195 protein-coding genes, 2 tRNA genes, 1 other RNA gene and 14 pseudogenes (1 of these 212 cut by a window edge) are annotated in these 230,686 nt (G+C 48.6%); 110 read left to right on the top strand and 102 right to left on the bottom strand.

What is annotated here, in order from left to right; genetic code table 11:
* From RRV97_RS03210 to RRV97_RS03190, 5 genes are all read right to left on the bottom strand, one after another.
* Window positions 1–1,048 carry the 5' portion of a DUF2345 domain-containing protein gene (locus RRV97_RS03210; RefSeq protein ID WP_315612227.1) on the bottom strand. 254 nt of this gene lie to the left of the window's left edge, so only the first 1,048 of its 1,302 coding nucleotides appear in the window; the start codon lies at window positions 1,046–1,048; its stop codon lies beyond the left edge, outside the window.
* Window positions 1,049–1,110: 62 nt separating this feature from the next.
* Window positions 1,111–2,205, bottom strand: coding sequence for a DUF6396 domain-containing protein (locus tag RRV97_RS03205; RefSeq protein WP_315611966.1), 1,095 nt, complete (start codon window positions 2,203–2,205; stop codon window positions 1,111–1,113).
* Window positions 2,206–2,271: 66 nt separating this feature from the next.
* Window positions 2,272–3,288 (bottom strand): DUF6396 domain-containing protein, encoded by a 1,017-nt coding sequence (locus RRV97_RS03200; RefSeq protein WP_315611965.1) that lies wholly within the window; start codon window positions 3,286–3,288, stop codon window positions 2,272–2,274.
* Window positions 3,289–3,372: 84 nt separating this feature from the next.
* Entirely contained in the window at window positions 3,373–6,066 is a 2,694-nt protein-coding gene (locus RRV97_RS03195; protein ID WP_315611964.1) for a phospholipase D-like domain-containing protein, read from the bottom strand.
* 85 nt (window positions 6,067–6,151) lie between these two features.
* On the bottom strand, window positions 6,152–8,803 hold the full coding sequence (locus tag RRV97_RS03190; RefSeq protein ID WP_315611963.1) for a type VI secretion system Vgr family protein: 2,652 nt from the start codon (window positions 8,801–8,803) through the stop codon (window positions 6,152–6,154).
* A gap of 344 nt (window positions 8,804–9,147) precedes the next feature.
* Between RRV97_RS03190 and RRV97_RS03185 the strand changes: the two genes are divergently transcribed.
* Together RRV97_RS03185 and RRV97_RS03180 are read left to right on the top strand one after the other, a co-directional pair.
* Complete coding sequence (locus RRV97_RS03185) at window positions 9,148–11,091, top strand: PEP/pyruvate-binding domain-containing protein (protein ID WP_315611962.1); 1,944 nt, start codon at window positions 9,148–9,150, stop codon at window positions 11,089–11,091.
* A gap of 91 nt (window positions 11,092–11,182) precedes the next feature.
* Window positions 11,183–11,815, top strand: a complete 633-nt coding sequence (locus tag RRV97_RS03180) for a histidine phosphatase family protein (protein WP_315611961.1) — start codon at window positions 11,183–11,185, stop codon at window positions 11,813–11,815.
* A 688-nt stretch (window positions 11,816–12,503) separates the two neighbouring features.
* Here the strand turns inward: RRV97_RS03180 and RRV97_RS03175 are convergent.
* The 3 genes from RRV97_RS03175 to RRV97_RS03165 all read right to left on the bottom strand — a co-directional run bounded on the left by RRV97_RS03175 (window position 12,504) and on the right by RRV97_RS03165 (window position 14,903).
* Window positions 12,504–13,265 (bottom strand): DUF3304 domain-containing protein, encoded by a 762-nt coding sequence (locus RRV97_RS03175; protein ID WP_315611960.1) that lies wholly within the window; start codon window positions 13,263–13,265, stop codon window positions 12,504–12,506.
* Between the two features lie 59 nt (window positions 13,266–13,324).
* Complete coding sequence (locus RRV97_RS03170; protein WP_315611959.1) at window positions 13,325–14,488, bottom strand: DUF6396 domain-containing protein; 1,164 nt, start codon at window positions 14,486–14,488, stop codon at window positions 13,325–13,327.
* Window positions 14,489–14,627: 139 nt separating this feature from the next.
* Entirely contained in the window at window positions 14,628–14,903 is a 276-nt protein-coding gene (locus RRV97_RS03165; protein WP_315611958.1) for a T6SS immunity protein Tli4 family protein, read from the bottom strand.
* A 44-nt stretch (window positions 14,904–14,947) separates the two neighbouring features.
* On the opposite strand from RRV97_RS03165, the gene RRV97_RS03160 reads away from it, so the two are divergent.
* Complete coding sequence (locus tag RRV97_RS03160; protein WP_315611957.1) at window positions 14,948–15,250, top strand: hypothetical protein; 303 nt, start codon at window positions 14,948–14,950, stop codon at window positions 15,248–15,250.
* A gap of 500 nt (window positions 15,251–15,750) precedes the next feature.
* Here the strand turns inward: RRV97_RS03160 and RRV97_RS03155 are convergent, their stop codons facing one another.
* On the bottom strand, window positions 15,751–15,924 hold the full coding sequence (locus RRV97_RS03155; protein WP_315611956.1) for a hypothetical protein: 174 nt from the start codon (window positions 15,922–15,924) through the stop codon (window positions 15,751–15,753).
* Between the two features lie 163 nt (window positions 15,925–16,087).
* A complete protein-coding gene (hchA, locus tag RRV97_RS03150) occupies window positions 16,088–16,891 on the bottom strand; it encodes a glyoxalase III HchA (RefSeq protein ID WP_315611955.1) in 804 nt (267 codons plus the stop codon).
* A gap of 199 nt (window positions 16,892–17,090) precedes the next feature.
* Here hchA and RRV97_RS03145 point away from each other — a divergent pair, with 199 nt between their 5' ends.
* The gene (locus tag RRV97_RS03145) at window positions 17,091–17,993 is read left to right on the top strand and encodes a LysR family transcriptional regulator (protein WP_315611954.1); all 903 of its coding nucleotides are present in this window, start codon (window positions 17,091–17,093) and stop codon (window positions 17,991–17,993) included.
* Between the two features lie 610 nt (window positions 17,994–18,603).
* Here RRV97_RS03145 and RRV97_RS03140 read toward each other — a convergent pair.
* The 8 genes and pseudogenes from RRV97_RS03140 to RRV97_RS03110 all read right to left on the bottom strand — a co-directional run bounded on the left by RRV97_RS03140 (window position 18,604) and on the right by RRV97_RS03110 (window position 29,053).
* A complete protein-coding gene (locus RRV97_RS03140; protein WP_315611953.1) occupies window positions 18,604–18,870 on the bottom strand; it encodes an RHS domain-containing protein in 267 nt (88 codons plus the stop codon).
* 43 nt (window positions 18,871–18,913) lie between these two features.
* Entirely contained in the window at window positions 18,914–19,333 is a 420-nt protein-coding gene (locus RRV97_RS03135) for a hypothetical protein (RefSeq protein ID WP_315611952.1), read from the bottom strand.
* A 140-nt stretch (window positions 19,334–19,473) separates the two neighbouring features.
* Window positions 19,474–19,614: pseudogene (locus RRV97_RS03130) on the bottom strand (RHS repeat-associated core domain-containing protein); the annotation flags it as partial.
* 40 nt (window positions 19,615–19,654) lie between these two features.
* On the bottom strand, window positions 19,655–20,050 hold the full coding sequence (locus tag RRV97_RS11475) for a pentapeptide repeat-containing protein (protein WP_410505879.1): 396 nt from the start codon (window positions 20,048–20,050) through the stop codon (window positions 19,655–19,657).
* A 5-nt stretch (window positions 20,051–20,055) separates the two neighbouring features.
* Window positions 20,056–23,118, bottom strand: coding sequence for a type VI secretion system tip protein VgrG (gene vgrG, locus RRV97_RS03125; protein ID WP_315611951.1), 3,063 nt, complete (start codon window positions 23,116–23,118; stop codon window positions 20,056–20,058).
* A 570-nt stretch (window positions 23,119–23,688) separates the two neighbouring features.
* Entirely contained in the window at window positions 23,689–24,924 is a 1,236-nt protein-coding gene (locus RRV97_RS03120) for a type VI immunity family protein (RefSeq protein ID WP_315611950.1), read from the bottom strand.
* Window positions 24,925–24,941: 17 nt separating this feature from the next.
* Window positions 24,942–26,501 (bottom strand): hypothetical protein, encoded by a 1,560-nt coding sequence (locus RRV97_RS03115; RefSeq protein WP_315611949.1) that lies wholly within the window; start codon window positions 26,499–26,501, stop codon window positions 24,942–24,944.
* Complete coding sequence (locus RRV97_RS03110) at window positions 26,501–29,053, bottom strand: type VI secretion system Vgr family protein (protein WP_315611948.1); 2,553 nt, start codon at window positions 29,051–29,053, stop codon at window positions 26,501–26,503. The genes RRV97_RS03115 and RRV97_RS03110 overlap by 1 nt, the downstream gene beginning before the upstream one ends.
* A gap of 642 nt (window positions 29,054–29,695) precedes the next feature.
* Between RRV97_RS03110 and RRV97_RS03105 the strand changes: the two genes are divergently transcribed.
* From RRV97_RS03105 to RRV97_RS03095, 3 genes and pseudogenes are all read left to right on the top strand, one after another.
* Window positions 29,696–30,904 carry an IS4-like element ISVsa5 family transposase gene (locus tag RRV97_RS03105; RefSeq protein ID WP_001339197.1) on the top strand — a complete coding sequence of 403 codons (1,209 nt, stop codon included), beginning with the start codon at window positions 29,696–29,698 and terminating at the stop codon, window positions 30,902–30,904.
* A gap of 37 nt (window positions 30,905–30,941) precedes the next feature.
* Window positions 30,942–31,913 carry a transposase gene (locus RRV97_RS03100; RefSeq protein WP_315611947.1) on the top strand — a complete coding sequence of 324 codons (972 nt, stop codon included), beginning with the start codon at window positions 30,942–30,944 and terminating at the stop codon, window positions 31,911–31,913.
* Between the two features lie 54 nt (window positions 31,914–31,967).
* A pseudogene (locus tag RRV97_RS03095) lies at window positions 31,968–32,048 on the top strand (hypothetical protein); the annotation flags it as partial.
* Window positions 32,049–32,449: 401 nt separating this feature from the next.
* Here the strand turns inward: RRV97_RS03095 and RRV97_RS03090 are convergent.
* Window positions 32,450–32,611 (bottom strand): hypothetical protein, encoded by a 162-nt coding sequence (locus RRV97_RS03090; protein ID WP_159068594.1) that lies wholly within the window; start codon window positions 32,609–32,611, stop codon window positions 32,450–32,452.
* A gap of 378 nt (window positions 32,612–32,989) precedes the next feature.
* Here RRV97_RS03090 and RRV97_RS11470 point away from each other — a divergent pair.
* Both RRV97_RS11470 and RRV97_RS03085 read left to right on the top strand, forming a co-directional pair.
* Window positions 32,990–33,339, top strand: a pseudogene (locus RRV97_RS11470) (plasmid recombination protein).
* Window positions 33,318–33,545 (top strand): hypothetical protein, encoded by a 228-nt coding sequence (locus tag RRV97_RS03085; protein WP_315611946.1) that lies wholly within the window; start codon window positions 33,318–33,320, stop codon window positions 33,543–33,545. Before RRV97_RS11470 ends, RRV97_RS03085 begins: the two are co-directional and overlap by 22 nt.
* Window positions 33,546–34,416: 871 nt before the next feature.
* Here the strand turns inward: RRV97_RS03085 and RRV97_RS03080 are convergent.
* A pseudogene (locus tag RRV97_RS03080) lies at window positions 34,417–34,539 on the bottom strand (CRISPR-associated endonuclease Cas1); the annotation flags it as partial.
* Window positions 34,540–34,825: 286 nt separating this feature from the next.
* Window positions 34,826–35,176 carry a hypothetical protein gene (locus tag RRV97_RS03075; RefSeq protein WP_315611945.1) on the bottom strand — a complete coding sequence of 117 codons (351 nt, stop codon included), beginning with the start codon at window positions 35,174–35,176 and terminating at the stop codon, window positions 34,826–34,828.
* A 14-nt stretch (window positions 35,177–35,190) separates the two neighbouring features.
* On the opposite strand from RRV97_RS03075, the pseudogene RRV97_RS03070 reads away from it, so the two are divergent.
* Window positions 35,191–35,405 (top strand): annotated as a pseudogene (locus RRV97_RS03070) (IS5/IS1182 family transposase); the annotation flags it as partial.
* On the opposite strand, the gene RRV97_RS11465 reads toward RRV97_RS03070, so the two are convergent.
* Window positions 35,351–35,758 carry an SDR family NAD(P)-dependent oxidoreductase gene (locus RRV97_RS11465; protein ID WP_410505878.1) on the bottom strand — a complete coding sequence of 136 codons (408 nt, stop codon included), beginning with the start codon at window positions 35,756–35,758 and terminating at the stop codon, window positions 35,351–35,353. The pseudogene RRV97_RS03070 and the gene RRV97_RS11465 sit on opposite strands and share 55 nt — an antisense overlap.
* On the opposite strand from RRV97_RS11465, the gene RRV97_RS03065 reads away from it, so the two are divergent.
* Window positions 35,708–35,836 (top strand): hypothetical protein, encoded by a 129-nt coding sequence (locus tag RRV97_RS03065; protein ID WP_315611944.1) that lies wholly within the window; start codon window positions 35,708–35,710, stop codon window positions 35,834–35,836. The two genes, RRV97_RS11465 and RRV97_RS03065, sit on opposite strands and share 51 nt — an antisense overlap.
* Window positions 35,837–35,866: 30 nt before the next feature.
* Here the strand turns inward: RRV97_RS03065 and RRV97_RS03060 are convergent, their stop codons facing one another.
* From RRV97_RS03060 to dcm, 5 genes are all read right to left on the bottom strand, one after another.
* Complete coding sequence (locus RRV97_RS03060) at window positions 35,867–36,181, bottom strand: LysR substrate-binding domain-containing protein (protein ID WP_315611943.1); 315 nt, start codon at window positions 36,179–36,181, stop codon at window positions 35,867–35,869.
* Between the two features lie 367 nt (window positions 36,182–36,548).
* Window positions 36,549–37,361, bottom strand: coding sequence for an alpha/beta hydrolase (locus RRV97_RS03055; protein WP_315611942.1), 813 nt, complete (start codon window positions 37,359–37,361; stop codon window positions 36,549–36,551).
* A gap of 24 nt (window positions 37,362–37,385) precedes the next feature.
* Window positions 37,386–37,694, bottom strand: a complete 309-nt coding sequence (locus RRV97_RS03050) for an alpha/beta hydrolase (RefSeq protein WP_315611941.1) — start codon at window positions 37,692–37,694, stop codon at window positions 37,386–37,388.
* 323 nt (window positions 37,695–38,017) lie between these two features.
* Window positions 38,018–39,253 (bottom strand): type II restriction endonuclease, encoded by a 1,236-nt coding sequence (locus RRV97_RS03045; RefSeq protein WP_315611940.1) that lies wholly within the window; start codon window positions 39,251–39,253, stop codon window positions 38,018–38,020.
* Between the two features lie 13 nt (window positions 39,254–39,266).
* A complete protein-coding gene (gene dcm, locus RRV97_RS03040; RefSeq protein WP_107848950.1) occupies window positions 39,267–40,520 on the bottom strand; it encodes a DNA (cytosine-5-)-methyltransferase in 1,254 nt (417 codons plus the stop codon).
* Window positions 40,521–40,656: 136 nt separating this feature from the next.
* On the opposite strand from dcm, the gene RRV97_RS03035 reads away from it, so the two are divergent.
* The 3 genes and pseudogenes from RRV97_RS03035 to RRV97_RS03025 all read left to right on the top strand — a co-directional run.
* Window positions 40,657–41,562 (top strand): LysR family transcriptional regulator, encoded by a 906-nt coding sequence (locus tag RRV97_RS03035; protein WP_315611939.1) that lies wholly within the window; start codon window positions 40,657–40,659, stop codon window positions 41,560–41,562.
* Between the two features lie 85 nt (window positions 41,563–41,647).
* On the top strand, window positions 41,648–42,094 hold the full coding sequence (locus RRV97_RS03030) for a hypothetical protein (protein ID WP_003746726.1): 447 nt from the start codon (window positions 41,648–41,650) through the stop codon (window positions 42,092–42,094).
* 258 nt (window positions 42,095–42,352) lie between these two features.
* Window positions 42,353–42,697 (top strand): annotated as a pseudogene (locus RRV97_RS03025) (L-aspartate oxidase); the annotation flags it as partial.
* 643 nt (window positions 42,698–43,340) lie between these two features.
* Here RRV97_RS03025 and RRV97_RS03020 read toward each other — a convergent pair.
* The 7 genes and pseudogenes from RRV97_RS03020 to RRV97_RS02990 form a co-directional block, all read right to left on the bottom strand.
* Entirely contained in the window at window positions 43,341–44,582 is a 1,242-nt protein-coding gene (locus RRV97_RS03020; protein ID WP_315611938.1) for a type VI immunity family protein, read from the bottom strand.
* 86 nt (window positions 44,583–44,668) lie between these two features.
* Window positions 44,669–45,514, bottom strand: a complete 846-nt coding sequence (locus RRV97_RS03015) for an Imm52 family immunity protein (protein WP_315611937.1) — start codon at window positions 45,512–45,514, stop codon at window positions 44,669–44,671.
* Between the two features lie 17 nt (window positions 45,515–45,531).
* Window positions 45,532–46,338 (bottom strand): Tox-REase-5 domain-containing protein, encoded by an 807-nt coding sequence (locus tag RRV97_RS03010; RefSeq protein ID WP_315611936.1) that lies wholly within the window; start codon window positions 46,336–46,338, stop codon window positions 45,532–45,534.
* Window positions 46,326–46,730, bottom strand: coding sequence for a hypothetical protein (locus RRV97_RS03005; RefSeq protein WP_315611935.1), 405 nt, complete (start codon window positions 46,728–46,730; stop codon window positions 46,326–46,328). Before RRV97_RS03005 ends, RRV97_RS03010 begins: the two co-directional genes overlap by 13 nt.
* The gene (locus RRV97_RS03000) at window positions 46,720–47,262 is read right to left on the bottom strand and encodes a DUF4123 domain-containing protein (protein WP_315611934.1); all 543 of its coding nucleotides are present in this window, start codon (window positions 47,260–47,262) and stop codon (window positions 46,720–46,722) included. Before RRV97_RS03000 ends, RRV97_RS03005 begins: the two co-directional genes overlap by 11 nt.
* Window positions 47,249–49,597 (bottom strand): type VI secretion system Vgr family protein, encoded by a 2,349-nt coding sequence (locus RRV97_RS02995; protein ID WP_315611933.1) that lies wholly within the window; start codon window positions 49,595–49,597, stop codon window positions 47,249–47,251. The genes RRV97_RS03000 and RRV97_RS02995 overlap by 14 nt, the downstream gene beginning before the upstream one ends.
* A 616-nt stretch (window positions 49,598–50,213) precedes the next feature.
* Window positions 50,214–51,236: pseudogene (locus RRV97_RS02990) on the bottom strand (IS5 family transposase).
* Between the two features lie 64 nt (window positions 51,237–51,300).
* Here RRV97_RS02990 and RRV97_RS02985 point away from each other — a divergent pair.
* From RRV97_RS02985 to RRV97_RS02970, 4 genes and pseudogenes are all read left to right on the top strand, one after another.
* Window positions 51,301–53,541, top strand: a pseudogene (locus RRV97_RS02985) (TonB-dependent receptor domain-containing protein); the annotation flags it as partial.
* A 260-nt stretch (window positions 53,542–53,801) separates the two neighbouring features.
* On the top strand, window positions 53,802–54,656 hold the full coding sequence (locus RRV97_RS02980; RefSeq protein WP_315611931.1) for a Slam-dependent surface lipoprotein: 855 nt from the start codon (window positions 53,802–53,804) through the stop codon (window positions 54,654–54,656).
* 328 nt (window positions 54,657–54,984) lie between these two features.
* Window positions 54,985–56,451, top strand: a complete 1,467-nt coding sequence (locus RRV97_RS02975) for a surface lipoprotein assembly modifier (protein ID WP_315611930.1) — start codon at window positions 54,985–54,987, stop codon at window positions 56,449–56,451.
* A 339-nt stretch (window positions 56,452–56,790) separates the two neighbouring features.
* Window positions 56,791–57,799, top strand: a pseudogene (locus tag RRV97_RS02970) (IS5 family transposase).
* 166 nt (window positions 57,800–57,965) lie between these two features.
* Here RRV97_RS02970 and RRV97_RS02965 read toward each other — a convergent pair.
* The 5 genes and pseudogenes from RRV97_RS02965 to RRV97_RS02945 all read right to left on the bottom strand — a co-directional run.
* Window positions 57,966–58,298 (bottom strand): annotated as a pseudogene (locus RRV97_RS02965) (iron ABC transporter permease); the annotation flags it as partial.
* A gap of 151 nt (window positions 58,299–58,449) precedes the next feature.
* Window positions 58,450–59,196: a hypothetical protein gene (locus RRV97_RS02960; protein ID WP_315611929.1), complete on the bottom strand. Its 747-nt coding sequence runs from the start codon at window positions 59,194–59,196 to the stop codon at window positions 58,450–58,452.
* A gap of 25 nt (window positions 59,197–59,221) precedes the next feature.
* Window positions 59,222–61,042, bottom strand: coding sequence for a LysM peptidoglycan-binding domain-containing protein (locus tag RRV97_RS02955; protein ID WP_315611928.1), 1,821 nt, complete (start codon window positions 61,040–61,042; stop codon window positions 59,222–59,224).
* 6 nt (window positions 61,043–61,048) lie between these two features.
* Complete coding sequence (locus RRV97_RS02950) at window positions 61,049–61,675, bottom strand: hypothetical protein (RefSeq protein WP_295849351.1); 627 nt, start codon at window positions 61,673–61,675, stop codon at window positions 61,049–61,051.
* A complete protein-coding gene (locus tag RRV97_RS02945) occupies window positions 61,672–64,242 on the bottom strand; it encodes a type VI secretion system Vgr family protein (protein ID WP_315611927.1) in 2,571 nt (856 codons plus the stop codon). The genes RRV97_RS02950 and RRV97_RS02945 overlap by 4 nt, the downstream gene beginning before the upstream one ends.
* A gap of 501 nt (window positions 64,243–64,743) precedes the next feature.
* On the opposite strand from RRV97_RS02945, the pseudogene RRV97_RS02940 reads away from it, so the two are divergent.
* From RRV97_RS02940 to RRV97_RS02930, 3 genes and pseudogenes are all read left to right on the top strand, one after another.
* A pseudogene (locus RRV97_RS02940) lies at window positions 64,744–65,662 on the top strand (IS5 family transposase); the annotation flags it as partial.
* Window positions 65,663–65,724: 62 nt separating this feature from the next.
* Window positions 65,725–66,732: an IS5 family transposase gene (locus RRV97_RS02935; RefSeq protein WP_315611926.1), complete on the top strand. Its 1,008-nt coding sequence runs from the start codon at window positions 65,725–65,727 to the stop codon at window positions 66,730–66,732.
* A 168-nt stretch (window positions 66,733–66,900) separates the two neighbouring features.
* A pseudogene (locus tag RRV97_RS02930) lies at window positions 66,901–67,147 on the top strand (IS5/IS1182 family transposase); the annotation flags it as partial.
* Between the two features lie 246 nt (window positions 67,148–67,393).
* Here RRV97_RS02930 and RRV97_RS02925 read toward each other — a convergent pair.
* The 5 genes from RRV97_RS02925 to RRV97_RS02905 form a co-directional block, all read right to left on the bottom strand.
* Entirely contained in the window at window positions 67,394–68,542 is a 1,149-nt protein-coding gene (locus RRV97_RS02925; RefSeq protein ID WP_315611925.1) for a DUF6396 domain-containing protein, read from the bottom strand.
* Between the two features lie 5 nt (window positions 68,543–68,547).
* Complete coding sequence (locus RRV97_RS02920; RefSeq protein ID WP_315611924.1) at window positions 68,548–69,210, bottom strand: phospholipase D-like domain-containing protein; 663 nt, start codon at window positions 69,208–69,210, stop codon at window positions 68,548–68,550.
* Window positions 69,211–69,399: 189 nt separating this feature from the next.
* Window positions 69,400–70,548, bottom strand: coding sequence for a DUF6396 domain-containing protein (locus RRV97_RS02915; protein WP_315611923.1), 1,149 nt, complete (start codon window positions 70,546–70,548; stop codon window positions 69,400–69,402).
* A 5-nt stretch (window positions 70,549–70,553) separates the two neighbouring features.
* Window positions 70,554–72,458 (bottom strand): phosphatidylserine/phosphatidylglycerophosphate/cardiolipin synthase family protein, encoded by a 1,905-nt coding sequence (locus tag RRV97_RS02910; protein WP_315611922.1) that lies wholly within the window; start codon window positions 72,456–72,458, stop codon window positions 70,554–70,556.
* Window positions 72,451–75,114: a type VI secretion system Vgr family protein gene (locus RRV97_RS02905; RefSeq protein ID WP_315611921.1), complete on the bottom strand. Its 2,664-nt coding sequence runs from the start codon at window positions 75,112–75,114 to the stop codon at window positions 72,451–72,453. The genes RRV97_RS02910 and RRV97_RS02905 overlap by 8 nt, the downstream gene beginning before the upstream one ends.
* A 178-nt stretch (window positions 75,115–75,292) precedes the next feature.
* Here RRV97_RS02905 and RRV97_RS02900 point away from each other — a divergent pair, with 178 nt between their 5' ends.
* The gene (locus RRV97_RS02900; RefSeq protein ID WP_315611920.1) at window positions 75,293–76,300 is read left to right on the top strand and encodes an IS5 family transposase; all 1,008 of its coding nucleotides are present in this window, start codon (window positions 75,293–75,295) and stop codon (window positions 76,298–76,300) included.
* Window positions 76,301–76,865: 565 nt separating this feature from the next.
* Here the strand turns inward: RRV97_RS02900 and RRV97_RS02895 are convergent.
* The 6 genes from RRV97_RS02895 to RRV97_RS02870 all read right to left on the bottom strand — a co-directional run bounded on the left by RRV97_RS02895 (window position 76,866) and on the right by RRV97_RS02870 (window position 84,589).
* Window positions 76,866–77,483 (bottom strand): NAD(P)H-binding protein, encoded by a 618-nt coding sequence (locus RRV97_RS02895; protein WP_315611918.1) that lies wholly within the window; start codon window positions 77,481–77,483, stop codon window positions 76,866–76,868.
* Between the two features lie 92 nt (window positions 77,484–77,575).
* On the bottom strand, window positions 77,576–79,396 hold the full coding sequence (gene hutW / locus RRV97_RS02890) for a heme anaerobic degradation radical SAM methyltransferase ChuW/HutW (RefSeq protein WP_315611917.1): 1,821 nt from the start codon (window positions 79,394–79,396) through the stop codon (window positions 77,576–77,578).
* 274 nt (window positions 79,397–79,670) lie between these two features.
* Entirely contained in the window at window positions 79,671–80,396 is a 726-nt protein-coding gene (locus tag RRV97_RS02885) for an ABC transporter ATP-binding protein (RefSeq protein ID WP_315611916.1), read from the bottom strand.
* 46 nt (window positions 80,397–80,442) lie between these two features.
* Window positions 80,443–81,384 carry an iron ABC transporter permease gene (locus RRV97_RS02880; RefSeq protein ID WP_315611915.1) on the bottom strand — a complete coding sequence of 314 codons (942 nt, stop codon included), beginning with the start codon at window positions 81,382–81,384 and terminating at the stop codon, window positions 80,443–80,445.
* Window positions 81,385–81,526: 142 nt separating this feature from the next.
* Window positions 81,527–82,318: a hemin ABC transporter substrate-binding protein gene (locus tag RRV97_RS02875; protein WP_036490880.1), complete on the bottom strand. Its 792-nt coding sequence runs from the start codon at window positions 82,316–82,318 to the stop codon at window positions 81,527–81,529.
* Window positions 82,319–82,390: 72 nt separating this feature from the next.
* Window positions 82,391–84,589, bottom strand: a complete 2,199-nt coding sequence (locus RRV97_RS02870) for a TonB-dependent hemoglobin/transferrin/lactoferrin family receptor (RefSeq protein ID WP_315611914.1) — start codon at window positions 84,587–84,589, stop codon at window positions 82,391–82,393.
* A 548-nt stretch (window positions 84,590–85,137) separates the two neighbouring features.
* Between RRV97_RS02870 and RRV97_RS02865 the strand changes: the two genes are divergently transcribed.
* Window positions 85,138–88,389: a TonB-dependent receptor domain-containing protein gene (locus RRV97_RS02865; RefSeq protein WP_315611913.1), complete on the top strand. Its 3,252-nt coding sequence runs from the start codon at window positions 85,138–85,140 to the stop codon at window positions 88,387–88,389.
* Window positions 88,390–88,465: 76 nt separating this feature from the next.
* Entirely contained in the window at window positions 88,466–88,717 is a 252-nt protein-coding gene (locus RRV97_RS02860) for a LysR substrate-binding domain-containing protein (RefSeq protein ID WP_315611912.1), read from the top strand.
* Window positions 88,718–88,773: 56 nt separating this feature from the next.
* On the opposite strand, the gene RRV97_RS02855 is transcribed toward RRV97_RS02860, so the two are convergent.
* Both RRV97_RS02855 and mobA read right to left on the bottom strand, forming a co-directional pair.
* Window positions 88,774–89,352, bottom strand: coding sequence for an NAD(P)H-dependent oxidoreductase (locus RRV97_RS02855; protein WP_315611911.1), 579 nt, complete (start codon window positions 89,350–89,352; stop codon window positions 88,774–88,776).
* Between the two features lie 382 nt (window positions 89,353–89,734).
* Window positions 89,735–90,316 (bottom strand): molybdenum cofactor guanylyltransferase MobA, encoded by a 582-nt coding sequence (gene mobA, locus RRV97_RS02850; RefSeq protein WP_315611910.1) that lies wholly within the window; start codon window positions 90,314–90,316, stop codon window positions 89,735–89,737.
* 258 nt (window positions 90,317–90,574) lie between these two features.
* Between mobA and RRV97_RS02845 the strand changes: the two genes are divergently transcribed.
* From RRV97_RS02845 to trmB, 3 genes are all read left to right on the top strand, one after another.
* A complete protein-coding gene (locus RRV97_RS02845) occupies window positions 90,575–92,335 on the top strand; it encodes a histidine kinase (RefSeq protein ID WP_315611909.1) in 1,761 nt (586 codons plus the stop codon).
* Entirely contained in the window at window positions 92,332–92,988 is a 657-nt protein-coding gene (locus RRV97_RS02840) for a response regulator transcription factor (RefSeq protein ID WP_315611908.1), read from the top strand. Before RRV97_RS02845 ends, RRV97_RS02840 begins: the two co-directional genes overlap by 4 nt.
* Window positions 92,989–93,131: 143 nt before the next feature.
* Entirely contained in the window at window positions 93,132–93,848 is a 717-nt protein-coding gene (gene trmB, locus RRV97_RS02835; protein WP_070608339.1) for a tRNA (guanosine(46)-N7)-methyltransferase TrmB, read from the top strand.
* 59 nt (window positions 93,849–93,907) lie between these two features.
* Here the strand turns inward: trmB and ilvA are convergent, their stop codons facing one another.
* Window positions 93,908–95,431: a threonine ammonia-lyase, biosynthetic gene (ilvA, locus tag RRV97_RS02830; RefSeq protein ID WP_188211720.1), complete on the bottom strand. Its 1,524-nt coding sequence runs from the start codon at window positions 95,429–95,431 to the stop codon at window positions 93,908–93,910.
* A 203-nt stretch (window positions 95,432–95,634) separates the two neighbouring features.
* Here ilvA and RRV97_RS02825 point away from each other — a divergent pair, with 203 nt between their 5' ends.
* The gene (locus tag RRV97_RS02825; protein ID WP_315611907.1) at window positions 95,635–96,852 is read left to right on the top strand and encodes a D-alanyl-D-alanine carboxypeptidase family protein; all 1,218 of its coding nucleotides are present in this window, start codon (window positions 95,635–95,637) and stop codon (window positions 96,850–96,852) included.
* A gap of 104 nt (window positions 96,853–96,956) precedes the next feature.
* Here RRV97_RS02825 and RRV97_RS02820 read toward each other — a convergent pair whose 3' ends face one another.
* From RRV97_RS02820 to RRV97_RS02810, 3 genes are all read right to left on the bottom strand, one after another.
* On the bottom strand, window positions 96,957–99,392 hold the full coding sequence (locus tag RRV97_RS02820) for a calcium-binding protein (protein WP_315611906.1): 2,436 nt from the start codon (window positions 99,390–99,392) through the stop codon (window positions 96,957–96,959).
* A 306-nt stretch (window positions 99,393–99,698) separates the two neighbouring features.
* Window positions 99,699–99,959, bottom strand: a complete 261-nt coding sequence (locus RRV97_RS02815) for a hypothetical protein (RefSeq protein WP_254344446.1) — start codon at window positions 99,957–99,959, stop codon at window positions 99,699–99,701.
* Between the two features lie 8 nt (window positions 99,960–99,967).
* Entirely contained in the window at window positions 99,968–101,596 is a 1,629-nt protein-coding gene (locus RRV97_RS02810) for an ABC-F family ATPase (protein WP_003746799.1), read from the bottom strand.
* 186 nt (window positions 101,597–101,782) lie between these two features.
* Between RRV97_RS02810 and RRV97_RS02805 the strand changes: the two genes are divergently transcribed.
* From RRV97_RS02805 to RRV97_RS02785, 5 genes are all read left to right on the top strand, one after another.
* Window positions 101,783–101,977, top strand: coding sequence for a hypothetical protein (locus RRV97_RS02805; RefSeq protein WP_036493670.1), 195 nt, complete (start codon window positions 101,783–101,785; stop codon window positions 101,975–101,977).
* A gap of 13 nt (window positions 101,978–101,990) precedes the next feature.
* On the top strand, window positions 101,991–102,440 hold the full coding sequence (locus RRV97_RS02800; RefSeq protein WP_315611905.1) for a DUF4124 domain-containing protein: 450 nt from the start codon (window positions 101,991–101,993) through the stop codon (window positions 102,438–102,440).
* A gap of 164 nt (window positions 102,441–102,604) precedes the next feature.
* Entirely contained in the window at window positions 102,605–103,441 is an 837-nt protein-coding gene (gene cysT / locus RRV97_RS02795) for a sulfate ABC transporter permease subunit CysT (RefSeq protein ID WP_315611904.1), read from the top strand.
* An 84-nt stretch (window positions 103,442–103,525) separates the two neighbouring features.
* Entirely contained in the window at window positions 103,526–104,386 is an 861-nt protein-coding gene (cysW, locus tag RRV97_RS02790) for a sulfate ABC transporter permease subunit CysW (RefSeq protein WP_315611903.1), read from the top strand.
* Window positions 104,383–105,456 carry a sulfate/molybdate ABC transporter ATP-binding protein gene (locus RRV97_RS02785; RefSeq protein WP_315611902.1) on the top strand — a complete coding sequence of 358 codons (1,074 nt, stop codon included), beginning with the start codon at window positions 104,383–104,385 and terminating at the stop codon, window positions 105,454–105,456. Before cysW ends, RRV97_RS02785 begins: the two co-directional genes overlap by 4 nt.
* 53 nt (window positions 105,457–105,509) lie before the next feature.
* Here RRV97_RS02785 and ung read toward each other — a convergent pair whose 3' ends face one another.
* Window positions 105,510–106,169, bottom strand: coding sequence for a uracil-DNA glycosylase (gene ung, locus RRV97_RS02780; protein ID WP_315611901.1), 660 nt, complete (start codon window positions 106,167–106,169; stop codon window positions 105,510–105,512).
* A gap of 192 nt (window positions 106,170–106,361) precedes the next feature.
* Between ung and RRV97_RS02775 the strand changes: the two genes are divergently transcribed.
* The 5 genes from RRV97_RS02775 (at window position 106,362) to RRV97_RS02755 (ending at window position 111,118) form a co-directional block, all read left to right on the top strand.
* Entirely contained in the window at window positions 106,362–107,624 is a 1,263-nt protein-coding gene (locus tag RRV97_RS02775) for a multifunctional CCA addition/repair protein (RefSeq protein ID WP_315611900.1), read from the top strand.
* The gene (locus RRV97_RS02770; RefSeq protein ID WP_315611899.1) at window positions 107,624–108,262 is read left to right on the top strand and encodes a hypothetical protein; all 639 of its coding nucleotides are present in this window, start codon (window positions 107,624–107,626) and stop codon (window positions 108,260–108,262) included. Before RRV97_RS02775 ends, RRV97_RS02770 begins: the two co-directional genes overlap by 1 nt.
* A gap of 62 nt (window positions 108,263–108,324) precedes the next feature.
* Window positions 108,325–108,636, top strand: coding sequence for a hypothetical protein (locus RRV97_RS02765; protein ID WP_049323230.1), 312 nt, complete (start codon window positions 108,325–108,327; stop codon window positions 108,634–108,636).
* 167 nt (window positions 108,637–108,803) lie between these two features.
* Window positions 108,804–110,021 (top strand): uracil-xanthine permease family protein, encoded by a 1,218-nt coding sequence (locus tag RRV97_RS02760; RefSeq protein WP_315611898.1) that lies wholly within the window; start codon window positions 108,804–108,806, stop codon window positions 110,019–110,021.
* Between the two features lie 89 nt (window positions 110,022–110,110).
* Entirely contained in the window at window positions 110,111–111,118 is a 1,008-nt protein-coding gene (locus RRV97_RS02755) for an IS5 family transposase (RefSeq protein ID WP_315611897.1), read from the top strand.
* A gap of 250 nt (window positions 111,119–111,368) precedes the next feature.
* Here RRV97_RS02755 and ffs read toward each other — a convergent pair.
* Window positions 111,369–111,465: signal recognition particle sRNA small type (gene ffs / locus RRV97_RS02750), an RNA gene on the bottom strand.
* A 260-nt stretch (window positions 111,466–111,725) separates the two neighbouring features.
* Here ffs and RRV97_RS02745 point away from each other — a divergent pair.
* Window positions 111,726–115,559: an FAD/FMN-binding oxidoreductase gene (locus RRV97_RS02745; protein WP_315611896.1), complete on the top strand. Its 3,834-nt coding sequence runs from the start codon at window positions 111,726–111,728 to the stop codon at window positions 115,557–115,559.
* Between the two features lie 188 nt (window positions 115,560–115,747).
* Here the strand turns inward: RRV97_RS02745 and nadB are convergent, their stop codons facing one another.
* Complete coding sequence (gene nadB / locus RRV97_RS02740) at window positions 115,748–117,256, bottom strand: L-aspartate oxidase (RefSeq protein ID WP_315611895.1); 1,509 nt, start codon at window positions 117,254–117,256, stop codon at window positions 115,748–115,750.
* A gap of 51 nt (window positions 117,257–117,307) precedes the next feature.
* A complete protein-coding gene (gene nadA, locus RRV97_RS02735) occupies window positions 117,308–118,420 on the bottom strand; it encodes a quinolinate synthase NadA (protein WP_003764644.1) in 1,113 nt (370 codons plus the stop codon).
* Window positions 118,421–118,576: 156 nt separating this feature from the next.
* Here nadA and RRV97_RS02730 point away from each other — a divergent pair, with 156 nt between their 5' ends.
* Window positions 118,577–119,515, top strand: coding sequence for an NrtR DNA-binding winged helix domain-containing protein (locus tag RRV97_RS02730; protein ID WP_315611894.1), 939 nt, complete (start codon window positions 118,577–118,579; stop codon window positions 119,513–119,515).
* A gap of 145 nt (window positions 119,516–119,660) precedes the next feature.
* Window positions 119,661–120,542 carry a carboxylating nicotinate-nucleotide diphosphorylase gene (gene nadC, locus RRV97_RS02725; protein WP_315611893.1) on the top strand — a complete coding sequence of 294 codons (882 nt, stop codon included), beginning with the start codon at window positions 119,661–119,663 and terminating at the stop codon, window positions 120,540–120,542.
* 249 nt (window positions 120,543–120,791) lie between these two features.
* On the opposite strand, the gene tssC is transcribed toward nadC, so the two are convergent.
* Window positions 120,792–121,652 (bottom strand): type VI secretion system contractile sheath large subunit, encoded by an 861-nt coding sequence (tssC, locus tag RRV97_RS02720; protein ID WP_315611892.1) that lies wholly within the window; start codon window positions 121,650–121,652, stop codon window positions 120,792–120,794.
* On the opposite strand from tssC, the gene RRV97_RS02715 reads away from it, so the two are divergent.
* From RRV97_RS02715 to tssH, 3 genes are all read left to right on the top strand, one after another.
* The gene (locus RRV97_RS02715; RefSeq protein WP_315611891.1) at window positions 121,638–121,886 is read left to right on the top strand and encodes an OmpA family protein; all 249 of its coding nucleotides are present in this window, start codon (window positions 121,638–121,640) and stop codon (window positions 121,884–121,886) included. The genes tssC and RRV97_RS02715 overlap by 15 nt on opposite strands.
* Window positions 121,887–121,956: 70 nt before the next feature.
* Entirely contained in the window at window positions 121,957–122,445 is a 489-nt protein-coding gene (locus RRV97_RS02710; RefSeq protein WP_107858381.1) for an Hcp family type VI secretion system effector, read from the top strand.
* A 71-nt stretch (window positions 122,446–122,516) separates the two neighbouring features.
* A complete protein-coding gene (gene tssH / locus RRV97_RS02705; RefSeq protein WP_315611890.1) occupies window positions 122,517–125,336 on the top strand; it encodes a type VI secretion system ATPase TssH in 2,820 nt (939 codons plus the stop codon).
* Window positions 125,337–125,436: 100 nt separating this feature from the next.
* Here the strand turns inward: tssH and RRV97_RS11460 are convergent, their stop codons facing one another.
* On the bottom strand, window positions 125,437–125,577 hold the full coding sequence (locus RRV97_RS11460) for an IS3 family transposase (RefSeq protein WP_141756472.1): 141 nt from the start codon (window positions 125,575–125,577) through the stop codon (window positions 125,437–125,439).
* A gap of 198 nt (window positions 125,578–125,775) precedes the next feature.
* Here RRV97_RS11460 and dnaG point away from each other — a divergent pair, with 198 nt between their 5' ends.
* The gene (gene dnaG, locus RRV97_RS02700) at window positions 125,776–127,548 is read left to right on the top strand and encodes a DNA primase (RefSeq protein WP_315611889.1); all 1,773 of its coding nucleotides are present in this window, start codon (window positions 125,776–125,778) and stop codon (window positions 127,546–127,548) included.
* Window positions 127,549–127,742: 194 nt separating this feature from the next.
* The gene (gene rpoD, locus RRV97_RS02695) at window positions 127,743–129,695 is read left to right on the top strand and encodes an RNA polymerase sigma factor RpoD (RefSeq protein ID WP_315611888.1); all 1,953 of its coding nucleotides are present in this window, start codon (window positions 127,743–127,745) and stop codon (window positions 129,693–129,695) included.
* A 116-nt stretch (window positions 129,696–129,811) separates the two neighbouring features.
* Here rpoD and RRV97_RS02690 read toward each other — a convergent pair whose 3' ends face one another.
* Window positions 129,812–131,164 carry a polynucleotide adenylyltransferase PcnB gene (locus tag RRV97_RS02690; RefSeq protein WP_315611887.1) on the bottom strand — a complete coding sequence of 451 codons (1,353 nt, stop codon included), beginning with the start codon at window positions 131,162–131,164 and terminating at the stop codon, window positions 129,812–129,814.
* Window positions 131,165–131,380: 216 nt separating this feature from the next.
* Here RRV97_RS02690 and RRV97_RS02685 point away from each other — a divergent pair, with 216 nt between their 5' ends.
* From RRV97_RS02685 to RRV97_RS02665, 5 genes are all read left to right on the top strand, one after another.
* On the top strand, window positions 131,381–131,566 hold the full coding sequence (locus RRV97_RS02685; RefSeq protein WP_070461836.1) for a DUF3460 family protein: 186 nt from the start codon (window positions 131,381–131,383) through the stop codon (window positions 131,564–131,566).
* Window positions 131,567–131,577: 11 nt separating this feature from the next.
* Window positions 131,578–132,246, top strand: coding sequence for an O-methyltransferase (locus RRV97_RS02680; RefSeq protein WP_315611886.1), 669 nt, complete (start codon window positions 131,578–131,580; stop codon window positions 132,244–132,246).
* A 14-nt stretch (window positions 132,247–132,260) separates the two neighbouring features.
* Complete coding sequence (locus RRV97_RS02675; protein WP_315611885.1) at window positions 132,261–133,016, top strand: tetratricopeptide repeat protein; 756 nt, start codon at window positions 132,261–132,263, stop codon at window positions 133,014–133,016.
* 79 nt (window positions 133,017–133,095) lie between these two features.
* Window positions 133,096–133,581 carry a 5-(carboxyamino)imidazole ribonucleotide mutase gene (gene purE / locus RRV97_RS02670; protein WP_003746536.1) on the top strand — a complete coding sequence of 162 codons (486 nt, stop codon included), beginning with the start codon at window positions 133,096–133,098 and terminating at the stop codon, window positions 133,579–133,581.
* 94 nt (window positions 133,582–133,675) lie between these two features.
* Window positions 133,676–134,008, top strand: coding sequence for a hypothetical protein (locus tag RRV97_RS02665; RefSeq protein ID WP_315611884.1), 333 nt, complete (start codon window positions 133,676–133,678; stop codon window positions 134,006–134,008).
* An 83-nt stretch (window positions 134,009–134,091) separates the two neighbouring features.
* Here the strand turns inward: RRV97_RS02665 and RRV97_RS02660 are convergent, their stop codons facing one another.
* Entirely contained in the window at window positions 134,092–135,885 is a 1,794-nt protein-coding gene (locus tag RRV97_RS02660; RefSeq protein WP_315611883.1) for a 2-isopropylmalate synthase, read from the bottom strand.
* A gap of 226 nt (window positions 135,886–136,111) precedes the next feature.
* Here RRV97_RS02660 and RRV97_RS02655 point away from each other — a divergent pair, with 226 nt between their 5' ends.
* Window positions 136,112–137,227, top strand: coding sequence for a class I SAM-dependent methyltransferase (locus RRV97_RS02655; RefSeq protein ID WP_315611882.1), 1,116 nt, complete (start codon window positions 136,112–136,114; stop codon window positions 137,225–137,227).
* 121 nt (window positions 137,228–137,348) lie between these two features.
* Here the strand turns inward: RRV97_RS02655 and bfr (RRV97_RS02650) are convergent, their stop codons facing one another.
* Complete coding sequence (gene bfr / locus RRV97_RS02650; protein WP_003680736.1) at window positions 137,349–137,822, bottom strand: bacterioferritin; 474 nt, start codon at window positions 137,820–137,822, stop codon at window positions 137,349–137,351.
* Between the two features lie 29 nt (window positions 137,823–137,851).
* Entirely contained in the window at window positions 137,852–138,316 is a 465-nt protein-coding gene (bfr, locus tag RRV97_RS02645) for a bacterioferritin (protein WP_070838080.1), read from the bottom strand.
* Window positions 138,317–138,735: 419 nt separating this feature from the next.
* On the opposite strand from bfr (RRV97_RS02645), the gene typA reads away from it, so the two are divergent.
* Entirely contained in the window at window positions 138,736–140,547 is a 1,812-nt protein-coding gene (gene typA / locus RRV97_RS02640) for a translational GTPase TypA (RefSeq protein ID WP_003746523.1), read from the top strand.
* Window positions 140,548–140,648: 101 nt separating this feature from the next.
* Here typA and RRV97_RS02635 read toward each other — a convergent pair whose 3' ends face one another.
* Window positions 140,649–141,605: an AraC family transcriptional regulator gene (locus RRV97_RS02635; protein WP_315611881.1), complete on the bottom strand. Its 957-nt coding sequence runs from the start codon at window positions 141,603–141,605 to the stop codon at window positions 140,649–140,651.
* Between the two features lie 130 nt (window positions 141,606–141,735).
* Between RRV97_RS02635 and RRV97_RS02630 the strand changes: the two genes are divergently transcribed.
* Both RRV97_RS02630 and RRV97_RS02625 read left to right on the top strand, forming a co-directional pair.
* The gene (locus RRV97_RS02630; RefSeq protein WP_036491029.1) at window positions 141,736–142,071 is read left to right on the top strand and encodes a carboxymuconolactone decarboxylase family protein; all 336 of its coding nucleotides are present in this window, start codon (window positions 141,736–141,738) and stop codon (window positions 142,069–142,071) included.
* Between the two features lie 112 nt (window positions 142,072–142,183).
* The gene (locus RRV97_RS02625; protein ID WP_315611880.1) at window positions 142,184–142,552 is read left to right on the top strand and encodes a rhodanese-like domain-containing protein; all 369 of its coding nucleotides are present in this window, start codon (window positions 142,184–142,186) and stop codon (window positions 142,550–142,552) included.
* 54 nt (window positions 142,553–142,606) lie between these two features.
* On the opposite strand, the gene RRV97_RS02620 is transcribed toward RRV97_RS02625, so the two are convergent.
* The gene (locus RRV97_RS02620) at window positions 142,607–142,945 is read right to left on the bottom strand and encodes a hypothetical protein (RefSeq protein WP_049349531.1); all 339 of its coding nucleotides are present in this window, start codon (window positions 142,943–142,945) and stop codon (window positions 142,607–142,609) included.
* Window positions 142,946–143,043: 98 nt separating this feature from the next.
* Here RRV97_RS02620 and surE point away from each other — a divergent pair, with 98 nt between their 5' ends.
* From surE to htpX, 6 genes are all read left to right on the top strand, one after another.
* Window positions 143,044–143,799, top strand: coding sequence for a 5'/3'-nucleotidase SurE (gene surE, locus RRV97_RS02615; protein ID WP_315611879.1), 756 nt, complete (start codon window positions 143,044–143,046; stop codon window positions 143,797–143,799).
* Between the two features lie 93 nt (window positions 143,800–143,892).
* Complete coding sequence (locus tag RRV97_RS02610) at window positions 143,893–144,804, top strand: peptidoglycan DD-metalloendopeptidase family protein (RefSeq protein WP_315116243.1); 912 nt, start codon at window positions 143,893–143,895, stop codon at window positions 144,802–144,804.
* Window positions 144,805–144,882: 78 nt separating this feature from the next.
* Complete coding sequence (locus tag RRV97_RS02605; protein WP_315611878.1) at window positions 144,883–146,406, top strand: phospholipase D family protein; 1,524 nt, start codon at window positions 144,883–144,885, stop codon at window positions 146,404–146,406.
* A gap of 43 nt (window positions 146,407–146,449) precedes the next feature.
* Window positions 146,450–146,983, top strand: coding sequence for a C40 family peptidase (locus RRV97_RS02600; protein ID WP_315611877.1), 534 nt, complete (start codon window positions 146,450–146,452; stop codon window positions 146,981–146,983).
* Between the two features lie 129 nt (window positions 146,984–147,112).
* On the top strand, window positions 147,113–148,021 hold the full coding sequence (gene hemF, locus RRV97_RS02595) for an oxygen-dependent coproporphyrinogen oxidase (protein WP_315611876.1): 909 nt from the start codon (window positions 147,113–147,115) through the stop codon (window positions 148,019–148,021).
* Between the two features lie 189 nt (window positions 148,022–148,210).
* Window positions 148,211–149,050, top strand: a complete 840-nt coding sequence (gene htpX / locus RRV97_RS02590; protein ID WP_070849897.1) for a protease HtpX — start codon at window positions 148,211–148,213, stop codon at window positions 149,048–149,050.
* Window positions 149,051–149,098: 48 nt separating this feature from the next.
* Here the strand turns inward: htpX and hpnC are convergent, their stop codons facing one another.
* The 3 genes from hpnC to miaA are packed head-to-tail and all read right to left on the bottom strand — an operon-like array spanning window position 149,099 to window position 151,635.
* Window positions 149,099–149,914 (bottom strand): squalene synthase HpnC, encoded by an 816-nt coding sequence (gene hpnC / locus RRV97_RS02585; RefSeq protein ID WP_315611875.1) that lies wholly within the window; start codon window positions 149,912–149,914, stop codon window positions 149,099–149,101.
* A 53-nt stretch (window positions 149,915–149,967) separates the two neighbouring features.
* Window positions 149,968–150,690, bottom strand: coding sequence for a tRNA adenosine(34) deaminase TadA (gene tadA, locus RRV97_RS02580; protein WP_315611874.1), 723 nt, complete (start codon window positions 150,688–150,690; stop codon window positions 149,968–149,970).
* Window positions 150,691–150,693: 3 nt separating this feature from the next.
* A complete protein-coding gene (gene miaA, locus RRV97_RS02575; protein WP_315611873.1) occupies window positions 150,694–151,635 on the bottom strand; it encodes a tRNA (adenosine(37)-N6)-dimethylallyltransferase MiaA in 942 nt (313 codons plus the stop codon).
* A gap of 217 nt (window positions 151,636–151,852) precedes the next feature.
* Between miaA and bioB the strand changes: the two genes are divergently transcribed.
* Window positions 151,853–152,905: a biotin synthase BioB gene (bioB, locus tag RRV97_RS02570; protein ID WP_003746495.1), complete on the top strand. Its 1,053-nt coding sequence runs from the start codon at window positions 151,853–151,855 to the stop codon at window positions 152,903–152,905.
* A 46-nt stretch (window positions 152,906–152,951) separates the two neighbouring features.
* On the opposite strand, the gene RRV97_RS02565 is transcribed toward bioB, so the two are convergent.
* From RRV97_RS02565 to RRV97_RS02545, 5 genes are all read right to left on the bottom strand, one after another.
* On the bottom strand, window positions 152,952–153,962 hold the full coding sequence (locus RRV97_RS02565; RefSeq protein WP_315611872.1) for an adenosine deaminase: 1,011 nt from the start codon (window positions 153,960–153,962) through the stop codon (window positions 152,952–152,954).
* A gap of 77 nt (window positions 153,963–154,039) precedes the next feature.
* Window positions 154,040–154,819, bottom strand: a complete 780-nt coding sequence (locus RRV97_RS02560; RefSeq protein WP_070608885.1) for a ferredoxin--NADP reductase — start codon at window positions 154,817–154,819, stop codon at window positions 154,040–154,042.
* Window positions 154,820–154,917: 98 nt separating this feature from the next.
* The gene (locus tag RRV97_RS02555; protein ID WP_315611871.1) at window positions 154,918–155,373 is read right to left on the bottom strand and encodes an META domain-containing protein; all 456 of its coding nucleotides are present in this window, start codon (window positions 155,371–155,373) and stop codon (window positions 154,918–154,920) included.
* A gap of 33 nt (window positions 155,374–155,406) precedes the next feature.
* The gene (locus RRV97_RS02550; RefSeq protein WP_315611870.1) at window positions 155,407–156,276 is read right to left on the bottom strand and encodes a hypothetical protein; all 870 of its coding nucleotides are present in this window, start codon (window positions 156,274–156,276) and stop codon (window positions 155,407–155,409) included.
* A 66-nt stretch (window positions 156,277–156,342) separates the two neighbouring features.
* The gene (locus RRV97_RS02545) at window positions 156,343–157,500 is read right to left on the bottom strand and encodes a PLP-dependent aspartate aminotransferase family protein (protein ID WP_314597686.1); all 1,158 of its coding nucleotides are present in this window, start codon (window positions 157,498–157,500) and stop codon (window positions 156,343–156,345) included.
* A gap of 177 nt (window positions 157,501–157,677) precedes the next feature.
* Between RRV97_RS02545 and folE2 the strand changes: the two genes are divergently transcribed.
* Window positions 157,678–158,451 (top strand): GTP cyclohydrolase FolE2, encoded by a 774-nt coding sequence (gene folE2 / locus RRV97_RS02540; protein ID WP_188213220.1) that lies wholly within the window; start codon window positions 157,678–157,680, stop codon window positions 158,449–158,451.
* A 217-nt stretch (window positions 158,452–158,668) separates the two neighbouring features.
* On the top strand, window positions 158,669–160,474 hold the full coding sequence (gene dsbD, locus RRV97_RS02535; RefSeq protein WP_315611869.1) for a protein-disulfide reductase DsbD: 1,806 nt from the start codon (window positions 158,669–158,671) through the stop codon (window positions 160,472–160,474).
* Between the two features lie 61 nt (window positions 160,475–160,535).
* Here dsbD and RRV97_RS02530 read toward each other — a convergent pair whose 3' ends face one another.
* On the bottom strand, window positions 160,536–161,708 hold the full coding sequence (locus RRV97_RS02530) for an alpha-hydroxy acid oxidase (RefSeq protein WP_070838113.1): 1,173 nt from the start codon (window positions 161,706–161,708) through the stop codon (window positions 160,536–160,538).
* A gap of 358 nt (window positions 161,709–162,066) precedes the next feature.
* Here RRV97_RS02530 and iscR point away from each other — a divergent pair, with 358 nt between their 5' ends.
* The 8 genes from iscR (at window position 162,067) to iscA (ending at window position 166,704) form a co-directional block, all read left to right on the top strand.
* Window positions 162,067–162,513 carry a Fe-S cluster assembly transcriptional regulator IscR gene (gene iscR, locus RRV97_RS02525; RefSeq protein ID WP_003746476.1) on the top strand — a complete coding sequence of 149 codons (447 nt, stop codon included), beginning with the start codon at window positions 162,067–162,069 and terminating at the stop codon, window positions 162,511–162,513.
* Window positions 162,514–162,564: 51 nt separating this feature from the next.
* Window positions 162,565–163,779: an IscS subfamily cysteine desulfurase gene (locus RRV97_RS02520; protein WP_315611868.1), complete on the top strand. Its 1,215-nt coding sequence runs from the start codon at window positions 162,565–162,567 to the stop codon at window positions 163,777–163,779.
* A gap of 65 nt (window positions 163,780–163,844) precedes the next feature.
* The gene (locus RRV97_RS02515) at window positions 163,845–164,534 is read left to right on the top strand and encodes a hypothetical protein (RefSeq protein WP_315611867.1); all 690 of its coding nucleotides are present in this window, start codon (window positions 163,845–163,847) and stop codon (window positions 164,532–164,534) included.
* Window positions 164,535–164,655: 121 nt separating this feature from the next.
* A complete protein-coding gene (locus tag RRV97_RS02510; protein ID WP_315611866.1) occupies window positions 164,656–165,111 on the top strand; it encodes a hypothetical protein in 456 nt (151 codons plus the stop codon).
* Window positions 165,112–165,227: 116 nt separating this feature from the next.
* The gene (locus tag RRV97_RS02505) at window positions 165,228–165,356 is read left to right on the top strand and encodes a hypothetical protein (RefSeq protein ID WP_003685711.1); all 129 of its coding nucleotides are present in this window, start codon (window positions 165,228–165,230) and stop codon (window positions 165,354–165,356) included.
* Between the two features lie 66 nt (window positions 165,357–165,422).
* Complete coding sequence (iscU, locus tag RRV97_RS02500; RefSeq protein WP_003674559.1) at window positions 165,423–165,809, top strand: Fe-S cluster assembly scaffold IscU; 387 nt, start codon at window positions 165,423–165,425, stop codon at window positions 165,807–165,809.
* Window positions 165,810–166,071: 262 nt separating this feature from the next.
* Window positions 166,072–166,317 (top strand): recombinase RecA, encoded by a 246-nt coding sequence (locus RRV97_RS02495; protein ID WP_070849877.1) that lies wholly within the window; start codon window positions 166,072–166,074, stop codon window positions 166,315–166,317.
* Window positions 166,318–166,383: 66 nt separating this feature from the next.
* Window positions 166,384–166,704, top strand: coding sequence for an iron-sulfur cluster assembly protein IscA (iscA, locus tag RRV97_RS02490; RefSeq protein ID WP_003680782.1), 321 nt, complete (start codon window positions 166,384–166,386; stop codon window positions 166,702–166,704).
* Here the strand turns inward: iscA and RRV97_RS02485 are convergent.
* A pseudogene (locus RRV97_RS02485) lies at window positions 166,664–166,886 on the bottom strand (alternative ribosome-rescue factor A). The gene iscA and the pseudogene RRV97_RS02485 sit on opposite strands and share 41 nt — an antisense overlap.
* 82 nt (window positions 166,887–166,968) lie before the next feature.
* Here RRV97_RS02485 and hscB point away from each other — a divergent pair.
* Entirely contained in the window at window positions 166,969–167,469 is a 501-nt protein-coding gene (hscB, locus tag RRV97_RS02480; protein WP_315611865.1) for a Fe-S protein assembly co-chaperone HscB, read from the top strand.
* 151 nt (window positions 167,470–167,620) lie between these two features.
* On the opposite strand, the gene RRV97_RS02475 is transcribed toward hscB, so the two are convergent.
* From RRV97_RS02475 to RRV97_RS02445, 7 genes are all read right to left on the bottom strand, one after another.
* Window positions 167,621–168,193, bottom strand: coding sequence for a 50S ribosomal protein L25/general stress protein Ctc (locus RRV97_RS02475; protein ID WP_049349632.1), 573 nt, complete (start codon window positions 168,191–168,193; stop codon window positions 167,621–167,623).
* A gap of 65 nt (window positions 168,194–168,258) precedes the next feature.
* Complete coding sequence (locus tag RRV97_RS02470) at window positions 168,259–169,242, bottom strand: ribose-phosphate pyrophosphokinase (protein WP_107831933.1); 984 nt, start codon at window positions 169,240–169,242, stop codon at window positions 168,259–168,261.
* A 176-nt stretch (window positions 169,243–169,418) separates the two neighbouring features.
* Window positions 169,419–169,494: transfer RNA gene (locus RRV97_RS02465), tRNA-Gln, on the bottom strand.
* Window positions 169,495–169,505: 11 nt separating this feature from the next.
* Window positions 169,506–169,581 (bottom strand) — tRNA-Gln (locus RRV97_RS02460).
* A 5-nt stretch (window positions 169,582–169,586) separates the two neighbouring features.
* Window positions 169,587–170,435 (bottom strand): 4-(cytidine 5'-diphospho)-2-C-methyl-D-erythritol kinase, encoded by an 849-nt coding sequence (gene ispE / locus RRV97_RS02455; RefSeq protein WP_315612226.1) that lies wholly within the window; start codon window positions 170,433–170,435, stop codon window positions 169,587–169,589.
* A gap of 8 nt (window positions 170,436–170,443) precedes the next feature.
* Window positions 170,444–171,028 (bottom strand): lipoprotein insertase outer membrane protein LolB, encoded by a 585-nt coding sequence (gene lolB, locus RRV97_RS02450; RefSeq protein WP_315611864.1) that lies wholly within the window; start codon window positions 171,026–171,028, stop codon window positions 170,444–170,446.
* Between the two features lie 56 nt (window positions 171,029–171,084).
* Window positions 171,085–172,947: a tetratricopeptide repeat protein gene (locus tag RRV97_RS02445; RefSeq protein ID WP_315611863.1), complete on the bottom strand. Its 1,863-nt coding sequence runs from the start codon at window positions 172,945–172,947 to the stop codon at window positions 171,085–171,087.
* 175 nt (window positions 172,948–173,122) lie between these two features.
* On the opposite strand from RRV97_RS02445, the gene RRV97_RS02440 reads away from it, so the two are divergent.
* Window positions 173,123–173,728, top strand: a complete 606-nt coding sequence (locus RRV97_RS02440) for a CoA pyrophosphatase (RefSeq protein WP_315612225.1) — start codon at window positions 173,123–173,125, stop codon at window positions 173,726–173,728.
* 52 nt (window positions 173,729–173,780) lie between these two features.
* Here RRV97_RS02440 and cysG read toward each other — a convergent pair whose 3' ends face one another.
* Window positions 173,781–175,178: a siroheme synthase CysG gene (cysG, locus tag RRV97_RS02435; protein WP_315611862.1), complete on the bottom strand. Its 1,398-nt coding sequence runs from the start codon at window positions 175,176–175,178 to the stop codon at window positions 173,781–173,783.
* A gap of 299 nt (window positions 175,179–175,477) precedes the next feature.
* Here cysG and aroA point away from each other — a divergent pair, with 299 nt between their 5' ends.
* Both aroA and recA read left to right on the top strand, forming a co-directional pair.
* Window positions 175,478–176,770 carry a 3-phosphoshikimate 1-carboxyvinyltransferase gene (gene aroA / locus RRV97_RS02430; RefSeq protein WP_315611861.1) on the top strand — a complete coding sequence of 431 codons (1,293 nt, stop codon included), beginning with the start codon at window positions 175,478–175,480 and terminating at the stop codon, window positions 176,768–176,770.
* Between the two features lie 147 nt (window positions 176,771–176,917).
* Window positions 176,918–177,964 carry a recombinase RecA gene (gene recA, locus RRV97_RS02425; protein WP_003680794.1) on the top strand — a complete coding sequence of 349 codons (1,047 nt, stop codon included), beginning with the start codon at window positions 176,918–176,920 and terminating at the stop codon, window positions 177,962–177,964.
* A 95-nt stretch (window positions 177,965–178,059) separates the two neighbouring features.
* On the opposite strand, the gene fghA is transcribed toward recA, so the two are convergent.
* On the bottom strand, window positions 178,060–178,908 hold the full coding sequence (gene fghA, locus RRV97_RS02420; RefSeq protein ID WP_315611860.1) for an S-formylglutathione hydrolase: 849 nt from the start codon (window positions 178,906–178,908) through the stop codon (window positions 178,060–178,062).
* Between the two features lie 496 nt (window positions 178,909–179,404).
* Here fghA and RRV97_RS02415 point away from each other — a divergent pair, with 496 nt between their 5' ends.
* Entirely contained in the window at window positions 179,405–181,117 is a 1,713-nt protein-coding gene (locus RRV97_RS02415) for a proline--tRNA ligase (protein WP_315611859.1), read from the top strand.
* 66 nt (window positions 181,118–181,183) lie between these two features.
* Here the strand turns inward: RRV97_RS02415 and pflA are convergent, their stop codons facing one another.
* The 5 genes from pflA to RRV97_RS02390 form a co-directional block, all read right to left on the bottom strand.
* On the bottom strand, window positions 181,184–181,990 hold the full coding sequence (gene pflA, locus RRV97_RS02410; RefSeq protein ID WP_315611858.1) for a pyruvate formate lyase 1-activating protein: 807 nt from the start codon (window positions 181,988–181,990) through the stop codon (window positions 181,184–181,186).
* A gap of 138 nt (window positions 181,991–182,128) precedes the next feature.
* A complete protein-coding gene (gene pflB, locus RRV97_RS02405) occupies window positions 182,129–184,414 on the bottom strand; it encodes a formate C-acetyltransferase (RefSeq protein WP_315611857.1) in 2,286 nt (761 codons plus the stop codon).
* Between the two features lie 303 nt (window positions 184,415–184,717).
* Window positions 184,718–186,016: an adenylosuccinate synthase gene (locus RRV97_RS02400; RefSeq protein ID WP_314589926.1), complete on the bottom strand. Its 1,299-nt coding sequence runs from the start codon at window positions 186,014–186,016 to the stop codon at window positions 184,718–184,720.
* A gap of 43 nt (window positions 186,017–186,059) precedes the next feature.
* On the bottom strand, window positions 186,060–187,217 hold the full coding sequence (locus tag RRV97_RS02395; protein WP_315611856.1) for an ATP phosphoribosyltransferase regulatory subunit: 1,158 nt from the start codon (window positions 187,215–187,217) through the stop codon (window positions 186,060–186,062).
* Between the two features lie 321 nt (window positions 187,218–187,538).
* Window positions 187,539–188,342 (bottom strand): outer membrane protein assembly factor BamD, encoded by an 804-nt coding sequence (locus RRV97_RS02390; RefSeq protein WP_004519923.1) that lies wholly within the window; start codon window positions 188,340–188,342, stop codon window positions 187,539–187,541.
* On the opposite strand from RRV97_RS02390, the gene rluD reads away from it, so the two are divergent.
* From rluD to RRV97_RS02360, 6 genes are all read left to right on the top strand, one after another.
* A complete protein-coding gene (gene rluD / locus RRV97_RS02385) occupies window positions 188,341–189,465 on the top strand; it encodes a 23S rRNA pseudouridine(1911/1915/1917) synthase RluD (RefSeq protein WP_308111717.1) in 1,125 nt (374 codons plus the stop codon). The two genes, RRV97_RS02390 and rluD, sit on opposite strands and share 2 nt — an antisense overlap.
* 83 nt (window positions 189,466–189,548) lie before the next feature.
* Window positions 189,549–190,319 (top strand): peptidoglycan editing factor PgeF, encoded by a 771-nt coding sequence (pgeF, locus tag RRV97_RS02380; protein WP_315611855.1) that lies wholly within the window; start codon window positions 189,549–189,551, stop codon window positions 190,317–190,319.
* 120 nt (window positions 190,320–190,439) lie between these two features.
* Window positions 190,440–190,919: an LPS assembly lipoprotein LptE gene (lptE, locus tag RRV97_RS02375; protein ID WP_315611854.1), complete on the top strand. Its 480-nt coding sequence runs from the start codon at window positions 190,440–190,442 to the stop codon at window positions 190,917–190,919.
* Window positions 190,919–191,920, top strand: coding sequence for a DNA polymerase III subunit delta (gene holA / locus RRV97_RS02370; RefSeq protein WP_315611853.1), 1,002 nt, complete (start codon window positions 190,919–190,921; stop codon window positions 191,918–191,920). The genes lptE and holA overlap by 1 nt, the downstream gene beginning before the upstream one ends.
* A 147-nt stretch (window positions 191,921–192,067) precedes the next feature.
* Window positions 192,068–192,487, top strand: a complete 420-nt coding sequence (locus RRV97_RS02365) for a hypothetical protein (protein WP_003746427.1) — start codon at window positions 192,068–192,070, stop codon at window positions 192,485–192,487.
* Between the two features lie 91 nt (window positions 192,488–192,578).
* Window positions 192,579–193,103, top strand: a complete 525-nt coding sequence (locus RRV97_RS02360) for an RDD family protein (RefSeq protein ID WP_315611852.1) — start codon at window positions 192,579–192,581, stop codon at window positions 193,101–193,103.
* 94 nt (window positions 193,104–193,197) lie between these two features.
* Here RRV97_RS02360 and RRV97_RS02355 read toward each other — a convergent pair whose 3' ends face one another.
* From RRV97_RS02355 to RRV97_RS02345, 3 genes are all read right to left on the bottom strand, one after another.
* Window positions 193,198–194,433, bottom strand: a complete 1,236-nt coding sequence (locus RRV97_RS02355) for a beta-ketoacyl-ACP synthase (protein WP_315611851.1) — start codon at window positions 194,431–194,433, stop codon at window positions 193,198–193,200.
* Complete coding sequence (fabG, locus tag RRV97_RS02350) at window positions 194,427–195,155, bottom strand: 3-oxoacyl-ACP reductase FabG (protein ID WP_003680817.1); 729 nt, start codon at window positions 195,153–195,155, stop codon at window positions 194,427–194,429. The genes RRV97_RS02355 and fabG overlap by 7 nt, the downstream gene beginning before the upstream one ends.
* A gap of 65 nt (window positions 195,156–195,220) precedes the next feature.
* On the bottom strand, window positions 195,221–195,646 hold the full coding sequence (locus RRV97_RS02345; RefSeq protein ID WP_410505877.1) for a thioester dehydrase: 426 nt from the start codon (window positions 195,644–195,646) through the stop codon (window positions 195,221–195,223).
* Between the two features lie 173 nt (window positions 195,647–195,819).
* Here RRV97_RS02345 and RRV97_RS02340 point away from each other — a divergent pair, with 173 nt between their 5' ends.
* From RRV97_RS02340 to RRV97_RS02305, 8 genes are all read left to right on the top strand, one after another.
* Window positions 195,820–196,581: a beta-ketoacyl synthase chain length factor gene (locus tag RRV97_RS02340; RefSeq protein WP_315611849.1), complete on the top strand. Its 762-nt coding sequence runs from the start codon at window positions 195,820–195,822 to the stop codon at window positions 196,579–196,581.
* Window positions 196,578–197,336, top strand: a complete 759-nt coding sequence (locus RRV97_RS02335; protein ID WP_315611848.1) for a lysophospholipid acyltransferase family protein — start codon at window positions 196,578–196,580, stop codon at window positions 197,334–197,336. Before RRV97_RS02340 ends, RRV97_RS02335 begins: the two co-directional genes overlap by 4 nt.
* Window positions 197,333–197,593 carry a phosphopantetheine-binding protein gene (locus RRV97_RS02330; RefSeq protein ID WP_003680822.1) on the top strand — a complete coding sequence of 87 codons (261 nt, stop codon included), beginning with the start codon at window positions 197,333–197,335 and terminating at the stop codon, window positions 197,591–197,593. Before RRV97_RS02335 ends, RRV97_RS02330 begins: the two co-directional genes overlap by 4 nt.
* 12 nt (window positions 197,594–197,605) lie before the next feature.
* Entirely contained in the window at window positions 197,606–197,854 is a 249-nt protein-coding gene (locus tag RRV97_RS02325) for an acyl carrier protein (RefSeq protein WP_003680823.1), read from the top strand.
* A gap of 72 nt (window positions 197,855–197,926) precedes the next feature.
* Window positions 197,927–198,466 carry a hypothetical protein gene (locus tag RRV97_RS02320; protein WP_315611847.1) on the top strand — a complete coding sequence of 180 codons (540 nt, stop codon included), beginning with the start codon at window positions 197,927–197,929 and terminating at the stop codon, window positions 198,464–198,466.
* Window positions 198,467–198,590: 124 nt separating this feature from the next.
* On the top strand, window positions 198,591–199,397 hold the full coding sequence (locus RRV97_RS02315; RefSeq protein WP_315611846.1) for a hypothetical protein: 807 nt from the start codon (window positions 198,591–198,593) through the stop codon (window positions 199,395–199,397).
* Between the two features lie 34 nt (window positions 199,398–199,431).
* Window positions 199,432–201,135: an AMP-binding protein gene (locus RRV97_RS02310; RefSeq protein ID WP_315611845.1), complete on the top strand. Its 1,704-nt coding sequence runs from the start codon at window positions 199,432–199,434 to the stop codon at window positions 201,133–201,135.
* A 36-nt stretch (window positions 201,136–201,171) separates the two neighbouring features.
* Window positions 201,172–202,260: a methyltransferase gene (locus RRV97_RS02305; RefSeq protein WP_315611844.1), complete on the top strand. Its 1,089-nt coding sequence runs from the start codon at window positions 201,172–201,174 to the stop codon at window positions 202,258–202,260.
* Window positions 202,261–202,351: 91 nt separating this feature from the next.
* Here the strand turns inward: RRV97_RS02305 and RRV97_RS02300 are convergent, their stop codons facing one another.
* Window positions 202,352–203,008 carry a cytochrome b/b6 domain-containing protein gene (locus RRV97_RS02300; RefSeq protein WP_315611843.1) on the bottom strand — a complete coding sequence of 219 codons (657 nt, stop codon included), beginning with the start codon at window positions 203,006–203,008 and terminating at the stop codon, window positions 202,352–202,354.
* Window positions 203,009–203,061: 53 nt separating this feature from the next.
* Between RRV97_RS02300 and RRV97_RS02295 the strand changes: the two genes are divergently transcribed.
* Both RRV97_RS02295 and RRV97_RS02290 read left to right on the top strand, forming a co-directional pair.
* The gene (locus RRV97_RS02295) at window positions 203,062–203,943 is read left to right on the top strand and encodes an NAD(P)H-hydrate dehydratase (RefSeq protein ID WP_315611842.1); all 882 of its coding nucleotides are present in this window, start codon (window positions 203,062–203,064) and stop codon (window positions 203,941–203,943) included.
* A 150-nt stretch (window positions 203,944–204,093) separates the two neighbouring features.
* The gene (locus RRV97_RS02290) at window positions 204,094–205,041 is read left to right on the top strand and encodes a bile acid:sodium symporter family protein (RefSeq protein WP_070843204.1); all 948 of its coding nucleotides are present in this window, start codon (window positions 204,094–204,096) and stop codon (window positions 205,039–205,041) included.
* 97 nt (window positions 205,042–205,138) lie between these two features.
* Here RRV97_RS02290 and RRV97_RS02285 read toward each other — a convergent pair whose 3' ends face one another.
* Window positions 205,139–205,702, bottom strand: a complete 564-nt coding sequence (locus RRV97_RS02285) for a YceI family protein (RefSeq protein WP_315611841.1) — start codon at window positions 205,700–205,702, stop codon at window positions 205,139–205,141.
* A gap of 278 nt (window positions 205,703–205,980) precedes the next feature.
* Between RRV97_RS02285 and ilvD the strand changes: the two genes are divergently transcribed.
* The 7 genes from ilvD to ubiE all read left to right on the top strand — a co-directional run bounded on the left by ilvD (window position 205,981) and on the right by ubiE (window position 211,295).
* The gene (gene ilvD, locus RRV97_RS02280; protein WP_315611840.1) at window positions 205,981–207,840 is read left to right on the top strand and encodes a dihydroxy-acid dehydratase; all 1,860 of its coding nucleotides are present in this window, start codon (window positions 205,981–205,983) and stop codon (window positions 207,838–207,840) included.
* A gap of 69 nt (window positions 207,841–207,909) precedes the next feature.
* Window positions 207,910–208,041, top strand: a complete 132-nt coding sequence (locus tag RRV97_RS02275) for a hypothetical protein (RefSeq protein WP_315611839.1) — start codon at window positions 207,910–207,912, stop codon at window positions 208,039–208,041.
* A 68-nt stretch (window positions 208,042–208,109) separates the two neighbouring features.
* On the top strand, window positions 208,110–209,399 hold the full coding sequence (locus tag RRV97_RS02270; protein ID WP_315611838.1) for a CAP domain-containing protein: 1,290 nt from the start codon (window positions 208,110–208,112) through the stop codon (window positions 209,397–209,399).
* Window positions 209,400–209,475: 76 nt separating this feature from the next.
* On the top strand, window positions 209,476–209,709 hold the full coding sequence (locus RRV97_RS02265) for a hypothetical protein (RefSeq protein ID WP_003679719.1): 234 nt from the start codon (window positions 209,476–209,478) through the stop codon (window positions 209,707–209,709).
* A gap of 1 nt (window position 209,710) precedes the next feature.
* A complete protein-coding gene (locus RRV97_RS02260; protein WP_315611837.1) occupies window positions 209,711–210,142 on the top strand; it encodes a DUF971 domain-containing protein in 432 nt (143 codons plus the stop codon).
* 20 nt (window positions 210,143–210,162) lie between these two features.
* Window positions 210,163–210,528 (top strand): MBL fold metallo-hydrolase, encoded by a 366-nt coding sequence (locus tag RRV97_RS02255; RefSeq protein ID WP_315611836.1) that lies wholly within the window; start codon window positions 210,163–210,165, stop codon window positions 210,526–210,528.
* Between the two features lie 29 nt (window positions 210,529–210,557).
* On the top strand, window positions 210,558–211,295 hold the full coding sequence (gene ubiE / locus RRV97_RS02250; RefSeq protein ID WP_003746386.1) for a bifunctional demethylmenaquinone methyltransferase/2-methoxy-6-polyprenyl-1,4-benzoquinol methylase UbiE: 738 nt from the start codon (window positions 210,558–210,560) through the stop codon (window positions 211,293–211,295).
* A gap of 168 nt (window positions 211,296–211,463) precedes the next feature.
* Here ubiE and RRV97_RS02245 read toward each other — a convergent pair whose 3' ends face one another.
* Entirely contained in the window at window positions 211,464–212,594 is a 1,131-nt protein-coding gene (locus RRV97_RS02245; RefSeq protein ID WP_114926232.1) for a polyamine ABC transporter substrate-binding protein, read from the bottom strand.
* A 251-nt stretch (window positions 212,595–212,845) separates the two neighbouring features.
* Between RRV97_RS02245 and alaS the strand changes: the two genes are divergently transcribed.
* Window positions 212,846–215,740: an alanine--tRNA ligase gene (gene alaS, locus RRV97_RS02240; RefSeq protein WP_315611835.1), complete on the top strand. Its 2,895-nt coding sequence runs from the start codon at window positions 212,846–212,848 to the stop codon at window positions 215,738–215,740.
* An 86-nt stretch (window positions 215,741–215,826) separates the two neighbouring features.
* Window positions 215,827–217,257: a hypothetical protein gene (locus tag RRV97_RS02235; protein ID WP_315611834.1), complete on the top strand. Its 1,431-nt coding sequence runs from the start codon at window positions 215,827–215,829 to the stop codon at window positions 217,255–217,257.
* Window positions 217,258–217,317: 60 nt separating this feature from the next.
* Here RRV97_RS02235 and RRV97_RS02230 read toward each other — a convergent pair.
* Window positions 217,318–217,458, bottom strand: a pseudogene (locus tag RRV97_RS02230) (folate-binding protein); the annotation flags it as partial.
* A 294-nt stretch (window positions 217,459–217,752) separates the two neighbouring features.
* Here RRV97_RS02230 and RRV97_RS02225 point away from each other — a divergent pair.
* The gene (locus tag RRV97_RS02225) at window positions 217,753–218,760 is read left to right on the top strand and encodes an IS5 family transposase (protein ID WP_315611151.1); all 1,008 of its coding nucleotides are present in this window, start codon (window positions 217,753–217,755) and stop codon (window positions 218,758–218,760) included.
* Between the two features lie 206 nt (window positions 218,761–218,966).
* Here the strand turns inward: RRV97_RS02225 and RRV97_RS02220 are convergent, their stop codons facing one another.
* The 3 genes from RRV97_RS02220 to RRV97_RS02210 form a co-directional block, all read right to left on the bottom strand.
* On the bottom strand, window positions 218,967–219,824 hold the full coding sequence (locus RRV97_RS02220; RefSeq protein WP_315611833.1) for a folate-binding protein YgfZ: 858 nt from the start codon (window positions 219,822–219,824) through the stop codon (window positions 218,967–218,969).
* Window positions 219,825–219,946: 122 nt separating this feature from the next.
* The gene (locus RRV97_RS02215) at window positions 219,947–220,510 is read right to left on the bottom strand and encodes a peptidylprolyl isomerase (protein ID WP_315611832.1); all 564 of its coding nucleotides are present in this window, start codon (window positions 220,508–220,510) and stop codon (window positions 219,947–219,949) included.
* Between the two features lie 198 nt (window positions 220,511–220,708).
* Window positions 220,709–222,991, bottom strand: a complete 2,283-nt coding sequence (locus RRV97_RS02210; RefSeq protein WP_315611831.1) for a TonB-dependent receptor — start codon at window positions 222,989–222,991, stop codon at window positions 220,709–220,711.
* Between the two features lie 233 nt (window positions 222,992–223,224).
* Here RRV97_RS02210 and RRV97_RS02205 point away from each other — a divergent pair, with 233 nt between their 5' ends.
* The 7 genes from RRV97_RS02205 (at window position 223,225) to murB (ending at window position 230,668) form a co-directional block, all read left to right on the top strand.
* Window positions 223,225–224,991: an ABC transporter ATP-binding protein/permease gene (locus RRV97_RS02205; RefSeq protein ID WP_315611830.1), complete on the top strand. Its 1,767-nt coding sequence runs from the start codon at window positions 223,225–223,227 to the stop codon at window positions 224,989–224,991.
* A gap of 146 nt (window positions 224,992–225,137) precedes the next feature.
* Window positions 225,138–225,863, top strand: coding sequence for a glycosyltransferase family 2 protein (locus RRV97_RS02200; RefSeq protein ID WP_049322164.1), 726 nt, complete (start codon window positions 225,138–225,140; stop codon window positions 225,861–225,863).
* Between the two features lie 4 nt (window positions 225,864–225,867).
* Window positions 225,868–226,797 (top strand): glycosyl transferase family 2, encoded by a 930-nt coding sequence (locus RRV97_RS02195; RefSeq protein WP_315611829.1) that lies wholly within the window; start codon window positions 225,868–225,870, stop codon window positions 226,795–226,797.
* Between the two features lie 26 nt (window positions 226,798–226,823).
* Window positions 226,824–227,261, top strand: a complete 438-nt coding sequence (locus RRV97_RS02190) for an acyl-CoA thioesterase (RefSeq protein WP_004519960.1) — start codon at window positions 226,824–226,826, stop codon at window positions 227,259–227,261.
* A 103-nt stretch (window positions 227,262–227,364) separates the two neighbouring features.
* Complete coding sequence (locus RRV97_RS02185) at window positions 227,365–228,744, top strand: MATE family efflux transporter (RefSeq protein ID WP_315611828.1); 1,380 nt, start codon at window positions 227,365–227,367, stop codon at window positions 228,742–228,744.
* Window positions 228,745–228,807: 63 nt separating this feature from the next.
* Entirely contained in the window at window positions 228,808–229,581 is a 774-nt protein-coding gene (locus RRV97_RS02180) for an LEM-3-like GIY-YIG domain-containing protein (protein ID WP_315611827.1), read from the top strand.
* Between the two features lie 46 nt (window positions 229,582–229,627).
* Complete coding sequence (gene murB, locus RRV97_RS02175; protein WP_315611826.1) at window positions 229,628–230,668, top strand: UDP-N-acetylmuramate dehydrogenase; 1,041 nt, start codon at window positions 229,628–229,630, stop codon at window positions 230,666–230,668.
* Window positions 230,669–230,686 lie beyond the last annotated feature (18 nt).

The following is a 230,686-nucleotide window of genomic DNA, read 5'->3' as shown; positions in this document are numbered from 1 at the left end:
CAATGGTGACTTTACCTGCACTGCTGGTTAACGTTGCATCCTTTAAGGCATTCAGCTGCAATTCGTCATTCTGTGCCTGTACAGTGACTGCACCCTGATTGGCCTGCACTTTGATGCCGCTGCTTTGGGCAAACAGGTTAAGGCTCTCTACCGCATGGGCGGTCAGGCTTTGGCCGGCGGTAATGTCGGTGTTTGTCCCGCTGACAATGTGGATGTTTTCACCGGCGGTGTGCAGTTGGCTTTGCTCTGTTGCGGTGGCAATACCGGCCGGGGCGGTTTGGATCAAACCGGCCTCTTTCAGGTCTTTGAGGGCGTCTTTCAGACGGCCCCTTTGGGTTTCTTCATCGGTGTTGTGGTTGTTGGCCGTTTGGGCGGCTTTGTTCAGGCTTTTGGCCAGGGAGAGTGCTTGTTCGATCTGAGCGATGGCATCGTCCATATCCAGTACTTTGCCGTTGGCATCCTGGTTTTGTGCGCTGACGAGTATGCCCTTACCTGCCCGTACGGCACCCCAACCGTCGGTTCTGAGTTCGAAGCCTTCGCCGTTCTCTCCGCGTTTATCACGATTTGAGTCGACGATATGGCCGAGGTTGAGTTGAGATTTCTGATAGTCGGTGGCAAGTTTGATGTGTTCCTGGCCTTGCAGGTCTTCCATCCTGAGTTTGTTGTTCGCCCAAGTACGGATGACGTTGCGGGTGTTCCAGTCGGCTGGGATATGGTCGGGATGGGCGCTGTCGTGCATGACGCCGGAGATATACGGACGGTCGGGGTTGCCCTGTACGAAGGACAGCATCACTTCTGTGCCTTCGTGTAAGGGAAAGTGGATGCCGTATTCGGGACCGGCATAGGGTTTGGCCAGCCGGACGGGACGGCTTTCGCCGCCGGGACTCCATTCGTCCAAATCAAACGGCAGTTTGACCCGGTAGCGGCCCATATCGTCGATATAGGCATAGGTGCAGTTCTCCGCCGCGGTTACCCGTGCGGGCAGTGTGTCGACGATGTGGGGACGCGGGGTGGTGCGTTCGGGATAGAAGGTGTGTTGGGCGGGTATGGCGGTAAAGGTGTGGCTGTAGGCGCTGTCGCGGCTGCCGCCTATTCAGACGGCCTTCGGCTTTAATCCCACCAGTTCCACCAGCGGCGGGCGGTTTCTTTTTTCGGCAGCGGCAGGCCGGTGGCGGGGTCCAGGCCTTTGGCGGCGGCCAGTTTTTCTACCAGTTCTTCGGCGGGCTTGGGCGGCTCTTCGCCTTCTACGAAGCGCTGGATGTTGAGTTTGCCGTCCCATGCGGGCAGCGGCGCGGGCGGCAGCGGTACGATGTCGTCGATTTCCTCTACCGTGGCTTCGGGATAGACTTCGAATGTGGTGGACAGGTAGCGGTCTATTATTTTATAACGGCGCGCCCGCTCTTGGTCGGGCTTGACGGCAAGTTCCTTCTCTATACCTCCAAAGATCAACCTGAGGCTTACCGCGCCCTGATATGCGCCGCCTCGGAGGGACTGCTGGGCGTAAAACATGGCGTCTTCCGCATTGTGTTGGATCACAGTTGCTGTGATGCTGGCTTGTTCCCCGCCCTTCCCGCTGGGGAAGCGGTGGATTTTGTCGGCGGAATAGCGGTAGAACTTGTCGCTCAAATCCAGCAACTTGCGCCGCTCTTCACCTTCCGGCAGCCTGACCGCCTGATCCGACAGAAGCTCGGCAATCATGTACATCGCTTCGGGGTTGCCGCGGTCGGCGGCACGGCGCAGGTAGGCGGCGGCATCGCCTTTGTCGTGTTTGGGCCCGTAGCCGAACAGGATGTAGGTACTCCACCATAAATCGGCGGTGGCGGGCAGCTGTTGCGCCAGCAGTTCGTTCAGGGCGACGCCTTCGTCCCTGCGGCCGGGGATGTCGACATCTTCGTTGTACATCAGGATGTGCTGCAGGGTTTTGTTGGCCTGCCAGTGGCCGTTGGCGGCGGCGATGCGGTAATAGCGCAGGTAGGGCAGCAGTTTGTGGCGGGTGCTGGGTTTTCTGCGGGTGTTGATGTCGTGCCAGAGGGCGTAGCGGTAGAGGGTGTCGGCTTCTTCGGGCAGCGGCGGATAGGTTTCGGTGGTCAGGACGATGTCCATTTTTTCCCATTTGTCGGTACTCATGCGTTCTTCCTTTGCGGGCGGGTTCGGGGTACAGGCAGCCAAAAGGATGGCGAATAGCGCAATGAGGAATTTCTGCATGGTTTTCTCCTTTTTTCCCTTAATGTAGTGGAGGCCGTCTGAAAGTTTTTCAGACGGCCTTCGGCTTTAATCCCACCAGTTCCACCAGCGGCGGGCGGTTTCTTTTTTCGGCAGCGGCAGGCCGGTGGCGGGGTCCAGGCCTTTGGCGGCGGCCAGTTTTTCTACCAGTTCTTCGGCGGGCTTGGGCGGCTCTTTGCCTTCCACGAAACGCTGGATGTTGAGTTTGCCATCCCAGGCGGGCAGCGGCGCGGGCGGCAGCGGTACGATGTCGTCGATTTCCTCTACCGTGGCTTCGGGATAGACTTCGAATGTGGTAAAGAGATAATCACTGATGACTTCATAACGGTGCGCCCGCTCTTGGTCGGGCTTGACGGAAAGTTCTTTCTCCTCACCTTCAAAGATCGACTGAAGGATTACCGCCCCCTGATAGGTGCCGCCTCGGAGGGACTGCTGGGCGTAAAACATGGCGTCTTCCGCATTGTGTTGGATCACAGTTGCTGTGATACTGGCTTGTTCCCCTCCCTTCCCGCTGGGGAAGCGGTGGATTTTGTCGGCGGAATAGCGGTAGAACTTGTCGCTCAAATCCAGCAACTTGCGCCGCTCTTCGCCTTCCGGCAGCCTGACCGCCTGATCCGACAGAAGTTCGGCAATCATGTACATCGCTTCGGGGTTGCCGCGGTCGGCGGCACGGCGCAGGTAGGCGGCGGCATCGCCTTTGTCGTGTTTGGGCCCGTAGCCGAACAGGATGTAGGTACTCCACCATAAATCGGCGGTGGCGGGCAGCTGTTGCGCCAGCAGTTCGTTCAGGGCGACGCCTTCGTCCCTGCGGTCGGGGATATCGACATCTTCGTTGTACATCAGGATGTGCTGCAGGGTTTTGTTGGCCTGCCAGTGGCCGTTGGCGGCGGCAATGCGGTAATAGCGCAGGTAGGGCAGCAGTTTGTGGCGGGTGCTGGGTTTTCTGCGGGTGTTGATGTCGTGCCAGAGGGCGTAGCGGTAGAGGGTGTCGGCTTCTTCGGGCAGCGGCGGATAGGTTTCGGTGGTCAGGACGATGTCCATTTTTTCCCATTTGTCGGTACTCATGCGTTCTTCCTTTGCGGGCGGGTTCGGGGTACAGGCAGCCAAAAGGACAGCGGCCAGGATAAGGCTGATGGCTTTGGTCATGGTTCAATCCAAATCGTATTTGTACGGCGTTACCGAGGGGTCGAGCATTTCGAATTCGAGCAAGGACATGGTCAAGGGAGCGGATTTTCTAAATGACTCTTTGTTTTTTTTCATTGCTTTATCCCATTTTCTAAACAATTTTTTTACCTCCTTCGGATCGTTCAGGTGTCCCGCCGGATTCAAACCGGCATTGCCGCCGGTGTGGATGCCCCACAGCTCTTGACGCAGTTTGCGGGCGGTATCCCCGTGTTCGGTGGCGATATTCAATTCGCTGTCTATCTGCATGCTGCGGGTGTTGATGTTGCTCGATCCCAGTGTCAGGTAGGCATCATCGGCTATGGCGACTTTGGCGTGGATATAGATTTCCTGTGCGTTATTGCTGCCGTTTTTCGGATCGGCATCGCGTTCGCGCACTTCAGTGCTGACCAGACGGCAGACGTGTACGGCCAATCCCTCTGAGGCCAGGTCTTTTTTCAAAATCTGCCTGAGTTTGTCCAAGTCTGCGTCTTTTTCAAGACTCAGTCGGTCGAGTTCCTGCCGCAATTGTTCCGCTTCCTGTTTTTGGCGGCGCATCCGGGCTTCTTGGGGCGTGTCTTCCCTTAAGCCGAACCAATTATTGGGCAGTTGGTCGGACAGGTCTTCTGCCTGTTGTTTCAATTTCTGCGTCAGCCTGGCTTTGCCGACTCCGGGCATGACATCCCGGCGACCGAGCCGTGCGAGCATACGGTCGGTATTGATGCGACCGGCCCCCAGCCCTTCATTGCTGGTGTTGGTTACGGCAAAGATACAAAGTGGTTCTTTGCGCCCGCATTCTATCAAGGTCTTTCCCCATTCCCTAAGGGCATCCGCCAACGGCGGCCAACGGAAATACTGGTTCTCAAAATACAGGTAAGCGCAACTGCGCTTGACCAGCTGCCCGTATAGTGCCATGACTTCTTCACGGTCGAATTCCTTCTCGGGCTGGGTGCGGACAATCTGGGCCATCATCTTCGTACCCAGTTTTGCATTGGGTCGGTAGGCTTTGCGGGAAATTTTTTTGCGGGCGGCAACGAAATCCGCATCTTCGGGGGCAATTTTTTCCCATGATTTAATGAAATTGTCGTTTAAATCATGCAGCACCTCCCCACTCACTATACTGGAAACATCTTGACGCGGAATGGGAAAAAATGCACCGGTATTAGGCGATTTGCCCCGTCTACCGTGCTTAGAGGTATCCCAGTAGGCTTCGAGCATGTTGTGTCCCATTACAAAACCGACAGCGATTTTAGGGGCTTCATAATCAATTAAAACGGTTTTTTGGTGATGCGACGGGAAAATAGCATATACGTCTTTTGTCAGTCTGCTAATACCGCCATCTTTCAGACGGCCTTCCTTCGCGCGTATGTCTTCAGGCGGGATGAGGCGAGATTTGAAGGATAGTATGACCTTTGAAGGGGTGAGCGCAGGTGAACCGTTAACGGATACCTCCACTGATGTGGCGTTGTCGATTGGTGTGACGTCGGGTATTTCCGAGTCGGTATCGTCATGATTCAGGCATTGGGATTCGGCAGTATCCGTAGCCATATCCAGCTCCATACCTTTAGAAGGGTTGTATTCCAAACCCTCTCTCGCGCTTTCAGAAAGACCGGTGGAAAAAAGATGGTAAGTATAGGGAAATTCCGAGCGGTATTTTTTCAGGAAGGCGTAACTGATGCAAAATAGATAATTACGAATGAAACTCGAGGGAGCATCATAAGATATGCCGTTCCAAGGGGAAAATATTTTATCCAGATAATTACTTACCTGTTTGTGTATCCTCCGACGGAATTCCGTGCCACTATTAAAATTATCATCGGCCTTTATAGGTAAATCCGTATATATTTTTCCAAGCACGGGAGAATCGAAGTGGTTATATAGATTGGCCAAAATCTCAAAGCTTGCTTCTGCAAGGTTCGATCCGTTCTTTAATAAATCTTCAAAAGCCTGTTTCACTGAAGAAGGGATTAATTTGTGAAAAAAATCTTCCTTTGCACGATCGGCTTCCTGCTTTACTACCATTGTTTGCACTATAGGAGCTATCCTGCACTTGGTTTGCAGCAGTTTTTTGCAGGAGCTATGGTAGTAAGCATCATCCATTTCGGCAGAATTAAGCAGATGCCATGCCCAGTCATAGTGGGCTTGTTTCCCGGTATAGCCAAGTTGTGCGCTTGAGCCGATAAATGCGTCTTCATACCGTGTTACAAAGTTTTCGAAATCCTGTATGGAGACGGCATCCGATTTCAAGAATTCCAACAAATGCGGCAAAATATTAACCTCGTGCAGCTTGGCAGGCATGCTTCTCCCCGGGGTGTTGTCCTCCCCACCAAGTTTCTCAACCCCTGCCGCAGTCTGCCAGCACATGATTTTGACTTTCACATTCTCAACGGCTTTTTTAGCCAGTAGTTCGCCTATGGGAGGCTCACTGCCATTCCGTTTAAAATACATCGAAGGCTGGAAGCCCCAACAGGTGATTTCTATTGATTTCTTAGCGTTACTGATACGCTCGTACACTTCACCGAAAGCTTTTTCTCCATTGACCAGCGGTTTAAATGTTGATTCCGATATAGGATATTGTGCTGCTTTCCCATGCAGAAAAACCGAAGATGATAATTGGACACGCTTGTCCTTCTCGCATAATGGAGCGGTGAATTTCTGGGGTCTATCCGTTTCAAAAGACATAATTTTTCTATCCTTTTTCAAGAAAGTAGCTAGGTCTGTTATACAAATCTGACAAAACAGAAAATTTTGTTGAAGCTCTGCTTAACTATTTATCTTCATCATCAATATTTTTAGATTCTTCCCTGATAAGAAGGGCATATTTTTTTGCATTTTCAATTGCGGTACCCGAACTGGAGTCTTCGTACGGATGAAAACCCTGATTGCTATCTTTATTTTTACTTGTATTTTCCTCATACTCATTAACCATGGGAATCAAAAACTCTCTTTTATCAGCCAATACGACTTTATATTTTTGAATACCGATTTCCCGCTCCCAATCTATGCCATTTTTACCAATAATCCCTTTTTGAATTTCTACACCATCTGCATATAACGTATAAGGCATACCAATATAGGAATTTTGTGAATGTGGCGATTGTTGCAGTTTAATTTTCATCGGTCGCTTCGGCAAAGTTTTCGGCCATGACGGATGTGTCATATCCATTGATGAAGCCCCACTCACCACCAACGGCGCCCTCACCCGCACCACCTTCGGACTCCCGATCTCAACCTCCCCGTTACTCAACTTGATATACGCCCCTTTGCAGGTAATCAGAACCTCCTCCTTCGCCGCTATGGTGATTTTTCCTGCGCTGCTGGTTAACGTTGCGTCCTTCAAAGCATTCAGCTGCAACTCGTCATTCTGTGCCTGTACAGTGACTGCACCCTGATTAGCCTGCACCTTGATGCCGCTGCTTTGCGCAAACAGGTTAAGGCTCTCTGCCGCATGGGCGGTCAGGCTTTGGCCGGCGGTAATGTCGGTGTTTGCCCCGCTGACGAGGTGGATGTTTTCATTGGCGGTGTGCAGTTGGCTTTGCTCTGTTGCGGTGGCAATACCGGCCGGGGCGGTTTGGATCAAACCGGCCTCTTTCAGGTCTTTGAGGGCGTCTTTCAGACGGCCCCTTTGGGTTTCTTCATCGGTATTGTGGTTGTCGGCGGTTTGGGCGGCTTTGTTCAGGCTTTTGGCGAGGGAGAGTGCCTGTTCGATTTGTGCGATGGCATCATCCATATCCAGCACTTTGCCGCCGGCATCTTGGTTTTGTGCACTGACGAGTATGCCCTTACCCGCCCGTACGGCACCCCAACCGTCGGTTCTGAGTTCGAAGCCCTCTCCGTTCTCTCCGCGTTTGTTGCGGTTTGAGTCGACGATATGGCCGAGGTTGAGTTGGGATTTTTGGTAGTCGGTGGCGAGTTTGATGTGTTCCTGACCTTTTTGGTCTTCCATCCTCAGTTTGTTGTTCGCCCAGGTACGGATGACGTTCCTTGTATTCCAATCGGCAGGAATGTGGTCGGGGTGGGCGCTGTCGTGCATGACGCCGGAGATATACGGACGGTCGGGGTTGCCTTGGACGAAGGAAAGCATCACTTCGGTGCCTTCGTGTAATGGGAAGTGGATGCCGTATTCGGGACCGGCATAGGGTTTGGCCAGTCGGACGGGACGGCTTTCCCCGCCCGGACTCCATTCGTCCAGGTCAAACGGCAGTTTGACGCGGTAGCGGCCCATGTCGTCGATGTAGGCGTAGGTGCAGTTTTCCGCCGCGGTCACCCGTGCCGGTAAGGTACCATCGATATGCGGACGCGGGGTGGTGCGTTCGGGACGGTAGGCGAGTTGGGCGGGAATGGCGGTAAAGGTATGGCTGTAGGCGGTATCGCGGCTGCCGCTGTGTTCCATACTGAGCACCAGCCAGCCGTCGGGTGCTTCGGGGAAGGAGACATCGGTTTGGAACACCTTCATCGGCGTCATGGAGACGACGTTGCCGCTGCCGGCAGCGACGGTTTGGCGGCAGAGGACGGCTTCGTTCAACAGGGTCGTCTGAACTTGGGCTTCGTCGGGGGTTTTGGGATGAAGGCCCCAATGCTGCTGTTTGCCCAATAAGACGGTATTGTCGGCAGATTCTTCGGATTGTTTGTTGTCGGTTTCGGCAAAGAGGTCGGTATCGGCGCTGCGGTAGTTGTAGTCAGACGTGCGTATGCCTTCGACAATGGGGTTGTGGCAGATGCTTAAGTTGAACAGTGCTTCGGTACCGACACTCTCCAATCCGGCATGGGGGCGGTAGGAAACGGGTAAGCCTTGGCTGCGCAAATAGTGCTCGGGACTGTCGCCGAAGACGACTACGTCGCCATGTTGTTCATGCTGTTCGAAGGCATACCAGATGCCTTCTTCTTCACACAGACGGTTGATAAAGTCGAAGTCGCTTTCGAGATACTGGGTCACATACTCGCGGACGCTGTAGTTGCGGCTCTTTTGGAAACGGTAGTCGACACCGGAGAAGCCGTGGTGTTTGAAGACCGCTGCAACGATGTCGGGGACGGTTTGGTGTTGGAACAGCCGGGAGGTTTGGAAATGTTTCATTGCCGCGAAACGCGGCTCTAAAACAAAGCGGTAAACGGTTTCATCCTTGGAAACGGACAACTTCTCGCATGAGGTGATAATGCCCTGCCATTGCTTCGCCGGGGGATCGTCTGAAGCAGACCCGAATGCACTGACTACTTCCGACAGTAAGCCTTCCTGCGGACGAATCTCAAACGCTGCGCGCTGGTTGAGGTAGGAAGACAGCGGCAGGGAGGAATCGGTAGAGGTGGCGGTGATTTCGACACGGTAAGCGGTATTGACTGCTTCTGATGCGCTGAAGGAGCGGACTGAAAGTGAGGGGAAAAAACGGGCAAAGATGAGGTGGTAGGATTGGCGGGCGGTCATAAGGGTAATATCCGACTGACGATGAACACTGTATGGTAACGGGGATAATACCGATGGTAAAGCGAATGGGATGAATGGGAAAAAGGCCGTCTGAACGGTTGAAATAAGGGATAAAGAGACATTTCCCCCTGCCCTATTCCTCCACTATTCAGTAAAGCAGTAATACAGTTACTGCAAAACAGAATTGCCAAATTTATCTTAAAAACACCATTTAGATAGGCCGTCTGAAATCACGTTTCAAACGGCCTTTGATAAAACTGATTTATCCAGGCAACAAACAGTTTGATTTAGATTTTTACAATAGGTATATTTCTTTTTATCTGATTTGGATAACCAACAACATCATGAAACCTGCTTTTTACCTCCCAATATTGTTTTTACTTTCAGCGTGCCGTCCTGAGGCTGAGACAGTCGATACGGCTGCACCAACGGCGCGTAAGCCTTCTTATTACGAGTCTGAAAAGCGTCAAACTGAAGCCACTCCAGTTAAAACACAAATTCCTGCGTTATCTGCAATCAAAAGCCAAGCCGATTTTGACTTACTTTCGCGTATCTATGAGCAAGGGAACGAATATGAAATTCCTCATATCCTTTTCCTCATCGATCGTGAAGACGACGGCCGTACCGACTACATCAATACTCCCAAATTTCGGCTGCATGAACACTATCTGGCTACTATCTTGAAACCCATGCTGTCAAAAACTGAATTGAATCAACAATACCGTAGTCCTAATCGGCATTATCTGTTTGGTACTATCAGTTGGCAAAATAGTACTCAGGAATATGTTTATGAGTTTTGGGAAGGAGACAAAATCACGCCTGATTTGTTGAAATTGGCGGCAGGCCGTCTGAAAGACAGTTTCTACGCTCCGTTGCGGTATAAAACCAATTCTTTATGGCAGGAAACCGTTGCCGAGCAAAGCAAAGTTCCTTTTATTACCCAAGAAAGTTTGATTAAGAATTTCCCCTACCTGCCTCTAAACCAAGGTAAAGCGATAGGCACATTACGCGTTATTGCCAAAGAAGATGATCTTTATAATGTCGGCGCCGACGATATTATTATTTTGAAAGAGGTTCCCCTAGAGTTGCCCCCTGTGGCGGGGATTATCAGTGAAAAACCATCCACTGCACTATCGCATGTGAATGTACTGGCACGCGGTTGGGGGATTCCCAATATTTACCTTAAAGACGCAGAAAAAATCCTAGCCCCATATATTGGCCGTCGTATCGAATTTGAAGCGACTGCTAAGCAATACCGAATTGTCCAAACCAACCGGAACACTACCAGCAAAAGCTTTTCAGACGGCCTTACCCTGCCCCAACCTGATGTTTCCGATTACAGCCTTCGGGCTTTGGCAAACCTACGCCGTGATGACAGCCGTTACTGCGGCAGTAAGGCTGCCAACCTCGGTCATATCCGCGCCCATATTGCAAACAGCAACGTTCCTGACGGATTCTGCATTCCGTTTGCCTACTATCAAGCCATGATGGATAGGCTGGGTATTAACGCGACAACACTGGCACACATCGAAACACAAAGTGATGGAGACAACCGCAAGCGCCGCACTGCTTTACTCACACTGCAGAAAAAAATTACCGATGCCGAAATCCCGTCAGAATGGAAACATAGATGGGCTGAACAATGGCGCAATCAATTAAACAGCAAAGGCGTGTTTGTCCGCAGCTCCTCTAATTCCGAAGACCTGCCCAATTTCAGCGGCGCAGGGCTGTACACCACCGTACCAAATGTTACCGATGAAAACGCGTTGGCCAAAGCAGTGAAGCAATCTTGGGCCTCCGTTTTCAATTACAGCGCATACGAAGCCCGCCGTATTGCCGGACTGCCTCACGATAGCGTGAAAATGAGTGTCTTCGTACAACAAAGCATCAATGCAGATCTCTCCGGCGTATTGGTTACCATCAATCCTTATGATATTGCTCAGAAAAACAGCGCCTACATTGCCGCCAAACGTGGACTGGGTATTCGTGTCGTTGAAGGTAAACGGGTAGCCGAACAGGTAGTCTATAACCGTCGCAATGATTCTGTACAACGTCTCAGCTCCTCTAATGAAACCACAGCGCTGCAACTGGATAAAAACGGTGGAATACGGGAGGTGTTTGTAACCAGTGGCAATGTGATGAATCAAGAACAAATACGTCGCCTTGACCAAACCGGCCAACAAATCAAACAGCTATTTGCTAATGGTGAGCAGGACATCGAATGGGCGTTTGACAATGGTAAGCTTGTCATCCTCCAGGCACGACCGTATCTAAACGGCACACGTTAAAGTAAAAAGGCCGTCTGAAATTATCGTTTCAGACGGCCTTTGCATCATAAGTTAGTTATACCCTATACTTCCCCTTCTCCAAGGAACTATGATGTCAAAACAACTCACTTTTTATTTTATTCGCCATGGCCGTACCCAATGGAATGAACAAGGACTTTTACAGGGATCCGGCAATTCACCACTGACCGAACAAGGAATTGCAGGAGCTCAGAAAACCGGCGTAGCGCTACAACAAGTAGAATTTACCGCTGCTTATTCCAGCATTTTACAACGTGCCATTGATACGGCTGGCCATATTATCGGCCAGCGTCCCATCCCTCTTTTTCAACACTGTGGATTAAATGAGCAATCTTTTGGAAGTTGGGAAGGTATGCAAATCGCTGACCTGCGTACGCTAACCGAATTCAAACAATTAATCACTGACCCGGCAGCTTATAAAGCATTAAGTAATGGTGGCGAAACCTTTGAACAATTAGCAGTACGTGCAATGGCCGCCCTTTACGATATCATTAAGGTACATCAATCGGGAGCCAATATTTTAGTGGTATCGCATGGCCATACCTTGCGGCTTTTATTATCCTTACTAGGCGGAGCGACTTGGGAAAATCATCGTGATGAGGGTAAATCCGTGTCATTGTTGAATACTTCGATCAGTATCGTGAAATACAATAGTGAAAGCGGTTTTCATATTGAGCAGCTTAACAATGTGGCTCATTTACAATGATTACAACTATTCCACGATAATAAAAAAGGTGGGCATTTTTACCTACCTTTTTTGCTATTAGCCGAACACTTTTTCCAAGTGTGCTTGGTAGTCTGCTAAATATTGTTCTACTTATGGATTTTTAATCACATCGTTACATCAGCTTAATTACTGTTCACAGTTACTGGGCTAGTGCTAGCTACTGCCCTACTCTTCCGTTAGCATTTGTTTGTAATGGTATTTATAAACTGCTAAGGTACTTATCTCAAAGAAGTTGGAGGTACTTAGTATAGTAGAAGCTATTTTCCCTAGACACTATTCCATCACTCATTAATTCAGTGGTAGAGTTACAGTAAAATTAAGCAGCTTAAAACCTATTGATTTGATACTAAAAATTGGAGTACTATGAGCACACTCTCTTGAGTATCATTAATTCTCATTTGACATATAGGAACAAAACAGCGGAATTTGTAGAAGAATAGGGAAAAGGAAATTAATTTATATTATGTTAAATTCATAATACTAGTATTTTAGTCTGCTAACTCCTGTTTCTCTCAGTAGTTCAATCACTTACAAAACTCAAAAGTAAAAGGCCGTCAGAAAGGTTTTTCAGACGGCCTCGTTGTTTATATTCCCCAGCCCTTTCTCAACAAGTCTTTCTTTGTTAAAGTCTCTGGTTATTTCAATAAGCAATTTGTGCCATCTAGTTTTATTCTCCATATTCAGGCGAACGCCAGTTGATTCTACACATTTCCTTATCGGAAATTTCCTGATATTCAAGACCTGCCAAACATCTTTTTTCCCAATCTAAACATTCTTGCTTGTTGATAATCAAAAATTTTGGCTCTTTCCCTGCAAAAACACTTCGACAAGCAATACGGCGACGTTCCGCAAACTGATCATCCACATTCTCATAATGTGGTAAATACATATAGCAGAACTTCTTCTCGTTCTTTGCCATACATGCCGTCAGCGGATCTGCCTTCTCACGCCCCTTCCATCCTGCCTCGCCAGCCATTGCGCTACCTAATACGAATTCCACCTGATGGTTCGGATAAAACGCTACCGTAATGTCTTCGGGTTTCGTATATTCAGGCAACTGCGCCGTATAACGGTACGTCGTCTCGTCGTCAATCGCCCCCGACCCCTCCTGCCATAAAACGGTATATTTCAGATCCGGCCGCCACTTGGCGGGAAGGTTTACACAACAATTAATGCCGCCTCCCGCAAGGGTGGTCAGATTGTCACCGCCAACGGGATAATAACCGTCCATATCGATGGGGTTGTTCGGATTCTCCTTGATTTGCGGATCGGCTTCACCGCCCACATCGTAAAGACTGAAGGTAACGCCCCTATCGGCGTTGTAATTGACGCTGCGGACGGAAACAGGGATATCGCCAGACGGTTTGGGATCTATCTGCAAGCAGGAGGACAAGGAAAGGGGAAGCAGTATATAGGGATAAAGTTGCATTTATTCGTATCTGATTAATCAAGATTGATAAAATAAACGCCAGGAGGTGCAGTACCTAGCTATTCGGATAACGGTAACCCGGTTTTAACATCTACTCCTGCTTTATCCGCCAGCTTCTTGAGCAGTTCATCAGAGGGTTTTGGTGGCTCATTCCCCTCTACCCAGCGTTGAAAGGCAATTTTGCCGTCCCATTCGGGTAAAGGTGCCGGCGGTAGCGGGACGATGTCATCCAAATCAGGAACGGTCGGCGACATGAATCCGTAATCTGAAAGATAGGTATTAATGATGTCGTAACGACGGGCGCGTTCTAAGTCAAATTTTAAGTCTAAATAATATGAAGTACCTTCAGAAGTATTTGCGTTATCTCTTCCAAAACCTTGAGAAATCAAGCTAGCCGACATTGAGTTTCCATTCTTGACTCCTTGATGAAATGTCTTTACTGCTTCGTTGTACCTTTTCCTCCCTTGTAAATTAATCCCTAAATTAACAGAGGCATCTCCCTGCCCCTGTTCAGAGGCGCATTGATAGATTTTCCGCATCAATTCCAACCTAAACTCCCGCGTCGGTTCGTCATCAAGCCAAGCTATTTTTTCCGCCAGTACATATTGCGCTTCCCTGCTGCCCATATCCGCAGCCTTGCGTAAAAATGCCAGCTCGCTGTCGGGGGGCGTACTGACACCGTAGCCATCTTCGATATAGCCTTTGAGCAGATAGTAGGCGGTAGCTGGAAGTTGTTTGTGCAGCATTTTATACAATTTGTGGACTTCAGTTTCAGCCTCAATATAGGGAACCTTCGTCCAGCCGTCGCTGAGCAGGAACTGCAGCCGTACGTTTGCCTTATAGTCGCCGTTGGCGGCGGCAATGCGGTAATACGGCAACAGTTCATCCCAAAAACCGTCTCCCCTTTGGCCGGGCCACATATGGTTCAAATCACGGTGCAGCGCGTAGTTGTAGAGTTGCTGTGTTTCCTCGGATAGAGGTGGGCGTTTTTCATGCACACAGGTAAACTCGGGATTTTTTTTGATTTCTTCGACAGTTTTTATGGTTTCCTTCTTCCGTTGTTTTTCTTGCCATTTTTCCCCTATGCTGCAATACGCGGGTTTAACATGACCATTTGCACCGCCTATATGGATGGGATTGCATTGCAGCCAAAGGAGAAACCAAATAAACATTGCTGCCAGACAGCCTAAGACAATCAGGGTGTATTTGAGGGGTTTGTTCATGATGGTCAGTCCAATCGGGAAGTGTCGGTCTTCGGGCGTAAAAATTCACACAAGGAATGCAATTTCCGTAAATCTTTGCGCAATTTGTGCTTTTCAGTGAATATGTTCAATTCTGTATCTGCGTTTATCAGTCTAATCTCTACTCAACCGGCTTCAACGTCGGCAGCACGGTGTCCCAAATAGCGAGGATTTCGGTTTCACTGCGTTTCGTCCCTTCTGCCCTGTCTGCGCCGAATTTCATCATGATGCGAGGATTGCCGCCGTCCCGTTCCCATATCAGCATATATTTATTGCCCTGCCATTTGATCAGCTTTTCCGTACCGGACATGCCGTTGATATTGAGTTTGCCTTGACGGATGGTGCGGTAGCCTGTGATTTTAAAGATTTTTGCCAGTGCGCTTTTTTCGGAAACCAAGTCGCGTTCGAGCAGGGCTGCCCCCCCGGCTGCAGCACCGCGCCATGCAGTATTTCCAGCCGCATATCGGTCTGTCTGGCAAAGCGTACACCGGTGTTTGCTTGAAAGGGTTTACTGCCGTCGTCGGCGATGAAGCCCCGGATCAGGCAGATGCCATTTTGGTTCGGCACTTCGTATTCCTGCCGTTCGCGCAAGCCTTTGACGAAGTCGGCGCAGTATTTTTTCTCCATTCCGTCGAGCATTTCTTTTTCTTTCTCCTTCCAGTTGGCAGGCTCTTTGCCATTATTAGAAGGGATATAGAAATAGCCGCTGGAGTGTGGAGATCAGTGAAATACGGCGGAACATAATTTTCCTTGGCGATAAACTGGCCGGCAATTAAGGTATGACAATGAGTTTGATATAGTATCTTTCATGATGTCGATGGTAAAGGGGGAAGGATTAACGGGAAGAAAGCAGTCTGAAAGGCAGTTTCAGGTAATTTAAAATCCTAGCTCATCCTATTCCATTAAGCCCGCAATCAGTGATAGAGTAGCAGTCTATGAGTTAAGGTGGTTGGTATCATGATAAGCTCCTTACTCTCTACCCTACTCCACTATCCAATAATCAAGTTGTAGAGTGACAGCATGATTGGACCACCAAATTTCTCTTTAAACCTATTGATTTTATACTAAAAATTGGAGTATTATTGACCTACCCTCTAGAGTATCATTAACTCTCAGTTAACAATCAGGAACAAAAAGCGAATTTGATGTAGGAATAGGGAAAACATCCTTAATTTATATTATGTTAAATTAATAACTCTACTATTTTAGTCTGCTAACTCCTGTTTCTTCAGTAGTACAATTACTTATAATAAGCGCAAATCGACGCTGCCATCACAGTGGTTCAAACCTGGAATCGCAAAGAAACGGGAGAACTCTTCTGCGCCTTCGGCCTTATAAAGTAATACGTCATCGACCATTTGGAAAGCATGATATTGCGTGCGTTTGGCTCGGCGGTTTGTGAATCGCTCAGTTTTCAACCGCGCCAACCTTCTTGGTTGATACCGCTATCGTAGAACCAGCCATTATAAATAGCTTCGCCATGATTATTTTTCAGACCACCGATGAAAAACAAAAAAACAGTCCGCAACTTCATTTTGAAGTTGCGGACTGTTTTTGTTTGGACTAGCTAGATTGAATGAATCAACCCAAGCTAGCTACTTTTTTCAACAACTCATCTGCCGCTAAAATTCCAAGATTATTTGAAGCAAGCGGGCTGTCACCAGTTAGCACATTACGATCTTTGTTCACTTGACCGGTAATGCCTTCATTCAACACTTTTACGCCTAAAGCTTCTAAACGTTCTGCCAATAACCATTGTAATTTGCCCGGAATGTAGCCGATATCCACGTTTGCACCTTCGTCTAACGCATCTGGGAATACGCAGATTTCATAGCCGTTGAATGGGAAATCTTCAGGTTTTTCGCCTATGCTTGCTGCTAAGAATGCAGCAGGGCCGTGGCATAAACTAATGATATATTTATCATTTTTAAATACCCAGTTTAGCACTGCTTTCATGTCGGTGCTGAATGGTAAGCCGTGTAATGCTGCGTGACCGCCTGGAATTAATACGCCCAAGTATGGTGAATCTTCCGCGGTGACTTCCGCCAAAATATCGGCTAATTTGTGTGGATTTTTGAATTTTGGCAAGTAAGTTTCATATAAATCGGTTACCGCTTTATCTTCGGTCGGCATCGCCCACATTTCAAATTTGACTGAGTTACCTGATAAGGTCGCCACTTCGATTTCAAATCCCGCATGGTGAATGTGCAACAGGGGCAACAAGGTTTCTACGGGGTGATTACCTGTTGAGAATAATTTGCCATTTTTCATTTCTAAATAGCGTTCGTCAGAAGCCACCATCAATACTTTGTGTTTGCCACCTGTGTAAGGTTTATCAAACTTGAAACCGTTAAAATCGGTTTTTTTCGCTACATATTGGCTCAAAGAGTATTCTGAAGGAAAAAATGCATTGTGTTCTGCACGGTCTGCTACAGGTTTTTTTTAAATCTGTCATGTTGTTCTCCTATATTAAAAGGGAATTTAAAAAAGTGTTGTTTGTTGTAACGAGATGCAGTATAACCCTAGTTTTCTGACTCGAAAATTAATAAAACAAGAATAAACTATTCTGAAAAAAGGAATAATGGTGAATAAACTAGAAGCCCTTCGCTATTTTTGCTCCGCTGCCGAAACCTTTAATTTTCGTGAAACCGCTCAGCGGCTCGCCGTTTCGCCTCAAGTTGTCACAAGAATGATCGCCGATCTCGAAGCCTTATTAGGTGAAAGTTTGTTCAAACGTAACACGCGAAACATCAAGCTCACTGAATTTGGCAAACAATTTTTGCCGAAAGCGACGCAATATTTGGCGGAAGGCGAACGGCTATTTGCTAAAAACAATGTAAAAGAAAAAGCAATGCAAGGTGTGGTGCGGATTACCCTGCCGCCAATGCCTTATAACGATGAAATTCTGTTTGAATTATTGACCGCACTTGAGCCCTACTCCGACATTGTGATTGATTGGCGGGTGGGCATTGATAAGCTCAAAAGTGTGGATGACCAAATTGACATTGGTTTGCGAATTTGCCAAGAACCTGAGCTGGATTGGGTGGCACAGCATATCTGCACTTTTTCGGAAAAAATTGTCGCCTCCCCTGCTTTGCTCAAGCGGTTAGATTTCCCTAAAGATTTGCAAGATTTAGCCCAAAATTATCCGCTGAGTGGTTTGATTGATCCCAAACTGAAACGCATTTGGCAATGGCAAATCAACGCTGAACAACGCTTTATGCCAAACCACACGATTTTTTTCGCTTCAGATGTGCAAAGCGAACTGCAATCTGCGCTAGCTGGACGCTCTTGCTCTTATCTTATAAACAGCGTTTGTGATCCCTATTTGAAAAATGGTCAATTGGTGGAACTCTTCCCTGAAATTGAAAAGCAAAAATGGCAGCTTTATTTATATCGACCATATCAAACGATTGTTGCGGAGCGGATAATGTGGGTGTATGACAGGCTAAAAGAGATTTTATTAGCGAAAATAGTTCAAGCATAAAAAATGGTGAGTTCATCTTGCCATTTTGTCTCACGATTGCTTATTCGCAACCGCTTTCAACATCATGTAGAATTGACTTTTTTTCTCATCAAAATATAACTCCCCGCCATAATTTCATCAAAATGCACCTGTTTACGCAGTTGTTTGAGCAAGCCTAGCTTGGGTTGAGACCCAACAAACCGTTTCATTTTTCTAAAGCATTTGATTTATTAACCAAGCCTACCTACTGCTTTTTGGGGTTTCAGACGACCTCTTTAAACCATAAGGTTGTCTGAAAAGCAAAAAACAGCCCGCAACTTCATTAATTCAGTGGTAGAGTCACAGTAAAATTAAGCAGCTTAAAACCTATTGATTTTATACTAAAAATTGGAGTACTATGAGCACACTCTCTTGAGTATCATTAATTCTCATTTGACATATAGGAACAAAACAGCGGAATTTATAGAAGAATAGGGAAAAGGAAATTAATTTATATTATGTTAAATTCATAATGCTAGTATTTTAGTCTGCTAACTCCTGTTTCGCTCAGTAGTATAATCACTTACAAAATTCAAAAGTAAAAGGCCGCCTGAAAGGTTTTTCAGTCTGATAATTCCTGTACGGCCTTTTATCAAATGCTCCAGCTTTTTCTCAACAAATTCCTTGTTGTTAAATCCCTGGTTCTTTTAATTTTATCCAGCGTTCTTTTAGTTGTAATAAAACGGTTGTAGTGCAGCCTGTTCTTTTCACCATGATACTGAACAGAATGTGGACTTTGAGGCCTTCTGAAACGGTTTTCATTACAGATTCTACCCCATGCTTCGTATTCGGCTGTCCATACGGCTTCACCTTTTACATTGTGTGCTGCAATCGGCGTGCCCAGATGATCAATGATCAATTAATCATACGATTCTAAACCTACGAATTTCTTAAGAATTTAGCTAATTTAATGTAGTGATCAAAAGAGTTATTGCAGCTTGCTTTGCATCATAAGTGAAACTTAAATAATCCCATACGATATTCGAATTCTTAAATTCTAATTTCATTGGGTTGATAAGCTCATAACTTGAAGCCCAAATAGGATATTTCTTAATAAACCTACGAATAATCTTCGAATTAAGTATAGTATTATCTAAATAAACATAATCTTTAAATATAATATAAATTTCAATTTTATGAGAGATAACGATTATTATATTTGCTTTTTCACTTAGGTATGTGATTTCCCTATCAAATACATAGCTGTTTCCAGAAAGTGTAAAAAGCTCCTTTAATTTATTAGGAAATTTCTCCATAAAATCAATAACTATATTATCTATCGCAATTTTTTTATGATTCATAGATACTTGTAAGTTATTCATATCATTTACCATATTTAATCAATTTATTGGTTGATTTTATATTTATTTTATCCATGTTTTCAATAAAATACTGTGTAGCCCCCCTTTACCTAAATGTGGATTTGCCAAGGATCGCCATTACAGCAACGCTTCTTTTTATGCAAACCAATCGGATCCTGACTTACAAACCGCCCAATCTCCGAATCATAGTAGCGGAAGAAGTTGTAATGCAGCCCCGTCTCTTCATCATAATGCTGATTCTGTAGACGGAAGGGTTGATGTATATCCAGTTTCAGACGACCTTTTTCGAGGGTAACATATCTGCTAATCTAGTACGGCCCCTTATGTTTTATTTGTAGAAAATATATTATCTTCTATATAGCAGTTTTGAAAAGAGCAGTTAGATATTAAATTATCTTGTATATGCATTGATCTGAATACACAATTAATAAATGTACAATTAGTAAATTTTGTATTACAAACTATTGCCGTAATAAAAGAACAATTAATAAAATTACAATTAGTAAAGGAACTATGGCTTATGAAAGCACCACGAAATGAACAGAAAGAAAATTTGAGACTTCTAATTTCCCTATGGGATATTTCGTATCTGTGAAAATCAATATTATCTATATGGGTTAACTGTCTAGAAATTAAGACATCTAATTCTTTTGTTTCGATTTTAATTAGAGACTTTGTAATATTTTTAAGTAATTCTTGAATGTCATTAGATATCATTTTTATTACCACCAATCTATAGGGTCTGGTTGTATGTCTCTCAAAGGTATTCTTGGTTTAGATAATGGAGCAGTTCCTGGGGTACTAGCAGGTATTTGATTACACAATAATCCAGCTACCATTTTATGGTTACCATCTACAATAGTATTTCCATCCATTTTAACTGGAGGGGCAATACTACCTCTTTCAATCAATGCTGTGTATCTCGCAACAGCAGGGATGGAAACACTTTTTTGTAATGTTAGATAAGATGTTTTTGCTGTAACCATTTTAATGTTGTTTACTGTAGCATCTAAACATTTCTTACGTTTTTTTTCTTCCTGGCATTTTCCTGTGCATGTATCGCTTTCCGATAATGCAACGACACCCGTTGCAGCAGCTCCAAGCACCCCATATGCAATCCATTTAGGCAATGCCGCATCAGTGGGGTCTGGAGTCATTGTATCAATTGCAATCATAGATAATGCCCCTTTGGCTATGCCAACAGCATTTAATCCCCAAGGGTCCATCATATTTTGTATATTTGTCGAAAATGTATAAAGATTTTCTCCTCCCTCTAGCTTAATCGGATCCTGCTGCGTAAACCGCCCAATCTCCGGGTCATAGTAACGGAAGAAGTTGTAATGCAGCCCCGTCTCTTCATCATAATGCTGATTCTGCAGGCGGATAGGTTGGTATATGTCTGATTTCAGACGTTCCTCCCGGATCAGTTTGCCCCAACCGCTATAGTCACCGCTCCAAACAATATTGCCTTCCTCATCGGTCATCTCGCGCGGGATGCCGATTTGATCGTTGTGGTAGTACAGGATTTCTCGTGCCTTATCCGAGCCATTGTAGGTGGTAATTTGGGCAAGGGGTTCATAGTTTCGGTCTTCGGTATAAACATAGGTGTAGGTACGGTCTTTGCGGTACTCCTGTAGCAGGCGGCTGCCGTCCCACGTCGCAATGGTAATCTTCCCTGCGCTGCTGGTTAACGTTGCATCCTTTAAGGCATTCAGCTGCAACTCGTCATTCTGTGCCTGAACTTCCACTTTACCCTGATTCGCCTGCATCTTGATGCCGCTGCTTTGCGCAAACAGGTTAAGGCTCTCTGCCGCATGGGCGGTCAGGCTTTGGCCGGCGGTAATGTCGGTGTTTGCCCCGCTGACGAGGTGGATGTTTTCATTGGCGGTGTGCAGTTGGCTTTGCTCTGTTGCGGTGGCAATACCGGCCGGGGCGGTTTGGATCAAACCGGCCTCTTTCAGGTCTTTGAGGGCGTCTTTCAGACGGCCCCTTTGGGTCTCTTCATCGGTATTGTGGTTGTCGGCGGTTTGGGCGGCTTTGTTCAGGCTTTTGGCGAGGGAGAGTGCCTGTTCGATTTGTGCGATGGCATCATCCATATCCAGCACTTTGCCGCCGGCATCTTGGTTTTGTGCACTGACGAGTATGCCCTTACCCGCCCGTACGGCACCCCAACCGTCGGTTCTGAGTTCGAAGCCCTCTCCGTTCTCTCCGCGTTTGTTGCGGTTTGAGTCGACGATATGGCCGAGGTTGAGTTGGGATTTTTGGTAGTCGGTGGCGAGTTTGATGTGTTCCTGACCTTTTTGGTCTTCCATCCTCAGTTTGTTGTTCGCCCAGGTACGGATGACGTTCCTTGTATTCCAATCGGCAGGAATGTGGTCGGGGTGGGCGCTGTCGTGCATGACGCCGGAGATATACGGACGGTCGGGGTTGCCTTGGACGAAGGAAAGCATCACTTCGGTGCCTTCGTGTAATGGGAAGTGGATGCCGTATTCGGGACCGGCATAGGGTTTGGCCAGTCGGACGGGACGGCTTTCCCCGCCCGGACTCCATTCGTCCAGGTCAAACGGCAGTTTGACGCGGTAGCGGCCCATGTCGTCGATGTAGGCGTAGGTGCAGTTTTCCGCCGCGGTCACCCGTGCCGGTAAGGTACCATCGATATGCGGACGCGGGGTGGTGCGTTCGGGACGGTAGGCGAGTTGGGCGGGAATGGCGGTAAAGGTATGGCTGTAGGCGGTATCGCGGCTGCCGCTGTGTTCCATACTGAGCACCAGCCAGCCGTCGGGTGCTTCGGGGAAGGAGACATCGGTTTGGAACACCTTCATCGGCGTCATGGAGACGACGTTGCCGCTGCCGGCAGCGACGGTTTGGCGGCAGAGGACGGCTTCGTTCAACAGGGTCGTCTGAACTTGGGCTTCGTCGGGGGTTTTGGGATGAAGGCCCCAATGCTGCTGTTTGCCCAATAAGACGGTATTGTCGGCAGATTCTTCGGATTGTTTGTTGTCGGTTTCGGCAAAGAGGTCGGTATCGGCGCTGCGGTAGTTGTAGTCAGACGTGCGTATGCCTTCGACAATGGGGTTGTGGCAGATGCTTAAGTTGAACAGTGCTTCGGTACCGACACTCTCCAATCCGGCATGGGGGCGGTAGGAAACGGGTAAGCCTTGGCTGCGCAAATAGTGCTCGGGACTGTCGCCGAAGACGACTACGTCGCCATGTTGTTCATGCTGTTCGAAGGCATACCAGATGCCTTCTTCTTCACACAGACGGTTGATAAAGTCGAAGTCGCTTTCGAGATACTGGGTCACATACTCGCGGACGCTGTAGTTGCGGCTCTTTTGGAAACGGTAGTCGACACCGGAGAAGCCGTGGTGTTTGAAGACCGCTGCAACGATGTCGGGGACGGTTTGGTGTTGGAACAGCCGGGAGGTTTGGAAATGTTTCATTGCCGCGAAACGCGGCTCTAAAACAAAGCGGTAAACGGTTTCATCCTTGGAAACGGACAACTTCTCGCATGAGGTGATAATGCCCTGCCATTGCTTCGCCGGGGGATCGTCTGAAGCAGACCCGAATGCACTGACTACTTCCGACAGTAAGCCTTCCTGCGGACGAATCTCAAACGCTGCGCGCTGGTTGAGGTAGGAAGACAGCGGCAGGGAGGAATCGGTAGAGGTGGCGGTGATTTCGACACGGTAAGCGGTATTGACTGCTTCTGATGCGCTGAAGGAGCGGACTGAAAGTGAGGGGAAAAAACGGGCAAAGATGAGGTGGTAGGATTGGCGGGCGGTCATAAGGGTAATATCCGACTGACGATGAACACTGTATGGTAACGGGGATAATACCGATGGTAAAGCGAATGGGATGAATGGGGAAAAGGCCGTCTGAACGGTTGAAATAAGGGATAAAATACCATTTTACCCTGCCCTATTCCACCATTCAGGGAAAAAGTGGTAAATTAAGCAGCTTAAAACCTATTGATTTTATACTAAAAATTGGAGTACTATACGGAATCTTTTAAGATTAACCAATAGTTAACAAATAGGAATAAACAACGGCGATTGTTAGGTATAGGGAAAAACTACATAATTTATATTATGTTAAATTCATAACTCTACTATTTTAGTCTGCTAACTCCTGTTTCGCTCAGTAGTTCAATCACATACAGAATTCAAAAACAAAAAGGCCGTCTGAAAGGTTTTTCAGACGGCCTTTTATCAATTGCCCCAGCTTTTTCTCAATAAATCCCTTGTTGTTAAAGTCTCCGATTATTTCAATAAGTAATTTGTCCAAGACTTTATTCAGGGATTGCTTCGGTGTTATTTTTTAGACCCACCTGCCGACAGATTGTTTATGGCCTGGCTTTACCATATAGGTTTTCTACGCAACGGCTCGTCATGGTCTCCTTTGACAAGTTCCCAAATCGTCAGACCCATTTGGGGGCCGAGAAGTGCTTTTTGCGTTCTCTCACCCTCTCCTTCGGGGAAGATTTCGCCTTTATTGAAATGACGGGTTTCGCCGTTAAAGCTAGTAATTCTCCATATGCCCGAAATTGGAACAGGCTCTTCCTCGACACCGATGATTTCCTGTGGTGCTTGGGTGTAGATCTTCTTGCCGTCTTTTTCTTCCACTTCCCAACCGTCCCATCTTCTCGACCAATAATACATCTGTTCGCGGGTAATGCCGCCCATATTTTCACGGGGGTATTTTTCACGTATCGGTTCTAAAGCGCGGTTTAGCGCAATGTAGCCCAAGGGTAAATCTTCGTGGATATCTCCGGTTTCAGGCAAGTTGCCAATTTTGAAAACTTTGATACCTGCTATATCACGCATCTTAATATCGGGATGATTTGCCAAAACAGGCTCTATCCTGCCTGCCGGTAGCTGTCCGTAAAGTTCCCTGCCAACCAATGTATACCAACTGATACTGCGTATGTTGTATCTATAAAACGTTGACAGATAATCAGTCGTAACCGGAATCAGACCGAAATTCTCGCGACACACCCCGTATTCGTACGGTGCACCGTCGTAATAGTTATGCGGTGGAATTGCTGCCAGACCGATATAGCCGTGGAACACATCCAGCTTCTCTGCAATCTTGTCGACAAACTCATCCAATTTTGCCAAATCTTTGGGGGAAGACAAAATTTCCAGTGGCAGGTTAAAAAGTAGGGTGCCTAGCGGCATATGGGCTTCATTAACTAAACCTGCGGCAATAGAGGTAATGTCGAAATAATAGGATGCGCTGGTATCTGCATGCTCACTTTGCATTCCCCACATCACCTCTGGCGGATTTTCCTCCCGATTGTCCAACCACCGGTAGATTGTATCCCGTTCTTTCAGATATGATTTTTCGGTCAGTTTGACTTTTTTAATATCCCTATGGCCTCTTTCGTGCCTAGCTATTGTCAGCTTGTCTTTCGACCATTCGTAATAGAAATCCATCAGAGCGGTTAAGGCATCGGCGACATCATCACGGGTATTAAAATAGATTGCGCCACGTATGCCCAGTTTCAACAGGGTAAAGCCATGTTCGTTGTTGCGTTTGCTGCGGTCGGCGATATAGTGGATGGCGATGAGTTTCTTTTCGGTATCATTCATGGATTTTCCTTGCTTAATTAAAATGAAGATTTGTATCCGGCGGCGCAACTGTTGCGGGCTTCTTCTTTGCTGGTGATAATTTCCCCATTACAACCTACTATGGTTACATGAGGACTGGCATCATACTCTTCTTTGCTTGCATCTCTGATATATGCAACTTGATCAATGGTATAAGTATTTCCTTCTACAACAGGTATTCCTTCTTTGAAATGAAATAAGGTATAGCCCAAGTCAAATTGATGAAGGAGCTCTATTTTCTTCTCAACTGCCTCTTCTATTTCTTCATCAGTAAAATCAATAGTCTCAGCATTTGCACTGCTCCATAGGCCTAATCCAGCTGCCACAACGGAGCCGCTTCTCACAATATTTAATCCTAGTTGTGGTGCGCGGGCAGCCATCGCTAAAAGCGGCAGAACGGCAGGAAGCATTTCCACAATAATAGGTGCTAAAAAAACAGATACAAAGCCCGCAATGGTAATTTCTATAATCAACATCAAAACATCTTCACCACGAATAAGAACCTTTGTTTCGATTTTTTCGGCAGATACCAAAGTCAATGCATCAAGATCAGATTCTTGCTGAAGGTATTTTAATGCCTTCAGCATGCTCTGCTTATCAGCTAACGGCTTTGATGTGTCATTGTCTTCATTTTGCCAGAAAAGTATATCCTGTGTTGCGTGGAAACTACCTTTTTTGCCATTTAGCCAAGGGATATCTTGGAATAGCTTTAAGGTTTCAGGGCTATACTCCAATTGTGATTGTTTTTGAGGAGAAAGAAGAGGGGTCAAATTCTGATCTCCTGCTTTGGAAGTTGCAGGAGCATTTGCCCATTTCTCCCATCTAAATGCTCCATTGCGATTTGGTTCTTGAGTAAATACCGGAGCTAGTTCGGTTGCAGTTTCATGAGTCTTTCTCCCTTCAGACGAACTAATATGCAACAACGTCAGGCCTAAATCCTTCGCATTCATACGGATAAGATTTTTTGATTTACCTCTCAAGATTCTCAAATAATTTCTTTCTTGTGATTTCCCCCATTCATCACTTTTGCCATTTTCATACTGGAATTTGATTTCGACAATGCGTAATAAATTGTCTGGGAAATCTTGCATGTACCATTTGTTTTTTTTATGATTCGGAGTTCGAAAAATGGGATCGTCGGCTGTCAAACTGCTGCCATCCCATTTTTTACCTATCCACATCAGATTTTTATCTTTCAGGATAACAAGGTCGGTACGTACAAAAGATGAGTTTTTTAATACACCTTTCGATCTAATTCCATAATAAACCGATCGATGCTGTCCATCTGTTTTACTGGAAGATAGAACGGGAATGGGCATTGCTAGATCATCTTTGGGAATTTCCCATTTAGATTCTGCCTTATACTCCCATTTATGGGAATTAAGGTACTCATCCGCACGAATCAAAGCAGAAAAGCGACTTTGATATTCTTTGCCTCGTCGGGATTGTTTAACCGTCTTCATGGTTATGTCCGCTTTGATATAAATATACCCATAGTTCAAGCGGCTTGGTAGTTTTGCGTATTTTTCATTCTCGTTAACGGTGGTAATCAGTGTCATTATTGAGCCCCTTCATTTTCAGTCCATTCAAGATATAAATCCATTGACTCCACCCCAGCGAAATATAGAGTTCTCTTACGTTCGGAAGAGTGTTTCTGTATGTCGATTTTTACTTTTTCAGGTTTATCTGTAAACGCCATGATGGTTTTCCCCTCCATATTGGTTATACCTTTAAGTTTTTCGTTATTTTCTGTCGTCAATTCATATGGCAAATTTGTAATAGGAAGGCCTGTTTTTTCATCATAGATAATGTATCCGCCACTATAATTTTGTTTAAAATCAGATATCTTATGTTTTATTCCGTTGGCCCCATTCACCACCAACGGAGCCCTCACCCGCACCACCTTCGGACTACCTATCTCAACCTCCCCGTTGCTCAGCTTGATATACGCCCCCTTGCAGGTAATCAAAATCTCTTCCTTTGCCGCAATGGTGACTTTCCCTGCGCTGCTGGTTAACGTTGCATCCTTCAAAGCATTCAGCTGTAATTCGTCATTTTGTGCCTGAACTTCTACTTTACCTTGGTTGGCCTGCATCTTGATGCCGCTGCTTTGCGCAAACAGGTTAAGGCTCTCTGCCGCATGGGCGGTCAGGCTTTGGCCGGCGGTAATGTCGGTGTTTGCCCCGCTGACGAGGTGGATGTTTTCATTGGCGGTGTGCAGTTGGCTTTGCTCTGTTGCGGTGGCAATACCGGCCGGGGCGGTTTGGATCAAACCGGCCTCTTTCAGGTCTTTGAGGGCGTCTTTCAGACGGCCCCTTTGGGTTTCTTCATCGGTGTGGTGGTTGTTGGCGGTTTGGGCGGCTTTGTTCAGGCTTTTGGCGAGGGAGAGTGCCTGTTCGAGTTGGGAGATGGCATCGTCCATATCCAGCACTTTGCCGCCGGCATCTTGGTTTTGTGCACTGACGAGTATGCCCTTACCTGCCCGTACGGCACCCCAGCCGTCGGTTCTGAGTTCGAAGCCCTCTCCGTTCTCTCCGCGTTTGTTGCGGTTTGAGTCGACGATATGGCCGAGGTTGAGTTGGGATTTTTGGTAGTCGGTGGCGAGTTTGATGTGTTCCTGACCTTTTTGGTCTTCCATCCTCAGTTTGTTGTTCGCCCAGGTACGGATGACGTTCCTTGTATTCCAATCGGCAGGAATGTGGTCGGGGTGGGCGCTGTCGTGCATGACGCCGGAGATATACGGACGGTCGGGGTTGCCCTGTACGAAGGACAGCATCACTTCGGTGCCTTCGTGTAATGGGAAGTGGATGCCGTATTCGGGACCGGCATAGGGTTTGGCCAGTCGGACGGGACGGCTTTCCCCGCCCGGACTCCATTCGTCCAAATCAAACGGCAGTTTGACCCGGTAGCGGCCCATATCGTCGATATAGGCATAGGTGCAGTTCTCCGCCGCGGTTACCCGTGCCGGTAAGGTACCATCGATATGCGGACGCGGGGTGGTGCGTTTGGGACGGTAGGCGAGTTGGGCGGGAATGGCGGTAAAGGTATGGCTGTAGGCGGTATCGCGGCTGCCGCTGTGTTCCATACTGAGCACCAGCCAGCCGTCGGGTGCTTCGGGGAAGGAGACATCGGTTTGGAACACCTTCATCGGCGTCATGGAGACGACGTTGCCGCTGCCGGCAGCGACGGTTTGGCGGCAGAGGACGGCTTCGTTCAACAGGGTCGTCTGAACTTGGGCTTCGTCGGGGGTTTTGGGATGAAGGCCCCAATGCTGCTGTTTGCCCAATAAGACGGTATTGTCGGCAGATTCTTCGGATTGTTTGTTGTCGGTTTCGGCAAAGAGGTCGGTATCGGCGCTGCGGTAGTTGTAGTCAGACGTGCGTATGCCTTCGACAATGGGGTTGTGGCAGATGCTTAAGTTGAACAGTGCTTCGGTACCGACACTCTCCAATCCGGCATGGGGGCGGTAGGAAACGGGTAAGCCTTGGCTGCGCAAATAGTGCTCGGGACTGTCGCCGAAGACGACTACGTCGCCATGTTGTTCATGCTGTTCGAAGGCATACCAGATGCCTTCTTCTTCACACAGACGGTTGATAAAGTCGAAGTCGCTTTCGAGATACTGGGTCACATACTCGCGGACGCTGTAGTTGCGGCTCTTTTGGAAACGGTAGTCGACACCGGAGAAGCCGTGGTGTTTGAAGACCGCTGCAACGATGTCGGGGACGGTTTGGTGTTGGAACAGCCGGGAGGTTTGGAAATGTTTCATTGCCGCGAAACGCGGCTCTAAAACAAAGCGGTAAACGGTTTCATCCTTGGAGACGGACAGTTTCTCGCATGAGGTGATAATGCCCTGCCATTGCTTCGCAGGCGGGTCGTCTGAAGCAGCCCCGAATGCACTGACCACTTCCGACAGTAAGCCTTCCTGCGGACGAATCTCAAACGCTGCGCGCTGGTTGAGGTAGGAAGACAGCGGCAGGGAGGAATCGGTAGAGGTGGCGGTGATTTCGACACGGTAAGCGGTATTGACTGCTTCTGATGCGCTGAAGGAGCGGACTGAAAGTGAGGGGAAAAAACGGGCAAAGATGAGGTGGTAGGATTGGCGGGCGGTCATAAGGGTAATATCCGACTGACGATGAACACTGTATGGTAACGGGGATAATACCGATGGTAAAGCGAATGGGATGAATGGGAAAAAGGCCGTCTGAACGGTTGAAATAAGGGATAAAGAGTCATTTTACCCTGCCCTATTCCACCATTCAGGGAAAAAGTGGTAAATTAAGCAGCTTAAAACCTATTGATTTTATACTAAAAATTGGAGTACTATGAACACACTCTCTTGAGTATCATTAATTCTCATTTGAGATATAGGAACAAAACAGCGGAATTTGTAGAAGAATAGGGAAAAGGAAATTAATTTATATTATGTTAAATTTATATTTTGCTGAAGCCTGTAATACCCGAGCAAATCCGGTTGAACGGTACACTCCAGTAACGCCAAAACATTCTCTCAATTCCCCTCCACCCACCGCATCAACAGTGGGCTTTTTATCAGCTTGTGCCGTAAAACCTCGCCCTTCAGGGTGGGGATATAAGGCACAAACACAAATCAAAGGTATAATCATACCACTATGATGATACGCAAAGCCCTGATGAATCCCCTAATGATTTTGGTAAAAATCATTAAGTTAAGGTGGATACACATCTTGTCATATGATCAAATGGTTTCGCGAAAAATCAATAATCAGACAACAAGATGTGCGAACTCGATATTTTACACGACTCTCTTTACCAATTCTGCCCCGAATTACACTTAAAACGACTCAACAGCTTAACGTTGGCTTGCCACGCATTACTTGACTGTAAAACTCTCACTCTTACCGAACTTGGCCGTAACCTGCCAACCAAAGCGAGAACAAAACATAACATCAAACGAATCGACCGATTGTTAGGTAATCGTCACCTCCACAAAGAGCGACTCGCTGTATACCGTTGGCATGCTAGCTTTATCTGTTCGGGCAATACGATGCCCATTGTACTTGTTGACTGGTCTGATATTCGTGAGCAAAAACGACTTATGGTATTGCGAGCTTCAGTCGCACTACACGGTCGTTCTGTTACTCTTTATGAGAAAGCGTTCCCGCTTTCAGAGCAATGTTCAAAGAAAGCTCATGACCAATTTCTAGCCGACCTTGCGAGCATTCTACCGAGTAACACCACACCGCTCATTGTCAGTGATGCTGGCTTTAAAGTGCCATGGTATAAATCCGTTGAGAAGCTGGGTTGGTACTGGTTAAGTCGAGTAAGAGGAAAAGTACAATATGCAGACCTAGGAGCGGAAAACTGGAAACCTATCAGCAACTTACATGATATGTCATCTAGTCACTCAAAGACTTTAGGCTATAAGAGGCTGACTAAAAGCAATCCAATCTCATGCCAAATTCTATTGTATAAATCTCGCTCTAAAGGCCGAAAAAATCAGCGCTCGACACGGACTCATTGTCACCACCCGTCACCTAAAATCTACTCAGCGTCGGCAAAGGAGCCATGGGTTCTAGCAACTAACTTACCTGTTGAAATTCGAACACCCAAACAACTTGTTAATATCTATTCGAAGCGAATGCAGATTGAAGAAACCTTCCGAGACTTGAAAAGTCCTGCCTACGGACTAGGCCTACGCCATAGCCGAACGAGCAGCTCAGAGCGTTTTGATATCATGCTGCTAATCGCCCTGATGCTTCAACTAACATGTTGGCTTGCGGGCGTTCATGCTCAGAAACAAGGTTGGGACAAGCACTTCCAGGCTAACACAGTCAGAAATCGAAACGTACTCTCAACAGTTCGCTTAGGCATGGAAGTTTTGCGGCATTCTGGCTACACAATAACAAGGGAAGACTTACTCGTGGCTGCAACCCTACTAGCTCAAAATTTATTCACACATGGTTACGCTTTGGGGAAATTATGAGGGGATCTCTCAGCGCAAAGCCTTTAAGTTCGAAATCATGCCCAACGGCGCACAAATCCGCAGACTTAAGCAGTTTTGCGGTTGTTCCCGTTTTGTATTCAATCGCGCTTTGGCGTATCAAAATGAACAATACGAAGCAGACAAATCATTCAAATTTAGTTACAACAAAATTGCGAATTTGCTGCCTGAATGGAAATGTGAATTAACTTGGCTAAAAGATTGCCACAGTCAGGTTTTGCAGCACGCTTTGAAAGATCTAGAAAGCGCGTTCAAAAATTTCTTTGCCAAACGTTCGGACTTTCCAAAATTCAAACGCAAGGGCGAAAAAGACAGTTTCAGATTTCCGCAAGGTTGCAAATTGGAACAACAAAATAATCGTATCTATTTGCCCAAAATCGGTTGGATACGTTATCGCAACAGCCGTGCCATTGTCGGCGAAATGAAGAACGTAACCGTCAGCCGAAAATGCGGTAAGTGGTATATCTTCGTTCAAACAGAATTTGAACAAAAAACACCGCAACCCAAAGGCGGAGAAATCGGTATCGATATGGGCATCGTGCGCTTCGCTACGCTATCCAACGGCGAACATTTTGAACCGATTAACGCATTTAAGAACCTGAAAGGCAAACTGGCAAAACTACAACGCCGACTTAAAAACAAGGTTAAATTTAGCCAAAACTGGCAGAAATTAAAGGCGGAAATCGCCAAATTGCACCACAAAATCAGCAATATCCGTAAAAACTACTTGCACCAAATCAGCAGCCAAATCAGCCAAAGCCACGCGATTGTGTACGTTGAAGATTTGCAGGTAACAAACATGTCCAAATCCGCCAAAGGAGATGTTGAACAGTACGGTAAAAACGTGAAACAGAAATCAGGTTTGAACCGGATGATACTGGATCAGTCTTGGTTTGAGTTCAGACGGCAGTTGGCGTATAAGTTGGCTTGGAATGGCGGACATCTGATTGCTGTACCGCCGCAAAATACAAGTAGAACCTGTCCTTGTTGAGGTTATACCGCAAAGGGAAACCGCCAAACGCAGGCTGTATTTGAATGCGTAGAATGCGGCTATACGGAAAATGCGGATGTGGTTGGGGCGATAAATATATTACGACGCGGTCAGGAAATCTTGGCGGCGCAATAAGCAGTCAAATCAGGGCAGGACATGCCCGTAGCGCGTGTGAAGTGAACAATGCGGTAAGGTTGTCAGCAGCACGAACCCGCCGAAGCGGTTTGGCAGAACACTGCCGACCGCAGTAGGAATCCCCCGCCTTTAGGCGGGGGAGGATGTCAATAAACAAAATATTTGACTGAAGTCACATGGTGGTCATCATATGGCGACTCTGACATGCCTAAAATATCGATTGCATATCGGTTAACCAAAACTTCTTCGTCCTTAAACTTTTGGTACTGTTTCCGGCAATATTCTCGGAACTCTGTTAATTTTGATGGCAAGAACCCGCAACCGTCTGCACCGTAAATGTAATCACCTTCGAACAACTGTCTTTCCGGACAATCAGTCCGTTTTTAACCCAGAACTTCGGCTCAAAATAAAGTTTCATCTATCAAAGTAGCAGCTGCTTCTCTAACCGCAACATCGGACTCTTCAAGTTTTTTGCAAAACGTATTCAATGTATTTTCCAAAACCACAACAAAGTTTCCTTTTAGAGCGAAGTTAATCATCAAATCGAAAGCTTTTAGGTTCATGGTGGATTCCTTCACATATCAATACCCAACATTATAGTGTTTTTTTCTTTCCGAAAAATTTAGGGATAAAAATGGGACTTTGGTTTTTGGCTGAAGTGTGTGGAAGTCATCGACGGATTGATGTCAACGGTTTCTGTTTTGGCTGAAGTGTGTTGAGGTCATCGACAAACTGATTTCAACTGTTCCGGTTTTGGCTGAGTGTGTGTGAAAGAAACGCACTTTGTATATAAATATTAAATATTATTCTTTTATAATTGGTATATATATAATATATTTATATATATCCAGAATTCGAGATTTTTGTACACCTTTTTTTTCAAATAACTAAGCATTTATAATGCAGACGGCAGCAGGACAAATCAGAACCGGCATTATTTTTTGACGACCACAGATGAAGCCATCGAGTATTTTCGGGCAAACATCCCTGAAACGGTTAACGGGAAAAAACGCAGATCAGACGCGGTACGCTGTATCGAATTTGTCTTGACTGCATCCCCCGATTTTTTTAAAGCGGCCAGTAGAGGGACAAAGGAAGAATGGATTAACCGGTCGGTCGGTTTTTTAGAAAACAAGTTCGGGAAAAAAATATAGTCGTCTGCTCGTTGCATGAAGATGAGACGACGCCGCACTTGTCGGCATTTGTGATGCCGTACACACAGGACGGGAATATGGGAGCGAAGCCGTCAGGCAAAATACAAAACCGTTGTTGGATGAGCTTGCTGTTTTAAGGGCAAGGGATGCCGAAGTCCTCAGGCAACGGGAAAGATTAGAGGAACAGCAAAGAGTGCTGGACGAGCAGAAAGAAGCATTTGAAGCCCTAGTTAAGCAGCGTGAGCGTGATTTCAACCTGAAGCAGAAGCAGTACGAGAATGAAGTTCAAGCATACAGAGAGGAAAACGCAAGGTTGACGGCAATACGAAGCCAAGATTTTTAAGGAGGTGCAGAACGGCGGTCGTATGCCTTGCCATATCGATCAGGAAAGATGGCAGGAAATATTGCAGCGACAGCAGCCGGAAGAGGAAGAAGAATACAATCTATACGGCGATTTTGGCATGTAACATCAACAAATTCACCGACTAACATCAATGAATTCACCCATAAGGTTGAAAAAAGTGCAGTTTGTATGGTTTCAGTCGTTTTGTACCCAAATTCACCCCCCTATATGAGGGTAATATCGCCAAAGTATTGGGGGCTCCCCTACCCGAAAGGTTAGGAAATTTACTTCGTAAGGTTAGGAAATTTACTTCGTATTGTGCCCAAATACACCCCCATATTCTGCGCTAAAAGCCCCCATATTCTGCCCAAATACACCCCCCCTATTGTGCCCATATGAACCCCCCTATCGTACCCAAATTTACCACCTACGGATTGTTTTAAATTGCCCGTCAAATACTGGAAATAAGCCGTAAATCTCTTGTCTTTTGACCGTAAATCTCTTGTCGTATAAATATACAAATTATTGAAATTAATATATTTCTAGCGATGAAAACACTAAAACACTAAAACAGAAAAATAAGAGCCTACCGGCTCTATTTTTGGCTTTCAACTGTACGACTTTTTGAAATTGAATGTGGGGCACGAATGATTGTTGAGAACGAGCGTGACAGGCGAACAGCCGCATGGCTGATAGAGACCTACGGGGCAGAAGCCGTAGCGGAAGCGGAGACCCGCATTGCGGGCGCGAGAAAGCCGTATCCGGGCAATATCGCCAAAGTATTGGGGGCTACTCTGCCCGAAGCCCTAAAACGCACAGAAAACGCCGCAGCGCGCCAAAAACTGGCAGAGCTGCGGCGGATGTTGGAGAGCAAAGAATGCACCGGCAACTGCGCTACCTTCTTACGCTCCTGTTCCACCACCAGTGTCTCACGCTCCCTATGCAGATAGCTGCCTTGGGTGGTGATGTAAAGCGTGTTTTGCAGTTTGCGCATGGGGAAATTCCTTGGATCTTAACCGCACTTTTGTTTTAGAACGACTTGCCGTTTAGGCCGTCTGAAAAATAACGTATTGTTTTCAAACAGGTATTAGATAGGCAATGCCTGTTTGAAAACGATTTTAGTAGGTCAGGCATTTATGCTCGACTTTTACTTGACTACGGGCTTTTAAGGTCATCTGAAAAATTAGGTTTTCAGACGGCGTAAGACAAAAAGCAGATAACCTACCAACGCATGTGTGCCCAAAGGCACATACCCTGTACTTACCCAAAGCATTAACCTCTTATCTTTTTGATTCCAATTCATTAATTAATTCTTTTAAGTCTTGCTCAGTATGAGCACTAAGTGTTTTAGCGTACGGCTCAAATCTCTTGGCAATATCAATAATGGTTTCTCCTAACGCCCGAATAAATAAATTCTTATCTATTCTTTTAGTCTCCAAAGAAAATCTTACATGCTCTAAATAGTTAAGTACCAATACAACAGATTGCTTGAAGTCTTCATTGCTTTTAATTTCGTTTATCAAGTTATTATCTGATGTGTCAGATTTTTTTTCTTTTGCTTTTCTTATCCATTTTCTAGCCTGAGACCTTTGCAAAATCCCCCAAAACCCCCTAAATTCCCACCAAGACATTTAGGGGATTTCTCATGAGCACCTTCTTCCGGCAAACCGCCCAAGCCATGATCGCCAAACACACCGGCCGCTTCCCGCTATTGAAGTTGGATCAGGTGATTGATTGGCAACCGATCGAACAATACCTGAACCGTCAAAAACCCGTTACCTTCGATACCACCGTGGCCGTCCCGCCTATCCCCTGTTGTCCATGTTCAAAGCCGTCCTACTCGGACAATGGTACAGCCTGAGACCTTTGCAAAATTCCTTTCCTTCCGACAGCCGAGATCCAAACAAAGATTTTCGGCTGTTGGGGGGAAAGGAATTTTGCAAAGGTCTCTGGCTGAATGACGTTACATAGGCTTTGCTGGCGTAATACACTGCTTGTAAAGGACCGGGTAGAAAGGATGCGGTAGAAGATACGTTGAGAATTTTTCCCGAGCGGCGTTCTACCATGCCTTGTAGATAAAGATGGGTCAGCTCCGTCAGGCTGGTGATCTTGAGCTGAATCATCTGCGTGTCTTTTGCCAAATCACGCTCAAAAAAACGTCCATGACCGCCAATGCCTGCGTTGTTTATCAAAATATCAACTGTAATGCCCAAACGTTCGGTTTCGGCAAAAATTTCCGTTGCGGCATTTGGGAAAGTTATTTGGCAGCTTTATGGGGCTGGCTGAAATGAAAGGCTGCCTGAAATCATCCATCCCGTTGCCTATACTGCGCTTGCGATACAAGCCTTTTCAATCAACTCCCTTACCCAGCGATACGCAGGATCTTTATGGGTCCGTTCGTGCCAAATCAGTGTTTTGGTGAATTCTTGAATTTCAAGGGGCGGCTCAAAACGCTTGAGATTGGGCAAGTTGGCAATCAAACGCTCAGGCACGACTGCCAGTAAATCGCTTTGCTCCAACAATTCAGGCAAAACAATAAAGTTTTGCACCGACAGGCTGACATTTCTTTGTAATCCCATCGCTTGCAAGGCTTTGTCTGTAATACCGCTGAAACTGCCACCATGATAGGAAATCAAGGCTTGCTCTAACTGGCAAAATTTAGCGCAGCAAGCCAATGTCAATTTCCACTATATCCCTTCCGAAACCCAAAGGCTCACCGCCGAACATATCGGACAAACCGTCCGCGATAGCGTAAACCGCAGCCTGTGGCTCTGCGGCAGCCGCAGTTTCACACGCAGCATCTCAGACAGCCTGAAAACGCGGTCGCAACATTTGGAGTTTTTTGAATTCCGCTAAACGGTCGTAAATGCAAGGCAGCCTGAAAGCATAACTTCAATGAAGTTATTAAGTCCAAAGGCTACCTGAAACTTAAAAAAGCAGCCTGCACTCGTTACAAAAAAGTACAGGCTGCTTTTACGCTTTCAGGTAGCCTTTCAGACGACCTTAATGCAGATTCGCTTTAAAGAACTGCTCAAACTTATCAAACGGAATCTTGCCAGTGGTGTTGTCATACAAATCCGTGTGGTTCGCACCCGGCACGATGTACAGCTCTTTGTTTTGGCTGCCTAGAGATTTGAATGCGTCTTCGCTGAAATAGCGTGAGTGTGCTTTTTCGCCGTGAACAATTAAGGCGGGGGCTTTCAACTCGCCTGCGCGTTGCAGAATCGGCATGTTGATGAACGCCAGCGGGGTGGTTTGCGACCATGCGCCGTTGGAATTGACGGAGCGTGGGTGGTAGCCGCGTTGGGTTTTGTAGAAGCCCGAATATTCGCGTACAAACTGCGGGGTGTCGGCGGTCAATTTGTCTTGCGAAGGCAGGTGGTTGTCGGGGCTGCCGTGCGACGGCGTGCCGCTTTCCGCGTCTGCCCAGCGTTGGGTGTTTATGCCCTGTTTGGCTTGGTAGCGCGCTTCGGCAGTTTGCGCGGGGGTGCGGTCGTAGCCGCCTTGTGCGTTCTGCTTCATGTTGATTTCGTAGCCGTTGGCCATCACGCGGGTCATGTCGTACATGGTGCTGGTGGCGACGGCTTTGATGCGGGTATCGCCCACAGCGGCGTTCAACGCCATGCCGCCCCAGCCGCAAATGCCCAAGATGCCTATTTGTTCGCGGTTCACGAAGTTTTGCAGGCCGAGGAAATCAACGGCGGCGGAAAAGTCTTCGGTATTGATTTCGGGCGATGCGATATTGCGCGGCTCGCCGCCCGATTCGCCGGTGAACGAACCGTAAAATGCCAAGGTTACAAAACCGCGTTCTGCCATCGCTTGGGCATATAGACCGCTGGATTACTCCTTCACCGCACCGAACGCGCCGGCCACCGCAATTGCAGGCAGTTTCTGGCCTGAACGGATATTTTTCGGTACATACAAATCGCCAACCAATGTGATGCCGTAGCGGTTTCGGAATGTTACTTTGTGGTGTTCCACTTTATTGGACTGAGGGAAAATTTTGTCCCATTCTTGGGTAAGCTGCATGGTTTGAACTCCTTTCATCGGGGTAATGGACACGTCTGCCAGCGCATGACCGGACAAAATCAATGCAACGGCGGCTGCGGCAGCAGTTTTCAGAAATGATTTTTTAGCTTGGTTTTTCATGGGGTTGTTCTGCGATTTGCTTATCGAATGAGTGCATTATAGGGATGGATTGTTTGGCAAACAATGAATAAAATCTGAAATGTTAATTCTAGAATATGGAACAATTAAGGTGCAGGCTGCCTGAAAAGGTTTTCAGACGGCCTCAATAAAGCCGTAGGTCGGGCATTGGTGTCCGACGATTTTTCAAGCCGAACAGATTTTCCTTGGAAAAAATGTGTTGTGGTTACATTTTTCCGTTGGGAAAGTGTAAAAGCTAATTGAAAAGCAGCCTGCACTTTCAAATGAAGTTGCAGGCTGCTTTTTGCTTTATTTGATTTAAGGTGCTAATACTGAAGGGTCTTCACCCAATCAAGGAAACCGCCCACATCCATCAGCCATTGCTGCTGCTTCGGCGTATAGGTGTTATGCAGGCCTTGGGGTAGGACAAGCTGTATGTTTTCGTCTTGCATTTCCGCCGTTTGGTTTTCACTGATACTCGGTTCCAAGGTAAGCAGGTGTTTATGTGGGATACGGTCGGCTTCATTTAAAATCTGTCGCCAACGGTCTTTGCAGGTGGATTTCGCGCCCAGCATGGTCAGTCGCGAAGCTGGAAATTCGAGATTGTGGTAGTCGTTAATGGAAGGCAGGATAAAATCTGGTTTCTTTTTTCCTTCGGTAACGGGCGTGCGGGAATAGCACAGTTTATGGTCTTGAAAGATTTGTTCCATATGGTTTTCCAGCGCTGAGCCTGCCCGTGATTTACGCCGTTGCAAGGTGCTTTGCACCAGTTTGATAAAGGCTTCGGTGTCTTCCGCGTGGTTTTGGGTCAGTTCGCGCAGGCTGTTGCCCAGCAGGTGTTTCTCCAAAGTTCGGAACAGGATTTCTTCGCGCTCCATCCATCTTAAAAGCGCATTGTCGGGGTCTTCAAAACCAGACAAATCAGGCAGGGTGCTTCGTGCGTAAACCGAAAATTCAGTAGTTTTGGGGAACGTACCGTTAAATTTCAACAGCATCTCATCGAGATAATTGGGTGCTTCATCTTCTATCTCTACCCCGATTTGTTCCAAAACTACTCTGGCAGCAAAGCTGATTCTGTCCTGTTCGTTTTCTAATTCGGATTTGACGGAAAATCCGGGATGGGTCAGGTCTGAAAAACCGAACAACCATAAAATCTGATGTTCTATGGTTGTCCCTTTTTCGGCAACAACGGCCAGCAAAGTATCATCGGATTTCTTTGCGATAACCAGCAAGTCCCCTTCTGCGGCGCATTGTGAAACCAAATTAGTCGGGAAATAAAGCCGATATTCCCAACGCATGACACCACGTTCGATTCTCGCTCTTTGCCGGGCGTCATACCATGTCAAAAAGCCGTCTTCCGCTATCGGTTCGTCGTCTTGGTCTGTCAGATATAAGAATTTGGCGGTAAAACGCACCTTGCCGCTCGGCTCGCCAAGAATATTTTTCAAACCTTCCACGCCATTAAATTCATGTTGGTTTGAGCGGATAACATCGGCTTCCACCGCACTCAACCTTTTAACGGCAACGCCTTCGAAATAATCGGACAAATAACCGCGTTTCATGAGTTTCCCTTTCTTACGCGAATAAAGGCAAGGTAATCGGCGTACTTTCGGCTTCAATCATGGCGCAGATGCGCGGCAGCATAATCCGCGCCACCTCCCGAATAACGGGCATGACGACGCTGTTGCCGAACTGCCTGTACGCCTGCGTATCACTCACCGGTATGCGGAACGTATCGGGAAACCCCATCAGGCGGGCGCATTCGCGCGGGGTCAGACGACGCGGACGTTTGCCTTTCCCCTGCCAAATCAGGATTTCCGAACCGTCTTTGTAATAACGGGCGGAAAGGGTACGGGCGATACCATCGGGGTAAGCCATGCCGAAACCGAAACCGTTGCCTGCGGCGCGGTGTTTTTCCGCATAAGCCTGTAAATATGCCCATAGTTTTGGGGTAAGCGTGTATTTGTCCTGCACTTTGCCGCTTTCATGATTGAAAAAACGGTTTTCATCCCACGGCAGTACGGGTTCGTATCCGTCAGTATTATGCAGAATGGTAGCCAGCTTATGATCTTGCTTGGGCAGTTGTAAATCATCCCAAGAAAAATCGGTTTTTTCGCGGAAACCAACAATAATGATGCGTTCGCGGTGTTGCGGCGTGAAGTGTTGTCCGTCAATAACGCGGTAATGGACTTCGTAGCCCAATTCATCGCGTAGAGTATGCAGAATAACGTCAAACGTATTGCCCTTGTCGTGCGACAACAGGTTTTTCACGTTTTCCAATAGAAAGGCTTTCGGGTGTTTGGCAGCAATAATGCGGGCGACATCAAAAAACAGCGTGCCCTGCGTAGTGCATTCAAACCCGTGCGGCCTGCCGAGTGCGTTTTTCTTGCTGACCCCGGCAATGCTAAACGGCTGGCAGGGAAATCCGGCCAGTAGCACGTCGTGGTTTGGGATGCTTTCAGCAGGAAACGGCACGATGTCGCCGACAAACGGATGCCCGTTACCGTAGTTTTCCAAATAGGTTTTTTTGGAAAAATCGTTCCATTCACTGGTAAAAACGCATTCTCCGCCATGTGCTTCAAAACCCATGCGGATGCCGCCGATGCCCGCAAACAAATCGATAAATTTAAACCTGTATGATTTATTGCCGTGCTCCGTTTGGCCGAGCAAATCACGCAAAGCAGCTTCCAGCATCGGGGGGCAAGGCGTTTCCCCCTTCTCCCACCGCTGGATGGTTTTGGCAGTTTTGCCGATTTTCTGTGCCAATTCCCGCTGCGTATAACGGGTACGCGCCTCTTGGAGCAAGGCTAATGAAGATGTGTGTTCCATAGTTTCCTCTGGGAAATTTTGCGGACATTATGGCTTATTTTTCTCCCTTTATCCAGTATGGATTTCACTATCAGGCAAAATTTTCTAGAAAAGCATGTTATATTTTTCAGGTAGCCTTGCCGTAATTATTCTAAACATGGACAAACTCAACGCCCTAAAATACTTCTGTTCCGCCGCCGAAACCCTGCAATTCCACGAAACCGCACTGCACCTGTCCGTTTCGCCACAAGTGGTAACGCGCGTGATTGCCGAATTGGAACAACATCTCGGCGAACAGCTTTTTACCCGCAACACACGCAATATCCACCTGACCGAGTTTGGCGCAGCCTTCCTGCCGCGCGCCCAGCAGCTCCTTGCCGACAGCGAAAACCTGTTTTCTGCCGCCAAAGAAAAAGACGAGATACGCGGCATCGTCCGCATCACCGTACCACAGTGGAACGATAACGGCCGCATACTCGCCCGCCTGCTGGAAAAATGCGCCGACTATCCCGAACTTTATATCGATTGGCGCAGCAACGACGCCAAACTTAACGCGGTGGAAAACCAACTCGACATCGGCATCCGCATCGGCACACAGGCGGAAGATTTGATGATTGTCCGCAAAATCTGCGACACCACCGACAAAATCGTCGCCTCCCCCGCCTATCTCGCCCGCCACGGCACGCCGCAAAGCCTAGACGAATTAACCGGCCGTTTCCCCGCATCGTCGCTCATTGACGCCAACACTAACCGCCCGTGGGGCTGGCCGCTCAACGCAGAAATGCACGTTTTTCCAAAAAACATCCGTTTCATCACAGACGACCCTGCCAACGAACTCGCCGCTGCGCTGGCAGGCTGCGTTGCCGCCTATATCCCGGAACATCTGTGCCGAACCCACCTGCAAAACGGCAAACTGGTGGAACTCTTCCCCGAAATCCCACGCCGCCCGTGGCAACTCTATATCTACTGCCCGCAACGCACAGTAACTTCCGGGCGCGTGTTAAAGGTGTTCGACTGGCTGACGGAGGTGTTGCGGGAAATGTATGATAAAGAGGCTACCTAAAAATCAAGAAGGCTCAAGCGACATTCATCGTCTGTTTCCGCTTGCCTTCAGGTCGTCTGAAAACTACATTTGGAAATTCAAACCGATGAAGATAAACCCTGAAAACGGCAGCATCATCCTGCCGGACTGCAATATTATTAGTGCACGAACCACGCTTGATGACTGGATTGCATGTTTCCCAAAATCAAGCCCAAATCATCTGCAAACGGGAATAACATTTTTCGGTTTGTCATTTACCAAGCAATCCGAACAATACACCCTTACCGCCCGGTTCGAGCAGCAGCGGCTGGAGCGCTTATCCATATTCTTCTACCCGATAGGCGAGGACAATAGCTGGGCAGCATGGTCGGAGGAGCGCGAATTGCAACGCAGAAAACAATTTGATCGATGGCTGGATAAGCAGCTGGGCGATGCCCCTTGCTCCATTGAAACATCGGCAGCAGGCAAATGCCGCCGATTTACATGGGGCAATGCGGGCGCGTATTACTACAATAAAGACGGCAGTACGATGATCGTCATCAGTTATCGCTGAACGCCTTTCAAAGGATACCCCATGCACTACCGATCGCTCAACGCCGTTCTGGAACAATACAGCAGCAGCCTGCCCCACCATCCCTCCTCCCCAAACAGCCTCGCCCTGCATATCGACCGTCAAACGCAAGGCTACCTGAAACTCCATACACCCGACGGCATCAGCCTGACTTATCAGGACGAACCCGTGTTCTGGTCGTTCTTCAGCCACGATTTATACGACGCTTACCTCATCCGCAGCTACGCCGAAAGCTGGCAGGCATACCAGCCCGTCGCAGATGGACAAGCATTCCAAGCCGTACCGTCCCAAAGGCCGTCTAAACGCCCCTACTCCGAAGCGGGTATCTTTTCAGACGACCTTCAAAACACATTCAGCCGCCCCGCCCTGCAAGCGTTCAACCAACACCATCTAGGCATTCTCCGCAACGATACCAACCTGCGCCGCGCTATCGCCCAACTTAGGCTTTGGAAACAAAACCAAGCCGAGCCGCACACCGTGTCCGAATACGAAAACCGCAACCTGCTCGAATGCAGCCTCGCCGTCGCCCAAGCCGCATACAGGCGGAGACAGACTATCGGAGCACATTTTAATAGTGATTGTTAAGGCTGATAGTGAAAACTTTTCTCCAATAAATAAAACGTCATTGACTGAAAAAGAAAAGGTTCACACATGATTAAGGAAAGATTGAAAGAAAGTAGGAGAAACGGTGGAAACTAAAATGCAGGGATTGACAGTAGTTATAAGTGATAATAACTAATCAACAATGATCTTTGCATTTTGTGGAGAGAAAAAAGCTAGGATTAATGAAATAAGACCATCTGAACAGTTTTGAATAAGTTCAAACAAAGTTGGCACAATTCACTATCTTTACCCTACTCTATTTCGCCAGGCTACAATTAATGGTAAGGTTACAGTAAAATTAACCAGCCTAATTTCTATTAAAACCTATTGATTTTATACTAAAAATTGGAGTACTATGAGCACTCTTTCTAGAGTATCATTAATTCTCATTTGACATATATGAACAAAAAGCGAAATTTGTAGAAGAATAGGGAAAAGGAAATTAATTTATATTATGTTAAATTCATAATACTAGTATTTTAGTCTGCTAAATCTTGTTTCGCTCAGTAGTTCAATTACTTACAGAATTTAAATATAAAAGGCCATCTGAAATGTTTCAGACGGCCTTTTACTATTAGGCTTCATTAAAATACCATTAAGCTACTTACGATGGTCTTTCTGATATTTATCTAAATGAAGGGATAACAAGCAAGTCCCCACCGTCATCCCTGCTGATTAGTCTCCACAAAGTCTGCGCCAGCAAATCTTCAGGCTTGGGCACATCGGGAAAGGGCTTTCCCTTTTCCAAATGTATGGCTTCCCCATTGTGGTTGAACGGCTGCCATACTCCACTGTACGGCACACGGACGGTTTCGCCGTTTTCCACCAGTATCGGCGCAGTTTTAACAATTTTGCCCTCCGGGTCCAATATCCCATCCTTCATATTCGGGTTGTCCCAGCGGTGTGTCCAGTAATAGGTTTTGACAGCATCAAAATGGGGCGCATCGTAAAGGTGGTGCAGGCGGTTGGGAACGGCTTTGATGACCGGCCTTAAGGCTTCGTTCAATGCCTGGTAATTCAAAGGCAGCGGTTCTCCGGCATCGCCGACGTCGGGCAGTTCGTCGATTTTGATGACGGAAACGCCATTTGCCTGCGTTTTGACCGTGATTTCGGGGTACTGGGCCGCCAGCCGCGCCCATACCTGAGGTTCGATACGCATGAATAGGGATTTGCCTAGAATGGTGTACCAAGCGATACTTTTTATGGCATCTGGATAGTCTGAATCTCCCATGAATGCATTGCAGTTGGGCATCACATTATAGTAATGAGTGGCAACCTGGTATTCGTGCGGCTCCCATTCATGATACCCGTAAGGAAGAATACACTCCAAGCCCGCGTAGCCGTGCAGTACGTCGAATTGTGCGCACAGGTAATCCACCCATTCTTCAAATTCCGACCGTTTGGTTTCATCCTTCAACCAACCGATGGGAAAGACGAGCCGCAGGTAGCTGAGGAGGTTGTAGTCATTTTCACCTGTTGGAGACGTTGTCACTGATGTACACAAATAATCATTAGCATAATCTCCCCAGCGTTCGGTACCTATAAATAAAAATAATCCTTTATTTTTTTCAGCATAAACTGATAGTTTATCGATAGTAGTAGCAAATTGTTTTTCAGTAAATTTGACAAACCTCTTATTTTGAAGACTACTAAATAGGCCGTTCAAATATTTGTTATATTTTTCCTGATACTTTCTGAACACATCCAATACCTTCCGCTGCCCGCTTTCACTCCCGCCGCCGTAGAAATATATAGTAATGCCCAGCCCCATCTTGGCATACAGCCTGTGTTCGTCGTCGTACAGTTCGCAACGCTGTGCATGAAACATAATGTCGTTCAAACGGTTTTTTTGTTCTTGAAGGGTCATGCTTTGTCCTATGTAGAGGTCGAATATTTTAAGCCGTCTGAAAAACCGTTTTCAGACGGCCTTCCTATCAATGAAACGGAACATGATCAAAAAACAGGTAATAGCCCTTTTTCCCATAATGCGATTTCCAAAAAATTGGCTTTCTGTACATGTTCGGCATTGAAGGAAGTAAACCATTCGTCGCGGTTGCTAACAATCAGGGTGTTTTTGCCGTCTATGTCGATGGCCTCCGCCGTGTCGGGAATATCGCTTTGACCGATTTTATGCGGCAGCCCTATCATCCATGCACAAGTCCCGCGGTGTGGGAAGACAGCGTAGCTGCCTTCATAATAGTCGGGGGACATGGGGAAACGTATATTGAAAATGTCGTCGTCTATTTCGACCAAAGTAACGGGATAATGTCTGTAAATCAATCTGACTATATCGATGATGTCTTTTTTGTTTAGCAACGGTTTTCTGTCTTCATGACGCCATACGCCGTGAAATGAAAGTTCCAAACGGTTATGTTTTTTCAGCATACAATCTGTTTTAAGTTGGGTATGATAACTGGCAATAATCAAATCCTTATCATCTAAGCTGTCTCCGTATGCAAAAGTATAGAGGTCGATATTGGGGAAAACTATTTCATCGTTATCATCTTCTGCATTAAGCTTGATCATCTTTTGACAGAGTACTTCCATATCTTGGGGTAAATGGAGGGTAATAACCTTTTTTTGTCTTCTGGAATATTCATACCAAAATAAATTCCCATATTTTAGAACATGGATATTATGTCTAATATCGGCAAAAAACTTTTCCATATTTTCCAAGGAAAAACGGATTGTCTCATTTTTATCATATATATCTTCCTGCCTCATATAGGCTCGTATGCGGTAGGTGATTTTTTGTTCATCCTCAGACAAGTCATTAAATCCAGAAACAAACTTTAACATTTTATTTTCCTTTTAAGTTAAATAGACATATCAGATAGATCAGGATTATTTCGATAATATTCTTGTAATTCACGTCTTCTTTTATCCCGTTCTTCTTTATCTTCAAAGGGAGTATGATGGACACTGATAGAATTTTTTGACAATGCTTTAATATCAATAAGCTTTGTAAAAATTTTGTAAGTTTTTATCTCTTTTAAATGCCATTCAAGTTTAATTTCTTTACCTCCTGTCAGCTGACGCTTCTTAATGATGATTTGTTCTTGCTTTTTTAGTTGTTTGACAAATCCTTTAACTACGCTTTCCCAAATCTTTTCTCCATTCTTAATCCGGTCAATCCAATCATACCGGCCTTTGGCTTCAGCCAAGGTGCAGTAATCCTGCCAAAAACCATCCCATCTGTTGTAACCGCCAAAAGACCATTCTGTCAGTAACCCACCTTCATGAATAAAAGCAAATGAAGCCTTCATGTTGGCAATATAAAGCTGGTACTCCACCCAAGGTTTAAACTTACTTTGTTTAACAAAAAACGGTTTCCCCTCACACCGCACCGAAGGTAGGCAGCGGCAGTCCTTCTTCCGATTCCTCGCACTTTCCTCCGCCTCTCTTGCCGTTACTGCCGGACGGGCAATGGCCTGCCCGTTTTCCATTGCGGCAGGTCTGGTTACGGAACTTGGATAGCCAGGTGAAACTGGAAAAGGGGGGCGAATGCCGCTTCCAGGTATAGGGCGGACAGTGCCTCCTGATACGGGGCCAGTATTAGGAACAGGTCGAACACCAATATTTGGTATAGGACGGATGATCCAAGGTACGACTATTCCTCCCATTCGACCTCCATTCCAAACATTTCGTAATTGCGTGCCGCCCAGTCTGCCAAAGCAATCTGATCTTCAATGCCCAGTGCGACAGTTTCGCTTTTACGAATTTCCCTCGCTAACTCGGGATTGTCCATCGGCGTTACGCCGTTGTTGACCGCATAAATGCCGTAACGCACCAAGAGTCTGTCATCGTCCTCAAAACCGTATTTCCGAGCATCCCTCACAACGTCGTCCAAAATCGGATTGAGGTCTTTGCCTTTGATATTGGCCTTTAAAAGGGGAAACTGCTCTTCCCCAGCCTTTCTAATAACCCTTTCCAGCCATTCCTTGGTTTCCAAGTCTTCCAAATAGCGTTGCTGGAATTCGTCCAGTGCGAAAACCATTTCATCGTTATTTTTCATCTGCCTTCCTTTCGTAGAGCTGATATTGCCCGATGCGGGCATCCCAAAACATACATTGGTCGATTTTATTCCAAAAACGTTCTGCCTGGTGCTCTTGCAAGATATTGAGAAATGCGGGCATAACGCGCGGATCGTAAAAGCGGAACAGGACTTCCCTGCCGTTTTTCATGCTGCTATTTAAAAAAATCTGAAGGTGTTTCTGCAATTCGATTAAAGAATAACTGCTCCAAAGCCATATTACGGCGTTTCGTATCTTTTCGGATTTATGCAAGTAATTTAAAGCATCTTCATCCGCATCAAAAGACGGGCTTTCAATCAGGCACAAATGGGGAGCCAAATCAGGATAGATTTCTTCAGGTGTGTTTTCAAACAGACTGACCGAATAAGTAAAGCATCCTATTTTCTGTTTCCTGTCCAGCTCCATTCGAGTGAGTGGATTAAAAGCTGCCATATCGATAACGGCATATAAACTTCTTACCTGATGCCGCTTTCTTCCAAAATTTTCTACAACTTGTTTTTTAGCGTAAAACATATGCACTACCTTCTTCAGCCGCTTTTTTCAAACACGATCGAGATAACCGGGTTTCTTGAATAAGCGGTAATGCAAAATCTTTTTGTGCCGCCCCATTCACCACCAACGGCGCCCTCACCCGCACCACCTTCGGACTCCCGATCTCAACTTCTCCGTTACTCAACTTGATATACGCCCCTTTGCAGGTAATCAGAATCTCCTCCTTCGCCGCAATGGTAATCTTCCCTGCGCTGCTGGTTAACGTTGCATCCTTTAAGGCATTCAGCTGCAACTCGTCATTCTGTGCCTGAACTTCCACTTTACCCTGATTCGCCTGCATCTTGATGCCGCTGCTTTGCGCAAACAGGTTAAGGCTCTCTGCCGCATGGGCGGTCAGGCTTTGGCCGGCGGTAATGTCGGTGTTTGCCCCGCTGACGAGGTGGATGTTTTCATTGGCGGTGTGCAGTTGGCTTTGCTCTGTTGCGGTGGCAATACCGGCCGGGGCGGTTTGGATCAAACCGGCCTCTTTCAGGTCTTTGAGGGCGTCTTTCAGACGGCCCCTTTGGGTCTCTTCATCGGTATTGTGGTTGTCGGCGGTTTGGGCGGCTTTGTTCAGGCTTTTGGCGAGGGAGAGTGCCTGTTCGATTTGTGCGATGGCATCATCCATATCCAGCACTTTGCCGCCGGCATCTTGGTTTTGTGCACTGACGAGTATGCCCTTACCCGCCCGTACGGCACCCCAACCGTCGGTTCTGAGTTCGAAGCCCTCTCCGTTCTCTCCGCGTTTGTTGCGGTTTGAGTCGACGATATGGCCGAGGTTGAGTTGGGATTTTTGGTAGTCGGTGGCGAGTTTGATGTGTTCCTGACCTTTTTGGTCTTCCATCCTCAGTTTGTTGTTCGCCCAGGTACGGATGACGTTCCTTGTATTCCAATCGGCAGGAATGTGGTCGGGGTGGGCGCTGTCGTGCATGACGCCGGAGATATACGGACGGTCGGGGTTGCCTTGGACGAAGGAAAGCATCACTTCGGTGCCTTCGTGTAATGGGAAGTGGATGCCGTATTCGGGACCGGCATAGGGTTTGGCCAGTCGGACGGGACGGCTTTCCCCGCCCGGACTCCATTCGTCCAGGTCAAACGGCAGTTTGACGCGGTAGCGGCCCATGTCGTCGATGTAGGCGTAGGTGCAGTTTTCCGCCGCGGTCACCCGTGCCGGTAAGGTACCATCGATATGCGGACGCGGGGTGGTGCGTTCGGGACGGTAGGCGAGTTGGGCGGGAATGGCGGTAAAGGTATGGCTGTAGGCGGTATCGCGGCTGCCGCTGTGTTCCATACTGAGCACCAGCCAGCCGTCGGGTGCTTCGGGGAAGGAGACATCGGTTTGGAACACCTTCATCGGCGTCATGGAGACGACGTTGCCGCTGCCGGCAGCGACGGTTTGGCGGCAGAGGACGGCTTCGTTCAACAGGGTCGTCTGAACTTGGGCTTCGTCGGGGGTTTTGGGATGAAGGCCCCAATGCTGCTGTTTGCCCAATAAGACGGTATTGTCGGCAGATTCTTCGGATTGTTTGTTGTCGGTTTCGGCAAAGAGGTCGGTATCGGCGCTGCGGTAGTTGTAGTCAGACGTGCGTATGCCTTCGACAATGGGGTTGTGGCAGATGCTTAAGTTGAACAGTGCTTCGGTACCGACACTCTCCAATCCGGCATGGGGGCGGTAGGAAACGGGTAAGCCTTGGCTGCGCAAATAGTGCTCGGGACTGTCGCCGAAGACGACTACGTCGCCATGTTGTTCATGCTGTTCGAAGGCATACCAGATGCCTTCTTCTTCACACAGACGGTTGATAAAGTCGAAGTCGCTTTCGAGATACTGGGTCACATACTCGCGGACGCTGTAGTTGCGGCTCTTTTGGAAACGGTAGTCGACACCGGAGAAGCCGTGGTGTTTGAAGACCGCTGCAACGATGTCGGGGACGGTTTGGTGTTGGAACAGCCGGGAGGTTTGGAAATGTTTCATTGCCGCGAAACGCGGCTCTAAAACAAAGCGGTAAACGGTTTCATCCTTGGAGACGGACAGTTTCTCGCATGAGGTGATAATGCCCTGCCATTGCTTCGCAGGCGGGTCGTCTGAAGCAGCCCCGAATGCACTGACCACTTCCGACAGTAAGCCTTCCTGCGGACGAATCTCAAACGCTGCGCGCTGGTTGAGGTAGGAAGACAGCGGCAGGGAGGAATCGGTAGAGGTGGCGGTGATTTCGACACGGTAAGCGGTATTGACTGCTTCTGATGCGCTGAAGGAGCGGACTGAAAGTGAGGGGAAAAAACGGGCAAAGATGAGGTGGTAGGATTGGCGGGCGGTCATAAGGGTAATATCCGACTGACGATGAACACTGTATGGTAACGGGGATAATACCGATGGTAAAGCGAATGGGATGAATGGGAAAAAGGCCGTCTGAACGGTTGAAATAAGGGATAAAGAGTCATTTTACCCTGCCCTATTCCACCATTCAGGGAAAAAGTGGTAAATTAAGCAGCTTAAAACCTATTGATTTTATACTAAAAATTGGAGTACTATGAACACACTCTCTTGAGTATCATTAATTCTCATTTGACATATAGGAACAAAACAGCGGAATTTGTAGAAGAATAGGGAAAAGGAAATTAATTTATATTATGTTAAATTTATAATACTAGTATTTTAGTCTGCTAACTCCTGTTTCTCTCAGTAGTACAATCACATACAAAATTCAAAAGTAAAAGGCCGCCTGAAAGGTTTTTCAGACGGCCTTTTATCAATTGCCCCAGCTTTTTCTCAATAAATCCCTTGTTGAGACCTTTGCAAAATTCCTTTCCTTCCGACAGCCGAGATCCAAACAAAGATTTTCGGCTGTTTTTGTTTCAAATATCCACTGATTCTACCCAAATCCCCCCTTAATCCCCCCTTGGATACCTGATTAATCAGGCATCCGGGCCGCCTTTTAGGCAGCAACAGGCACACTTAGCCTGTTGGCGGCTTTCAAAAGGTTCAAACACATCGCTTTCAGATGGCTTTGTACACTCACTTTAATCAGCCCGAAATAGGCTGCCCTAGCATAGCGGAACTTACGGTGCAGCGTACCGAAGCTTTGTTCGACCACATAACGGGTCTTCGATAGATGTCGGTTACGTTTGGTTTGCGCTTCCGTCAGCGGACGGTTGCGGTGGGCTTTGCGCATAATACCGTCCTGCAGCCGATACTCTTTCAAATGTTGCCGGTTTTCCTCACTGTCATAGCCTTTATCAGCATAGACAGTCGTACCTGTGGGCAGTCCTTCCAACAAAGGCGACAGCTGTTCGCATTCATGGACATTGGCGGGGGTAATGTGCAGTTTCTCGATATAGCCTTCCGCATTGGTACGGGTATGTTGTTTGTAACCGAGTTTGTAGAGGCCGTTTTTCTTGATCCAACGGGCATCGCTGTCTTTACTCGGTGTGGTTTGGCCGCTGACTTGTCCTTCTTCATCGACTTCTATGGCCTGACGCTGTTTGCTGCCGGCGGTTTGAATAATGGTGGCGTCAATGACGGCGGCGTCAATGATGGCGGCGGATGCTTTCTCTACTTTTAGGTTTTTTTCGGTCAGTTGGCGGTTAATCAGTTTGAGCAATTCGGACAGGGTGTTGTCTTACGCCAGCCAGTTGCGGTAGCGGCATAAGGTGCTGTAATCGGGGATACTCAGTTCGTCAAAACGGCAAAACAGGTTGAAATCGATGCGGGTGATGAGGCTGTGTTCGAGTTCGGGATCAGAGAGGCTGTGCCATTGTCCGAGCAGGACGGCTTTGAACATGGACAACAGGGGATAGGCGGGGCGGCTGCGGTGGTCTCGAAGGTAACGGGTTTTTTGACGATTCAGGTATTGTTCGATCGGTTGCCAATCAATCACTTGATCCAATTTCAATAGTGGGAAGCGGTCGATGTGTTTGGCAATCATGGCTTGTGCGGTTTGCTGGAAGAAGGTACTCATGAAAAATCCCCTAAATGTCTTTGTGGGAATTTAGGGGATTTTGAGGAATTTTGCAAAGGTCTCTGCCCGTATCGGACTTTTTTATCATCCGGGCGGAGAGGTAACCAATACTTCGCTGGAAAATAAATCATGGCTGGGTAAAACCACCTTCCGCCTGCCGAACTGCCAAACGCTCAAATTCGGCCTGCGCCATACCGACTCCACTTTCGGCGAAATCATGCCTTCCCGCGTCATTGGTCCGATTTTCAGTACTCCCGACAATTTGAATAAAATTGGGGAGTGGCCAAGGGCATGGGTTAAACAGCGTTCCTACAATATCGATTATGCGTGGAAGCCTGAGGGCAGCCGCTGGATAGATTTGAACGCATCATTGTGGACAACCCGTACCAAATCCAAAACCAATACCGCAGGCGGTTCACCCGGCGATGCGCTGTATGAAGACAGGGTGGACAATTTAATGATGTGGAAAACTGTGAGGAGTCGCTGGAATACCTACAATGAGGAAACCAAGCGCATGTATGAGGCATTGGGTTACACGAAAAAACCGGATGTTGTCGAACAGCTTCCGAATACCAACGGGCGCTTCAATACCATAGAGGGCAATGCCTACTATGCCAACAATACCCGCAACGGTTTCAATTTTTCCAACCACATGAAGCCGCATGATAAGCTGACGTTGACTTTGATGGGTGACTTCCAAAATGAAAAATTGAGATCGCGCAATGAGTTTTCAGAAGAATTGAGCCATGACGGCTTGGACAAATACAGGGAGGAAATAGAAGCACAGCAATTGGTTACCAATACCCAGTTGACAGGATTCGGCGAACCGAGAAACGGCAGACGCAGGGAATGGAATCTCAGCTTCAATTTCCGCTACCGGCCGCTGAGCTGGCTGACTTTGACAGCAGGTGCACGCTATACCAATTTCAAGATACAGGACGACAACGAGCGGTTGAAAACCGGATTTGACAAATACAACAATCCCTTACAAGTCAATCGAGGTGAGGTATTTCAGTTTACCCGTGTAGCAACCGAGCAGGAATATCGTGATTATCTGAATGCGGTTAACAATGACGAATTCAATGCGGCAAGAGACAGTATCGTAATAGATGATAGAGGGGTGGCAATATTAAATCCCACTCCCCATAATGACGAAAACAGACCAAGGCTGGATAAGCTGAAATACTATTGGCGTAAAGACGATAGAGGTCGTCTGGATCCTGCTGACAACCCCTGGTTTACCGTTTCCGATTTACACAGCCAAACCGTCAATCCTGCCTACGATCCAAATGATCCGGACAGTCTGCGCACAGTCCAGAAATATACGTTTATGCCTCGTAGCGACAAAATATACAGATCCCCGATTACCCCTGCTGAACTACAACGTGCCCACAAACAGGGTGGCAGCGGATGGGCTCCTGCATTCTCAGCCGCCGTCAATTTTACCGATAATGCCCGAGCCTATCTGCGCTATACCGAATCCCTACGTTTCCCCAGCATATTTGAGGGGACTTATGGCTTCTCGACTGCTGCGGGTTCATTTGCACGAATGGGATACGGTTGGCAGCCCGAACACGCCAAACACTGGGAAGTCGGCTACATTCATGATTTAACCGGACTGTTTCCGAAAATGAAAAATGCGGATTTCCGCATCAACTACTTCCGCAACAAAACCAAAAATATCATCGACAGGGACGAGAATTTTGAATTCGAGCAATTCGACAAACAAATCCGTACCGGCGTGGAATTGCAGGCGCGCTTTGATACCGGCAAATTTTTCGGTGGCGTAGGCGTATTGCGTACACTGAAAAATAAAATCTGCGACAAATCTTTTGCCGTTTCCAGTGTACATGATTCCAGTTACTTGACTGGCGGCGGATTTATTCCTGCTCCCGAATGTAATTACGGCGGTTTGACCGATAAAGGTTATCTTGCCAGTATGGTTCAGCCGCGCTGGTCGGTTGATGCCGACTTGGGTGGACGCTTCTTCCACAACAAATTGGAAAGCGGTATCCGCTTTCATTACCACAGCCGTGTTTATCAAAACCGCCGTACGGTATGGCAGGCATATTACGATCAATTAAATCGTATCAATGACTATAATCTTCAAGCGGATACAGATACCATGCGCTGGCAGCCTGTTGCGGTATGGGATGCCTACTTGCGCTACAAAATCGGCAAGAACCTGACTGCCGAGCTTGTAGGCAGCAATCTGACCAACCGCTACTACCTCGACCCGATGAGCCGTTCCTATATGCCCGCACCTGGGCGGACGATTAAAATCGGAATTAGTGGGAAATTTTAAGATTATTGGAATTACTTCGCTCTACAATCTGATTTTTTGAAACAAAAAATCAGAACTATTCAAAAATTTACAAAATATTGCAATTATAAAAACGATAGTAATTTTTATTTACATAAATTATTATTGGGTATTATAGTTTCAATACTTTCAAACGATGCAGGGTTTGAACCAAGCTCTCCTCTCACGAACGGTCAGGAGCAGTCATTTTTCCGTATCTTTGGAAGGGTTTGTATTTTTAATCCTATTTTGGAGCAAATGTTATGAAACTTTCAAAAATCATCTTAGCGTTGGGTGCGGTTTCCGCCGCTTCCTTTGTATTTGCTGCTAATCCTGCCTCTTATGCGACAAATTCCATCAAAGCTGCCAATGTCAAGCATTTGGAGACAGGTGTTGACACTGATACCCCCACTTATATAGATAAGGCGGCGATTAAGATTGTCGATAGCACTGCAAAAGGCAATGTAGCCAACAATAAACCGGTTGCATTTGCGAAAATGGATAAAGTGGCAAAAAACCCTGCCGTTAGAGCTTTGGCAAGTGGCGTAATCGGTAAAGACAGAAACGGCGTTACCGTTGCCAATCTGTACCGGATGACCGGTGTATGGCATTTGATTCCGGGAATGCCCGACCATTCCAAATTGGGTCGTCTGTCTTACGCACAAGTCGGCAATTTAGATGTCTATTTCGGTGATTGGTCTAATGTTGCACCTAGTGCGGCTGTCGGTACAAAAGGTACGAATTACACCGCCTTCTATAGCGGCACGGGTCGAACCACCAATCTACCGACTACGGGTACTGCCACTTATACGGTTAAGGGTATCAACCAATATCATACGCAAAATACAGCCCTCTTAAACGGTACGCTGAAAGCCGATTTCGGTAAACGGACGCTGAACGGCGAAATGAAACGCGCAGGTTTGAATGTCGCCATCAACAATGCCACGATTAATACGGCGCAGGCTTCATTTGAAGGTAAAGCTACGGCAAACAAAGTGGCCGGTACGACCCACGGTCATTTCTTCGGCAACCAAGGTGCAGCGATTGCTGGCGTGGCTGATTTTGGCCTAAACCATGCCTATAACACTGCCTTTGGCGGTACGAAAACCGGCAAATAATGAATCATAATGCGATAAGGCGGACGGTTTTTGTTGTTCCCCATTCCGTCCGCCTATAAAACACAAATCATTCGACACACAATGCATATCGTACAGGGCCGTTCGGAAATATCGGGCTTCGCAATGCGTTTAAGCCGGTATTTTCCGAACGGCCCGTGAGTTTGAAGGTGTGCTGTTCCGATGGGCTTGAGAAGCTCATTTTCAGACGATCCGGCAGGGGATTTCATTCAAATAAACAATGCTCTTGCCCGGTAAAGATGAAATGTCAGTTTTTCTTTGAAAAGGTCGTCTGAAAAACAAAGCCGTCCGATACATAGGAAAGAATTTTATGAAACGCCTTTTGCTCCTTCCTTTTTTTATCAGTCTGCTGCCCTACGCGTTTGCCGACGACAGGGAAGACCGCTTCATGCAGCTCAAACAGGGGACGGAACTCCGCCGCGCGCAGCAGGAAAGGAACGAAGCGGACAATACGGCGGTTAAGTTCGGCGCGGGAGAAGTGCAGGACGGCGAAGATTTGGCGCTGTCGCTGATGAAGGCGGTCAACGTGCAAAACGAAGAGGAAACGGCTCGGCTGTTGGACATTTACCGCCGTCAGGATATTTACGATCCCGATATAGTGCTGTTTGCCGAGGCCAATCAGGCGGTGTTCCGTGACGATTTGAAGGCCGCGCTGGCGAAATACCGCGAGCTTTACCGCAAAAATTCCGAATTCCTGCGTGGCCGCTTGGATTTGGCGCGGCTGCTGTTTATAGACAAACAAAACAAAGAATCGGCGGCATTGTTCGACGGCATCGATATTCCCGAAGTGCCCGCCGTCAATGAGAAAATCAAAGTGTTTGCCGATGCTTTGAAGAAACGCGATGCGTGGAACGGCTCGGTTTCGTTCGGCGCGGGTTACGACACCAATTTAAACCAATCGTCGGGCGCGACGGTTGTCCGCAATCAGACAAGCTGCGGTTTCGATTCGAACGGGCAGCCGATCCTAGACGGCGACGGAATGCTGTCCTGCCGCAACGAACGGCTTGACGCCTACGCGCCCGATGCGTTGAAAAACCGGATGTGGGTATATGAAGCCAACTTAAGCAGACGCATTTCGCTCAACGGCCACCACGGCCTGCAACTGGGCGGCTATGCATGGGGGCGGCTCTATCCCGGCAACAAGGAATACGGCGAACACAATATCAACGTCAGCCCCGCTTACAGTTTTCAGAGCAAAGACCATTCCTTCAGTATCGGCCCGCAGGTGCAATATGAATGGTCGGGCGGCAAACTGCGCGACAGCAGCGCCGGCATCAGCACGGCATACAGCCGCACCTTTTCCGACCAAGCCTCGCTGGGCGTGCAGCTCGACCACAAATACGACCGCTACCGCGGCGAATTAAAACATTTCAGCGGCCCGCAGACGCTTCTGTTCACCACCGCCATCTACGCCCTGCCGAAAGACTGGCTGATATTCGGCGGCTACGACTATCTACGCAAAAACAGCCGCGAAAAAGTGGATTCCTACCGTCGACACGGCCTGCGCGCGGGTGTCAACAAACGTTTTGAATCCGGTATCGACGCTACCTTTCAGGCAATCTGGCGCAAAACAGCCTATCAGGACTACCATGCCTGGCTGGAAACCCGCCGTCATGATTTCGAACGCACCTATCAGTTGGACATCAAATTCGATCGCCCTTTCCTTCGCGGCATCACGCCCGTTTTCAGCATCAAACACACCGACAACAAAAGCTCGTCTTGGTTAAATCGTTATGAACGGAATGAATTTCTAATTAAAATAGAACATAGGTTTTGAAATTAAAGGTCAGCCAGATTATATCTTGTAAGATTATTATTTTATATTCATAATGTGATTAACTCGCAAATTTCTTACAGTTTAACTTATCAACTTGCCAAAAAATTTGCAAAATAGGCCGTCTGAACTTAATGTTTCAGACGGCCTTTGCAGTATAGATTAGCTATCTCCTACGCTTTCTTGTTTCACAAAAGTTTGATGGTACTTGGTATGCTTATACCTCCCCTATTCCACTACACAATAAATTAGGTAGTAGAGGTAAGGTAAAATCAAGTAGAGACCTTTGCAAAATTCCCCAAAATCCCCTAAATTCCTACCAAGACATTTAGGGGATTTTCCATGAGCACCTTCTTCCAGCAAACCGCACAAGCCATGATTGCCAAACACATCGACCGCTTCCCACTATTGAAGTTGGATCAGGTGATTGATTGGCAACCGATCGAACAGTACCTGAATCGTCAAAGAACCCGTTACCTTCGAGACCACCGCGGCCGTCCCGCCTATCCCCTGTTGTCCATGTTCAAAGCCGTCCTGCTCGGACAATGGCACAGCCTCTCCGATCCCGAACTCGAACACAGCCTCATCACCCGCATCGATTTCAACCTGTTTTGCCGTTTTGACGAACTGAGCATCCCCGATTACAGCACCTTATGCCGCTACCGCAACTGGCTGGCGCAAGACAACACCCTGTCCGAACTACTGGAACTGATCAACCGCCAACTGACCGAAAAAGGCCTAAAAATAGAGAAAGCATCCGCCGCCGTCGTTGATGCCACTATTATTCAGACCGCCGGCAGCAAACAGCGCCAGGCTATAGAAGTCGATGAGGAAGGACAAGTCAGCGCCCAAACCACACCGAGTAAAGACAGCGATGCCCGTTGGAATAAAGAAAAACGGCCTCTACAAACTTGGTTACAAACAACATACCCGTACCGATGCGGAAGGCTATATCGAGAAACTGCACATCACCCCCGCCAACGCCCATGAGTGCAAACACCTGTCGCCTTTGTTGGAAGGCATTGCCGAAGGTACGACCGTCTATGCCGACAAAGGCTATGACAGTGAGGAAAACCGGCAACATCTGGAAGAGCATCGGCTGCAGGACGGCATTATGCGCAAAGCCCACCGCAAACGTCCGCTGACGGAAGCGCAAACCAAACGTAACCGATATTTATCGAAGACCCGTTATGTGGTCGAACAAAGCTGCGGTACGCTGCACCGTAAATTCCGCTACGCCCGGGCAGCCTATTTCGGTCTGTGTAAAGTGAGTGCGCAAAGCCATCTGAAGGCGATGTGTTTAAACCTGTTGAAAGCGGCTAACAGGCTAAGTGTGCCCGCTGCTATCTAAAAGGCGGCCCGGATGCCTGATTATCGGGTATCAGGGGAGGATTAAGGGGGTATTTGGGTAAAATTAGGAGGTACTGGGGGAGGGAAATAGCCGAAAACCTGTGTTTGGGTTCTGGCTGTCAGCGAAAAGGTGAAGAGAGGTATTTTGCAAAGGTCTCAGACGACCTTGATAGCACGCCGACCCCAACCACCAAAGTCGGCATCACAAACGGCAGCATCAAAAGCCGCAAAATCATCTCACGCCCGCGAAACGACAACCTCGCCAACGACCACCCCACCGGAATCCCAAGCAGCAAAACCAGCACACAAGTGACCCCCGCCTGAACCACCGTCCAAACCAAGCGATGCTGCATATAATCATCAGCCAATACCAACGACCAAGCCGACCCGTCATAAGCCGCCATCGCCACCAATGGCGCAACCACCATCACCACCAAGAAGCCCAAAGGCAACAGCGCAAGCAAAACAGTGGCAGGAAACAAACGAAACAGAGTTTTCATGGAACGGATAGGCAGGGTTTAAAACAGATATTGTAACGGATACGTAGCAAAGGTCCTTGGATTAGGATTTCAATCTAACCTTACGGTTGACATTCAGGATAGTTGTCGGAGAGCTTGATAAGAATAAAAGTAAAAAAGTAGCAAATAATGGCTACAAAGCCTCAGACCAAATATATTTTCTATAATATTGGTTATTTTTAAACTCAAAAACTATTGTATAAATAGCTGCACCATCCGCAAATGAGGAAAACATATAAACATGTTTATCTTTAGGATTTATGTATGCATGAATATTACTGAAGACTTTCCTTGAAGAGACAAAATAGCTTGGAATAAAAGCCTGCTCAAGATCTGACTGAGGCACCAATAATTCTTTATTACCTATTTTCAAAGATATCTTTGAAAATAGGTAAGTAGAATATACAGGAGTGCCATCCGTACCAAAGAAAGTTTTTCCTTTAAGTTTGTATATATCATTTCCGAATTTGTCTTTAGTAATTGAGTAATCATTTTTATTAATTATTTTATTTTTTATCTTAATTAATAATTCAGCATGGTTATTTTTTAATATTGCTGAAGTATTAGATTCGTTGGTTATATTTAGTTTCTTAAACTCTTTACTTTTATTTAAAAAAAGTAATCTATTTCGATAAATAAAACCCTCTTTATTCTCTGAGAGAATAAAACAAAATTTTGGATTATATGAAAAATCGTTAATACAACTTACAGGTTCTCCATTAGGTAATCTTCCTTCAATACTATATCGGCTTAAGTTTTCTTCTCCACGAATATTAACACTTCCATCAGGATCTCTAATTATCGCATATCGATCGGAAGGAGCTGCCATCGAACAGGAGAACATACAAATTAGAATAGGTAATACGGTTATTCTCTTCATTGATATTTCCATTTGCCTAGTTTTGTCAGCGTGGATAACGCTTCCTATCTGCTTCATTGCTGTTACGAATCATAAGTATTTCAATATGAGGCCATTGATGTCGAAACTCTCTAATTTTTTGTGCCAATGTTTCTAAATCAATATTTTGAGCCCTTGTACACCCGTAAGTTACTCTCCAACTTTGTCGTTCAACATAAAAATCTTTCTTAGGTCCCCCACCATGAATCCATCTTCTTCTTCGGTCAGTAGATCTGATTTTTGTAGTCCCAAATTCTCTACCCAACCTACTAGTCCTATAGCCTCCTTCGATATAAGTGAATTTTTCTTTCATTGGACCATCGGCATTATCTTCTGAGTGACTATCTACCCTCCCTCCTGATGTAAAGCTAAACAACTTATTTCCTAAATGGTCATAAAAAGCTGTATATCCTTTCGATGGCGCCACTCCTCTGGGAGGGTAATTTGTATCTTGATATGTATAAATTACTGCCTTTCCTGGATACTGGGAATGTACAATTTTTGACGATCCTTCTTTAGTTGTATCATTAATTTCTTTTTTCTTAACTTCTTTGTTTTTTTTGTTAACAAAAGTAGCGGGGGTTGAAGTGCGTAGAGTTACCGTATTTTTCTTAGAATGCCTGGCAGATGCTGAAGTCGAACCATCGGGTTTGGTAATATGATTTTGTGAATAAATGATGGAGTCAAAGCCGTAGGCACTTAATCCCGCCTGCTCCAAAATATCTTTTATAGCAGAACCTGATGGCTTATGACGCAAATATTTCTTCTTGATGACCAACTTTTGCCCAATATTGATTTTATTAGGGTTAGAGATATGATTATCTTTTGCAATCTGATTTATTGTTGTTCCGTTTTGCTTAGCGATTTTGGATAAAGTATCCCCTTTTTTCACGGTATAATCTTTTTCGGGTATAGCATTTCCCAGTTTTTTTGGTCTATTAGCACATAGCAGGATGATAACTTCGCATCCGACAGAAGCAGCTAATTTTTTGGTTAGCCCATTAGCATCAGTTTTCCCATGCACAACATGATAGGATTTTTTTTGATTTCTATCCGTGGACAACATCGCAGGCTTTTTAGGCGTTAATCCAACTTTGGAATTGTGAGTAGCAATAATATATTCTTTATTAACTACCGGCTGCCCATTGCTGTCTTCCAATTGAATTTCCAGATCAACTTCAGTATTTGCCAGCAGCGATTCTAACTTATCCAATTTAGGTAATATTTTGGTGTTGTATGCTTGAACAGCATCCTGACTCCACTTGCCCCTTATGGCTCGTTCTTTACCTCTGTCATCCTTATAATAACCAGGGCCATCATGATGAAGCATATAAATAGTTTGCCAGAATTTATCAGGATCACTACTAGTAATCCATTGTTCTGATAAATCTTTATTGAATAAATAAGCAGCAAGCACTCCGTATACGCCAATATCGACATCAAATACGTTGGTTTCATCCATATTTAAAGTTTGAGATAAATATTTTTTAGCTCTCCGAGAAAAATCCTTCATTGTGCCTCTCGTATATTGAGCTAAACCGGATGCACTGGTTGTACCTGCAGCTGCATCTGGATTAAATCCTGATTCTGCATAACAAAGTAAAAGCGCATATGCAATATCTTTATAACTTAAATGCAGTCTTGAACCTAAAGAAATTATTTTATCGATAACAATTTTTTGGACTTCTGCAGAAGCATCTCCCCAAATTCGAGACTCTCCTTTAACTTGTTTATCAGGATCTATTCCGACATTATAGAGAGATCCAGATGTCCATGTTTTATATTTTCCACCACGTTTTTTTACAATTAAAAAATCATAAATATTCATTATTACTTATCTTTCTGGAATAAAAATTAAATTTGCATCTATAGACTTATAATTATCAATTTGTTTTTTCTTTTTCATCTGGTTTATTTTATAACTGATTTTTTTTGGAGTATAACTACCATCTAAATTCATAATTATTGGATTATCCATTAGGTAATCTAATTTATGATTGTAATCGCCATATTTTAAAATACCTGGAGAAATTAAATAACTTATCAGAATATATGGATTTTTACGATAGAAAATACAGGAAATACTCATAGGAGAATATGGATTTTTTATTGATAAATCGATTATCTCATTAACTCTATAACCACGTTTTTCAACTTCTTTCAATTGCCATAGTGAAATAAAAGGATATTTTTTTTCTATTAGAGTCTCTTTACCCTTAATTATTAACCGTGTATTTTTACACTGATTTCTCATATTTCCGGAACTTCCCCTATCAAGAATATTAACATCCTTATCAAAACATGAAGATAAAATTTGAATATCTTTTCCTCCACATTGTAGAATTTCTGATTCTACATTTGAGAATTTTGTACTTTCTAATTGTGTAGCATATACCATACTATTCATTGTAATAACCACCAAACCTCCCGAGACTAGAATTTTTTTATATCGACCACTCATTTTTTATCCTCACTTTCATTATTTTCATATGGAAGAATTAAATTCTCTTCATTATTGATTACTTCTAATTCAAATGTTTCTTCTTCTCGGTACCATATTTCATCATCTTCAAGCAACTCTAATTTGATTTGTTCTGGAGAACCTGAATAAGCAGTTATGGTTTTGCCTTGGGTATTGGTTACACCTAAGATAGTTTGCCCATCAGGCAAGGTTAGTAGGTATTTCTGATTTGGGATAACCTCTCCTGTTTTATCATCCTTAATTGTAAAGGCTCCAGAAAAAGAACCTGCAAAAAACGGAAGGGGATACTTAATTTGGTGACTTCCATTCACCACCAACGGCGCCCTCACCCTAACCACCTTCGGACTCCCGATCTCAACTTCCCCGTTACTCAGCTTGATATACGCCCCCTTGCAGGTGATCAGAACCTCCTCCTTCGCCGCAATGGTGATCTTCCCTGCGCTGCTGGTTAACGTTGCATCCTTAAGCGAATTCAGCTGCAACTCATCATTCTGCGCCTGCACTTCCACTTTGCCCTGGTTGGCCTGTACTTTGATTCCTTGGCTTTGCGCAAACAGGTTAAGGCTCTCTGCCGCATGGGCGGTCAGGCTTTGGCCGGCGGTAATGTCGGTGTTTGCCCCGCTGACGAGGTGGATGTTTTCATTGGCGGTGTGCAGTTGGCTTTGCTCTGTTGCGGTGGCAATACCGGCCGGGGCGGTTTGGATCAAACCGGCCTCTTTCAGGTCTTTGAGGGCGTCTTTCAGACGGCCCCTTTGGGTCTCTTCATCGGTATTGTGGTTGTCGGCGGTTTGGGCGGCTTTGTTCAGGCTTTTGGCGAGGGAGAGTGCCTGTTCGATTTGTGCGATGGCATCATCCATATCCAGCACTTTGCCGCCGGCATCTTGGTTTTGTGCACTGACGAGTATGCCCTTACCCGCCCGTACGGCACCCCAACCGTCGGTTCTGAGTTCGAAGCCCTCTCCGTTCTCTCCGCGTTTGTTGCGGTTTGAGTCGACGATATGGCCGAGGTTGAGTTGGGATTTTTGGTAGTCGGTGGCGAGTTTGATGTGTTCCTGACCTTTTTGGTCTTCCATCCTCAGTTTGTTGTTCGCCCAGGTACGGATGACGTTCCTTGTATTCCAATCGGCAGGAATGTGGTCGGGGTGGGCGCTGTCGTGCATGACGCCGGAGATATACGGACGGTCGGGGTTGCCCTGTACGAAGGACAGCATCACTTCGGTGCCTTCGTGTAATGGGAAGTGGATGCCGTATTCGGGACCGGCATAGGGTTTGGCCAGTCGGACGGGACGGCTTTCCCCGCCCGGACTCCATTCGTCCAAATCAAACGGCAGTTTGACCCGGTAGCGGCCCATATCGTCGATATAGGCATAGGTGCAGTTCTCCGCCGCGGTTACCCGTGCCGGTAAGGTACCATCGATATGCGGACGCGGGGTGGTGCGTTTGGGACGGTAGGCGAGTTGGGCGGGAATGGCGGTAAAGGTATGGCTGTAGGCGGTATCGCGGCTGCCGCTGTGTTCCATACTGAGCACCAGCCAGCCGTCGGGTGCTTCGGGGAAGGAGACATCGGTTTGGAACACCTTCATCGGCGTCATGGAGACGACGTTGCCGCTGCCGGCAGCGACGGTTTGGCGGCAGAGGACGGCTTCGTTCAACAGGGTCGTCTGAACTTGGGCTTCGTCGGGGGTTTTGGGATGAAGGCCCCAATGCTGCTGTTTGCCCAATAAGACGGTATTGTCGGCAGATTCTTCGGATTGTTTGTTGTCGGTTTCGGCAAAGAGGTCGGTATCGGCGCTGCGGTAGTTGTAGTCAGACGTGCGTATGCCTTCGACAATGGGGTTGTGGCAGATGCTTAAGTTGAACAGTGCTTCGGTACCGACACTCTCCAATCCGGCATGGGGGCGGTAGGAAACGGGTAAGCCTTGGCTGCGCAAATAGTGCTCGGGACTGTCGCCGAAGACGACTACGTCGCCATGTTGTTCATGCTGTTCGAAGGCATACCAGATGCCTTCTTCTTCACACAGACGGTTGATAAAGTCGAAGTCGCTTTCGAGATACTGGGTCACATACTCGCGGACGCTGTAGTTGCGGCTCTTTTGGAAACGGTAGTCGACACCGGAGAAGCCGTGGTGTTTGAAGACCGCTGCAACGATGTCGGGGACGGTTTGGTGTTGGAACAGCCGGGAGGTTTGGAAATGTTTCATTGCCGCGAAACGCGGCTCTAAAACAAAGCGGTAAACGGTTTCATCCTTGGAGACGGACAGTTTCTCGCATGAGGTGATAATGCCCTGCCATTGCTTCGCAGGCGGGTCGTCTGAAGCAGCCCCGAATGCACTGACCACTTCCGACAGTAAGCCTTCCTGCGGACGAATCTCAAACGCTGCGCGTTGGTTGAGGTAGGAAGACAGCGGCAGCGAGGAATCGGTGGAAGTGGCGGTAATTTCGACACGGTAAGCGGTATTGACCGCTTCGGAGGCGCTGAAGGAGCGGACTGAAAGTGAAGGTGAGAAACGGGCGAAGGTGAGGTGGTAGGATTGGCGGGCGGTCATGACAAGACAATTTTAGAATGACAATGAATTTGATATATTAACTTGGATAATACCGATGGTAAAGCGAATGGGATGAATGGGGAAAAGGCCGTCTGAACGGTTGAAATAAGGGATAAAATACCATTTTACCCTGCCCTATTCCACTATTCAGGGGAAAAGTGGTAAATTAAGCAGCCACATTTCTCTTAAAACCATTGATTTTATACTAAAAATTGGAGTACTATGAGCACTCTCTCTAGAGTATCATTAATTCTCATTTGACATATAGGAACAATAAGCGGAATTTGTAGAAGAATAGGGAAAAGGAAATTAATTTATATTATGTTAAATTCATAATGCCAGCATTTTAGCCTGCTAACTCCTGTTTCGCTCAGTAGTACAATTACTTACAGAATTTAAGAATAAAAAAGGCCGCCTGAAAGGTTTTTCAGACGGCCTGAGACCTTTGCAAAATTCCCCAAAATCCCCTAAATTCATATCAAGACATTTAGGGGATTTTCCATGAGCACCTTCTTCCAGCAAACCGCACAAGCCATGATTGCCAAACACATCGACCGCTTCCCACTATTGAAGTTGGATCAGGTGATTGATTGGCAACCGATCGAACAGTACCTGAATCGTCAAAGAACCCGTTACCTTCGAGACCACCGCGGCCGTCCCGCCTATCCCCTGTTGTCCATGTTCAAAGCCGTCCTGCTCGGACAATGGCACAGCCTCTCCGATCCCGAACTCGAACACAGCCTCATCACCCGCATCGATTTCAACCTGTTTTGCCGTTTTGACGAACTGAGCATCCCCGATTACAGCACCTTATGCCGCTACCGCAACTGGCTGGCGCAAGACAACACCCTGTCCGAACTACTGGAACTGATCAACCGCCAACTGACCGAAAAAGGCCTAAAAATAGAGAAAGCATCCGCCGCCGTCGTTGATGCCACTATTATTCAGACCGCCGGCAGCAAACAGCGCCAGGCTATAGAAGTCGATGAGGAAGGACAAGTCAGCGCCCAAACCACACCGAGTAAAGACAGCGATGCCCGTTGGAATAAAGAAAAACGGCCTCTACAAACTTGGTTACAAACAACATACCCGTACCGATGCGGAAGGCTATATCGAGAAACTGCACATCACCCCCGCCAACGCCCATGAGTGCAAACACCTGTCGCCTTTGTTGGAAGGCATTGCCGAAGGTACGACCGTCTATGCCGACAAAGGCTATGACAGTGAGGAAAACCGGCAACATCTGGAAGAGCATCGGCTGCAGGACGGCATTATGCGCAAAGCCCACCGCAAACGTCCGCTGACGGAAGCGCAAACCAAACGTAACCGATATTTATCGAAGACCCGTTATGTGGTCGAACAAAGCTGCGGTACGCTGCACCGTAAATTCCGCTACGCCCGGGCAGCCTATTTCGGTCTGAGACCTTTGCAAAATTCCTCAAAATCCCCTAAATTCCCACAAAGACATTTAGGGGATTTTTCATGAGTACCTTCTTCCAGCAAACCGCACAAGCCATGATTGCCAAACACATCGACCGCTTCCCGCTATTGAAGTTGGATCAGGTGATTGATTGGCAACCGATCGAACAATACCTGAATCGTCAAAAAATCCGTTACCTCCGAGACCACCGCGGCCGTCCCGCCTATCCCCTGTTGTCCATGTTCAAAGCCGTCCTGCTCGGACAATGGCACAGCCTCTCCGATCCCGAACTCGAACACAGCCTCATCACCCGCATCGATTTCAACCTGTTTTGCCGTTTTGACGAACTGAGCATCCCCGATTACAGCACCTTATGCCGCTACCGCAACTGGCTGGCGCAAGACAACACCCTGTCCGAACTACTGGAACTGATCAACCGCCAACTGACCGAAAAAGGCCTAAAAATAGAGAAAGCATCCGCCGCCGTCGTTGATGCCACTATTATTCAGACCGCCGGCAGCAAACAGCGCCAGGCCATAGAAGTCGACGAGGAAGGACAAGTCAGCGGCCAAGCCACACCGAGTAAAGACAGCGATGCCCGTTGGATAAAGAAAAACGGCCTCTACAAACTCGGTTACAAACAACATACCCGTACCGATGCGGAAGGCTATATCGAGAAACTGCACATCACCCCCGCCAATGCCCATGAGTGCAAACACCTGTCGCCTTTGTTGGAAGGTCTGCCCAAAGGTACGACCGTCTATGCCGATAAAGGCTATGACAGTGAGGAAAACCGGCAACATCTGGAAGAGCATCGGTTACAGGACGGCATTATGCGCAAAGCCCACCGCAAACGTCCGCTGACGGAAGCGCAAACCAAACGTAACCGATATTTATCGAAGACCCGTTATGTGGTCGAACAAAGCTGCGGTACGCTGCACCGTAAATTCCGCTACGCCCGGGCAGCCTATTTCGGTCTGTGTAAAGTGAGTGCGCAAAGCCATCTGAAGGCGATGTGTTTAAACCTGTTGAAAGCGGCTAACAGGCTAAGTGTGCCCGCTGCTGCCTAAAAGGCGGCCGGATGCCTGATTATCGGGTGTCCGGGGAGGATTAAGGGGGTATTTGGGTAGAATCAGTGGATATTTGAAACAAAAACAGCCGAAAATCTTTGTTTAGGTTTCGGCTGTTGGGGGGAAAGGAATTTTGCAAAGGTTTCATCAGGTGATTGATTGGCAACCGATTACAGCACCTTATGCCGCTACCGCAACTGGCTGGCGCAAGACAACACCCTGTCCGAATTGCTGGAACTGATTAACCGCCAACTGACCGAAAAAAACCTAAAAATAGAGAAAGCATCCGCCGCCGTCATTGACGCCACCATTATTCAGACCGCCGGCAGCAAACAGCGTCAGGCCATAGAAGTCGATGAAGAAGGACAAGTCAGCGGCCAAACCACACCAAACAAAGATAAAGATACCCCTTGGATAAAGAGACGGCCACTCGTCCAAATCAAACAGCAATTTGACACGGTAGCGTCTCATTTCGTCGATGTAGGCAGATCTGCTTGGAACAATTTCAAGCGATATTCATAAATAAATGTCGTCTGAAAAGATTTCAGACGACATTAGCCCATTCTTCAAATAAGCTTACAAACTTTTCTCTCTGGTAAAGTGGCTTAGATTGATAAAAATAGGTTAGATAATCCGTGACTCCTCCCACTTTGAATGGTCCTTACAATGGTAGCCCGGTTTTTACATTCAAGCCTGCTTTATCCGCCAGCTTCTTTATCAACTCATCAGAGGGTTTTGGTGGTTCATTCCCCTCTACCCAGCGTTGAAAGGCGATTTTGCCGTCCCATTCGGGTAAAGGTGCCGGCGGTAGCGGAACGATATCGTCCAAGTCGGGAACGGTCGGCGACATGAATTCGTAAGTTGACAGATAAGAGTCAATAATACTGTAACGGCGAGCACGCTCTTTATCAGCCTCCACATCTAGAAAGTTGTTATTTCCTTTTTCTTTTCCTACCTTAAACGCATTAGAAAGAATAAAAGCAGATAAATAATTACCGTTTTTTACCCCCTGATGATAGGCTCTAACGGCTTCATCATATTTATGATAGTCAGGAAGAAACATACCCAACCAATAAGAAGCATTACCTTGTCCTTGTTCAGAAGCACACCGATATAACTTCATCATTAGCTTTAATCGAAATTCACGTGTTTCTTCATCATCTAAACTACTGATCATCTGACCTAACGTATATTGCGCCTCCCTGTTACCCATATCCGCAGCCTTGCGTAAAAATGCCAGCTCGCTGTCGGGGGGCGCGCTGACACCGTAGCCGTCTTCGATATAGCCTTTGAGCAGATAATAGGCGGTAGCTGGAAGTTGTTTGTGCAGCATTTTATACAATTTCTGGGTTTCGGCTTCAGCCTCAATATCGGGAACCCTCGTCCAGCCATCGCTGAGCAGGAACTGCAGCCGTACGTTTGCCTTATAATCGCCATTAGCGGCGGCAATGCGGTAATACGGTAATAGTTCATCCCAAAAACCGTCCCCCCTCTGTCCAGGCCACATATGGTTCAAATCACGGTGCAGAGCATAATTGTAGAGTTGCTGCGTTTCCTCGGATAGCGGTGGGCGTTTTTCATGCACGCAGGTAAACTCTAGGTTCTTTTTGATTTCTTCAATGGTCTTCATGGTTTCTTTCTTCCGTTGCTTTTCTTGCCATTTTTCCCCTATGCTGCAATACGCGGGCTTAACCTGACCGTTTGCGCCTCCTATATGGATAGGATTGCATTGCAACCAAAGGAGAAAGCAAATAAACATTGCTGCCAGACAGCCTAAGACAATCAGGGTGTATTTGAGGGATTTGTGCATAATAGTCAATCCAATTGTGATATTTTAGGATCCAGGCGTAAAAATTCGCACAGAGGATGCAGTGGCGGTTTCCCGTTTATAATCTGTTTTTTATTTTCATCCATTATTATCTGCCACCGTTTAAAAGCCATAATTGCTACGCTCGGATCATTCATCGCCTCCGGATTTGCCGCATTGTCAAACTTTCCTGCCGCGTTATTGGCTTTGTGCAGATCGCGTGTATGTAGTTTCCACAGATCTTTGCGCAGTTTTCGCGCCACTGCGCCGTTTTCGGTAAATATGCCCAATTCCGTATCTACCTGCATACTGCGAGTATTCAGATTGGCTGAGCTGATAACGGTAAAGACATCATCTATAATGGTCACTTTCGAATGAATGTAAACTTCTTTCCAAGCATTAGATGCAGTCAAGGTGCAGACATGGACTTTGACACCCAACTCTTTTTTCAGTTTTTTGACAAATTCTTTCTCCCTCACTTCTTCCGCATTTTTAGTATAGGATCGTTCTTTTGTCCCAGAACGTTGCTTCTGACTTTCCTTTAATTCCGCCAATTCTCTTTTCCATTTAGCAATAGTACTTGCTGATCCTTGACCTTGTGCATGATTATTTCCAAGCGATGCTTCCAAAAATTCTATACGATCTGCATGAGTAAGGGCAACATTAGTCATCACATCCTGCCTTCCCAACTTTTCCAACATTTTCAAGTGATATTTATAAATAAATGTCGTCTGAAAAAATTTCAGACGACATTTAGCCTATTCTTCAAATAAGTTTGCAAACTTTTCTCTCTGGTAAAGTGGCTTAGACTGATAAAAATAGGTTAGATAATCCTTGACTCCTCCCACTTTGAATGGTCCTTACAATGGTAGCCCAGTTTTTACATCTAAGCCTGCTTTATCCGCCAGCTTCTTTATCAACTCATCAGAAGGTTTTGGTGGTTCATCCCCCTCTACCCAGCGTTGAAAGGCGATTTTGCCATCCCATTCGGGTAAAGGTGCCGGCGGTAGCGGAACGATATCGTCCAAATCAGGAACGGTCGGCGACATGAATTCGTAATCTGAAAGATAGGTATTGATGATGCCATAACGGCGTGCGCGCTCTTCATCAGTCTCCACATCTAAAAAGTCGTTACTGCCTCTTTCTTTTCCTGCCTTAAACGCATAAGAAAGAATATGTGCAGACAAATGGTTACCATTTTTTGTTCCTTGATGATAGGCCTTTACTGCTTCATCAAATCTATCACTAATCTGGAAATGGCTACCTAGTTCTAAAGAAGAAGCCCCCTGTCCTTGTTCAGAGGCACATTGGTGTATCTTGCGCATCAAATCCAGTCGGAACTCCCGTGTCGGTTCGTCATCAAGCCAAGCTATTTTTTCCGCCAGTGCATATTGTGCATCCCTGCTGCCCATATCCGCAGCCTTGCGCAAAAATGCCAGCTCACTGTCGGGGGGCGCACTGACACCGTAGCCGTCTTCAATATAGCCTTTGAGCAGATAGTAGGCGGTAGCGGGAAGTTGTTTGTGCAGCATTTTATACAACTTGTGGACTTCAGTTTCAGCCTCAATATCGGGAACCTTCGTCCAGCCATCGCTGAGCAGGAACTGCAGTCGTACGTTTGCCTTATAATCACCATTAGCGGCGGCAATGCGGTAATACGGCAATAGTTCATCCCAAAAACCGTCCCCCCTCTGTCCAGGCCACATATGGTTCAAATCACGGTGCAGCGCGTAGTTGTAGAGTTTCTGTGTTTCCTCGGACAGAGGCGGGCGTTTTTCATGCACGCAGGTAAACTCAAGGTTCTTTTTGATTTCTTCAATGGTCTTCATGGTTTCTTTCTTCCGTTGCTTTTCTTGCCATTTTTCCCCTATGCTGCAATACGCGGGTTTAACCTGACCGTTTGCACCGCCTATATGGATGGGATTGCATTTCAGCCAAAGGAGAAACCAAATAAACATTGCTGCCAGACAGCCTAAGACAATCAGGGTGTATTTGAGGGATTTGTGCATAATAGTCAATCCAATTGTGATATTTTAGGATCCAGGCGTAAAAATTCGCACAGAGGATGCAGTGGCGGTTTGCCGCCTTTGATATTTGCTTTATTTATTTGCATAATTTTTTCCCATCGTTCAAAAGCTATTTTAGCTATATTGGGATCATTCATCGCATCCGGATTTGCCACATTATCAAACTTTCCTGCCGCATTATTGGCTTTGTGCAGATCGCGTGTATGTAGTTTCCACAGATCTTTGCGCAGTTTTCGCGCCACTGCGCCGTTTTCGGTAAATATGCCCAATTCCGTATCAACCTGCATACTACGGGTATTCAGATTGGCTGAGCTGATAACGGTAAAGACATCATCTATAATGGTCACTTTCGAATGAATGTAAACTTCTTTCCAAGCATTAGATGCAGTCAAGGTGCAGACATGGACTTTGACACCCAACTCTTTTTTCAGTTTTTTGACAAATTCTTTCTCCCTCACTTCTTCCGCATTTTTAGTATAGGATCGTTCTTTTGTCCCAGAACGTTGCTTCTGACTTTCCTTTAATTCCGCCAATTCTCTTTTCCATTTAGCAATAGTACTTGCTGATCCTTGACCTTGTGCATGATTATTTCCAAGCGATGCTTCCAAAAATTCTATACGATCTGTATGAGTAAGGGCAACATTAGGCATCACATCCTGCCTTCCCAACTTTTCTAACATTTTATTTGTTGTATACGTTCCTTTTCCCAAACCATCATCAGATGAATTTGTTACAACAAACCAATGTATTGGCATATTTGCAGGGCGCCCCTTCGATCTTAAATTTTGCCAATGCTTGATAAACGCCTCAGCTAAGGGAGGCCATCTAAAATACTGATTTTCTGTATAGATATAACTGGTCACCCTTTTGATATTTTGCAGGTAGATTTTTTTGATGTCTTCAATATCCGGCTTGTCGTAAGTGCGCAATATCTGCGCCATCAAAGGCGTACCTCCGGCAGATTTGTTAAAAGGATATTTGTCGAAAGTCAGAGCCTTTCTTTTTTCTCCAAGTTTTTCACTACTTACCTTATCCCAAGATTGGCAGAAATTACGGTTGATATACCATAAAACTTCACCGCTAACGATACTGGACACATCCTGTAATGGTGTATCAACATTTTTTCCCTGGTTTGGCGCTGATACCTTACCAGAAATATGGCTGTTATCATCCCAATAATTGTCTAGCATATTATGTTCCATTACAAAGCCTACTGCCTTGTGAGGTACTTCGTAGTCTATCAAAACTGTTTTTTGGTGATGAGAAGGAAACAACCTCAATGTTGCTTTTGCATTTTCTGGTAACTCTTTATCTTCGTATTGATTACTCTGAGATTCAACACTCCGAGTTTTGAACTTCAGATTGTTTTGATATGAAGACTTTGATAGTTCCCATAAATGAGGGTACGATTTCTGAATATTTTGAGATGCATGTGGATCTAACGTATGTAATTTCCCTTCTCTTGCTAAATACCAATTTCGATCATACTGTTTCTGAGCTTTAGTTACCCCTGCTACGCCACCTGAAAAAACACCTGGTGCATTCCCCATGTTTGCTTCTGAAAAAGTCTGTATTTTAAAAGGTATACTCCAAACTAATATCCTCACCTGCACACCTGCTTTTGCTTTTTCAATCAATAAATCCCCAATGCACTTACTCTTACCGTCCCGCTTTAGATGCATCGAAGGCTGAAATCCCCATATAGCAATATCAATTGAATGTTCGGCTTTTTCAATTTTTTCATGGAGCGTTGTAAAAGCTTCTTTCCCATTAATCAATGGCCTGAAAGTAGCAGCAACAGGTGATGATTCCTTTGAGTCTAAAAACCAGTTCATTGATACTGTTGCACCCAATTTAGATTTAGTGGAAGTCGCAATCACAGGTTTACCCATTTTTAGAACCTTTCGAACTTTTGTCTTTTATATTATGTACTATTTCAAAATATTTCTTTGCTTGCTCTATCGGAGAAAGTTCAGAACTTGTATATTCCAAGCCATGAAAACCACGATTGGTTATTTTATCTCTTGATGTATTTTCATTAAATTCATCCTCAATCGGAATCAAATATTCCAAATCGTTGGCAAATACAATCTTATATTTACTTGTTGGTATTTCATGTTCGACAGCAATATATCCTGTTGCATCCGTTACCCCTCTTTGAATTTCTTCTCCATCTGCATAGATTGTATAAGGCATACCGATGAAAAAGTGATCTGAATGAGGAGATTGACGCAGATTAATTCGCATCGGACGTTTTGGTAAAGTTTTAGGCCAATCTGGGTGAGTGATTCCTAAACTATTCGGCCCATTCACCACCAACGGCGCCCTCACCCTAACCACCTTCGGACTCCCGATCTCAACTTCCCCGTTACTCAGCTTGATATACGCCCCCTTGCAGGTGATCAGAACCTCCTCCTTCGCCGCAATGGTGATCTTCCCTGCGCTGCTGGTTAACGTTGCATCCTTAAGCGAATTCAGCTGCAACTCATCATTCTGCGCCTGCACTTCCACTTTGCCCTGGTTGGCCTGTACTTTGATTCCTTGGCTTTGCGCAAACAGGTTAAGGCTCTCTGCCGCATGGGCGGTCAGGCTTTGGCCGGCGGTAATGTCGGTGTTTGCCCCGCTGACGAGGTGGATGTTTTCATTGGCGGTGTGCAGTTGGCTTTGCTCTGTTGCGGTGGCAATACCGGCCGGGGCGGTTTGGATCAAACCGGCCTCTTTCAGGTCTTTGAGGGCGTCTTTCAGACGGCCCCTTTGGGTCTCTTCATCGGTATTGTGGTTGTCGGCGGTTTGGGCGGCTTTGTTCAGGCTTTTGGCGAGGGAGAGTGCCTGTTCGATTTGTGCGATGGCATCATCCATATCCAGCACTTTGCCGCCGGCATCTTGGTTTTGTGCACTGACGAGTATGCCCTTACCCGCCCGTACGGCACCCCAACCGTCGGTTCTGAGTTCGAAGCCCTCTCCGTTCTCTCCGCGTTTGTTGCGGTTTGAGTCGACGATATGGCCGAGGTTGAGTTGGGATTTTTGGTAGTCGGTGGCGAGTTTGATGTGTTCCTGACCTTTTTGGTCTTCCATCCTCAGTTTGTTGTTCGCCCAGGTACGGATGACGTTCCTTGTATTCCAATCGGCAGGAATGTGGTCGGGGTGGGCGCTGTCGTGCATGACGCCGGAGATATACGGACGGTCGGGGTTGCCCTGTACGAAGGACAGCATCACTTCTGTGCCTTCGTGTAAGGGAAAGTGGATGCCGTATTCGGGACCGGCATAGGGTTTGGCCAGCCGGACGGGACGGCTTTCGCCGCCGGGACTCCATTCGTCCAAATCAAACGGCAGTTTGACCCGGTAGCGGCCCATATCGTCGATATAGGCATAGGTGCAGTTCTCCGCCGCGGTTACCCGTGCCGGTAAGGTACCATCGATATGCGGACGCGGGGTGGTGCGTTTGGGACGGTAGGCGAGTTGGGCGGGAATGGCGGTAAAGGTATGGCTGTAGGCGGTATCGCGGCTGCCGCTGTGTTCCATACTGAGCACCAGCCAGCCGTCGGGTGCTTCCGGGAAGGAGACATCGGTTTGGAACACCTTCATCGGTGTCATGGAGACGACGTTGCCGCCGCCGGCAGCGACGGTTTGGCGGCAGAGGACGGCTTCGTTCAACAGGGTCGTCTGAACTTGGGCTTCGTCGGGGGTTTTGGGATGAAGGCCCCAATGCTGCCGTTTGCCCAATAAGACGGTATTGTCGGCAGACTCTTCGGACTGTTTGTTGTCGGTTTCGGCAAAGAGGTCGGTATCGGCGCTGCGGTAGTTGTAGTCGGCCGTGCGTATGCCTTCGACAATGGGGTTGTGGCAGATGCTTAAGTTGAACAGTGCTTCGGTACCGACGCTTTCCAATCCGGCATGGGGGCGGTAGGAAACGGGCAGACTTTGGTCGCGGAAGTAGTGTTCGGGACTGTCGCCGAAGACGACTACGTCGCCATGTTGTTCATTCTGCTCGAAAGCATACCAGATGCCTTCTTCTTCACACAGACGGTTGATAAAGTCGAAGTCGCTTTCGAGATACTGGGTCACATACTCGCGGACGCTGTAGTTGCGGCTCTTTTGGAAACGGTAGTCGACACCGGAGAAGCCGTGGTGTTTGAAGACCGCTGCAACGATGTCGGGGACGGTTTGGTGTTGGAACAGCCGGGAGGTTTGGAAATGTTTCATTGCCGCGAAACGCGGCTCTAAAACAAAGCGGTAAACGGTTTCATCCTTGGAGACGGACAGTTTCTCGCATGAGGTGATAATGCCCTGCCATTGCTTCGCAGGCGGGTCGTCTGAAGCAGCCCCGAATGCACTGACCACTTCCGACAGTAAGCCTTCCTGCGGACGAATCTCAAACGCTGCGCGTTGGTTGAGGTAGGAAGACAGCGGCAGCGAGGAATCGGTGGAAGTGGCGGTAATTTCGACACGGTAAGCGGTATTGACCGCTTCGGAGGCGCTGAAGGAGCGGACTGAAAGTGAAGGTGAGAAACGGGCGAAGGTGAGGTGGTAGGATTGGCGGGCGGTCATGACAAGACAATTTTAGAATGACAATGAATTTGATATATTAACTTGGATAATACCGATGGTAAAGCGAATGGGATGAATGGGGAAAAGGCCGTCTGAACGGTTGAAATAAGGGATAGAGACCTTTGCAAAATTCCTCAAAATCCCCTAAATTCCTACTAAGACATTTAGGGGATTTTCCATGAGTACCTTCTTCCAGCAAACCGCCCAAGCCATGATCGCCAAACACATCGACCGTTTCCCGCTATTGAAATTGGATCAGGTGATTGATTGGCAACCGATCGAACAGTACCTGAATCGTCAAAGAACCCGTTACCTCCGAGACCACCGCGGCCGTCCCGCCTATCCCCTGTTGTCCATGTTCAAAGCCGTCCTGCTCGGACAATGGCACAGCCTCTCCGATCCCGAACTCGAACACAGCCTCATCACCCGCATCGATTTCAACCTGTTTTGCCGTTTTGACGAACTGAGCATCCCCGATTACAGCACCTTATGCCGCTACCGCAACTGGCTGGCGCAAGACGACACCCTGTCCGAACTACTGGAACTGATCAACCGCCAACTGACCGAAAAAGGCCTAAAAATAGAGAAAGCATCCGCCGCCGTCGTTGATGCCACTATTATTCAGACCGCCGGCAGCAAACAGCGCCAGGCCATAGAAGTCGACGAGGAAGGACAAGTCAGCGGCCAAGCCACACCGAGTAAAGACAGCGATGCCCGTTGGATAAAGAAAAACGGCCTCTACAAACTCGGTTACAAACAACATACCCGTACCGATGCGGAAGGCTATATCGAGAAACTGCACATTACCCCAGCCAATGCCCATGAGTGCAAACACCTGTCGCCTTTGTTGGAAGGTCTGCCCAAAGGTACGACCGTCTATGCCGATAAAGGCTATGACAGTGAGGAAAACCGGCAACATCTGGAAGAGCATCGGTTACAGGACGGCATTATGCGCAAAGCCTACCGCAACCGTCCGCTGACGGAAGCGCAAACCAAACGTAACCGATATTTGTCGAAGACCCGTTATGTGGTCGAACAAAGCTTCGGTACGCTGCACCGTAAATTCCGCTACGCCCGGGCAGCCTATTTCGGTCTGTGTAAAGTGAGTGCGCAAAGCCATCTGAAGGCGATGTGTTTAAACCTGTTGAAAGCGGCTAACAGGCTAAGTGTGCCCGCTGCTGCCTAAAAGGCGGCCCGGATGCCTGATTAATCAGGTATCCAAGGAGGATTAAGGGGGGGATTTGGGTAGAATCAGTGGATATTTGAAACAAAAACAGCCGAAAATCTTTGTTTGGATCTCGGCTGTCGGAAGGAAAGGAATTTTGCAAAGGTCTCGGATAAAGAGACATTTTATCCCACCCTATTTTACTTCTCGGGAATGTGGTAAATTAAGCAGTCACATTTCTCTTAAAAACCATTGATTTTATACTAAAAATTGGAGTATTATACGGAATCTTTTAAAATTAACCAATAGTTAACAAACAGGAATAAACAACGGCGATTGTTAGGTATAGGGAAAAACTACATAATTTATATTATGTTAAATTCATAATACTAGTATTTTAGCCTGTTAAATCCTGTTTCTTCTAGTTGTACAATCACTTACAGAATTCAAATATAAAAAGGCCATCTGAAATATTTCAGATGGCCTTTTATTTATATCTCCCAGTCTTTTCTCAGCAAATCCTTTATTGTTTGATCGGCTGCTAATCAATTACCTACTCCAACTTTAACAATGGAAAGTGGGCAATCTACGCCGCACCAACGCTATACGTTTCGCCCTTGCTGTCCGCTTGACTGACAACGGCAGCAACAGCGGCGGCCAAGCCGTTGCGTGTCATGTATTTTTGTGGAATTTCTTGGGCATTTTGTGTCAAGGTATAGGCATTATCTTCGCCATCGGCAAGGCCGCAGGGGCGCAGAATGGTCCAATTCAAACCGCTTTGTTTGAGATAGATTTCAGCTTCTGTTTTGGCTCGGACGGCTTCGCCGAGTGCCTGTTTGAACGGCTCGCTCATCATATCCCATTGTTCGCCGCAGCCCATGCTGGTAATCAGTACAAAGCGAGCTTGCGGATTGGCGGCTTTCGTAGCGGCAATGATGTTGATATTTCCCAACGCATCGCTGCGGATGCCCTCTTCGTTTTTGCCGCCGACAAAACTGATCACGGTATCGGGACGGTATTGTGCCAACGCTTTATCGAGCGCATCGGCATCAAGCGCATCGGCGACGACAGTTTGAATATTGTGTTCGGCAAAAAAGCTGTCTTCAGACGGCCTTCTCAATACGGCGACGGCATCGGCTGAATTGGTCAATGTACGGATATAGGCGCGGCCGGACGGGCCGTTGGCTCCGAAGATGAGTTGCATGTTTGGGGCTCCTTTGTATGGTAGCTGTTTGTTATTAGAAAATCCGCTCCTCTATGCGGCGAGGAACGGATTATCAGGCCGTCTGAAACTGTTTAAGCAGCATCAAACAGTTTGCGCATGGCTTCGATTTGATGTTGTTTCAACTCGCCTGCCTCATCGCGGCCGACGAAGATTTTAAACATGGCGCCGCCGTTGCGGTTGATAAAGTTGAGCGAGCAAGTGGCTTTACCCATGAACGGACGTTCCAAAAGGTAGATGGAGGCGCAGTTTTCGTAATAGATATGACCGTGTACGCCGCCGTCGGTTTCGGGATGGTCAAAATTGTAGAAACCGCGGCCGACTTTGCCGTTAGGCAGTTTGCCGCTGACTTCGACAATGGCATCGGGGGTGTGGGCGATAAAGGTAACGGATTCATCCCATGCGGCGATGGCTTGGAGGATTTCGACAATGCGGCTGCCTTCGGTTTGACGCACGTTCTCTTCAGGCAGGCAGCGGATAACGTCTTCAAAACTGCATTGGTTTTGCGCGGCTAGCATTTCCAGCACTTGGCCGGGATTTTTTTCCAATGATTGGCGTAACATGGTTTGTTGTTCGGCTGAAAGTTTTTGCATGGTTTGATCCTTTTCTTGAGTCGGAAGAGTGAGCATGAGTTTGCGGATAAGGGTAGGCGACCAATAACGGCCGCTGGTATTCAAACGGATCAGGCCGTCTGAATCGGGTTCTTTAAAAAGCTGCATTTCCTGCCATTGGGCAATCAGCTTTTGCGCTGCTTTGTTGCCGTCAAACAATGATGGATTCAGACGGCCTGTTTCAATATCGTGCTGGACTTTGCTGAGTAGTGCTTTATTTGGGCTATGGCCGCTCATAAATGCGATGTTTTTCTCGCCTTTCGGCGTGGTGAGATAGCTCTCCAAATCGCCCTGCACCTGATAGCTGAAACCGCCGAAGTTACCACCGGCGCCGGAGCCGAACGCCAAACAGGAAATATCGGATTTGATCAGGGCATTGTAGCGGTTGCGTTCGCCTCGGCCGGGATAGGCGAAGTGACTGTTGCTGACCTGTTCCCAGCCTTTTTCTAGCAGCGTTTCAACCGTGTAGGCATATTGGTCTGCCTGAATATCGAAACCCGGCGGTGTCGGAAATGCGCCTTTTTCAATCATGCGGTTGATGGGCAGCATGGGATAAAGGTTGAACGCGTATGTATCCAAACCGGACAGAGGCAGCTCGGCGGCGCGGGCAATATCGTTTTGCCAAACGTCATCGGTTTGATTGGGCAGGCCGAACATCAAATCTGCCACAATCACGGCATCGAGTTCGCACAATTTTGCCAAATATTCAAATGCCTCGTCGCCGCTGTGTTTACGGCCGAGACGACGGCGGATGGCGGTATTGAAGGTTTGCACGCCGATGGAAATGCGGTTGGCTCCTGCTTCGAGACAAGCCTGTGCTTTTTCCAAACCGAAATGGCTCATGCGCCCTTCGATGGTGAACTCGCAGTCTTCGGCAAGCGGCAGATATTGGTAGCAGGCACGAATCAGGCGGACGAGGTCTTCCGTAAGCAACGCGGTCGGCGTACCGCCCCCGAAATAAACGGCTCGGATTTTTCCTTTGCCTGTACGGACTTCGGCTTCAGCGGCCATTTCTTCGATAATTTTGTCGGTGTACACGCTGCTTTGGCTGTCCTTCCACGCATTACGGTAGAAGCCGCAAAAAACGCAATGGTTGGCGCAAAATGGAATATGCAGATAAGCAAGCGCGTCCACATCGGCGGCATGGGGAAGCTTTTTCTTCCAAATGTTCTGCCACTGGGGACGCGGCATTGGAACGCCGCCCCAAACGGGCATTAATGCCTGACGTTCGGGAAATGCCTTGGGCGCGGATTGTTTCGGAGTCCAAACAAGCTGCTGTACCATGATAATGATTAATAAAAGTTATCAATAAGATTGTTATATTAAATAACCATCATCGTTTTCTTGTCAATGTTTTTATGTAATTAAAAATCAGTATTATTTTAAAATATTGTATTCTATAAATAATTAAATGTATTTCTATTTGATTAAAATCGGCATATTACTTGTGAAATGCGCAAAATCTGGTTCTTCAAGCCGGGAATATCCTCCCATCTCATTTCATTTTTGAACGATAAAATAAATTTTCTTTATCGTTTTTCAGACGGCCTGTTGGCGCTCAGCTTCGGAAATAAAACCCTGCTTCATCTTCACAACGGCGTATCTGCCAACCGTAAACCGATTCAAGCAAGTCGGGGCGCATCACTTCCCCCACCTTGCCTGATGCAACGACTTTTCCCTTATTCATCAAAATAATATGTTCCGCATAACGCGCGGCGAGGTTTAAATCGTGCAATACCATCATTGATGAGGCACGGTTTGAATGCCCGACCAAATACTGCATCAGGCGGTGTTGGTGGCGGATATCAAGATGGTTGCACGGTTCGTCCAAAAGCAAGACCAGCGCGTTTTGCAACAGGGCGCGGATGATGTTGGCGCGTTGCTGTTCGCCGCCTGAGAGCTTGCCGATACGCTTATCCGCCAATGCCGTCAAATCAAAATAATTGAGTAACTCGTCCGCCCATTCATGGTTCAGACGGCCTTTTTGTACGAATGACGCCAACGCAATGTATTCGCGTACGGTCATCGGCATGTTGTAACGGCCATGCTGCCCGACCCACGCCACCCTGCCCGCGCGGATTTGCGACGCAACGGCCTCACCGAAAAGCGTGATTTTCCCCTGCCCTGTTTGCCCGATTAATGCCCGCAGCAAAGTAGACTTACCCGCACCATTCGGGCCGATAATGACGGTTATGCCGTGAGGTATATCCAGTTGATCGATTTCAAGCAGGGTTTTGTCTTGGACGCAGACGGAAAGATTACGGATTTGAAATAAGGTGTGCATGGCAAAAGATATGGGGCAATGAAGTTTCAGACGGCCTATTCAGGCATTAACGGCTTTTCAAAGGCTTGATAAACAAATACATAAAAAACGGTCCGCCCAATAAGGCAATCACGATACCGACCGGCAGATCGACAGGGTATGTCAGCCAGCGCGCCGCGCCGTCCACCACCATTAAAAACACTGCGCCCAACCAAGCCGACAGCGTAATCAATTTGCGGCGGCTGCCGCCGACGGTTTGCGCCAGCACATTGGGGATCATCATGCCGAGAAAACCGATGATGCCCGAAAGCGACACCGCCGCCCCCGTCATCAATGCCGCGCCGATTACGGTTTGCACACGCAATGTCCCAACTGATACACCCATACTGGCAGCCGTGTCTTCCCCCGTCATCAAAACGTCCAGCCGCCTGCCTGCCGACAGCAAAATCAGAAAACCAGGCAACATGACCGCGATTGCCGTGACAGGCGATGAGAAACCGGCTTCAGCAAGGCTGCCCGACAGCCATGTGGTCGCACTGCGCAATACCAAATCGTCAGATAAAAACAAAATCATGCTGACCACCGCGCCCGAAAACGCGCTCAACACAAAACCCAACACCAGCAATCCCAAAGTACCGCCGCCGAGCAGCTTGTGCACTGCCAAAATCAGCAGGCATACACCCAATGCACCGAGAAAAGCCGCCGCCGGCACACCCATTGCGCCGCCGCCCAAAGCCAATAACACAATCACGCCCAAGGCTGCCCCGCCCGACGTTCCAATCAAACTTGGATCGGCCAGCGGGTTCTCAAATAAAGCCTGCAATGCTGCGCCCGAAGCGGACAAACCGGCTCCGACCAAAAGCGCAGTATAGATGCGCGGTAAACGAATTTGGCGGACGGTTTCATCCATCGCCAGCGGCGACTCCCACGCGCCAAAACCGATGCCGCAGCACAAATAAACGGCGGCGGCAGTCAGCAGCAGGCAAAGGGTAAGGATATGCGGTTTCATGACATCATGCGGTTTAATCGAATTGGGGGACGGTTTCAGACGGCATTTTTAAGACAACCGTTTTGCTTCCTACTCAACAAGAAGGAACAAATCAAGGCCGTCTGAAAACAAAAATCAGGCAGGGTTTTCAAAACAGGCGTGTTTATTTCGCCAAACCGTGCAAACGTTGAATCACTTGCGGCGTATCCAGCCCGTAACGGAACATATCGTTGGCCTTCCACAAATAAATCTTGCCGTTTTTCGCGGCAGGCGAGCCGGCGATTTCGGGGCGTGCGGCAAAGGTTTTGACGTTGCCTATCATGGCGGTGTTGTGGTCGGCAATAATAATGATGTCGGGTTTGGCCGCAATCCATGCTTCTCGCGTCATCGGTTTGAGGCCGTCAATGGCGGCTGCGGCATTGATACCGCCGGCACGGCGGATGATTTCGTCGGCGGCGGTATTCTTGCCCGACACGATGCGCCCGTCGTAGCTGAAGAGGTAGCGTTTGCCGCTGGAAGGCTGCTGTTTCATATCCGCCTGCCACTTGCTTGCCAACTTGTCCGCCTGTGCGCTTTTGCCGATAAGCTGACCGATGTTGCGGATACTTTGCGGATAGGCGGCGATGCTGTCGTCGGGTGCAACATTGACGGCTTTAATGCCTGCTTTTTGCAGGTGGGCAAAAATATCGGCAGGCTGCGCCATCCATGAACCGATGGCAATGTCGGGTTTGGCGGCCACAATCGGCTCAACCGTCAGGCGGCGATGAATGCCGATACTGGGCTTGTTTTTCAACGCCGGATTTTGAACGGTCTGATCGCGGCCGACGATCTCGTCCAATGCGCCGAGCGCGGCAACAATGTCTGCCGTATCGGGGGTTAACACGACGATGCGTTGCGCGTGTGCAGTGCCGGCCAACGAAATAAGCGCGGAAAGCAGGAGGAGTTTGAGTTTCATTGATTTTCCTTGTCGAATGCTTTCAGACGGCCTGCTCGCTTTCTCAGGCCGTCTGAAAACGGTTGAATCACATTAGAACTTCAGTTGTACGGTTGCGGCGAAATTGCGGCCGCTTTCGGTGTACAAGTCCATCACACTGGTACGGCTCATGCCGGAAACGTCTGCGTGCTGCCAGTATTTTTTGTTGCCGACGTTGTAGATGTTTGCGCCGATTTCAAGGTTTTTAAACGGTTTATACCACGCGCCGATATCCCATACGCCATAACCCGGCGCTTGGAAAACAGTATCGCTGCTGACGCGGCTGTGTTTTTTCGACCAGCGCAGCTTGGTGCCGATACCCCATTTTTCCTGCGTGTAATCCAAGCCCAAAACGCCGTTGAGCGGATAAGCGGAATCCAACGGTTTGCCGTCCTGCTGCTCACCGCGCATCCAAGCAATACTGCCGGAGACTTGCCAGCCCGGCAGGAATTTGTAGGCGGCAGAAGCTTCGGCACCGTAGGTTTTGACGTGATCGAGGTTTTGATATTGGTACTGGATAATCGGGCGTCTGCCAACGGTGGAGGTACCGATTTCAGTGCGGTTGATGAAGTTGCGGTAACGGTTGTAGAACGCGGTCACTTGCGCACGGGCGCGTTCGTTTTTGAACTTCATCCCCAATTCAAAGCTGTTGGAGCGTTCGGATTTGAGGTTGGCATTGGGAATGACGGCATAGCCGTAGGTCGTATTGGCAAACGCCATGGTCGCGCTGTCAAACGGCGGCGTACGGAAGCCTTGGGAATAAGTAGCGAAACCGGTGAACTGCTCACCCATCGGCACGCTCAGGCGCAGGCTGGGCGTAAACGCAGAATCGCTGAAGTGCGTCGCTGTTCCGCTGGGATTGGCGTTGAGATAGGCTTGGTCGGTCGACGTGTTCAGCTTGTCTTTTTCATAACGCAAGGCCGGGGTCAGGACGATGCCGTTGCCGAAGGTCAGGCTGTCTTGCGCGTAAACGCTAAACGTTTTGCGCTTGCTGTCGGGGAAAGTTTTATTCGGATAGGTGCTGCCTGCATAAACTTTGCTGACAGCGCCGGTCAGATTGTCCACTGTCAGGCTGTCGCGCGGACGGGCAGTCTCGGTGTGTTTGTATTCTGCGCCAGCAACGATGGTTTGTTTAACCGCGCCGTCAAACTCCCACACGCCGCGCCCGTTTAGCCCGCGTATGGTCTGATTGAAACCGTAGTCGGAATAACGGGTCGAGTTACCTAATTGGCGCGCGCCCATACGCGTAATGCTCGCATCGACGGCATCGTCTTCCGTACGCAGTTTTTGCTGATAGGCAGTCAGGTTAGCTTCTTTCAGACGACCTTCGCCAGTGTAGCGGTAGCCTGCTTCGATACGTTGACGGCGGATACGGTCGTGGGCATTGCTCTCAGATGTTGCGATGGTTACCGGCCCGCGCGATTGCGAACCCAAGCCGTTTGCCAATACAGTATCGTTGGCGTGGTAATACTGTTCGTACAAAGTTTCCAAGCGGTGGCGCTCATTGCCGATATTGCCTTTCGCCAAGATATTGTAGGCATTGTTTTTCTGCGGGTTGGTAGCAGTACGCGCAGTCGAGTAGCTGGTATCGCTGCCCATGTTTTCGGTTTCATGACCTTGACGGCGCGTCAGCATCAGCAGACCTTCGGCGTTTTCATGGAAACCTGCCACAGTCGCAGTAACCCCATGGCTGCGGTCGCGGCTGCGGTAGCCGTGTTTCAAACCGAAATGACCGCGTTTGCCTTCATCGACGAAATCACTCGGAGAGAGCGTCACCATGTTCACCACGCCGCCGAGCGCATCGCTGCCATACAGCGCGGAATAAGGGCCTTTGACAATATCGACCTGCTTGAGTGTGTCGCTTTCGACCATATCGCGTCCCGAAATCGCGCCGTTGGAGCCGCCGCCTGCATAAGATTCGGGAATGCGCACGCCGTCAACCATCATCAGAATGCGGTTGCCGTCTATGCCTCGGATATTGATACCGGCATGACCGCGACGGTTGTTGTCAGACGGCACGCTGACGCCGGATTCATACATCACAATATCGTCCAAATTCTGCGCCGAGGCTTGATTCAAGGTTTTGCGTCCGATAACCGACACATTCGGCGCGGCTTTATCCAAGGTTTGCGCATTGCGGTCGGCCGTGACCACCACAGGCTCTATTTCTGCCTGAGCCACCGGCATCTGAGCCGCATATAACTGTCCGGAAAAAACCGCCCCTATTACACAGGCAATCACTTTCTGTTTCATTACATTACCTTATCATTTGAATAATAATGGTTTGCATTTATAAAACAAACAGACAGTTTTTGCAAGTTTAGGGACTGCAAGACAGCACTAACAAAGGTGCGGAGCATATGTATTCGTCTGACTACGCCTGCCTGTACAAACACTACCAGATCACATTCCATCACTGCACCGTTTACCGCCACCTTCGTTAAGATAATCGACAAAGATCGAAAGGCTCATCGCCGAAAAAACATTTAGCTTACGAAACGCCAAGTGTTTTATTTTTAAATCTGTTCCAACCACTGGTGCCCGAGTGTTGCATTTGAAATCCGATTCCGAGCCAGTCTGAAATTTTCAAACAAGTTTTTATTTGTCCCTCATATCCCTCACCCTTCTATTTACTTCAGACTCAAAAATATTTCCATATTATTAAAAATTAGTTAGAATTTCACAAAATTGTAAATAATAATCAAAATTATTTATATACATTCAGTCAGAGTGTAATCGCATCTATTTTCGGTCTGTCTTGTTCAGACGGCCTTACCAATCAAGCTATATGGATACACTCTATGCAACCGATCAAAGTCACCACCCTCTCCGCCTGTATCGCCGCCATTGGTTTTGTCCCTGCCGTTTATGCTGCAGATAATTCGACAGTTATTCTCGATACCATTACTGTCAAAGGAACTCGAAATAAGGATGAAATCGGTAAAAACCGCGTTTATACCCGCGAAATCGTCAATCTTTACAAAGGCAAAAACGAAGTCGAAACCTTCAAAGGCAACACCGTATCCGACCTTTTAAGCGGTATGTCCGGCGTGTACAGCGGCGACGCGCGCAACAGCGGCGCGTTGGATCCCAATATACGCGGCGTGCAGGGGCAGGGACGGATTCCCGTTACCATTGACGGCACGGAGCAGGCGATTACCGTCTGGCGCGGCTACGCAGGCGCAAACAACCGCAACTACGTCGATCCCAACATCATCAGCAGCGTTTCCATCGAAAAAGGCCCCTCGTTCAGCCGCGATATGAAAAGCGGCATAGGCGGCTCTGTCGCCCTTAAAACCATCGATGCTGACGATATTGTCCCCGAAGGGCAGAAATACGGATTTGAAGTGAAGGCGGAAGCTTCCAATAATTCCATCAAACAACGTGCCAATGTCTATGAAAAATCGGTCGATTATCGGACATTGGATGCGCCTGCTGTCGCACTTGGCGGTATTTGGCGGGCGATGTTGGACGATACCGACCGAATCGACCAGCGTTTCAACGGGCGCAATAGATTTGGGGAGGATAAAGCCTACCGCATTGCAGCCGCCACCAAGCAGGACAATTTCGATGCCATGCTTGCCTATGCCTACCGCAGTAAAGGCAATTATTTCTCTGGCAAAAAAGGCGCGGAGCGCTACGGCTATATCGGTCCTTGGACACAAGAAACTTTAGACGAATTAAAACGTCGTCAAGAAGAAGCCGCTGCCAAGGGCGAGAAATTTTACGGCAGTGAAAACATGCTGGGCGCACCCGATATTTCAAAAATCGGACTTTTCTACCATCCGGGTGGAGAAGTCAGCAATACCTCGCTCGAAACCAAATCATGGGTAGGTAAAACCACCTTCCGTCTGCCGAACCGCCAAACGCTCAAATTCGGCCTGCGCCATACCGATTCCACGTTCGGCGAAATCATGCCTTCGCGTATTATCGGCCCCATCAGTTGGGATGCTTCCATCCTCAACAAAATTGCCGAATGGCCGCAGGCATGGGTCAAACAGCGTTCCTACAATATCGACTATTCGTGGAAGCCCGAGGGCAGCCGTTGGATAGATTTCGATGCCACGCTTTGGACAACGCGCACCAAATCCAAAACCAATACCGCAGGTGGCTCGCCCGGCGATACCGTTTATGAGGACAACAAATTTCAAATAGCATGGGACGAATACGACAGATGGCAGAAATACACCCCCGCAGAGCGACAGGAATTGCTGGATGCAGGAATAGAAGCCCCCAAACCGCCCAAACCTGAAACCCCAAATACCAACGGACGCTTCAACACCATCGAAGGCAACGCCTATTACGCCCGTAACAACCGGACAGGCTTTCAATTTTCCAACCGTATGAAATTGAGTGACAAACTGTCGTTGACATTGATGGGCGATTTTCAAAATGAAAAACTGGCATCGCGCGATAATTTTTCAGACGAGCTGGAGCGGGGAGGATACGACAAATATCAGGAAGAACTCGAAAACAGCACCATCAGGGCAAACTACGGATTAAACCAATTCGGCGTACCGCGCAACGGCAAACGGCGAGAATACAATCTGGGCTTCAATTTCCGCTACGAACCGTTCCGCTGGCTGACTTTGACGGCAGGCGGGCGATATACCAATTTCCAACTTCAGGATAAAAGCAAACGTTTGGAAAGCGGTACATATAAAACCGGCTATCCATTAGAGATGAACAGGGGGATGAAATATTCGGTCGTGAGGGTGATTACTCCACAGGAATATGCGGATTACAAGGCGATCAATGATGCTTTGGCAGATGGCAGTTTGGATTGGGGAGACTTATATACCAAAGAGGAATATGCAGAACAATTAAAGAAATATCAGCAAATTGACTGGAATTTGACTATACCGACCTTGAGTAGTGATCGAAGTACATGGGTCAATCCCAATGAACAGACAGATTTTTACTGGCTGAAAGACAATAAAGGTCGTCTGAATATGAAGGATCACCCCCTTACCAACGGCAGCATTCCCGATTTGCACGCCCAAGTCCCCAATCCCGTTTACGACCCGTCCAATCCCGACAGCCCGAAATTTGTACCCAAATATTATAACGTTGACTCAAGTGTATATACGACTCCGATGACCGAAGCCGAAAGGCAGCGGGCAATGAAGCAGAAAGGCAGCGGTTGGGTTCCCGCATTTTCTGCCACTGTCAATTTTACCGATTTCAGCCGCGCCTATCTGCGCTATACCGAAACCCTGCGCTACCCCAGCATTTTTGAAGGGACTTACGGCTTTTCTACTGCCGCCGGCTCATTCAACCGCATGGGCTATGGCTGGCGGCCCGAACACGCCAAAAACTGGGAAGTCGGCTACATTCATGATTTGACGGGGCTGTTACCGAAAATGAAAAAAGCGGATTTCCGCATCAACTACTTCCATAACAAGACCAAAAACGTTATCGACAGGGACGACAATCTCGAATTCGAACAATTCGACAGACAAATCCGCAGTGGTGCCGAGTTGTCCACCCGCTTCGATACCGGACGCGTCTTCGGCAGCCTGAACGTATTCCGCAGCCTGAAAAACAAAATGTGCGACGAAACCTTCCAATGGTCGTCTGTAACAGCGGGAGATGTCGATGCAGCATATTTTGCCGAAACCGGCAAAACCATGAGTCGCCCCGTCTGCAATCACGGAGGTTTGAGCGATTCGGGCTATCTGGCAAGCGCGCTTCAACCACGCTGGTCAATTGATGCCGAATTGGGCAGCCGCTTTCTTGCCAATAGACTGGAAACAGGCGTGCGCCTTCATTACCACAGCCGCGTCTATGAAAACCGCAATGATGCATGGCAGCCTCACTACAACATATTCAATCAATATAGGGGAACTAATCATAAACCCCAATATAACGATATGCGCTGGCAGCCTGTTGCGGTATGGGATGCTTACCTGCGCTACAAAATTGGCAAAAACCTGACTGCCGAGCTGGTGGGCAGCAATCTGACCAACCGCTACTACCTCGACCCGATGAGCCGTTCCTATCTGCCTGCGCCAGGTAGAACAATCCGCATTGGGATAACTGGAAAATGGTAATGATCAATTAATCATTTTTAAAATTAAAAAACCGTCTGAGCATTAGCAATGGGAATTCAAAGACAAGAAAGAGCGGATGACGTTCACGCCTAAATCGCAGTTTTCCATCAACAACCATCTGCGCCTGCAAGCCGTTTCAGACGGCCTCGTCATCACGTGGGTAGCACATATGATCGTGGCGGATACAATCCATTCGGGGAAACTGGTCGAGCTGTTGCCTGAATACGCCATCACTTACGATCCGCTTTACCTCTATTACCCTAGCCGCCGTGGGCATTCTAATGTATTTAACTTGATCGTGGATGCGCTAAAAGTAAAAGCCGCCTGAAAATTCAGACGGCTTTTCATTGCAAAGTGCGGTCAGATTTCAAAGTACTTTTACAATTAACCGAATACTTTTTCTAAATGTGCTTGATAATCCGCTAAGTATTGTTCTACTTGTGGATTTTTAATCACATCGTTACATAAGAATGTCGGCAGACGGGTCAGGCCGATGAACTCGTTGAGTTTGTGAAAGTGCATATATAACGTATCTACGCCTTTGCCTTCGAAGAAGTCACCTTCACGGGTGAACGCTTCAATCGGCGCATTCCAAGTAAGCGAGAGCATGTGTTTTTTGCCTTGCAACAAGCCACCTGTGCCGTAGCCTTCGGTTGGATTGACACGATGGCGGCCATCACTGTGGTAAAGCTTGCCGTGTCCAGTAGTGAATACTTCGTCTATGTATTTTTTCACTGTCCAAGGTTCGTGCATCCACCAACCTGGCATCTGCCAAATTACGGCATCCATCCACAAGAATTTTTCGATTTCTGCTTCAACATCGTAACCAGCATCAATCACGGTTTCTTGAACATTGTGTCCAAGTGCGGTCAAAACTTCTTTCGCTTTTTTATGAAGCGTGTGGTTCAACTCGCCATGTGAATGTCCGAAATCTTTACCGCCATCCAATAATAAAATATTCATTTCACTCTCCTAAACCAGGCAATTCTAACAAAGAAGGGCTGCTATTATGCCGTTTTAGCCTTTATTTTGAAAGTATGGCCGTCTGAACATCTTAAGCCATGCAACGTAAAATCAGAATATCCCGTGAATTTTTTCGGTCAACTGTCTTACGAGGATTTGTTCGTAGATAATTTGGACTTAGGCAGACTAAATGACCTAAAAGAAACAGCCAATAGGGAAAAGCCAAAATTTATTGCAACGAGAAACGTATCATTCTTCTGAATACACGGATTGAATAATTTATAAGGGAACCGATTACAAGATAGTTATTACCTATTGAAAGATTTTAACCATCATCAAATGGCATATTCCTATCTGAATATTAGTCCTCTTACCTACCCAACTACAAAGGCTGGGCCAAATCGTTTTCCGTGTTGTAGCTGATAAAATCCTGCTTATGAGGGAAATGGACAACCCGCGCGCGCTGTTGCTGCAGCCAGCCGCGGATGCTGCGCATTCCTGAATAAAGGTAGGGCACGGTGCTTTGCAGGATTTGCGGACGGATGAACATCACGCTGTAATGCGGTCTAGCCGGGGTTTCAACATAAAATGCATTACACAATGGCGTGCGCCGCGCGATGGTTTCAAATTGGGACACCAAATTTTCCGGCAAACGCGGCATATCGCAGGATACGATAAGCAGCCAATCGGCAGTGGCAATTTGCAAATCGTTGGCGGCAGTACACAAAGCAGCTAGAGGGCCGTAATGCTGCCATTGGCGCGAATCCGAGAAAACGTGCGCGCTGCGTTGGGCGTAAGATTCAAGGTTGCGGTTGGCACTGATGGCGATATGGCTGACTTGGGGGCGGATTTTTTCGATAACATGATCTATTAAGGCTTTGTTGTGCCATTGCACCAACCCCTTATCGACACCTCCCATCCGGCTTCCCTGCCCGCCGGCCAATATCAGTGCGAAAATTTTCATTTTGGTAGTCCTTTGCGAAGCAGAGTATGGAGTGTGGTTCAAGATGTTGTGTTTACTGGATAAGTTTCAAGGTTTCAGGCCGTCTGAAACCTGATTTTATGATTAAATTCACTTGAGATGAATTTTATCATAACATGATTTTACATTAAACCCCTGTTTTTTCTTATCATAACCATACAATTATTTTAGACAGGTTGTTTATAGGCCAAAAGAATGATATTTTTATAAGATTATCGGATTAGTTTCCCTGCGTGTATTATGCGTTTATTCTCCGGATCTTCAGACGGCCTGAGCCTGTCTTCGCGTTTAAAACTGCTGACTTTTTTATGGGTCAGTTCGGCGTTTTTGTCGATTGTCTTTACCCTGCTGCTTTCTTGGCGTTTGGAAAACGCGGCTAAAACGATTGAAGATGCAGGCAGTTTGAAAATGCAAGTGTATCGTTTGGCTTATATGGCAAGCGTCCGTACGCCCAATGCGCAAATTGACAATCAAATCAAAGAATTTGAGCGTACGCTGGCCAATGTAACGCAAAGCGATGCCATTCATCCGCTGATTCCGTCCCAAATGCCGCTGGCTTACGACTTGATTCAATCGATGCTGTTGATTGATTGGGAATCCAACATCAAGCCGTCTCTGCAGCATTACGAGCGTCCGACCCAAATCGGCCTGTACCGTTTTGCCGGCAATATCGAGCTGTTTTTACAGGCGATGGAAAATGCCAACGAGCAAAATACCTTGTGGCTGCGCCGCTTTCAAATGGCCATGATGCTGATGATTGTTGTGGCTGCAGGCTTGATGATTGTTTGGCATTATTCATGGATTATCCGGCCCTTGGAAAAACTGCGCGATGGTGTAGAAACCATCAGCAAAGGGCATTTCGGCGTTCAAATCGAGACAGACCAGATTCGTGAGTTTGCCCAAGTAAGCAAGGGCTTTAACCAAATGAGCCGCCGTCTGCATACGCTTTATACGGATTTAGAAGGACAGGTTGCCCAACAAACCCAAGACTTGGCCCGGCAAAACCGTGATTTGACCCTGCTCTACCAAACTACGCGCAACCTGCACCAAACCTTTACGCCGCAACAGGCGGCAGAAGAATTTTTAACTCAGATTCTGCCGGCGTTTTCAGCCTTAGGCGGTACGGTATATCTTTCCGATGAAGAACGCAAACGCTCTGACTTGGCGGCAAGTGTCGGTGAAACCGAAGAGGGAAATCGTGTAGAATTCCCAATCGTTTACCAAGACGAACAGCTCGGCGTATTGGCCCTGTATTTTTCAGACGGCCATATGCCTAATGAGCAAGATGAAAAATTGTTGCAGACTTTAAGCGGGCAGCTGGGGATTTCCATCGCCAACAATCGCATGGAACAAGAACGCCGCCTGCTTGCCGTCTTGCAGGAACGCAACTTAATTGCACAAGGTTTGCATGACAGCATTGCGCAAGCCCTGACCTTTTTGAATTTACAGGTGCAAATGTTGGAAAGCGCGTTTGCTTCAAACCAACGCGAGCAGGCTGAAGAAAACATCAGCTTCATTAAAGACGGCGTGCAGGAATGCTATGAAGACGTCCGCGAGCTGCTGATGAATTTCCGCACCAAAATCAGTAATAAAGATTTTCCTGAAGCGGTAGAATCGCTGCTGGCGCGTTTTGAACGGCAAACCGGTATCCCGGTTGATTTAAAATGGCAGGACGACGGCCAGGCATTGAATTATGATGAACACTTGCAAATCATCTTCATCCTGCAGGAAAGCCTGTCCAACATCCGGAAACACGCGCGTGCGCAGCATGTCAGCGTCGAAATTGCCAACCATGGCGATTTTGTCATGAAGATTCAGGACGACGGCGCAGGCTTTAATCAAGAACACTTATCAAACCGGCCTTCAGGCGAACATGTCGGCTTGGGCATTATGCAGGAACGTGCCCAACGGATTAACGCACAATTGGCCATTACATCGCAGATTGGGCAAGGTACGGCAGTGATGCTGACTTTGCCGCAACAAATGAGAACAGCATCATGACGATTAAAATTACCCTTATTGACGACCACACCCTGTTTCGCAGCGGCATCAAAGCCCTGCTCTCCCGCCAGCCCGATTTTGAAGTCGTCGGCGAAGCTTCAGACGGCCTGGCCGGCGTAAAAATGGTCGAACAGCTCAAGCCTGACGTAGTTTTGCTGGACTTGGATATGCCGGTTATGAACGGCCGCGAAGCACTGGCTCAAATTCTGAGCATCAATCCGCAACTGACCGTCATCATGCTGACTGTTTCCGAAGACAGCGACGACTTGACCGAATGTATGCGTATGGGTGCAAAAGGCTTTTTGCTGAAAAACATCAACGCCGACTTCCTCTTGGAAAGCATCCGCAAGGCCGTTGACGGAGACAATGTCTTCTCCCCTGAAATGACCAGCCGCTTGGTGCAATCGCTGATTTCCCCTTCTCCTTCCAGCTCCGACCACCTGCTGGCTCAGCTGACCCCGCGCGAAATGGAAATCTTGGGCTACCTTGCCGCCGGACACAGCAATAAAATCATTGCCCGCCATTTAAACTTGGCTGAATCTACCGTCAAAGTGCATGTTCAAAACCTGTTGCGCAAGCTGAATCTAAGCAGCCGCGTTCAAGCTGCGGTTTATGCGGTGCAACACAAAGTACCGCAACCGGAATTGTCTTAAAAAGGCCGTCTGAAACCTGAAACCTTGTTGTAGAAAGGTTTCAGATAAAGCGTTTATTCGCTATAATCACGCCGATTTGTACGCAGGGTTGTCTGATTTTTCAGACGGCCTTTTTATTTGATTTTTCACTGATTTAAAACGATATGTCCGAAAACATTCCAGAAAATACGCCCGAAAATACCGTTCCTGAAGAACACAAACGCAGCATCCGCAGTTTCGTTTTGCGCCAAGGCCATATGACCGCGGCCCAACAGCGCGCCATCGATACGATGTGGCCGCAATTCGGTGTGGACTTCCAAGAAGCCCCTTTGGATTTGAACCGCACTTTTGGACGGGACAACCCTAAAGTTTTGGAAATCGGTTTCGGTATGGGCGTCGCAACGGTGGAAATCGCCAAACGTCTGCCTGATACCGACTTTTTAGCGATTGATGTTCACGGCCCGGGCGTCGGTAATATCTTGAAGCTGATTGAGGAAGAACACATTTCCAATATCCGCGTGATGCGTCATGATGCGGTGGAAGTGGTGGAAAAGATGCTGGAAGACGGTTCTTTAGACGGCATCCATATTTTCTTCCCCGACCCTTGGCACAAAAAACGCCACAACAAACGCCGCTTGGTACAAGTGCCGTTTGTTGAAAAGCTGCTGCCCAAACTCAAAAGCGGCGGCTATGTCCATATGGCAACCGATTGGGAAGAATACGCCGTGCAAATGCTGGAGGTTTTGAGCAGTTTCGATGCTTTGCAAAACACGGCTGCCGATTACGCCCCTACGCCTGATTATCGTCCTGAAACCAAGTTTGAAGCCCGAGGCAAGAGATTGGGTCATGGCGTTTGGGACTTGGTGTTCCGCAAAAAATAATCCAAAACTTAAAACACAAGGCCGTCTGAAAAATTTCAGACGGCCTTTTATCTTACTGATTAAGCTAAGAAAAGTTTATAGGCCGGATTGTCGGTTTCTTCTTTATAGACATAACCCAAGCTATCCAAGAAGTCGGCAAAAGCCTCATTGTCGCTTTCCGGCACATCGATACCGACCAAAATACGGCCATAGTCTGCGCCATGGTTGCGGTAATGGAACAAAGTAATATTCCACTCGGCACGCATATGGTTCAAGAAACGGGACAACGCACCCGGGCGCTCAGGAAATTCAAAGCTGACCAAACGTTCGTTGGCTACTTTTTCCGTACGGCCGCCGACCATGTAACGGATATGGATTTTGGCGATTTCATCATTGGTCAGGTCAACATTGGGCAAGCCTGCTTCAGTCAGTTGTTCACTGATAACAGCCAAGTCTTGCGCACCGGCAGTTTGCAAGCCGACAAAAATATGCGCATTTTTATCGCTGCCGTAGCGATAGTTGAACTCAGTAATGTTCCGGCTTCCCAACAAATTGATAAACTTCAGGAAGCTGCCCTTTTCTTCGGGAATGGTAACGGCGAAAATGCCTTCGTTGCCCTCGCCCAGCTCACTGCGCTCTGAAACGTGGCGTAAGCGGTGGAAGTTCATGTTGGCGCCACTGGTAACGGCAACCAGGTTTTGGCCTTGAATATTGTTTTTCGCAACGTAAGCCTTCAGGCCGGCAAGTGCCAATGCGCCCGCAGGCTCGGTAATGCTGCGCGTATCGTCAAAAATATCTTTAATCGCGCCGCACAACATATCCGTATTGACCGTAATAATTTCGTCCAACAGCTCTTTACACAGGCGGAAGGTTTCATCACCGACAACCTTGACCGCCGTGCCGTCTGAAAACAGGCCGACATCTTTCAAATGTACGATTTCCCCTGCTTCTACCGATTGCTTCATACAGCAAGAGTCATCGGTTTGCACGCCAATCACTTTAATCTCAGGGCAAACCTGTTTGATAAATGCCGCTACGCCTGCTGCCAAACCGCCGCCACCAATCGGAACAAAAATCGCATTGATATTGCGGTGTTGACGGAGGATTTCCATGCCGATGGTTCCCTGACCGGCAATTACGTCAGGATCATCAAATGGCGCGATATAAGTCAGCTTTTCCTTTTCTGCCAACTCCATCGCATAATCATAGGCATCATTGTAAGACACGCCTTTCAATACCACTTCGCCGCCGCGGCTTTTTACCGCGTCAATTTTGATTTTAGGCGTTGTTTCCGGCATCACGATGACGGCTCGGCAACCCAAATACTGCGCCGATAAAGCCACACCCTGCGCATGGTTGCCCGCGCTGGCAGCAATCACGCCGCAATCCAAGGCTTCTTTCGGCAGCTTCGCCATTTTGTTGTACGCACCGCGGATTTTGAACGAAAACACCGGCTGCAAATCTTCGCGCTTGAGCAAAACCTGATTGTTCAGACGGCCTGACAGACTGCGCGCCAAGTCCAAAGGCGTTTCTATGGCCACATCATAAACAGAAGCGGTCAAAATACGGGTCAGATAATCGGAAAGAGGAAGAGGATGGTTCATGGTATTCAGTGTTCGAAAATAAATTGTCATTCGGCCGAATCGGCCTGAGGAAAAAGTTAAAACCATACCCCTGAGGCCGTCTGAAGGCAAGAAAAATCTTAGCAAAGCCGGAATGAAACGGTATAATGTCCGCTTACTATCTATTTAGTATGCCAAACTGTTTACTCGATAACAGTATCCACCCATATTCAAATTTACAAACAATGATGAAAAAAACGCTACTTAGCTTAATTTTTGCTGCCCTCCTGAATACTCCTGCCCTCGCTGCCGACCCGGTTGCATCCGCACCTGCCGTACAAAGCGAGGCTCAAACTCAGCCGCTGCTGCACAGCATCAACAGCCCGACAACGCCGCCGGAAATCGCGGCGACCGCCTACATCGTTACCGACCTACACAGCAAGCAAACCTTAGCATCCAACAATGCCGACGCGCCTATCGAACCTGCCGCGTTGACGCAAATGATGACTGCCTACCTTGCCTTTAAAGCATTAGAAAACGGTACACTTGAAGCAAGCCAAATGCTGACCGTTTCCAATACCGCATGGAAGGTCGAAGGTTCGCGTATGTTCCTCGACCCCAAAGTACCTGTCAGCGTCAGCTCCTTGATTAAGGGGACAACCATCCAATCGGCCAACGATGCCGCCATTACCCTTGCCGAAGCCATCGGCAACGGCTCTATCGACGAATTCGTCAAACAAATGAATGAAGAAGCCAAACGCTTGGGCATGAAGCACACCCACTTCAACAACCCGACCGGCATTTCTTCTAACGGCCATGTTTCAACCGTTGGCGACTTGGCCATTTTGGCAGCCGCACTGATCAACGACTATCCTAAATACTATCCTTTGTTTGCAAACAAATCTTTCAAATACAATAATATCGAGCAGCCCAACCGAAACCTTCTGCTCTATCGCGACAGCAGTATCGACGGTTTGAAAACCGGCTATAGCGAAGGTGCAGGCTACCATCTCGCTGCTTCCAGCAAACGCAACAACCGCCGCATCGTTTCCATTCTTGCCGGTGCAGAATCTACCGAAGCGCGCGCCAGTGAAAGCAGCAAACTGCTCAACTGGGCGTTGCAGGCATTTGATACGCCCAAACTTTATAACGGCGGAGAAGTAATTTCCCAAGTCAAAGTTTACAAAGGCAGCACCAAAGCCGTAGACATCGGTTTCTTGGACGATGTTTACATTACCATCCCCCACGATACCGGCAAAAACGTCAAACCAATCTTAGAAACACTTCAGCCCGTCCTCGCCCCAATTGAAAAAGGCCAAGTATTGGGCAAACTGAAAGTCATGAAAGACGGCAAAGTCATTGCCGAAAAAGACGTCGTCGCGCTAAACGGTGTGGAAGAAGGCAGCTGGCTGCGCCGTATGTGGGATGCGATTGTGTTGTGGTTTAAAGGTTTATTCAGTTAATGCTCTTCTAAACAACCAACCATAACAAGATAAGCAACAAAAGGCCGTCTGAAATCTGTTTTCCAGTTTTCAGACGGCCTTTATTTAGCCTAAAAAACAGCTAATTAAATGATTCCAGCGTTGGCGGCAGATGCTGCGTCATCGTGAACATCAGCCGTATTGACAGACGAGTAGCTCATACGCTCAGTGTGCGTATTGACGGCTGACAAATGACTGATATTGCCGTTGCCTGACAATCTACCCATCAACTCTTGCAGGCTCAATGTACCTTCATCGAAACGGAAGGTATCAATCACAGCATCAGTTTTACCGGAAACGAATTGGTCATTGATGGTAATGCTGTCCCCTTCTGACCCCTTGATGGTAATTTTCCAATCAGTATTGCCTCGAACATCGGTGGCAACATCAATGTGCAGGTCATTAACAGAGATATTTTGGCCGAATTGCAGTGCATTATGTTCGCCCACATTATCGGTAATCGTATCCTTACCTTCTCCAAGGCTGAAAACATAAGTATCGGCACCCTTGCCGCCTACCAAGTAATCGGTTCCTTGTCCGCCAAACAAAACGTCGTCGCCATCACCCCCACTCAAACGGTCATCGCCACTTTCTCCCCATAAGGTATCGTTGCCATTACCTCCATGTACAGAATCATTACCCATACCGCCATTAAGACGATCGTCTCCATCATAGCCGAAAATGACATCATCACCTGAATCACCGTTAATCGTATCATTACCCAAACTACCTCTGATCCGGTCATTGCCATCGCCGCCGCTGACAAGAGCATGGCTGCTGTCCGTAATGGTTATGATGTTATCCTCCCCTAAATGAAGCGAGGCTTGGGTAAGACTGTGATCATCTACTTCCGCTACATTTTTTGCAGAATTATTTTCTGCTACCGAAAGGCTGTGATTATTTTCGATGGTCAATGTAGTCTCGTTTACAGACTCCGGAATATTACCTCCTTTAGGATTACGGGTTTTGGTAATTTCTTGCTCGGAAAGATTATTCACAATAGTGTTATTTTCAATTTTGATATTTTTGAGTTCTCCCAAAATATCTTTTTCGGGAGTAGCATAATCCCTGCCTTCTTCCAAATCGATAGAACCTTTAACACGACCATATGTGTCGGCATTAGTCCCGTTGTTTACCAGTAAGTTATCGTGAACGGAAATACCCGTATCATTGAAATCAAAATTATGGCTGTTTTTGAATACAGTGTTTAAGCGTACGCCACCCCAATTGGCATTATCTTTGATAAGGTTATTGGCTACTTCATGACCTTTACCGCCAAAGATACCAATACCTGCTGCACGCCAGCCTAATTCAACGGTATTATTCAAAAAGCGGTTATTTTCAGCAACATGGGCATTGGTATTCTCATGATGACTTGACCATGTTGCTAAGCCATCATCACCATTGCCGCGGATATTGGAATTGATAACGGTGGAATTACTGGTACCTTGGGCAAAGTTAACGCCGTCTGCAAAGTTATTACGAATAGTGGCATTGAAGATAGTCAAGCCATTAGTGTAGTGCATATCAGATGCTGGGGCATAATCACCAATCCAGGCACCTACTTCAAAATGTTCAATTTTGATATCGTGAATCGATGAACCGTTACCCAAGGTACCGGAAATACCTTTATAGTTCGCGCCTTCGTTATAGCGAGAAGTTAAATCCGAATCCATGTAAACATTTCCAAAATCAATTTTGTTGGTGCCGTGTTCAAACACGATACCACCGCCACCTATTTTAGTACTGGTAAAATGCAATTTAGTGTGCCATTGGCCTGCTCCGCTAATTTTTACACCTTCAGGCGCGTAAATGTGCAGTTGTTCACTAAAATCAAATTGACCTTCAGGAATGTAAACAGATTTTTTAGATGCTTTGGCAGATTCAATCGCAGCCATAAATGCTTGGTAATCATCCGAGCCGTCATTGGCGACTGCGCCGAAATCAGTAATGCTGACACTGTTTGCAGGCTGCTTAATGGCATCCGGTGCTTTTTCCAAATCAACCAAGTCAATGCCTACGGGCGTGCTGTCGATATTAGTGATGGTAACTGTATCTCCTTTATTGATATGGGCATCTTTAAATAATTGGCTGACTTCGTCAAATTGGAAGCGGGCAAGCCTATCTGCCGCAGGCGTATCATGAACTTTAATATCGCCATCCGGATGATATTTGTAGTTATCCAAATATTGCCAGTTGGATTTGGAAGATAAATCCAAAGTACCAATCACTGTATTATTGACTTTGACTTCTACTTTACCGCTTTCACCATCAGGAACGGTATAACGGACGGTTACGGCATTGGCATCTGCTTGTGCAATAAATGACACAGATGCATTAGTCGGCAAATCAACATATGCCTGACCGCTTGCTTCACGGGCAGTTGCGCGTTCTGCCTCTGAAGAAGGGGCATTTTTAACAATACCGTTTTTCAGTTCACCTTGTTCTGCCTCATAAGTCGTATAGCCAAGTTTGGCACCATATTGAGAGGCATCGGGTACTGCTTTTTTAATATTTACCATTTAATATATTCCTTCAAAAATGTCGTAATATTGAGTTATTCTTTTGCAAAAAAGCTTTTATTAGTCATAATTTTGGCATAAAAGTTCAATATGCTATTGTTTAATTTTGAAAAGAAAATGCCGTCCGAAAATCTAGAAATTTTCAGACGGCATCTCAATGCCTTATTAGATTGTGGGTAAAGATTTAAGCCATACTTTTTCTCCAGATAGCTTTCAATTGCCTGTTTATATTCAGATGTATCATTCAATCCAATGATTCATATGGATATTTTCTTCTAGCAAGTACATACTATCTAGAACCTTAATTTACTGTGACTTATCCTTTTGCCATGCTTTGTATGAACGAATGGCTAAAATCAGGCATGCAATCCAAATTATGCCCAAGAAGCCCCAAACGCCGGTTGCACCAAACTCATTAAATAACCAAGCCACTGCTCGGCCTTTACGAGAAGCATGTTCAGTGTCGACAACATTTACAGCGTCTCCAAGCGTAATGTACCAGCCCAGTACAGGCAATATGATTAGCGCAAGCAGGTTTTGCAGTAGTTTTTTAAGGTTTGCATTCATGCTATTTCCTACACAATTCCTTTTTTCTCCAGATAGCTTTCGTAATCGCCCAAGTAGTGTTCATATCCGCCTTTGCCATCCAATTCAATGATTTGGGTAGCCAGTGAAGATACAAACTGACGGTCGTGCGATACGAAAATCAGCGTGCCGTTGTATTTTTCCAGCGCCATGTTCAAGGATTCGATGCTTTCCATGTCCATGTGGTTGGTCGGTTCGTCCATGACCAAGACATTGGGTTTCAACAGCAACAGTTTGCCGTAAAGCATACGGCCTTTTTCACCGCCGGAGAGAACCTTCACTTTTTTCACGACATCGTTGCTGCCGAAGAGCAAGCGGCCCAAAGTGCCGCGGATGACCTGCTCGTCATCGCCTTCCTGACCCCATTGGCGCATCCATTCAGTCAAATCCATATCGACGTCGAAGTCGTTTTCATGGTCTTGCGGATAGTAGCCGACGCTGGCTTTTTCCGCCCATTTGATGGTGCCTTCGTCCGGCAACAGGCCGTCTGAATATTCGGGGTTGTATGCGCCGGCCAAGAGTTTCAGCAGGGTAGATTTACCTGCGCCGTTCGGGCCGATGATGGCGAGGCGTTGACCGGCTTCAAGGATGAAGTTCAGGTTTTTAAACAACTGGGTTTCAAAACGTTTGGCCAGTTTTTCAACTTCCACAGCCTGACGGTGCAACTTGGCTTTTTCGTCAGCCTCAAAACGGATATACGGGTTTTGACGGGTAGAAGGTTTGACTTCGACCATTTCCGATTTGATTTTGTCTGCTTGTTTCAGACGGCTGGTTGCCTGACGGGCTTTGGATTTGTTCGCAGAGAAGCGGGCGACGAACTCTTGCAGCTCTTGCAGTTTCTCTTTGGCTTTGGCGTTGTCTTTCAGGGCGCGCTCACGCGATTGGGCGGAAGCAAGCATGTAGTCGTCGTAGTTTCCCGGATAGATGGTGATGGTGTTGTAGTCCAAATCTGCCATGTGCGTGCAGACTTCGTTCAAAAAGTGACGGTCGTGCGAGATGATGATCATGGTGGAGTCGTATTGGTTCAACACGCCTTCCAACCAGCGAATGGTATTGATGTCCAAGTTGTTGGTCGGTTCGTCCAAGAGTAATACATCAGGTTTGGAGAACAGGGCTTGCGCCAGCAATACGCGCAGTTTGAAGCCCGGGGCGACTTCTGCCATGGTCGCATTGTGCAAATCTTCGGAAATACCCACGCCGCTCAATAATTCGGCAGCGCGCGCTTCGGCGGTGTAGCCGTCGTATTCGGCGAACTTGGCTTCCAGTTCGGCGGCTTTCATGTAATCGTCTTCGGTGGCTTCGGGGTTGGCGTAAATCGCATCACGCTCAGTCATCGCCGCCCACATTTCGGTATGACCCATCATCACCACGTCCAGCACGCGCATGTCTTCGTAGGCAAACTGGTCTTGGCGCAATTTACCCAAACGTACGCCGTTTTCAATCGCTACTTCGCCGGCAGTCTGTTCCAAATCGCCGCCTAGGATTTTCATGAAGGTGGATTTACCTGAGCCGTTGGCGCCGATCAAGCCGTAACGGTTGCCTTCGCCGAATTTGACGGATACGTTTTCAAACAGCGGCTTTGCGCCGAACTGCATGGTGATGCCGTTGGTAGAAATCATTATTCGTAAAACCTTTATAAATAGAATGTTATAATCGGACGCGATTGTAGCATATTTTTGCAAAGACCTCAGAATTGAGGTCATGGCCAATATGTCCAATACCCGATGCAAGATGAAAACAGGCAACGCTTCACGCAAAAATGCGTTGTAGGCAGCCTTTCAGGCCGTCTGAAACGGAGAAACGATATGGAAACGCACAAAATCTATTACGCCGTGATTATTTTGGTATGTGCCGCCTCCATGCTGCTCAGCCCGTTTTTCTATATCCGCCGCACGCGCTCGGGCTCCGAATTGCGGCGCGCGCCCAGACAGTGGAAACCCATCCTCTTCGCCAACATCATCATGATTGCGGCTTTGTTTGTTTGGTGGAAATGGTTTTAAGGAAAAATAAAAAATGAACAAAATTTGGTTCAGCACATTACTGCTCGCTTTGACAACTGCGGTTTCCGCCGCGCCTATTTTTGAATGTACCGATTCTGCCGGCCGCAAAGTCTATACCCAAGCCGGCGGCAAAAACTGCAAAGCCAGCAATATCGGCAAACCGTCCGTATATACTTCTGCGCCTGTTTCAACACCGGCAACACCAATTTCCCCAAGTAAAACCGAGCAAGCGGAAGAAGCTGTCGCCCCGGTCAATCCGGCTGATGTCGGCGCGGCCAAGCGTGCTTTGGATACCGCCAAGAAAAATTTGGAAGAAGGCAAAAAATTGCGTTATGGCAATGAACGCAACTATGCCCGCTATCTCGAACGGATCAACGGTTTGGAAAAAGCCGTCCGCTCTGCTCAGGAAAACTACGACGCAGCGCAACGCCAACCTGCCTCTCAAGATCCTGTTGCCTATTGATACTTACTACCACACCAGCAAGGCCGTCTGAAATATGATTGTTCAGACGGCCTTTTCATCTCTTCAATATAACAAAATCGTCTTTATACCAAACAAAGCATTCTTTCCAGTTTTCAGACGGCCTTGTTAAAGTAAGCGTGTATTAAATTCTGACGGTTGCCATTATGTTGTTACTCAAAACGCCTTCTGTATTGCCGGGTTTCAAACTCAGCCTGGGTTTGACGGTTTTATGCCTGTCGCTTTTGGTGGTTTTGCCGTTTGCCATGATGGCGGCCAAAGCTGCGGAAATAGGCTGGAGCGGATTTTGGAACACGATTTCCGAACCCAATGTCTTGGCGGCCGTCTGGCTGAGCTTGCGGATGTCGTTTTATGCGATGTTGACCAATATCGTGTTCGGTACATTGGTTGCCTGGGTATTGGTGCGCTATGAATTTCCGGGCAAAGGATTGGTAAACGCTTTGGTCGATTTGCCGTTTGCGCTGCCGACGGCGGTAACAGGCATTGCGTTGGCAACCCTATATGCGCCCAATGGCTGGATAGGCCGTTTTTTCGATCCTTTGGGCATCAAAATCGCCTTTACGCCTACCGGCATCTGGATTGCGCTGATCGTCGTCAGCCTGCCCTTTATCGTCCGCGCCGTGCAGCCGGTATTGGAAGAATTGTCGGGCGAGTATGAAGAAGCGGCGGCAACTTTGGGCGCAAGCCGTTGGACTACGTTCCGCCGCGTCCTTTTGCCTGAAATCACACCAGCCCTGTTGACCGGCGCAGGCATGATGTTTGCCCGCTCTACCGGCGAATACGGCTCAGTTATCTTTATCGCGGGCAATATTCCGATGGTGTCTGAAATCCTGCCCTTGATTATTACCGGCAAACTGGAGCAATACGATGCTCAGGGCGCGTCTGCCGTTGCTCTGTTTATGCTGATGATTTCGTTTGTCATCCTGCTGATTTTAAACATTATGCAATGGACTTTAAGCCGCCGCGCCGGAGCGAGGGTTTAACAAACAACAGGCCGTCTGAAACATCAAGCAAACATTTTTCAGACGGCCCAAACAGATACAAGAATAAATCGAGACTACCCTACCATGAAAACCCATTCCACCAACCCAAACTTGAGCGAACCGCGTTGGCTGCACGTATTGCTGACCGCTACCGCCTTGGGCTTTCTGCTGCTGATGCTGGTCGTGCCTTTGGTTGCCGTATTCTATGAAGCCTTAAAAGGCGGTTGGGATTTATACCTGCAATCTCTGACCGATCCCGAAGCTTGGTCTGCCATTAAATTAACGCTGATTACCGCACTGATTGTCGTTCCCGTCAATGCCGTATTGGGCGTGGCGATGGCGTGGCTGCTGACCCGTTTCGACTTCCGCGGCAAGCAGTTGCTGACCACCCTGCTCGATTTGCCGTTTTCCGTATCGCCCGTGGTGGCCGGTTTGATGTTCGTCTTATTGTTCGGTGCGCACACTGCATTGGGCGGCTGGCTCGAAGCGCAAGGCATACAGATTATCTTCGCCATCCCCGGCATTATTTTGGCGACGCTGTTCGTTACCTTCCCCTTTGTCGCGCGCGAAATCATTCCGTTAATGCAGGCGCAGGGCGACAGCGAAGAACAAGCCGCGCTGATTCTCGGCGCAAGCGGCTGGCAGATGTTTTGGCGCGTTACCCTGCCCAACATCAAATGGGCGCTGCTCTACGGCATCATCCTCACCAACGCCCGCGCGATGGGCGAGTTCGGCGCGGTCAGCGTGGTATCGGGGCACATCCGCGGCGAAACCAACACCATCCCGCTTTTGGTCGAAATCTTCTACAACGAATACAACTTCACCGGCGCATTCGCCCTCTCCGGCGTATTGGCACTTTTAGCCTTGGCCACCTTGCTGGTGCAAAACATCATTACCAAATTACAAGATAAAAAACTCGCCGCCGCCGAAAGGAACGCAGCATGAGCATCACTATTCAAAACTTAAACAAACACTTCGGAGCGTTCCACGCGCTGAAAAACATCAACCTCAACGTCCCCACCGGCAAACTCGTTTCCCTGCTCGGCCCTTCCGGCTGCGGCAAAACCACGCTCCTGCGCATCATCGCCGGACTGGAAAACGCCGACGGCGGCCAAATTCTCTTTGACGGACAAGACGTCACCGCCAAGCATGTGCGCGAGCGCAAGGTCGGTTTCGTGTTCCAACACTACGCCCTCTTCCGCCACATGAACGTATTTGACAACGTCGCCTTCGGTTTGACCGTATTGCCCAAGTCCGAACGTCCGTCCAAAGAACAAATCCGCACCAAAGTCGAAGAATTGCTCAAACTCGTGCAGCTCTCCCACCTCGCCAAATCCTATCCGCACCAGCTCTCCGGCGGCCAACGCCAACGCATCGCCCTCGCCCGCGCCCTTGCGGTCGAACCCAAACTCCTGCTCTTGGACGAACCCTTCGGTGCGCTGGATGCCAAAGTGCGCAAAGAATTGCGTACCTGGCTGCGCGACATTCATCACAACTTAGGCGTAACCAGCATTCTGGTCACGCACGACCAAGAAGAAGCCCTTGAAGTTTCCGACGAAATCGTCGTCATGAACCACGGCAAAATCGAGCAAACCGGCAGCGCCGAAGCCATTTACCGCAAACCCGAAAACGCCTTCGTTACCGAGTTCCTCGGCGAAACCGACGCATTTGAAGGACGCATCGAAAAAGGCATCTGGCACTACCACGGCTTCGAATGGAAATTGGATGCGCAATACAAATGGCAGGAACAAACCGCCATCGGCTATATCCGCCCGCACGAATGGCAGCTTGCCGCCGAAAACGAAACGCCGATGATTCGTGCCAAAATCGAAAAAATCCACGCCGTCGGGGCATTGACGCATATTCTGGTGAAACACGACAAACAAGACGTGCATATCACGCTGGCAGGCAGCGATGCCGCGCGTTACCAAATCACCGAAGGCAAAGAATTGAATCTGATTCCGAAACAGGTTTATGTCTTTTCTCAAAACGAGCTGATTGAATATTCGATTTGAGACTAAATCATAAGGCCGTCTGAAAATCTGCTTTCAGACGGCCTTTCAGCTTATTAAAGCTGCCAATCAATCGGCTCTAAACCATGTGCCTGCAAATAAGCGTTTGCCTGAGAAAAATGTTTGCAGCCGAAAAAGCCGCGATACGCCGACAAGGGCGAAGGATGCGGCGCGGTCAGCACCAAATGACGGTTGCGGTCGATAAACGCGCCTTTTTTCTGCGCATGGCTGCCCCACAGCATAAAGACCAAATGCTCGCGCTCCTTATCCAATTGTCGGATGACTTCATCGGTAAATGCCTCCCAACCGAAGGTCGCATGGGAATGCGCGACACCGGCGCGGACAGTCAACACCGTGTTCAACAGCAACACGCCCTGTTCCGCCCAATGTTGCAAATAGCCGTGTTGCGGAATCTGAAAACCTTCAATATCCATCGCCAGCTCTTTATAAATATTGACCAACGACGGCGGCACTGCAATTTCAGGCTGGACGGAAAACGCCAAACCATGCGCCTGCCCCGCGCCGTGATACGGGTCTTGCCCCAAAATCACTACTTTTACATTTCCGAATTCAGTCGTCCGAAAGGCATTGAATACATCGCGCTCAGGCGGATAAACGGTTATCCCCGCCTGCCTTTCGTGGCGAACCTTCTCCAAAATCTTTTGAAAATACGCCTTTTCTTTTTCCGCACCAATCGCCTCGTGCCAAGTTTGCATTATTTGCCGCTCCGTATTTGAATGGGCTTATTATAAAGGATATGCCGCATAACGATATGGTTTGTTGCCGCTGCCGGACTGAAGATTATCGACAGCAACAAGCCTAAAGCGTCATAATAGCGTTCTGAATCAGGCCGTCTGAAAAACCAATACGGCTTTTCAGACGGCCTTTTTATATCGTTCGATTTTTATATGAATACACAAACCATAAAAACCTATCTTGTCGGCGGCGCCGTCCGCGACCATCTTCTAGGCCTGCCCGTCAAAGACCGCGATTGGGTAGTCGTCGGTGCAGATGCGCAAACCATGTTGGCTCAAGGCTATCAGCCGGTCGGCAAAGATTTTCCCGTCTTTCTCCATCCGGACAGCCACGAGGAATACGCCCTCGCCCGTACCGAACGTAAAACCGCCAAAGGCTATGCCGGATTCAGTTTTCATGCCGATAAAAACGTTACGCTGGAACAAGACCTGATGCGCCGCGACCTGACCATCAATGCCATGGCTCAGGATTCAGACGGCACGATCATCGATCCCTTTGGCGGACAACAAGATTTAGCAGCCGGCATCCTGCGCCACGTTTCGCCCGCCTTTGCCGAAGATCCCGTGCGGATTTTGCGTATCGCCCGTTTTGCCGCGCGTTATGGGTTTCAAATTGCCGATGAAACCATGTCGCTGATGCGGCAAATGGTAGAAAACGGCGAAGCGGATGCCTTAGTTGCCGAACGTGTCTGGCAGGAATTGGCCAAAGGTTTGATGGAGAAAAATCCGCGCAAAATGATTGAAGTTTTACGCGAATGCGGCGCACTCAAAGTCTTGCTGCCCGAACTTGACGCCCTTTTCGACGTACCGCAACGCGCCGACTATCATCCCGAAATCGATAGCGGTATCCATACGCTGATGGTTGTACAACGGGCCGCCGAAATGAATCTGTCCCTCGCCGAACGCTATGCCGCCTTATTACACGACTTGGGCAAGGCAAAAACACCGGCCGATATCCTGCCGAAACACTACGAACACGACATCAACGGCGTCGAACCCGTCCGCGAAGTCAATCAACGCCTGCGCACGCCCAAACACTGCGCCGAGCTTGCCGAACTCGTCTGCCGCTGGCATATCATGTTCCACCAAGTCGGGCAGTTCAAAAGCAAAACCATTTTGAAGGTTTTGAAAAAAACCGATGCATTCCGCCGCCCAGAACGTTTTCAGACGGCCTTAAATGTCTGCGTGGCCGACAAACAAGGCCGTCTGAACCTTGAAGACACACCCTATCCGCAACGCGAACACTGGCTGGCTTTACTTGAAGCTGCCAACCAAGTAGATGCAGGCAAAATCGCCACCGAGTGCCGCGCACAAGGAAAAGCCCATTTAATTGCCGAACAAATCGATCATGCCCGCTTGGCGCAAATTACACCGCTGCAAAAAGCGTATCAGGCAGACAAATTAGGAGGCTATTGATGACATCTTCGCGTTATAAAATCAATCACACTCCCAAGGGCATTACTGTGTCTGCTCGTGTTGTACATGACTCGCAGGAAATTGGTTCTACTGCGGTATTTCTTATATTTTCCTTTGCGCTTACATGCATCGCGCCGTTTTACCTTGAAGAACATTATTTCACTCATTTTGAAGCTATTCTCATCCCTTTACTTTTTACTTTCTACTTAGTGGGTTCGCTTGTTTACTGCCTTCTTTGGCAACTTTTCGGACGTGAAAACATCAAGATCCGTAACCATACTCTGTCTCATGGTTATACCTTGTTCTCCATTGGGCGTTGGCGTAGTTTCCCGTTGTCAGAAATCTCCGAATGGCATTCTTGTGACCATATTCCCAAAGCTCCTGTAGCAAGAGGAAGAAAAGCTAGGTACCCGGGCGAAAACCACTACCAAAACGGCATAAAACAATCGAGAAACAATATTCCTAATATCTTACGTATCCAAAAATGCAAACAAGGCGCATGGGCTTTCGATTATCAGGGAAAAACCATACGTATCGGCAATTTTTTTGATAGCCGCGATTTTCAGACAGTCAATATTGAATTGAACAGATTTATCCCCACATCCGCCAAAGCCCGTCAACTTAAAGACGCCCTTTGAAACAATCACCACAATATCCGCTATAATCCTCATCTTGACCATCTTATTTCAACAATAAAATCATGACCATCCAGACCGATTTACTTCACAAAAAAATCAGCAATGAAGATTATCAACGCCTCATTGTCAAACACAGCGAATCTTTCAGCGACGGCGAAATCCGCCTATTGAATGAGATTTTGGAGAAATTTGAATTCGATGTCGTACAGGAACAAGCATTGGCGCAAGCGGTGATGCAGCAGGTGCGCTTTGACCCCAACGCCTACCATATCGACAGCGACGACGAAGACACCACAGGCATCTGCCCCCACTGCATCAATCCGCCTATGCCGCCCCTGCGTGATTATCTGGTTTGGCGCGAAACACGCGGCTAAAAATTTTCCTAATCGATTTTGATAAGTTACTAACCATTCGCTATCGAATAAGGCCGTCTGAACAGGTGTCATCGTTACATTTGTTCAGACGGCCTTTTGTAAATAAATGTTCACAATTAGGATAAATCAGTATAATCTGCGCCGTTTGAATTTTCTTCGGAGCTTTTATGAATCAGCTTAAAACGGCGGTAGCCGGTGCGCAGATTTTGTTTGTCGCATTCGGTGCTATGGTGCTTGTGCCGCTTCTGACGGGACTGAACCCGGCTTTGGCATTATTGGGCGCAGGCTTAGGCACCTTGTTGTTCCAATTGGTTACCAAACGTAAAGTGCCGATTTTCCTCGGCTCTTCTTTTGCCTTTATTGCACCGATTATCTACTCCATCGGCGAATGGGGCCTGCCTTCTACCATGTTCGGCCTGTTTGCGGCCGGCTTCATGTACTTTGTTTTTGCCGCATTGATCAGATGGCGTGGTCTGGATGCGGTACACAAGCTGTTGCCGCCCGTGGTTATCGGCCCGGTGATTATGGTAATCGGCTTGTCCGTAGCCGCTGCAGCCAGCAGCATGGCCATGGGTCAATCAGGCGGCAAGCAGGTCATCGACTATATCGATTCGCTGATTCTGTCCGGCTTTACCTTTGCGGTAACCGTCATCGTTTCTGTCTTCGGCAGCAAAATGATGAAGCTGATTCCGATTCTGATCGGCGTGGCTTCCGGCTATGTGTTGGCTTTGATCATGGGCTTGGTCGACACCGGCGCCATCATCAATACTCCTTGGTTTGCCGTTCCTCATTTTGAAACACCTCAAGTCAACTGGCAGGCTGCCTTGTTTATGTTGCCCGTTGCCATCGCCCCGGCCATCGAACACATCGGCGGCATTATGGCCATCGGTAATGTAACCGGCAAAAACTACACTAAAGACCCGGGCTTGGACAAAACCCTCGCCGGCGACGGCTTGGGCGTCTGCGTGGCCGGTTTGATCGGCGGCCCTCCTGTGACCACTTACGGCGAAGTAACCGGCGCGGTGATGATTACCAAAAACAGCAACCCCGTCATCATGACTTGGGCAGCAATTTTTGCGATTTGCATGGCGTTTTTCGGTAAATTCAACGCGTTTTTGGCTTCGATCCCCATGCCGGTTATGGGCGGCATTATGTTGCTGCTGTTCGGCACTATCGCCTCTTTGGGCATCAAAACATTGATTGATGCGAAAGTCGATTTGATGCAGCCGAAAAACCTGGTTATCGTCAGCTCTGTATTGACGACCGGCATCGGCGGCATGATTATCAAAGTAGGTACTTTGAGCTTCGCCGGTGTAGGTTTGTGCGCCGTATTGGCCATTATCCTGAACTGTGTTTTGCCCAATACAAAATCAGAAGAAGCATAAATAGCTGATTCATAAACTCAAAGGCCGAGACCTTTGCAAAATTCCCCAAAATCCCCTAAATTCCTACTAAGACATTTAGGGGATTTTCCATGAGTACCTTCTTCCAGCAAACCGCCCAAGCCATGATCGCCAAACACATCGACCGTTTCCCGCTATTGAAATTGGATCAGGTGATTGATTGGCAACCGATCGAACAGTACCTGAATCGTCAAAGAACCCGTTACCTCCGAGACCACCGCGGCCGTCCCGCCTATCCCCTGTTGTCCATGTTCAAAGCCGTCCTGCTCGGACAATGGCACAGCCTCTCCGATCCCGAACTCGAACACAGCCTCATCACCCGCATCGATTTCAACCTGTTTTGCCGTTTTGACGAACTGAGCATCCCCGATTACAGCACCTTATGCCGCTACCGCAACTGGCTGGCGCAAGACGACACCCTGTCCGAACTACTGGAGCTGATCAACCGCCAACTGACCGAAAAAGGCCTAAAAATAGAGAAAGCATCCGCCGCCGTCGTTGATGCCACTATTATTCAGACCGCCGGCAGCAAACAGCGCCAGGCCATAGAAGTTGATGAAGAAGGACAAGTCAGCGGCCAAGCCACACCGAGTAAAGACAGCGATGCCCGTTGGATAAAGAAAAACGGTCTCTACAAACTTGGTTACAAACAACATACCCGTACCGATGAGGAAGGCTATATCGAGAAACTGCACATCACTCCCGCCAATGTCCATGAGTGCAACCATCTTTCCCCTTTGTTGGAGGGTATTGCCGAAGGCACGACCGTCTATGCCGACAAAGGCTACGACAGTAAGGAAAACCGGCAACATCTGAAAGAGCATCGGTTGTTAGACGGCATTATGCGTAAAGCCCACCGCAACCGTCCGCTGACGGAAGCGCAAACCAAACGTAACCGATATTTGTCGAAGACCCGTTATGTGGTCGAACAAAGCTTCGGTACGCTGCACCGTAAATTCCGCTACGCCCGGGCAGCCTATTTCGGTCTGTGTAAAGTGAGTGCGCAAAGCCATCTGAAGGCGATGTGTTTAAACCTGTTGAAAGCGGCTAACAGGCTAAGTGTGCCCGCTGCTGCCTAAAAGGCGGCCCGGATGCCTGATTATCGGGTGTCCGGGGAGGATTAAGGGGGTATTTGAGTAGAATCAGGAGTGATTTGGAATGGAAACAGCCGAAAACCTGTTTTTGGGTTTCGGTTGTTGGAGGAAAAGAAATTTTGCAAAGGTCTCAGGCCGTCTGAAAATAAGATTTCAGACGGCCTTTTGATCATTACGCTTTATAATACAATGAAAAAATGCCGGAGACTCAATCATCTCCGGCATTTTTGAATAAGGTGGCGAGCCGAACCCCCGGCACTGGCTCATCAGAGTGGGCTGCTGGCTTCCGCCCCTGACCCGGTGTTCCGAATTACCATGCGGGGAGACCCGCCATAGAAGAAACGCATTATAGCGGTTTTATAGAAAAACTCAAGCGATAAAATCTGTCAGGCCGTCTGAAAACCATTTACACGACAAGATTGTAAACAATATTACCTAGTTGCAAATCATTCCCATTGAAATGTTTATTGTCTTTTCCATTGAAAAATATCGAAAATTACACTACATTAACACTTTACGCCATCAAGAAGAAATTGCATTTTTCAGACGGCCTTTAATATAAAAACATTACATCCATCAACGGAACACGACCATGACCACGACTACTGCCCCTCAGCGTATTCGAGAAATTCCCTATAACTATACTTCTTATACCGACCGCGAAATCGTCATCCGACTGTTGGGCAACGAAGCCTGGCAAATTTTACAAGACCTGCGAGGCCAACGTAAAACAGGACGTTCGGCGCGGATGTTGTTTGAAGTGTTGGGCGATATTTGGGTGGTCGTGCGCAATCCGTATCTGGTCGATGATTTGCTGGAACACCCGAAACGCCGCGCCGCGCTGGTACGGGAAATGCGCCACCGGTTGAACGAAATCCGCAAACGCCGCGACGACAATCCACAAGTCGATGTATTAGTGGCGGCGGCGGAAAAGGCGGTTGAACGTTTTGACGGCAGCTTTGACGAAACGCGCCAAAAGCGGCGGCAGATTTTGGAGCGTTTGAGAAAAATCACCAAGCCGCACAATATTATGTTTGACGGGCTGGCGCGGGTAACGCACGTTACCGATGCGACCGACTGGCGCGTCGAATATCCGTTTGTCGTCGTCAATCCCGACACGGAGGCGGAAGTCGCGCCTTTGGTGCGCGCCTTAATCGAGCTGGATTTGGTCATTATCCCGCGCGGCGGCGGCACGGGTTATACCGGCGGCGCCGTGCCTTTGGATGCGAACAGTGCGGTCATCAATACGGAAAAGCTGGACAAGCATCGCGGCGTAGAATTTGTCGAACTGGCGGGCTTGGACGGCAAACATCCGATTATTCATTGCGGCGCAGGTGTGGTAACGCGGCGGGTGGAAGAAACCGCGCATCAGGCGGGTTTGGTGTTCGCCGTCGATCCGACTTCCGCCGATGCTTCCTGCGTAGGTGGTAATGTGGCGATGAACGCAGGCGGCAAAAAAGCCGTGCTGTGGGGGACGGCGTTGGACAACCTCGCCTACTGGCAGATGGTCAACCCACAGGGCGAATGGTTGCGTATCGAGCGCGTGCGCCACAATTTCGGAAAAATCCACGACGAAGAAACCGCAGTCTTTGACGTTCACACGTTAGATTCAGACGGCCTCAATATCGTTAAAACCGAACGCTTGGAAATCCCCGGCCACAAATTCCGTAAAGTCGGTTTGGGCAAAGACGTTACCGACAAATTCTTGAGCGGTCTGCCCGGCGTGCAAAAAGAAGGCACGGACGGCATCATCACCAGCGTCGCCTTCGTGTTGCACAAAATGCCGAAATACACGCGCACCGTGTGTATGGAGTTTTTCGGCACGGTTGCCACCGCCACGCCGTCCATCGTCGAAATCCGCGATTTCCTGCTTGCTCATAAAAGCGTGCGGCTGGCCGGTTTGGAACATTTGGACTGGCGTTACGTCCGCGCCGTCGGTTATGCCACCAAAGCAGCAGGCAAAGGCCGACCTAAAATGGTCTTGCTGGCAGACGTGGTTTCCGACGACGAAGCCGCCGTACAGGCAGCCGCCGAACACATCTGCGAACTCGCCCGCGCTCGCGACGGCGAAGGCTTTATCGCCGTGTCGCCCGAAGCACGCAAAACCTTCTGGCTTGACCGCAGCCGCACCGCCGCCATCGCCAAACACACCAACGCCTTTAAAATCAACGAAGACGTGGTGATTCCGCTGGAGAGGCTGGGCGAGTATTCAGACGGTATCGAACGCATCAACATCGAGCTTTCCATCCAAAACAAACTCAAACTCTGTGCTGAATTAGAGCAATATCTGTCAGGCAAACTCCCCATCGACAAAATGGGCACGGACCTACCGACCGCCGAACTTTTGGGCGAACGCGGCAAACACGCCCTTACCCACGTTTCCGCCGTTAAAGAGCGTTGGGACTGGTTGCTCGCCCATCTGGACACGCCGCTTGCCGACTACAAAGCCCGCTACGGCGTAGCCGTCCATGCCGCGCCCGAAGCCAAAGACGACGAGAGCTGTTTCACCGCATTCCGCGATTTCCGCCTGCGCGTGTCTGTCAAAGCGGACGTAATGAAGCCACTTTCTGAAATCTTCAGCGGCAAAACAGATACCAAAATTATCCAAGGCTTGGGCAAAATCCACGCCAAAACCGTACGCAGCCGCGTCTTTGTCGCCCTGCATATGCACGCCGGCGACGGTAACGTTCACACCAATATTCCGGTTAACTCAGACGATGCCGAAATGCTTCAGACGGCCTACCGTTCGGTCGAACGCATCATGAAAATCGCCCGTTCGCTCGGTGGCGTGATTTCCGGCGAACACGGCATCGGCATTACCAAGCTCGAATTTTTGACCGATGAAGATTTGCAACCGTTTTGGAACTACAAAAACCAAGTCGATCCCAAACACACCTTCAACCGTCACAAACTGATGAAAGGCTCGGACCTACGCAACGCCTATACGCCGTCTTTCGAGCTTTTGGGGGCGGAATCTCTGATTATGGAAAAATCAGACCTCGGCACCATCGCCGATTCCGTCAAAGATTGCCTGCGCTGCGGCAAATGCAAACCCGTCTGCTCCACCCACGTTCCGCGTGCCAACCTGCTGTACAGCCCGCGCAACAAAATCCTCGGCGTGGGGCTGCTGACTGAAGCCTTTTTATACGAAGAGCAAACCCGCCGCGGCGTTTCCATCAAACACTTTGAAGAACTCATGGACATCGGCGACCACTGCACCGTGTGCCACCGATGCGTCAAACCCTGCCCGGTCAACATCGACTTCGGCGACGTTACCGTAGCCATCCGCAACTACCTTGCCGATTCCGGCCACAAACGCTTTGCACCCGCCGCATCGATGGGCATGGCATTTCTGAACGCCACCGGCCCGAAAACCATCAAAGCCTTGCGCGCCGCCATGATACAGACCGGCTTTCCCGCGCAGAACTTCGCCTACAAAATCGGCAAACTTCTTCCAATCGGTACCAAAAAGCAAAAAGCCGAACCCAAAGCCACCGTCGGCACCGCCTCAATCAAAGAACAGGTTATCCACTTCATCAACCGTCCTTTGCCCAAAAGTGTACCCGCTAAAACACCGCGTTCCATGCTCGGCATCGAAGACGACAAAAGCATCCCCATCATCCGCAACCCCACCGCGCCCGAAGATGCCGAAGCCGTGTTCTACTTTCCCGGCTGCGGTTCCGAGCGTTTGTTCAGCCAAATCGGACTTGCCGTCCAAGCCATGCTTTGGCACGTCGGCGTACAAACCGTCCTGCCGCCCGGCTATATGTGTTGCGGCTATCCGCAGGACGCGGGCGGTAACAAGGCAAAAGCCGAGCAAATGAGCACCAACAACCGCGTGGCTTTCCACCGCATGGCGAACACCCTCAACTACCTCGACATCAAAACCGTCGTCGTCAGTTGCGGCACCTGCTACGACCAGCTCGAAAAATACCGCTTCGAAGAAATCTTCCCCGGCTGCCGCATCATCGACATCCACGAATATCTGCTTGAAAAAGGAGTGCAACTGAACGGCGTACAAGGTCAGCAATACCTATACCACGACCCTTGCCACACACCGATTAAAACCATGAACGCCACACAAATGGCCAGCAGCCTGATGGGACAGAAAGTCGTCTTAAGCGACCGCTGCTGCGGCGAATCCGGCATGTTTGCCGTCAAACGCCCCGACATCGCCACCCAAGTCAAATTCCGCAAACAGGAAGAAATCGAGAAAAACCTCAAAGAGCTGCCGCAGGGCGAACCCGTCAAAATGCTTACCTCCTGCCCAGCCTGCCTGCAAGGTCTGAGCCGATACGCCGACGACAACAATATGCCTGCAGACTACATCGTCATCGAAATGGCAAAACACATCCTCGGTGAAAACTGGCTGGATGAGTTTGTGAAAAAAGCCAATAACGGTGGCGTAGAGAAAGTGTTGCTCTAAAACTTAGGCAATAACTTATAGCTGTACAAAGAGGCCAGTTATGTCTACTCATAACTACTGTCAATCCCTGCACCCTAGTTTTCCCGTTTTTCCTGCTTTATTTTAATCTTTTTTATAATGCACAAACCTTGATTCTCTAAAGTAAGGATTTAATTTACTAAATAATTTTGTTTTATTTGCTATTATCCTTAACAATCACTATTAAAATGCGCGCCGATGTTTTGCCGCCTTGCGTATGCGGCTTGGGCGACGGCAAGGCTGCATTCTATCAGGTTGCGGTTTTCGTATTCGGACGCGGTGTGCGGCGCGGTTTGGTTTTGCTTCCAAAGCCGCAGTTGGGCGATGGCGCGGCGCAGGCCGGTATCGTTGCGGAGGATGCCCAGATGGCGTTGGTTGAAGGCTTGCAGGACGGGGCGGCTGAATGTGTTTTGGAGGTCGTCTGAAAAGATGCCTGCTTCGGCGGTGGGGTTTTCAGACGACCTTTGGGACGGTACGGTTTGGAACGCTTGTCCGTCCGCGATGGTTTGGGCGGCAAGTCTGGCGGTCACGACGCATTCGAGCAGGGAGTTGCTGGCGAGGCGGTTGGCTCCGTGCAATCCTGTGCAGGCGGTTTCGCCTAAGGCGTAGAGCTGCGGCAGGGAGGTTCTGCCGCAGGAGTCGGTTTGGATGCCGCCGCAGGTGTAGTGTTGCACGGGGCGGACGGGGATGGCTTGGCGTGTGACGTCCAAGCCGCATTGGGATAAACAGTGTCGGTGGATAGACGGGAAATGCTGACGGACGAACGCCGCGGGTTGATGGCTGATGTCGAGTGAGACGAAGTCTTGCGTTTGTTTGGCGATTTCGGCGGCGATGGCGCGGGCAACGATGTCGCGCGGTGCGAGTTCGGCGCGGCGGTCGTAATGCGGCATAAACCGTTCGCCCGATTGGTTGGTCAGGATGCCGCCTTCGCCGCGCACGGCTTCGGAAATCAGGAAGGTGCGGCCGTTTTCAGACGGCCTTGCCAAGCCTGTAGGGTGAAATTGGATAAATTCAAGGTTTTCGACTACGCAGCCTGCGCGTATCGCCATGGCGATGGCGTCGCCCGTGCATTCGGGCGGCGTAGTGGTGGCGGCGTAAATCTGTCCCAAGCCGCCGCCTGCGAGTACGGTATGACGGGCGCGGATGCGGTAGGTTTCTTGCGTTCGGCGGTCGAGGACGGTCAGTCCGCATGCCGCGCCTGATTCGGTTTGAACGTCCAACGCCATCTGCCGCTCGTAAACGCGGATGTTCAGACGGCAGCGTATTTGGGCAATCAGGCTCTGCATGACGGCTTCGCCCGTGTAGTCGGCGACGTGGGCGATTCGGCGGCAGGTATGCCCGCCTTCGCGCGTCAGGTGCAGGCCGTTATTATTTTGGTCGAACGCCACGCCCTGCGCCAGCAGCCATTCGATTGCCGGTTTGCCCTGCGACAGGATGGTGCGGACGGCGGCTTCGTCGCACAAACCCGCGCCCGCTTCCAAAGTATCGGCAACGTGTTTTTCGATGTCGTCCTCTTCCGACCACGCCGCCGCAATTCCGCCTTGTGCATGACGGCTGGCGGTATCGTCCAGCCGGTTTTTGCACAAAATGACGATGCGGAACGATTCAGGCAGCGACAGGGCGAGCGTCAATGCCGCCAGCCCGTTTCCGGCAATCAATACGTCGCAATCGGTTTGCATGGTGTTGTCCTTGTTTGAGGGGTCGTCTGAAACGGCAATACGGACGGCAAATCAGGCGGGGCCCATGCCGTTGAACACATCTTTTTTCTTCAGCCCTGCCGCGAAGTCGAGCATACGCTGCAAAGGCAGTTTGGCGGCTTCGCCCAGCTTCCTATCCAACAGGATTTCGTTGTGCCCGCTTGTCAGGGCGTGTTTGATGCCACCCAGCGAATTCATTGCCATCCACGGGCAGAACGCGCAGCTTTTGCAGCTTCCGCCGTTGCCCGCCGTCGGGGCGGCGATAAACTCTTTGTCGGGCGCCTGCTTTTGCATTTCGTGCAGGATGCCCAAGTCGGTTGCCACGATGAATTTTTTTTCGGGACGCGATACGGCGGCTTTCAGCAGTTTGCTGGTCGAGCCGACCACGTCGCCCAGTTCAATGACGCTTTGCGGCGATTCGGGATGAACCAGCACCACTGCGTCGGGATGCTCCGCCTTCAACGCCGCCAGCTCCTGCCCTTTAAATTCGTTATGGACGATACACGAACCCTGCCACAACAGCATATCCGCGCCCGTTTCACGGCGGATGTAGTCGCCGAGGTGGCGGTCTGGCCCCCAAATCAGCTTCTCGCCGCGAGATTTCAGATACGACACGATTTCCAACGCCACCGAAGACGTGACCACCCAGTCGGCACGCGCCTTCACAGCGGCGGAAGTGTTGGCGTACACCACCACCGTGCGGTCGGGGTGTTGGTCGCAAAACGCCGAAAACGCTTCTTCCGGGCAACCCAAATCCAAAGAACATTCCGCTTCCAAATCAGGCATCAGCACCGTTTTTTCAGGGCAGAGGATTTTCGCGCTCTCGCCCATGAAGCGCACACCCGCCACCACCAGCGTACCGGCTTCGTGTTCCGCACCGAAACGCGCCATCTCCAGCGAATCGCCCACGCATCCGCCCGTTTCCAAAGCCAAATCCTGAATCAGCGGATCAACATAATAATGCGCGACCAAGACCGCGTTTTTCTCTTTCAGCAAAGCCTTGATTTCATCTTTCAGACGACCTGCTGTTTCGCGGTCGGGCGTGTCGGCAACCTTAGCCCACGCCTGACGGATTTGGCAGGCAGAAGTCGGCGTTTGGATGAGGGGCATATCGTAGTCGAACGAGCGGCGGGCGGCGGTTTGCATGATGTTTCCTTGTGGCTGTTTTTTCAGACGGCATAAAGGTTTGCCGTCTATGTTTCAAATAGTTTTTATATTATGCTCAACTTGAGTATAATATGCAAGGTCGTCTGAAAACCGCTTTGGTTTACAATAAGGTTTTCTCTTAAATGAAAGCCACGCATGGATGCCTATCCTGAAACAGCAGCCAATACGCAAAGTATCGTCGAACTGGTTCCTGTACTGATCGCCATTACAAACGGCAGCTTGAGGGTTTTGACCGTTGCCCAAGGAGCGCTGCTGCCCAACGGCCTGCTTGCACCGCTTCGCCACTCCTTGCAGGCGGGGGTCAGGATGTGGGTCGCCAAGCAGACATCTCAGCCCATGGGTTATGTAGAACAGCTTTACACATTTGTCGATACGCGCCGTCAAAACGAGCAAGGCCTGCCTGTCTTGTACGTCAGCTATCTGGGGCTGGTGCGCGAGGCCGCCGACAGCATCCTGCATCCCGACGCGAAATGGCAGGACTGCTACGGCTATTTCCCGTGGGAAGATTTGCGTACCGACGGCGGGCAGCGCGATGCCATCGTCAGCCGCCTGCGCATTTGGGCAAACTCGGCGGACACGGAGGAAGTGCGCCAAAAGCGGCTCAAGCGCATTCACTTGTGCTGGGGGGTTGAGCCGGAAAACTGGTCGGAAGAATACGTTTTGCAACGCTATGAAATGCTGTATGAAAGCGGCCTGATAGCGGAAGCCGCCGAGCCGCAGGCAAACTTCGACTTCGCGCTCACGGGACAGCCCATGCGCCACGACCACCGCCGCGTGTTGGCGACCGCCCTGTCCCGCCTGCGCGCCAAAATCAAATACCGCCCCGTGATTTTCGAACTGATGCCGCCCGAATTCACGCTGCTGCAACTGCAAAACAGTGTCGAAGCCATCAGCGGCAGATTGCTGCACAAGCAAAACTTCCGCCGCCAGATTCAGCAGCAAAACCTCATCGAGCCGTCAGATACCGGCGTATCGGGCAGCAAAGGCCGCCCCGCGCAGCTTTACCGCTTCCGCGACGACGTCCTGCCCGACAGGCTGATTTCGGACATCGGACTGCCGCTGGGCAGCGGTTAGCCCGTTTTCAGACGACCTACCTATAGTGGATTAACAAAAATCAGGACAAGGCGAGGCAACGCCGTACTGGCTTTTGTTAATCCACTATAAAATGAAGTTTTGCCCCATCGGTACAACATCAATCTTTTTCAACAAAGGAAACCCCATGCCGTCTGAAAACACCCTCTTTCCCCTGCCCGACACCCTATTGCGCCCCATGGTGGAACAAGCCTTGAGCGAAGACTTGGGCAGGCGCGGCGACATTACGTCCGCTGCCGTCATCGCGCCCGACAAAACCGCCAAACTCTTCCTCGTCAGCCGCGAAGACGGTGTTATCGCCGGTATGGACTTGGCGCGCCTCGCCTTTCAGATGATGGATCCGTCCGTCCGCTTCCAAGCCGAAATCCAAGACGGGCAAACCGTCCGCGCAGGTCAGACGCTTGCCGCGGTCGAAGGCAACGCCCGCGCCCTGCTCGCCGCCGAACGCACCGCGCTCAACTACCTCACGCACTTGAGCGGCATCGCCACCGCCACCACACGTGCCGTTGCCGAAGTCGCCGAATACGGTACAGACATTGTGTGCAGCCGCAAAACCATCCCCCTGCTGCGCGTCCTGCAAAAATACGCCGTCAGGGCAGGTGGCGGCGTGAACCACCGCATGGGCTTGGACGACGCCGTGCTCATCAAAGACAACCATCTTGCCTATTGCGACAGCATCGCCCAAGCCGTGCAGCAGGCAAAACAGGCGGTCGGACCGTTGACCTGCGTGGAAATCGAAGTGGACACGTTGGCACAACTGGACGAAGCCATCGCGGCGGGCGCGGAACGGATTTTGCTGGACAACATGGACGACGAAACCTTAAAAGAAGCGGCAAACCGCTGCCACACACAAACCGCCCACACACACACCATTTATTGCGAAGCATCGGGCGGCATCGGCTTCGACCGCCTGAAACGCGTGGCGCAAACCGGCGTGGACGGCATCGCCCTCGGTTATCTGACCCACAGCAGCCGCTCGTTGGACATAGGTTTGGATTTCGTGGCTTAAGTTCGAGTTGGCTATAAAGCAAAAGACAAGGTATTGCACTATCAAGTAAATTATATTTCTTGATACATATCACAATTATTCAGGTTGAGATCTTTGCAAAAATTCCCTAAATTCCCATCAAGACATTTGGGGATGTGAAGGATTTTGCAAGAATTCCTTTATTACTAAGCAAAATGGATAATTACTTGCAGGAAATAAAAAATCCTCTTTCCCAAAAGGAAAGAGGATTTTTCAAGCTTGCTAAATTGCTTATTTCTTTTCTTTAGGCATTTGAGATACCAATGACAAGTTGACATCCAAGCCTTCGATTTGGAAGTGTGGGCGGGCAAACAGGCGGACTTTGAAGAAGCCCGGGTTGTCCTCGATATCTTCCACCAATACTTTTGCTTCTCTCAACGGATGTGTGGCCTGCAGCTCATCGCTCGGGTCGGTCATTTCCGTTACCAGGGTATTAATCCAAGTATTCAGTTCCAACTCAAGCATGCGGCGGTCTTTGGTGGTACCGATGTTTTCACGCTGGATTAGTTTGAGGTAGTGCGCCAAACGGGAAAGCAGGAAGACGTAAGGCAAACGGGCGTTGATACGGCTGTTTGCAGTTGCTTCTTTGGTTTCATACAACGCAGGTTTCTGTGTCGAGTTGGCGGAGAAGAAACAGGCGTAATCGCGGTTTTTATAGAAAGACAATGGAATAAAGCCCAGATTGGCAAATTCAAATTCACGGGTTTCCGGAATCAGGACTTCTGTCGGGATTTTCATTTGATTGCCGGTACCCAAGTCATACATGTGAATAGGCAAGTCTTCAATCAAGCCACCGGCCTGCGGGCCGCGAATCTGAACACACCAACCGTTATTGATGAAGCTACGCACCATATTGGCGGCAAAGGCGAATGATGCATTTGCCCACAAATAGCGGTTATGTTCCGTACCTTTTACCTGTTCTTCGTAATTGAAGCTGCGGACAGGCACGGTATCGCTGCCGTACGGCAGACGGGCGAGGAAGCGGGGAAGGGTCAAGCCGATATAGCGTGCATCGTCTGTTTCGCGGAAGCTTTTCCATTTGATGTATTCGGCACGATCCATGTAGTTGGCCAAATCTTGGATGGCGGCCACTTAATTGAAGGTCATACCGATAATGTTGGAAATCCTGTTTCCAATCAGCAGTTGTCAGAAAAACGGGCTCAATCCGTCAAAGATTGGTTGGTGATTTCTTCCAATGTTCCGGAAGGCAGGTTTGAAGTCAAAGGTTTGGGCGATACCAAACCGATTGCAGACAATCAAACAGAAGACGGTAAGGCCAAGAACCGTAGGGTTGAGATTATCCTTATTCCCTCGGCAACACAGTAATTCAATGCAGCACAAGTTGCTTTAAGCCTTAAAACTTAAAGCGTTTTTAATAAAACTAAGGAGTAAAAATATGGCAATTCCTGCTTATATGTGGCTGAAAGACGATGGCGGTTCCGCTATTAAAGGTTCCGTTGACGTTCACGGCCGTGAAGACAGTGTTGAGATCGTTGAGTTCCAACACAACGTCCGCATTCCTACAGATGCCAATACTGGCAAACTGACAGGTACCCGCGTTCATGAACCTATCGTATTGTACAAAGAATACGATGCGTCTTCTCCATACTTGTACAAAGCGGTAACCACCGGTCAAACTTTAAAAGAAGTAGAAATCAAGTGGTATCAAATTGATGCATCTGGTCAAGAGAAAGAGTACTTCAATACCAAACTGGACAACGTTAAAGTTGTCGCAGTAGGTCCTGTAATGCACAATATCAAAGACCCTGCACGCGAGCGTTACAACCACTTGGAACGCGTTGAATTGCGCTACGAAAAAATCACTTGGACTTATAAAGACGGCAACATCATTCATTCCGACAGCTGGAACGAAAGCCGCGCTTAATCATCCACATAAAGTGCTGCCTGATAAAGGTAGCACTTTTTTATAACACATTTTTACATCAGGGATATCAAATGTCTGCACATGATCAAGCCTTATTATTACGTCGTCTGAATACGCATTGCCAACAGGCAATGGAAGCCGCCGCCGGTTTATGTCAAACACGGGGTCATGCCGAAATTACGGTTGACCATTTGTTTATCAAGTTATTGGAATTAGGGGATGGCGATGTCGGCGCCTTATTGAGACGTTACGAAATTGATTCGGAAAACATCTGGAACCCTTTGCTGGACACGATGGACAAACTGCCGCGCAATGTCCGCGGTAATCCTTCACTGTCCAAATCACTGGTCAGCCTATTGTCAGACGCATGGCTGCTGGCAAGTGATGAAGGCGCATCGGAAATCCGTTCCGCTTATCTGTATCAGGCATTGTTGAAATCCCCTTACCGTCTGATGACGCAGGATGCATGGCCGCTGTTGAGTCTGACGGAGACCCAAATAGGCCGTCTGAAAACATGGTTGGATGAAGTCTCCATCGAAGGCACCAACAATACGTTTGCCCAAATTTCTGCCGAAGAAGGCCAGGACGGCACTCAGGCAGAATCCAAATCACAACCGGTTAAAGCAACCGGACAAAACGATGCATTGGCTCGCTTTACCGTCAACCTGACTGAAAAAGCAGCCCAAGGCGGTATCGACCCCGTATTTGGCCGCGAAACAGAAATCCGCCAAATGATGGATATTTTATCGCGCCGCCGTAAAAACAATCCGATTTTGGTCGGCGAACCAGGTGTCGGCAAAACCGCACTGGTAGAAGGCCTGGCCTTGAAAATTGCCTCAGGCGAAGTGCCTAAAATATTAGAAAACACACAGGTATTGGTCTTGGACTTGGGCCTGCTGCAGGCAGGTGCGGGTGTCAAAGGCGAATTCGAACAACGCCTGCGTAACGTGATTGAAGCCGTTCAAAATTCCGAAGAACCCATCTTATTGTTTATTGACGAAGCGCATACCTTAATCGGCGCCGGCAACAGCGCCGGTGGCGCAGATGCCGCCAACCTCTTAAAACCGGCCTTGGCACGCGGCGAATTGCGCACTATTGCCGCCACAACCTGGAGCGAATACAAACAATATTTTGAAAAAGATGCCGCATTGGAGCGCCGTTTCCAAATGGTCAAAGTAGAAGAGCCCGATGACGAATCAGCCTTTACCATGCTGCGCGGCTTGAAACAGCGTTATGCCGCCTACCATAAAGTCCATATTCAGGATTCCGCAGTCATCGCAGCCGTGCAACTCTCCAGAAAATACATTACCGGCCGCCAGCTGCCCGATAAAGCCGTAGACTTGTTGGATACGGCCGCCGCCCGTGTCCGCATGAGCTTGGATACCGTTCCCCATATCTTCGGCTTGATGGAGGCACAGGCCTCCTCGCTGCAACGGGAATTGGAAGCATTGGATGCCGACAAACAACTGGGCCGTCTGAACGCATCGCAAGAAGAAAACATCCGACAAGTCGAGCAGGAAATTGCCCAGCTGAACGAACAACGCGAAGAAATGAACCGCCGCTATCAGGAAGAAAAACAATTGGCGGACGAAATCCAATCCTTAATGGAAGCCGCCAAAAATACAGAATTGACTTCCGAAGAGCGGGAAGCCGCACAACAAAGCCTGACCGAGAAACAGCAACAGCTGGATGCCGTCGTCGCAGGCAAACCGCTGATTTTTACCAGCGTCGATGAAACCGTGATTGCCGACATTATCGCCGACTGGACAGGCGTGCCCGCAGGCAGCGTACTCAAAGACGAACTGGCTAACCTGCTGCAGCTCGAAAGCCTTCTTGAGCAACGCGTAGTCGGACAAAGCGAAGCCATCCATGCGATTGCGCAAAGTTTAAGGGCCGCTAAAGCCGGCCTGAAAACCAACGACTCCCCGTTGGGCGTATTCCTGTTGAGCGGCCCATCCGGTGTCGGCAAAACAGAAACCGCCCTGGCATTGGCAGACGCACTCTTCGGCGGTGAAAAATCACTGATTACCATCAACCTGTCCGAATACCGCGAAGCACACACCGTTTCCCAACTTAAAGGCTCGCCTCCGGGTTATGTCGGCTACGGCGAAGGCGGCGTATTGACCGAAGCCGTACGTCAAAAACCATACAGCGTCGTATTGCTGGACGAAGTCGAAAAAGCCCATAAAGACATCCTCAACCTCTTCTACCAAGTCTTCGACAAAGGCATGATGCGTGACGGCGAGGGCCGGGAAATCGACTTCAAAAACACCGTTATCCTGATGACTTCGAACTTGGGCGCAAACGAACTGACCCAGTTGCTGAAACCGCAAGAGCCAGAAGAGGCAGAAGAAGCCGCTGCAGAAGAAAACCAAGAAGCAAATGGACAAGAACAGATCGCCGATACCAAAGTAGAACTTTCTGCACAAATGCCGGAAACCTCCCCTGAGCACACCGAGGTTTCAGACGGCCCTACCGAAGCAGAAGAAGCACCCGAATACAGCTTGGAAGAACTGGCGGAAGCCATCCGTCCGATACTGACAGACCACTTCCAGGCCGCATTGTTGGCGCGCATGCAGGTCGTTCCTTACCGTCCATTGGAAAAAGAAGCATTGGCCCAAATCGTCAGATTGAAGTTGGATAAAATAGCAGACCGGCTGTATGAAGCCCATCAAACGCGCCTCAGCTACAGTGAGGACTTTGCGGCGCTGCTGGCCGATTCCTGTACGACCGGCGACAGCGGTGCGCGCAACATCGACCACCTGCTGAACCGTCAGGTGATGCCGGCGATAGCCCAAAGCTTTTTACAATGGCAGCAGACGGCGGGTCATATGCCGGAGCGAGCGAGCTTGGAGGTTGGAGAAGAAGGTATAGACGTTTTGTTTGAATAAGGCGGAGTAAGAATGAAATGAAATAGCCCTAAAATCTTGGATGTCTGATAAAAACTTATTCAAAAATTCAGTGCAAGCTGGGTTCTGTATGTGACAGGACTCAGCTTTTCAATTTCAAACTGCAATATTCCCGATTGTAGTAGTTCATATAATCATCTATCTGTTTCATCAATTCGTACACAGTCCATTTTCCCTGCTGATAGAAACATTCCGTCTTCAATACCGCAAAGAAGCTCTCCATAACGAATCATCCCAACAATTCACCTCACGCAACATGCTCTAATTGGAATCCCTTCCCCAATACTCTACATGTATGACAACAATTTGCTATAATACAAAACTCATTTCAACCCCTCATTCGAAATTCCATTTTCAGACGGCCTTTGTCTGTTTATAAGGCCGTCTGAAATGTTTTCCGTCCATCCTCTTCTGCCGAACTATGATTCCATCTGATTTCATTGACGAGCTTTTGTCCAAAGTCGATATTGTCGATATTATCGACGAGCAGGTTCCGCTGAAGAAAGGCGGGGCGAACTATATGGCCTGCTGTCCGTTTCACAAGGAAAAGACGCCGTCGTTTTCGGTCAGCCCGACCAAGCAGTTTTACCATTGCTTCAGTTGCGGGGCGCATGGTTCGGCGATTGGTTTTGTGATGGAACATCAGGGGCTGTCGTTTCCGGAGGCGGTGCAGTTTTTGGCTGATCGTGTCGGTATGACGGTGCCTAAAGTGCGCGGACAGGAAGACAATCCCGAAATCCGTGCCGAACGCAAGAAAAAACAGCAGACTTTGGAAGAAACGACGGCGGCGGCAGCGGATTTTTACGCGCAACAGTTGAAATTCAATCCGGCGGCGAAGACTTATTTAGACAAACGCGGCTTGAGTGCGGAAGTCATCGCGCATTACGGTTTGGGCTATGCGCCCGACGGCTGGCAGCCTTTGGCACAAGTGTTCCAACCCTATCCGAATACTGCGTTGGTGGATACGGGCATGGTCATTGATAACGAAGGCAAACATTACGACCGCTTTCGCCATCGGATTATGTTCCCCATCCGTAATCCTCGCGGGCAGGTCATCGGCTTTGGCGGCCGCGTATTGGACGACTCCAAACCCAAATACCTCAACTCGCCGGATACGCCTTTGTTCGATAAAGGGAAAAATCTTTACGGGCTATATGAAGGGCGTGCTGCCGTTAAAGAGGCCGGACGGATTTTGGTGGTCGAAGGCTACATGGACGTGGTCGCATTGGCGCAGTTCGGCATCGGCTACGGCGTGGCGGCTCTAGGTACGGCAACCACGGCGGAACATGTCAAAATCCTGATGCGTCAGGCAGACAGTATTTATTTTTGTTTCGACGGCGACAGTGCAGGACGTAAAGCGGCTTGGCGCGCTCTGGAAAATGCGTTGCCGCAATTAAAAGACGATAAATCGCTGCATTTTCTCTTCCTGCCCGAAGAACACGACCCCGACAGCTACATCCGCGCCTACGGTAAGACGCAATTTGAAGATGCCTTGTTAAACCAAAGCAAGCCCCTATCGGAATACTTTTGGGAACATCTTTCAGACGGCCTCAACCTTAATACACAAGAAGGCAAAGCAGAATTGGTCAAAACCAGTTCTCCGCTTTTAGCGCAAATTACCGCGCCGGCATTGGGCTATCTCCTGAAACAAAAACTCAGCGAGTTGGTGGGCATTGATCCTGACAACCTCGCCCAGTTACTCGGACAAGAAGCGCCCAAGCGGCACGTTAAACAAAAAAGTTACAAACTGCCGCCCATTTCTGTCAAACAGCCAACCATGCTGACACTGGTGCAAAGGCAAATACGCAGCCTCTTGATAAATCCGGCTTGGGCTTCATATATAGACCTGCCCGATTATCTGGCTTTAAGCGGCGACTTTGCCTGCCTTGCCAATCTAGCCGAAACCATCAAGAATCACGCCACGATTCCGGCAACCGCACAAGTGCTGGAATATATGCGCGGCTCGCCTTATGAGGAAACCGTTAATCAAATCTTTTTATCAACCCTTCACTCTGAAGAAATGGAAGGGGATGACGAAGAAGATTGCGAAAGTTTCCAAATCGGCATGAAAAAGTTGTTAAATGAATTAAAATACAGTCAAATCGAAACTTTAAAGCAAAAAAGTATTCAAACCGGTTTGACCGAAAATGAAAAAAGACTATTGCTGTCGCTTTTGACGGCAAAGCAAAACTAACCCCTCAGGCCGTCTGAACAATCTAAATACACGCTGCGAAGCATGACACGCAGAACACTCCATCCGTAATATTTTCAGACGGCCTCAGAGTATTAAAGTGAAATCTGATTTCACAACAAAAAGCTCTGCTCCGCCTTCAGGTACGGCCACATCACCGTAAACCGTCGGCATCCTATCAACCTAGAGAGCAATCCATGTCTAAAAACCAAAACTACGAAGAATACCAAGACCAAGATGACAACCGTCCCTTGAGTATCGAAGAGCAGCGCGCCCGTCTGCGTCAACTCATTATTATGGGTAAAGAACGCGGCTACATCACTTATTCCGAAATTAACGACGCGCTGCCTGACGATATGTCCGACGCCGAGCAAATCGACAACATCGTCAGCATGATTTCCGGCTTGGGTATCCAGGTAACCGAACAGGCTCCCGATGCTGAAGACATCCTCTTGAGCGACAATGCCGCCGCCCTGACCGACGACGATGCCGTTGAAGAAGCCGAAGCGGCACTTTCCAGCGCAGATTCCGAATTCGGCCGTACAACCGACCCTGTGCGCATGTATATGCGTGAAATGGGCCAAGTCGATTTGTTGACACGCGAAGACGAAATCATCATCGCCAAAAAAATTGAAAATGCACTGAAAAACATGGTGCAGGCAATCTCCGCCTGCCCAGGCTCGGTTGCCGAAATTCTGGCGTTGATCGAGCAAGTCCGCAATGATGAAATCCGTGTGGATGAAGTGGTTGAAGCCATCATCGACCCTAATGAAGTTTTGTTAAACGAATTGGGTCTGGGTCATTTGGAAAATGCCAAACCTGACGATGAAGAAGGCGAGACCGACAGCGAAGTCGAAGATGACGACGAAGATGATGAAGATGACTCCGGCAGTGATTCCGAAGCCATGTCCGCCGCCCATTTGGCCGAACTGAAACAAAAAGTGTTGGAACATTTCGCCTTTATCGAGAGCGAATACGGCAAAATGATCAAGCAGCTGGAAAAACATGGCAGCCAACACGCCAACTACCTGAAGCACCGCGATGCCATTGCCAACAAACTGTTGGAAGTCCGTTTTGCCACACGTCAAATCGAAAACCTGAGCAGCAACCTGCGCAGCCGCGTTGAAAACATCCGCAAACTCGAACGCGAAATCCGCGATATCTGTATCGACCGCGTCCGTATGGATCGCGACTACTTCATCGAAAACTTCCTGCCTGCCATTACCGATTTGGAATGGGTTGAAAAAGAAGTAGCCAAAGGCCGTGTATGGGCAAACGCGTTGGATCGTTTCCGCCACGCCATCCTCGAAAAACAAACCGAGCTGGCAAATATGGAAGCCGAAACCCGCATTTCCATCGAAGAGTTGAAAGAAATCAACAAAAACATGGTGTTGAGCGAGAAAGAAACCTCAGCAGCCAAACAGGAAATGATTCAGGCCAACTTGCGTTTGGTTATTTCTATTGCTAAAAAATACACCAACCGCGGCTTGCAGTTCCTTGATTTGATTCAAGAAGGCAATATCGGTCTGATGAAAGCGGTGGACAAATTCGAATACCGCCGCGGCTACAAGTTCTCGACTTACGCCACATGGTGGATCCGCCAAGCGATTACCCGTTCCATCGCCGACCAAGCGCGTACTATCCGTATTCCGGTTCACATGATTGAAACCATCAACAAAATGAACCGTATCTCGCGCCAATACCTGCAAGAAACCGGTGAAGAACCTGATTCCGCCAAACTGGCCGAGCTGATGGAAATGCCGGAGGACAAAATCCGCAAAATCATGAAAATCGCCAAAGAGCCGATTTCCATGGAAACACCGATTGGCGACGACGACGATTCGCACTTGGGCGATTTCATCGAGGATGCCAACAACGTTGCGCCGGCAGAAGCTGCGATGTACACCAGCCTGCACGAAGTAACCAAAGAAATCCTCGAAAGCCTGACACCGCGCGAAGCCAAAGTGTTGCGTATGCGTTTCGGTATCGATATGAATACCGACCACACGCTCGAAGAAGTCGGCAAACAATTTGACGTAACCCGCGAACGTATCCGTCAAATCGAGGCTAAAGCCCTGCGTAAGCTGCGCCATCCTACCCGCAGCGACCGTCTCCGCAGCTTCCTCGACAGCGAAGAAAACAAATCATAAAAGCAAACCGCAGGTTGAAAGACCTGCGGTTTTTATTGGAATGTAAAAAGGCCGTCTGAAAACCAAATCTCAAAAGATTTAATGGTTTCAGACGGCCTTACATTTATTTTGATAATTTATTCAGCCTCAGTGGTTTTCTTTTTCGGACGGCGGCGTCGGCGTTTAGGTTTGCCATCGGTTGAGCCACTTTGATTCTGACGTTTGCGCTCATTGGCCGCAGTCATTTGCTGACGGGTTTCTTCATCGGCATGTTGGAAAGTTGTCCACCAAGAAGCCATCTCTTTATCAACCTCGCCAACTTCGCTACGCAAAATCAGGAAGTCATAAGCAGCACGGAAACGGGCTTGTGCCAACAGACGATACGGGCGCGCACCGCGCATATTGTCGAATTGCGGCTGAAATTGCCAGATTTCACGCATGGTTGCAGAGAATCTTTGCGGTACACCCCAACCTTTCTCCACCGTATCGCGCATGGTATTCATCGCATCCATCAACGCAGGAACAGGTTTTTGTCCATGGCTTAGATTACGTTGCCAAATAGCGTTTAGTGTCGGCCATAATACCGCCGCCAATACAAAACCGACGGAAACGGACTTATCCGCACGAAGACGCTCATCGGTATTTTTCAAGGCCAACATAATCATACGTTTGTCGGCTGCTTCGGCAGTTTTTAAGGCATCTAAAAGCGGATGGATGCCTTCGGGAATACCCAACTCGTTCAACCGTTTCAAACAGGCACGGGAATGGCCGGAAAACAGGATCTTCATGATTTCGTCAAAAAGACGGGCCACCGGCTCATTTTTCAGACGGCCTGCGTATTCGGCAATCGGCAAAGCCGTTTGCTCTTCCACTTCAAAGCCCAACTTGCCCGACAAACGGACCGCGCGAAGAATACGGACGGGATCTTCCTGATAGCGTTCGGCAGGATTACCTATCATCACCAATTTCTTATCGGCAACATCAGCCACGCCTTGATGAAAATCCCAAATTTCCTCTTTAATCGGGTCGTAATACAGCGCATTGCACGTAAAGTCGCGGCGCATGGCATCTTCTTCAATGCTGCCGTAAGTATTGTCCTTCATAATGCGGCCTTGCGCATTCTGCTGAACCTTATCGCCACCGCGAAACGTCGTCACTTCAATAGTTTCGGGGCCAATCATCACATGAACGATTTGAAAGCGACGGCCGATAATGCGGCTGCGGCGGAATATTTTACGGATTTGCTCCGGTGTGGCATCGGTTGCAATATCAAAATCTTTGGGCTCAACCCCGAGCAACAAATCCCGAACGGCTCCCCCTACAACATAAGCCTGAAAACCGGCTTCATGCAGGCGTTTGGAAATTTTCTCAGCGGCAAAGCTCAACATATCCGCGCGGATACCGTGTTGCTCAAGCGGAATAATCTCCTTTTCGGGCAACAACTTGACGTGTTTTTTAGGCAACACTTTATGCAGCCATTTTTTTAACATAAGCAGCTCTTTTCACAATAAAAAAGGCCGTCTGAAACTTGTCTGGCTTAAGCCTTTGCACAATATTCTGCCGCAGAAGGAGCAAAACATTGAGCAAAGGCTTCAGACGGCCTAAAAAAGACGTGCCATTATACCTTATGGAAGTTCGATTAATTAGCGTATTGGCAAAAAATATCGGCTATAATGACGGTCTAACAACGATTCAGGCAGAACATCATGTACCACTACAAATCCGAAGCTACCCAATTCCTCGACAAACTCATGGAAGACAATCCCGAAATGGAAGCGCAACGCCTCGAAAACCGCCATTTGCTGTGGGATGTAACCCTTAATCCAGCCGAACAGGCTGAATTTGAAGCGGCCAAAGTCAACAAAAAACCTTACACCTACTATCAAGACTAACCCGCATCGGCATGACGACCAACACCCACAATACCGATCCGGCGTTACAGCAGTACCTCAACAGCATCGGTCAACACGAACATCCCGTTTTGACCGCATTGCGTGAGCGTACCCAATCACATCGTCTGGGAAAGATGGCCATCGCCCAAGAGCAGGCAGCTATGTTGGTGTGGTTGGCCAAGTTATTGAATGCCAAAAAATATTTGGAAGTTGGTGTCTTTACCGGTTACAGCAGCACCGCCATGGCGCTCGCCCTCCCCGAAGACGGCAAAATCACGGCTTGCGACATCAATGTAACCTTTACCGATATTGCCCGCGAAACATGGCAGGCAGCAGGCATAGCGCATAAAATCTCGCTTCATCTGCAGCCGGCTTTGCTGACTTTGGACGATTTGATTGCGCAAGGCGAATCGGAAAGCTACGACTTGGCGCTTATCGATGCCGACAAACCGCCTACGCCGAAATATTTTGAACGCTGTTTGCAACTGGTACGGAGTGGCGGCGTGATTGCCATCGACAATATCTTGTTAGGTGGGCGCGTCATGAATGAAGCTGCCGAAAATGATCCGCCCAGCTTGGATATCCTGCGCCATTTCAACCAAAATCTGCCGCACGATACACGCATTATTCCCATTACCCTGCCTATCGGCGACGGTTTGACACTGCTACTAAAAAAATAAAACGACACAATCCGATGAAAACATTTTCACATTCCCTGTTTCTTTTGCCGCTTACTCTATTGGCCGTATCATGCGCCGTTTCCCATCCTCCTAAACCTGCCGACAATCCCAACTTTGTCCTGCCGGATATTCCGCGTGAACCTTTGCATGAAAAAAGTATCCCCTATCCACGCTTGGACGCACAAACCCAGATTGACCACTTGGGCATACAAATCGCCCGACTGGAACGCACGGTTGAAGAATTAAATCAACGCTTGCACACATTGGAACAACAACGAAACATCAAACGTCCGACTACTTCGGCTTCCAAACCAAAAGCCCAGCGATTAGACGACCACAAGCTGAAAATGGACTATTTGGCCAATGGCGGCAGCGTGCCGTCTGAAACAGACTCAGCCGCACAAAACGAACTGCGCCTTTATAATCAGGCGCAAAAATACTATCAGCGCAACAACTTCTCTGCCGCAGTGGCCATTTTGAAAGAGGCTGATGGTGGCAACGGCAGCGAAATTGCCCGCCGCAATATGTACCTGCTCCTGCAAAGCCAACAACGTCTAGGCAACTGCGAATCCGTTATCGAAATCGGCAACCGCTACACCAACCGATTCCGCAACAGCCCGCAAGCTCCTGATGCCATGTACAGCATCGGCCAGTGCCAATACAAACTGCAACAAAAAGACATCGCCCGCAGCACATGGCGCAAACTGATGCAAAGCTTCCCCAACAGCGAAGCGGCAAAACGCGCTGCAATCAGCCTGAAACAAAGATAAACGTTCAGACGGCCCTGTCATCCCCAAGGCCGTCTGAATATTTTTTACCCTTAATCCATTCAAGCAAAAGGAACTCTTCATGATCCAAGTCGGCATTATTATGGGCAGCAACAGCGATTGGCCGGTGATGCAGCAGGCAGCACAATTTCTCAAAGAATTCGGCGTTGAATACGAAGCGCGTGTCGTCTCGGCACACCGTACGCCTGATTTGATGTTTGAATACGCCGAAACCGCACGCGCACGCGGCATCAAAGCCATTATTGCCGGTGCAGGCGGCGCAGCGCATTTGCCGGGCATGGTTGCAGCCAAAACCACAGTTCCCGTCTTGGGCGTTCCCGTTCCCAGCAAATACCTGCGCGGCGAAGATTCCTTGCTTTCGATTGTGCAAATGCCCAAAGGCGTTCCTGTTGCCACATTTGCCATCGGTGAAGCAGGCGCGGCCAATGCAGCGCTGTTTGCCATTTCACTTTTAGCCAATGAAAATCCTGAATTGGCTGAAAAATTGGCGGCTTTCCGTGCCAAACAAGAACAAACCGTTTTAGCCATGGAATTGCCCGAAGCATAACGGACTAAGACCGTCTGAAATTGTAAAAGGAAACTTAGATTTCGTTTTACGCTTTTCAGACGGCCTGGTTTATTGATTAAATTAAATCAACATCATGAAAACGCCGCTATTCGTCCTACTCTCCACCCTGCTTTGTGCCTGCCAAAGCCCAAGCACTTCCGCTCAATCAACTGCCATTCCATCTCAGCAACAAGCCCAAGATACAACCGGCAATCTGATTATCTTCTATGATGACCAAACCGGTTCCGCGCCATTGCTAAAAGCAGTGAAAACCTCTGGTGCAACTTTGGTTTACGAATACAAAAACCTGCACGGTATTGCTATCCGTCCATCTTCCAAGACCAATATTGAAGATGCCATTGCCTATTTCAAAAAAGTAAACGGCGTATTGTCTGTCGAACAAGACCGACTGCTTAAACTTCAATAAATAGATTCGTTCTTTGACCAAATAAAAAAGGCCGTCTGAAACATATCACTACGATTTCAGACGGCCTTTACTTTTTCAATAAATTAAATCATGCCGCTGCCTTGAGCTTTAGGCTTGGCTTGACCGAATTCCAATTTGCTCAGTGCAGACAGATAAGCCTTGGCAGTCGCCACCAACACGTCGGTATCTGCGCCTTGCCCATTGACCACACGGTCACCGCGTTGCAGGCGGACGGAAGTTTCGCCTTGGCTTTCCGTGCCTTGGGTTACCGCATTGACAGAGTAAATCTGCAAGGTTGCGCCACTTTGTGCCACACTTTCAATGGCTTTGAAAATGGCATCAACAGGACCTGATCCGCTAGCGGAAGCGTGTTTTTCTTCGCCGCGAATACTGAACACAATATCGGCGCGCGGTTCTTCTCCGGTTTCAGTGCTGATTTTTTGGGAAATGAATTTGTAGCTTTCGGTATTCATATTGCCCATTTCGTCAGACACCAAAGCATGCAGGTCTTCATCAAAGATTTCGCGTTTTTTGTCGGCGAGTTCTTTGAAGCGGGCGAACGCGGCATTCAGTGCCTCTTCGCTTTCCAATTCAATACCCAAATCTGCCAGCTTGCTGCGGAATGCGCTGCGGCCGGAGAGTTTGCCCAAAGTCAGGCGGTTGGTTGACCAGCCGACTGATTCGGCAGTCATGATTTCATAGGTTTCAGGGTGTTTCAACACGCCATCTTGGTGGATACCTGATTCGTGTGCAAAGGCGTTTGCACCGACTACCGCTTTGTTTGGCTGAATCGGATAACCGGTAATGGTGGACACCAGTTTGGATACCGGCACGATTTGCGTGGTATCGATGCCGGTTTCCAAGCCGAAAAGGTCGTGGCGCACTTTCAACGCCATCACGATTTCTTCAAGGCTGGCATTGCCCGCGCGTTCGCCCAAACCGTTGATGGTACATTCCACCTGGCGCACGCCTGCCTGAACAGCGGCCAGCGAGTTGGCAACAGCCATACCCAAGTCGTTGTGGCAGTGGGTCGACCAGACTACTTTATCGCCGTTGGGCACGCTTTTGATGATGTTACTGATACGCTCGTACCATACGGAAGGGATGGAGTAGCCGACAGTATCGGGAATATTGATGGTGGTCGCACCCGCTTCGATAACCGCCGTAAAGATTTTGGCGAGGAAGTCCAAATCCGAACGCACGGCGTCTTCGGCGGAAAATTCCACATCGTCAGTGTATTCTTTGGCGATTTTCACCGCTTTGACCGCCGCATCGATGACCTGCTGCGGCTTCATTTTCAGTTTGTGCTCCATGTGGATGGGGCTGGTGGCGATAAAAGTGTGAATACGTTTTTTCGGTGCGGGGGAAACAGCTTCGCCCGCTTTGCGCACATCGTTTTCAACCGCACGAGCTAATGAGCAAACTGTAGATTTGGTAATGATTTTGGCAATCGCATTAACCGACTCGAAATCGCCCGGGCTGGCGGCGGCAAAACCTGCTTCAATCACATCGACACCCATCTTTTCCAACTGGCGGGCAATACGGATTTTCTCCTCTTTAGTCATGGATGCACCGGGCGACTGCTCGCCGTCGCGCATGGTGGTATCGAAAATGATAACGCGGTTGGTTTGTGTCATTTCTGTTCTCTCCAGAGATTCGTTTTTTTGTAAAAAAGCATTCAAATCAAGCGGTCTGCCTTGCGCTTCCGCCAAAGCGGTCAGTTTTTGCAACTGAGCCAAAGGCAGGGAACCGCGTGTACGCCATTTATAGATAGCCGCCGTCGTTGCAGCATTTTCCGGGTCGTGCTGCTTCAGGGCTTCGGCCAGCGCGTTTACGCCGCCAAAATAGGCAACCAAACGGTCAATGTCTAATTGCATGATGTTCCTTGTCCAAATCTGATTAAGATTATTGTGTTCTAGTTTTGCATTATACTCATTTTAGACAAAACGACAATCTATTTTTATCAAAATATTGGTATAAATTTTAAAATCTGAGATATTTTTATACATTTTGTCTAATTTAGACTATTAAAAGCTCTTCTCAAACCGAACACATCCTAAATATAGTAAACTAATCCCCTATTTCTCCGATTTGAAACACATTATGCCCCACACCATCCCTACCGACCGCACCGACATCGAATGGCGCAACGAAAGCACACAAAAGCCGCCTAAGCAGGCGGTTTACATACAAGAAGCAGGTGCAGCAGAAATCTTAAAAAATGCCCACGCGCAAACTGCAACCGTTTGGACTGGCGATTTTCATAATGCCAAGCAAGTCTTATCTGCAATGAAAAAACGTATCCGCAGGCCGTCTGAAAAAAAGAAAGGCGCACCTACCGATATTCAGACGGCCTTTCATGCCCACCGTATGAAACAGGCACAACAAAGCCGGTTGCTCAATATGCTTGCCGTCGAAATCCAACCTAATTTTCAACTGGACAATGCGCGTGCACCCGACATCTACGCCGCCTTGTGCGATGTTTACGACACACCAAACGACAAGCCGTTTCTTTTGCCCCTGAATCAATTACTGGGTTTTATCGGTGCACACGAATGGCACAAAAAAGGCATAGACATTCCGCAGCTTAACGGAAAAATCCATGTTCCTTTCGGCGTATTCTCTCCATTGCGTGGCGAGTATTTGGATTTAATCGCACAAGCGCCAATCTCTCCCAATATTCAGACGGCCTTTGACATCGGCACCGGTTCAGGCGTTATTGCCGCCATTTTGGCCAAACGAGGCATACCCGACATCATTGCCACAGACACCAACCCCAAAGCAATTGCCTGCGCCACAGCAAACCTTGAACGTCTAGGCTTAGATAAAGCTGTCAACATCCAATCGATTGATTTATTTCCCGAAACTTGTGCCGACCTTATCGTCTGCAATCCGCCTTGGTTGCCGGCAAAACCGACCTCCGCCATCGAGACTGCCCTTTACGATCCCAATCATGCCATGCTAACTGCGTTCCTCAATGGCGTACGCCAGCACTTAAATCCAAACGGCGAAGCCTGGTTGATTATTTCCGACTTGGCAGAATACTTGCATTTGCGCGATAAAGACTTTCTAAACCAATGCTTTCAGACGGCCTCGCTCAATGTAGTCGATATTTTGAAAACTAAACCGCAACACAAAAAAGCAATAGATGAATCCGATCCTTTGGCGTTTGCCAGAAACAAGGAAACTACTTATCTATACCGTTTGAAAACGATATAAAATCAAGGCCGTCTGAACATTCAGACGGCCTTTAAGCATTTCCACAAAAGAAAACGGCATATCCGTAAAGATATGCCGTTGATGGGAGCAGGGACTGCTATATTTGGCAGTGGTTTGTGTTTTAGTCCTCTTGCGCCGCTGTTTGCAGGTAGTTTGGCAAACCAACTTTGCCAATCAATTCCTGCTGAGTTTCGAGCCAGTCGATGTGTTCTTCGTTGATGTCTTTTTGTTTTTCCAACAAATCACGGCTGACGTAGTCTTGTTGCTCTTCTGCAAGAGCGATGGCTGCAACCAGAGCATCATGTTTTTCATACTCTTTTTTCAGATCGCAGGCAATGATTTCTTCGGTAGATTCACCGATCAACAGTTTACCCAATTCTTGCAGATTAGGCAGGCCTTCCAAGAACAAAATACGCTCGATCAAATCGTCTGCGGATTTCATTTCGCGGATGGACTGTTTGAAGAAGTGTTCGCCCAATTCTTCAAAGCCCCAGTTTTTCAAAATACGGGCATGCAGGAAGTACTGGTTAATGGTAATCAGCAACAAACCTAAGTTTTTGTTCAGCTCGCGAATAACTAAGCGATCGCCTTTCATATTCAGCTCCTTATACGTTATACGCTAGATTACAGTTGGCTTTGGTAGTAGTTGCCTTCGCCGACCAATTCGATCAGACGCAGTTGTTGTTCCAACCAGTGAGCGTGATCTTCTTCAGTGTCTTTCAGTTGGGCAACCATCAAATCGCGGGTAACGTAGTCTTGAGCTTCTTCGCACAATTTGATGCCTTTTTTCAGCGCATCGCGTACTTCGTATTCAGTGTTCAAGTCTGCTTTCAGGCAAGAGATTACGTCAGTACCTACATTTACTGGAGCAGGAGTCATTTTAGGAGTACCGCCCAACATCAGGATACGACGGATGAAGTCTTCAGCGTGAGTAGTTTCTTCTTCCATCTCGTGGTTCAAACGTTCGAACAGTTTGTTGTAACCCCATTCAGAGTACAGACGAGAGTGGATAAAGTATTGGTCGCGAGCAGCCAGCTCACCGGACAACAATTCATTCATGTAATCAATAACTGCTTGGTTGCCTTGCATAATTCTTTCTCTTTCTTTTAAAAGTTGACGATCACGAAATGAAGATTCGTGTGTTGTTACGGAATGAGCGAATTGTATGCACAAGTAGCGGTTTTGACAAATTTTTTATTTAAAATACAAACAATTATCAAAAAATTTAACCCACCCAAAAGGCCGTCTGAAAAATTAATCCCCTGTTTTTAATAATATTTTTTTGACATTAGTATTAAGAATCCATTGCATTATTCAAAAACATTTACATTCGTTAACCATAAATAAAAGCAAATAATCCGACAAAATCAATCAAATTTAATTATGAATTATTCTCAACTGCTTTTGCCTGATTTTTTTGAATCACCCATTCCGTCATCACTTGCGAATCGTGCTATAATCGCCAGTTATCTTTTTTTTAAGCAACCAGCTAAACCTTATAAATCATCATGAAACAAATCCGCAATATTGCCATCATCGCCCACGTCGACCATGGCAAAACCACATTAGTTGACCAATTGCTGCGCCAGTCCGGTACATTCCGTTCCAACCAGCAAGTCGAAGAACGCGTCATGGACAGCAACGATCTTGAAAAAGAACGCGGCATTACCATTCTCGCTAAAAATACCGCCATCGAATACGAAGGCTACCACATCAACATCGTAGATACCCCGGGACACGCCGATTTTGGTGGCGAAGTGGAACGTGTATTGGGCATGGTCGACTGTGTCGTACTGTTGGTTGACGCACAAGAAGGCCCTATGCCGCAAACCCGTTTCGTGACCAAAAAAGCCTTGGCTTTGGGTCTGAAACCGATCGTCGTCATCAATAAAATCGACAAACCGTCTGCCCGTCCAAGCTGGGTTATCGACCAAACATTCGAATTGTTCGACAGCTTAGGTGCAACAGACGAACAATTGGACTTCCCTATCGTTTATGCTTCCGGCCTCTCCGGCTTTGCCAAATTGGAAGAAACCGACGAGAGCAACGATATGCGTCCTCTGTTTGAGACCATCTTAAAACACACGCCTGCACCAAGCGGCAGCGCGGACGAAACGCTGCAATTGCAAATTTCCCAACTGGACTACGACAACTACACCGGCCGCCTCGGTATCGGCCGCATCCTGAACGGCCGCATCAAACCCGGCCAAGTCGTTGCCGTCATGAATCATGAAGAACAAGTCGCCCAAGGCCGCATCAACCAGCTGTTGGGCTTCCAAGGCTTGGAACGCGTACCTTTGGAAGAAGCTGAAGCCGGCGACATCGTGATTATTTCCGGTATCGAAGACATCGGTATCGGCGTAACCATTACCGACAAAGACAACCCTAAAGGCTTGCCGATGTTGAGCGTGGACGAGCCGACACTGACCATGGACTTTATGGTCAACACTTCTCCTTTGGCCGGTACTGAAGGCAAATTCGTAACTTCCCGCCAAATCCGCGACCGCCTGCAAAAAGAATTGCTGACCAACGTTGCCCTGCGTGTTGAAGATACTGCCGATGCCGACGTCTTCCGCGTTTCCGGCCGCGGCGAATTGCACTTGACCATTTTGTTGGAAAACATGCGCCGCGAAGGCTTTGAATTGGCAGTCGGCAAACCGCGCGTGGTATTCCGTGAAATTGACGGTCAAAAATGCGAGCCTTACGAAAACCTGACTGTGGATGTGCCGGATGAAAACCAAGGCGCGGTCATGGAAGAACTCGGCCGCCGCCGCGGCGAATTGACCAATATGGAAAGCGACGGTAACGGTCGTACACGTTTGGAATACCATATTCCTGCACGCGGCCTGATCGGTTTCCAAGGTGAATTTATGACCTTGACCCGCGGTACCGGCTTGATGAGCCACGTTTTTGACGACTATGCTCCGGTTAAACCTGATATGCCCGGCCGACACAATGGTGTATTGGTTTCTCAAGAGCAAGGTGAAGCCGTTGCTTACGCCCTGTGGAACTTGGAAGACCGCGGCCGTATGTTCGTTTCTCCAAACGATAAAGTCTACGAAGGCATGATTATCGGTATCCACAGCCGTGATAACGACTTGGTGGTAAACCCTCTGAAAGGCAAAAAACTGACCAACATCCGTGCCAGCGGTACAGATGAAGCCGTCCGCCTGACCACGCCTATCAAATTGACTTTGGAAGGCGCAGTTGAGTTTATCGACGATGACGAACTGGTTGAAATCACGCCACAATCCATCCGTCTGCGCAAACGCTACCTGAGCGAGTTGGAACGCCGACGCCATTTCAAAAAACTGGACTAATCCTGTTTGATTGACATACTTTAAAATCAAGGCCGTCTGAAAAGTGTTTTGGAAATCCTAGATTTCACTTTTACACTTTCAGACGGCCTTTTATCATCTGTTTAAATAAAGTAAATCGACATTTCTTCCGCCTGCACCGCCGCTTCATCAGGTCGGTCATTTTTACGATATTGCCCCGGCGATATCCCATATTGCTTTTTAAATGCCTTGCCAAAATGCGTTTCCGATTGAAAACCGACCGAAAGCGCAACCGATAAAACCGAATCGGCTGTCTGCTTTAACAATAACGCCCCCTGCTGCAAGCGGATGCTGTTAACAAAGGCATGCGGGCTTGTTCCCGTCTGCTGTTTAAATACCCGCATCAACTGGGCACGGGACAAATTGGCCATCGCAGTCATTTTCTCAATATTCCATTCTTCTTCCGGCTTTTCGACGACTGCCTGAAGCAAATTCCGCAAACGTTTATCCTGCCAACCATTCAGCAAACCGCTTAATTGCGCTTCCTCATTTTTCTCCAAACAGGCACGAAGCAGAAATACCAGCAGTACCGAAGCCAATGCGTTCACAACCGCTACCGAGCCGGATAAAGCCTGACTGCTCTCATATTGCAATAAGGTCACCAAATACTGCAAAGACGGATGGTTGATGTTCAATAAAACGGTATCAGGCAGCCCCGTCATCATATCCGCCTGCGCTTCATATTCAAACCGTGCGCAAAAAAGATGCAAAGCCGCCTCTCCACCGGCATGACTTTGCTTGACTTTAAATGCACCATTCTCAGCCGTCAGCACGCGAACACCGAAATTTTCACAATTACTGTCGCTACTCAAAGTATGCCCAACGCTGCGGGGGAAGAAAATAATATCCCCCGCACTCAGCAGCCTGGCCTCTTGCTCCCCATCAATTCGGATATAGCCCGAACCGGCAGTTACGATATGCACCAAACCATGCGCACGCTTGGGCTCATGCCGCACATACCACTCCCCTTGAAACAGGCACTGAACATCCACACTGCCCTTTATCTGCGCCAATTCGACCAATCTATCTAAAATATCCATAGTGTTTTTTACCAATAAATGAGATGTTTTGACGATATAATTCGTCTGATTATTGCAATAATACACACACCAAACACAAACGGATAGGATTTTTTGATTCTTATCCGAATATATCAAGAAAGGAAATATCATGTTTAAAGATTGGCCTGAACACACAGCTTTGGTAAAAAAATCATTTGGCGAATTGGGCAAAAGCCATCCTAAAATGCTGCAAGCCTACGGCGCGCTGGAACAAGCAGCCGCTGCCGAAGCACTGGATGCCAAAACACGCGAACTGATTGCCATTGCCGTTGCCATTACCACACGTTGCGAAAGCTGCATCAGCGTGCACGCAGCCGCCGCTGCCAAAGCAGGGGCAACCGACAGCGAAATCGCCGGCGCATTGGCCACCGCTATTTCTCTAAACGCAGGTGCTGCTTATACATACGCTTTGCGCGCCTTAGAAGCAGTAGAAACCCAACGCTAATCAGCTTGTAAAATCAGGCCGTCTGAAAGACGACTCCCCTTTCAGACGGCCTGATGAAATGCTAAACTGATATAGTTATTATATTATTTTCTATCTACCAGGAGATTGAATCATGAAGAAACTGCTGACCGCCGTACTTTTTGCCGCCGCTATCGCCACTCCTTTGGCCGTTTCCGCTGCCTCTATGCCTAAAGTTGAAAAAAGCGCGGCACAACCTGCAAAAGCAAAAGGCGTTTGGATTGATGTCCGCTCTGCCGAAGAATTCAAAGAAGGCCATTTGCAAGGTGCGCTCAATATTCCGCACGACCAAATCGTTGAACGCATCAAATCCGTCAGCCCGGATAAAAACGCACCGGTCAACCTCTACTGCCGCAGCGGCCGCCGAGCAGAAGCCGCGCTGACCGAACTGAAAAAAGCCGGTTACACCAACGTAACCAACCATGGCGGTTATGAAGATTTGGTGAAAAAAGGTTTGAAATAAATCTAGTTGATTTTAAAAAGGCCGTCTGAAATTTTTCAGACGGCCTTTATTGCATTACAGGCAGCAACTTCCAAATCTCAAACGTTTGCTGAGACCGGTTTCGTGAATCAATTGTTTGATAACCAAAATATTGGTGTTATCAGCCAACGCGCGAATGCTGTGCGCCTCCATCGGCTCAAGACGGATAACTTGCAAGCCTTCGGTTTGCAAAACTTCGTCCACCGTTTTGATTTCGGCTTTGCCGTTTAAAACCAAAAGCAAAATAATCGCATCCGTCTCATATGCCGGAATTTCATTATTTTTCTGCAATGAAAGCTGAACAATCTCCTGATTGCCGTCTGAAGCAATCACGCCGCCCAATAAAGCTTTGGGGTCTAATTCATAATGTTTCATTATTATCCTTTCCGCCCAAACGTTGCCGATTCATGGACAATCGCTCAAGCAAACCAGTACAATACCGCCCATCTTACCGATAGACACAATATTGTCCCATGAACATATTAATCTCAAACGACGATGGTTATCTTGCGCCCGGTTTGGCTGTTTTGGCAAGAGTATGTGCAGAATTTGCCAATGTCAGGGTGGTTGCGCCCGAACGCGATCGCAGCGGCGTCAGCAATTCCCTGACTTTAGACCGTCCTTTACAACTGAAACAGGCGGAAAACGGGTTTTACTATGTGAATGGCACGCCCACCGACTGCATTCATGTCGGCCAGCACGCCCTTGCCGATTTCAAACCCGACTTAGTCTTATCCGGCATTAACAACGGCGCAAACATGGGTGACGATACGCTTTATTCCGGTACGGTTGCCGCCGCGACGGAAGCCTATCTGATGGGCATTCCCGCCATTGCCTTCTCTCTTGCCGATTCCAGCGGCCGTTATTGGGGAACTGCGGAAAAAGCCGCTTGGATGCTGCTTTCCTACTTTCTCAAACGCCCTATTTCCAAACCCATCTTATGGAACATCAATATCCCTGCCGTCGCACCTGAAGATATCCAAGGCATAAAAATAACACGGCTCGGCCGTCGCCATCATGAACAAAGCATTGTTCCCATGTATAATCCACGTGGCGAACAGATTTATTGGATTGGGCCGGTCGGCGATGTTTCCGACAGCGAAGAAGGTACCGACTTTGGCGAATGCGCGGCCGGCTTCATCACAATTACCCCCCTGCAAGTCGATTTGACTGCCTACGGACAAATGGAGCAAACCGCTTCCTTTTGGTCAGAAATCCCTGCGCCTTAACAGTCCCTAACAGCCGAACACTTGAGAAACAAGCATATTTTTATTATGATATGCCCCGACGAGAACAATTACCCGAATACGAAAGTCATTAACATGTTGAAAAAAAGTGTATCTTATGCCGGATCGGCAGCTTTGGTTTTATTACTTGCGGCCTGTGCCAGCCAACAACCGGCTCCTGTAGTCGTCGGCACACAAAGCGGTGGTTCAACAACAAGCTCTACTGCTGACAATCCTTACGGTGCCGCGCCTTACAATACCAACACCAGCCCAGCGGCAGATGCTCCATACACTCCGCCGGCAAGTACACCTGCGCCAACATACAACAGCGGCAGTACCGGCACTTACACGCCTTCTTATGCGCCTGTCGATATTAATGCAGCGACACATACCGTCGTTCGCGGTGATACCGTTTACAACATCTCCAAACGCTACAACATTACCCAAGACAATCTGCGTGCATGGAATAACTTGGCCGACAACACCATCAGCGTTGGCCAAACCCTGCGCGTAAAACCTGAAGGCTACGTTGCACCGGCAGCTTCTGCGGGCAAACCTTCTACTCCGACAACCACAACCACCGCTCCGACCCCAAGTACGCCTGCCAATACACCGACCGTGTCTACCGGCAGCAGCCGCAACGTCAGCGGCATCACATGGCAACGTCCGACTACCGGTAACGTTATCGCCAACTTCGGCGGCAGCAACAAAGGCGTGGATATTGCGGGTACTCAAGGCCAGCCTGTCGTTGCAGCGGCAGACGGTAAAGTCGTTTACGCAGGCTCAGGCTTGCGCGGTTACGGCAACTTGGTCATCATCCAACACAACTCATCATTCTTGAGCGCATACGGCCACAACCAACGCCTGCTGGTTAATGAAAACCAAACCGTGAAACGCGGCCAAACCATTGCCCACATGGGTAATACCGATGCATCCCGTACCCAGTTGCACTTTGAAATCCGTCAAAACGGCAAACCGGTCAACCCGGCAAATTATGTTGCCTTCTAAGCTGATTCAAGCAACCTAATTTCAATTCAATCCCTGCCTAAATGTCATTTAGGTAGGGATTGTTTGTGCCGGTTTCCCATGAAATTTCATCTTCCCTTTCTTTATATCCTGCTATTGGGCGGTTGCGCCGCGTTTTTGCCATCATTGGACGAACGTACCCAAAGCAGTTATCTTGACATCCCTTCAACGCCGCGGCTGGACAGCACCTTAGGTATTCCTTCTGCCCCCTCCAAGGCCGATATTTCCCATATCTATCTGCTGAACGATGCCCATGAAGCCTTTGTCGCCCGAGCAGCCTTAATTGAAGCCGCCGACCATACCCTTGATTTACAGTACTATATCTGGCACAACGACATCTCCGGCAAGCTTTTGTTCAACCTGATTCATCGCGCGGCCGAACGCGGCGTCCGTGTGCGTTTGCTTCTGGACGACAACAACACCAACGGCATGGATGATCTCCTGCTGGCACTCGACAATCATCCCAATATCGAAGTCCGTCTGTTTAATCCCTTTATTTTCAGAAAATGGCGTGCACTCGGCTATATTGCCGACTTCCCACGGCTCAACCGCCGAATGCACAACAAATCGTTTACCGCCGACAACCGTGCCACCATTTTGGGCGGACGCAATATCGGCGACGAATATTTCAAGGTTAATGATGACACCATTTTTGCCGACCTCGACATTCTCGCCACCGGCCGCGTAGTAACCGAAGTTTCCCAAGACTTCGACCGCTACTGGTCAAGCCATTCCGCCTATAATGCGACCAGCGTCATCAAACGGGGAAACCTGCAAAAAGGACTGGCCGAACTTAATTACACCGACCAAGATAAAAATCAAACGCTCATCCGCTATCGCCAAAGCATCGAACACTCCAGCCTCTATCAAAAAATGCAGAGCAACCTTATGGAATGGCAAAGCGTCAGCACACGTTTAATCAGCGACGATCCGGCCAAAGGCTTAGACCGTGACCGGCATAAACCGCCTATTTCCGAACGCCTACAAGACGCCCTCAAGCAACCCGAAAAAAGCGTTTACCTTGTCTCGCCTTATTTTGTGCCCACAAAATCAGGTGTCAAAGCCATAGAAAAGCTGATACGCAATGGCGTAGACGTTACCGTCCTGACCAATTCGCTCCAAGCAACCGACGTTGCCGCCGTCCATTCCGGTTACGTCAAATACCGCAAGCCTTTGCTCAAAGCCGGGGTCAAACTCTATGAGCTCCAGCCCAACCACGCCGTTCCGACCTCCAAAGACCGCGGCTTGACCGGTAGCTCCGCCACCAGCTTGCACGCCAAAACATTCATCGTGGACGAGAAACGCATTTTCATCGGCTCATTCAACCTCGACCCACGTTCCGCACGGCTCAATACCGAAATGGGTGTCGTTATCGAAAGTCCCGAAATCGCAGGCCAAATGCAGCGCACCCTCGTTACGACCACCCCAAACTACGCCTATCAGGTAACGCTTGGCAATTACAATAAACTATACTGGTATGACCCAAGTGAAAAACGAACTTACGCACAAGAACCAGAAGCCAAGTTCTGGAAACGGGTTACTTCAAAAATCCTGTCCATCCTGCCCATAGAAGGATTATTATAGAGGCCGTCTGAAAACATAAATCATGCGGCCGGAGGAATTCATCATGTCTCGACTCATCTGCAATACCCTATTTGTTTGTACCGCCGGCCTATTGTTGGCCTCTTGCGGCACTACCGGCAAACACAAAACCCACAAGCCGCAAACAACCGCCAGAAAAGTCCAACCTGTCCGCATTTCCCATATCGACCGCACACAAGGTTCGCAGGAATTGATGCTTCACAGCATGGGTCTGATCGGCACGCCCTACAAATGGGGTGGCAGTACCACAGCCACAGGCTTTGACTGCAGCGGCATGATCCAATTCGTCTATAAAAACGCCCTCAACGTCAACCTGCCACGCACCGCGCGCGATATGGCCGCCGCCAGCCGTAAAATTTCCGATGACAAATTAAAAGCCGGCGATCTGGTCTTTTTCAACACCGGCGGCGCACACAAGTATTCCCATGTCGGCCTCTACATCGGCAACGGCGAATTCATCCACGCCCCCAGCAGCGGCAAAACCATCAAAACCGAAAAACTTTCCACCCCGTTTTACGCCAAAAACTATTTGGGCGCACATACCTTTTTTACTGAATAAATCAAGGCCGTCTGAAAGGTATCGCAACATCATCGATACCTTTCAACCTATTGCTGATGAATGAAGCTTGGTTACAAGATAGGCCTGTGCAAAAATTTACCCATAACAAAACACCATCAAGGATATATCATGCACACAGAATCCGTTCTAAACCTCCTCAAAACCCTGCAAAACCAAATCTGCGCCGCTCTGGAGCAAGAAGATGGCGAAGCTAAATTTGTGCATGAAGCATGGACAGGGAAACTGGGCATCGGTGAAACACGCGTATTAAAAAACGGCGCGGTATTCGAGCAGGCGGGCGTGAATTTTTCGCATGTGAAAGGCAGCAAAATGCCTGCTTCAGCGACGGCGCACCGTCCTGAACTGGCGGGGGCGGCATTTGAAGCTATGGGCGTGTCGCTGGTCATTCATCCGAAAAATCCTTATGTCCCGACCAGCCATGCCAATGTACGCTTTTTTATCGCGTATCCGGAAGGCGGCGAGCCTGTGTGGTGGTTTGGCGGCGGCTTTGATTTGACGCCGTTTTATCCGTTTGAAGAAGATATTGTGCATTGGCACACCGTAGCGCGAGACGTATGCGCGCCATTTGGCGAATCGGTTTATCTTGAATTCAAACAATGGTGTGACGAATATTTCTACTTGAAACACCGTAACGAAACACGCGGCGTGGGTGGCCTATTTTTTGACGATTTAAACCGCTGGGATTTCGATACCTGCCTGAATTTTATCAAGGCGGTCGGAGAAGGCTATATCACAGCGTATCTGCCGATTGTGGCCAAACGCAAAAACACGCCTTATGGGGAACGTGAACGCGATTTCCAACTCTACCGCCGCGGACGCTATGTCGAATTTAACTTGGTTTGGGACAGAGGCACGCTGTTCGGCCTGCAAAGCGGCGGACGCACGGAAAGCATTTTGATGTCCATGCCGCCTTTGGTACGCTTCGAGTATCAATATGCGCCGGAAGAAGGTTCGCCCGAAGCACGCCTCAATCAATTCCTCATACCGCGCAACTGGCTGGAAGAAGCCGGCAGATAGTTTTACCTATCAAAGGCCTTCTGAAAAGCGATTCTCACTGGTTGAGACTGCCTTTTCAGACGGCCTTTGCTTCAATTGCTTTGAATTTGCATACCTTTGCCTATCATGCTGTTTCATCTCTATAGAGTTTTTGAGACAATGCGCCCATATAAAAATCACCTCACAAACCACACTAAAAAGGAATAATCGGTGAAACGCATTTTCTTGTTTATCGCAACCAATATCGCCGTTTTGGTTGTCATCCGTGTTGTTTTGGCCATCTTGGGCATCAACAGTACCGACCAAGTCGGCAGTCTGTTGGCGTATTCCGCAGTCGTCGGCTTCAGCGGCTCGATTGTCTCCCTGCTGATGTCGAAAACCATCGCCAAACATTCGGTTGGCGCCGTCGTCATCGACCAGCCCCAAAGCGAAGAAGAAGCTTGGCTGTTGGCAACCGTTGAAGCGCAAGCCCGCCAATGGAATCTGAAAACGCCGGAAGTCGCCATTTACAACTCGCCCGAGCCTAACGCCTTCGCAACCGGCGCCACCAAAAACAGCTCGCTCGTCGCTGTCAGCACCGGCCTGCTCGACCACATGACCCGCGATGAAGTCGAGGCCGTTTTGGCGCATGAAATGGCACACGTCGGCAACGGCGATATGGTAACGCTGACGCTGATTCAAGGTATTGTGAATACTTTTGTCGTCTTCTTGGCGCGTATCGTTTCCAGCATGGTGGCGCGCAACAATGACGGCAGCACTTCTCAAAGCACATATTTCATGGTCAGCATGGTCTTGCAGGTTGTATTCGGCTTCCTCGCCAGCATCATCGTGATGTGGTTCAGCCGCCAACGCGAATACCGCGCCGATGCGGGCGCTGCAAAATTGGTGGGTGCGCCGAAAATGATTGCCGCCCTGCAACGCTTGAAAGGCAACCCCAGCGATTTGCCGCAAACCATGACGGCAATGGGCATTGCCAGCGATGCCAAAGACTCTTGGTTCAGTACCCATCCTTCTTTGGACAACCGCATCAGCCGTTTGAAAAACCGCTAATCGAAAACATCAAGGCCGTCTGAAACATCAAGTTCAGACGGCCTTTTTTTATTTCTTCAGCAAAGCCCGTTTGATGATAATCATCCAGTCTTTCTTATCCAACAACGGCCGCTGGTTAAACACATCATATTTGCAACCGTCCAGCTTCTGCAAAATCAACTGGCCGCCGACAATAATCATGCGCAGCTCAAAACCGATTCGTCCTTTGAGGGTTTTGCCCAACGGCGAGCCGGCCTTCAGCATTTGAAAAGCACGTTGGCACTCATGCGCCATCAATCGTTGAAAAGCAAAGTCGGCTTTGCCGGCCGCAATCTGCCCTTCGCTGACTTTGAACTTCTGCAAATCTTCCTGAGGGATATACACGCGTCCTTTTTGCCAATCTACCGCCACGTCCTGCCAGAAATTAATCAGCTGCAAGGCAGTGCAAATGCCGTCGCTTTGCGCCATGCTCACTTCATCGGTTTGCCCGTACAAATACAGCATAATGCGCCCCACCGGATTAGCGGACAAACGGCAATAGGCAATCAATTCGCCAAAGTTTTCATAACGGGTTTTGACCACATCCTGACTGAACGCCGCCAGCAAATCATAAAACGGCTGCAACGGCAATTGAAACGGCACAATCGCTTCGTTGTACAAACGCTGCATCAAAGCCGTTTGCGGTTTCCCGCCTTGTGCAATGCGGTCTAACTCTGATTTCAGTTCGTCCAGTTGGCGCAGGCGTTCGGCTGCTTCGGCATTGCCTTCGTCGGCAATATCGTCCGCCGTCCGTGCAAAAGCGTAAACGGCGTGAACCGGCTTACGCAAACGGCGCGGCAGCACAATGGATCCGACTGGGAAATTTTCGTAATGATTGACTGACATGGGAAATCCGAAAATTTAAAATAAAGTATTTTTGCCGACAGGCCGTCTGAAATTCAGACAGCCTTCCGTTTGGCCGCAAAGAAATCCTGCAATACGCTTTGGCATTCATCCGCCAATATGCCGCCGAAAATTGCAGTATGCTTGTTCAGACGTTTGTCGGCAAACAAATCGACCACGCTGCCTGCCGCACCGGTTTTGGGTTCGGCCGCACCATAAATCACGCGCCCGACCCGTGCCTGTATCAAGGCAGAGGCGCACATGGTGCAAGGTTCTAAGGTGATGTACACGTCGCAATTTTCCAAACGGTAGTTTTGTAAAGCTTTTCCTGCGGCGGCAAGCGCGTTGATTTCGGCGTGGTGACTGACATTGTGGTCGCCAATGCAGGTATTGTGTGCCGCTGCGATTGCCTCGCCTTGATATACGATGACCGCGCCAACGGGTACTTCGCCCAATACTGCCGATTGTCTGGCCTGTTCTATCGCCAGCCGCATAAAGGCTTCCATATCGTTTTGAGAAGGGAAAACGGCAACAGGCAGATGGTTTTTCAATGCTTCGCCCAGCTCCGTCTTTCTCTCCTCGGAAATATGCCGGACATCCACACCTGAAACCAACGCATCCAGTTGCCACAAGGTGCTTTTGGTTACGGTCAAACCCGATGCTTTCAGCAATAGAAACGCGCGGACTGCGCCGATTTTTTGCAAATCTTCCAGTGTGTAAATACCCAATTCTTTTAGCGCAGCCAATGTTTTAGGCGCAAGTGGTGGCGTGGTCAGCATGGATTATTCCTGAAAATGCCGTCGCGCCAAGGCTAAGGCCGTCTGAACATAATCGCTGTCTGCGTAAGGGTCTAGCGTGTGCGCCAAAGGAATTTTCCGCAACCAGGTCAACTGGCGTTTGGCAAGCTGGCGTGTGGAGACAATGCCTTTTTCGACAAAGGTTTCATAATCGGTTTCGCCCTCGAGATAATCCCAAGCCTGACGGTAGCCCACGCAGCGCATAGACGGCATATCGGCATGCATCTGCGGATAATCGCGGCGTAAAGCGTGCATTTCATCGAGGAAACCGTGTTCCAACATATTTAAAAAGCGTTTTTCGATTTGGTGGTGTAACAAATGACGGTCTTCGGGAATCAGGGCGACCGTACATAAATCCAATAAAGGCACAGCCTGCTTCTGCTCTGTAAAATGTTCGCTCAAAGGCTTGCCGGTCAGAAGATAGACTTCCAAAGCGCGCTCAATACGCTGGCTGTCATTGGCTTTCAGACGGTCTGCCGTAATCGGGTCAACTTCCTGCAAACGGCGATACAGTCCTGCCAGACCGTGTTCGTTCTTTTCCGCCTGAAGCTGTGCGCGTACCGCCGCATCCGCGCTGGGTAAATCGTTCAAACCTTCCGTCAGCGCGTGGAAATACATCATCGTGCCGCCGACAATCAGCGGATAGCGTCCGCGCGCATGTATTTCGTTCACCAAGCGCACGCAGTCGCCGACAAAATCCGCCGCGCTGTAACTTTCCAGCGGCGAGATAATATCAATCAAATGATGCGGCACGGCGGCAAGCTCTTCGGCAGTCGGCTTGGCCGTACCAATGTCCATGCCTCGATACACCAGCGCGGAATCCAAACTGATGATTTCCACCGGCAACGATTGGGCAATATTTAAGGCCAGCGCGGTTTTACCGCCGGCTGTCGGGCCGAGTACGGCGAAGGCTTTGGGCGCGTTCATAAGAAAACGGAAAAATTAAAAATGCGATTATAGCAAACCCGGGCAGACCATATTTCAGGCCGTCTGAAACATTTGCCCTACATTATCAAAAGCGTTACACTTGCTGCGCCGTTTCAGACGGCCTTTTATATTGATTTCAAACCTGCTGCTGCCGTCATTGCGCCGGCAGTCAAGCCGTCAGCGACACTGCGCCGCTGTAAACACGAAAGAACACACTATGACCGTATCTCCCGTAGCCTTGCGCCGTCAAACCGAGCGCAAGCCGCATCCGACTGCGCGTTATTGGAAAAAATGCGATGTCGAGGCTTTATTCGGACTACCTTTTCTCGACCTCGTTTTCCAAGCCGCCGAAATCCACCGCCAAAACTTCAATCCGCGCGAAATCCAACTTTCCACCCTGCTCTCCATCAAAACCGGCGGCTGCCCCGAAGACTGCGCCTACTGCCCGCAATCGGCACACCACAACACCAATCTGGGCAAAGAGCAGATGATGGACGTGGACGAAATCGTCGAAAAAGCCAAAATTGCCCAATCGCGCGGCGCCAGCCGTTTCTGCATGGGCGCGGCATGGCGCGGCCCCAAACCTAAAGACGTGGCTGTCGTTTCCGAAATCATCAGCGCGGTGAAAAGCTTGGGCATGGAAGTGTGCGGCACCTTCGGCATGCTCGAAGACGGCATGGCGGAAGACTTCAAAAAAGCCGGTTTGGACTACTACAACCACAACCTCGACACCGACCCCGAACGCTACAACGACATCATCCACACCCGCAAACATGAAGACCGCATGGATACTTTGGGCAAAGTCCGCAATGCCGGTTTGAAAGTCTGCTGCGGCGGCATCGTCGGCATGAACGAAACCCGCGCCGAACGCGCAGGCCTGATTGCCAGTCTTGCCAACCTCGACCCGCAGCCCGAAAGCGTACCGATCAACCAGTTGGTCAAAGTGGAAGGCACGCCGCTGGCCGATGCCGAAGATTTGGACTGGACGGAATTTGTCCGTACCATCGCCGTCGCGCGTATTACCATGCCGCACAGTTACGTCCGCCTATCCGCAGGCCGCAGTAATATGCCGGAATCCATGCAGGCCATGTGTTTCATGGCTGGTGCAAACTCGATTTTCTACGGCGACAAACTGCTGACTACGGGCAATCCGGACGAAGACGGCGACCGCCTGCTGATGGAAAAATTGAATTTGTATCCGCTGCGCTTTGAATTGGAAGAAGAATACAAAGCCGCGCAGGAAACGCCCAAAATCAAAGTTGACTATTAACCGCCATCATAAAAGGCCGTCTGAAACTTTTTCAGACGGCCTTTTATCATGATTCAACATCAAAACCTTCAATCTTCCGTATCCATTCTTCCTTTTCCGCCTCGCTCAAAAACGAAGCGCGGAACGAATTGGCGCACAAGGTTTTGATTTCTTCCGCACTCAAATCCAAAGCCTCGGCAAGCGCTTCAAAATTACGGTTCATATAGCCGCCGAAATACGCTGGATCATCGGAATTGACAGTTACCAACACGCCGCGTTGCAACATACGGCGCAAATTGTGTTTTGTCATCTCCGAAAATACTTTTAATTTCAAATTGCTCAACGGGCAAACGGTCAACGGCATTTGCTCTGCAATCAAACGCGCCATCAACGCCTCGTCTTCTTCCGCCCGTACGCCATGATCGATACGGCGGACATGCAGCAAGTCCAAAGCCTCGTAAACATATTCCGGCGGGCCTTCTTCTCCGGCATGCGCCACCGTCAACAAACCCTCCGCCCGCGCCTGCGCAAACACGCGTTCAAACTTGGACGGCGGATGCCCCAATTCGCTCGAATCCAAGCCTACGCCGATGATGTGTTCTTTATAAGGCAAAGCCTGATTTAAGGTTTCAAATGCGCTTTCTTCCGACAAATGACGCAGGAAACACATAATCAAACGCGTGCTTATTCCCCATTGCTGCCCGGCTTCACGGCAGGCGCGGACAATGCCGTTAATCACGGTTTCAAACGCTACACCCCGCGCAGTATGGGTTTGCGGATCGAAAAATATTTCCGTATGCACGACATTGTCTTCATGGCAACGCTCAAGATACGCGCGGGTCAAATCGTAAAAATCCGCCTCGTGCAACAATACGCCGGCACCGGCATAATAAATATCCAAAAACGACTGCAAATTGTGAAAATCATAAGCCTGCCGTACCGCTTCGACATTTTCATAAGGAATCGCTATGTGGTTGCGCTTGGCGATTTCAAACATCAATTCCGGCTCGAACGTCCCTTCGATATGGACGTGCAGCTCGGCTTTGGGCAAGGCTTGGATAAGTTGTTTGATATTCATATTTTCTCTGTTTTTCGGTTTATATTTAATATTGAAGGCCGTCTGAAAGTTTCAGACGGCCTTTGACCATTTATCTGTTAAAAACCATTTTCCATCATGATTTCGCCGGGGATGCGGTTGCGGTGCATAGCGTAGCCCAAATCCATCAGGGCTTGGAAAGTGTCTTTAACCATTGCCGGATTGCCGCAAACCATAAAGCGCGTATCGGCTTTGGTAAACTTGAAGCCGACTTTTTCTTCCAAGCCGCCATTCTTCAGCAATTCGGGAATCCGTTTGCCACTCAATGCGCCTTCCGTTTCTTCGCGCGTGGTAACCGGAACAAAAGTGAATTTATGGAAATATTCTTCAATCAGCGGATGCTCTTTCAAATCGGCAAGCCGTTGGTTGAAAATCAACTCGTCGGCGTAAGAGACGGAATGCGCCAAAACCAAACGGTCGAAACGCTGCCAGATTTCAGGCTGCTCGATAATGGAGAGGAAAGGCGCAATGCCGGAACCCGTGCAGAGCATAACCAAATCTTTGCCGTCGGGGAAACGCTCGGGTAAGAGGAAACCGGTAGCCGTTTTATCCAGCAAAATGGTGTCGCCCTCTTTCATCGCGGCAAAACGCGCCGACATCGGGCCGCCTTCGATTAACACCGCAAAATACTCAAGCGTATCGGCGTATTCGGCAGACACGACAGAATACGCGCGCCAAATAAAGCCCTCGCCGTCACGGAAACCAAGACGCGAAAACTGTCCTGCCGAAAAACGGTAGGACTCAGGGCGGCTGATGGCAAAAGTCATCAGCTTAGGCGTATGGTGTTTGATCCACAAGACTTTTTCTTCGGTAAACTTGGCTTCTGGTGAAGCTGCCATAATAGGTTTCCTTGATATTCGGTATCAGTTTCAAATAGGGCTTATTATAAAGATTCAAAAGGCCGTCTGAAATATTTATTTTCAGACGGCCTTTAAGATTATTCACGGCGCAAACGGATACTGATACCTTTTTGTTCTAAAATCAAATCATTACCGTCAAAACGATAATTCCATACGCTTTGTTTGCGCAAAAACGCATTTTCCAGCTTCATGTCTTCACACAGCATTCTGGTTGCCGCAATAGGGCCAAAATCAATTTTATCCGCACCGATTACATTCGCTTGGAACATCATACCATTGCAGCCCATATTGCCATGAGCCTTAGGCATTTCGCTGAAATCTAAATAAGCGTTTTTATCCGCCAACTCTTTTTCGGTGAGTTTATTGAAAGCAACAACACGCCATCTGGCGGCTAAAGTAGGCATTTTCATTTGCTGTGATTCAGATGATTTGGCAGAAGAAATATGTGGCTGACTTGATAAAGGCTTATCGGTAGGCGTAGAACAAGCAGCCAATACAAATGCACCAATCATTGCTGAAATAAGGGTTTTCATGATTCATCCTTTTTTAGAAATCTTCTTTATCGTCTAACTGTACACTAAACGGACAACGGCTTTTTTACTGTCTGCATCAAAAAATAGGTACAACTCATCGCAACCATATTCCTGAAATTTATATCCGCTCAAATAGCCAATATAAGGAAAAACTTTTCCATCATCTCGTTTGGGTGTATCCACTAAATTACCGTACTCTTCTTGGAACATTTCATCAATATGGTTGAAACCTTCTTCCAACATACCCTCTGATAATCCGCCGGCATCCTCAATCAAATCTCTATCCAACCCGTCACCCTGACATTGTGAATCTGCGGCTTCCTTCAATGCAACCAATTCTTCCAAAGTATATTTGCTGTCCAGCTCAATAGGTACATATCCCTGAAGGAATTTTCCATATTTCAGATACAAATTCTTGATGGCATTAAAACAAAGATGATTGATTCTATATACGTTTTCTAATTCTTCCTGCGTATCCTGCCGATAAATATGCGGCGTTTTATACCAAGCTGCCTGATCAAAACTCATACCCTGTTTTTCCGCAATCCTTTGCGCCTGTTCCATTATTTTGGTTTTAATTTCAGACGGCACTTCCTTATTTTCCAAAATAAAAAAACGCCAATCGCCATTAAATCGATATTTACCGTCCTCATCGACATCAAAACAAATACTGTCCTCAAAATTATAGCGGTCATGAAATGCCGATGTATGCTCACCTACGCAACCCGAATGAATTTCCGCAGGCTGGATGAAATGTATCCAGAACTCTTCACTGTCAGGACGTATAAATTGAAGATTAAGCGAACAAATGGGTAAAAAATGTTTCGCATGACGCTCTATCTCTTCAGAAAAAACTTCTTCCGGAGAGGGGAATGGACGAATAAATTTTTCAGGGATATTCATCTTAATCACCATAATTTAAAGGCCGTCTGAAAAACTATCCACCTTCAGACGGCCTTTAAGCCTTATTTACAAAGTCGTATCCAATGCTTTGGAAATATCGTTCCAAATATCGTCTACATCTTCGATACCGACAGAGAAACGCAGCAGGCCGACTTTGATGCCCATTTCCATTTTCACATCATGCGGCACGCCGCTGTGGGATTGGGAATAGCAATGGTTGACCAGACTTTCCACGCCGCCGAGGCTGGAAGCCATTTTGACCAGTTTCATGTTTTTAATCACGCTATTGGCCGCTTCACGCGTGTCGTTTTTGAGATAAACCGTAACCACGCCGCCGATGCCTTTGGGCATTTGTGCTTTGGCAAGTTCGTAATGTTCGTGCGACGGCAGGCCGGGATAGAACACTTTTTCAATGGCAGGATGGGCTTCCAAACGGCGCGCGATTTCGAGTGCGTTTTGGCAATGGGCGTTCATACGCAGAGCCAGCGTTTTAATACCGCGCAACACCAGCCAGCAGTCCATCGGCCCTGCAATCGCGCCGGTATGCACCATCATATCGTGCAAAGGCTGAGCCAGCTCTTTGGTTTTGGCCACAACGATGCCCATCAATACGTCGGAATGGCCGCACAAATATTTGGTAGCGGAATGGAACACAAAATCGCATCCCATATCCAGCGGCTGTTGCAGATACGGCGTGGCGAAGGTGTTGTCGATGCCGACCAGCGCACCGGCCGCTTTGGCTTTCGCGGCAAGGGCTTTGACATCCACCAAACGCAAAAGCGGGTTGGACGGCGTTTCCAGCCACACCAGTTTGACATTGTGCGCTTTGAGCAGCTCGTCCAAATTGTCGGGATTGCCCAAATCGGCAAAAACAACGTTCACCCCCCATTTTTGATAAACATCGACCAATAAATCATAAGCGCCGCCGTAAATATCGGCGACAGCAACAAGGGTATCGCCAGGTTGCAAGAATGTGCGCCACACGGCATCAATCCCCGCCATACCGCTGGAAAACGCAAAACCAGCCGCACCGTGCTCCAAATCAGCAAGGGTATCTTCCAAGACCTGGCGGGTCGGGTTACTCAGACGCGAATAGCGGTAAGGAACCTGCTCGCCGATTTCGTGCAGCGCGAACATACTGTTTTGATAAATCGGCGGCATCAGCGCGCGGTTGTGTTCGTCGCAATCGTAGCTGGAATGGATGGCTTTCGTGGCGAATTTCATTTGGTCTCTGCCTATGTAGATGTGAATAATCGAAGATTTTATCACTATCTGAAAAATAGAAACAATCAATGCAGGCGGATAAAGCAAGTGATATAATCTCGCATTTGCAAATCGGCCGACACGAGCCCATTCCCCTACACGCATCTCAACAATCCTATCATGAAGGACATACCACGCATGAACGCCATTGCAGACGTGCAATCCAGCCGCGATTTACGCAACCTGCCGATTAATCAGGTCGGCATCAAAGACCTGCGCTTTCCGATTTCCCTCAAAAGCAAAGAAGGCGAACAATCCACCGTCGCCCGCCTGACCATGACGGTTTTCCTGCCTGCCGACCAAAAAGGCACGCATATGTCGCGCTTTGTCGCCCTGATGGAAAAACAAACCGATGCTTTGGATTTCGATACGCTGCACAAGCTGACTGCCGACATGGTTGCCCTGCTGGATTCGCATTCCGGCAAAATCAGCGTTTCCTTCCCGTTTTTCCGCAAGAAAAGCGCGCCTGTCTCCGGCATCCAATCGCTGCTTGACTATGATGTTACCCTGACCGGCGAAATCAAAAACGGTACATACAGCCACAATCTGAAAGTGATGGTTCCGGTTACTTCCTTGTGTCCGTGCTCCAAAGAAATTTCCCAATACGGCGCACACAACCAACGTTCGCATGTGACGGTCAGTTTGATTGCGAATGCGGATGTAGGCATTGAAGAAATCATCGATTACGTTGAAGCACAGGCAAGCTGCCAGCTCTACGGCTTGCTCAAACGCCCTGACGAAAAGTATGTAACGGAAAAAGCATACGAAAATCCGAAGTTTGTCGAAGACATGGTTCGTGATGTGGCCACGGTTTTAATAGCCGACAAACGCATCGAATCATTCGTCGTCGAAAGCGAAAACTTCGAATCGATACACAACCATTCCGCTTACGCTTATATCGCTTATCCTTAAAGTTAAGCCGAATAGCAACAAAGGCCGTCTGAAAATTTTCAGACGGCCTTTGGCATAAATTGAACGATAACATGAGACTATCGCTCATGTACGGTTAACTGTAATCCGATATAATTCAAAAGAATTAGACAACTTGCGTAATCTTTAACTTAAATTAAGCCGATTGTTTTCCCATCATTTATAATGACGGTTTCTCAACGGCATATCCGTGGATATTATGAAAAAATTCCTTTATTTCCTCATTGCATTTTTAGGCTTGAGCAGCTTCGCATTCGCAGTAGATGCCAATGATTTGCTGCCTCCCGAGCAAGCCTTTGTGCCTCAAGTCAATGTAACTGATCAAGGCGTCAGCGTGCAGTTCAAAATCGCTGACGGCTACTATATGTACCAGTCCAAAATCGTTGCGGCGACCGATCCGGACAAAGTCTTGGGTGAACCCAAATTCAGCAAAGGCGAAGAAAAAGAAGACGAATTCTTCGGCAAACAAATGGTTTACCACCATACCGCACAGGTTGACCTGCCTTACAAACAAGCCGCGCCGCAATACAAACTGACGCTGACTTATCAAGGCTGCGCCGAAGCCGGTGTGTGTTATCCGCCGGTGGATACTGAGTTTGACGTAAAAGGCAACGGGGTTTACCAGCCGCAAAGCGATGAGCCGGTTTCTGCCAAAGACCGCTTTTTGCAACCGTCCGCCTCTTCAGACGGCCCAATGCCCACGCAGCCCGGTGCAAACAATCCCGACAGCAGCCGCTTCAAGCTCTCTTGGGATACTTTAAACGCCAACCTGTTGGCGTTTTTTGTCGCAGGTTTGGGCTTAAGCTTTACCGCCTGTATGTATCCGCTTCTGCCAATTGTTTCCAGCATTGTCGTGGGCGATAAAAAAGCCGGCAAAGGCCGCGCGTTTACCTTGTCTATGGTTTATGTACAAGGTTTGGCATTGACCTACACCTTGGTCGGCGTGATTGCCGGTTTGACCGGCGCGCTGTTGACCGTATGGCTGCAACAGCCTTGGGTCGTACTGGCCGCCGCCGCGTTGATGGTGGTATTGGCGCTGTCGATGTTCGGCTTCTTCAATATCCAGCTGCCCAACTCTGTCCAATCCTATTTCCAAAATCAAAGCAGCAAACTCTCCGGCGGTAAAATCGTTTCCGTCTTTATCATGGGTATTTTGTCCGCCCTGATTGTCGGCCCGTGCGTTGCGCCTCCGCTGGCGTTTGCTTTGGGCTATATCGGCCAGACCGGCGATGCCGTGTTGGGCGGCCTCGCGCTTTATGTTTTGGCACTCGGCACCGGCGTACCGCTCATTATCATCGGCACATTCGGTGGCCATATCCTGCCTAAAGCAGGCGACTGGATGAACGGCATCAAATACGCGTTCGGCTTCATTTTGCTGGCCGTTGCCGTATATCTCGCCACGCCGCATCTGCCCTATTTCGCAGTAGTCGGCCTCTACACCTTGCTGATGATTGTTCCAGCCCTGATGCTTTTGGCGAAATCCGGCAAACAAAAAGGCCGTCTGAAAACGGTTGCCGCCGTATTGGGTTTTTTACTGCTGATTGGCGGCTCATGGTTTGGCTGGCAAAGCTTCAATAAACAAACCACCGCCCTGCACCACTTCTTAACGCTGGTTCCGCCATCCGAAGCCGGACAAGAAACCGACCACGGCAAGATGTTTACCGATGTCGGCGAACTCAAAGCCGCTATGGATGCCGCCTTGAAAGCTGATCCAAGCAAACCCGTGCTGATTGATTTCTATGCCGACTGGTGCGTATCCTGCAAAGAAATGGCCGCCTACACGCTCAACCAGCCGCAGGTACACGAAGAGGTCGATATGCAGCGCTTCTTCCAAATCGACGTAACCGCCAACACTCCCGACCATCAGGCCTTACTGAAAGAATACGGCCTCTTCGGCCCTCCGGGCGTGTTTGTTGTCCGCGCCGACGGCAGTCATAGCGAAGCCTTATTAGGCTTTGTCAAACCCGATGCCTTCATCGAATGGTATCGCCAAAACGAGAAATAGCCGTCTATAAAAAGGCCGTCTGAAAACAGATTTTCAGACGGCCTTTTCATATGTTCAAAAATTAAAACTCATCTTGATGCCAACGCGTAGAACGCAAAATGCTGGAATCCACATCTTGAATATTGCGATGGCCGGTAAACGCCATGGAAATATCCATTTCTTTATACAGAATTTCCAGCGCACGGGTTACGCCTTCTTCACCGTATGCACCCAAGCCATACAGGAACGCGCGGCCTATCATCGTGCCTTTCGCACCCAAAGCCCAAGCTTTCAAAATATCCTGACCGCTGCGAATGCCGCTGTCCATCCAAACCTCGATATCGCTGCCCACGGCGCTGACCACATCAGGCAAAGCTTTAATGGCGGATACGGTATCATCAAGCTGACGGCCGCCATGATTGGAAACGACCAATGCATCCGCTCCGCTTTTCGCTGCTTTTTCCGCGTCTTCAGGTTCCATAATGCCTTTGATAATCAGCTTGCCGCCCCACAAATCTTTAATACGCGCCACATCGTCCCAGCTCAGGCGCGGGTCGAATTGTTCGGAAGTCCACGAAGACAGCGAAGACAAATCGCCGACGTTTTTAGCGTGTCCGACAATATTGCGGAAGGTGCGGCGTTCCGTGTTCAGCATTTTCATGCACCATTCCGGCTTAGTCGCCAAATTGATTAAATTGGCAATGGTCGGCTTCGGCGGGGCAGACAAGCCGTTTTTGATGTCTTTGTGCCGTTGACCCAAAACCTGCAAGTCGGCAGTCAAAACCAAGGCCGAACATTTGGCATCTTTCGCACGCTTAATCAGGTTTTCCATAAACTCGCGGTCGCGCATCACATAAAGCTGAAACCAAAACGGCGCGCTGGTGTTTTCAGCCACATCTTCAATCGAGCAGATGGACATGGTTGAAAGCGTAAACGGAATACCAAATTTTTCCGCCGCACGCGCCGCCAAAATTTCACCGTCGGCGTGCGCCATGCCCGTAAAACCGGTCGGCGCAATCGCTACCGGCATTTTCACATCCTGCCCAATCATTTTGGTTTCGAGACTGCGCCCCTCCATATTAACCAATACCTTTTGGCGGAAACGGATGTCTTTGAAATCCGAAGTGTTTTCACGATAAGTGGTTTCTGTCCAAGAGCCTGAATCGATATAGTCATAAAACATACGCGGCATTTTACGTTTGGCAACAAGGCGCAAGTCTTCGATACAGGTTATTTTGCTTAAATCACATTTCATTGTCGATTGCCTCTGTTAAGTAAAGATGGATGGTCAAGGCCGTCTGAACATTTCAAACACCTCATTATTTTACTCCATCAAAACAACTAAATTTTAAGAATAATCTTGATAATCTATATCACTATCAATATTAAATCAAAACATTTTAACCCTGATATTTGTAGGGTTGATAGCCTTTTTTCAGACGGCCTCAAATCCAAATTACAGAAAAATAAAGAAAATATTTTCCGATTTAAAAATCAACCCATGCCACCATTTAAACAAACAATCAAACCGAGCCGCCACATACTTGACTGAAACACTCAGATATTAGACAATTCCTCCACTAATAAAAACGCCCCACACAGGCAACCACACCATGAGACTGACTACCAAAGGGCGATTTGCAGTAACCGCCATGATAGATTTGGCGATGAACGCGCAAACAGGCGCTGTCAAACTCAGTGCCATCAGCGAACGACAAAGCATATCGCTCTCCTACCTCGAACAATTATTCAGCAAGCTGCGCCGTGCCGGATTGGTTGAAAGCCTACGTGGCCCCGGCGGAGGCTACATCCTTGCCGCTCCCGCAGAGCAAATCAATATTGCACAAATCATCTCCGCAGCCGAAGACCGACTGGATGCCACGCAGTGCGGCAGCAAAGCAAACTGCCACCACGGCGCCCCCTGTCTGACCCATGACCTTTGGGAAAACTTAAACAAAACCATCAATGATTACCTCAGCGGCGTTACGCTGCAAAGCATCATTGAACAAAAAAACTGCAGCGACAGCAGTCATGTCGTTACCTTTACACACATTCATTAAACCGACCTACGGCAAAGACCGCAGGCAGATGACCCAACGAAAGAGCAAACCATGACCGTCAAAACCCCTGTATACCTCGACTACGCCGCCACAACCCCCGTTGACAAACGCGTTGCCGAAAAAATGATTCCCTACCTGACCGAAACCTTCGGCAACCCCGCTTCCAACAGCCACGCATTCGGCTGGGAAGCAGAAGAGGCCGTCGAAAAAGCCCGCGCCGACATCGCCGCCCTGATTAACGCCGACCCCAAAGAAATCATCTTCACCAGCGGCGCGACCGAGTCCGACAACCTCGCCATCAAAGGCGCGGCAAACTTCTACAAAACCAAAGGCAAACACCTCATCACCGTCAAAACCGAACACAAAGCCGTGCTTGACACCATGCGCGAACTCGAACGCCAAGGTTTTGAAGTAACTTATCTGGACGTACAAGAAAACGGCCTGGTTAATTTAGACGTACTGAAAGCCGCCATCCGCGAAGACACCATCCTCGTTTCCGTAATGTGGGTGAACAACGAAATCGGCGTAGTACAAGACATTCCCGCCATCGGCGAAATCTGCCGCGAACGCAAAATCATTTTCCACGTCGATGCCGCCCAAGCCTGCGGTAAAGTGCCTGTCGACGTTGAAGCCGCCAAAGTTGATTTGCTGTCCATGTCTGGCCACAAAGTATACGGCCCTAAAGGCATCGGCGCCCTGTATGTACGCCGTAAACCACGCGTGCGTCTCGAAGCCCAAATGCACGGCGGCGGCCACGAACGCGGCTTCCGCAGCGGCACCCTGCCAACCCATCAAATCGTCGGCATGGGCGAAGCCTTTCGCATCGCTAAAGAAGAACTCGAGCAAGACATGGCGCACTACCGCAAACTGCGCGACATCTTCCTCAAAGGTATCGAAGGTATCGAAGAAGTCTATATCAACGGCGACCTCGAACACCGCGCCCCGAACAACCTGAACGTCAGCTTCAACTTCGTCGAAGGCGAAAGCCTGATTATGGCAGTGAAAGAACTTGCCGTATCCAGCGGCTCCGCCTGTACTTCCGCAAGCCTTGAGCCAAGCTACGTTTTACGCGCACTCGGCCGCAACGACGAATTGGCGCACTCATCCCTGCGCATCACCTTCGGCCGCATGACCACCGAAGAAGAAGTGAAATTCGCCGCCGAACTGATTAAATCCAAAATCGGCAAACTGCGCGAACTGTCGCCGCTGTGGGAAATGTTTAAAGAAGGTATCGATTTGAACTCGATTGAATGGGCAGCGCATTGATTGGATTGAGCAAAATGAAGCGCGGACAGTTTGTTCGCGTTTCAGAAAGTTAGAAATATTACAAAATGGTCAATTTATATTGGTTAAAAAATTTTTTTTGTGAAGATAAAAAATTGAAATTAGAGCGCATAATAATCGCATTATTATTATGTCCTTATATATTCAATTTTTTTAATACCCAAATATTTTTTGATGATAAAAGAAATTTTCAATGGGCTAGTATTGCAGCATTAATAGCATTGTTTTCTGTGGTTATACAGTTTTTTACTAATCAAAAAACTATTGATGCTAATATAACTGCTAAGGCTAGGATAGAGTGGATACAAGCTGTTAGAGATTTAGCAGCAAGATATATCAGCACTGCTTATGAATGTAGAAGAATAATACGTCCATTATATGAAGAGAAATATGAGCAAGGAAAGGGCTCAAAAATTAGTACAGATGAACATAAAGAATTAGAAGAGAAATGGCATAACTTGCTTTATGAATATAATCTAATTTTACTTTATTTTGAAAATGGTACCAAATCAGATAGTTTGAATACCGTTTCTAACAAAGAAATTATTGAATCCATTCATAATTTAAAAAATGAGGTTAAAAAATTTAAAGTGGATGTGAGTAAAGTAGGGATAGAAATTAAGGAAAAACATGATTTTGATGCAAATACTTTCTATTACAAAGGGGTTGAGCCTTTTAGGAATAAAATGAGAACTTATTTAAAAGGCGAGTGGAATAGAGCGAAAAATGGAAAATAAGTAAGTAAATATTAATTAGATTGAAAAGCCAACAAGCCTATCAACCCAACTGAAATGTTAGGTTTAACAACCCAACCTACCTAGTGCTGTTTGTATAAAATTAATTAAGAAAGGATTTTTTATGTTGCCATGTATTGCAGATATTCCTGGTTTTGATGATAGAAGTGTTTGGGGATATGATGAACCGACTAATGAGTTATATATTCAGCTTTATAAAAATGATAGTGATGATGAGGAACCTGACTTTTGGATTATGCAATCCATAGATAATATTGAGTTGTTTTTTATGTCCATCAGTAATGTAACGGGAATTAGTGTTAGTGATGTTTATCTTACACTAGCTGAATTTATACCTGATATGTATGGAAGTTTATCAAATATTTTTGCTAATTATATTCAAGAAGAAATTAACTTTTTCCCTGAAGATACTAAAACTAAATATATAACAAGACATGATGCTAAATTTTATGAAAAGTGTGCCAATTTGTCTAATGTTATTATTTCAAATAAAGCAAGGGAAGCTTTAATGTTGCTGCAATCTGCACATAATTTGGAATTAAGTGCAAATTATAAATAATTAAAAAACTTACCTAGTCCATTGTACATAAAAATCAAAAAAGGTCGTCTGAAAGCCCTAAAAGACCTTTTCAGACGACCTAAAAGCCACCACATGAAAATCAAGGATGTAAAACCATGAACGAACAAGATTTAGATTTGGACAATCTCGACAACCTGCTCGAAGATTTTGACGGCGTTACCGTAGAAGGCGGCGTTGATTCAGAGAATGATGAGGGCTGCGAAGGCGGCGCGTGCAAAATCTAACTCAGACCGTCTGAATATCAGCAAACAAACCATTTACACCATTAAAAACATTAAGGAAACCACATCATGGCATACAGCGATAAAGTAATCGATCACTATGAAAATCCCCGCAATGTCGGTACTTTCGACAAAAATGACGAGTCTGTCGGCACCGGCATGGTCGGCGCGCCCGCTTGCGGCGACGTCATGCGCCTGCAAATCAAAGTGAACGACGAAGGTATCATCGAAGATGCGAAATTTAAAACCTACGGCTGCGGCTCCGCTATCGCTTCTTCCAGCCTGATTACCGAGTGGGTCAAAGGCAAAAGTCTGGATGACGCGCTGGCAATCAAAAACAGCGAAATCGCTGAAGAATTGGAATTGCCACCTGTAAAAATCCACTGCTCCATCTTGGCTGAAGATGCGGTAAAAGCAGCTGTTGCCGACTATCGTAAACGTCAGGAAAACAAATAACCCGATTCGGTTGGTGTTTTGTCGGCAGACGTTCATAGGATTTCTGAAAGTCTTAGAGTTTTCAGGAAAAGCAAACATAACGGTTTGTTTCTCTCTTAAACAGACAGGGTGAATTGAGGGCGCAGAAACTTAATCCTTTTGAAGTTGCCGCCAAATTTGAGGCTGCCTGCCAATCTATCCCCTCTCCCCGTGGGAGAGGGTTAGGGAGATAAGCCGCAGGCTTATATTTAGTCGTTATACCTGCAAAATCAAAGAAGACGATATGCCTTTTACCGATGAAGAAGCCCAATCCCTGCTTGCCGTCAAAGGCATAGGCAAAACCGTATTGCAGCGTTTGCAGCAAATGGGTTTGGATGATGTCGCCACGCTGGCAGCAGCGGATTTGGACAACGTTTTGGAACAGGGCGAAAAATTGACCGGCTCGACCTGTTGGAAAAACAGTCCGCAAGCAAAAGCTGCCATTGCCGCTGCAATAGAGTGGGCAAAACAGCGTTTTCAGACGGCCTGAAAATCAAGAGGCCGTCTGAAATAAAAACTGGCAAACAGAAAATAATTGCGAAATGAGGAAAAAAGTATGATTACCATCACAGAAAACGCAGCCAAATACATCAATAACTACCTGACTAAACGCGGCAAAGGCTTGGGCGTGCGCTTGGGTGTGAAAACCAGCGGCTGCTCAGGTATGGCATACAACCTTGAATTTGTCGATGAAGCGAACGAGGACGACCTGATTTTTGAAGAACACGGCGCGCGCATTTATATCGACCCGAAAAGCTTGGTTTATCTGGACGGCACTCAAGTCGATTACACCAAAGAAGGTTTGCAGGAAGGTTTCAAATTTGAAAACCCGAATGTCAAAGACTCTTGCGGCTGCGGCGAGAGCTTCCACGTTTAAGACATAAAAATGGCGGGACAGTATCAAAACCGTCCCGCCATTTTTTCGCTTCCTGCCTGTTGTAAGCTGCCTTTGCCTTTTCTTTTCCGTTCCACCTTGTGTTGGAACAAATCGGATTTCACTAAGGCTTTTAAAGCATTGTCGCGTATTTTGCCTTTATTGTGTTGTACTTTACTGCTCATATTCAGTCCTTTTGATTAAGAATCAGCGGATTATAAGGCAAAATCAGGTTTCTGCCGAAAATTTCACATTAATTATCCCGCTATGTCTCAATATTTCACACTCTTCCAGCTTGAACCCGCTTTCGATATCGACGCCGAAAACTTGGAGCAAACCTACCGCGCCTTGGCTGCCCGCTTCCATCCTGACAAATTCGCTTCAGCATCCGCCTTCGAGCAAAAACAGGCTGTGATGATGTCGTCCACCATCAACGATGCCTACCGTACCTTAAAAAATCCCATCGACCGCGCTGCGTACCTGTTGAAAATGCAAGGTATTGATGCTGACGCACCTGAACATACTTCTTTCCCTCCGGAATTCCTCATGCAGCAAATGGAATGGCGGGAAACATTAATGGATGCTCAGATGGAACAAAATCATGATGCCGTCCGAGCATTGGATCAAGAAATCCAAAATGCACAAAGCAGCCTATATCAAGACTTGCAACAAGCATTTGAACAGCAGGATTATGAATCGGCTGCACAATGGGTACGGCATGGACGCTTTCTTAATAAGCTTCGCAAAGAAATTGCTTCAATCTTATAAAGCGTATCGCTTTACGCTATACCCAAGTTTTATAGCAAATGACTTTATAAGATACTTTGGATTTATCTCCATTATTTGAATTTATCGCCACTTACATCAAACAAAAACCGTATCAGATTTATCTGATACGGTTTTCTTATATTCACTACGATTAGCGTTTTTTACCGGTAACAGTAGCAACAGCCAGGTTTTCATTACGTTTCAGAGAAACGCTTTCAACACCTTCCGGCAGTTTGATGTCTGACAAGTGCAGAATGTCGCCGGCAACTACTGATGTACAATCCAACTCCAAGAAAGCAGGAATATTTGCAGGCAAAGCAATTACTTCAACAGAAGTGTTCAACAGAGATACGCGACCACCTTGCAGTTTAACAGCTTGAGAGTTTTCAGCATTAACAATGTGCAGAGGAACGCGGATGCGTACAGGTTGATCGGCTTTCACAGCTTGGAAGTCGATGTGTTGAACTTCGCGACGGAATGGGTGCATTTGGAAGTCACGCACGATAACGTCTTTGGTTTCACCGTTCAGAGACAGTTTAATCAAAGCGGTATGGAAAGATTCTTTTTCCAATGCGTAGAATACAGTTTTGTGGTCTACAGCGATAGCAACAGGCTCTTGACCTTCACCGTACAGAATACCAGGGATTTGGCCTTCGCGACGCAGGCGGCGGCTCGCACCAGTGCCTTGGGCTTCGCGTACAGAGGCTTGAATTTCGTAAGTCATGTTTAATACTCCAATTTAGATAAAATCGTCGTCATCGGCCGCGACCAGCTTAAGACGACATGGGGTTATGGCAGCAACATGCTGCCTGTCATCACTTCTTCATTAAAAAGATATGAGACAGATTCTTCATTGCTGATACGGCGTACCGTTTCAGCCAGCAAACCGGCAATAGTTACTTGACGGATGCGTTCACATTTTTTAGCTGCTTCAGACAACGGAATCGTATCTGTTACAACTACTTGGTCAATTTCAGAAGAAGCAATTCGATTCACTGCTTCACCGGAGAATACTGCATGGCTGGCGTATGCCAATACACGATCTGCACCGCGCTCTTTCAGGGCAACGGCTGCTTTACACAAAGTATTTGCCGTATCGATCATATCATCTACGATCAAGCAAGTACGGCCTTGAATGTCGCCAATGATGTTCATCACTTCAGCCACGTTGGCTTTAGGACGGCGTTTATCGATAATGGCCAAATCAGCATTTAAAGATTTAGCAACAGCGCGCGCACGTACAACACCACCGATATCGGGGCTGACGACGGTCAAATTATCAATGCGTTGCTGTTTAATGTCGTTCAACAAAATCGGGGTAGCGTAAATATTATCTACCGGAATATCAAAGAAACCTTGAATTTGGTCGGCATGCAAGTCAACAGTCAACACACGGTCGATACCTGCTGAGTACAACATGTTCGCCACTAATTTAGCGGAAATCGGTACACGGGCAGAGCGTGGACGGCGATCTTGGCGCGCATAGCCAAAGTAAGGAATCGCAGCGGTAATACGACCGGCAGAAGCACGTTTGAGTGCATCGGCCATAGTCAAAACTTCCATCAGGTTGTCATTGGTAGGCGCACAAGTAGGTTGCAAAATAAACACATCGCGACCACGCACATTTTCCAGCAATTCAATGGCCACTTCGCCATCTGAGAATTTGGAAACGGTGGCTTCGCCGAGTGAAATATCCAAATGTTTGACAACGCGTTGCGCCAATTCCGGATTTGCATTACCGGTAAACACCATTAAACTGTCATAAGCAGCCATATCTTCACCTGATTCTAGATTTGATTTACGCTCAGAAAACATTACGCTTCCCTTTGCCCTATGTCCAAGACACTAATTTCGCGATTATACGCGTAAAGACGGGTAAAAAAAAGTTTTTCAGCGTTATTTTGCTCTTAGCGTAAAAAAGCGTGTAAGAAAACTTACACGCTTTTATTTGGCTGGGGAGGAAGGATTCGAACCTTCGCATGCTGGAATCAAAATCCAGTGTCTTAACCGCTTGACGACTCCCCAATAAAGGGTGTTGGCTGGGGAGGAAGGATTCGAACCTTCGCATGCTGGAATCAAAATCCAGTGTCTTAACCGCTTGACGACTCCCCAACTTACTAAATCATATGATATAGCGGATGAATATCTAATCCTTCCACACAATAAGCTTCATATGATTGAGAAACCTGTTGGTAAATTGTATTTGCTTCTTGATGAGATTCGCATGCCATAAATAAGCATGCCCCGGAACCGGTCATTAATGCATGACCATATTGGGATAACTCAACATAAGCCTTCCAAACTTCAGGATATTCCTGAAATACAACCGCCTGCATATCATTTTGAAACGGCTGTAACGATTGGAAAGTCGGCATTATGCTGGGTTTGGAATCCCGTGTCAAGCCTTCATGTGCAAAAATTTTAGCGGTTGCCACATGGACGGGGGGCTTAACGATAACATACCATTGTTTAGGAACATCTATTTCAGCCAGCTTCTCGCCCACGCCTTTGGCAAAAGCACTTCTGCCAAAAATAAAAAAAGGAACATCCGCACCAAGACTTACGCCTAAATCAATGAGTTGCTGCCTGCTCAAGCCGCATTGCCACCATTGGTTTAAAACCATTAAGACCGTGGCTGCATCGGAGCTGCCGCCGCCCAATCCTCCGCCGGTCGGAATCACTTTATCCAACCAGATTTCGACGCCGTGCGGTACGCTTGCATAGGGCAGTAATAATTTAGCCGCCCGATAAGTCAAGTCTTGCTCAGGCTTAAGCCCTTCAACCGGCGTATGTAGAATAATTTGCCCATCGGTACGCATTTTCAGATGAACGGTATCATATAAGCCGATCAAACAGAAAATACTTTCCAAATTATGATAACCATCGCTCCTGCGGCCGGTAATCCTCAAATCCAAATTTAATTTGGCCGGGGCAGGAAAGGCTTGGATTTCCTCTGAAACAGACATGGCATCCTCTATTTGCGTGCTGCGCATCGGGTTTGTCCATTTTTATCTAAAGAGTAGTTTACCGTGTCGAACACCAAGCGGATATTAAACTTGGCATTTTCAAGTTGTAGCGTTTTGGGCTGTCCTGAACTATTTAATGTGCGCGATATCGTCCAGTCGAACTGTTCCAGACGGCCATCAGGCAGGATTTTGTATGGCGCATTGGCAACGCGTTTACCATCTGCCCAAATATGCAGATATTGAACCGGCAAAGCAAAGCCCAAAAGCTGTCTGCTCAATTCCTCAGCTGTTTCCGCCTGATAAACCTTACCCTTACTGTCTACTGCCAATACGCCTTCGCTGTCTTGGCACAGCTGGCCTACGGTACTACCCAACGGTGTATTGACATCAATGGTTTGAACCGCGTTCTGATAAGTCCAGTCGAAATTGGCATAAGAGCCTTTGCCTTCCACTTTGACAGCCAGCCGACCGTCTGCGCTAAAATCCTGCACCTGCTCGGCAGCTTGCCAACTGTTTTGCTGAGGCAAGTTTGGCTGCGCACAGGCAGCCAAAAGCAATAAGGCTGCAACCGATGATAATTGTTTTAAATTCATGGATATTCCTTCATAGGCCGTCTGAAATCAAACGCTTTTCAGACGGCCTTTTGGTTTTATTTGTGTTTTTGAGTATGCGGTTTGCTGGGCGTTATACCAAATTTGGACATTGTTTCTTTCAATACTCGGAGATTGCTTCCGCGTTTCAAGCCGTCATTCCAGATTTCTTTGGCCTTGTCTCGGTCGCCAAGTACCCATAGAACTTCGCCCAAATGCGCGGCGACTTCGGCTTCAGGTTCTTTTTCATAGGCATATTGGATATACGGCAAAGCCATTTGGGCATCGCCTTTAAGATAGTATGCCCAGCCTACACTATCATTAATGGCTGCGCTTTCCGGCTCCATTTGATAGGCCGTCTGAACCATTTTAAACGCTTCTTCCAAATCCTTGCCGTTGGACAACAAGGTATAACCCAAAGCATTCCAACCGTGCGGATTGTCCGGATACAGCTCTACCACACGGCGTAAATCGGCAATCGCCTTGCCTGGCTGATTCAGCTTCTCATACACCATCGAACGCTGATACAACACATTGGCAAGCAACTCCGGAGAAGCTTGAGTTTTCAAGGATTTTTCGGTGGAACTTACCAAGCTGTTCAAAGCGTTCAACGATTCTTGAAGATTGGTATTTTTAGACAATACGAACAAAGCCGTACTCAACAAATCCTTAGCTTCAAAATAACGTCCTCTTTGCTCGGGCATTTTTTGTGCGCGTTGTACCAATGCCCAAGCCTCTTTATGGTTACCCTGTTTGGCTTCGATGGAAGCAGCCAAAATGGTTTTATCAAACGTATAAGCCGTAGCCGTTACCTTATCCAGCCATTGTTTGGCTTTGGCCAATTCTTCAACATCATTATAAGAAACCGCACCAATCAACGCTGCACGGCTGCGCTGCTCTTCCGTACCGGCTTTATAAGCCTTTTCCAGATAGCTGTTTACCGCAGAAATATTTTCCGTCTTGCTGGCGGACAATAAGGCGGCCTGAATATACAAATCAGGGTTGGGATTTTCTTCCAACAAAGTCTGCAAACGCTTAAATGCCTTATCATTTTGGCCATGGGCGATCAAATTGGCGATGTCCAACTCCTGCCAAATCGGAGATAAGGTTTTGGTGTCTGTATCTTTGAAGAAGCCGTCCAGAATATCAGGATGCCGTTGCGCCATCAGACGCAGGGTAACAAAAGTCGGCGGCAGAATTTCGTTGTCCAACTTGGCCAAGCGTTGCAATGCGGCAATGGCATGTTTCTTTTGACCGCCTTTTGCACTAAAAATTGCATCCGCAATCGCCGCTTCTGGAAAGTCTTTATAATTCAATGCCGTTTTATGCACTTGTTTGACCGCATCGCTGGTCAGATTCAGCTGTTGGGCTGCGGTTTGTGCCAAAAGCAGGAACACGCGCTTTTGCTCGTCTTCGCTACCGCCAGCAATCACCTTGTCCAATCCGCTCAAATTCTTATCGGCTTTGCCCAGCAGCAAATTGCGCAACCAAGTCATGCGCTTTTGTGTTTCACCAGGCTCCGGCTCGATTTCGCGCCATTTTTGGTAAATGGCTTCAGCCTGTTCAAATGCGTTTAACGAAACTGCCATTTCCAAAGCGCGTTCGGCCACTTCGGGAGATTTGGTGCGATGCAAAGTCAAAATATAAGTAAACAGCGCAGAAGCCGCATCGCCCTTTTGCAGGGCCAATTCTGAATTTAACAAAGTAAAAACCTGCGATGTGCGGTTTTGTATACCCAACAGACGTATCCGTTCCTGCTCGCGCTCTTCAGGAGAAAAACGGTCGGCGCGGCTTTTCTTTTTGATAATCTTAGCCGATTCAAAAACAGCCTTTGAATCGCCGGGCGCGGCAAAAGTTTGTGTAGCAAACAACATCATGACAGCCGCAGCTGCTACTCGAATACGGGATGGGGAAAACAACATAACTATCCTTTTTGAGAACCTGCCGACATTTTCAGACGGCCTAAGCACTTGCAGAACAGATGCAAAGCTTTATTTATCATTCAGGCATAACTGTAACACACGCACCCTATTTTGTTGACACGGTAACCGTAAACCTTGTGTAATCCTCATCTGCATAAAACAATCAGCGCCAAAGATAAATACCGACCACCTTATCCATTTCCTAACTCAAGCTTCACGCTTCAGCAGCCGTATGCAAGCAGAGCGCAATCAATTAGTTACCACTAAAACGGTCAAAGAAGCAGCCGTTTTGGTCGGCATTGTCTTGCATGAAGGAACGTGGCAAATTTTACTGACCAAAAGGGCCGAGACCTTAAGGCAGCACACAGGACAAATCGCCTTTGCCGGCGGCCGCAAAGATGCCCAAGACGACAGCCTAACGGCAACGGCGTTAAGAGAGGCTTATGAAGAAACCGCCATTCCGATTACTGCATGGCAAACTTTTGCGCCGCTACCCTTTTATGACACGCCTTCCGGCTACCGTGTTACACCTGTTCCGGCAATTTGCGTCCAGCCCGTCAACCCTAAAGCCAACCCCGACGAAGTAGCAGAAATTTTTTATCTGCCTTTGGATTGTGCCTTAAACCTGCAAAACTATACATTCCGTCAACTTCATCACAACAATCAAACCCTCACCCTCCCCGCCCTGCCTTTCCAACACTACGACATCTGGGGGCTGACCGCAATCATCCTATACGGGCTGGCAGAACGTTATCAGCAATATTGCCAAGCTTTTAAATAAGGCAAGGCCGTCTGAAACCAATGTTCAGACGGCCTGATTTAATCCATTCTCTTTACGCGGCTTCTTCGAAATATTCGATACCTTCTCCAAACCATTTCATCTCATTGCGCAAGGCAACCACTTCCCCAATCACCATTAAAGCCGGACGCTCCGCTTCGGCAGCCAGCAAGCCCAAATCTTTCAGACGGCCTGTCCGCACGGTTTGATTCGGTAAAGTCCCATTGGAAATCACAGCGACAGGCGTAGAAGGCTGTCTGCCATAAGCCATCAGTTTTTCCGCAATCTCGGTCGCTTTAAGCGTCCCCATATAAATCACCAATGTTTGGCGACTTAAAGCCAAAGTCTGCCAATCGGGCTGGCTGCCCTCGTGTTTGCTGTGGCCGGTCACAAATAACGCACTTTGCGCACAATCGCGATGGGTTAACGGAATACCGGCATAAGCAGTGGCACCAAGCGCGGCAGTAATGCCCGGCACAATGCGGTAGGCAATTCCGGCCTGATGCAGGGTTTGCACTTCCTCCCCGCCACGCCCGAACACAAACGGATCGCCGCCTTTCAACCTCACTACGCGCTCGCCTTTTTGAGCGTGTTCAACCAATAGACGGTTGGTTTCTTCCTGCTGGACATGATGCGCGCCAGCGCGTTTGCCCACGCTGATTTTCACCGCATCTTTACGCACCATCGCCAAAATCTCATCCGACACCAAAGCATCGTAAAACACGGTATCCGCAGCCTGAATCGCCTGCAAAGCATGTATGGTCAGCAAGCCCGGATCGCCCGGCCCTGCGCCCACCAAAACCACTTCGCCGCCAAACGGCGTTTCCCGGTTTAATTGCGTGATCAATTCGCGTTCTGCTGCCTCAATATTGTTTTGAGCCGCAAAAATACTGAAACGGCTGTCGAACAACTTTTCCCAAAAATAACGGCGGCGTTCGACATGATGAATAGTCTGTTTAACCTTTGTGCGCCATTTTCCGGCAATACGCGCCATCGTGCCCGTATGCAGCGGAATCAATGTTTCAATAATCTGCCGCCATTTCCGCGCCAATACAGGCGCAGTACCGCCACTGGATATGGCTATCTTCAACGGCCCCCTATCCACCACGGCAGGCACGATAAACGAACACAAATCCGCCGTATCCACCGTATTGCACAATTTCGCCCGTCGTTCCGCCGCTTCAAAAACACGGCGGTTAAACACACCGTCATCCGTTGCCGCAATAACGAAATACACCTCGTCCAGCATGGCTTCTTCAAACAAGCCACCCAGCCAAACTATTTTCCCTTCATCCGCCCATTGCTGAAACTGAGGATTCAAAGTTTCCGCAACAACGCGCACGTGCGCTCCGGCAGACAACAGGCTTTCCGCCTTACGCTCGGCAACTTTGCCCGCACCTGCCAGCAAAACAGGGCGGTTTTTCAAATCGGCAAACAAAGGATAATGGCTCATGGTCGTGTTCTTGCTTTATCAATGATTGTCCGCCGATATTAAAGGCCGTCTGAAAAAATAGGAAAGAATGGTTTCTGATTTTCTTATGGTGTTTGGTTATATACCTGCCACAACAAAATAAGTTATAGCGGCAAACACAAAACAGGAGCATAAAATTTCAAAATAAACGACTGGAAAATAGTGTAACGATATAAAAATTCATTTTTTCACAAATAAATTGCGCTCTCTTCATTTTTCAGACGGCCTTTGCCTGCGTATAATATCGGTCTATTTACAATTCAAACGAGCTTAGCCCAGCCATGACCGAATCCATCCGCCTGCCCGCTTCCACACTCAAGCCCTCCACCGTTGCCCTGCCCGGTTCCAAAAGCATCAGCAACCGCACGCTGCTCTTGGCCGCACTCTCCGACAACGTTTGCGAAATCCATTCTTTGCTCAAATCCGACGATACCGACCGAATGCTTGAAGCACTCGACAAACTCGGCGTGCAAATTGAATCTTTACCCGAAGGCCGTCTGAAAGTTCATGGCACCGGCGGCCGTTTTCCCAACCAATCCGCCGATTTGTTTTTAGGCAATGCCGGTACGGCATTCCGCCCCTTGACTGCCGCACTTGCCGTTTTGGGCGGCGACTATCATCTGCATGGTGTACCGCGTATGCACGAACGCCCCATCGGCGATTTAGTGGACGCGTTACGCATTGCAGGCGCGGACGTACAATATCTAGGCAATGAAAACTACCCTCCGCTTCAGATCGGTAAACGCCAAGACAACGGCGAGCGCGTTATTCCGATTAAAGGCAATGTTTCCAGCCAATTCCTGACCGCCCTGCTGATGGCTTTGCCCTTGACCGGACAAGCATTTGAAATCCACATGGTAGGAGAGTTGATTTCCAAACCTTATATCGACATCACGCTCAAGCTGATGGCGCAGTTCGGTGTGGACATCATCAATGAAGACTACCGTGTATTTAAAATCCCGGCCGGTGCCAAATATCATGCGCCCGAACATTTATATGTAGAAGGCGATGCCTCCAGCGCGTCTTACTTCTTGGGTGCAGGCCTGATTGCGGGTACACCCATCCGCGTGACCGGCATCGGCGCACACAGTATTCAAGGCGACGTTGCCTTTGCGCGTGAATTGGAAAAAATCGGCGCAGATGTCATTTGGGGCGAAAATTTTGTAGAAATTTCCCGTCCTGCCGAGCGCAAGATTCAAGCTTTTGATTTGGATGCCAACCATATTCCAGACGCGGCCATGACTCTAGCCATCGTCGCATTGGCCACCAAACAACCCTGCACCCTGCGTAATATCGGCTCATGGCGCGTCAAAGAAACCGACCGTATCGCCGCCATGGCAACCGAACTGCGCAAACTGGGTGCAGAAGTCGTTGAAGAAGCCGAAGCCATCCATATTACACCGCCCGAAACGCTTACCCCCGATGCCGTCATCGATACTTACGACGACCACCGTATGGCCATGTGTTTCTCGCTGGTTTCACTTTTGGGCGTCCCCGTCATCATCAACGACCCGAAATGTACGCATAAAACTTTCCCCGACTATTTCCAAGTTTTTGCATCATTGACCAACTGATTGATTATTCAACATTTCAGACGGCCTGTTGCATACAAAAAACACAGGCCGTCTGAAAAATAAAAATAAAACTATACTTTTTCTTAATTTGTGCGATAATAGCTAAATAAATTCTTAGCGATTCATATTTCCTTTCGGAGAGAAAACATGTCAGACGAAAAAAGCAAAGCCTTAGCCGCAGCTCTTGCCCAAATCGAAAAAAACTTCGGCAAAGGCTCCATCATGAAAATGGACGGCAGCCAACAGGAAGAAAACCTTGATGTTATTTCCACCGGCTCCCTCGGCGTGGACTTGGCGCTCGGCGTCGGCGGTCTGCCCCGCGGCCGTGTGGTTGAAATTTTCGGCCCGGAATCCTCCGGTAAAACCACACTCTGTCTCGAAGCCATTGCCCAATGCCAAAAAAATGGCGGCATCTGCGCATTCATCGATGCCGAGCATGCTTTTGACCCGATTTACGCCCGCAAACTCGGCGTAAAAGTCGAAGAACTCTATCTCTCCCAACCGGATACCGGCGAGCAGGCATTGGAAATCTGCGATACCTTAGTACGCTCCGGCGGTATCGATATGGTCGTTGTCGACTCCGTAGCCGCACTTGTACCTAAAGCCGAGATCGAAGGCGAAATGGGCGACAGCCACGTCGGCCTGCAAGCCCGCCTGATGAGCCAAGCCCTGCGCAAACTGACCGGCCACATCAAACGCACCAATACACTGGTCGTCTTCATCAACCAAATCCGTATGAAAATCGGTGTGATGTTCGGCAGCCCTGAAACCACAACCGGCGGTAACGCGCTCAAATTCTATGCCTCCGTCCGCCTCGACATCCGCCGTACCGGTCAGATTAAAAAAGGCGATGATGTGATTGGTAACGAAACCAAAGTCAAAGTCATCAAAAACAAAGTTGCACCTCCGTTCCGTCAAGCCGAATTCGATATTCTTTACGGTGAAGGCATCAGCTGGGAAGGCGAATTGATCGACTTGGGCGTTAAACATGACATCGTTGAAAAATCAGGCGCATGGTACAGCTACAACGGCGCAAAAATCGGCCAAGGTAAAGACAATGTACGCGTTTGGCTGAAAGAAAACCCTGATATCGCCAACGAAATCGACGCCAAAATCCGTGCAGCAGTCGGTATCAATGTCGATATTACCGAAGGCAAATTGGACGATACCGACGGCGAACGTCCCGAGGAATAAATCTGTTTGAAATAAAAGGTCAAAAAAGACCAAATAAAGGCCGTCTGAAATCTGACCATTAATCGGATTTCAGACGGCCTTTTATTTAATATAGTTTAAAGCCCTAATGCCTGAGCGTGAAACTCAATATGCGAATCGATAAAGCTGGCAATAAAGAAATAATCATGGCCATAGCCCGGACGGACTTTATATTGGATAGCGAAACCTTTTTCTCGTGCTGAGCGGACAAATCCTTCGGGTTGCAGGACTTCAGGGTACAAAGTATCTTCACTACCGACATCAATCAAAACAGGCAATTTATGCGAGGCCGTCTGAAGCAGTTCTGTACTGTCATAGCGTTTCCATGTTTCTACGTTTTGACCCAAATAAGCTGAAAACGCCTGCCTGCCGCCTTCCGTATCGATGGGATGACATAAAGGCGCAAAGGCTGAAACCGCAGCATATCGACCGGGATGATTCAAAGCCAACTGCAGCGCGCCATGCCCGCCCATGCTGAAACCTGCAATGCTGCGCTCTTTCGTTACCGGGAAATGATGCTCGATCAAATCAGGCAATTCTTGGCTGATATAGCTTTCCATTTGGTAATGCTGCGCCCAAGGTGCTTCAGTTGCATTGACATAAAATCCGGCGCCCTGTCCAAGATAATGTTCTTCACTATCGGCAACATGCTGACCGCGTGGCGAGGTATCCGGAAAAACCACAATAATATTCCATTGCGCCGCAAAACGTTGGATTCCGCTTTGCCGAACCAATTCAGAACCATCGCTATTTAAGCCGGAAAGGAAATATAAAACAGGAGCTGGATAGCCTTTTAAGACTTGTGGCGGCAGATAGATATCAAATACCATATCCGTCCGGCAGGTTTGAGAAAAATGGCGGTAGCGTTCCTGATACCCGTTAAACATCTTTCTGCGTTCCAGCAAATGCAATTCTGAATTTTTCATTTTATTCCTTGTAAGGAAACAACAATAAGCAGAATGTTAGCGCAAAACCCGCCCATCGTGTTGTTGCCCCATCTTTTTAAGGCGACCAAATCCGCTTTAATCAAGGCTTGCCAATCATGCGAAATCATTACGCCGACAGCATTTAAAATCTATACACAATCTCTGTGGATAAATCTGTTGATAAGCTTTGGGTAATCGTAAAATTTTCTTTAGGAACAAACCAAGTCTTAAACTGACTAAAATTTAATCAAATAAAATTCAATAAAATCAAATAGTTATATTTATAAGATTTTACTATAATCATACAGTGAAAATTTATAGGTAAAACAAGGTTATGCGACTTTGTGTATAAATTAGGGTTGACATCCCTAAAAATCGCCCCGAATCAAAAGCTGTGTAAAACAACGGCCGATTTCATCAGATGCCATTCAAAAGACACGCGGCCATACATTTTGCGTTACAATACGCACTTATTTTTAAGAAAGAAAAATACGCCATGAAAGCCTCCCAGTTCTTCATTTCTACCCTTAAAGAAGCTCCTGCCGAAGCCGCACTTGCCAGCCACAAGCTGATGATTCGCGCCGGTTTGATCAAAGCCAACGCATCCGGTCTTTATACTTGGATGCCGATGGGTCTGCGCGTATTGCGCAAAGTTGAAAATATCGTGCGCGAAGAAATGGCCCGCGCAGGTAGCGTGGAGCTGCTGATGCCGGTGGTACAACCTGCCGAGCTATGGCAGGAATCCGGCCGCTGGGAGTTTTACGGTAAAGAACTGCTGCGCCTGAAAGACCGTCATGACCGCAATTTCTGCATGGGTCCGACCTGTGAGGAAGTCATCGCCGACATCGTACGCAAAGAAGTCAACAGCTACAAACAACTGCCGAAAAACTTTTACCACATCCAAACCAAATTCCGCGATGAAGTACGTCCGCGCTTCGGTGTGATGCGTGCGCGCGAATTCGTCATGAAAGACGCTTATTCCTTCCATGCCGACTATGCCTCGCTTCAGACGACCTATCAGGATATGTACGACGCTTACTGCCGTATCTTTACCCGTCTGGGTTTGGAATTCCGCCCCGTCGCCGCAGATACCGGCAGCATCGGCGGCACCGGCTCTCACGAATTCCAAGTATTGGCTGAAAGCGGCGAAGACGTTATCGCATACAGCGATACTTCCGATTACGCCGCCAATATCGAGCTGGCACCTACCTTGCCGCTTAAAGGCGAACGCGCTGCTGCTCAAGCTGAGTTGACCAAAGTACATACGCCAAATGTCAAAACTATTGAGTCTTTGGTTGAATTCCTCAATATTCCGGTTGAACAAACCCTTAAATCCATCGTAGTCGAAGGCGAAAACGAAGGCGAACTCATTCTACTGCTGTTGCGTGGCGACCATGAATTTAACGATATTAAGGCGGAAAAACTGGCCGGCGTGAAATCGCCACTGACCATGGCAAGCCCTGCCGCGATTGTTGAACAGTTCGGCGCAAACGGCGGCTCTCTCGGCCCTGTCGGCTTCAAAGGCAAAGTCTATGCCGATTTCGCCACCGAAAAAGGCGCAGATTGGGTTATCGGCGCGAACGAAGACGACTACCACTATACCGGCTTCAACTTCGGCCGCGATGCTGCCGAGCCTGAATTTGTCGATTTACGCAATGTCATCGAAGGCGACATCAGTCCTGACGAACAAGGCCGTCTGAAACTGGCGCGCGGTATTGAAGTCGGCCACGTTTTCCAATTACGCGACAAATATACCCAAGCCATGAACGTCAGCTTCTTGGATAACAACGGCAAATCCCAAATCATGGAAATGGGCTGCTACGGTATCGGTATTACCCGCGTTGTGGCCGCCGCTATCGAGCAAAACAACGACGAAAAAGGCATTGTTTGGACCAAAGCAATGGCGCCGTTTGAAGTCGTTATCGTGCCGATGAACTACAAAAAATCAGAAGCTGTACGCGAAGCCGCCGACAAAATCTATGCTGAGCTTCTGGCCGCAGGCGCGGATGTATTGTTGGATGACCGCGACGAACGTGCAGGCGTGTTGCTGAATGACTCCGAGCTGTTGGGTATTCCTCACCGCATCGTTATCGGCGATCGCGCCTTAAAAGAAGGCAATGTCGAATATGCCGAGCGCCGTGACAATCAGGCTCAAGCCGTTGCAGTATCAGAAGTTGTCGCCAAGGTTTTGGCCGCATTGAACGCTTAAGTCTTTTTCAATCATGAAAAGACCGTCTGAAACTGATTATTTCGTTTCAGACGGCCTTTTTCTGTTTTAATAAATAATATTTTTTCCGTAACTCTCTAATATTTCTTTGATTTTCAAAATGGTTTCTTTAGGCGGCGGATGTACGCCTGTTAATTTGTATTCGTCGCCGCACAAAGCCCATTTGTGTGCACCCAATTCGTGATACGGCAAAAGCTCGACCATTTCGACATTATCCATATCACCGATAAACTCGCCCAATAAATGCGCCGACCGCTCATCATCGGTATAACCGGGAACAACCACATAACGCACCCGTGTCGGCTGATTGCGTTCGGCAAGATAGCGCGCGAATTTCAGCGTTTTGGTATTGGGAATACCGACGAGCACTTTATGAATTTCAGGATCGATTTGTTTCAAGTCGAGCATGACCAAATTGGTATGATCGAGCAAATCATCCAAAATCGAATCATAGTGCAAAGCATAGCCATTGCTGTCGAGACAGGTATGGATATCGTGTTCCCGACAGGCCGTAAACCAGTCGCGTACAAACTCATATTGCAATAATGGCTCGCCGCCGGTTGCCGTTACGCCTCCGCCTGTCGCACGCAGATAATGGCGATAGGTCATGACCTGCTTCATCACGGTTGCCACATCCAATTCCTGCGCCTGCTCGGTATGCAAATCCCAAGTATCGCGATTATGGCAATAAAGGCAACGCATCAGACAACCTTGCAAAAAGAGCACGTAGCGCAAACCCGGACCATCGACAGCGCCGCAAGATTCAATCGAATGAATAATGCCTTTGCCGTTATAGTGGCGGTGGCCAAGGTTTTTCAGTTCCAGCTCAGGAGTGATCGCAAAAGTCGTGGACATAGTGTTCGGCTCAAAATGTTTTTGCTTATATGGATTGTACGATAATAAAGGCCGTCTGAACATTTCAGACGGCCTTGGAGCTTTGTTTCAAAACAAACCAAATGCAAATTTAGCTTCTGGTTTGTTTCGCCCCCCGGATTACATGGTTTCTGTGAACGTACGGGTAATCACGTCAAGTTGTTGTTCGCGGGTCAGTGAGTTGAAGCGAACCGCATAACCGGACACACGAATAGTCAACTGCGGATATTTCTCCGGATGATGCATCGCATCTTCCAAAGTCTCGCGATTCAATACGTTGACGTTCAAGTGTTGGCCGCCTTCCAAAATACCGTCTTCATGGTGGAAATAACCGTCCATCAGACCGGCAAGGTTGCGTTCGCGGGAATGCTCGTCTTTACCCAACGCGCCAGGAATAATAGAGAAGGTATAGGAAATACCGTCTTTGGCAAATTCAAATGGCAGTTTGGCTACGGAAGTCAATGAAGCGACTGCACCGTTGACATCACGGCCGTGCATTGGGTTTGCACCCGGACCAAACGGAGCGCCTGCACGGCGGCCGTCTGGAGTATTACCGGTTTTCTTACCGTAAACAACGTTGGAGGTAATAGTCAGTACGGACTGAGTCGGAGTGGCGTTACGATAAGTTTTGTGGGTGGCCACTTTTTTCATGAAGCGTTCCACCAAGTCGCAGGCGATGTCGTCCACGCGGTCGTCGTTGTTACCGAATTGTGGGTATTCGCCTTCGATTTCAAAATCAACGGCAATACCGTTTTCATCACGAATCGGTTTCACTTTGGCGTATTTGATGGCGGACAATGAGTCGGCTGCCACAGACAAACCGGCGATACCGCAAGCCATCGTACGTTTCACGTCACGGTCGTGCAACGCCATCAATGCGGCTTCGTAGCTGTATTTGTCGTGCATGTAGTGAATAATGTTCAGCGCGGTAACGTATTGGGTTGCCAACCAATCCATGAATTTGTCCATGCGCTCAAAGACAGTGTTGTAGTCCAAAACTTTGTCCATAATCGGCTCGGTTTTCGGACCAACCTGCTCTTTAGATTTCTCATCCACGCCACCGTTGATTGCGTACAACAGGGTTTTCGCCAAGTTGGCGCGAGCGCCGAAGAACTGCATTTGTTTGCCGACCACCATCGGGCTGACGCAGCAGGCAATGGCGTAGTCGTCGCTGTTGAAGTCAGGGCGCATCAAATCGTCGTTTTCGTATTGGATGGACGAAGTATCGATGGATACTTTGGCGCAGAATTCTTTAAAGCCTTGCGGCAGTTGTTCTGACCACAATACAGTAATGTTCGGCTCTGGAGACGGGCCCATGTTGTACAGGGTGTGCAGCACGCGGAAGTTGGTGCGGGTTACCAAGGTACGGCCGTCCAAGCCCATACCGCCGATGGATTCGGTTGCCCAAATCGGGTCGCCGGAGAAGAGTTGATCGTATTCGGGCGTACGCAGGAAACGAACCATACGCAGTTTCATCACCAAATGGTCAATGAATTCTTGCGCTTGGGTTTCGGTAATTACGCCGTTTTTCAGGTCGCGTTCGATATAAATATCCAAGAAAGAAGACACACGGCCGAAGGACATCGCCGCACCGTTTTGAGATTTAACGGCAGCGAGGTAGGCAAAGTAAGTCCATTGGATGGCTTCTTGTGCATTTTTTGCAGGGCCGGAAATGTCGTAGCCGTAAGAAGCCGCCATTTCTTTCATTTGACCCAAGGCTTTGTATTGTTCGTTGATTTCTTCGCGGCGGCGGATGACTTCTTCCAAGTCCACACCGTTTTCCAAATCGGCTTGCAGTGAGTTGAACTGGTTGAGTTTGTCTTTCATCAAGAAGTCGATACCGTACAATGCAACACGACGGTAGTCACCGATAATACGGCCACGACCATAAGCATCCGGCAGGCCGGTAATCACGCCTGATTTACGGCAGCGGCGGATGTCGGGAGTGTAAACGTCAAATACGCCTTGGTTGTGGGTTTTGCGGTATTTGGTGAAAATTTCGCTGACTTCGGGATTCAATTCAACGTTGTACACTTTGCACGCGTCTTGCACCATTTTCAAACCGCCAAACGGCATGATGGAGCGTTTCAAAGGCTCGTCTGTTTGCAGGCCGACGATGGTTTCCAAATCTTTGTCGATATAGCCTGGAGCATGGCTGGTAATGCCGGAGACGATTTGTGCGTCGATTTTATACGGCTCGTGTGTACGGTTTTCAACCTTGATGCCTTCCATCACTTCCGCCCACAGCTTGGTTGTGGCTTCGGTTGCAGGCGCTAAGAATGAAGCGTCGCCCTCATATGGCGTGTAGTTTTTTTGAATAAAATCGCGGACATCTACGTTGGTTTCCCAGTTGCCACCGACAAAACCTTCCCAAGCGGCAGGACGTTGCTGAACATCATTTGACATATCAAGCTCCTAATTTTATTGAAAATATAGACTGTAAATTTTCTGAAAGGATAACATCAATACCCATTTATTTACAGGGGTTTTTGTGAAATAAAATTACAGATTTGGTTTTTCTTGATTTACGTCAATGAGAATAATTGTTACTTGGCACTACATCTCACTTTCCAAACATTCGTACTTAAAAACAGCGTAAAATACAAAATTCATCCCTGAAAACAGGTGTTCTTCAGGGCTGATTTTTTATTGCATTGCATATATAAAGGCCGTCTGAAAAATTCAGACGGCCTTTATTCACTTCATCAATTAAGCAAACGGATGGTGCAAAACAATGGTTTCTTCACGGTCAGGACCGGTTGAAACAATGGCCACAGGCGCACCGCAAACTTCTTCAATACGTTTCAGGTAAGCTTTAGCGTTTTCAGGCAGCTTGTCGTACTCTTTCACGCCGAAAGTCGACTCGCTCCAACCCGGCATGGTTTCGTAAATCGGTTTGCAGGTTTCCACCGCGTCAGAGCCGCAAGGCAGAATGTCGGTTTTGCTGCCATCAGGCAACTCATAACCTACGCAGATATTGATGTTTTCAATACCGTCCATCACGTCCAGCTTGGTAATGCACATGCCGGAAATGCCGTTAACTTGAATGGAGCGTTTCAACGCAGCCGCGTCAAACCAACCGCAACGACGCGCACGACCGGTTACGGAGCCGAACTCATGACCGCGCTCAGCCAAGCCTGCGCCCACTTCGTCAAACAATTCAGTCGGGAATGGGCCGGAACCCACGCGGGTGGTATAGGCTTTAACGATACCCAAAACGTAATCCAGCATTTGCGGGCCCACGCCTGCACCGGCTGAAGCGGCACCAGCCAAGCAGTTGGAGGAAGTTACAAACGGATAAGTACCGTAGTCGATATCCAGCAACGTACCTTGCGCGCCTTCAAACAACAGACTTTCGCCTTTGCGGTTTTTCTCGTTCAAAACACGGGAAACATCGGTAATCATCGGCGTAATGCGCGGTGCAACTTTTTCAATGACCGCCATCACGTCTTCAACTTTTACCGGCTCGGCATGGTGCAGGTGTTGCAACTGAACGTTGTAATAAGCCAAAACAGCTTCCAGTTTTTCAACCAGTTTTTCAGGGTGCAACAAGTCCACCACGCGAATCGCACGACGGGCAACTTTATCTTCATAAGCCGGGCCGATGCCGCGGCCGGTTGTACCAATCTTGCTTTTACCGCGTGAAGCTTCGCGTGCTTGATCAAGCGCAATGTGGTAAGGCAGAATCAATGGGCAGGTCGGCGCAATTTTCAGACGGCCTTCAACGTTTTTCACACCGGCGGCGTTCAATTCGTCGATTTCACCCAACAATGCTTCAGGAGAAACCACGACACCCGAACCGATAAAGCAGTCCAAAGTCTCATGCAAAATGCCGCTTGGAATCAGGCGCAAAATGGTTTTTTTGCCGCCGACGACCAAAGTATGGCCGGCATTGTGGCCGCCTTGGAAACGTACAACACCGCTGGTTTCTTCCGCCAGCCAGTCAACAATCTTACCTTTGCCTTCATCACCCCATTGGGCACCGATTACGACAACATTTTTAGCCATAGCTATCTAACCTTATTTCAGATACAAAATTTCAAAATAAAACTCAATCATTCAAATCGATTACTTTCCAAACGCCGTCCATTTGTTTCAGACGGCCTGTAACCTCTTCCGAACCGTTGTAGCCGATACCGTAATCGATAACGACACATTGTCCTTGTTCGCGCAAAGCATCTACCGCTTCTTGAGCCGCAGGCATGTCTTTGACATCAACCGCCACCACGGACTCCCGTCCGATAGCGGGAAGGCGGCCGATAAAGCTGCGCAAATCAAAACTGAATCCGGCAGCCGGACGCGCGCGTCCGAAGTATCCACCCAATCCGTCATAACGGCCGCCGCGTGCCACGGCATCATAAAGATTTGAACCATAGGCTGCGTAAAGCAAGCCGGTATGGTAATTGTCAACGCGCAATTCCGACAAATCGATATGCACTTTTTGATTTGGGAACGCATCGCATACGGCCTGCAATGCATCCAGCGCCGCACTGACTGCGGATAATTCAGGTAATTTCTCACGGGCCAAAGTCAGCACTTCGCGACCGCCGTACAGTCGAGGCAACAGTGAAAACGCTTTTGCCCACATGCCGTCGAGTTTCCATTCTTTGACCAACTGGCTGACAGCCTCGGCATCTTTGTCCTGCATCAATGACAACAAAGTTGCCGATTTCTGCTCATCCAAATGCGCGGCATTTGCCAATGCGCGGAATACGCCGATATGACCCAGCGAAAGTAAAACTTCGCCCATATCGGCAATCTTCATGCTTTTCAGCATCAAATCAATCAATTCAATATCCGCTTTAATACCTTCCAAGCCGTACATTTCCGCACCGGCCTGCAAAGGCTCGCGCATATTGAGCAATCCGTCAGGCCGCGCATGAAGCACTGAACCGGCATAGCACAAACGGTTGATGCCTTGATTGGCGGAAAGCAAGTGAGCATCAATGCGCGCCACCTGCGGCGTAATATCCGCGCGGATACCGAGCTGGCGGCCGCTGAGCTGATCGACGACCAAAATGGTTTTTAAAGACAACCCGGCATCGATATGCGTCAATAAGGAATGGCTGTATTCCATCAACGGCGGCTGCACCAATTCGTAACCATGCACGCGGAACAAAGCCAACAGCCGCTCACGGGCGCTTTCCAATTGTCGCGCATTGGTCGGCAATACGTCGGCGACGTGTTCAGGAAGCTGCCAAGACTTCATGAGAATCTACCTCTGTTTTTTGTAAACACAAAGGGCTGCTTAAATTTAAAACCAAATCAGCCTGACGACTGAAATTTTCCTGAATGCATCGACGGCACATCCGATGCGGCTTCAACAAAACTGATTTTAAATTTAAACAGCCCCTGAGTGACGGCTTCAAACCGTCGAGTTATTAAAATCAGACTTTACCATATTAAAACAAATTTTGCACCCTGTTTGCAGGAAACGTAAAAAAACATTAAAAACAAAGGCCGTCTGAAAACCAAATGCATAGATGCATCATTTTCAGACGGCCTTATTCATGCCTGAACAACCCGACGCTTAACGCCAGTAACGCCACCAAGGCATATCGTCAGATCGCCATTCGTGTTGCAAGAACGGACTTTGCGGGAAGTTGGTTTCCAAAACGCGGCGCGTATCGGCGGCCAGTTGCGGCTTGTCCAGTTTTTTGTACGCCAATTCCATCATCGCCAAAGCTTCTTCGACATAACGGGTATTTTGGTAACGGCTGACGATTTTTTGCGCACGGTTGGCCGCTGCAACATAAGCACCGCGTTTCATGTAATAACGCGCCACAGACATTTCGTTACCGCCCAAAGCGTCCACCAGCTTGGCCATGCGTTCGGTTGCATCGGCAGCGTATTTGCTGTTTGGATAACGTTGCACCAGCTCGGCAAACGCCTGATAAGCATCGCGGTTGGCTTTCGGGTCGCGGTCAGACCAGTCTTGGGAAGCCAGCTTGTTCAAGAAAGACTGGTCTTCGTTAAACAGGACCAAACCTTTCAAGTACAGCGCGTAGTCCATATTCGGATGTTGCGGATGATGGCGTTGGAAACGCGCGATGGCAGCCAAGGCTTTTTCCGGCTCATCGTCTTTATAATAGGCATACGCCGTATCCAACTGGGACTGCTGTGCATAGCGGCCGTTTGGAAAACGGGATTCTAAAATTTCGTATAACTTGACAGCTCGCGTATAATTGTTGCTGTTCAACTCGTCTTGCGCTTCGGCATAAAGCTTTTCCACACTCCAATCTTGAGTAATTTGGGCGTCTTTATCGATTGTGCCTTTATTTGCGCAGGCACTCAGTGCCAAACCTAAAGAAACTACTAAAAGAATTTTTTTCATGCAGAATACTTCCTTTGATAACGAAGCCGATTATAGCGATGATTTAGACTTTCCGTCATCCCCCGAAACAGAAAGTTGTGTTAATTTGACCGTTCCGCTCGAAATGGCGGGCGGAAGGCTGGATGCCGTATTGGCCAAACTCATGCCCGACTACTCGCGCAGCCGCCTGAGTTCGTGGATTAAAGAGGGTGCAGTCATTGTAAACGATAAGCCCGCTCAACCCAAAGACAAAATGATAGGCGGTGAATTGATTGCCGTTACGGTACGTCCGAGCGAAGAAAACCTCGCGTTCACGCCCGAACCGATGGATTTGAACATCATTTATGAAGACGATACCGTCATCGTCATCAACAAACCGGCCGGATTGGTCGTCCACCCTGCCGCAGGCAACTGGAGCGGCACCCTGCTCAACGGCCTGCTGGCGCACTGTCCCGAATTAAGCCAAGTGCCGCGTGCGGGCATAGTACACCGTTTGGACAAAGAAACCAGCGGCCTGATGGTGGTCGCCAAGACCCTGCCGGCACAAAACTCACTGGTTCAACAGCTTCAAGAGCGCACAGTCAAACGCATTTACCGCGCAATCGCCAACGGCATCGTTCCTTTTGACGGCAAAATCGAAACCCAAATCGGCCGCGATCCGCACAACCGCCTGAAAATGGCAGTCGTCAAATTCGGCGGCAAACCTGCCATCACCCACGTCAAAGTGTTGGAACGTTATCTGGCACACAGCTACATCGAATGCTCGCTCGAAACCGGCCGCACGCACCAAATCCGCGTCCATATGCGCGAAGCCAACCATCCGCTGGCCGCCGACCCTGTTTACGGCAACCTGCGCCACCCGTGCAGCGACGCGGTTAAAGAAGCCGTCAAAGCCCTCGGAGCGCGCCAAGCCCTGCATGCCTACCGCTTGAGCTTTGTCCATCCGAAAACCGGTGAAACCGTTTCTTTTGAAGCGCCTATGCCTGACGATATGTACCACCTGCTTTCCGTCCTACGTCTGGAAGCCGGTTTGGATTCGTCTTTAAGTAATGAGGAAGAATGGCAGGAGAAATTCGGCACGGACGATGACGACGATTGGAATGAAGACGACTACGATGTCGAAGTCGTTTATGTAAGGGATTAAACCTATTTTTCAGACGGCCTAAAATATTATTTGAGGCCGTCTGAAATCAATCCGTTCCAATATTTCAGCGATTCAAAGATTTTATGAAAACCATCACAGAAACCCTAAACCTCGCCCCCCAAGGCAAGAACTTTTTGACTGCCGACTGGCCTGCCCCTGCCAATGTTAAAACGCTTATTACCACGCGCAACGGCGGTGTCAGCGAAGGCGTGTACCGCAGCCTGAATGTCGGTTCGCACGTCGGCGACAATCTGCAAGCCGTGCTCCGCAACCGTGAAATCGTGCAGGAACAAGTCGGCCTGCCCGTTGCCTACCTCAATCAAATCCACAGCACCATTGTTGTGAACGCCGCCGAAGCGTTGGGCAATACGCCTGACGCCGATGCCTCGGTGGATACGACGGGGACAGTCGCCTGTGCTTCAATGACTGCCGATTGCCTGCCCGTCTTGTTTTGCGACAAAGCAGGGACGGTGGTTGCAGCGGCCCATGCAGGTTGGCGCGGTTTGGCCGGCGGTGTTTTGCAAAACACCATTGCGGCAATGAAGGTCGAGCCTTTGGAAATCATGGCCTATCTCGCCCCTGCCATCGGCCCTGATGCGTTTGAGGTGGGACAAGATGTATTTGATGCGTTTTGCACACCCATGCCGGAAGCTGCCGATGCGTTTGAAGACATCGGCAGCGGCAAATACCTTGCCGACATTTATGCTTTGGCGCGCATGGTTCTGCACCGTGAAGGCGTGAACATGATTTATGGCGGCACCCATTGCACCGTCTTGGAACGCGATACTTTCTTCTCCTACCGCCGCGATGGACAAACCGGCCGCATGGTCAGCCTGATTTGGTTGGAAAAATAAGATTTGCGCCATCAAAGACAAGGCCGTCTGAAATACTTTCCGTTTACGGTTTCAGACGGCCTAAACATTATTCGTTATAATCCGACGATACCGTAACCGGTTTCAACGAAGGAATATCCAATGAAAAAAATCCTATTGCCCGCACTCGCCCTATTGCTTGCCTCTTGCGGTTTCCACCTGAAGGGTACAGGCGTGACTTCTCAGCCGCTGCCTTATCAGAACTGGCATGTAGAAGGCGGAGCCGTCATGCAAAAAGCGCTGGAAAATGCCTTACGCCGTGCCGACGGCCATCCGGTTAGCGAAGCCGAATCACAAATCACCCTGCGCGTTGTCGACTTCCAAAAACGCCGCGATATCTACACCATCACCCGCGCCGCCGCGGTCAACGAATACCTGCTGGCCATGACTGTCAAAGCACAAGCCTTCCGCAACGGCGAGCCGGTTGGCGAACCGATGGAAATTAAGGTTCACCGCACCATGGACTACGCTGACAGCGAAATTTTGGGCAAACAGGAAGAGGAAGAAACCATTTGGTCTGAAATGCGCATCGACGCCGCAGATCAAATCGTCCGCCGCCTGACTTTCCTGAAAGCGCAATAATGGCTGCCGCGCCCATTGAGAGCCTGCGCCCCGATACGCCGCTCAAGCCGTTGTACATCATCCACGGTGAAGAGGATCTGTTGCGCATCGAGGCTTTGGATACGCTGCGCGCAGCCGCAAAAAAACAAGGTTATCTCAACCGCGAAGTCTATACCGCTGAAAACAATTTTGACTGGAACGAGCTGTTGCAAAGCGCCGGCAGCGCAGGTTTGTTTGCCGATTTGAAACTGCTGGAAATCCATATTCCCAACGGCAAACCCGGCAAAAACGGAGGCGATGCCCTGCAAGCCTTCGCCGAACGCCTGCCCGAAGATACGGTTACGCTCATCCTCCTGCCCAAGCTTGAAAAGGCGCAAATCCAGTCCAAATGGTTTTCCGCATTGGCAGGAAAAGGCATCGTCTTAGAAGCCAAAGCCGTTGCACCACATGCTTTGCCGCAATGGATACAGGGCCGTCTGAAACAGCAGGGTTTGGACATCGAACCTGAAGCACTCGCCCTGTTTGCCGAGCGCGTCGAAGGCAATCTTTTGGCCGCCCGTCAGGAAATCGAAAAACTCGCCCTGCTCCACCCAAAAGGCCATTTGATCAATATTGCCGACGCAGAAGCCGCGGTTGCCACCGTCGCCCGCTTCGACGTATTCCAACTGGCAGGCGCATGGATGAAAGGCGATGCCCTGCGCGTTTCCCGTTTACTGGACGGTTTGGAAGAAGAAGGCGAAGAGCCGGTTTTGCTGTTGTGGGCGGTTGCCGAAGACATACGCACCCTAATCCGCCTGACTGCCGCACTCAAGCAGGGACAAAACATCCAAAGCCTGCGCAACAGCCTGCGTTTATGGGGCGACAAACAGACCCTTGCACCGATGGCGGCCAAACGCATTTCCATCAACCGCCTGCTCGACGCGCTCAAAACCTGCGCCAAAATCGACCGCATCATCAAAGGTGCGGAAGATGGCGATGCATGGACCGAGTTCAAACAACTCGTTACCTCGCTGGCCGCTTGAAAACCGTTGCCACGCGTCAAGAAACTTGCACGTAATACGCCCCAAAAACAGAAAATACTGTAAAATAGCGTAAACTCAAATTCAGGCCGTCTGAACCTCGCATTTCAGACGGCCTCTTCCAGCAAAAAACAAGGAAACACCAACCGTATGGATAATAAAACCAAACTTCGCATCGGCGGCCTGGCCCTGCTAACCACTGCCGTATTAAGCCTCATCATCGTTCTGATCGTCGATTCATGGCCGCTGGCCATCCTGTTGGCCGTCATCATCGTGGCCGCTGCCGCAGGCGGTTTCGTTTGGACTTCGCGCCGTCAGCAACGCCAATTCCTCGAGCGCCTGAAAAAATTCGACATCGATCCGGAAAAAGGCCGTATCAACGAAGCCAACCTGCGCCGTATGTACCACAGCGGCGGCCAACATCAAAAAGACGCAATTACCTTGGTTTGCCTGTCGCAAAAATGTTCCGTTGACGAAGCGCACGCCATCTTTAAAAAACGTCCGACCCGTCAGGAAATGAACCAAATGGCTGCCCAACAAGCACGCGGTCAAAAACGTCCACATCGCTAATCCCGACAGTAACAGGCCGTCTGAACATCCCACTCCGTTTCAGACGGCCTGTTTTTATTGCCATCAAACCCATTTCCGTTTCCATCGCATTATGACCCGTCTTCCCACCGCCTCACTCAAACGCCGCCTCGCCGCACTGGTTTACGAACTTCTGCTGACCGGAGCCGTGACCAGCATTGCCGCCCTTGCAGCAGGTATTGTCGCCATCTTTCTCAATCCCGTTTCCACGCGCCTGTCCATGCTGGCAACCTGCCTGATTCTGTTCTACGCATGGTGGCTCTACTTCCGCGCCAACTGGCACAAAAAAGGCCAAACCCTCGCCATGCAGACATGGAAAATCGGTTTGGCCGATAAAAACGACACTCAGCCATCCCTGCCGCAACTGCGCCTGCGCTTTATTTGGGCCAGCATTTTTATTGTTTTCATCCCCCTGCTTGCCTACGCCGGATTGCGCCATCTGCTCAATATCCCGCCCAAAGGCGCATTCGGCGCCGCGCTCATTTGGCTCATCCTGCCATGGGGCTTCGCCCTGTTCCATCCCGACCGCCAGTTCCTCTATGACTTCTTGGCCGGAACAAGGCTGGTGGATTTAAATCAGAAGAAAACAAACGAATAAAATTCGCAAGCATCTCAAGCTCTAAATAAAATAAAGGCCGTCTGAAACTCAAGATACGTTTCAGACGGCCTTTAATCATAACATCAAGCGATGATTATTCTTGCCAACGTTTGAACACCAGCGAAGTATTGACGCCGCCAAAAGCAAAGTTATTGCTGACCACATAATCGGTTTGAATCTCACGTCCGCCTGTTTGAATGTAATCCACCTTACCGCAACGTGGATCGATGTTTTCCAAATTGACGGTCGGCGCAAACCAGCCGCTGTTCATCATTTCGATAGTAAACCAGGCTTCCAATGCGCCGCACGCGCCGAGTGTATGGCCAAGATAGCTTTTTTGCGAACTCATAGGCACAAAACCAAACACCGCTTCAGTCGCTAATGTTTCGGCAATATCACCTTTTTCGGTCGCCGTACCGTGGCCGCTGACATAGCCGACTTTATCAGGCGTAATACCGGCATCTTTCAGCGCAAGCTCCATACATTTTTGCATGGTTTCTTTTTGCGGCTGGGTAACGTGGCTGCCGTCGCTGTTGGCACCGTAGCCGACAAGCTCGGCATAGATTTTCGCACCGCGCGCACGGGCGTGTTCCAATTCTTCCAATACAAAAATGCCTGCGCCTTCGCCGATGACCAAGCCGTCTCGAGCGTTGTCGTAAGGGCGCGGCGTCAGTTCGGGTTCACCGTTGCGGCGGCTGGCGGCATAAAGTGAATCGAATACATACACTTCGGACGGACAAAACTCTTCGCCGCCGCCCGCCAGCATCATATCAATCAGGCCGTATTTAATCGCTTCGTAAGCATAACCAATGCCTTGGCTGCCCGAAGAACACGCGCTCGAAGTCGGGATAATGCGGCCTTTCAAACCGAAGAAAATGCCGATATTGGCGGCAGTCGTATGCGGCATCATGCGCACATAAGTATTGGCGTTGAAATTGCGCGATGTGCCGGTGAGCAAAAGTTCGCCCATATCACCGATGTCTTTGGTACTGCCGACAGACGAACCGCACGCCACGCCCATACGACCGTCTGTAATGCTTTCATCACCCAGCAAACCCGCATCCGTCAAGGCTTGTTCCGCCGCATCGACACACAAATGCGACACGCGCCCCATGCTTCTGAGCTGCTTGCGCGTCCAGTGCTCTGGAGAGGAATAGCCTTCAATCGGTGCACCCAGTTGCGCTTCCAATTCAGGAAAGCGTTCGCTCCAGTCCATGTGTTTGACTGCGTTTTTTTCGGCTTTAAAGGCCGTCTGAATACTTTGCCAATCACGGCCGAAGGCGGTAATACCGCCGATACCTGTTACTACGACTCTTCTGGTATTCAACACAAACCTCCGTTCACAGCAATCACTTGGCGCGTAATGTACGCCGCTTTTTCATCCATCAAAAAACGCACCGCATGCGCCACTTCTTCCGGCAATCCCATGCGTGCGGCAGGGACGGCCTTTAAGATTTCTTCGACAGGTACGTTCTCATCGATAATATCGGTATCGATAAGGCCCGGTGCCACGCAGTTAACGGTAATTTTTCGTTTTGCCAATTCAACCGCCAAAGCTTTTGCCGCGCCGATCAAGCCCGCTTTGGACGCGCTGTAATTGACCTGACCGCGGTTGCCCGTCAAACCGGACACCGATGCCATGCACACAATCCGTCCGGCTTTGCGGCGGCGGATCATCGGCATGGTTAAAGGGTGCAACACATTATAAAAACCGTCCAAATTGGTACGCAGCACCAAATCCCAATCATCATCTGTAAACGCAGGAAACGCATTGTCGCGCGTCAGGCCGGCATTCAGCACCACGCCGTAATATGTGCCGTTTGCCTCAATGTCGGCAGTCAAAATTTCTCGGCAGGCTTCGCGGTCGGACACGTCAAACTGCAACACGCGTGCATTTCTACCCAATGTACGGATTTCTTCCGCGACAGCTTCCGCTTCATCGCGGCGGCTGCGGCAGTGGACGACAATATCAAAACCGTCCTGCGCCAAACCGAGTGCGACGGCTTTGCCGATACCGCGATTAGACCCTGTAATTAAAATAGTTTCACTCATACGTTTTCTCACTATATCGACAGGCCGTCTGAATCTTTGTCTTTTCAGACGGCCTTGTAAACGGTTTAAATGACTTGACCGTCTTTAGGACTGTACACATTTAAAGAGGCTTTTGCCAGCAAACCGTCTGGCGGCAACAGAGGCTTCACATCTTCCGGCGCGTCCGTCCAGCGCAACTCACAATCAAATACACCCATGCCGCCCAAATCCTGAATGGACACATGCGCCCTGACTTCCAGCTCAGTACCGACAGGCACGGAATCGGCAAACAAATCCAGCTTGCGCGTTCCCAATAAAAAACCCAAGCGTACAGGCTCTCCGGCCTTTAAAGCCTCAATGCCTGCAAACGCGCCTATGCCCTGCGCCATCAATTCCATATAAGCCATAGACGGCAACACGCCGTCCTGCAGCAAAATATGCTTGTCGCCAACCGGCGCACGGCAAACCGTGTAGTCATCGCCAAATTCTTTCACACAATCGATAAGCACCATATGTCCGCTGTGAGGAAGCAGCGAAGCTACATCATAAATCGGGGCACTCGGTATTGAAGGCATAAAATGTCATCCGGGAATAAATTACGTTACAATATGCATTATAACAGAGCCTAGCTTTTACTAACCCATTTCATTACAATGTATGAAAATGTAAAACATTGAAAGACATCATGCCTCAAAACGTTTGCCGTTTCAGCTTCAATATCGCCGCATGGCAGGCCTCCTCCAGCAAAATCAGTACGCCGGAGCAATGGCAGGACTGGGCGCAGGGAAAACTCGATACCGCCTCACTGCCGGAGTGCAAACCCGCGCTCTCCTTTTTACCGCCAATGCAACGCCGCCGCCTGGGAAAAGCGGCACGCTTGGTTTGCGATGCCGCATGGAATCTGGCCGACCAATATCCTGAAAGCGTCCCGGTGTACGTTTCGCACGACGGCGAAAGCAACCGCAGCTTTGAATTGTGGCAAGAGCTTTTGAACACGCATACCGTGTCGCCGACCTCATTCGGCCTGTCCGTCCACAACGCAACGATTGGGCAATGGTCGATGTTGCGTAAAGACATGAGTGAGCATACTGCCTTGGCCGTTGCCGCCGATTCCTTTGAAACCGCGCTGACCGAGGCATTTGCGCTTTTGCAAGACGGCGCGCCATCCGTTTTAGTGATTGTCGCCGATGATCCGTTGTCCGAAGACTATCCCGTCTTGGCTACACGTGCGCCGTTTGCCTATGCATTGGCACTGGTAATCACAAAGGGCGAAGACTATACCTTAAGCTTGGAAACCGCATCCGCAAGGCCGTCTGAAAACCTTAACGATACAACAGTCGAGCCCTATTGGAGCAGCTTGGAGTGGGTACGCTTCCTGCTTTCAGACGGCCGACAACACACGCAACACTATATCGGTAGAAACTGGCACTGGCAGAAAAACGCATGAAGACTTTAGACTATTTCCGTCGCTTTTTTGCCACACTCTTCGGCTTCATCCTCTTCGGCGTTGCAGGCGTATTGTTCAAAATCGCACTCTTGCCCTATACGCTCAAGTCCACTAAAGGCGAGATCAAACGCCAACTTGAAGCAAGACGCATGATAGGCAAAGTTTGGCGTTTCTTTGTCGGCTACCTGCAATGGTCAGGCGTATTGAGCGTCCGCTTCAACGGCTTGGAAAAACTCGGCAGACCCGGTCAGCTCATCCTTGCCAACCATCCCTCGCTTTTGGATGTTGTTTTACTGATCAGCCACTTCCCCGACCCGAACGTGTTGGTCAAAAAAGACCTGCTGCACAACCCCAGCATGAAAAGCCAAATTATCGCTTCAGGCTACATCCCCAACGACGAAAGCATGGAAATGTTGGAAGAAATCGACGCCGTATTCAAAAGCGGGCAAAGTATGCTGATTTTCCCCGAAGGCACGCGCACAGGTTGGGACGGACAGGTTAAAATGCACCGCGGCGCCGTATCGCTCGGTTTGCGCAGCGCATCGGTCATCACGCCCGTGTGCATCAAGATGACGCCGCCCAATTTCAAAAAGGGGCAACCGTGGTACAAAATCCCACCACAAAAAATTCATTATGAAATTACCGTCGGCGACGACATCCTGCCGGAAGAATGGCTGGCGGAAAAACCCCTGCCCATCGCCGCAAGGCGTTTAAACGAATACCTGCAAGACTATTTTACAAGGAAAACCACATGAGCAATTTAGAAAACCAAATCAAACAATTAATCATCGACAGCTTAGGTCTGGAAGACATTACCGTTGCCGACATCGGCAGCGAAGATCCGCTTTTCGGCGACGACGGCCTGGGTCTGGATTCGGTTGATGCATTGGAACTTGGTTTGGCCGTACAAAAAACCTTCGGCTTCCAGCTCGACGGTGAAAACGACAACCTGCGCGAAAACTTCGCCAACGTCAAAACACTGGCCGAGTTCGTCAAGAGCCGCCAAGCATAAGGGAGAGAGAAGATGACCGAACAAGAAGTACGCACCCTGCTGACCGATGCACTGGTTAACCTGTTTGAAATCGAACCGGAACGCATCAAACCCGAAACCAACCTCTACGAAGATTTGGAAATCGACAGCATCGATGCCATCGACCTTATCGACCACATCAAACGCGAAACCGGCCGCAAACTGCAAGCCGAAGACTTCCGCAATGTGCGTACCGTAGAAGACGTGGTTCAAGCGGTTTTGAAAGTACAACAAGATTCCTGATTTTGCTTTGAATCAGCATATTTTCAGACGGCCTTGTCAATCCGCAAGGCCGTCTGAAAATCAATCGCAACCATGAAAATATTAGGAAAACTCCTACTGACCCTTGCCAGCCTCGCGTATCCGCTCCTATGGTATTACGGCAGGGAAAACGGCGCATTTTTCTGGCTTGCAGCGGCCATGTGTGTGTTATGGCTGATACGCGCCGCCATGCCGCAAACCACAGCCCAACGCATTACGGCGATTATCCTTGCCGCTTTTTTTGCGGCGGTACTGGTTTTCAGACGGCCTGACTCGATGTATTGGTATCCCGTCGCCGTCAACGCGCTGATGCTTGCCGTTTTCGGCGGCAGCCTGTTTGCCAAACAAACCGTTATCGAACGCCTCGCCCGACTGCAACACCCCGACCTGCCGCCCGAAGGCGTGCGCCACACCCGGCGCGTTACGCAAATCTGGTGCGCGTTCTTTATCTTAAACGGCGCAACCGCCGCCATTTTGGCAGGCTTGCAATATTACGATTGGTGGGCGGCTTATACCGGCATCGTGTCTTATGTGTTAATGGGAATCTTATTTGCCGGAGAGTGGGTATATCGGAAAGCCGTATTGAAGGTGTAGGTCGTCTGAAAAGCATCATATACATGCTTTTACCTTACCTTCCATTACAAAAATGATGATTACAATCTATACCAATCACTGATTATCTTGATTTTTGAAATCACAATATTTGCTATCCACCATTATGGAAACTATAAAAGAATTACTATCCAATTTTTTAAAAGTGCAAGAGGAAAAAATAAAAACTCCTACATTTATTACATTTTTCATTGCTTTTTTGGTATTTAAGATATGGATTTATTGGAAACCAATTAGTATTTTTCTACTTTCTACAAAAACAATTGAAGAAAGAATTTTAGTAATAGACAATAAAATTAATTTGATTGAACAAAATTTTAGCACTCATCCCCTTTGGCTAAGCTTTTTATTTGCCTTAGCTATAACAATTATCTACACAATCTTATTTCCTCTTATACAGCTTGGTGTTAATGTAATTCTTTCCTGGGTAAAAAAGAAAAATTTTAATATCAAAGCCGATATAGAAACTGAAATTAGAAAAAGAAAAATAGAAATTGAAAAGACAGAGCAAAAATTTAGAGATTTACAAAATAAAAATGCCACTGACAGAAGCCTTAATGATCAGTTGCGTGACAAAGATTCTCAAATAAACAATTTATTAGAAGAAATGAACAGAATATCAAAAAATCATAACAATCAAATAGATAGCCTTAAAGAAATACATAGTAATGAAGTAGGAAGTATTCATGCAGACTATGAAAGAAAAATCGAAGATTTAAAAGCTGAATTAGAAGAGAGAATTTCATTGATGCAGGCTCAAGCACAAATTGATTATAACGAGATGATGCACAAACACGATGAACAGCTTTACCTCATCCAACAAGAAGCAAACTCTGAAAATAATAGACTATTTAATGAAAATGAGAATTTACGCTCCGAAATAGAGCAACTTAAATCTAAAAGCTCTTCATAATTTAATTATTAATACATTTTTCGATTATTAACCCATGCACCTAACCCAAATCCTATCCCCCAACCTACCCCAACAAGACCTTATCGCCACCCATCCGAATTGGACACGTGCTGATTTCAACCGTGATGTTTTCCGGCTGTCAGGTCGTCTGAAAACGGCAAACGTGCAAACAGCCGCGTTGTGGTTTGACGATGCCGCGCTGTTTGCCTGTGCCGTGTTGGCAGTATGGTATTCTGGCGGAAAGGTTTTATTGCTGCCCAATTTGGCGCAAGACAATTTGGAATGGGGAAAAACGGCAGAAGCGTTTTTAACGGATTCAACAGATAAAAAGCTGTCTTCAGACGGCCTGAATATCTGGCACTTGCCTGATGTATTAACTCAAACAGAATCGGAAGCGCTGAGCACCTATCCTGAAAACCATCTGATTCCCGACCAAGCCGAAGCGTGGCTGAAAACATCAGGCTCCAGCGGCGAAGCGCAGATTATTGTGAAAACCGCCGCGCAAATGCAGGCAGAAGCCCTGACTTTGGCAAATACGCTGCCATTTGGACAACACGGTGAAACCGTGGTCGGCAGCGTGATTCCGCAACACCTTTACGGCTTCACATTCCGCTTCGCACTCGCGCTGACAATGGGTTGGACTATGGAACGACAGCAGGCGGTTTATCCGGAAAACCTGCTTTCCAGCACGGCCGCACATGATAAAGTGGTTTGGATTGCCAGCCCGGCCGTACTCAACCGCTTGGGAGAAAACCGCAACTGGCAAAGTATCGGCCATAAAATTACAGGCATTGTCTCGGCCGGCGGCGCATTGCCTGCAGCCACGGCGGATTTGCTGCAACAAGCCGCCGTCCGCCCGTTTGAAGTTTATGGCAGTACCGAAACCGGCGTGATTGCCTCACGTTGCGAACGCCAAGAATGGCAGCCTTTCGAAGGCGTGGAAATCGGGCAAAACGAAGAAGGCGCACTTTGGGCTTCTTCGCCTTGGTCGCCCGAACGCCGTCAAACAGCCGATTTGATCGAGCCGCAAGATGACGGTTTCCTGTTACTCGGTCGCCAAGACCGTATTATTAAATTTGAGGACAAACGCGTGTCGCTGACCCAAATCGAACACGAACTTTTACAACATCCTTGGATTGCCGACGCCCATTGCGGCCGTCATCCGCAACATCAACGCATTGCCATATGGGCGGCATTGAACGCAGACGGTATCGCCGCCTTACGCGAGAAAGGCCGCGCTGCGGTCGCCGATACGCTCAAACGCCACCTAGCCGCCACGCAGGACACCATCGCCCTGCCGCGCTACTGGCGTTTTACCGACAGCCTGCCGCGCAACGCCCAAGCCAAAATCGCCGCGGCGGATTTTCAGACGGCCTTTACCGTTGCCCAAACTTCGCCCGTTTGGTCGAAAACATCATCTGACGATGAAACCAATAGCGAAACCTTCATCGGCCGCGTGCCTTTGGATTTGGTTTATTTCGGCGGCCATTTTGCCACCTTCCCGCTGGTTCCCGGCGTGGTCGAGCTGCAATGGGTACGCAACCTGATCGCGCCCCAGCCATGGGGCAAACAGCGCATCATCCGCATCGAAAATCTAAAATATCAGCAGTTTATCCGTCCTCACGATGAAGTGTCGGTAGAGCTGAAATACGATGAAGGCAAAAACAAACTGAGCTTTAAAATCAACAACGGAGAGCATCCGTGTGCATCAGGACGGATTGTGTTTGAGGCCGTCTGAATATACCTATTAACTTTTTAGTGGAAAACCAACAATATGCAACTCTTCCCCGCCCTAGAACAACGCTACTCCCACGAACACCAGTCCGCAGGCGAGGCTCAACGTCTGGCTCAAGAAATCGCTTTTGCACCGATTGTGTTCCAAGTTTCCCGCCTGATGATGAAATTTGGCATTCTGGACCTGCTGAACGACCATCCAGACGGCCTCACTCAAGCCGAAATCGCTGAAAAAGCAAAAATCAGCAACTACGCGGCACAAGTCCTGCTGGAAGCTTCGCTATCCATCGGCACTGTCTTGACTCGCGACAACCGCTATTTCATCAGCAAGGCCGGTTGGTTTGTCCTCAAAGACAAAATGGCCCGCGTCAATATGGATTTCACACAAGAAATCTGCTACCAAGGCATGTTTGATTTGGAAAAAACCCTACAAACTGGCAAGCCCGAAGGCCTGAAAGTATTCGGCGACTGGCCGACCATTTACGAAGGCTTGTCTTCCTTGCCAAGCATCGCGCAGGAAAAATGGTTTGCATTCGACCATTATTATTCCGACAACTCCTTCGCCGAAGCACTCAACACCGTGTTCGCCAAACCGGTTAAAAAATTGCTCGATGTCGGCGGCAATACCGGCCGCTGGGCGGAGCAATGCGTCAACCACAATGCCGAAGTCGAAGTAACCATCATGGATCTGCCGCAACAAATCGGCTTGATGCGCGAAGCGACCAAAGGCAAAAACGGCGCAGACCGTATCCATGCCCATCCGGCCAACCTGCTTGATCCTGAAATTCCGTTCCCGACCGGTTTTGACGCGATTTGGATGAGCCAATTCCTAGACTGTTTCACCGAAGAACAAGCCACCAGCATTCTTCAACGCGCCGCTGCATCCATGAGCGAAAATACCAGCCTCTACATCATGGAGCCTTTCTGGGACAGACAACGCTACGAAACCGCCGCCTACTGCCTGACCATGACCAGCCTGTATTTCACTGCCATGGCCAACGGCAACAGCAAAATCTTCCATTCTGAAGACCTGATCCGTTGCGTTGAAAAAGCCGGATTGAAAGTAGCGGAAATTTCAGACGGCATCGGCCGCGGACACAGCATCTTGCGTTGCGTTAAGGCCGTCTGAACATCATCTTTTAAACCCTAAAAAGCAACCGACCCCAACAGCCATTGCAGCTATCGGGGTCGGTTTGTTTTTGGGTGTCCGCCTTAAAACATCAGCCGCGCAACATCCATACTGCGCACGCTAACGCAATCGCTACCACCAAAGCGGCAAGCAGTTGTCCCATTCCGGCCAATTTAGGCTGCTGGGCATCGATGGTTTTATAGCCGTTAATCATCGGCGTAATCAAATCCTGTTTTTTCACAAAGCGGTACAGCAAAACAGCCGCGATATGTACGCCCGCCAAAACAGCTAAAACATTAAAGAAATTGACATGGATTTTTCGCGCCAGCGTACCGGCGTGTTCGCTGACCAAATGATTCAAAAAACCGGAATTGGTAAACGTATTTTCATCGGCGGCAAATAAGCCTGTGGCCGTCTGAAAAACCAAGGCGGCCAATAAGGCGATGACCATCAGCGCGCCCAAAGGATTGTGGCCGACGAATTCGTTTTCAGACATTTGGCCTTGCGTGTAGCGGCGGATTTCGGAAAAAGGACGCACAAATCGGCTGAATTTTGCCGTATCGCTGCCCCATATCCCCCAGCACAAGCGGAAAGCCACCAAAGCCAGCATCAACAAGCCGCCGCGCAAGTGCCATACCAGCATATCGCCGCCTTGGGTTGCGCTGTACCACATAAAACCCATCAATAACACCAAGAGCCAATGGAACAGGCGCGTAGGTGCGTCCCAAACTTTTATTTTTTGCTTCATTACCTTTTACTTTCTGATTTAAAATTAAATTTCTTATCTTGGAAGGTTACGCCATGCAGCCCATCTACACGCTTCCCGAATCGCTTCAGGCCTTTCAGACGGCCTTAGCATTTCCCGACGTATTCCGCCCCCGTGTCCAAGAGTCGCACAAAGGCACATACGGCACGCTTGCCATTATCGGCGGTGCAACGGGAATGAGCGGCGCAGTGGTTTTAGCAGCCACAGCCGCCATGTATCAAGGGTGCGGCAAGGTTTGGGTGGGTTTCAACCAAGCCGCGCTGCCTTTTGCCATCATTCCCGAACGCCCTGAAATCATGCTTGCCACTGCGACCCAACTGATGGAGCGCAACGATGTCAGCGCACGGGTAATCGGCTGCGGATTCGGTCTGGACGGATTATCGGAGAAGCTGCTGCCCAAAATCCTGTCGACACACCATGACCGGCCTTTATTGCTCGATGCAGATGCCTTGACACTGCTGGCCCGTTCTCCCGAATTGGCCGAACGCCTCAAATCGTACAAACATATCGTCCTGACACCGCATCCGGCCGAAGCCGCCCGCCTACTCGGTACCGATACCCAATCAGTTCAAGCCGACAGACAGAAAGCCGTAACCGAAATCAGCCAAAAATATGGCGCAACTGTCGTATTGAAAGGCCATCATACATTAGTTGCCGCAACTGACGGCATGGTCTATACCAACACCAGCGGCAATGCCGGTTTGGCCACCGCCGGCAGCGGCGATGTCTTAAGCGGTATGATCGGCAGCCTGATGGCACAAGGCATTCCGGCATTCCAGGCCGCTTGTGCCGGCGTTTGGCTGCATGGCGCGGCAGCCGATGTCATCAAACACAGCAGCCAAATCGAAACCGGGATGCTCGCCGGAGAAATCGCACCTGCCGCCCGATGGCTGCGCAATATTTTATCAAAAGAGTAATACCGCCTATATCATAAATACAAATTACAGGCCGTCTGAAAATCAATCTCTATTTTCAGACGGCCTAGTTTATTTTTAAGTCATTTTGCAAATTAAGGTTAAGGCGTGTATCCTTGATTTCCCTTAAAAACAACTTCACAACATATTATTATGAGTATCCTCAATAAAATCAGCAACTTTATTGGAAAAACATTTTCCCTTTGGGCGGCACTCTTTGCCGGCATCGCTTTTTCCGCACCCGACACCTTCAAATGGGTCGGCCCTTACATTCCTTGGCTTCTGGGCATCATCATGTTCGGCATGGGCTTGACGCTCAAACCTTCCGACTTCGATATTTTGTTCAAACGCCCCAAAGCCGTCATCATCGGCGTGATTGCACAATTCGCCATCATGCCGGCAACCGCCTATCTGCTGGCCAAGCTGTTGAACCTGCCTGCCGAAATCGCAGTCGGTGTGATTTTGGTCGGCTGCTGCCCTGGCGGTACTGCTTCCAATGTAATGACTTATCTGGCGCGCGGCAATGTGGCTTTGTCGGTTGCCGTTACATCGGTTTCCACCCTGATTTCCCCATTGCTGACCCCTGCCATCTTCCTGATGCTTGCCGGTGAAATGCTGGAAATCCAAGCGGGCAGTATGTTGATGTCCATCGTCAAAATGGTTTTGTTCCCCATCGTTTTGGGCTTGATTGTCCATAAAGTCTTGGGCAACAAAACTGAAAAACTGACCGACGCACTGCCACTGGTTTCCGTTGCCGCCATCGTGCTGATTATCGGCGCGGTTGTCGGCGCCAGCAAAGGCAAGATTATTGAAAGCGGCCTGCTGATTTTCGCGGTTGTCGTACTCCACAACGGCATCGGCTATCTGCTCGGCTTCTTTGCCGCCAAATGGACCGGCCTGCCTTATGATGCACAAAAAACGCTGGCCATCGAAGTCGGTATGCAAAACTCGGGCTTAGGCGCCGCGCTTGCCGCCGCACACTTTGCCGCCGCGCCGGTTGTTGCCGTTCCCAGCGCATTGTTCAGCGTGTGGCACAATATCTCCGGCTCGCTTCTGGCAACTTATTGGGCAGCCAAAGCCGATAAAAATAAAGAATCCTAAACGCCTTTAATCATCAGGCCGTCTGAACAGGCATAAACGAAATCAACGATTTCTGCCTAAGCTGTTCAGACGGCCTTTATTTTGAAATCAAGCAGGATTATTGCTTGGCTGCTTCGATTTGGATATTGATGTTTACTTTTTTGCTCATGCCGGCACTTACCAGATAATCCAAGCCCCATTTGGTACGGTCGATGGTGGTGCTGAAGTCGCCGCCGCACACTTCTGCTTTTGCCATCGGGCTTTGGTAGCAGTTGAATTTATCGGCTTTGAGTTTCACCGGTGCAGTTTTGCCGTTCATGGTCAGGTTGCCGTCAACGGAAAGCAGTTTTTTGCCGTTGAAATTGAATTTGGTGGATACAAAACGGATTTCAGGGTATTTGTCCGCGTTGAAAATATCGGCAGATTTCAAGTGTTGGGTAAAGTGGTCAGAACCGGTTTGCAGTTTGGACAAAGGCAATACGATATCGATAGCGCCTTGGCGTTTGGCACGATCAAATTCCAAATTGCCGGTCAAACCATAAATACCGCCGACGTTGGTGCTGGTGTTGAAATGGTCGATGGCAAAGCGGGCATTGGCATGGAATTCGTCCACTTTATAAACAGCAGCGGACGCAGCGGAAGCCAACATGGCCGAACACAATGCAAACATGATTTTTTTCATCGTCTTATCCTTAAAAGTGTGAGAAGTTCCCTATCATATCATTTTTTGATGCCAACATCTTTTGCAAATGAGAAAGACAACGTTTCATCCTAAGAAAACTTCAGGCCGTCTGAAAAAGTGAGCAGCAAATTCAGGTGAAGCAAACACAGTTTAGTTTTATTACAAAATAGCGTGCTTCATTGCTCGTAATTGGTATAAAATACCAAGTTATTTCTACAACGGGCCGCCAAACTACCAGCCTATTTCAGACGGCCTCAGCATAAAACAAAGGAACAAAAATGCCTGAATACCGCTCCAAAACCTCTACCCACGGCCGCAATATGGCAGGTGCGCGCGCATTGTGGCGTGCGACCGGCGTCATGGAAACCGACTTCGGCAAACCGATTATTGCCATTGCCAACTCCTTCACCCAATTCGTCCCAGGCCATGTGCACCTGCACAACATGGGCCAACTGGTTGCCCGTGAAATCGAAAAAGCCGGCGGCATTGCCAAAGAATTCAACACCATCGCCATTGACGACGGTATCGCCATGGGCCACAGCGGTATGCTCTACTCCCTGCCCAGCCGCGACCTGATTGCCGACTCCATCGAATACATGGTGAACGCCCACTGCGCCGACGCACTGGTGTGCATTTCCAACTGCGACAAAATCACCCCGGGCATGCTGATTGCCGCCATGCGCTTGAATATTCCGACCATCTTCGTTTCCGGCGGCCCGATGGAAGCCGGTAAAGTTATCGGCGTGGCCAATATTCAGCCCGAACGCCGTTTGGACTTGATTGACGCCATGATCGAATCGGCTGACGACAATATCAGCGACAGACAAGTCGAAGAAGTCGAGCAAAACGCCTGCCCGACCTGCGGCTCCTGCTCCGGTATGTTTACCGCCAACTCTATGAACTGCCTGACAGAAGCACTCGGCCTTTCCCTGCCGGGCAACGGCTCCTACCTTGCCACCCACGCAGGCCGCAAAGAATTGTTCCTCGAAGCCGGCCGCATGATTGTCGAAATCACCAAACGCTACTACGAGCAAGACGACGAAACCGTGTTGCCGCGCAGCATTGCCACCAAAAAAGCGTTTGAAAACGCCATGACCATGGACATCGCCATGGGCGGCTCTACCAATACCATCCTGCATTTGCTCGCCGTCGCCAACGAAGCGGGTGTGGATTTCAAAATGGCCGACATCGATCGCCTGAGCCGCGTTGTACCTTGCATCTGCAAAACTGCGCCAAACAATCACGACTACTACATGGAAGACGTGCATCGCGCAGGCGGCATTTTCGCCATCCTGAAAGAATTGGACAAGGCAGGCAAACTGCACACCGACGTGTACACCATCCACGCGCCGACCCTGAAAGATGCGATTGAAAAATGGGACGTGACCAACCCTGAAAACACCCATGCCATCGAGCGTTTCAAAGCCGCGCCCGGCGGCGTGCGCACCACTCAGGCGTTCTCGCAAAACCGTATGTGGAAAACCCTCGACCTCGACCGTGAAAAAGGCTGTATCCGCGATGTCGAACATGCCTACTCGCAAGACGGCGGCTTGGCAGTATTGTTCGGCAATATTGCAGAACGCGGTTGCGTGGTAAAAACCGCAGGTGTGGACGAGAGCATCCTCAAATTTACCGGCCGCGCCCGCGTGTTTGAAAGCCAAGAAGACGCAGTCGAAGGCATTTTGGGCAACCAAATCGTCGCCGGCGACATCGTCATCATCCGCTACGAAGGCCCTAAAGGCGGCCCGGGCATGCAAGAAATGCTGTACCCGACTTCTTACCTGAAATCCAAAGGTTTGGGCAAAGCCTGCGCCCTCCTGACCGACGGTCGCTTCTCCGGCGGTACTTCTGGCCTGTCCATCGGCCACGCCTCGCCTGAAGCGGCAGAAGGCGGCGCCATCGGTTTGGTACACGAAGGCGACACCATCGAAATCAACATTCCAAACCGCAGCATCCACCTTGTCATTTCCGATGAAGAGCTTGCCGCGCGCCGTGCCGAGATGGAAGCACGCGGCAGCAAAGCGTGGAAACCGGAAAACCGCGACCGCTACGTCTCCGCAGCCCTGCGTGCCTACGGCGCGATGGCGACTTCCGCCGACAAAGGCGCAGTACGCGACGTATCGCAAATCGAACGTTAATTAACCTGACTTTAAGGCCGTCTGAACGCTTCCAAGTGTTTCAGACGGCCTTCATTCAAACGGACCAATATGGACAAATTCATTTTAGCGATGATCGGCATGGCCATTGCCCTGTTGATTATTATTGGCAGCGGGTTTGTCGCTGTCGAATATTTCAAATCCCACCCTGAAGCATTCCAAGTCAAACCGCCATCAAAATAATCATTCAGCGGCATGAGTCTCAAGGGGAAAGAGCCGCAGCTCAAGGCCATCTGAACGCAGTACATATAATGAAACACATTCTTTACTGGCTGAGTGGTTTCGCCGTCGCCCTCGGCATATTCCAATACTACGAAACCCACCGCTATTCCGAAGACCAGCTCATCTACGCCCAAGCGCCGCAAAATCGTACTGCCGTTGCCGATTTTGACGCCTTGGCGTATTTAAACTTCCTCCGCACCTCAGCCAATCTGCCCGCACTGGCGCACTCGGCCACTCTCGAACACGCCGCGCGCAATCATGCCCGCTATCTGCTGCAAAACCCTGACGACGGACATGACGAACACAATACACGCAATCCCTTTTACACGGGCCAACGCCCATCAGACCGCACGCGCAAAGCCGGTTATGCCTATAAAGGCGTACACGAAAACGTCAGTACCGGCCAGCACCCACCAAACGAAAAAATCAACGACCACCTACCTGCCCAACATCAGCTGGACAACCTGATGACGGCGATTTACCACCGTTTCTCCTTGCTTGATCAAAATATCGACGAAGCCGGTGCGGCATTTGAATCTCAAGGCAAACAAATCGCGTTGAGCATCAATCAGGGCGACAGCAGATTCAACAGCCTCTGCCAAAAAAACCGCCCCCTATCCGACCTCAGCCGTTCGTTTTATCAAGATGCCTGTCATGGTCATGCCATTGTTTATGCGGCCGAAATTTCCAACCGCAAAACCCGGCCTTACATCACCTATCCGCAAGGCAATTTCGCTTCGCCGGTTTTCCATGGCGAGCGTCCCGACCCTATGCCGCATTATGAAATGACCGGCAATCCGGTCAGCATCGCCTTCTCCGAACAATCGCCTCCGGTCAAAATGCGTTCGTTCAAACTGTATCAGGACACAAAAGAAATCAAAGACGTCAAAATCTTAGATAAAGATAATGACCCAAACCGCCTCCTGACCGAACGCCAATTTGCGCTGTTTCCTTTACAGCCCTTGGAATACGACACCGACTACCGTGCCGTGTTCCAATACCGTCAAAACGGAAAAAACAGAACGGCCGAATGGACATTCAGCACGCAAAAACCCGATTATCCTTATTTCATCGTCAAAGGCGGCGAAACGCTGGCCATCGAATCCGGACAAAAATATTTTATCCATTGGCAGGATTTTTGGTGCTTGAAGCAATGCGAACGCTACAACTACCGCATGAACCGCGACACCCAACTCGACATCATCGAGCGGCAGGCCGGCGGTATCATTATCCGTGTCAACGGAAGCAAAGGCAGCAGCATCCGCTTAATGCCCGAAGGCGAAGACAGGCGCGCCATTACACTTTATTTATGGAAATAAAGCCGTTTTCAGACGGCATGAAGCACCAAAAAACTGATAAAATACCGCCTCACCACCCTACGGCAAGCTATCTAACATGACCAAACATCCGCAAACAGCAGCCAATACCCGCTATGCCTTTGCCAGCATTGCCGCCATGTTGGCCGCGTTTTTACTGTTCGTTGCCGTCATGTTGCTGCCTTTGGGGCTGACGGCGGACACCCAAGTGAGCCTGATACGGTTTTCACTCTACGCAATCGTGCTGTTTGCCGTACTTGGCGGTATTTTTTCTGTACGCGTTGCCTATTTGCGTAAAAAGAACGGAGCATGACATGACCCAAGCCGATAAAATTCCACAAGAAATCCGCCTCCAAAAAGAGCGGCGCGTACTGACTTTGGTCTATGTTGACGGTGCCAAGAGCCTTCCTGCCGAATACCTGCGCGTGTACTCGCCCAGCGCGGAAGTGCGCGGACACAGTGCCGGCCAAGATGTTTTGCAAACAGGCAAAGCCGAAGTCAGCATTACCGATTTAGACCCCGTCGGCCAATACGCCTTGAAAATTACTTTTTCAGACGGCCACGACAGCGGCCTTTACGACTGGGACTATCTCTACCGACTGGCGCACAATCAAGATGCGCTTTGGCAAGACTATCTCGACCGCCTCGAAAAAGCCGGTGCGTCCAGAACGCCAAGTGCCGAAGATTTGAAACCCAAACACACGCATTCCTGCGGTAGCGGCGGTTGCGGCGGAAAGACCGTCTGAAAAAAAGGCGGACCGTAAGCTTGGATGACGGAAGGACGATTGACGGCAAAGCGTCCCTCTCCCCGCCCAAAAAAGGCCGAGAAGTGGCCATCTTCGGCGATACCAAAGCCTGTCCGCAGGCAGTACGCACCGCGCAAAACACAGACGTTTTGGCGCATGAAGCAACCTTTGCGGCAGGCGATGAAAAGACAGCGAAACGAGTGTTCCATTCAACCGTATCCAATGCCGCCAAGCTGGCTTTGCAGGCCAATGTGAAACAACTTTACCTGACCCACATCAGTGCACGTTATACCGAAGAAGAACAACGCCTGATGCTGGAGCGGCAGGCACAAACTATATTTCCCGCGTCGAAAGTGGTTGGCGATTTCGACGTATTCGATACCTGAATCCGTGTTATTTTAAGAAGGCAGACACTATGAGCGACCACAAAACCCATTTCGGCTTCACTACCGTTGACGAAGACGAAAAAGCAGGCAAAGTTGCCGAAGTCTTCCACTCCGTGGCAAAAAACTACGACATTATGAATGACGTAATGTCCGGCGGTCTGCACCGTGTTTGGAAACATTTCACCATCAATACCGCCCGCCTGAAAAAAGGCGACAAAGTATTGGACATCGCCGGCGGTACAGGCGATTTGTCCCGAGGCTGGGCGAAACGTGTGGGCAAAGAAGGTGAAGTTTGGCTGACAGACATCAACTCCTCCATGCTGACCGTCGGCCGCGACCGCCTGCTCAACGAAGGCATGATTCTGCCTGTATCGTTGGCAGACGCTGAAAAATTGCCGTTCCCCGACAACTATTTCAATCTGGTTTCCGTCGCATTCGGCCTGCGCAACATGACGCACAAAGATGCCGCGCTGAAAGAAATGTACCGCGTATTGAAACCGGGCGGCACCCTGCTGGTGTTGGAATTCTCCAAAGTGTACAAACCTTTGGAAGGCGTGTACGACCTCTACTCTTTCAAACTGTTGCCGATTATGGGCAAACTGATTGCCAAAGATGCCGACAGTTACCAATACCTCGCCGAGTCCATCCGTATGCACCCCGACCAAGAAACCTTGAAACAAATGATGCTGGATGCAGGCTTCGACAGTGTGGATTACCACAACATGAGCGCAGGCATCGTCGCCCTGCATAAAGGCGTGAAATTCTAAGGCCGTCTGAAACAAACACAAAGGGCGTGATTGATAGACACGCCCTTTGTTTTTTCAAACTTTATCCAAGCCAGTCTGACACAAACCAAAGGCCGTCTGAACAGCCGTAAAACGAAATCAAAAATTTCGGTTACACCATTCAGACGGCCTTAATATGTTCAAATCAGCTTATTTTCCTGCTTTCACACTTTGCCATTGACGGACCATAAATTTCAACGCCGCCGGCTGAATAGGCACCATGATAAAGCTGTTTTTCAAATCTTCATCAGTCGGGAAAATCGTATTGTCGTTTCTAAACTCTTCATCCATCAGCTCCTGAGCTGGTTTGCTGGACGGCGCATAAGTAACAAAATTGCCGTTTTTCGCCGCAACTTCAGGATCTAAGAAATCATTGATATATGCATGGGCATTGGCCACGTGTTTGGCATCTTTCGGAATCACAAACGAATCCACCCAAATCCCCACGCCTTCTTTCGGCATCATCACACGGATTTTTTCCTTGCCGCCCGCTTCTTCGGCACGACGTTTGGCAATGTTCAAATCGCCGCCAAAACCAATTGTTACGCAAGTATCGCCGCGCGCCAAATCATCGATAAAACCGGACGAAGTAAAACGCTTGATGTACGGACGGTTTTTCTTCAAGACTTCCGTAGCCGCCTTAATATCCGCCGTTTCGCTACTGTTTGGATTTTTACCCATATAGTTCAACACCATAGGATAAATCTCCGCTGCGCTATCCAAATAGCTGATGCCACATTGCTTGAGTTTGGACGTGTATTCGGGGTTAAACACCAAATCCCATTGATTGTCCGGTAATTTGTCCGTACCCAAAGCCTTTTTCACACGCTCGGTATTAATGGCGAAGGTGTTAGTCCCCCAATAAAATGGAACGGCATATTCATGATTCGGATCAACGCCTTCCATCAGCTTCATCAGTTGTGGATTGAGATTTTTATAGTTGGGAATCAGGGATTTGTCGATTTTCTGATACGCACCTGCCTTAATCTGCCTACCGACAAACGCATTGGAAGGACCCACGATGTCGTAACCCGACTTGCCGGTCAATACCTTGCTCTCCAGCGTTTCATCGCTGTCATATACATCATAAGTTACTGAGATACCGTGTTTTTTTTCAAACGCGGCAACCGTCTCGGGATCAACATATTCCGACCAGTTGTAAATGCTCAATACCTTTTGATTATCGGTTTGCGCCGCCTTGTCGGCAGAGTTTTTGTCCGAGCCGCCGCAGCCGGCCAATGCCAGCGCAGTCAGTACGATGAGGGGCAGATGTTTGGCCATTATCATTCCTTGCGTATCCGGTTGAAAAGAGAAAGGCATTATAAAGCAGGCAAGCCGGGGCGGATAGGCTTCATTGTTAAAAGATATCGACCTGCTTGAGGCCGTCTGAAAGACAGCTTGCCGCCAACTTAAAACCTTTCTGCCGATAGCTTGAAATATGGTTTTGCGGTAAGATAACGCCCATTCGTTTTTAATCTCAACGCGCCGTCCGGGCCGTCTGAAATCTTTGTACAAAATTTTATCGAGACATTATGAAAACCACCGAACTACGCCAAAAATTCCTGAAATTTTTCGAATCTAAAGGCCACACCATCGTCCGCTCCTCCTCGCTCGTGCCACACGACGACCCGACCCTGCTGTTTACCAACGCAGGCATGAACCAATTTAAAGACGTATTCCTCGGCTTCGACAAACGCCCCTACAACCGCGCCACTACCGCGCAAAAATGCGTACGCGCAGGCGGCAAACACAACGACTTGGAAAACGTCGGCTACACTGCCCGTCACCACACCTTCTTTGAAATGATGGGTAACTTCTCCTTCGGCGACTACTTCAAACGCGACGCCATCCACTTCGCTTGGGAATTCCTCACTTCTCCCGAATGGTTGAACATCCCCAAAGACAAACTGTTGGCGACCGTTTACGCAGAAGACGATGAAGCCTACAACATCTGGTTGAACGAAATCGGTATGCCTGCCGAGCGCATCGTCCGCATCGGCGACAACAAAGGCGCGAAATACGCATCCGACAACTTCTGGCAAATGGGCGACACCGGCCCTTGCGGCCCTTGCTCCGAAATTTTCTACGACCACGGCGAAGAAATCTGGGGCGGCATTCCGGGCAGCCCTGAAGAAGACGGCGACCGCTGGATCGAAATTTGGAACTGCGTATTCATGCAGTTCAACCGCGACGAACAAGGCAATATGAATCCGCTGCCTAAGCCTTCCGTCGATACCGGCATGGGCTTGGAGCGCATGGCCGCCGTCATGCAGCATGTTCACAGCAACTACGAAATCGACTTGTTCCAAGACCTGCTCAAAGCCGTTGCCCGCGAAACCGGCGCACCATTCAGCATGGAAGAACCCAGCCTGAAAGTCATCGCCGACCACATCCGCTCCTGCTCCTTCTTGATTGCAGACGGCGTATTGCCTTCCAACGAAGGCCGCGGCTACGTATTGCGCCGCATTATCCGCCGCGCCGTACGCCACGGTTACAAACTCGGTCAGAAACAGGCGTTTTTCTACAAACTCGTGCCCGATTTAGTCAAAGTAATGGGTGATGCGTATCCTGAGTTGAAAGAGAAACAGACACAGATTATGGAAGCCTTGCGCGCGGAAGAAAGCCGCTTCGGCGAAACGCTGGAAAAAGGCATGGGCTTGTTCAACCAAGTGCTCAACGGCATGAAATTCCTGAAACTGGAAAGCCTGCTGCCGCAAGACGGTGTGGGCAAACCACTGACATTGAAAACTGCAGATGGTGTGGAATTTACCGCCGCTTCCCGTGTTGCTCCGGGCAAAAAGCAAATCGTTATCCGTCCTCGAGTTTCAGGCAGCCTGAACGAAGGCATGTATATCGATTTGCAGGCTGCTTTGGAAACCACCCATATTCCCGACGCGGAAAAACAGTTTGCCGAAGCCTTGAATACCTACTTGATGAACAACATCGCCAACAGCAAACTCGTTATCGGCGGCGAACACATCTTCAAACTCTACGACACCTACGGTTTCCCCTACGACCTAACCGCCGACATGGCGCGCGAATTGGGTATCGATTTGGACGAAGACGGTTTCAACCGCGAAATGGAAGCCCAACGCGCCCGCGCCCGCGCCGCACAAAGCTTCAAAGCCAACGCCCAACTGCCTTACGACGGTCAAGATACCGAGTTTAAAGGTTATAGCGAACGCCAAACCGAATCCAAAGTCCTCGCCCTTTACAAAGACGGCGAGCAAGTCAACGAATTGAACGAAGGTGACGAAGGTGCCGTCGTTATCGACTTTACCCCGTTCTATGCAGAATCCGGCGGCCAAGTCGGCGACGTCGGCTATATCTTCGCAGGTGAAAACCGCTTTGAAGTACGCGATACCCAAAAAATCAAAGCGGCCGTATTCGGCCAATTCGGCGTACAAACTTCAGGCCGTCTGAAAGTCGGCGACAGCGTTACCGCCAAAGTGGATGACGAAATCCGCAATGCCAATATGCGCAACCACAGCGCAACCCACTTGATGCACAAAGCCCTGCGCGATGTATTGGGCGAGCACGTTGAACAAAAAGGCTCTTTGGTTACCGCCGAATCCACCCGTTTCGACATTTCCCATCCTCAAGCAGTAACTGCCGAAGAAATCGCCGAAGTCGAACGCCGCGTCAACGAAGCCATCTTGGCCAACGTTGCCGTCAACGCAGCCATTATGAGCATGGAAGATGCCCAAAAAACCGGCGCCATGATGCTCTTCGGCGAAAAATACGGCGACGAAGTACGCGTACTGCAAATGGGCGGTTTCTCTACCGAATTGTGCGGCGGTACACACGTTTCACGCACCGGCGACATCGGCCTCTTCAAAATCATCAGCGAGGGCGGTATTGCCGCAGGCGTGCGCCGTATCGAAGCCATCACCGGCCTGAACGCACTCAAATGGGCGCAAGAGCAAGAGCGTTTGGTTAAAGACATTATTGCCGAAACCAAAGCCCAAACCGAAAAAGACGTACTGGCGAAAATCCAAGCAGGCGCAGCACACGCCAAAGCACTGGAAAAAGAATTGGCACGCGCCAAAGCCGAACTCGCCGTCCACGCAGGCGCCAAACTTTTGGACAACGCAAAAGACCTGGGCGCAGCCAAACTCGTTGCCGCCCAAATCGAAGCCGATGCCGCAGCCCTGCGCGAAATCGTTACCGATTTAACCGGCAAATCCGACAACGCCGTGATTCTTTTGGCGGCAGTAAACGACGGCAAAGTCTCCCTGTGCGCCGGTGTATCCAAACCGTTGACTGGCAAAGTCAAAGCAGGCGATCTGGTTAAATTTGCAGCCGAACAAGTCGGCGGCAAAGGCGGCGGCCGTCCTGACTTGGCGCAAGCCGGTGGTACAGATGCCGACAAATTGCCTGAAATGTTGGTAAGCATTGAAAATTGGATAAATGAAAAACTCATTTAATCTGAATTGATGAATTTTAAATATGCCAATCAAAAATTATCATTTGATTGGCATTCTAATATTTTCTTAATAATAAAGGGATACATATGCTAATTCACTCTTTTGAATTCCCATTACCTGATAAATTAGAAGTAAAAAAAATTTTGCAATTAGCGTGCGATTGGATTATTGGTAGTAAGCATTACATCTTATCAAAAGATGACTTTAATGGACTACTTGACAAAACTGATGAAATTATTGAAAAAGGAAATGAAAAAGTAGAATTTGGATATGCAAATTTTCCAAATATATCTTCTTCAATTGGGGGGATTAGATTCTCAAAACAAGACAAAGATAATACTACTTGGGTGACAACTATTGTTTCGTCTAAAAATCATAACCAACATTTTATTAGTATTCAATTAAGTTGTGAATTATCTCAAGCTTCCTTGCAAATACCTAAGGCTAAAAAGCCATATATTATTAAACAAATTCTAAAAGAATATAGTGGAGGTATGGATGGACAAATTCCTGTCTCAGATAAGGCAATTCTTTTAAAAGAAGGTGAAGAAGAAATTGCTGCAGCATTGATTCAAGATGTAGCAGAAAATATTTTGCCTATTGTCTACATTAGTTATGATCCTGAATCAAATCAACATCTAATAGATTACAAAAAAATTGCTAAAAACCTTTCTGGAAATGCGCATGTAATTGTAGAACCAAGCCGTAAGTTCTCTATGAAATTAAGAAGCCTCTCAAATGCTAAAAATGTATTTAATGGTACAATTGGCGTTTACTGGCCTCAAAATGGACGAAAATCATATTTCCTTACTGATTCTATTGATACGCCGAATAAGTTAGAACGTAATATCCAAGAGGATATTATTCAAGCACTACTCAACAAAAGACAGACAACACAATGCAATTGGTTATATTTAAAAGAATGTATTTCAAAACAAAGAATTGATCAATTAAGAAAAAATTCTACTGATGTAAACGTAGAAGAATATATTAATGCATTTGATGATGAATTAAGAATCAAAGAAGAAAGACTAGAAGAGGCAAATAAAGAAATTGCAAAGCTAGAAGCAGAGAATCGAAGATTAAATTCTACTAATTTTAGTCGCTCCCAAGGAGTCTTAAACTATGGAAATGAACAAGATCTATACGATTATGAAATCCGAAGTTTTGTAGTAGATGCTTTAAAGTATACTTTAGAAAATAACACAAAAGAGGATTCTAGAAAATATCATATATTGTATGACTTATTTAATCATAATAAATTAGATGAAAAAAAAGATTTTCGAATCATAAAACAAGATAGACTTAAACGTATTATGAATGATTACCAAAAAATGACTCCTAAGACTTTAGAGGAGTTAAAAAATTTAGGGTTTGATCATTCAGATGAAGGAAAACATCATAAATTTGTTTTTTCCAATGATGGCAGATACACTGCAACCATTTCTAAAACAAGTAGCGATTATCGTGCAGGTAAAAATTTCGCACGAGATGTAGCAAATCAAATTTTTAAATAAATTTTCAAAGGGCGCAATTCACACACGCCCTTTTATTTGAATCTTAGATATTAAAGCTAGTTATTCCTTCTCAACCGTAAAAAACAGTTCTTCCTGTTTCAAAGCATTGCCGTCTGCATCGGTTAATGCTGCTTCTGCTGCGGAAAACTTGATAACGGCGAGGCTGAGGCTGCCTTGTTCAGTCAGTGCCGTATTAAGCAAGCCGTAGCCTGCATTCCCACCAACCGCGTGCGTGGCTACGCCACACACCCTACCTGTGGGCGACGCAAACCTTAAGATTAAGGTGTAGGGTGTGTGCGGTACGCACGCACGCGGTTTTTGTTGCTACCGAATGATTCCAAACCATGCCGTAATCCAGTTAGCAGCAAACGCAGCTTGAGTCATGTACCAACAAAACTCAATATCAAAGGCCGTCTGAATTTCAGACGGCCTGAGACCTTTGCAAAATTCCTCAAAATCCCCTAAATTCCCACAAAGACATTTAGGGGATTTTTCATGAGTACCTTCTTCCAGCAAACCGCACAAGCCATGATTGCCAAACACATCGACCGCTTCCCGCTATTGAAGTTGGATCAGGTGATTGATTGGCAACCGATCGAACAATACCTGAATCGTCAAAAAATCCGTTACCTCCGAGACCACCGCGGCCGTCCCGCCTATCCCCTGTTGTCCATGTTCAAAGCCGTCCTGCTCGGACAATGGCACAGCCTCTCCGATCCCGAACTCGAACACAGCCTCATCACCCGCATCGATTTCAACCTGTTTTGCCGTTTTGACGAACTGAGCATCCCCGATTACAGCACCTTATGCCGCTACCGCAACTGGCTGGCGCAAGACGACACCCTGTCCGAACTACTGGAGCTGATCAACCGCCAACTGACCGAAAAAGGCCTAAAAATAGAGAAAGCATCCGCCGCCGTCGTTGATGCCACTATTATTCAGACCGCCGGCAGCAAACAGCGCCAGGCCATAGAAGTTGATGAAGAAGGACAAGTCAGCGGCCAAGCCACACCGAGTAAAGACAGCGATGCCCGTTGGATAAAGAAAAACGGTCTCTACAAACTTGGTTACAAACAACATACCCGTACCGATGAGGAAGGCTATATCGAGAAACTGCACATCACTCCCGCCAATGTCCATGAGTGCAACCATCTTTCCCCTTTGTTGGAGGGTATTGCCGAAGGCACGACCGTCTATGCCGACAAAGGCTACGACAGTAAGGAAAACCGGCAACATCTGAAAGAGCATCGGTTGTTAGACGGCATTATGCGTAAAGCCCACCGCAACCGTCCGCTGACGGAAGCACAAACCAAACGCAACCGATATTTGTCGAAGACCCGTTATGTGGTCGAACAAAGCTTCGGTACGCTGCACCGTAAATTCCGCTACGCCCGGGCAGCCTATTTCGGGCTGATCAAAGTGAGTGCGCAAAGCCATCTGAAGGCGATGTGTTTGAACCTGTTGAAAGCCGCCAACAGGCTAAGTGTGCCTGTTGCTGCCTAAAAGGCGGCCCGGATGCCTGATTAATCAGGTATCCAAGGGGGATTAAGGGGGGATTTGGGTAGAATCAGTGGATATTTGAAACAAAAACAGCCGAAAATCTTTGTTTGGATCTCGGCTGTCGGAAGGAAAGGAATTTTGCAAAGGTCTCGGCCTTTTTGTTTTCATTTCAAGCTAATATTTAAGCTTTTTATTCAATCATCTAACAATCAATCTTTCTCAACTGTAAAAAACAGTTCTTCCTGTTTCAAAGCATTACCGTCTGCATCGGTCAATGCTGCTTCTGCTGCGGAAAACTTGATAACGGCGAGGCTGAGGCTGCCTTGTTCAGTCAGTGCCGTATTGAGGATAACGCCTGCTTCTTCCTCGCCGACTTTGACGGCAATACCGGCAGCTTCTAAGGAATCTCCGCTTAATACGGCCAGACCGCGTTTGACTTGACCTCGGTATTGGGCACGGGCGATGATTTCTTGGCCGGGGTAGCAGCCTTTACGGAAATGAACGGCGCCGATGATGTGTTGGTTGAGCATTTGGGCAACAGCCGCTTCTTTGGTTGCGGCGCAAATCCACGGATAGCCGCTGCGGATTTCGTGCAGGCTCCATGCGTTTTCGGCTTCTGCTTGATATTCTGCTGCGTTTTCGGCTGCTGAAATTTTCAGACGGCCTGTGTGCGGCAAGGCGATTTCTACGGTGTTTTCTTGAATTTGGGCTGGGAAAGACAGTTGCGGTTCGGTAGCAGGATGTGGTGCTGCATTGTCTGCCAACTCGCCGCTTACTGCCAAATCAGGCATCAGCTCGAAGACGACCTTTGCACGCAAGACAAACATTCTCAGACGTTTGACGATGGCTTCGGTCAAATCTTGCGCCATGACCAACAGTAAATCTTCTCCGCGATTGACGACCAGCATATTCGCCAACACACGGCCCTTAGGCGTATTGTATGTGGCGTAACATGCCTGACCGGAAGCTAAATTATTAATATCGTTGGATAATTGGCCATGAAGAAATGAAGCTCTGTCTTCACTGCTGACACGGACAACGCCGAAAAAAGGCAGGCGGGTTTGCATAATCGACTCCTTAAATTGTAGATGCTGAATTATCGCCCAAATTGCCGCTTATTATCAAATAAATAAATTCAGGCCGTCTGAATGTTTCAGACGGCCTGTTGTTTGGATTCAAGCAATCAAAATTATTTGATGCTGACTTTGCGGATAATCACGGCTTCGGTCGGTACATCTTGATGGAAACCGCGTGTCGCTGTTTTCACTTTGCTGATTTTACGGACAACGTCCATGCCGGAAGTAACTTTACCGAAAACGGCATAGCCGTAGCCTTGAGGGGTTTTGCTTTTAAAATTCAAAAAGTCGTTGTCGGCCGTATTGATAAAGAACTGGCTGGTTGCGGAATTCGGATCGCCGGTGCGCGCCATGGCGATGGTGCCGACGTTATTTTTCAAGCCGTTGTATGCTTCGTTGTTGATGGCTTTATCGGTGGACTTTTGAACCATTTTCTCGGTAAATCCGCCGCCTTGAATCATAAAATTGTCGATAACGCGGTGAAAAATCGTGTTGTCGTAAAAACCTTTTTTGGCATAATTGACAAAGTTTGCCACGGTTTTCGGCGCTTTGACTTCATCCAACTCCAGTTGGATGTTGCCCATATTGGTTTCAATCACGGCATGGGTAACCGCTTGCGCTTGCACGGAGAGTGAGAGTGCGAGGGCGCACAGGGTCAGTTTGATGGATTTTTTCATATGTCTTCTCGAATGATGTATTGTGAAAATGGAATATTAACCTTGTTTCGCGTGAAATCCATAAAAAACATGTAAGATTTTTCAAGCAAAAAACATAAAGCAATCAAATCAGGCCGTCTGAAAAGGGATAAAAAACAAATTTTGCTTTTTATCATTCCCTTTCAGACGGCCTGCTATTACGGTCAAACCGAAATCAGATTAGAAATCCAATTCCGCTTTCAGCCAGTAAGTACGCGGCATACCGACGACGGCGAAGCTGCGGTCGTATTGGCCGCGTTGTACCTGCCAGTAGTTTTTGTTGAACAGGTTTTCTACCGAGCTGCTGACGGTTAAAGTATTTTTGCCGAGCTTGGTTTTGTAGCGCGCGCCTACGTCAACCAAAGTGTAAGATGGGAAGGCGTATTGTTTTTGCGTGTCTTGGTAAGACTTGCCGAAATACGAAACATTGCCGTTCAAGGTCAAGCCCTTGGCAAACGGTGTATCCCATTCCACGCCTGCTTTGGCAATCACGCGCGGATTGGCAACTTGTACGCCGTTAACCAGCATATCGCGTGAATTTGGATAGTCTTTCACGGTCGATTGCAGATACATCAGACCCAAAGTCGGACGCAAAGTATTGTTGAGCAAATTCGCATATGTATTGAACTCAATACCGCGACTGCGTTCCATGCCTTGCTCGTCACCGGCTGCGCCGCCCAAAGCTTTATACGCCGCGAAGTCTGTTTTGCTGGTGGTAGAACCGCGCCAGTAGCCCGGACGTTTGATTTGGAACGCGTTTAACGTGGTCACGAAATTGCCCCAGTTTTTACGCACACCCACTTCAAACTGACGGCTGACACGCGGTTTGGACATGGTGGTATTGCCGTCATCGTCGGTTTTAATGTCGGCTGGCTCTAAGTCTTCCATGTAGTTGCCGTAGACGACTAAATCAGGTTGCGGCACCCATGCGGCCATAAACATAGGGCTAAAACGTTTGGCATCGCCACTTTGACCTGCTTTTTTATCGGTATATTCAACCGCTTGGAAACGACCTCCCAAAGTCAGACGGTATTTGTTGTCGGCAAAACCCAGTGTGTCGGACAAAGCCAAGCTGTTGACTTTGATATTGGCATCAAGATTGGCAGAGCTTTCCCAATCGGTTGCATAGTCCGGTTGGAAAGAATCAAGTTGCGCTGCAATATCGCTGCTTGCAGAAATTTTCGCGCTGCTGCTGCCTGCTGACAAACCGCGCGTAGTGGCGCGTTGACGGATAACGCGGTCAAAAGCCGTACTCCAGTTGTGCGTTACAGGGCCGGTTTCAAATTCGCCTCGCGCAGACAGGTTCATGCTTAAAGTGCGGAAGTATTGGTCGGTCAGACGGGCAGTACCGGTGTTGTAGTCATAGTTGCGGGCCGTTACTTTGCCGCTGGCGTTTGTGTTTTGCGCATCGGTACAAGTACTGGTGGCATTCAAACATACAGTAGGGGAAATCAGCGTACCGTAATAACGCGCTTTGTTGTAGCCGATACCGCCTGTAATCTGTGCATTGTCGAACGCATCCCATTCAAACGTCAGCATATTGGTTTGGCCGACGGTGTTTTGCCAGTTCCAAGAAGGCAGCAGGTTGGTTTTACCGTCAGGTGCATCAAACAGACGGCCTTGCAGGTTTTGAATGTCCTGCATACGCGCGCGGCCGCCGTTGGTTTTGCGTTTCGCGTAGATGGAATCGAATGCCACACGCAGTTTTTCGCCGCGATAATCGGCATTTAAGGCAAATTCTTTGTTGTCCTCGCTGTAGCCGTGGCGCGGGGTGTCGCCGTGACGCAGTTTGCCGTTGGCGCGTACGCCGAATTCTTTGTTTTCGCCGAAACGTTGGCCCAAGTCGAACGTACCTTGGGCGCGGTTGTTGCTGAACCAGCCCAAACCGATTTTGCGGTTGCCTTCGTCGGCGGCTTTTTTGGTTTCGATATTGACGGAACCGGATACCGCGCCTTCAGGGTCCATGCCGTTTACGGCGGTGGACGCGCCTTTAATCAGTTGTGCGGAGCCGACTTGCACGCTGGCCGTACCTTGTGTGCCATACATACCGGCCAAGCCGTTGACGCTGAATTGGCGCGAGTCAAGCTGATAACCGCGGAAATACAGGCCGGTCAAGGTATTACTTTCGCCGCCAAACTGCCAAACGGAAGCGTCTTTTTTCGCTACGGCATCTACCAAAGTACGCGCTTCGGTATTATTGAGGGCTTTTTCGTCGTAATTGACCACGGTAATCGGAGCGGTAAAGGCATTGGCTTTACCCAATACACCCAAATTCACACGGTCGCGCATATCGCCGTCACTGGCAATAGAATACGAGCGTGCGGCCTTCACGCGTTTGGCGTTGGCGTGGACTTTGACTTCCTGCACTTCTGCATGGGCTTCGGGAGCAGGGGTGGCTTCATCGGCGGCGTAGGCGAATGCGCTTGCAACCACAAGCGGCATTAAGGCTAATTTGCTTTTCATAAATTCCTTCTGAGTTGAAATATTAATAATTCTTATATCGGGTAAAAAATTACAAAGTAATTTAGCTTTGTGATTATATTTGATAAGATTCCTACTTTCCACAAAAACAAATAAGAACTGTTTGTAAATACAAAAATACAACAGTTTGAAAAACTATTTTCATAGTGATCATAATTTAATAAATTTGCCGTCCTTTTCAGACGGCCTTTACGACCCTTTTAGAGAATACACCCATGCAAAAATGGCAAACCGAGCTTTATTCCTCACCGTCTTGGTTGGTGCAGACCTTGTTGATGGTCGCCGCAGCTTCGGCGGTGATTCTGTTTTTTGCACGCAACACGCGCTTCGGGCGCGAGTTTAGCTATATCCTGCGGCTGTGTCTGACGCCGAAAAGTGCAGTTAAAGTATTGCTGCTGATTACGGCGATGATTACGCTGCTGCTGACCGAAGTGCGGTTGAATGTGTTGAGCACCTTTATGTCCAAAGGGCTTTACGACTCGATGCAGGATTTGAATGCCTCCGCGTTTTGGATGTTTGCGGCGATGAATGCAGGCGTGGTGTTGATACGGGCGTTTAACAACGTCGTCAACGACTTTCTCGATCAAGGCTTGGCGATTAAATGGTCGGAGCGGCTGAATGAAGTTTTGACTTCACGCTGGCTTGCCGACAAAAACTACTACCGCCTGCAAATGCGCCGCCATGCGCCGGACAATATCGACCAGCGTATCCAACAGGATGCGCAGGAATTCATCGCTTCAACCATCGAATTTGTGCGCGGCATGGTCAATTCGGTCGTTACCTCGCTGGAATTTGCCGTTGTTTTGTGGGGTTTGGCGGGCATCCTGACCGTGTTCGGCTTCGACATTCCGCACGGCATCGTTTGGTTTGTCTATATGTTTGTGATTTTGGCGACCTTTATCGCCATGTGGATAGGCAACCCTTTGATTCGTTTTAATTATGAAAACGAAAAACTCAACGGCGACTACCGTTATTCCCTTGTCCGCGTGCGCGACCATGCCGAAAGCGTCGCGTTTTACAACGGCGAAAAACACGAACACGACCAGCTTGCCGACCGCTTTAAAGCCATCATCCGCAACCGTTGGCGCATTGCACGGCAAAGCGTCTGCCTGAGCGGCTTTAACGATATGTTTACCAACGGCATCAAGCTCTTTCCCATTATTTTGCAAGCTCCGCGCCTGTTTGCCGGACAAATCAAAATCGGCGACATCCAGCAAACTGTCCAAGCCTTCGCACGACTGCAAAACGCGCTGTCTTTCTTCCGGATGTTCTACAACAAATTCACCGCCTACCGCGCCCGATTGGAGCGTCTGTACGGTTTTTTGCTGAGTACGGAAGAACAACACGCCGCACAACAACCCGAGCTTACCGAAGTTTCAGACGGCCTGATCTTGGAAAACGTCGCCCTATACCGCCACAACGGCGAAGTTTTATTAGACGGCATCAATATCAACCTCAAAAGCGGCAATTCCCTACTGATACGCGGCCCGAGCGGTTGCGGCAAAACTTCGTTGCTGCGTGCACTGGCTGGACTTTGGCCTTTCGGCAGCAGCGGTAAAGTCAACCATCCGCCGCATCAAGACATCCTTTTCCTGCCGCAACGCCCGTACACGGCGCAAGGCAGCCTGCGCGATGCGATTTGTTACCCCGATATCGACAAACAACATCCCGAACTAATCGACGCCATGAATACCTGCCGATTAGGTTATCTGGTTGATAAATTAGATAAAACCGATGACTGGCAACATAAACTCTCCCCGGGCGAACTGCAACGCGTCGCCTTCGTCCGCGCCCTGCTCTCGCAGCCTAAAGTCATCCTGCTCGACGAAGCCACCGCCGCCTTGGACGAGCCGACCGAAGCCATGCTCTACCGTGCTTTAAAACAAAAACTGCCCGACAGCATCATCATCAGCATCGGACACCGCAGCACGCTCAACGAGTTCCATGATTTATGCCTTGATGTCGGTTATGTACAATGCTGAATTAAGGGCATACCAAAGGCCGTCTGAAACAGTGAAAAACGAAATCAAACGATTTTGTCAGCGCCGTTTCAGACGGCCTTTTCAAACGCCATGGCATGTTTATTTGCTATACTCTGCATTGTGTTAACGTCGCCTAAAGAATATTGATGAAAACCCTGGCCCTTATTCCACATTACAACCACCCGACCACCATCAGCCACGTTGCCGAAACCATGCGCAGCTTCGGTTTAAACGTTTTAATTGTGGACGACGGTTCACGCGAAGAATGCAAACCTGTATTGCAGGCTTTGGTTTCAGACGGCATCGATGTCCTTTACCGCCCCATTAACGGCGGCAAAGGCGCAGCGGTCAAAACCGGCTTGGAATACGCCGAAGAACATGGTTACACCCACGTCTTGCAGGTTGATGCTGACGGTCAACACTGCTTAAACGACACACCCAAACTCCTTGCCGCTGCGGAACAAAATCCCGAAGCCGTTGTTTGCGGCTGGCCGCAATACGGCGACGACGCACCCAAAGCACGGCTTTACGGACGCAAAATTACCGACTTCTGGAATATGCTGCACACTTGGTCATGCGACATCAAAGACGGCATGTGCGGCTTCCGCCTCTATCCGCTTGCACCCGCGCTTTCGGTCGTCCGCGAAGAAACCGTAGGCGACCGCATGGACTTCGATACGGAAATCCTTATCCGCCTCTACTGGCGCGATGTCAAACCGGTTTGGGTTAAAACACCCGTCCAATACGCCGCCGACGGCGTGTCCCACTTCGATGCCTTTGCCGACAATGTCCGCATCAGCAAAATGCACACACGGCTGTTTTTCGGCATGTTGAAACACCGATTGGGTAAAGTTTTTGGAAAGGCCGTCTGAAACCATGACCGACCATAAACAAACCCATTGGGCAGCGCAGCCCGAACGCGGCAGCCGCCTGTTTCTCGCCCTGACCACGCTGATGGTGCGCTATCTGCCGGCCTTTTTGATGAGGCCGTGCATTTGGTTTGTGGTGCTGTATTTTTATGCAACCGCACCCAAACCGCGCCGTCATGTCTTACGCTATCAAACCCGTCTTCAGACGGCCTTTCCCCATACCGTCCTGCCAAAACACAGCGTATTCAAACAATTCGTTGCATTTGGCGAAGCAGTTTGCGACCGTTTTGCCGTGTGGCAACGCAAAATCCGTTATGAAGATTTGGTGATTGAAGATCCTGACGACATCTATTCGCAAGTCAAACGCAACGAACGCGGCCAGATTTTTGCCTGTTCGCACTTAGGCAATACCGAAGTTTGCCGTGCGCTGGTGTCGCACCACAAAGATTTCAGACTCAATGTATTGGTGCACAGCAAACACGCGCAGGCATTTAACGAGGCATTGCAAAAAGCCGGCGCAGAACATATCCGCCTGATTCAGGTAACCGATTTGGACACCACCCTGATGATGGAATTGAACCGCCGTATCGAAAATGGCGAATGGATTGCCATCGCGGCCGACCGCGTACCTGTCCGCGGCGAGAAAACCGCCGACATCAATTTCTTAGGCCACACCGCCCCTATGCCGCAAGGCGCATGGTTATTGGCTTCGCTTTTAAAAACGCAAGTAAACACGCTGTTTTGCGTCAAACAAAACGGCCGCCATCATTTGAAACTGCGCCGCTTTACCGATACTTCCAGCTGGAAACGCGGCAACCGCGAGGCTGCCGTCAAAGACGCGATGCAGGGTTTTGCCGACATTTTGGCGCAAGAATGTGCGCAAAATCCGCTACAATGGTTCAATTTTTATGATTTTTGGGGCGAAGACGCCGTCTGAAACCATCACGCTCACTCTTTTAAACCATGAAAAAACACATCTACTGCCAACACAGCTTTGAAACCGAAGTTCCTTTTTTTGACGTAGATGCCATGCACATCGTGTGGCACGGCAACTATGTCAAATACCTTGAAACCGCACGTTGCGCTTTTCTGTCTTCCATCGGTTATGACTACAACGAAATGGGACGGCAGGGGTACAGCTGGCCGATTGTGCAGATGAACCTCAAATACATCCGCCCTGCCCGTTTCGGCCAAAAAATCCGCGTTGATATGGACATTGTCGAAATCGAAAGCTGCCTGCGTATCGATTACACCATTTACGATGCCGAAACCAATGAAAAACTGACCCGCGCTTCGACGACCCAAGCTGCGGTTTCGCTTTCAGACGGCCTGATGCAGTTTCAAACGCCGGACAGCTGGTTGGAAGCCGTCAAAAGACATCCGACATTTAAGGCCGTCTGAAAAATTTAGCGATTAAACCAATCTTTGTCTGCGTACAAACATTACCCTTTATAATTTTAAATTTCCGTTTTCAGACGGCCTTTTTCCTCAAACCGCACACATTATGCTACTGAACCTCAACCGCTTTGCCTTTCCTGTTTTCTTAAAAGAAACCCGCCTGCTTACCGCCCTCGCTCTGCCTATGCTGTTGGCGCAAGTGGCGCAAGTGGGCATTGGTTTTGTCGATACGGTGATGGCCGGTGGCGCAGGCAAGGAAGATTTGGCCGCGGTGGCGCTGGGCAGCAGCGCGTTTTCTACGATTTACATTACTTTTATGGGCGTAATGGCGGCCTTGAACCCGATGATTGCCCAGTTGTACGGCGCAGGTAAAACCGAAGAAGTCGGCAAAACAGGAATGCAGGGCATTTGGTTTGGCTTGTGTTTGGGCGTATTCGGCATGCTGTTGATGTGGGCAATGATTACGCCGTTCCGTCATTGGCTGACATTGAACGATTATGTCGAAGACACGATGGCGCAATATATGTTCTTCACCAGCTTGGCAATGCCTGCCGCCATGATACACCGCGCCCTGCACGCTTATGCCTCCAGCTTGAACCGTCCGCGCGTGATTATGTTGGTCAGCTTCGCGGCATTTGTGTTGAATGTGCCGCTGAACTATGTATTTGTTTACGGCAAATTCGGTATGCCTGCTTTGGGCGGCGCAGGTTGCGGCGTGGCAACGGCGGCGGTATTTTGGTTCAGCGCATTGGCTTTGTGGCTTTATATCGCCAAAGAAAAATTCTTCCGCCCGTTTGGTTTGACGGCAAAAATCGGCAAACCCGATTTGACGGCTTTCAAACAGATTTGGAAAATCGGCGCACCCATCGGCTTGTCTTATTTTTTAGAAGCCAGCGCGTTTTCGTTTATCGTCTTTTTGGTGGCGCCATTCGGCGAGGATTATGTCGCCGCGCAACAAGTCGTCATCAGCCTGTCGGGTATTTTGTATATGGTTCCGCAAAGCGTCGGCTCGGCAAGCACGGTACGCGTTGGCTTTTCGCTCGGGCGGCGCGATTTTTTGCGGGCGCGTTATATTTCAGGCGTTTCGCTGGTGTTGGGTTGGGTACTTGCCACCTGCACCGCGCTGCTCTTGGTCATCTTTCGCTTTCAGTTGGCCGGTATGTACACCAACGATGCGGCAGTATTAGGCATTGCCGCAACCGTTTTATTTTTCGCCTCCCTATTCCAACTGGCAGATGCGACCCAATGTATCGCTTCATATGCGCTGCGCGGCTATAAAGTGACCAAAATGCCGATGTTCATCCATGCCGTGGCTTTCTGGGGTTGCGGCCTGTTGCCCGGCTACCTGCTTGCCTATCATGCCGATATGGGCATTTACGGCTTCTGGACCGCGCTGACCGTTTCACTGACGATTGCCGCCATTGCATTGGTATGGTGCTTGGAGCTTTGCAGTAAAGAGAGGATCAAATCGCATAAGGCCGTCTGAAATTTCTTTCAGACGGCCTCCCTTGATATTTCATTTACGGCTTATTCACTCTTAAGGAAAAAAATGTTTTCAACTTCCATTATAGAAAAACTTGCTTACTATGTTTATTGCTTGATTGACCCTAGAGATGGCAATATTTTCTATGTAGGTAAAGGCGTGGGCAATCGCGTTTTCCATCATGCCCTAGGTTCATTACAAGAAACAGAAAAGCCAAGTGATAAAATTGCTTTGATTAGGGAAATACATAAAAGCGGACATCAGCCTGTGTATTACATTCTGCGGCACAACATCCAAACAGACAAACAGGCTTTTGAATATGAAGCAATGGCAATAGACCTACTCTCCCTAGTCAAGCCGAGCCAGCAGCCGCTGACTAATATTCAAGGGGGTGCGCATTCTTCAGAAGTAGGATTAATGAGTTTGTCGGAATTAAAACGAAAGTATGATGCTCAAGAATTAAAAACTGATAAACCCATTGTTTTAATTACGATTAATAACGAATATGAGAAACTAAAAAAAGGCATTAGATCTGGGAATATTCCTGAAGCCAATAGGGATAAGGAAATTTACGAACGCACACGGAAATATTGGAAAATCGGAAGCCGACGTGAAAAAGCAAAATATGCAGTTGCAGTCTATCGCGGCTGGACATTGGCAGTATATGAAATCGAAAGATGGATTTCTGCCGACGATATTATTCAAGGCCGTTGGATGTTTGAAGGCAAGTCGTTACCAGAAGGCTCCGACATTTATGAAGAAATCGTGAATAAGCTGACCTATTCTTCCCAAGAAAATTATAAAGCGCCCCAAAACCCCATTACCTATCGTAATTGTTAAATAGTAAGTTTTCAGACGACCTGAATCCACAAAATCACAAATCATCATGCAACCCATCCAATACCAAACCGACCTTACCCCTTACAACACTTTCGGCCTCAAAGCCCAAGCCCAAGCATTTGTTGCACTCAAACACGCCGACGAGTTGCGCGATATCGTCCGGCTGCCCGAGTTCGACCGAGATACTGTTTTATGGCTCGGGGGCGGCAGCAATATCCTTTTGATGGAAGACTACGCCGGTCTGGTTGTGCATATGGAAAACAAGGGAATACGCGAAATTGAGCGTTCAGACGGCCTGGTTTATATCGAAGCTCAAGCCGGAGAAATTTGGCATGATTTTGTTTTGCATACGGTTGAACTGGGTTTAAGCGGACTGGAAAACCTCAGCCTGATTCCGGGTACGGTCGGCGCGTCTCCGGTACAAAACATCGGCGCATACGGCGTTGAAGTCAAAGATGTTATCCATAGCGTACGCTGCTTTGATTTGGATATGGAAACCTTTGTCGAGCTTTCCAATGCCGATTGCGATTTTGCTTATCGTGAAAGCCTATTCAAACAGGAAGGCAAAGGCCGTTATGTGATTGTTTCGGTTGTATTTGCGTTGAAAGAGCATTTTGTGCCGAACTTGGGCTATGGCGATTTGGCGGCTGCGGTTGCCGAATTGAGCCAAGGTCGCGAGGCGACGGCCAAAGATGTTTCCGATGCAGTGTGTGCAATTCGCAACAGTAAACTCCCTAATCCTAACGTACTTGGTAATGTCGGAAGTTTCTTTAAAAACCCAGTTGTCAGCGCTGAAAAAGCGGCCGATTTGTTGCAGCAATACCCCAATATGCCACGCTATCCGCAGCCTGACGGTTCGGTCAAACTCGCGGCCGGCTGGCTGATTGACCAATGCCGTCTGAAAGGCCATCAGATCGGCGGTGCGGCCGTGCATGACAGACAGGCTTTGGTTTTAGTGAATAAAAACAACGCGTCCGCGCAAGATGTCCACCAGCTGGCACAATATGTTTGTAATACAGTATTTACTCAATTTCAGGTAGAATTACACGCAGAACCCAACTGGCTGCCGACTTCATACAGCCTATAAAACAAAGGAATGTATCCC

It is taken from the genome of Neisseria sp. DTU_2021_1001991_1_SI_NGA_ILE_055 (assembly GCF_032342915.1).
Lineage (GTDB): Bacteria > Pseudomonadota > Gammaproteobacteria > Burkholderiales > Neisseriaceae > Neisseria.
Note: the sequence above shows the minus strand (reverse complement) of the source record. Positions and strands in the feature narration are given on the sequence as shown.

Excerpts from the sequence above, each read along its gene's own strand:
- RRV97_RS03205 (WP_315611966.1), bottom strand. The coding sequence starts at position 2,205 with ATGCAGAAATTCCTCATTGCGCTATTCGCCATCCTTTTGGCTGCCTGT.
- RRV97_RS03200 (WP_315611965.1), bottom strand. The coding sequence starts at position 3,288 with ATGAGTACCGACAAATGGGAAAAAATGGACATCGTCCTGACCACCGAA.
- RRV97_RS03195 (WP_315611964.1), bottom strand. The coding sequence starts at position 6,066 with ATGTCTTTTGAAACGGATAGACCCCAGAAATTCACCGCTCCATTATGC.
- RRV97_RS03190 (WP_315611963.1), bottom strand. The coding sequence starts at position 8,803 with ATGACCGCCCGCCAATCCTACCACCTCATCTTTGCCCGTTTTTTCCCC.
- RRV97_RS03185 (WP_315611962.1), top strand. The coding sequence starts at position 9,148 with ATGAAACCTGCTTTTTACCTCCCAATATTGTTTTTACTTTCAGCGTGC.
- RRV97_RS03180 (WP_315611961.1), top strand. The coding sequence starts at position 11,183 with ATGTCAAAACAACTCACTTTTTATTTTATTCGCCATGGCCGTACCCAA.
- RRV97_RS03175 (WP_315611960.1), bottom strand. The coding sequence starts at position 13,265 with ATGCAACTTTATCCCTATATACTGCTTCCCCTTTCCTTGTCCTCCTGC.
- RRV97_RS03170 (WP_315611959.1), bottom strand. The coding sequence starts at position 14,488 with ATGAACAAACCCCTCAAATACACCCTGATTGTCTTAGGCTGTCTGGCA.
- RRV97_RS03160 (WP_315611957.1), top strand. The coding sequence starts at position 14,948 with ATGCAGTATTTCCAGCCGCATATCGGTCTGTCTGGCAAAGCGTACACC.
- RRV97_RS03135 (WP_315611952.1), bottom strand. The coding sequence starts at position 19,333 with ATGAATAACTTACAAGTATCTATGAATCATAAAAAAATTGCGATAGAT.
- RRV97_RS11475 (WP_410505879.1), bottom strand. The coding sequence starts at position 20,050 with ATGATATCTAATGACATTCAAGAATTACTTAAAAATATTACAAAGTCT.
- vgrG (WP_315611951.1), bottom strand. The coding sequence starts at position 23,118 with ATGACCGCCCGCCAATCCTACCACCTCATCTTTGCCCGTTTTTTCCCC.
- RRV97_RS03120 (WP_315611950.1), bottom strand. The coding sequence starts at position 24,924 with ATGAATGATACCGAAAAGAAACTCATCGCCATCCACTATATCGCCGAC.
- RRV97_RS03115 (WP_315611949.1), bottom strand. The coding sequence starts at position 26,501 with ATGACACTGATTACCACCGTTAACGAGAATGAAAAATACGCAAAACTA.
- RRV97_RS03110 (WP_315611948.1), bottom strand. The coding sequence starts at position 29,053 with ATGACCGCCCGCCAATCCTACCACCTCATCTTTGCCCGTTTTTTCCCC.
- RRV97_RS03105 (WP_001339197.1), top strand. The coding sequence starts at position 29,696 with ATGTGCGAACTCGATATTTTACACGACTCTCTTTACCAATTCTGCCCC.
- RRV97_RS03100 (WP_315611947.1), top strand. The coding sequence starts at position 30,942 with ATGCCCAACGGCGCACAAATCCGCAGACTTAAGCAGTTTTGCGGTTGT.
- RRV97_RS03090 (WP_159068594.1), bottom strand. The coding sequence starts at position 32,611 with ATGAACCTAAAAGCTTTCGATTTGATGATTAACTTCGCTCTAAAAGGA.
- RRV97_RS03075 (WP_315611945.1), bottom strand. The coding sequence starts at position 35,176 with ATGTCTTGGTGGGAATTTAGGGGGTTTTGGGGGATTTTGCAAAGGTCT.
- RRV97_RS03065 (WP_315611944.1), top strand. The coding sequence starts at position 35,708 with ATGACCGCCAATGCCTGCGTTGTTTATCAAAATATCAACTGTAATGCC.
- RRV97_RS03055 (WP_315611942.1), bottom strand. The coding sequence starts at position 37,361 with ATGGCAGAACGCGGTTTTGTAACCTTGGCATTTTACGGTTCGTTCACC.
- RRV97_RS03050 (WP_315611941.1), bottom strand. The coding sequence starts at position 37,694 with ATGAAAAACCAAGCTAAAAAATCATTTCTGAAAACTGCTGCCGCAGCC.
- RRV97_RS03045 (WP_315611940.1), bottom strand. The coding sequence starts at position 39,253 with ATGAAACGCGGTTATTTGTCCGATTATTTCGAAGGCGTTGCCGTTAAA.
- dcm (WP_107848950.1), bottom strand. The coding sequence starts at position 40,520 with ATGGAACACACATCTTCATTAGCCTTGCTCCAAGAGGCGCGTACCCGT.
- RRV97_RS03035 (WP_315611939.1), top strand. The coding sequence starts at position 40,657 with ATGGACAAACTCAACGCCCTAAAATACTTCTGTTCCGCCGCCGAAACC.
- RRV97_RS03030 (WP_003746726.1), top strand. The coding sequence starts at position 41,648 with ATGAAGATAAACCCTGAAAACGGCAGCATCATCCTGCCGGACTGCAAT.
- RRV97_RS03020 (WP_315611938.1), bottom strand. The coding sequence starts at position 44,582 with ATGACCCTTCAAGAACAAAAAAACCGTTTGAACGACATTATGTTTCAT.
- RRV97_RS03015 (WP_315611937.1), bottom strand. The coding sequence starts at position 45,514 with ATGTTAAAGTTTGTTTCTGGATTTAATGACTTGTCTGAGGATGAACAA.
- RRV97_RS03010 (WP_315611936.1), bottom strand. The coding sequence starts at position 46,338 with ATGGGAGGAATAGTCGTACCTTGGATCATCCGTCCTATACCAAATATT.
- RRV97_RS03005 (WP_315611935.1), bottom strand. The coding sequence starts at position 46,730 with ATGAAAAATAACGATGAAATGGTTTTCGCACTGGACGAATTCCAGCAA.
- RRV97_RS03000 (WP_315611934.1), bottom strand. The coding sequence starts at position 47,262 with ATGTTTTACGCTAAAAAACAAGTTGTAGAAAATTTTGGAAGAAAGCGG.
- RRV97_RS02995 (WP_315611933.1), bottom strand. The coding sequence starts at position 49,597 with ATGACCGCCCGCCAATCCTACCACCTCATCTTTGCCCGTTTTTTCCCC.
- RRV97_RS02980 (WP_315611931.1), top strand. The coding sequence starts at position 53,802 with ATGAAACTTTCAAAAATCATCTTAGCGTTGGGTGCGGTTTCCGCCGCT.
- RRV97_RS02975 (WP_315611930.1), top strand. The coding sequence starts at position 54,985 with ATGAAACGCCTTTTGCTCCTTCCTTTTTTTATCAGTCTGCTGCCCTAC.
- RRV97_RS02960 (WP_315611929.1), bottom strand. The coding sequence starts at position 59,196 with ATGAAGAGAATAACCGTATTACCTATTCTAATTTGTATGTTCTCCTGT.
- RRV97_RS02955 (WP_315611928.1), bottom strand. The coding sequence starts at position 61,042 with ATGAATATTTATGATTTTTTAATTGTAAAAAAACGTGGTGGAAAATAT.
- RRV97_RS02950 (WP_295849351.1), bottom strand. The coding sequence starts at position 61,675 with ATGAGTGGTCGATATAAAAAAATTCTAGTCTCGGGAGGTTTGGTGGTT.
- RRV97_RS02945 (WP_315611927.1), bottom strand. The coding sequence starts at position 64,242 with ATGACCGCCCGCCAATCCTACCACCTCACCTTCGCCCGTTTCTCACCT.
- RRV97_RS02935 (WP_315611926.1), top strand. The coding sequence starts at position 65,725 with ATGAGTACCTTCTTCCAGCAAACCGCACAAGCCATGATTGCCAAACAC.
- RRV97_RS02925 (WP_315611925.1), bottom strand. The coding sequence starts at position 68,542 with ATGCACAAATCCCTCAAATACACCCTGATTGTCTTAGGCTGTCTGGCA.
- RRV97_RS02920 (WP_315611924.1), bottom strand. The coding sequence starts at position 69,210 with ATGACTAATGTTGCCCTTACTCATGCAGATCGTATAGAATTTTTGGAA.
- RRV97_RS02915 (WP_315611923.1), bottom strand. The coding sequence starts at position 70,548 with ATGCACAAATCCCTCAAATACACCCTGATTGTCTTAGGCTGTCTGGCA.
- RRV97_RS02910 (WP_315611922.1), bottom strand. The coding sequence starts at position 72,458 with ATGGGTAAACCTGTGATTGCGACTTCCACTAAATCTAAATTGGGTGCA.
- RRV97_RS02905 (WP_315611921.1), bottom strand. The coding sequence starts at position 75,114 with ATGACCGCCCGCCAATCCTACCACCTCACCTTCGCCCGTTTCTCACCT.
- RRV97_RS02900 (WP_315611920.1), top strand. The coding sequence starts at position 75,293 with ATGAGTACCTTCTTCCAGCAAACCGCCCAAGCCATGATCGCCAAACAC.
- RRV97_RS02895 (WP_315611918.1), bottom strand. The coding sequence starts at position 77,483 with ATGCAACTCATCTTCGGAGCCAACGGCCCGTCCGGCCGCGCCTATATC.
- hutW (WP_315611917.1), bottom strand. The coding sequence starts at position 79,396 with ATGGTACAGCAGCTTGTTTGGACTCCGAAACAATCCGCGCCCAAGGCA.
- RRV97_RS02885 (WP_315611916.1), bottom strand. The coding sequence starts at position 80,396 with ATGCACACCTTATTTCAAATCCGTAATCTTTCCGTCTGCGTCCAAGAC.
- RRV97_RS02880 (WP_315611915.1), bottom strand. The coding sequence starts at position 81,384 with ATGAAACCGCATATCCTTACCCTTTGCCTGCTGCTGACTGCCGCCGCC.
- RRV97_RS02875 (WP_036490880.1), bottom strand. The coding sequence starts at position 82,318 with ATGAAACTCAAACTCCTCCTGCTTTCCGCGCTTATTTCGTTGGCCGGC.
- RRV97_RS02870 (WP_315611914.1), bottom strand. The coding sequence starts at position 84,589 with ATGAAACAGAAAGTGATTGCCTGTGTAATAGGGGCGGTTTTTTCCGGA.
- RRV97_RS02865 (WP_315611913.1), top strand. The coding sequence starts at position 85,138 with ATGCAACCGATCAAAGTCACCACCCTCTCCGCCTGTATCGCCGCCATT.
- RRV97_RS02860 (WP_315611912.1), top strand. The coding sequence starts at position 88,466 with ATGACGTTCACGCCTAAATCGCAGTTTTCCATCAACAACCATCTGCGC.
- RRV97_RS02855 (WP_315611911.1), bottom strand. The coding sequence starts at position 89,352 with ATGAATATTTTATTATTGGATGGCGGTAAAGATTTCGGACATTCACAT.
- mobA (WP_315611910.1), bottom strand. The coding sequence starts at position 90,316 with ATGAAAATTTTCGCACTGATATTGGCCGGCGGGCAGGGAAGCCGGATG.
- RRV97_RS02845 (WP_315611909.1), top strand. The coding sequence starts at position 90,575 with ATGCGTTTATTCTCCGGATCTTCAGACGGCCTGAGCCTGTCTTCGCGT.
- RRV97_RS02840 (WP_315611908.1), top strand. The coding sequence starts at position 92,332 with ATGACGATTAAAATTACCCTTATTGACGACCACACCCTGTTTCGCAGC.
- trmB (WP_070608339.1), top strand. The coding sequence starts at position 93,132 with ATGTCCGAAAACATTCCAGAAAATACGCCCGAAAATACCGTTCCTGAA.
- ilvA (WP_188211720.1), bottom strand. The coding sequence starts at position 95,431 with ATGAACCATCCTCTTCCTCTTTCCGATTATCTGACCCGTATTTTGACC.
- RRV97_RS02825 (WP_315611907.1), top strand. The coding sequence starts at position 95,635 with ATGATGAAAAAAACGCTACTTAGCTTAATTTTTGCTGCCCTCCTGAAT.
- RRV97_RS02820 (WP_315611906.1), bottom strand. The coding sequence starts at position 99,392 with ATGGTAAATATTAAAAAAGCAGTACCCGATGCCTCTCAATATGGTGCC.
- RRV97_RS02815 (WP_254344446.1), bottom strand. The coding sequence starts at position 99,959 with ATGAATGCAAACCTTAAAAAACTACTGCAAAACCTGCTTGCGCTAATC.
- RRV97_RS02810 (WP_003746799.1), bottom strand. The coding sequence starts at position 101,596 with ATGATTTCTACCAACGGCATCACCATGCAGTTCGGCGCAAAGCCGCTG.
- RRV97_RS02805 (WP_036493670.1), top strand. The coding sequence starts at position 101,783 with ATGGAAACGCACAAAATCTATTACGCCGTGATTATTTTGGTATGTGCC.
- RRV97_RS02800 (WP_315611905.1), top strand. The coding sequence starts at position 101,991 with ATGAACAAAATTTGGTTCAGCACATTACTGCTCGCTTTGACAACTGCG.
- cysT (WP_315611904.1), top strand. The coding sequence starts at position 102,605 with ATGTTGTTACTCAAAACGCCTTCTGTATTGCCGGGTTTCAAACTCAGC.
- cysW (WP_315611903.1), top strand. The coding sequence starts at position 103,526 with ATGAAAACCCATTCCACCAACCCAAACTTGAGCGAACCGCGTTGGCTG.
- RRV97_RS02785 (WP_315611902.1), top strand. The coding sequence starts at position 104,383 with ATGAGCATCACTATTCAAAACTTAAACAAACACTTCGGAGCGTTCCAC.
- ung (WP_315611901.1), bottom strand. The coding sequence starts at position 106,169 with ATGCAAACTTGGCACGAGGCGATTGGTGCGGAAAAAGAAAAGGCGTAT.
- RRV97_RS02775 (WP_315611900.1), top strand. The coding sequence starts at position 106,362 with ATGAATACACAAACCATAAAAACCTATCTTGTCGGCGGCGCCGTCCGC.
- RRV97_RS02770 (WP_315611899.1), top strand. The coding sequence starts at position 107,624 with ATGACATCTTCGCGTTATAAAATCAATCACACTCCCAAGGGCATTACT.
- RRV97_RS02765 (WP_049323230.1), top strand. The coding sequence starts at position 108,325 with ATGACCATCCAGACCGATTTACTTCACAAAAAAATCAGCAATGAAGAT.
- RRV97_RS02760 (WP_315611898.1), top strand. The coding sequence starts at position 108,804 with ATGAATCAGCTTAAAACGGCGGTAGCCGGTGCGCAGATTTTGTTTGTC.
- RRV97_RS02755 (WP_315611897.1), top strand. The coding sequence starts at position 110,111 with ATGAGTACCTTCTTCCAGCAAACCGCCCAAGCCATGATCGCCAAACAC.
- RRV97_RS02745 (WP_315611896.1), top strand. The coding sequence starts at position 111,726 with ATGACCACGACTACTGCCCCTCAGCGTATTCGAGAAATTCCCTATAAC.
- nadB (WP_315611895.1), bottom strand. The coding sequence starts at position 117,256 with ATGCAAACCGATTGCGACGTATTGATTGCCGGAAACGGGCTGGCGGCA.
- nadA (WP_003764644.1), bottom strand. The coding sequence starts at position 118,420 with ATGCAAACCGCCGCCCGCCGCTCGTTCGACTACGATATGCCCCTCATC.
- RRV97_RS02730 (WP_315611894.1), top strand. The coding sequence starts at position 118,577 with ATGGATGCCTATCCTGAAACAGCAGCCAATACGCAAAGTATCGTCGAA.
- nadC (WP_315611893.1), top strand. The coding sequence starts at position 119,661 with ATGCCGTCTGAAAACACCCTCTTTCCCCTGCCCGACACCCTATTGCGC.
- RRV97_RS02710 (WP_107858381.1), top strand. The coding sequence starts at position 121,957 with ATGGCAATTCCTGCTTATATGTGGCTGAAAGACGATGGCGGTTCCGCT.
- tssH (WP_315611890.1), top strand. The coding sequence starts at position 122,517 with ATGTCTGCACATGATCAAGCCTTATTATTACGTCGTCTGAATACGCAT.
- RRV97_RS11460 (WP_141756472.1), bottom strand. The coding sequence starts at position 125,577 with ATGGAGAGCTTCTTTGCGGTATTGAAGACGGAATGTTTCTATCAGCAG.
- dnaG (WP_315611889.1), top strand. The coding sequence starts at position 125,776 with ATGATTCCATCTGATTTCATTGACGAGCTTTTGTCCAAAGTCGATATT.
- rpoD (WP_315611888.1), top strand. The coding sequence starts at position 127,743 with ATGTCTAAAAACCAAAACTACGAAGAATACCAAGACCAAGATGACAAC.
- RRV97_RS02690 (WP_315611887.1), bottom strand. The coding sequence starts at position 131,164 with ATGTTAAAAAAATGGCTGCATAAAGTGTTGCCTAAAAAACACGTCAAG.
- RRV97_RS02685 (WP_070461836.1), top strand. The coding sequence starts at position 131,381 with ATGTACCACTACAAATCCGAAGCTACCCAATTCCTCGACAAACTCATG.
- RRV97_RS02680 (WP_315611886.1), top strand. The coding sequence starts at position 131,578 with ATGACGACCAACACCCACAATACCGATCCGGCGTTACAGCAGTACCTC.
- RRV97_RS02675 (WP_315611885.1), top strand. The coding sequence starts at position 132,261 with ATGAAAACATTTTCACATTCCCTGTTTCTTTTGCCGCTTACTCTATTG.
- purE (WP_003746536.1), top strand. The coding sequence starts at position 133,096 with ATGATCCAAGTCGGCATTATTATGGGCAGCAACAGCGATTGGCCGGTG.
- RRV97_RS02665 (WP_315611884.1), top strand. The coding sequence starts at position 133,676 with ATGAAAACGCCGCTATTCGTCCTACTCTCCACCCTGCTTTGTGCCTGC.
- RRV97_RS02660 (WP_315611883.1), bottom strand. The coding sequence starts at position 135,885 with ATGCAATTAGACATTGACCGTTTGGTTGCCTATTTTGGCGGCGTAAAC.
- RRV97_RS02655 (WP_315611882.1), top strand. The coding sequence starts at position 136,112 with ATGCCCCACACCATCCCTACCGACCGCACCGACATCGAATGGCGCAAC.
- bfr (WP_003680736.1), bottom strand. The coding sequence starts at position 137,822 with ATGAAAGGCGATCGCTTAGTTATTCGCGAGCTGAACAAAAACTTAGGT.
- bfr (WP_070838080.1), bottom strand. The coding sequence starts at position 138,316 with ATGCAAGGCAACCAAGCAGTTATTGATTACATGAATGAATTGTTGTCC.
- typA (WP_003746523.1), top strand. The coding sequence starts at position 138,736 with ATGAAACAAATCCGCAATATTGCCATCATCGCCCACGTCGACCATGGC.
- RRV97_RS02635 (WP_315611881.1), bottom strand. The coding sequence starts at position 141,605 with ATGGATATTTTAGATAGATTGGTCGAATTGGCGCAGATAAAGGGCAGT.
- RRV97_RS02630 (WP_036491029.1), top strand. The coding sequence starts at position 141,736 with ATGTTTAAAGATTGGCCTGAACACACAGCTTTGGTAAAAAAATCATTT.
- RRV97_RS02625 (WP_315611880.1), top strand. The coding sequence starts at position 142,184 with ATGAAGAAACTGCTGACCGCCGTACTTTTTGCCGCCGCTATCGCCACT.
- RRV97_RS02620 (WP_049349531.1), bottom strand. The coding sequence starts at position 142,945 with ATGAAACATTATGAATTAGACCCCAAAGCTTTATTGGGCGGCGTGATT.
- surE (WP_315611879.1), top strand. The coding sequence starts at position 143,044 with ATGAACATATTAATCTCAAACGACGATGGTTATCTTGCGCCCGGTTTG.
- RRV97_RS02610 (WP_315116243.1), top strand. The coding sequence starts at position 143,893 with ATGTTGAAAAAAAGTGTATCTTATGCCGGATCGGCAGCTTTGGTTTTA.
- RRV97_RS02605 (WP_315611878.1), top strand. The coding sequence starts at position 144,883 with ATGAAATTTCATCTTCCCTTTCTTTATATCCTGCTATTGGGCGGTTGC.
- RRV97_RS02600 (WP_315611877.1), top strand. The coding sequence starts at position 146,450 with ATGTCTCGACTCATCTGCAATACCCTATTTGTTTGTACCGCCGGCCTA.
- hemF (WP_315611876.1), top strand. The coding sequence starts at position 147,113 with ATGCACACAGAATCCGTTCTAAACCTCCTCAAAACCCTGCAAAACCAA.
- hpnC (WP_315611875.1), bottom strand. The coding sequence starts at position 149,914 with ATGTCAGTCAATCATTACGAAAATTTCCCAGTCGGATCCATTGTGCTG.
- tadA (WP_315611874.1), bottom strand. The coding sequence starts at position 150,690 with ATGCTGACCACGCCACCACTTGCGCCTAAAACATTGGCTGCGCTAAAA.
- miaA (WP_315611873.1), bottom strand. The coding sequence starts at position 151,635 with ATGAACGCGCCCAAAGCCTTCGCCGTACTCGGCCCGACAGCCGGCGGT.
- bioB (WP_003746495.1), top strand. The coding sequence starts at position 151,853 with ATGACCGTATCTCCCGTAGCCTTGCGCCGTCAAACCGAGCGCAAGCCG.
- RRV97_RS02565 (WP_315611872.1), bottom strand. The coding sequence starts at position 153,962 with ATGAATATCAAACAACTTATCCAAGCCTTGCCCAAAGCCGAGCTGCAC.
- RRV97_RS02560 (WP_070608885.1), bottom strand. The coding sequence starts at position 154,819 with ATGGCAGCTTCACCAGAAGCCAAGTTTACCGAAGAAAAAGTCTTGTGG.
- RRV97_RS02555 (WP_315611871.1), bottom strand. The coding sequence starts at position 155,373 with ATGAAAACCCTTATTTCAGCAATGATTGGTGCATTTGTATTGGCTGCT.
- RRV97_RS02550 (WP_315611870.1), bottom strand. The coding sequence starts at position 156,276 with ATGAATATCCCTGAAAAATTTATTCGTCCATTCCCCTCTCCGGAAGAA.
- RRV97_RS02545 (WP_314597686.1), bottom strand. The coding sequence starts at position 157,500 with ATGAAATTCGCCACGAAAGCCATCCATTCCAGCTACGATTGCGACGAA.
- folE2 (WP_188213220.1), top strand. The coding sequence starts at position 157,678 with ATGAACGCCATTGCAGACGTGCAATCCAGCCGCGATTTACGCAACCTG.
- dsbD (WP_315611869.1), top strand. The coding sequence starts at position 158,669 with ATGAAAAAATTCCTTTATTTCCTCATTGCATTTTTAGGCTTGAGCAGC.
- RRV97_RS02530 (WP_070838113.1), bottom strand. The coding sequence starts at position 161,708 with ATGAAATGTGATTTAAGCAAAATAACCTGTATCGAAGACTTGCGCCTT.
- iscR (WP_003746476.1), top strand. The coding sequence starts at position 162,067 with ATGAGACTGACTACCAAAGGGCGATTTGCAGTAACCGCCATGATAGAT.
- RRV97_RS02520 (WP_315611868.1), top strand. The coding sequence starts at position 162,565 with ATGACCGTCAAAACCCCTGTATACCTCGACTACGCCGCCACAACCCCC.
- RRV97_RS02515 (WP_315611867.1), top strand. The coding sequence starts at position 163,845 with ATGGTCAATTTATATTGGTTAAAAAATTTTTTTTGTGAAGATAAAAAA.
- RRV97_RS02510 (WP_315611866.1), top strand. The coding sequence starts at position 164,656 with ATGTTGCCATGTATTGCAGATATTCCTGGTTTTGATGATAGAAGTGTT.
- RRV97_RS02505 (WP_003685711.1), top strand. The coding sequence starts at position 165,228 with ATGAACGAACAAGATTTAGATTTGGACAATCTCGACAACCTGCTCGAA.
- iscU (WP_003674559.1), top strand. The coding sequence starts at position 165,423 with ATGGCATACAGCGATAAAGTAATCGATCACTATGAAAATCCCCGCAAT.
- RRV97_RS02495 (WP_070849877.1), top strand. The coding sequence starts at position 166,072 with ATGCCTTTTACCGATGAAGAAGCCCAATCCCTGCTTGCCGTCAAAGGC.
- iscA (WP_003680782.1), top strand. The coding sequence starts at position 166,384 with ATGATTACCATCACAGAAAACGCAGCCAAATACATCAATAACTACCTG.
- hscB (WP_315611865.1), top strand. The coding sequence starts at position 166,969 with ATGTCTCAATATTTCACACTCTTCCAGCTTGAACCCGCTTTCGATATC.
- RRV97_RS02475 (WP_049349632.1), bottom strand. The coding sequence starts at position 168,193 with ATGACTTACGAAATTCAAGCCTCTGTACGCGAAGCCCAAGGCACTGGT.
- RRV97_RS02470 (WP_107831933.1), bottom strand. The coding sequence starts at position 169,242 with ATGGCTGCTTATGACAGTTTAATGGTGTTTACCGGTAATGCAAATCCG.
- ispE (WP_315612226.1), bottom strand. The coding sequence starts at position 170,435 with ATGTCTGTTTCAGAGGAAATCCAAGCCTTTCCTGCCCCGGCCAAATTA.
- lolB (WP_315611864.1), bottom strand. The coding sequence starts at position 171,028 with ATGAATTTAAAACAATTATCATCGGTTGCAGCCTTATTGCTTTTGGCT.
- RRV97_RS02445 (WP_315611863.1), bottom strand. The coding sequence starts at position 172,947 with ATGTTGTTTTCCCCATCCCGTATTCGAGTAGCAGCTGCGGCTGTCATG.
- cysG (WP_315611862.1), bottom strand. The coding sequence starts at position 175,178 with ATGAGCCATTATCCTTTGTTTGCCGATTTGAAAAACCGCCCTGTTTTG.
- aroA (WP_315611861.1), top strand. The coding sequence starts at position 175,478 with ATGACCGAATCCATCCGCCTGCCCGCTTCCACACTCAAGCCCTCCACC.
- recA (WP_003680794.1), top strand. The coding sequence starts at position 176,918 with ATGTCAGACGAAAAAAGCAAAGCCTTAGCCGCAGCTCTTGCCCAAATC.
- fghA (WP_315611860.1), bottom strand. The coding sequence starts at position 178,908 with ATGAAAAATTCAGAATTGCATTTGCTGGAACGCAGAAAGATGTTTAAC.
- RRV97_RS02415 (WP_315611859.1), top strand. The coding sequence starts at position 179,405 with ATGAAAGCCTCCCAGTTCTTCATTTCTACCCTTAAAGAAGCTCCTGCC.
- pflA (WP_315611858.1), bottom strand. The coding sequence starts at position 181,990 with ATGTCCACGACTTTTGCGATCACTCCTGAGCTGGAACTGAAAAACCTT.
- pflB (WP_315611857.1), bottom strand. The coding sequence starts at position 184,414 with ATGTCAAATGATGTTCAGCAACGTCCTGCCGCTTGGGAAGGTTTTGTC.
- RRV97_RS02400 (WP_314589926.1), bottom strand. The coding sequence starts at position 186,016 with ATGGCTAAAAATGTTGTCGTAATCGGTGCCCAATGGGGTGATGAAGGC.
- RRV97_RS02395 (WP_315611856.1), bottom strand. The coding sequence starts at position 187,217 with ATGAAGTCTTGGCAGCTTCCTGAACACGTCGCCGACGTATTGCCGACC.
- rluD (WP_308111717.1), top strand. The coding sequence starts at position 188,341 with ATGCAGAATACTTCCTTTGATAACGAAGCCGATTATAGCGATGATTTA.
- RRV97_RS02390 (WP_004519923.1), bottom strand. The coding sequence starts at position 188,342 with ATGAAAAAAATTCTTTTAGTAGTTTCTTTAGGTTTGGCACTGAGTGCC.
- pgeF (WP_315611855.1), top strand. The coding sequence starts at position 189,549 with ATGAAAACCATCACAGAAACCCTAAACCTCGCCCCCCAAGGCAAGAAC.
- lptE (WP_315611854.1), top strand. The coding sequence starts at position 190,440 with ATGAAAAAAATCCTATTGCCCGCACTCGCCCTATTGCTTGCCTCTTGC.
- holA (WP_315611853.1), top strand. The coding sequence starts at position 190,919 with ATGGCTGCCGCGCCCATTGAGAGCCTGCGCCCCGATACGCCGCTCAAG.
- RRV97_RS02365 (WP_003746427.1), top strand. The coding sequence starts at position 192,068 with ATGGATAATAAAACCAAACTTCGCATCGGCGGCCTGGCCCTGCTAACC.
- RRV97_RS02360 (WP_315611852.1), top strand. The coding sequence starts at position 192,579 with ATGACCCGTCTTCCCACCGCCTCACTCAAACGCCGCCTCGCCGCACTG.
- fabG (WP_003680817.1), bottom strand. The coding sequence starts at position 195,155 with ATGAGTGAAACTATTTTAATTACAGGGTCTAATCGCGGTATCGGCAAA.
- RRV97_RS02345 (WP_410505877.1), bottom strand. The coding sequence starts at position 195,646 with ATGGTGCTTATCGATTGTGTGAAAGAATTTGGCGATGACTACACGGTT.
- RRV97_RS02340 (WP_315611849.1), top strand. The coding sequence starts at position 195,820 with ATGCCTCAAAACGTTTGCCGTTTCAGCTTCAATATCGCCGCATGGCAG.
- RRV97_RS02335 (WP_315611848.1), top strand. The coding sequence starts at position 196,578 with ATGAAGACTTTAGACTATTTCCGTCGCTTTTTTGCCACACTCTTCGGC.
- RRV97_RS02330 (WP_003680822.1), top strand. The coding sequence starts at position 197,333 with ATGAGCAATTTAGAAAACCAAATCAAACAATTAATCATCGACAGCTTA.
- RRV97_RS02325 (WP_003680823.1), top strand. The coding sequence starts at position 197,606 with ATGACCGAACAAGAAGTACGCACCCTGCTGACCGATGCACTGGTTAAC.
- RRV97_RS02320 (WP_315611847.1), top strand. The coding sequence starts at position 197,927 with ATGAAAATATTAGGAAAACTCCTACTGACCCTTGCCAGCCTCGCGTAT.
- RRV97_RS02315 (WP_315611846.1), top strand. The coding sequence starts at position 198,591 with ATGGAAACTATAAAAGAATTACTATCCAATTTTTTAAAAGTGCAAGAG.
- RRV97_RS02310 (WP_315611845.1), top strand. The coding sequence starts at position 199,432 with ATGCACCTAACCCAAATCCTATCCCCCAACCTACCCCAACAAGACCTT.
- RRV97_RS02305 (WP_315611844.1), top strand. The coding sequence starts at position 201,172 with ATGCAACTCTTCCCCGCCCTAGAACAACGCTACTCCCACGAACACCAG.
- RRV97_RS02300 (WP_315611843.1), bottom strand. The coding sequence starts at position 203,008 with ATGAAGCAAAAAATAAAAGTTTGGGACGCACCTACGCGCCTGTTCCAT.
- RRV97_RS02295 (WP_315611842.1), top strand. The coding sequence starts at position 203,062 with ATGCAGCCCATCTACACGCTTCCCGAATCGCTTCAGGCCTTTCAGACG.
- RRV97_RS02290 (WP_070843204.1), top strand. The coding sequence starts at position 204,094 with ATGAGTATCCTCAATAAAATCAGCAACTTTATTGGAAAAACATTTTCC.
- RRV97_RS02285 (WP_315611841.1), bottom strand. The coding sequence starts at position 205,702 with ATGAAAAAAATCATGTTTGCATTGTGTTCGGCCATGTTGGCTTCCGCT.
- ilvD (WP_315611840.1), top strand. The coding sequence starts at position 205,981 with ATGCCTGAATACCGCTCCAAAACCTCTACCCACGGCCGCAATATGGCA.
- RRV97_RS02275 (WP_315611839.1), top strand. The coding sequence starts at position 207,910 with ATGGACAAATTCATTTTAGCGATGATCGGCATGGCCATTGCCCTGTTG.
- RRV97_RS02270 (WP_315611838.1), top strand. The coding sequence starts at position 208,110 with ATGAAACACATTCTTTACTGGCTGAGTGGTTTCGCCGTCGCCCTCGGC.
- RRV97_RS02265 (WP_003679719.1), top strand. The coding sequence starts at position 209,476 with ATGACCAAACATCCGCAAACAGCAGCCAATACCCGCTATGCCTTTGCC.
- RRV97_RS02260 (WP_315611837.1), top strand. The coding sequence starts at position 209,711 with ATGACCCAAGCCGATAAAATTCCACAAGAAATCCGCCTCCAAAAAGAG.
- ubiE (WP_003746386.1), top strand. The coding sequence starts at position 210,558 with ATGAGCGACCACAAAACCCATTTCGGCTTCACTACCGTTGACGAAGAC.
- RRV97_RS02245 (WP_114926232.1), bottom strand. The coding sequence starts at position 212,594 with ATGGCCAAACATCTGCCCCTCATCGTACTGACTGCGCTGGCATTGGCC.
- alaS (WP_315611835.1), top strand. The coding sequence starts at position 212,846 with ATGAAAACCACCGAACTACGCCAAAAATTCCTGAAATTTTTCGAATCT.
- RRV97_RS02235 (WP_315611834.1), top strand. The coding sequence starts at position 215,827 with ATGCTAATTCACTCTTTTGAATTCCCATTACCTGATAAATTAGAAGTA.
- RRV97_RS02225 (WP_315611151.1), top strand. The coding sequence starts at position 217,753 with ATGAGTACCTTCTTCCAGCAAACCGCACAAGCCATGATTGCCAAACAC.
- RRV97_RS02220 (WP_315611833.1), bottom strand. The coding sequence starts at position 219,824 with ATGCAAACCCGCCTGCCTTTTTTCGGCGTTGTCCGTGTCAGCAGTGAA.
- RRV97_RS02215 (WP_315611832.1), bottom strand. The coding sequence starts at position 220,510 with ATGAAAAAATCCATCAAACTGACCCTGTGCGCCCTCGCACTCTCACTC.
- RRV97_RS02210 (WP_315611831.1), bottom strand. The coding sequence starts at position 222,991 with ATGAAAAGCAAATTAGCCTTAATGCCGCTTGTGGTTGCAAGCGCATTC.
- RRV97_RS02205 (WP_315611830.1), top strand. The coding sequence starts at position 223,225 with ATGCAAAAATGGCAAACCGAGCTTTATTCCTCACCGTCTTGGTTGGTG.
- RRV97_RS02200 (WP_049322164.1), top strand. The coding sequence starts at position 225,138 with ATGAAAACCCTGGCCCTTATTCCACATTACAACCACCCGACCACCATC.
- RRV97_RS02195 (WP_315611829.1), top strand. The coding sequence starts at position 225,868 with ATGACCGACCATAAACAAACCCATTGGGCAGCGCAGCCCGAACGCGGC.
- RRV97_RS02190 (WP_004519960.1), top strand. The coding sequence starts at position 226,824 with ATGAAAAAACACATCTACTGCCAACACAGCTTTGAAACCGAAGTTCCT.
- RRV97_RS02185 (WP_315611828.1), top strand. The coding sequence starts at position 227,365 with ATGCTACTGAACCTCAACCGCTTTGCCTTTCCTGTTTTCTTAAAAGAA.
- RRV97_RS02180 (WP_315611827.1), top strand. The coding sequence starts at position 228,808 with ATGTTTTCAACTTCCATTATAGAAAAACTTGCTTACTATGTTTATTGC.
- murB (WP_315611826.1), top strand. The coding sequence starts at position 229,628 with ATGCAACCCATCCAATACCAAACCGACCTTACCCCTTACAACACTTTC.